We start from the raw sequence: 227558 nt of genomic DNA on the forward strand, positions 1-227558 counted from the left end.
GGAAGCTAAGCCTCACAGCGCCGATGGTACTGCAGGGGGGACCCTGTGGGAGAGTAGGACGCCGCCGAACTATTATTGACGGGAAACCCCCGCACCCTCTGGGTGCGGGGGTTTTCTGCGTTCCAGGCCCGCCCGAAAAGGCGGGCCTTTTTTGCGTGCTGATTAGAGGCGGCCGGCTGCCTTTAGGGACAGATATGCGTCTGCCAAGGCCGGGGCCAGGTCGGTGGGCGTCGCGTCTACGACCGTGACGCCGTGGCGGATGAGCTGCTCTGCCGTTCGGTGGCGTTCCGCGTGGGCCTGGGCGGCGGCTGCAGCGTCGTACACGGCCTCTGTTGTGCCGCGGGCCCTGGCCATTTGCTCGATGTGAGGGTCGGCCACCGATGCGAGAAGGACCGTGTGGCGCTGGGTGAGGCGGGAGAGCACGGGGAGCAGGCCCTCTTCGATGGGGGCCGCGTCGAGGCTGGTCAGCAGCACGATCAGAGAGCTGCGCTTCGCCGTGCGGAGGGCTGTCGAGGTCAGGCCTCTCGCGTCCGTCTCGACGAGCTCCGGTTCCAGCGTGGCCAGGGCGTTCACGACGGAGGGGAGTACCTCGCCCGCCGCCTTGCTCTGGACCAGGGCGCGTACCCGGCGGTCGTACGCGAGGAGGTCTACCCGGTCGCCTGCCCGGGAAGCCAGGGCCGCGAGGAGCAGGGCCGCGTCCATCGAGGCGTCGAGGCGCGGGGCGTCGCCGACGCGGCCCGCCGAGGTGCGGCCCGTGTCGAGGACCAGCAGGATGTGGCGGTCGCGTTCGGGGCGCCAGGTGCGGATGGCGACGGTGGACTGGCGGGCGGTGGCGCGCCAGTCGATGGAGCGCGTGTCGTCGCCGGGGACGTAGTCGCGGAGGCTGTCGAACTCGGTGCCCTGGCCGCGGGTCAGCACGCTGGTGCGGCCGTCGAGTTCGCGGAGGCGGGCCAGCTTCGACGGGAGGTGCTTGCGGCTGGTGAAGGGGGGCAGGACCCGGAGTGTCCACGGGACCTTGTGGGTGCCCTGGCGGGTGAGGAGTCCCAGGGGGCCGTACGAGCGGATGGTGACGCGGTCCGCCTGGTGGTCCCCGCGGCGGGTGGGGTGCAGGCGGGTGGTGAGGCGGCGGCGCTCGCCCGGCGGGATCGTCAACCGGCTGCGGGATGCCTCGACCTCGGTGCCGGGCTGCCAGCTGCTGGGGGGCCACGCGTCGCGGATTCGGGCGCGCAGGGGGCGGCCGGAGGGGTTGGTGACGGTCAGCTCCACGTCGGCGGCGTCTCCGAGCCGTACGGAGGTGGCGCCCGCGCGGGTCAGGCCGAGGCGGCGTACGGGGGCGGCCAGGGCGAAGTCGCAGGCGCAGGCCAGGGCCAGCGGGGTGTTCACGGCGAGGATGCCTGTCCAGCTGGGGTCCCAGATGCCTACGGGGAGGCTGCCGAGGGCCGCAAGGAGGGCTGCGCGGCCGGTGAGCGCCATCAGCGGGGGACCGGGACGTGCGCGAGGATCGCCGTGATGACGGAATCCGCCGTCACACCCTCCATCTCGGCTTCCGGGCGGAGCTGGACGCGGTGGCGGAGGGTGGGCAGGGCGAGGGCCTTCACGTCGTCAGGGATGACGTAGTCGCGGCCCGTCAGCCAGGCCCAGGCGCGGGCCGTCGACAGGAGCGCTGTGGCGCCCCGGGGGGAGGCGCCCAGGGTCAGGGACGGGGACTCGCGGGTGGCGCGGCAGATGTCCACCACGTAGGCGGTGATCTCGGGGGAGACCGACGTCTTGGCGACCGCGGCGCGGGCCGCCTCCAGGTCGGCGGGGCCCGCCACGGGGCGGATGCCGGCGGCGTGGAGGTCACGGGGGTTGAAGCCCTCGGCGTGGCGGGTGAGGACGTTGATCTCGTCCTGGCGGGAGGGGAGGGGGACGGTGAGCTTCAGGAGGAAACGATCCAGCTGGGCTTCGGGGAGCGGGTACGTGCCTTCGTACTCGACCGGGTTCTGGGTGGCCGCGACGAGGAAGGGCTCGGGGAGTGGGCGCGGGGTGCCGTCCACCGTGACCTGGCGTTCCTCCATCGCTTCGAGGAGGGAGGACTGGGTCTTGGGCGGGGTGCGGTTGATCTCGTCGGCGAGGAGGAGGTTGGTGAAGACCGGGCCCGGCTGGAAGGAGAACTCCGTGGTGCGGGCGTCGTAGATGAGGGAGCCCGTGACGTCGCTCGGCATCAGGTCCGGGGTGAACTGGACGCGCTTGGTGTCGAGTTCGAGGGATGCGGCGAGGGCGCGGACGAGCAGGGTCTTCGCTACTCCGGGGACGCCTTCGAGGAGGACGTGGCCGCGGCAGAGGAGGGCCACGACGAGGCCCGTCACCGCGGGGTCCTGGCCGACCACGGCCTTGGAGATCTCCGTGCGCAGGGACTCCAGGGAGGAGCGGGCGCTGCCGGAGCTCCCGGAGTTCTCGGCGTTCCCGGCGTTGTCAGTGGTCGGGTCCATCATGAAGTACGTACCTCTTTTTCGAGGGCGTCGAGTTGGTCGGCGAGGGTGATGAGGGCTGCGTCGTTGCCCGGGGGCGGGCCGAACAGGAGGGGGTGCAGGTCCTGGCCGGGGGTGCGGAGCCTGGCGGCCAGGGCGGGGAGCAGGGTCTCGGGCGCGTGCGCCTGGGCGGGGGAGACACCGATGAGGGGGGCGATGCGGGTGCGGGTGGCGGAGCGGAGGGCTGCGGACGCGCGGTCGCGGGCGTTCGCCTTGCGGTAGAGGCGGGCACGGCCTTCGACGGTCTCGGAGGCGCGGATGGCCACGGGGAGGCGTTCGGGGACCAGGGGGCCCAGGCGGCGGGCGCGCCACAGGGCGGCGAGAGCGGCGGCGATGGTGAGTTGCAGGGTGCCCCAGAGCCAGCCGTCGGGGATGAGGTCGAAGAAGTCGCGGTCGGCGGTGTCGTCGGTCGCCGCGTCGTCGGCGGGGGAGGGGAGGTACCAGACCAAGTTCGGGCGGGAGCCGAGGAGTTGCAGGGCCAGTGAGGCGTTGCCCTGCTCGTCGAGGCGGTCGTTGAAGAGGATGTCGGGGGCGCCGAGCACGACGGTGTCGCCGGGCCCGTCGGCCGCCGGGAGCTGGAGCAGGCTGGGCAGGCCGTCGGTGAGGTAGCAGGCTTCGGCGTCCGGGGCGAGGGTGTCGTAGCGGCGGCCGCCCACGTCGGCGGAGCCCGCGCGCTCGGCGGCGGGGAGGGAGCAGCGGGGGGAGAGCGTCGAGTCGAGGCTGGGGGTGGCGTCCACGGTGACCCCGGGCGCGAGGGTGCCGGCCGATGGGGTGCCGGGGGCGAGGAGCACGGTGCGGCCCCGGGAGTCCTTGGTGGCCGAGTGGAGGCGTGACTGCTGGCGCTCGGTGAGCCGGTCGGGGTCGGCCACCAGGAGCGTGGTGTCCGGGCCCGCCGCGGACCTGGCCTCTTCGGAGGTGGTGACCACGCGGGTGGATACGCCGCGGTCGGCGAGGAGTTCGGCGACGGCACGGCTGCCGTAGGGGTCGGCCGAGCGCGGGTCGAGGCGGCCGTGCTGGGCGCCGGAGCGGACGGCCGCGATGGCGATGGCGGCTGCCAGGAGGACGACCAGGGCGAGGAGGATGCCGCGGGTCCGGGTCCAGAGTTGGCGGGGGGTGGGGGTGGAGGAGGTCGGGGAGGCGGGGGTGGTTGCTTCGGGGAGGGAGGTGGTGGTCGCGGGGGCGATTCCGATGGGGGCCTGCTGCTTCGTCCCGCCCTCGTGGCCTGTCCTGCCTTGGTGGTCTGTCCCGGCTTCGTGGCCCATCCCGCCTGGGCGGCCCGTCCCGCCTTGGTGGCCCGTCCTCCCGCCCTCGTGACCCGTCCCGTCACCGCGACCCCTGGGGTCCTCGGGGGCCGTCAACTGGGGGCTCCCTCGTGGGCGTTGGCGAGGGTCGGCCTGGTGGTGGTCAGGGCCTTGTCCAGGGTGGTCAGTTGGCGGTACGTCGGTTCTGTGGCCGTGCGGCCGCCGTACGTGATGGCGTCGAACGACTGGGCCGCCGTGCGCAGTTCCGTGGCGTGGGTCGGGAGCGTACGGGACGCCTCCGCCGCCGCTTCGTCCGCCGTGCGGCCGGGGCGGGGGTCCAGGAGAGCGCGCTCCTCCAGAGCGCGGACGATCGCCCGCATGCGCTCCTGGACGGCTTGGTTCCAGTGGCCCTGGGCGGCGTGTGCCTCTGCGGCGGCGCGGTGCTCCGCGGCCGTGCGCGGGCGGTCGTCGAACAGGGCGGGGGCCGAAGTGGGGGCGCGGTGCGGGGTGCCCAGGCGCCACCAGAGGGCCGCAAGGAGGGCCACGACGGCCACGACGATGACCAGGAGGCCCAAGCCGCCGCCCGGGGTCGCCCCCGAGGCGGCGGTGAACAGGCCGTCGACCCAGTCCCAGAAGCGGTTCAGGGCGCGCTGCAGGAGGCTGGGGTCGTTCTCGTGGTACGGCGGCTTGGACAGTTCGCGCTCGGCGGCCTCCCGCGCGGGGGCGCGCGGGACCGTCACCGGTGGGTCGTCGTCGCCGGCGCGTCGTACGAGTGGTGCGACCGCCCTTGATGCGGCCGCTCCTGACCCGTGCGGCACTGCCCCCGTCACTGCCCCCGTCACCGCATCAGATCCCGGGGGTTCCGGGGGCGTTGGGGCCGTTCCCGCCCTGCATGCCCGTCTGGAGGCCCGCCGCGCGCGCGAGTTCCAGGTCGAGGGCCTCGCGGCGGATCCGCATGTCGATGTAGAGGAGGACCGTGACGCCGGCTGTGATCGGGAACGTCAGCATGGAGCCGATGACCGAGCCGACGCCGCTGACGATCAGGAAGGTCCAGCCGAGGTTGCCGGTGCCGCTGTCGAGGAAGCCGGTGACTCCGTCGCCGCTGACCGCCCCCGCGATGAGGGTGAAGGGGATGACGATGATCGACGCCACTACGTTCGCGATGATCGCGGCGAGCAGCTGGATGCCGAACACCCGCCACCAGGAGCCGCTGACCAGCTTCGCCGAGCGCGTCATCGACTTCTTCACGCCCTGCTTCTCCAGCATCAGGGCGGGCGAGGCGAGCGAGAAGCGGACCAGGAGCCAGACGGCGACGACGCCGGCGGCGAAGCCGCCGAGCACGGCGAGGCTGATGCCCGCGTCGGACGCCCCGGCCACCGCGATCAGTACGCCGGGCAGGGTGCCGACGGCGATGACCGCCATGCCGATGAGCGGGAGCAGCAGCGTCAGGCCGATCAGCCTCGGCAGCTGCGGCCTGGAGTCGTGCCAGGCCTCAGCGGTGGTGACCGACTTGCCGAGCACCGCGCGGCTGATGACCATCGTGAGCAGGGCGGTCGCGACGATCGTGCCGAGCAGGCTGATCAGCAGGATCACGCCGGAGCTCAGCAGGGTGTCGCCCAGGGCGCGGGTCAGTTCGCCGACGGTCGCGCTCGGGTCGTCGAGGGCTCTCGCGGTCTCGCTGTCGTTGAGGACGAGCCCCTGCAGCAGGATGACGACGATCTCCGTGAACACGGCCACGGCCAGCGAGATGCCGAGCACCGTGCGCCAGTACGTACGCATCGTGGAGACCGCGCCGTCCAGGATCTCGCCGACGCCGAGGGGGCGCAGCGGGATGACGCCGGGCTTGGCGGCGGGCGGCGGGCCCTGCCACGCGCCCCAGCCGGGGTAGCCGCCAGGACCGCCGGGTCCACCGGGGCCGGGACCGCCGGGGCGTCCGCCGCCCCAGCCACCGCCGCCCCAGCCACCGCCGGGGGGCGGAGGCGGCGGGGGCGGGGTCTGGCCGGGTGCCGGCGGGGTGGGGGCGGACCACTGGGCGGGCGGCGGCTGCTCCTTGGACCACTTCGAAGGCGTGCCGTCGGCCTTGTCCGCGGGCTCGGCAGGTTCGGGCTTGCCGGAGTCCTGTCCGTCGGAGGGGGCAGATCCGGGCGAAGCCCAGCCCGGAGTGTCGTTCATCGTCGCTCCTTCACGGTGCCCGTCCGCGGTCGCGGCGGCCGGTTGGCAGCCATCGTGCCACGGCACACCCTTGCGGTGACCGGGCAGCGTATGGGCTGCACACCTTCAATTGTCCGACAGGTACGGGGCAGACTGGGCGGATGGCTGATCAGTACGCGCAATCCGGCGATGACACACGGCCGACCCAGACCCCGACGAACTCAGCGAACCCCGTGCACGCGAAGACACCGGCGATCCCCGCGATCCGCTGGGCCGAGCCGCCGGAGGGGCCCGTACTGGTCCTCCTCGACCAGACCAGGCTGCCCGGCGAGGAGACCGAGCTGGTGTGCACGGACGCGCCCGCCCTGGTGCAGGCCATCCGCACGCTGGCGGTGCGCGGGGCGCCGCTGCTGGGCATCGCCGGTGCGTACGGCGTCGCGCTGGCGGCCGTACGCGGCTTCGACGTGGCCGAGGCGGCGGGCGCGCTCGCGGGGGCCCGGCCCACCGCGGTGAACCTCGAGCGCGGCGTACGCAGGGCCCTGACGGCATACCGCTCGGCGCTCGCGGGCGGGGCCGACCAGGAGCTCGCGGGCGCCGCCGCCCTTCGGGCCGCGCGGGCGTTGCACCGGGAGGACGCCGAGGCCAGCGCGAGGATGGCGGTGCACGGTCTGGCGCTGCTCGACGAGATGCTGCCCGGTGGCGGTCACCGGATCCTCACCCACTGCAATACGGGGGCGCTGGTCTCCGGCGGTGAGGGCACGGCGTTCGCGGTGGCCCTTGCCGCGCACCGGAAGGGACGTCTTCGCAGGCTGTGGGTGGACGAGACGCGTCCCTTGCTGCAGGGTTCGAGGCTGACCGCGTATGAGGCGGCGCGGGCCGGAATGGCGTACACCTTGCTTACGGACAACGCGGCGGGGTCGCTGTTCGCGGCGGGTGAGGTGGATGCCGTACTGATCGGTGCCGACCGCATCGCGGCGGACGGTTCGGTGGCCAACAAGGTGGGGAGCTATCCGCTCGCTGTGCTGGCCCGCTACCACCACGTGCCGTTCATCGTGGTGGCACCGGTCACCACCGTGGACCCGGATACGCCGGACGGAGCGTCCATCGAGGTGGAGCAGCGGGCGAGTCATGAAGTGACGGAGGTCACGGCACCCTATGTGCCGATGGCCGGGCTTGAAGCGGGAGGCGGGATCGCGGTGGCACCTCTGGGGACCCAGGCGTACAACCCCGCGTTCGATGTGACACCTCCGGAGTTGGTGACGGCGATCGTCACCGAGGGGGGCGTCGTTTCGCCCGTGACAGCAGGGGGCCTCGGCGAGCTGTGTGCCAGGTCACGCCAGGTAACGATGAGCTAATGGGATGATGTCAGGCATGAAGGGACGAGTCCTTGTCGTCGACGACGACACCGCACTGGCCGAGATGCTCGGGATTGTGCTGCGTGGAGAAGGTTTTGAGCCGTCGTTCGTAGCTGATGGCGACAAGGCGCTGGCCGCTTTCAGGGAGGCAAAGCCGGATCTTGTACTGCTGGATTTGATGTTGCCGGGCCGTGATGGCATCGAGGTGTGCCGCCTGATCAGGGCGGAGTCCGGCGTGCCGATCGTCATGCTCACGGCAAAGAGCGACACCGTGGATGTCGTGGTCGGCCTGGAGTCCGGCGCCGACGACTACATCGTGAAGCCCTTCAAGCCGAAGGAGCTCGTGGCACGCATCAGGGCGCGGCTGCGGAGGTCCGAGGAGCCCGCGCCGGAGCAGCTCACCATCGGTGACCTGGTCATCGACGTGGCGGGGCACTCCGTGAAGCGTGAGGGGCAGTCGATCGCGCTGACGCCGCTCGAGTTCGACCTCCTGGTCGCGCTGGCCCGCAAGCCGTGGCAGGTGTTCACGCGTGAGGTGCTGCTCGAGCAGGTCTGGGGCTACCGCCACGCGGCCGACACCCGTCTTGTGAACGTGCACGTGCAGCGGCTGCGCTCGAAGGTCGAGCGTGACCCCGAGCGTCCGGAGATCGTGGTGACCGTCCGTGGTGTCGGTTACAAGGCCGGACCGAGCTGACGTGACCCGGGACAGTTCCCCCGCACCGCCCGGGGCACCGGGCGGCCGCTCGGGGCGGACTGGAGGGGCCCGGAGCCCGGGAGCGGCGCGGCGCGGCTCGACGCTCGGCAGGCTCCTCGACGGCGGTCTGCTGCTGCAGGACGGGGTGCAGGGCAGCCCCGTCCTGAGGCTCTTCGCGCGCTGGGTGCGGCGGCCGCTGCTGCCCGCCCTGCGGCTGTGGCGGCGCAACATCCAGCTGAAGGTCGTCGTCACGACCCTGCTGATGTCGCTCGGTGTCGTGCTGATGCTGGGCTTCGCCGTCATGAGCTCCGTGAACAACGGCCTGCTCAAGGCCAAGGTGAAGGCCTCGCAGAGCCAGGCCGACGGCGGCTTCCGGGCCGCCCAGGACGAGGCGAACTCCGCCAGGCCGCGCTCGGGGCAGGACAGCGGCGGCACGTCCGACGGCGGGGCCACTCCGCCCACCGCCGTGTGGATGTCCGACCTGGTGGAGCAGCTCTCCAGCGGCGGCCAGAGCGCGTTCAACGTGGTGACGCTGAGCCCGACGTCCACGTCCGACGGCGCCAGGGTGAGCGGGCCGCGTGCCTCCGGGGGCGTGGACCCCATCCAGAGCGTGCCCGAGTCGCTGCGCAGCAGCGTGGACAAGGGCACCAGGGCGTATCAGAGCAATACGCGGCTCGTCTTCAACGACGGCCGTGACCCACAGCCCGGCCTGGTCATCGGCAAGCGCCTGAACGACCTGAACGGCGATCCCTACCAGCTGTACTACCTCTTCCCGCTGACGCAGGAGGAGGAGTCCCTCGGCGTCGTCAGGACGACGCTCGCCACCGCGGGACTGTTCGTCGTGGTGCTGCTCGGCGCCATCGCCTGGCTGGTGGTGCGCCAGGTCGTCACGCCGGTACGGATGGCCGCGGGCATCGCCGAGCGGCTGTCCGCCGGGCGCCTTCAGGAACGTATGAAGGTCACCGGAGAGGACGATATCGCGCGGCTCGGTGAGGCCTTCAACAAGATGGCGCAGAACCTCCAGCTGAAGATCCAGCAGCTGGAGGAGCTCTCGCGGATGCAGCGGCGCTTCGTCTCGGACGTCTCGCACGAGCTGCGCACGCCGCTGACGACCGTACGGATGGCGGCCGATGTCATCCACGACGCGCGCGTGGACTTCGATCCGGTGACCGCGAGGTCGGCCGAGCTGCTCGCCGATCAGCTGGACCGGTTCGAGACGCTGCTCGCGGACCTGCTCGAGATCAGCCGGTTCGACGCGGGCGCGGCGGCCCTTGAGGCCGAGCCGATAGACCTGCGTGAGGTCGTACGACGAGTCGTGGGCGGCGCCGAGCCGCTCGCGGACCGCAAGGGGACGCACATACGGATCGTCGGGGACCAGCAGCCCGTGGTCGCCGAGGCCGACGCGCGGCGCGTGGAGCGGATCCTTCGCAACCTCGTGGTGAACGCCGTGGAGCACGGCGAGGGCCAGGACGTCGTGGTGCGGCTCGCGGTGGCGGGCGGCGCGGTCGCCGTCGCGGTGCGGGACTACGGAGTGGGGCTCAAGCCCGGCGAGGCGACCCGGGTGTTCAGCCGCTTCTGGCGGGCCGACCCGGCACGCGCGCGTACCACCGGTGGTACGGGCCTCGGGCTCTCCATCGCGCTCGAAGACGCCCGGCTGCACGGCGGCTGGCTGCAGGCGTGGGGCGAGCCCGGCGGCGGTTCGCAGTTCCGCCTGACGCTGCCGCGCACGGCGGACGAGGCGCTGCGGGGCTCGCCGATACCGCTGGAGCCCGACGACTCGAGGCGCCACCGCGGCCTGAACGACGCGGGCCTCCCGCTCGGCGGCGCGAACAAGCTCGCCACGGTGCCTGCGCAGCCGTCGACCTCCGAGAGGGTGCCGCCGCCCGTCCCGGCGAGGGCACCGGCGGCACCCCGGTTCGTACAGCAGTCCGCGACGGCGGACCCGACGGCGTTGCCCGGGAGCGGTGCGCGCGTCGTGCCGCGGCGGTCGGCGGACGCCGAGCCCGGGGGAGCCGGTGAAACGGCCGCGGACGCCGCGCCGGAGCGGGAACACGCGAGCGAGACGGAAGCGGAGTCCACCAGGGAAGCGGATCCCGCCAGGGAAGGGGAGGCCTCGCGTGGGCGCTGACCACGATCGCCACGAGAACCGGCGTCCACCGTGCGAGCACCGGCGTCCCCTGCGGGCCGGCGTGCTGTTCGGCTCCTGCGGGGTGCTGCTCGCGGGCTGTGCCTCGATGCCCGACAGCGGCAACCTGAAGGCGGTGGATGCCTCCCAGCGGCCGGACTCGCAGTCGCAGGTCCGCGTCTACGCGATGCCGCCGGGTGAGGACGCGGGGCCCGAGGAGATCGTGCAGGGCTTCCTTGAGGCGCTGACGAGCGACGACCCGGAATTCGCGATGGCGCGCAAGTACCTGACGAAGGAAGAGTCCAAGAGCTGGAACCCGGATCTGCGGACCACGGTGCTCGAGAACGGGCCGAGCACGGCTTCGGGCAGTGTCGGGGACGGCGGTGTCGGGAACAGTGGTGAGGCCGGCCGGGTGTTCCCGCTGACCGGGCGAAAGGTCGCCACCGTCGACGACCAGCACGCGTACCACCTCGACAACGCGGCGTACAACCAGACCGTTCACCTCACGCAGCAGGACGGGCCGAACGGCAAGGAGTGGCGGATCGACCGGGCTCCGCAAGGTGTCGTGCTCGGGCAGTCCGACTTCCAGCGCATCTACTGGTCCGTCAACAAGTACTTCTTCGCGACGCCTTCGTTCGGTTCGTCCGGTGCCCCCGGTGGCGGCCAGGGAGGGCTCGTCGCCGACCCCGTCTACATACGCCAGCGAATAGACCCCGTGACGGAGACGGTCAAGGCGCTGCTCGACGGACCCACCACCTGGCTCAAGCCGGTCGTGGACACGCGCTTCCCGACGGGTACGCGGCTCAAGGAGGGCACCAAGACTCTGGCACCCGACGACCAGGGCAAGTTGACGGTGCCGCTGAACGGCAAGGCCGATCCCATCGGCCAGGAGAAGTGCACCGAGATGGCCGCGCAAATGCTGTTCACGCTCCAGGACTTGACGTCGTCCGGCGTCGAAGAGGTGGAACTGCAGCGCCGCAACGGCTCGCAGCTGTGCGTCCTGAGCAAGGAGCGCGCCGAGTCCGTCGCCGCGCGCCGCACCGCGGACCACCCCGCCTTCCAGTACCTCATCGACGACAAGCGGCGGCTCGTGCGGATGTCGGCGAACGCCGAGAGCAAGGATGATCCGACGCCCGTGCAGGGGCAGTTGGGCAGTGGCGAGCAGCCGCTGCGCTCCGCCGCCGTGTCGCGGGACGAGGAGCGGGCGGCCGGGGTGTCGCTCGACGGGCGCTCGCTGTACATGGGATCGCTGATCTCCGAGGGGCCGCTCGGCAAGCCGGAGGTGCGCAGCAAGGCCAAGTCGGAGGACGACGGTCTGTCCACGCCCAGTTGGGACGGCCGTGGCGACCTCTGGGTGGCCGACCGCGACCCGAAGCGGCCGCGGCTGCTCTGGCTGGATCAGGGCGCGGGAGAGCCGCTGCCGGTCACGACCTCGGGCCTCGACGGACGGATCGAGGCGGTGCGGGTGTCGGCCGACGGCGTACGGGTCGCGCTGCTCGTCAAGAAGGACGGCAAGACGTCCCTGCAGATCGGCCGTGTCGAGCGGACGGGCGCGAAGGGTGAGCAGCCAGGCATCTCGGTGGTCGAACTGCGCCGGGCGGCACCGCAGATGGAGGAGGTCACCGCCATGTCGTGGGCGGGCGGCAGCCGCCTCGTGGTGGTCGGGCGCGAGTCCGGTGGCGTGCAGCAGATGCGGTACGTCCAGTCCGACGGCTCGGTGCCCGCGGGCGCGACGCTGCCCGGCCTCACCGGCGTGAAGGAGATCGCGGCGTCCGAGGACGAGCAGCAGCCGCTGGTGGCGCACTCGGACGACGGGATCGTGCGGCTGCCGACGGGTGCGCAGTGGCAGACGGTGGTCAAGGAGGGGACGGCGCCGGTCTATCCGGGGTGAGCGCGTCTGTCCGGGGTGAGCCGGGGTGCGCGCCCCTCTCCGGGGTGAGCCGGGGTGAGCCGGTGTGAGCGTGTCTGTCCGAGGAGGCCGTCGACCGTAACGCCTGTACGGGGACGTGGAGTTGTCCACAGGCGGTTTTCCACAGGGGTGGCAAGGCTTCTCGCGCCTTGGCACAGTGGTGGACATGCCGGGGTGGTGGCGGGACCTCACCGATCTGGTGCTGCCGGCCGAGTGCGGAGGCTGTGGCACGCCGCGTACGGCACTCTGCACGGAGTGCCGCGAGGCCCTGTGCGGGGCCCCGCCCTGCCGGGTGAGTCCCGATCCCCGGCCGGCCGGGCTGCCGGTGGTGCACGCGGCGGCTCCGTACGGGGACGCGGTGCGGGCGCTGCTGCTCGCGCACAAGGAGCGGGGCGCCCTGGGGCTGGCGGGGCCGCTGGGCGCGGGGCTCGCCGGGGCGGTGCGTGCGGGACTGCGGGGCGGTGACGCTCCGGTACTGCTCGTGCCCGTGCCGTCGGCTCGCGGGGCCGTGCGGGCGCGTGGGCACGATCCCGTACGGCGGATCGCGCTGGCCGCCGCCGGTGAGCTGCGCCGGGGCGGGACGCGGGCCCGGGTGCTCTGCGTGCTGCGCCAGCGGCGTGCCGTGGCCGACCAGGCGGGGCTCAACTCCCGGCAGCGGCAGGTGAATCTGCAGGGCGCCCTGGAGGTGATCGCGGGTGGTGGGCGGCTTCTCGCCGAGGGTGGCACGATCGTGATCGTGGACGACCTGATGACCACGGGCGCGTCTTTGGTGGAAGCGGCCCGCGCAATACGTGAGGCACACACGGAAAGTAAAGGGTCGACCCAGGCGGTAACAGCCCGTGAAATAGCGTGCGGGAACTCGATCACCGCCGCTGTAGTCGCCTCCTCGCCGGATTCTTTCGGACTAAACCGGAACTGACCGGGAAGTTGCATCGTTGCAGGTAGTGAGAGGGCCAATACACCTGAATGGGGGTACGCGGCGGTAGAGGGTGACGACATCCGTCCGGGCGAGATATGTTCGGTTGTGAGGAATGGCGGATGCCGCCCCTCGCATATCGGAATGCCGGTCGCCGGGTTTTTCTCCAATCTTCCGGGCCGGTCGGGGTGTAGATCTTGTTCGCGGGGGAGGAGGAGGTGGAAGTCACCGAGTCCGAGGCTCCGGGAGTCACCGGGGCCTGGTGCAAAAGGGAGATGCTCCGCCGCCGAAGCGGGGCGATCCGGGAACGGAGTTCTGCGTGGACATCGTCGTCAAGGGACGCAAGACCGAGGTGCCCGAGAGGTTCCGCAAGCACGTGGCCGAGAAGCTGAATCTGGAGAAGATCCAGAAGCTCGACGGCAAGGTGATCAGCCTCGACGTCGAGGTGTCCAAGGAAACCAACCCGCGTCAGGCCGACCGTTCCGACCGCGTGGAGATCACACTCCGCGGGCGTGGACCCGTGATCCGTGCGGAGGCCTCGGCAACCGATCCGTACGCGGCGCTGGACCTGGCCACGGCCAAGCTCGACGCACGGCTGCGCAAGCAGCACGAGAAGCGCCACAACCGGCGCGGCACCGGCAGGCTCTCCGCCGCCGAAGTGACCGAGCGGGTGCCGGAGGCGGCGTACCTCAACGGAGACGGCACCGTCGCACGTGAGGAAGAGCCGGACGGCGTGCCCGTCAAGAGGATCGGCTCACTGGAGATCCAGGGCGAAGGCCCGCTCGTGGTCCGCGAGAAGAGCCACGTGGCGGCCCCGATGTCGCTCGACCAGGCGCTCTACGAGATGGAACTCGTCGGGCACGACTTCTACTTGTTCGTCGACTCGGAGTCGAAGGAACCGAGTGTCGTCTACCGGCGGCACGCCTACGACTACGGCGTCATCCGCCTCAACACCGACCCCATGGTCGCGCGGGCAGAGTCCGGCGGCGGGGGCGGTGCGCTCGGCGGCTGAATCCAGGTCGGCCGAGGGCTGAGATGGTGCCCCTGGAGCGCGTATGCGCCCCCAGGGGCACCATCGTGCGACCCCTGCGCGCACCGCGCGGCCGTCCGGGCATGAAATCATGGGCGGAGCCGGTCAACCGGTGTGCTGCTGCCTCAGGTTGGCGGCAGTAGACGCACAACGGGCCATGGCCTTCAGGGGGAGGAACGATGGCGGACAGCTTCGGACCGATGCGGGACGAGGATGCCGACGACGGCACGGGCATCGGCACGGACGCGGGCGCACCGCGCAAGGAGCCCATCAGGGTTCTCGTGGTGGACGACCACGCGCTCTTCCGCCGTGGTCTGGAGATCGTCCTCGCCGCCGAGGAGGACATCCAGGTGGTCGGAGAGGCGGGCGACGGCGCCGAGGCGGTGGACAAGGCCGCGGACCTGCTGCCGGACATCGTGCTGATGGACGTACGCATGCCCAAGCGCGGCGGGATCGAGGCGTGCACCTCCATCAAGGAGGTCGCGCCCAGCGCCAAGATCATCATGCTGACGATCAGCGACGAGGAAGCCGACCTCTACGACGCGATCAAGGCGGGCGCCACGGGCTATCTCCTCAAGGAGATCTCCACGGACGAAGTGGCCACGGCGATTCGCGCGGTGGCCGACGGGCAGTCGCAGATCAGTCCGTCCATGGCGTCGAAGCTGCTCACCGAGTTCAAGTCGATGATCCAGCGCACCGACGAGCGCAGGCTTGTGCCCGCGCCGCGGCTGACCGACCGCGAACTGGAAGTGCTGAAGCTGGTGGCCACGGGGATGAACAACCGCGACATCGCGAAGGAGTTGTTCATCTCCGAGAACACCGTGAAGAACCACGTGCGCAACATCCTGGAGAAGCTGCAGCTGCACTCCAGGATGGAGGCGGTCGTGTACGCGATGCGGGAGAAGATCCTCGAGATCAGGTGAGAGCTCCCCCTGACCTCAGGCGAGAGCTCCCCCCCCCGGACCTCAGGTGAGGGCGGCGTCCGGCATCAGGCGAGGGCGCGGACCAGCTCCGCGGTCAGCTCGGGGCGGTTCACCCGCTCCACCCGTACGGAATCGCAGTTCACCCAGGACGCCGCCTCACGGAGCGCCCGAGCCACCGCGGGCACGGACTTGGGGTCGTCGAGGGACACCTGTTTGGCGACGAGCGTGCTGCCCTCGCGGGCGGGGTCCACGCGGCCGACCAGATGGCCACCGGAGAGGACCGGCATCGCGAAATAGCCGTGGATCCGCTTGGGCTTGGGGACGTACGCCTCCAGGCGGTGGGTGAAGCCGAAGATCCGCTCCGTGCGCGCCCGCTCCCAGATCAGGGAGTCGAAGGGCGAAAGGAGCGTCGTGCGATGGCGGCCGCGCGGCGCCGTCTCCAGGGCCGCGGGGTCGGCCCACGCGGGCTTGTCCCAGCCCGCCACCGTCACCGGGAGCAGGCCCGAGTCGGCGACCACCGCGTCGAACTGCTCGCCCTTGAGGCGGTGGTAGTCCGCGATGTCCGCGCGAGTGCCGACACCGAGCGACTGTCCGGCGAGGCGGACCAGGCGGCGCAGGCACTCCGTGTCGTCCAGGTCGTCATGGAGCAGCGTGTCCGGGATCGCGCGCTCCGCGAGGTCGTACACCCGCTTCCAGCTGCGGCGCTCGGTGCAGACCACCTCGCCGTACATCAGCGCGCGCTCGACGGCGACCTTCGCGTCCGACCAGTCCCACCACTCGCCCTTGTTCTTCGCGCCGCCCAACTCCGTGGCGGTGAGGGGGCCTTCGGCGGTGAGTTGCTTGATGACAGTGTCGTACGCGCCGTCCGGCAGGTCGTGGTGCCAGTGCGGGCGGGTGCGGTACGCCCGGCGGCGGAAGGCGAAGTGCGGCCACTCCTCGATGGGCAGGATGCACGCGGCGTGCGACCAGTACTCGAAGGCGTGCGGCCGGGCCGGTCCCGGGCCCGTCGCCCCGTCCCAGTACGCCGCCTCGATCCTGTCGCGGCCGACGGCGCCGAGACGGGCGTACGGAATGAGTTCGTGGGAGCGGGCCAGGACCGAGATCGTGTCGAGCTGGACCGCGCCGAGATGCCGCAGCACGCCCCGCACACCGGACCTGCGGTCCGGCGCGCCCAGGAATCCCTGGGCGCGCAGCGCGATGCGGCGGGCCTCGTCGGCGGAGAGGTCGATGGCGGGGCGCGGCAGGCTCGTCATGCCGGAAACGATAGGGCTCGGCACTGACAACGAACGCGGCCTGCGCCGATGGGAGGACCTCAGTCCCTGACCGAGTCCCGGGCCGCCTCCCCGGAGGGCAGATACGGCTGGCTCGACGACATGCCGAGGTCGCTCGGGAGCAGGGCGCCCACCCAGCAGTCGCGGAGCGTGGACTTGTTCAGGAGAGCGCCGCGCAGGGTGCCCTCGAAGGTGAAGCCCGCCTTCTCCACCACCGCGCGCGACCCCGTGTTGCCGACCTCGGCGCGCCACTCCAGGCGGGTGCAGCCCAGGTCGGTGAAGGCCCACCTGGCCAGGGCGAGGACGATCTCCTTCATGTAGCCGCGGCCCCGGTGCTCCTTCGTCGTCCAGAAGCCGACCTCCCAGGCGCCCGAGCGCGGGTGGTGCAGGCTGGCGGCGGCGATCAGTGGGCCGCCGCCCCGGGGACGTACGGCAAAGGTGTACTCCGTGTCGTAGCGCCAGCCGTCCGGCACCATGCGCGTGATGAAGCCCTCCGCGTCCGTGCGCGCGTACGGCGAGGGGATCGTGGTCCAGCGCTGGATGTCGGCGTCCTGGCAGGCTTCGTACGTCTCGTCCGTGTCGGCGGGCGTGAAGGCGCGCAGGCTCAGGCGCTCGGTGGTGAGGGTGACGGGCTCCATCCGGTGATTCTGCGGGGGTGCGGGACCTGAGGCCAGTGCTTTTGGCTGACCTTTCACCCGCATTTCGCCGAGCGCTGATCGGCACAACCCGGCACCTTCCAGGCCCCCCGTCCGTTGACGTATCGGCAGACCTCCCGGCGCGGCCCGCTCCTCGCTTACGATGGCCGTTGCCCCATGAGTAAACCGACCATGCCAGGCCCGACCGGCAAGGAGACCAACCCCCGTGTCCGTCCTCTCGAAGATCATGCGTGCAGGCGAAGGCAAGATCCTGCGCAAGCTGCACCGCATCGCGGACCAGGTCAACTCCATCGAAGAGGACTTTGTCAGCCTCTCCGACGCCGAGCTGCGCGCGCTGACCGCGGAGTACAAGGAGCGTTACGCCGACGGCGAGACCCTTGACGACCTCCTCCCCGAAGCCTTTGCCACCGTGCGTGAGGCCGCCAAGCGCGTCCTCGGCCAGCGGCACTACGACGTCCAGATGATGGGCGGCGCCGCGCTGCACCTCGGCCATGTGGCCGAGATGAAGACGGGTGAAGGCAAGACGCTCGTCGGTACCCTCCCCGCGTACCTCAACGCCCTGTCGGGCAAGGGCGTGCACCTGATCACGGTCAATGACTACCTGGCCGAGCGCGACTCCGAGATGATGGGCCGCGTCCACAAGTTCCTGGGCCTGAGCGTCGGCTGCATCATCGCCAACATGACGCCCGCCCAGCGCCGCGAGCAGTACGGCTGCGACATCACGTACGGCACGAACAACGAATTCGGATTCGACTACCTGCGCGACAACATGGCGTGGTCGAAGGACGAACTGGTGCAGCGCGGCCACAACTTCGCGATCGTCGACGAGGTCGACTCGATCCTGGTCGACGAGGCCCGTACGCCGCTGATCATCTCCGGCCCCGCCGACCAGGCCACCAAGTGGTACGGCGACTTCGCCAAGTTGGTCACCCGCCTCACCCGCGGTGAGGCCGGCAACACCCTCAAGGGCATCGAGGAGACCGGGGACTACGAGGTCGACGAGAAGAAGCGCACCGTCGCCATCCACGAGTCCGGTGTCTCCAAGGTCGAGGACTGGCTGGGCATCGACAACCTGTACGAGTCGGTGAACACCCCGCTCGTGGGTTACCTGAACAACGCCATCAAGGCCAAGGAGCTCTTCAAGGGCGACAAGGACTACGTCGTCATCGACGGCGAAGTCATGATCGTGGACGAGCACACCGGCCGTATCCTCGCCGGCCGCCGTTACAACGAGGGCATGCACCAGGCGATCGAGGCGAAGGAAGGGGTGGACATCAAGGACGAGAACCAGACCCTCGCCACGATCACCCTCCAGAACTTCTTCCGCCTCTACAAGCGCCACGACCACCAGGGCAAGGAAGTCTCCGGCCTCTGCGGCATGACCGGTACGGCCATGACCGAGGCCGCCGAGTTCCACCAGATCTACAAGCTGGGCGTCGTGCCGATCCCGACGAACCGGCCCATGGTCCGCGCCGACCAGTCGGACCTGATCTACCGCACCGAGGTCGCGAAGTTCGCCGCGGTCGTCGACGACATCGCCGAGAAGCACGAGCAGGGCCAGCCGATCCTGGTCGGCACGACCTCCGTGGAGAAGTCGGAGTACCTCTCCCAGCAGCTCTCCAAGCGCGGCGTCCAGCACGAGGTCCTGAACGCCAAGCAGCACGACCGTGAGGCGCCGATCATCGCCCAGGCCGGCCGCAAGGGCGCCGTCACCGTCGCCACGAACATGGCCGGACGAGGCACGGACATCAAGCTCGGCGGCAACCCGGACGACCTCGCCGAGGCGGAGCTGCGCCAGCGCGGCCTCGACCCCGTCGAGCACGTGGAGGAGTGGGCCGCGGCGCTGCCCGCCGCCATGGAGAAGGCCGAGCGGGCCGTCAAGGCGGAGTTCGAGGAGGTCGTGGACCTCGGCGGGCTCTACGTCCTCGGCACGGAGCGGCACGAGTCGCGCCGCATCGACAACCAGCTGCGTGGTCGTTCCGGCCGCCAGGGCGACCCGGGCGAGTCCCGTTTCTACCTGTCGCTCGGTGACGACCTGATGCGCCTGTTCAAGGCCCAGATGGTCGAGCGCGTGATGGCCATGGCGAACGTCCCGGACGACGTGCCGATCGAGAACAAGATGGTGACGCGCGCGATCGCGTCCGCCCAGTCGCAGGTCGAGCAGCAGAACTTCGAGACGCGTAAGAACGTCCTGAAGTACGACGAGGTCCTCAACCGCCAGCGCGAGGTCATCTACGGCGAGCGTCGCCGCGTCCTGGAGGGCGAGAACCTCCAGGACCAGGTCACGCACTTCATGGACGACACGATCGACGCGTACATCTCCGCGGAGACCGCCGAGGGCTTCGCGGAGGAGTGGGACCTGGACCGGCTGTGGGGCGCCTTCAAGCAGCTCTACCCGGTGAAGGTCACCATCGAGGAGCTCGAGGAGGACGCGGGTGACCGCGCGGGTCTGACCGCCGAGTTCATCTCCGAGGCCATCAAGGACGACATCCACCAGCAGTACGAGACGCGTGAGGAGCAGCTCGGCTCCGAGATCATGCGCGAGCTGGAGCGACGGGTCGTTCTCTCCGTGCTGGACCGCAAGTGGCGCGAGCACCTCTACGAGATGGACTACCTCCAGGAGGGCATCGGCCTGCGCGCCATGGCGCAGAAGGACCCGCTGGTCGAGTACCAGCGCGAGGGCTTCGACATGTTCAACGCCATGATGGACGGCATCAAGGAAGAGTCCGTCGGCTACCTGTTCAACCTGGAGGTCCAGGTCGAGCAGCAGGTCGAGGAGGTTCCGGTGTCGGACGCGGCCGCGGCTTCCCTGGACAAGAAGGACGCCGTTCCGGCCGGTAGCGGCCGTCCCGAGATCCGCGCCAAGGGCCTCGACGCCCCCCAGCGGCCCGACCGCCTCCACTTCCAGGCGCCGAATGCCGAGGGTGGCGTCGACGAGGGGGACTTCGAGACGGAGGACGCGGGCGTGCGGTCGGAGTCGGACGGGATGACTCGGGCGGAGCGGCGTAAGGCTCAGAAGGGTGGGCGTCGCCGTAAGAAGTAGCGGCGCGCTATAGCTGTCGGGGGCCGGGCACCGTGGGGTGCTCGGCCCCTTTGCCTTTCGTCTCACGCCTTTCGTCTCGTGTCCTTCACCTCGCAGGGGTGCCCACCTCTACCGCCGTGCAGCGCCAGCGCTGGTCCTCGCCCAGGTGCAGGCGGAACGCCAGGGCCCTGAGGGCGGGGCCCGTGCCGATCCTCGCGAAGACCTCGTAGACGCCGGGGCGGGGTTCGTAGTGGCCGATGCGGTGGATCGTGGGGCGGCGGCCGTTCACGTTCAGGGGCGCGCGTTCGGCGAGGCGGGTCAGCTCGTCGAAGGCGGTGTGGGCGATGTGGCGGGCCGCCCAGTGGACCGGCTTCTGGCCGCTGAGGACCAGGAGCAGGCGTTCGGTGAAGAGCTCTGTGGGGTGCGGCGGGGGCTGGGGCGGAGTCCTCAGGGGGCGCACCGGTGGGCGGGCCGCCGTGGGGCCCGTCGGGCGGCGTGGGTCCGTGCGGCCCGGCGGGCGGGTGGGTGCCGCCGGGCGGGGGCGGGGCCTGGTCATTACCTTGTGCATGCCGTATCGCCTCCGGCTTCGCTGTCCCGGCCCGACCTTGGATACCGGGGAGTAACTTCCGTCGGAGATCTTCTACGGGGGTGGAGGTGGGGGTCGCAAGGAGGTGCCGGTGGTGGGGGCGGGGGCCGGACGGATCACCTATCAGGGTGGTGGGAGGCGCGTTCTTCCATGGGGGCGCTGGGGTGTGCAGGGTGAAGGGCGGGGGTGCGGGGTGACGTGGGGGGTGGGTGTGGGGCGCAGCTCGAAGGGGGACCCCGCGCGTATTCTGGGGGCCTCTTCTTGTGCGATACCGACTCTTGCCGTACCGACTGTTGCCGTACCGACTGTGAAAGCTGGCCGTCATGCGCGTCTACGTTCCCCTGACCCTGAGTGGCCTCGCCGAGGCGTACAAGGCGGGAGAGCTGGGGCAGGGGCCCGTGCCGCTGACCGCCTACGCAGTGACGCCCGCTCTGCGTGAGTGGTACGTCTCGGACGACGTGGAGGAGCTGGAGTACGCCGCCCTCAACCGGGCCGCGCTCGCTTCGCTGCGGTTGATCGCGGGGGATCCCGGGGCTGCTCGTCGGCGGGTCGTGCTGGCCGCGGACGTGGCGGACGGAGCGGTGGAGCTCGACCCGGAGCTCGGGCTCGGCGAGGTGCGGGTGGCCGGGGCCCTGGGGCTGAAGAAGGTCGCCGCCGTGCATGTGGATGCCGGGGACGCGGAGGCGGATGTCGCCGCGGGTGCGGAGGCTCTGGGGGCCGCGGACCAGGGGGACGACGGCGCGCGGTTCACGGTGGACGGCGTCGAGGACCACGAGCTGCTGTGGTTCGCCACGCAGGAGATTCCCGGGTTGATCGGCTGAGGGTTCCCTGCGGGGCTTGGGCGGTGCCGCGGTGCCGCGGTGCCGCGGTGCTGGTCCGTCTTGGGGGCGGGGCCGCGCCGGTATGTCCGTCCTCGCTGTCGTCCGGTGGCCGTGGGGATACTTCGGTGAGGGAGTGCCGTGAGCCGTGCTCCGGGCGGACATACCGGCACGTCCCCTCGCGTGCGCGCCCGACTGCGGGTGTGTGGGGGCCGATCTCCCTGGCAGTAATGGGGAGTGGGCCCGAGGGGCGTGCGGGTACCGTTTCCCTATGGGGAAGCTGCTGCGCGGGGCGCATATCGTGTGGGACTGGAACGGGACCTTGCTGCATGACATCGATGCGGTGATCGAGTCGACGAACGCCTCCTTCGCGGAGCTCGGGCTCGAGCCGATCACGCTCGAGCGGTACCGCGATCTGTACTGCGTACCCGTTCCGCTGTTCTATGAGCGGCTCATGGGGCGATTGCCCACGGACGACGAGTGGGCTGTCATGGACGCCGTTTTCCACAAGCACTACTGGGCTCGGGCCGAGGCGTGCGGGCTCGCTGAGGGGGCCGCCGAGCTGCTCGCCGGGCGGCGGGCCGCCGGGCGTACGCAGTCGTTGCTGTCGCTCGCTCCGCACGAGCACCTCGTGCCGATCGTGCGGCGGCACGGCATCGAGGAGCACTTCGTGCGCATCGACGGCCGTACGGACACCTCGCACGCCGGCAAGGCCGAGCGGATGGTGCGGCACCTGGAGGCTCTGGAAGGGGTCACCGCCGCCGAGAGCATCGTCGTCATCGGCGACGCCGTCGATGACGCCGTTGCCGCCGCGCATGTCGGTGCTCAGGCCGTGCTCTACACCGGGGGGTCCCACAGCCGGGCCAGCCTGGAGGCCGTCGGGGGCGGGGTCCCCGTGGTCGACAGTCTTGCCGATGCCGTGGACGTGGCCGAGCGGTTGGCCGCCTGAGTCATTGGCCGCCTAGGTCGCCGGCGCCTTCGCTCGCAGCACCGTCAGGAATTCCCGCATCCAGCCCGAGTGGTCCGGCCAGGCACGGGCCGAGACCAGCGTGCCGTCGACCACCACCTCCGCGTCACGGAAGGTCGCGCCCGCCGTCTGCATGTCCAGCTCCAGGGCCGGATACGCCGTGACCCTGCGGCCGCTCAGGCCGCCGATCGCCGCGGTCAGGAGCGGGCCGTGGCAGATCTGAGCGACCGGCTTGTCCGCGTCGAAGAACGACTTGAGGATCTTGCGGAGCTCCGGGTCGTTGCGCAGATACTCCGGGGCCCGGCCGCCCGGGATCACCAGAGCGGCGTACTGACCGGGGTCGACTTCGGAGAAGGCGAGGTCCGCGGGCCAGGTGTAGCCCGGCTTCTCCGTGTACGTGTCGAAGCCGGGCACGAAGTCGTGCACCACGAACTGCAGCGTCTTGCGGGCGGGGGCCGCGATGTGGACGTCGTACCCCTCCTCGCGCAGCCGTTGGAAGGGGTACAGGACCTCAAGGGACTCCGCCGCGTCACCGGTCACTATCAGGATCTTGGCTGCCATCGCTGCTCGCTCCCCAGTCGCGTGCCGTCCGTCCGTCCCGCTCAACGTGCATCCGCCCGTCCGGTTTGCCAAGAGGGCTCACCGGTTCGCCGAGGGGGCCCTTCGCCGACAGATGGCGCGAAAGTCTCTGTGCAGAGTGTCAAAGTTCCACCCCTGCTTTTGTACACATACGGCTCATGACGACTCCCGGGTGGAGGGCGATAGCCTTGACCCGTGATCAGCGCGATATCCCGCGGGGGCGTGTACGCCCCCGCCCTGCGCCCGGGGAACACGGAGGACATCCGTGCCCGGGGCGTCGCTGACGCTTCTTGGCGGTGCGGCCGGCCAGATCAGCCCGGCCATCGGTCAGCGAAACCGCTGAAAATGGCGGATAACCGCCCGCCCATATCTCACCGCGGCATAACGTCGACTTCGACCGGAGACCCCGCGTCGCGGCGTTACGTCGGATCACTTCCTTCTACGTCACGCAACGGCGCGCGACAGGAGTCAGAGGACAATGCAGACCAAGCTGGACGAAGCCAAAGCCGAGCTGCTCACACGGGCGGCCCGGGTAGCTGAGAACAGCCCGGTCGGTGGCCGCCAACCGAATGGGGCACCGACCGGGTCGAAGGGCGACGAGGCCACTCCTGACGAGGACATGGCCCTTGCGTTCCTCCAGCGCTACTACCTGCACACCGCCCCGGAGGACCTCGCCGACCGCGACCCGGAAGACGTCTTCGGAGCAGCTTTCTCCCACTACCGACTGGCCGAGAACCGCCCCCAGGGCACGGCCAACGTCCGTGTGCACACCCCGACCGTCGAAGAGAACGGCTGGACCTGCAGCCACTCCGTCGTCGAGGTGGTCACCGACGACATGCCCTTCCTGGTCGACTCGGTCACCAACGAGCTCTCGCGGCAGGGGCGCGGCATCCATGTCGTCATCCACCCCCAGGTCGTCGTACGGCGTGACCTGACCGGCAAGCTGCTCGAAGTCCTCACGGCCCCCGGCGCCGAGCGCCCGCACGACGCGCTCACCGAGTCCTGGATCCACGTCGAGATGGACCGCGAGACCGACCGTGCGGACCTGAAGCAGATCACCGCCGATCTGCTCCGGATCCTCTCCGACGTACGTGAGACGGTCGAGGACTGGGAGAAGATGCGCGACGCGGCGCTGCGCATCGCCGACGAGCTTCCCACCGAGCCGACCGCCGACGACCTGCGCGACCAGGAGGTCGACGAGGCCCGCGAGCTCCTTCGCTGGCTCGCCGACAACCACTTCACCTTCCTCGGCTTCCGTGAGTACGACCTGACGGAGGAGGACTCGCTCGCCGCCGTGCCCGGCACCGGCCTCGGCATCCTGCGCGCCGACCCGAAGCACGAGGGCGAGGAGGACCATCCGGTCAGCCCCTCCTTCAGTCGGCTTCCCGCGGACGCGCGTGCGAAGGCCCGTGAGCACAAGCTGCTCGTCCTCACCAAGGCCAACAGCCGCGCCACCGTGCACCGGCCCAGCTACCTCGACTACGTCGGCGTGAAGAAGTTCGACTCCGACGGCAACGTCATCGGCGAGCGGCGCTTCCTCGGTCTCTTCTCGTCCGCCGCGTACACCGAGTCCGTGCGCCGCGTGCCGGTCATCCGCCGCAAGGTCCAGGAGGTCCTCAAGGGCGCGGGCTTCTCGCCCAACAGCCACGACGGCCGCGACCTGCTGCAGATCCTGGAGACCTACCCGCGCGACGAGCTCTTCCAGACGCCGCCCGACGAGCTGCGCGCCATCGTCACGTCCGTCCTGTACCTCCAGGAGCGCCGTCGACTGCGGCTCTACCTGCGCAAGGACGAGTACGGGCGTTACTACTCGGCCCTCGTCTACCTGCCTCGTGACCGCTACACCACCGGCGTACGCCTGCGGATCATCGACATCCTCAAGGAGGAGCTCGGCGGCACCAGCGTCGACTTCACCGCGTGGAACACCGAGTCGATCCTCTCCAGGCTGCACTTCGTGGTCCGCGTCGCGCCGGGCGGCGGGCTTCCGCAGCTCACCGACGCCGACACCGACCGCATCGAGGCACGGCTCGTCGAGGCCGCCCGCTCCTGGGCCGACGGCTTCGGCGAGGCGCTGACCGCCGAGTGCGGTGAGGAGCGCGCCGCCGAGCTGCTCCGCCGCTACTCGGGCGCCTTCCCCGAGGGCTACAAGGCGGACCACTCGCCGCGCGCCGCCGTCGCCGACCTCCAGCACCTGGAGCAGCTCAAGCACGGGCGCGAGGACTTCGCCCTGAGCCTGTACGAGCCGGTGGGCGCCGCCCCCGGCGAGCGCCGCTTCAAGATCTACCGCTCGGGCGGCCAGGTCTCGCTCTCCGCGGTCCTGCCGGTCCTCCAGCGCCTGGGCGTCGAGGTCACCGACGAGCGTCCCTACGAGCTGCGCTGCACGGACCGTACGAACGCGTGGATCTACGACTTCGGTCTGCGCCTGCCCAAGTCCCAGAACGGCAACGGCGACTACTTGGGCGACGACGGCCGCGAGCGCTTCCAGGAGGCCTTCTCCGCCGCCTGGACGGGCGAGGCCGAGGTCGACGGATTCAACTCCCTCGTCCTGCGGGCCGGGCTCAACTGGCGCCAGGCGATGGTGCTCCGCGCCTACGCCAAGTACCTGCGCCAGGCGGGCTCCACCTTCAGCCAGGACTACATGGAGGACACCCTCCGCAACAACGTCCACACCACCCGCCTGCTCGTCTCGCTCTTCGAGGCGCGGATGTCCCCGGACCGCCAGCGCGCAGGGAACGAGCTGACCGACGGGCTCCTCGAAGAGGTGGACGGGGCGCTCGACCAGGTGGCCTCGCTGGACGAGGACCGGATCCTGCGGTCCTTCCTCACCGTCATCAAGGCGACGCTGCGCACGAACTTCTTCCAGGAGGCGGAGGGCGGCAAGCCGCACAGCTACGTCTCCATGAAGTTCGACCCGCAGGCCATCCCGGACCTTCCCGCGCCGCGTCCGGCGTACGAGATCTGGGTGTACTCGCCGCGCGTCGAGGGCGTGCACCTGCGCTTCGGCAAGGTCGCCCGCGGTGGCCTCCGCTGGTCCGATCGGCGTGAGGACTTCCGTACCGAGATCCTCGGCCTGGTCAAGGCGCAGATGGTGAAGAACACCGTCATCGTGCCCGTCGGCGCCAAGGGCGGCTTCGTCGCCAAGCAGCTGCCCGACCCGTCCGTGGACCGTGACGCGTGGCTGGCCGAGGGCGTGGCCTGCTACAAGACGTTCATCTCGGCGCTGCTCGACATCACCGACAACCTGGTCGCGGGCGAGGTCGTGCCGCCGGCCGACGTCGTCCGCCACGACGAGGACGACACGTACCTCGTGGTCGCCGCCGACAAGGGCACGGCGACGTTCTCGGACACCGCGAACGAGGTCGCCCAGTCCTACAACTTCTGGCTCGGTGACGCCTTCGCCTCCGGCGGCTCCGCCGGATACGACCACAAGGGCATGGGCATCACCGCCCGCGGCGCCTGGGAGTCCGTCAAGCGGCACTTCCGGGAGCTGGGCACCGACACCCAGACCGAGGACTTCACGGTCGTCGGCGTCGGCGACATGTCCGGTGACGTGTTCGGCAACGGCATGCTGCTTTCCGAGCACATCCGCCTGGTGGCCGCCTTCGACCACCGGCACATCGTCATCGACCCCAGGCCGGACGCCGCCACCTCGTACGCGGAGCGGCGCCGCCTCTTCGAGCTGCCGCGCAGCTCCTGGGCGGACTACAACAAGGAGCTGCTCTCCGCGGGCGGCGGGATCTTCCCGCGCAGCGCCAAGGCGATCCAGCTGAACGCCCACATCCGCGAGGCACTCGGCATCGAGACGGGCGTCGCCAAGATGACCCCGGCCGACCTGATGAAGGCGATCCTGCAGGCGCCGGTCGACCTGCTGTGGAACGGCGGCATCGGTACGTACGTGAAGTCGTCCGTCGAGTCGAACAGCGACGTCGGCGACAAGGCGAACGACGCGATCCGCGTGAACGGCGCCGACCTGCGCGTCAAGGTCGTCGGCGAGGGCGGCAACCTCGGTCTGACCCAGCTGGGCCGCATCGAGTTCGCGCGGGCCGGCGGACACATCAACACGGACGCGATCGACAACAGCGCGGGCGTGGACACCTCCGACCACGAGGTGAACATCAAGATCCTGCTCAACGCGGTCGTCGGAGCCGGCGACATGACCGTCAAGCAGCGCAACAAGTTCCTCGCCGCGATGACGGACGAGGTCGGATCCCTGGTCCTGCGCAACAACTACGCGCAGAACACCGCCCTGTCGAACGCGGTCGCCCAGTCCCCGTCCCTCCTCCACGCCCACCAGCGCTTCATGCGCCGCCTGGGCCGTGACGGTCACCTGGACCGGGCCCTGGAGTTCCTGCCCACCGACCGGCAGATCCGTGAGCTCCTGAACTCGGGCCGCGGGCTCAGCCAGCCCGAGCTCGCCGTGCTCCTCGCGTACACGAAGATCACGGCGGCCGACGAGCTGATCCATACCACGCTCCCGGACGACGACTACCTGCGCGGTCTCCTTCACGCGTACTTCCCGCAGGCGCTGCGGGAGAAGTTCCCCGAGCAGATCGACGAGCACGCGCTGCGCCGCGAGATCATCACGACGGTCCTGGTCAACGACACGGTGAACACCGGTGGTTCGACCTTCCTGCACCGCCTCCGCGAGGAGACGGGGGCCTCGCTCGAGGAGATCGTGCGGGCGCAGCTCGCGGCCCGTGAGATCTTCGGCCTGAGCAAGGTCTGGGACGCGGTAGAGGCGCTCGACAACGTGGTGGCGGCCGACGTCCAGACCCGGGTGCGGCTGCACTCGCGCCGTCTGGTCGAGCGCGGCACGCGCTGGCTGCTCAACAACCGGCCGCAGCCGCTCCAGCTAGCCGAGACCATCGACTTCTTCCGCGAGGGTGTCGCCGAGGTCTGGACCGAGCTGCCCAAGCTCCTGAGCGGCTCCGACCAGGAGTGGTACCAGGGCATCCGGGACGAGCTGACGGGCGCGGGCGTCCCCGACGAACTCGCGCAGCGGGTCGCCGGGTTCTCCTCGGCCTTCCCGTCGCTCGACATCGTGGCGATCGCCGACCGCATGGGCAAGGAGCCGATGGCCGTCGCCGAGGTCTACTACGACCTCGCCGACCGGCTGCGGATCACCCAGCTCATGGACCGCATCATCGAGCTGCCGCGGGCCGACCGCTGGCAGTCGATGGCCCGTGCGTCCATCCGCGAGGACCTGTACGCGGCGCATGCCGCCCTGACGGCCGACGTGCTGGCCGCCGGGAACGGCCAGGACACTCCCGAGCAGCGGTTCAAGGCCTGGGAGGAGAAGAACGCGGCGATCCTGAGCCGTTCGCGGACGACGCTGGACGAGATCCAGAGCTCGGACGCGTTCGACCTGGCGAACCTGTCGGTCGCCATGCGGACGATGAGGACGCTGCTGCGCACGCACTCGTAATCCGTATCCGGCGTACGTCGAAGGGGGCGCCCCGAGCCTGATGGCTCGGGGCGCCCCCTTCGCTTATCCGGACGCGCGTACCAAGATGCGCGTATCGGCACTGGGCCAAACACACCCCCCTGAAGGGCGCTAATCGGGCATTCGCGATAATTAGTAGGATGGGCCGGTATCTGACTGGAGGGGCACATGGGAGCGATAAGTGAGCGAGCGGCGCCGGAGGCGCGGCCCGATGTGTCCGTAGTGGTGATCGTCTACAACGACGCCGAGCGGTTGCCGACCGCCGTCCGTTCGGTGCTCGACCAGACGCTGTGCGGCGTCGAGGTCGTCATCGTCGACGACTGCAGCACGGACGACTCGTACGGGACGGCACAGCGCCTCGCCGCCGAGTACCCCGAACGGGTGCGGGCCTACCAGCTGCCGGAGAACAGCGGCGGGTGCGGCGAGCCCCGGAACGTGGGCATCGGGCACACCGTCGGCAGCCATGTGATGTTCCTCGACAGCGACGACGTCCTGGAGCGCAACGCCTGCCGGAACCTGCTCGAGGCGGCCGAGCGCGACGGCTCGGACATCGTCGCCGGGCTCTGCGTGCGGCTGCACGTGGACACGCGCAACAAGAAGCGCGACCAGTGGTACCCCTGGCTCTACGCCAGGACCCGCACCCTGGAGTCCGTCGACGAGCTGACCGACCTGTTCGTCTGGGACACGCTCTCCACGAACAAGCTCTACCGCCGCGACTTCCTCGTCGAGAACGGCCTGCGCTTCCTCAAGGGCATGTTCTACGAGGACCTGATGTTCATCGCCGAGGCCTACCTCGCGGCCGGGCGCATCACGCTCATCCCGAACCAGGTCTACTTCTGGCACGTCTACGAACGCGGCGCCGTGAAGTCCGTGAGCAACCGGCGCCACGAGATGATCAACTTCGAGCACCGGATGGAGATCCACCGCCGGATCGACGCCCTGCTCGCCCAGCGCGGCCTCGACGAGCTGCGCCTGGCCAAGGACGTCAAGTTCCTCAAGCACGACCTGGTGCTCCACCTGCGCGACCTGCCGTTCCGCGACGCCTCCTACCGGCAGGAGTTCGCCGGCCTCGCCCGCGGCTATCTCGCCGGGGTCGACCGCGCCGCGTACGACGAGGTACAGCCCATTCAGGCCATCTGCGCCTACCTCCTGGAGCAGGGCGACTGGGACAACCTGCTGCCCGCCGTCGACACTCTCACCAACCGCGACAAGATCTCCTCGTCGCTCGCCGAGCGGGACGGCCGCGTGTACTGGTGCGCCGAGCACCTCGACGACCCCGTCGGCCGCCAGGTCCTCGACGTGACCGAGCTCGGCTACCACAGCAAGCGCCTCGACCAGATGTTCCTGCGCAACGTCCTGACGCGGTACGAGGAGTCCGCGGGCACCGTCCGCATGGCGGGCCGCGTCACCAACCCGCTCGGCGTCGTCGGACCGGGCGCCGTGCTCACCGCGGAGCTCGAGTTCAGCGCGCGCCGCCGCAGCCTGCAGGCCTTCCGCTTCCCGGTCGCCGCCGTGCGGCACGAAGGGGAGACCATCGCCTGGGAGGCCTCCGTCGACCTCGCGCGGCGGCTGCGTCCGCTCGGCGTCGTCGACGCGGTGTGGGACGTGCGCCTGCACCTCTTCGCCGACGGCGTGCGCACCAGGACGCGGCTCACCGCGGGCGATCCGGGGCTCGCCGAGGGAAGGCTCCCGGTGCGCCCGCGCCTCACCCGTCTTGTCGCCGACCACATGGAGCCGGAGGTCTCGCAGCGCGGGCACCTCGCGTTCCGGCTCGTCACGCGGGACGCGGCGGGCGGCCGGATCCAGGACCTGGTGGCGCGCGGCACGCAGGGCGCGCCGGGGCGGCTCGCCAAGTCCGGCTACCGCAGGGCGAAGAAGCTGCGCAAGGACCTCACCTCCGGGCAGAGCAAACTGCGCGTGTACGACGAGGTGTTCAGCCGTCTGCCGGTGAAGAAGCGCACGGTCGTCTTCGAGAGCCACCTCGGCAAGCAGTACAGCGACAGCCCCCGGGCGATCTACGAGGAGATGCGGCGCCAGGGTCTCGACTTCGATGCCGTGTGGTCCTACGCCGGGGACCCGAAGGGGTTCCCCCGGGACGCGACGCTGGTGCGGCGCTGGTCGCTGCCCTACCTCCGGGCCCTCGCGCAGGCCGAGTTCTGGGTCGACAACCAGAGCTATCCGCTGGGGCTCACCAAGCGCCCCGGGACGACGTACATCCAGACCTGGCACGGCTCGGCGCTCAAGCGCATGGGCTTCGACGAGCCCGACTGGAAGCTGCGCAGCAAGGCCCGCCAGGAGCAGCAGCAGCGGGTCCTCGACCGCTTCGACCGCTTCCTGATCCGGTCCGAGCACGACGTGCGGACGCTGGCGAAGGCCCTGCGCCTGAAGGAGAAGGTGCTCCTGAGGGTCGGCTATCCGCGCAACGACGCGCTGGTGCGGGCGAAGAGGGCCGAGGACGCGAGCGGGGTGCGTGAACGCGGGCCGCTTGCCGCGGAGTTGGGCATCCCCGAGGACAAGCAGGTGCTGCTCTACGCACCGACCTTCCGCCGGTTCGGCGGCCGGCACGGGCGCTTTGAACTGCCCTTCGACGTCGAGCGGTTCGCGGAGGAGTTCGGCGACCGGTACGTGCTGCTCGTGCGCTCGCACTACCTGAACCACGTGGTGCTCCCGCCGTCCGTGCGGGGCCGCGTCATCGACGTCTCCGCACACCACGACGTCACGCCGCTCTACCAGCTCGCCGACGCGATGATCACCGACTACTCGTCCGTGATGTTCGACTACGCCCTTCTGGACCGCCCGATGCTGTTCTTCACGTACGACTACGAGGAGTACGTCCACGAGGGCCGCGGCACCTACTTCGACCTGCGAGAACGGGCTCCAGGCCCGGTGGTCGACACCGAGGACGAGCTGTTCGGGGCGCTGAAGGCCCTGGACGACCAGGCCCTCGGGTACGGGCCGGCGCGGGCGCGGTTCGTGGCCGAGTTCGGTGAGTACGACCGGGGCGACGCGGCCAAGAGCGTCGTCGATCAGTTCTTCTCGCACTGGAGCGGCAAGTGAGTCAGACAGTGATGGAGCCCGAGACCGGGACGGCGCTGCGGACGCGCGACATCTTCTTCGTCTCCAACAGCGTGAACGAGCTGGGCGGCGTGACCAGTTGGTCCCACCAGCTGGCCCGCCTCTTCGTCGAGCGCGGCCACCGCGTGCACGTCATCGGCATCACGGAACCCGGCGAACCGCAGGACATCGGCACGGACCTGCCGTACCCCACCACGACGCTGTACGACGAGCACCCGCCGCGCGTCGGCCCGGTGCGCGGCATCAAGGGGCGGCTCAACGTGGCCGAGCACCTGCAGCGCGCGCGGCGCGAGGAGGGTATGCACGAGCAGGCCGCCAAGCTGACCGCCATGTTCGCGCAGGCCGGACCCGGTGCCGTCGTCATCGTCACGCAGGTGTGGGCGATGGAGTGGGTCGAACTCGCCGACACGAGCGGCATGTCGGTGATCGGCATGAGCCACGAGTCGTTCGCCTACTCGCGCGCTTCCTCGCGCGGATCGCGCGTGCGCAAGCACTACAAGGACGTCGACCGGATGCTCGCGCTGACCCGCGAGGACGCCGACCTGTGGATCAGGCAGGGCCTGGACAACGCGTCCTTCATGCCGAACCCGCTGCCCTTCATGCCCGAGGTGGCGTCCGAGCGCACCGAGAAGGTCGTCACCAGCATCGGCCGCCTGCACGACCAGAAGGGCATCGACATGCTCCTCGACACCTGGGCGGAGGTCGCGCCGCTGCACCCGGACTGGAAGCTGCGGATCTACGGCTCCGGCGAGGACGAGGAGACCCTCAAGAAGCAGTGCACGTCCCTGGGTCTTGACGGCTCCGTCGAGTGGATGGGGCAGACGAGTGATGTGCCCGCGGCGCTGCGGGGCGGTTCGGTGTTCGTGCAGTCGTCGCGGGGCGAGGGCTTCCCGCTCGCGCTGATGGAGGCGATGGCCACCGCGGTGCCGTGCGCGGCCTTCGACTGCGCGCCCGGCGTGCATGAGATCGTCCAGGACGGTGTGGACGGGCTGCTTGCGCGGCTCGGCAACACGAGTGAACTGGCGCGCAGGCTGGACACGTTGATGTCCGACAAGGAGCTGCGGGACCGGATGGGCGAGCTGGCCAGGGTGAACATCCAGCGCTATACGACGGGTGAAGTCGTGCGGCGCTGGGAGGAGTTGTTCGCGTTCCTGGAGCGCTGAGAGAGCCCGGGAGCCCTACTTCTTGCCGCCCGTGAAGCGCTCGTACTCCTTCAGGACGTCCTCCGTCGGGCCGTCCATGCGCAGTTCGCCGTGCTCCAGCCAGAGCACGCGCTCGCAGGTGTCGCGGATCGACTTGTTGTTGTGGCTGACCAGGAAGACCGTGCCCGCGCGCTTGCGCAGCTCGCGGATGCGGGCCTCCGACCGCTTCTGGAAGGAGCGGTCGCCGGTCGCCAGGGCCTCGTCGATGAGCAGGACGTCGTGGTCCTTGGCGGAGCCGATGGAGAAGCGCAGGCGGGCCGCCATGCCGGAGGAGTACGTACGCATGGGGAGCGTGATGAAGTCGCCCTTCTCGTTGATGCCGGAGAAGTCGACGATGTCCTGGTAGCGCTCCTGGACCTGCTCGCGGCTCATGCCCATCGCCAGGCCGCCGAGGCGGACGTTGCGCTCGCCGGTCAGGTCGTTCATCAGGGCCGCGTTCACGCCGAGGAGGGAGGGCTGGCCGTCGGTGAAGATGCGGCCGTGCTCGACGGGCAGGAGGCCCGCGATCGCCTTCAGGAGGGTCGACTTGCCCGAGCCGTTCGTGCCGATCAGGCCGATGGCCTCGCCCTTGTGGGAGGTGAAGGACACCTTCTTGACGGCGTGCACCTTGCGTACGCCGGACTCCTCGCCGTCCTTCCCGCGGCGCTTGAGGACGCGGCCAAGCGCGGCGGTCGCGCTGCCGCGGCCCGCGGTGGCGCCGGCGCCGTGGACGCGGTAGACGATGTCGACCTGGTCGACGATGACGGTGGGGGCGTTGTCGTTCCTGGTGTCAGCCACGGCCGTACGTCTCCTCTGCCTTCCAGAAGTAGATGAACCCGCCGAGTCCGGCGAGCAGCGCCCAGCCGACGGCCCACGCCCAGACGTGGTCCGGGAGCTGGCCCGCCTGGTAGCTGTCGATGAGCGCGAAGCGCATCAGGTCGATGTAGATGGCTGCCGGGTTGCACTCCAGGAGGACCTGGAGCGCGTGCGGCAGGTGCTGGTCCTTCAGGACGGCGTCGATGCTCCACATCACGCCGGACACGTACATCCACGTACGCAGCACGAACGGCATCAGCTGGGCGATGTCCGGTGTCTTGCTGCCCAGGCGGGCCATCACCAGGGCCAGGCCCGTGTTGAACGCGAACTGGAGGACCAGGACCGGGATCACCAGGAGCCAGGACACGGCCGGCGGGACGCCGAAGCAGAGCAGGATCACGACCAGCGCGCACATGGAGAAGAGGAGCTGCTGGAGCTGCTGGAGGCAGAACGAGATCGGCAGCGCGGCCCGCGGGAAGTGCAGGGCGCGGACCAGGCCGAGGTTGCCCGCGATGGCGCGGGTGCCCGCCATCACCGAGCTCTGCGTGAACGTGAAGATGAAGACGCCGGTGACCAGGAACGGGACGTAGTCCGGGACGTCGTGCTTGGTGTTCATCAGGACGCCGAAGATGAAGTAGTAGACCGCCGCGTTCAGGAGCGGCGTCATCACCTGCCAGACCTGGCCGAGCTTCGCCTGGCTGTACTGGGCGGTGAGCTTGGCGGTCGAGAAGGCGGTGATGAAGTGGCGTCGCTGCCAGAGTTGCCGCACGTACGCGGGGAGCGTGGGGCGGGCGCCGCTGACGGTCAGGCCGTGCCGGGCGGCGAGCTCGGCGGGGTCGACGGCGGGGTCGGTGCCGGCCGCGGGGCGGGGTGGGGCGTCGAGGACCTGACTCACGTCCGCTGCTTTCACTCGGAGCCATGGGATACGACGGGACGTACATCGACTCACGTCGGGACGGGTCCGTATCGTCGTAACGCCGAGAGTAGGTCTTCGCTACGTCGGAACGCAACCGTATCGTCGTCACGTTCTATGCTGTCCGCATGACGACGAGCAGGCCAGGAGATGAACAGCCGCGCCGCAGGGCCCCCGCGGGGGCGGCGGTGCTCCGTGAGGATGTGACCGAAGCCATCAGGGCCGCCGTCTTCGCGGAGCTGGCGGCGGTCGGGTACGCACGCATGTCCATCGAGGGCATCGCGCGCCGCGCGGGCGTCGGCAAGACGGCCGTCTACCGCCGCTGGCGCTCCAAGCTGCATCTCGTGCTCGACCTGGTGTCGGCGATAGCGGTCCAGGGTCTTCCGATGCCGGACAGCGGGTCGCTGGAGGGCGATCTGCGGCTGCTGTACGAGGTGACGTCGCGTGCCCTGCGGCATCCCGTGGCCTCGCAGGTGATCCCGGATCTGCAGGCGGAGGCGGCACGCAATCCGGAGATCGCTCAGGCGCTGCAGAAGGCGTTGCGCGAGGGGCAGCACGGGGTGGCGAACGGGATCGTGCGGGCCGCCGTGGCGCGGGGCGAGGTGCGGGACGGGGTCGACGAGGACCTCGCCCTCGACCTGGTGTCGGGGCCGCTCTACTGGCGGTCCGTGGTGGTGCGGGCCGAGCTGCCCAAGGGGTATCTGAGCAGCCTCGCCACGGCTACGGCGGCGGCTCTCCGGGCGTTGTGAGGGCGGGGAGAGGCCGTGGCTAGGAGTGCTTCTCCCGCATCAGGAACAGGGCCACGCCCGAGCCGAGCGTGACGACGCCGGTGCACACGCTGATCAGGACCTGCTGCACACCGTCGAAGGCGAAGCTGGTGGAGACGTTGGCGACCAGGGCGATCGCGAGGACGAGCCAGAGCAGGGCCTTCATGGCGGGGGCCTTTCGAGTCAGGGGCAGTCGGGGTCCGGGTGCCTTCGTTCGTGATCGACTCTGCCGGTGTGCGGGCCGCTTCGCGATGGTGCGTTCTCCCGGGCCCATGGTGTAGCGCGCTACACCATGGCGGGGGAGTGGCCTCGCCCGCGTGTGCGAATGGGGTCGCATAACCTCAAGGCCATGCGGGAGACACTGCGGCGTACGGAGCGGGCCCTGGAGCAGCTGGGCGCGGCGGCGCTCCTTTCCCTGGCGTCGTACCTCTTCATCGGGGTCATCCTCCTCACTCTCGTCATCACCCTCTTCGTGGTCGGTGCGGGCGCCATGCCCGAGACGGTCCTGATGCTGCGTCGGATGGCGGGCTTCAAGCGGCGCCGCGTCGCCGCGTGGACGGGCAAGGAGATCCCCGAGGCGTACGTGCCGCTGACCGGGACGCTGACCCAGAGGGTGCGCGCGGGGGTCACGGACCCGGCGACGTACCGCGATCTGCGGTGGCTCGGACTGCACTTCGTCTACGGCTGGCTGCTGCTGTACGTGGCGCTGCCGGTGTCCGTCGTCGGGATGCTGATCGACGGGGTGTGGTGCGGGCTGCTCGGCCGCCGAGCCGTGGTGCTGCCGCTCGTGGCGCGCATCGCCGACCTGGAGGCGGCCTGGTCGGGGGCGCTGCTCAAGGCGTCGCCGGAGGCGGAGCGGGCCGCGCGGCTCGCGGTGCGGGTGGAGGAGCTGACCGTCACGCGGGCGGGCGCGGTCGCCGCGCACGGCGCTGAACTGCGCCGCATCGAGCGGGACTTGCACGACGGCACGCAGGCGCGGCTCGTCTCGATGTCGATGCGCGTGGGTCTTGCGAGGCGCGCGTTCGACAAGGACCCGGAGGCGGCGCGGAAGCTGCTCGCCGACGCGCAGGACGAGGCGGAGGAGGCCCTGACCGAGCTGCGTCATGTCGTACGCGGCATCCATCCGCCGATCCTGACGGACCGGGGCCTTGTGGGGGCGGTGCGTGCGCTCGCCGCGAGCAGTGGGCTCGATGTGGCGGTGCGCGCGGAGGGGGTCGCGGAGGACGGGGTGGGGCCGGCGGGTGTGCGGGCTCCGGCGGCGGTGGAGGCCGCCGCGTACTTCGTCGTCGCGGAGGCGCTGACGAATGCCGCCAAGCACAGCGGGTCGGAGCGGGCCTCCGTGGAACTTTCGCGGGCGGACGGGGTGTTGAGGATCTCGGTACGTGACGAGGGCAGGGGCGGTGCCGACGATTCTGGGGGCAGCGGGCTGCTCGGGATGCGGCGCAGGGTCGCCGCGCTCGACGGGACCGTGGAAGTGGCGAGCCCCGTCGGGGGGCCGACCGTGATCGAAGTGGAGCTGCCGTGCGCGTGGTGATCGCCGAGGACAATGCCTTGCTGCGGGAGGGGATGGTGCTGTTGCTGTCCTCCGCGGGGCACGAGGTGGTGGCGGTGGCGGCGAGCGGCCCGGAGGTGCTTCCGGCACTCCTGGAGCACCGGCCGGATGTGGCCGTCCTGGACGTGCGGATGCCGCCGGGGTTCCGGGACGAGGGACTGCGGGCCGCGCTTGCGGCGCGGGTGGAGATTCCCGGGCTGCCGGTGCTCGTGCTCTCGCAGTACGTGGAGGAGACGTACGCCGCCGAGTTGTTGGGCGGGGGCGCGAGTGGCGTCGGGTATCTGCTGAAGGACCGGGTGGGGCGGGTCGACGAGTTCCTGGACGCGCTGGAGCGGGTGGCCGGGGGCGGGACCGCGCTGGACCCCGAGGTGGTCACGGAGCTGCTGACCCGGCGGCGGGACGACCCGCTGGACTCGCTGACGCCTCGGGAGCGGGAGGTGCTGCACCTGATGGCGGAGGGGCGGGACAACGGGACGATCGCGGCGGCGTTGGTGGTGTCGGACCGGGCGGTGAGCAAACACATCGGGAATGTCTTCGCGAAGCTGGGGCTGCCGCCCAGTGACAGCGGGCATCGGCGGGTGTTGGCCGTACTCGCGTACCTGAACCGTCGCTAGTCGGGGAGCCGGGCGCGCTTCTCCCGCTTGACCCACAGGGTCACGCCGCAGGCGAGGGCCATGGCTCCGGTGGCCACGCCGACCAGGGCCTGCCGTGTGTCGTCGTCGATGACGAAGCTGTGCGGCGGCGGTGCTCCCGTCGGTCGTCCGGCCGACCGGAGCCCGTTCTACTCCCGGCCCGCCCCCGGATGCATCCGCACCCACCCCGCCCACGCCGACGTCACCATCTCGCGCACGTCCCGCTTCGCCGACCAGCCCAGTTCATCGGCGATGCGGTCCGCCGAGGCCACCACACGGGCGGGGTCGCCGGGGCGGCGGGGGACCACCGTGGGCGGGCGGTCGTAGCCCGTGACCTCGTTGATCAGGGTGGCCATCTCCAGGACCGAAACGCCTTCGCCGCGGCCGATGTTGAGCGTCAGGTCGGTGCCGCGCGGCGCCTCGGCCAGCTTGCGGGCGGTCGCCACGTGGGCCTCCGCCAGGTCCACCACGTGGATGTAGTCGCGTACGCATGTGCCGTCCGGCGTCGGGTAGTCCGCGCCGAAGACGCGCGGCGCCTCGCCGCCCGTGAGCTTCTCGAAGACCATCGGGACCAGGTTGTAGACACCCGTGTCGGCAAGATCGGGGCTCGCCGCGCCCGCCACGTTGAAGTACCGCAACGAAGCCGTCGACAGGCCGTGCGCCCGGCCCGTCGCGCGGACCAGCCACTCCCCGGCCAGCTTCGTCTCGCCGTACGGGCTCATCGGGAGGCAGGGGGTCTCCTCCGTCACCAGGTCCACTTCAGGCATGCCGTACACCGCCGCCGACGAGGAGAGGACGAAGGACGCGACCCCGGCGTCCGCCACCGCCGCCAACAGGACCCGCAGCCCTTCCACGTTCTCGTGGTAGTAGCGAAGGGGCTGCTCCACCGACTCGCCCACCTGCTTCTTCGCCGCCAGGTGCACGACACCGGTGACCTGGTATTCCGCCAGCGTGCGGGAGACGAGTTCCGCGTCCAGCGTCGAGCCGGTCACCAGGGGTACGCCATCCGGGACGCGTTCGGCGATGCCCGACGACAGGTCGTCGTAGACCACGGTCCGCTCGCCCGCCTCGGTCATGGCGCGGACCACGTGTGCCCCGATGTAGCCGGCTCCGCCGGTGATCAGCCAGGTCATCGTCAGTGAGCCTTCCCTGTCGTGTCGTTCGGTGTCGAATCGTTCGGTGCCGAATTGCGCGGAACCGTCGGTGTTTCGGACGTGCAGTGACGTGCAGTGACGTGCAGTGTCGCAGAGCCGCGCGTACGGACGGCGTCAGCGCCCGCCGCTCCCCACCCATCGCGCGAGCCGCCTGCGCGCCACCCCCATCACGCCCCGCATCCCCGGAGCGAGCCGCACCGCCAGGTTCCCCGCCTGCGTCGCGTACGGCTGGGCGAGGAGAAGTCCACGGAGTGACGGCAGCGCCGTGCGCCGCAGCAGTCCCGGGCCCGCGACCGCCCGCGCCGTCGTGTCGCGCGTGGTCCCGTCGGCGAAGTGCAGCCGCAGCCGCAGGTCCCATACGCCGCCGCCGAGCGAGCCCAGGTCGAGGACGACCTCGGTCAGCCAGGTGGCCTGCCCCTCGGAACCCTCGGAACCCTCGGAACCCTCGGAAGCCCCGGAACCCGCGGACTTCTCCGGGGTGAACGCCGCCGTGCGGCGCAGCACCGGGCCCTCGCCGTTCCTCGGCGCGAGCTCCACGTCGACCGTCGTCGGGCCCGCGTCCGCCACCCGCCCGTGCAGCTCGTGCAGCCGCAGCGTCAGACGGCTCCGGCGCGCGCGGGGGCGCAGCTCGGCGTCCACCGCGAGGGGCAGCAGGCGGATGGGGCGTACGAGGAGGTGTTCCAGGGTCACCTGGGGGAGGTCAGGCGCCCAGATGGGGGTGGTGCCGTCGGGCGCGAGCGCGTAGGGAGGCGACAGGCGCGCGGGGCGGGCCGCCACCTCTTGGAGGCGCGGCAGGTCGCGCGGCTCGGGGGACGCCAGGATCACGCGGGCGATGATGCGGCCCGGCGCGGGCGCCGCGTCCAGGTCGGCGGTGTCGAAGGTCGTCAGGTACGCGCGCGTGGCCGTCCACCACTCCCGCCGGTACTCCGGGCTCCGTGTGGTGAGCTCACGCGCGTACATCCGCAGGCTGTGGTCGATGAACTTCGCCCGAGCCGCACGGGCCAGGCGCTTGCCCGCCTCGCCCGTCGCGCTCCGTGCCTCCCGGAGGATCTCGACCGACAGGCGGTGGGCCTCCATGCGGGCCCGCCAGTTGTCGATGCCCGAGCGGTCCAGGGAGATCGACAGCTTGGCGGCCGTGCGGCGCACGTTCCACACGTAGACGGGGTCCTTGATCAGCGCCATGCGCGGCCCTGCCGCCAGGACGCGGGCCGTGAAGACGAAGTCCTCGTACGTGAAGCGGCCTTCGGGGAAGCGCAGCGCGTGCCGGCGGAGGAAGTCGGTGCGGTAGAGCTTGTTGACGCAGAGCGTGTCCTGGACCAGGCGGGTGCGCAGCTCGGGGTGGGCGATCAGCCGGTTCTTCGTGTAGAGCATGGGCTGCCAGGGGGTCTCGCGTCCGGAGGGCAGCTCGCGGCGTACGGCCAGGCCGGTGACCACCTCGGCGTCGTGCCGCGCGGCGGCCTTGAGGAGGGCGTCCACCGCGCCCGGCGGCAGGACGTCGTCGCTGTCGAGGAACATCACGTACGCGGACGTCGTGGCCTCGATCCCGTCGTTGCGCGGAGTGCCGCAGCCGCCGCTGTTGGTGGCCCGGCGGATCGGTCTGACGCGCGGATCCTCACGCGCGAGCGCTTCGAGCAGCTCGCCGCTGCCGTCCGTCGAGCAGTCGTCGACGGCGATCACCTCGCGGACGGCGGGGCCCTGGGCGAGCGCCGAGCGTACGGCGTCCGAGACGTGCGCCGCGTCGTTGTAGCCGATCACGACGACACAGACCTGGGGCGACAGGGGTGCCGGGGGCGACGGGGGCGAGAGAGACAGTGAGGGGTCCACGGGGGAAATTTTAGAGGTTGCTGGTAATTATCCGATTAGGGGGTCTTCGACTGATTCGTGTTGCCGTCGCCCGCAGGCGTCGTTCCGCCGCCGACCCGCGCGAGCACCTCGCCCGTACGCGGCCCCCAGGCCACCACCACGGCCTCCTTCGGTACTGCCTGGTCGGGCGAGAGCAGCAGCCAGCGCACGTCGTAGCGGCGCACGATCCGCGTGCGTTCGTCGCGGGTCGACTCGGGGGAGAGGTAGTCGCGCACCTCCTGGAGGCGGTGGTTGCGCGTGTCCTCGGCGAGCGAGGCGTCCGGCCAGGCGGGGGCGACGAGGTTGGCGCCGTACGCGGGGATGGAGCGCGTGGGGTAGTAGCCGTTGGTGAGGACGACGTCGCCCTTGTGCAGATGGCTCATCGCCCAGCCGTAGCCGGGCCAGCGCGGCGGCTGGTCGAAGCCCACCGGGTCCAGGGCGCGCGGCACGACCGCGCCCGCCTGGAGCGTGAAGAAGCCGATGGCCGCCCCGGTGGCCGCGACGCCCCCCAGGGCCATGCGCCACCGGCGCCAGGGGCGTGGCGCGGCCAGCTCGATCGCGAGGGCGAACTGGAGCGGGACGAGGGTCAGGCCCAGGATGCGGCCGTACGTGTAGTGGCCGCTCAGCCAGCCGTACGCCACGACCGCGCACTCCAGCGCGAACATCACGACCAGCGGGTCGCGCCGGTTCCTGTAGAAGCGCAGGGCGAGCGCGGGAAGGCCGATCAGCGCGAGCCAGAACCGCTGCGGCATCTCGGTGTAGAGCTGCCGGTGGATCCAGTCGACGCTCTCGTCGCCGACGAGCGAGAAGACGGAGTAGTACGGCCAGCTCACCGCGATCAGCGCCGCCGTCGCGGCCGTCGCCGCCCACTTCCACGCCGCCGCGAAGGGGCGAGGGGCCGAGGCCGCGAACGCCGCGACGCCGATCACCGCCGCCACGGACGAGATCGGGTGGACGAGCAGGATCGCCCCGCACAGCGCCCCGAGCCCCACGTGCGCCAGGACGCCGCCCCGCGGCGACTTCGCGAGCGAACCCGCCCAGCTCCACGCCCAGAACGCCAGGCCGATCGCGAACGTCGACGGGTACGCGAGGTTCCCCGTCATCGACATCAGGCCGAGGTAGCCGCTCCACCACGCCATCCGGGTGCCCCAGAGCACCACCATCGCGAACAGGGCGAGGACCGGCGCCCATTGACGTGGCGTCAGGACCTTCACGAACCGGCCGATGCCCGTGAGCAGCACGAGCAGGTTCAGCGGCCCCGCCAGCTTCACGACCTCCCAGCCCGCAAGACCCGTCGCCCGCGCGAAGGCGCCCTGGGCCACCGCGTACGGCGAGTAGTACGGGCTGCCCGCGCCCGGCAGGTCCGCCATCGGGTGGCGCGGGTGCAGCAGGTCGGCCTTGAGCCGCTCGACGACCGCCGCGTGCTGCCCGAAGTCGCAGCACATGGGAACCCGCCAGAAGGCGAGGGACATGACGATCCAGAACAGACCACCGAAGACGACGTACGGACTCGGCCGCCACCGCCCGCGCCCGTTCAGGGCCGTGGCGCCATGGACCTGACGGCGGGTGAGGAGGCCGGCTCCTCGCGTGGCCATGGTCATCGCATGAGCCTCTCCGCGACACGGGCCGCGGCCCGTCCGTCGTCCAGGTCGCAGTAGGCCTCGCGGAACGCCGCGTACGCCTCCGCGTGCCGGGCCGTGAGCGGGTCCAGGTCGCGCAGCGCCTCGACGACCTCGCCGGTGGAGGCGAGCAGCGGTCCCGGGGCGCGGGTCTCGAAGTCGAGGTAGAAGCCGCGGACCGTGTCGCGGTAGTGCTCCAGGTCGTAGGCGTGGAAGAGCATCGGCCGCCCCGTGTGCGCGAAGTCGAACATCAGGGAGGAGTAGTCCGTCACCAACACGTCGGCGATCAAGAGGAGTTCGGCCGCGCGGGGGTGGGACGACACGTCGCGCACGAAGGGTGCGCGGGCCCCGGGCAGCCGGCCCGCAGTCAGCGGATGCTTGCGGACGAGCAGGACGTGGTCGCCGCCGAGCACGTCCTGTGCCGCGGCGAAGTCGAGTGCCGGTTCGTAGCGGAAGCGGCCGGGGGAGTACGCGAGATGGTCCCGGTAGGTCGGCGCGTACAGGATGATCCGTTTGTCCGGGGGGATGCCCAGATCGCGGCGCACTCGTTCGGCGATCTTGTCGCGGTCCTCGGAGAAGAGGAGGTCGTTGCGGGGCGAGCCCGCCTCCATGACCTCGCCTTCGTAGGCGAGTGCCCGCCCCAGGTGGGGGGTCGAGAAACGGTTCGGCGACACGAGCACGTCCCACTGGCGGGAGAGCGCGGGCAGCACGTCGAGGTGTCCGTGGTCGGCGTAGAGGGTGTCGGTGAGATCGGTGCCGATGCGCTTGAGGGGCGCGCCGTTCCAGGTCTGTACGACGGTCTGCCCGTCCCGCTTCTCGAAGAAGCCGGGCAGATGGCCCGCCGTGACGATGCGCCGGCAGCGGGCGAGCGCCTCGTACCAGGCGGTGCTGTGCTCCTCCACGCCCTTCGCCCCGGCGGGCACGCTCGTCTGCTGGTCCCGCGTCACCCACAGGTGCTCGACGTCCGTGCCGCGCCGCACCAGCTCCTCGTGGACCGCGCGGGGCGAGTCCCCGTCGAAGTAGAGCACCGCGTCCCGCAGGGGCCGCGCGCGCTGCCGCGGGTAGTGCGCGGTACGCAGCCGATGCCGCCGGTAGGCCCCGCGCTCGGCGCGCGCGAGTACGGACCCGGCCTCCACCAGCAGCCGGTCGCCGAACCGCCGGTCGACGGTGAACTCCCGCCCCTCGACGGTCTGATGGAGGGGAAAGGCGGCGGACACGGAGGCGAGCAGCCGCACGGGCATGCCGTCGTCCCCGGGGAGGCAGGCCGAGGCCCTGTGCCCCGCCTCCCGCAGGAACGCGTACCACCGCCCTTCCCGCAGCACCCCGCCCCCGGGCGCCACCGTCGCCCGGAAGCGGCCGGGGGTGCGGTCCACCGGGACCGTCAGTTCCTCGTCCCTGCCGCTGTGCCGGAGCACCAGTTCCGCCGCGTCCCAGCTCGCGTCGGACACCGTGCCCTCGATCGTCAGCGTGCCGTCCGTGCTCCACGCCACCCGGTCGGCGATCGGCTGCCGGGTCAGTTCGACGACGAGCTGGCCCCGGTCGTTCGCCGACGCGCACAGCTCGCGGGTGCCCGTGCGGGAGGCGTAGCGGCCGGGGGGCAGGTCGAGGGCCGCCGCGAGGGACTTCAGCTTGCCGTCCGGCAGGACCAGGTTGGCCTGCCAGCGGTCGCCGTGCGGGGGCTCGACCTCCTCGGGGGCCAGGTGGGGGGTCGGCGCGATGTCCTCCAGGTCGGCCAGGCGCACGCGGACGTCGAAGCGGTCGTCGCCGGAAAGCGCCACGGGGTAGTCGAACTCCGCCGACGAGTGCTTGTGCGTCAGGCGCAGGGCGGTCGGGCGCAGATGGCTCGGCAGATGTCCGCCGAGGACCATCTCGTCGCCGTCCCTGTGGTGTGCGTCGACCCGCGCCACGTACTCCTGGATCCGCAGCCTCAGACGGCCCTTGCTGAAGCCGAGGACCAGCCGGAGCCCGTCACCCAGTTCGCGTACGACGGACTGGGCCGCCGACCCGTCCAGGGGCCGGACCGCGGCCCGCCGCACCGAACCGTGGCCCGCGACGACCACGCCGAGCAGCCAGTTGCCCGGCCGCCACCGGCCGCCCGTCTTCAGCTGCTCGGGGTCGATGGTCAGCTCGAACCCGGAGAGGTCGTAACAGTGCAGCTGCTGCCGGGAGTTCTCGGTGGCCTGCGGCGCGGCCACCGTCCGGGTGCGCACCCTCCGCAACTGGGCCCTGCTGTGCGCCGACTTGAGGACGGCCGCCTTGATGGAGTGGCCGGGCCGCGTCGCCTCCAGGTTGCGCACGTACGCGTACCCGCTGATCCGCAGCAGCCCATCGGAGCCCCAACTCGCCTCGCGCACCCGGGAGATGACCGGCAGCTCGCCCCGCCCGAGCCGGGCAATCTCCTGCGGCACCCGGATGTGGCCGCCGGACGCGCGCGGATACGCGGCGCTGCGCCGCACCACGCCCCGGATCCGGAAGGCGCTCCCGTTGCGCTGCTCGAAGGTGAGGAGATCGATCAGGTCGGCGGTGCGTCCTTCGCGTACGAGATGCCATTTCACGCGCAGCGACACCGGGAGCCCCGAGACGACGTCCGGGTCCGCGCGGCGCAGGAACGCGGCGGCGCCCTTCATGAAGGCGGCGCGGTACTCGGGCCCGCCCATCGGGAGGCCCTCGAGGAAGTACACGAAGTCGTCGCGCAGGCAGGAGGTGTCGTACGTCCCCCGCATCTCGGGCGCGTGCTCGGCGAGGAAGGCGCTGACGTGCGCGCACGCCGCGATCCGGTCGCGCACGCCCTTGACGTCCGTGCGCCGCCGGGTGATCGAGCCCTCGCGCACCCGCCAGTAGTAGACGTGGTCGCTGAGCACGTCCACGGAGCCCGCGAGAAAGTGCGCGGGGATCATGACGGGGGTGTCCTCGTAGAGCTTCCCCTCGGGGAAGGTGAAGCCGTGCCGGTCCCAGAAGGCGCGCCGGAAGACCTTGTTCCAGGCGACGCGGTCGGCGAGCAGGTCCAGGTCGCGGCTGATGTGTGTGCGCGAGCGCGGCTCGGTGAGCCACTTGTACTGCCAGGCCTGCTGGCGTCCGCGCTCGTTCAGGCGCCAGACGTTACCGCTCGCGAAGTCCGATCCGGTCGAGTCCAGACTCCCGGTCATCCGGGCGTACGCGTCGTGCGGCACGACGTCGTCGCTGTCGACGAACGTCAGGTACTCGGCCGTCGGCGTCGCGTGCCGGACCCCGGTGTTGCGGGCGGCACTGAGTCCCGCGTTCGGCTGGCGCACATAGACGAACCTCGGATCCTTCGCCGCGAACTCACGGGCGATCCGCGGACTGCCGTCCGTCGAGCCGTCGTCGACGAGCACGGCCTCCAGATCGGCCATGGTCTGCCCGGCGATCGACTCCAGGCACTCCTCCAGAAACTCCTCGACGTTGTAGATGGGCACGACCACGCTGAGACGGGGCTGCACGGCGACCGGCCTTTCGTACGCTCCCAGTCACGGGAGTAATCATGGGAGTACGGGCGTATTCATCCCCTTTGCCCGTTCTCGTCAATTTCTTTGCCTCCGTTCACCCCAATGAGTGATCCACGGTCTTCGACAGGCCGTGTCCGGCTGACTACCGTCGGTGTGCATGTCGCGCTTCTCGGTTGTCGTCCCCGCCCATCGCGTCCAGGGCTACCTGCGGGAATGCCTGGACTCCGTGCTCGATCAGAGCCGCGCCGATCTGGAGCTGATCGTCGTGGACGACGCGTCGCCGGACGCGTCCGCCGCGATCGCCGCGGAGTGTGCGGAGCGCGACGCGCGCGTGCAACTCGTCCGCGTCCCGGAGCACGCGGGTCCGGGCCAGGCCCGCAACATCGGCGCGGACCGCGCCACCGGCGTCTACCTCCTCTTCCTCGACGGCGACGACCTGCTCCTGCCGGGCGCCCTGGAGGCGATCGCCGACGCCCTGGCCGATGCCGAGGAGCCGGATGTCCTGACCTTCGCCCACGACCGCGTCGACTGGTGGGAGAGCGTGCGCGCGGGCGGCGACGATCTGGCGGGTGACCCCCTCGCCGTCACCGTCGCCGCCTGGAACCGCGTCTTCAGGCGCGGCTTCTGGCAGGAGCGCCGCCTCGCGTTCAGCGACGGTCCCTACGAGGACGTGGTGCCGGTGCGGCGCGCGACCCTGGCCCCCGGCGCACGCGCCGTCGTCCTCGACAGGGCCTGCGTCCGCTGGCGCGAGCGGCGCGGCGGCAGCTTCGCCACGTCACCCGGCCGGGCGCACTTCGCGGTCATCGGGCGGTACGAGGAGCTGCTCGCCGCCGCGGACCCGGCCGACCGCGCCCGGCTCGTCCCGCACGCGGCCGCGCATCTGCTCGCGGTGCTCGACGACCCCGGGCGCATCGCACCGCGCGACCGGCGTGACTTCTTCCGCGGGGCGGCCCGCCTCTACCGGACGTACGGTCCCGCGGGCCCGGCGCCCACACCGGGCGAGAAGGCCCTCGCCACCGCCTCGTACGCCGCCTACGAAGCGCAGCGCAAGAGCCGCTCCCGCAGGAAGCGCGCCACCCGGAAGCTCAAGGAGCAGAAGAAGAAGCTCCGCGCCCGCGCCATGCGCGTCGCCTACCGCGCCGACCTGCGCCGCCCCCTCGACCCCCACCTCGCGGTCTACGGCGCGTACTGGAACCGCGGGATCTCCTGCAACCCGGCCGCCATCCACGCCAAGGCCCGCGAACTCGCCCCGCACATCAGGGGCGTGTGGGTCGTCTCGTCCCGGCACAAGAACCGCGTACCGGCGGGGGTCGAGTACGTCGTCGAGGGCTCGCGGCGCTACTGGCAGGCCATGGCCAGGGCGACGTACCTGATCAACAACTCCAGCTTCCCCGGCGGATTCACCAAGCGCCCCGGCCAGGTCTACCTCCAGACCCACCACGGGACCCCGCTCAAGAAGATGGGCCTGGACCAGCGCCGCTACCCCGCGGGCACGCACGGCATCAGCTTCCAGAAGGTCCTCGACCACACCGACCAGTGGGACTTCAGCCTCTCCTCGAACCCGCACTCCACGGAGGTCTGGGAGCGGGTCTACCCCTCGACGGCGTACCAGGCCCTGGAGGCGGGCTATCCGCGCAACGACGTCTTCTACACGGCCGGTGACGGTGAAATCACCCGGATCCGCGAGGAGTTGGGCGTCGCGGACGGCCGGACGGTGCTGCTCTACGCGCCCACCCACCGCGACTACCAGAAGGGCTTCTCGCCCCGCGTCGACCTGGAGCGCTTCGTCGGCTCACTGGGCCCCTCGTACGTGGTGCTCGTGCGCGCCCACTACTTCTACGGCGCCGACGCCGGCCTGCGCGGCCACCCGCAGCTCGTCGACGTCACCGGGCACGCGCGCGTAGAGGAACTCTGCCTGGCCGCCGACGCCCTCGTCACCGACTACTCGTCGCTGATGTTCGACTACGCCTGCCTGGACCGCCCGATCGTGACGTACGCCCCCGACTGGCAGGCGTACCGCCTTGCCCGCGGCACCTACTTCGACCTGCTCTCCGGTCGCGCGGGCGAGACGCCGGGAGCCGTGGCCACCACCGAGGACGAGCTGGCCGAACTCTTCCGGAGCGGGGAGTGGGACACGGCCGACACGGCGCGGCTGCGCAAGGCCTTCCGGGCGCGGTTCTGTCCCTACGACGACGGGGGCGCCGCCGAGCGGGTGGTGCGGTGGCTGTTCCTGGCCGGTCAGCCCCGCCCGTAGGGCCGGTCAGCCCGCTCGTAGGGGGAGCGCACCGGGAAGTACGCCGTCAGGAACGCGCGGATGGCCAGCGCCATCTCCTCGTCGGCGAGCTCGCTGTCCGGGGACTCGCCGATGCAGAAGGCCGTCTTGTTGCGGCCCTGGAGCAACTGGCCCAGGCGCGCGTGGTCGGCGCGGCTCCCGATGTCCACGAAGTCGTACGCGATGCCCGAGGGGACGGCACGTCCTGTGAGGTACGCGTAGTGGTGGTGCAGGGACGACACCAGGGAGATGTCGCTGTTCGAGCGGAACCGGCTGCGCGCGGTGGCCCCGAGCTCGTCGGGGAACCGCTCGGTGAGCTCCGCGAGGACGCTGCGGTGCAGGGCGTAGGGCGCGTGGAAGAAGCTGTGTGTCGTCGTCCTGCCGAACTCCCGCCGCAGCAGCTCCCGGTTGTTCTTCGCGGCGGCCAGATAGCCCTCGTCGTCCGGTGAGACGGGCAGTGCGGGCACGGACGCCGACGACCAGAAGAAGCGGGAGGTGCCCGAACTGAGGAAGAAGGTCTCCGGGGTGGTGGGGCGGCCCAGGAACATGTCGTCGTTGAGGTAGAGGAAGTGCTCCGACAGGCCCTCGATGCGGTGCAGTTGACTCTCGATGGAGTGGGAGTTGAAGGTCGGGAGCGCGTCGTCCGGGTCGGCGAAGAGGTCGCGGTGGTCGACGACGGTGACGTCCGGGTGGTCCTGGTTCAGCCAGGACGGGGTCTGGCCCGCGGTGACGAGGTAGATGTGCCGGATCCAGGGCGCGTACATCGCCAGGGAGCGCAGCGAGTAGCGCAGCTCGTCCCGGTTGCGGAAGCGGACGGCGCCGTGGTCCGGCGACGACCCGTCGTCGGGGCCGCCGAGGGCCGCGTCGCGGCGGGCGCGCCACTGGGGGTCGGAGTCGTCGACCCAGGTGTAGACGGCGTCGACGGGGAAGTCGATGTCGCCGACGAGGAGTTGGGCGAAGACGTCGAGTGTCGGGTACGTGCGGTCGGCGACGCGCAGGGTGGCGGTGGGGGAGAGGGAGGGGAGTTCGGATCCGGCGAGCGTGGTGCCGAAGGGGGCGCGCCGGGTCTCGGCCCCGTCAGCCGCCCCGCGGTCCGCGCCCCGCGGCCAGAACGCCACCGTGCAGGCCTGCCCGACGCCGTGCCGCAGGGAGAGTGTGGTCGTGGTCACCGGCTTGAAGAGCCGGACGCCCGCGACTTCGCCGATGCCGTCGAGACGCTCGGCGAGCACGACTCCGGGGGCGGCGTCGCGGGGGTTGACCAGCTCGGCGTAGACCGGCTGCCCGTGCAGGGACTCGGCGAGCGCCTTGAGCGCGCCGTCACGTTCGTCGTCGGCCACGGCGAGGGTGTGCGCGGTGCCCGACGTGCGGACGAGGACGTAGGGGATGTCCTGCGACTCCAGGGCGGTGGCGGTGAGTTCGAGGTTCCAGTCGGTCATGTCGGGCGCGAGGACGTCGTCGCGGCGCTCGGCCAGCCGCCCCACCGAGCGGATGACGAGGCCGGTGGTGTCGGCGGCGGCGATCTCGTCCTCGCGGGCGCGCTCATCGGCGCCGGGCGCGGCGTCCAGGGTGTACGGCGTGGTCGGCCGGAAGCCACTGCCGCCCGACGCGATGCCGAGCGCCACCCGGTCCGCGCGGTCGTCGAGCCGCTCGGGGGCGTCGCGCCGGGCCACGAGCCGGGAGTACAGCTCCTGCCAGCGGGCCGTGACATCGGTGGCGGAGAAACGGGCGTAGACGCCTTCGCGGGCCGCGTGGGCATAGGAGCGCCGGGTCTCCGGGTCGCCCATCAACTCGCTCATGGCCGCAGCCAGTTCATGCACATCGCCGGGCGGCACGAGCAGCCCGTCGACGCGGTGCCTGACGATCTCGGCGGGCCCGGTCAGGACGTCGTACGCGACGACGGGCACACCCGCGGCGAGCGCTTCGAGCAGCACGAGCGGGAACGCCTCGTTGTGCCCCGCGGTCATCAGCGTGAGGCCCGCCTTGGCCCACTCGGCGGCCATGTCCTGGCAGGGGCCCAGGAGTTCGACGCGGTCCTGCAGCCCGAAGCCGTCGACCAGGCGGCGCAGGTGCTGCTCGCGGTGGCCGCCGCCGAAGACGCGCAGGGTCCAGTCCGGATAGGAGTCGGCGACCTCGGCGAAGGCCCGCACGGCGTGGTCCACGCGCTTCTCGCCGGTGAGGCGCGCGGCCATGACGATGACCTTGCTCTCGCCGTCGGCGCGGGGCCTGAAGCCGTCGGGCACGGCGTTCGGGATGACCGCGAGCTCGGGGGCGGTGGCGCCGAGGGACTCCGCGATCCAGTCGCGGGTGCGCTCGGTGAGGGTGACCAGGGCGTCCAGGCGCGGCGCGTGCAGGAGCAGGGGCTCCCCGGAGGGGCCGCGGCGCTGGGTCGGGCGGTGCTCCTGGTGCACGGTGACGACCCTGGCCGGGACGAGCCCGACGGCGGCGGCCATCAGGGCGGGCGTCGTGGTGACCAGGATGTCGGCGTCCAGGGTGGTCAGGGCGGCGGCCATCTCGACGTCGGAGAGCCGGTCGAAGGCGGACTCCCAGGCGGGCTCGATCAGTTCGCTGGGCAGCGCGGCGAGGGTGCGGCAGGCGGCCTCGTCCAGGCGCGACGCGCGCACCGGCCGCTCGGGCGATGCCGTGCGGTCGACGAGATAGCGGACGGGGAGGCTGCGGGCCTCGGGGAAGAAGGGCTCGGGGCGGGTCCGGAAGACGGAGATGACCTCGACGTCGTGCCGGTCAGCGAGGTGCTGCGCCTGGGTGTAGGTGGCCAGCTCGGTGCCGCCCATCTCGTCGCCCCAGCCGAGCAGGTACGTGATCTTCATGAGGTCTCCTTGGAGATGTCCCAGCAAGTCAGCGCGAAGGCACCGGACTTGGTGAAGTGCGCGTGGGCCCGGATCAGGGCGCCGCTCGGCAGGGCGAAGACGCGGAAGGGCGTGGGGCAGGCGGCCGATGGGTCACGCACGTCGGAGAGCCAGCGGCCGAGGGGGAGCGTGGTGGCGCGGCTCTCCGTCTCCACGTGGAAGTCCCATACCCACTGGCCGGGGCCGACCCCGGCCATGTCCCCGATGGGCAGCCGGAAGCTGAACTCGGAGCCCTCCCAGATCGCCCCGACGGGCACGCTCACGCCGTCCCGCCGCCGCACGGCCCGCGCCTGCCACCGGCCACGGGCCCCCGCCATGACGAGCCGCCCGTGCACGGTGATGCCGTCGCCGCCGGGCACGAACCGCACGAGTTCGGCGCGGGGCCGGGACCGGGTCACCTGCAGCACCGCGCGGCCGGTACGGCACCGGACGACGCGGATGAGCGTGCCGGTGCGGGGGTCGGGGGCGTGGCGGAGGGTGGGCGTGGCCGCCGGTTCGCTCTCCCCGCCGCTGCCACTGCCGTCGCCGAGACCGATGCCGCGCCGCCGGACGTGCCCGCGGGCGTCGGCGGTGACGACCGTGAGCCGCCAGACGCCCTCGCTCAGCCGCGGGTCAACAGGGACGCCGGGGCCAACAGGACCGGGTGCGCCCTCTTCGTGGCGTACGTCGCGCAGGGTGGCGGTCCCGGTGAACAGCGGCCCGCCGTGGGCGTGGTGCTCCAGGGCGAGCGGGATCCGGAACCTGCGGTGGCCGCGCGAGACGAGCAGATGTGCCCGGCCGGCCTGCTCGTCGGGCAGTGCGGCGACGGCGACGTTGAGCGTACGGCTGTCCCGGATCGACAGATGCACGGGCGCCCGGAGCGCCTGAGCCCCGCCGCCGACCCGGCCCGCGGCGGTGCGTTCCGCGCGGAAGCGGGCGGTCCTCGCGGTGGCGACGAGCCGCCGGACGGCGGGCGGCAGAGTCGGGGTCATGGCGTGAACCCAATGTGGTGCATTCGGCCACTTTGCCCGCTGTTACGCGCGGTGCGGGGCGTGGCCGCGTACGGGTCACCCGCCTGGCGGAGGTGAGAGTAACGTGAGGCGATTTGTGTAGGTTACCCACTTAATGATCAGTCCCATCGCGCAGTTCCAGCGCCGCAAGGAATCATCCGGACCACCGGCCGAGGCCCCCTCTTCGGCCCGCCCACCGACCCTCCTGGCCCTGTGCCGCCGCTGGGCCGACCCCGCGTCCATGGCCCTCGCGACCCTCCTGGTCGCCTGGCGCGCGAGCGCGCTCGGCCAGTGGATCGTCGACGACGCCGCCATCACCTTCGCCTACGCCCGCAGCGTCGACGAGGGCCTCGGCCCCGTGCAGCAGCCGGGCGCCGACCCCGTCGAGGGGTACTCCAACCCCTCCTGGCTCGCCCTGCTCGTCGTCGGCCGCAGGCTCGGCCTCTTCGACCACGGCGCGCTGCTGGGCGTCAGCGATCTGGTGCTCTACCCCAAGGCCCTCGCGCTGCTCTGCACCGCGGGCGTCCTTGCCTGCGTGGCCGCGGCGGCGCGGGCCGTGCTGCCGGGGCGGGCCTGGGTGGTGACGCTCGTCGCCGGTGGCCTCCTCGCCGCGAACCTGTCGTACGTGGCGTGGTCCTTCTCGGGGCTCGAGAACCCGTTGTACGCGCTGACCGCCGCCGCGACCGGCGCGCTGCTCGTCCGGGGAGCCGTGCGCGGCACCCTGCTGCGGCCCGCCGTCGCCGTGACCGCGGGAGGCATCGCCCTGCTCGCCGCGCTGACCCGGCCGGACGGCGCGGTGCTCGCGGCGGCCTACCCGGTGGCCGTGCTGCTGTTCCTGCGCAGGGACCTCCTCGCGCGGACCGTGCGCACGGCGGCCCTGAGCTGCGCCGCCTTCGCGCTGCCCTACGCGGTGTTCCTGCTGTGGCGCCGCGCGACCTTCGGGCTCTGGGTCCCGAACACGGCGGTGGCCAAGGCCCAGAAGCCACCGCGGCTCGGTCAACTGGCTTCCACCGGTGAGCTGTTGACGTACGGTGGCTGGGCGCTCGCGCTGATCGGCGCGGCCTGCGTCGGCATCGCGCTCGCCCGCTCCGGGCCTGCCCGCAGGGCCCTGGTGGCGCTGCTCGTCCCCCTGGCCCTGACCCTGCTCGCGTACGGCGTGCTCGGCCGGGACTGGATGGCGCTGTACCGCTTCGCGACCCCGGTGTGGGCGCTCGCCGCGACGGCGCTGGCCCTGGCCGCCGTCACGGTCTGGGGGGCGGGGCGCCCCCGCGCCCGCGTTCTCATCGGCTGCTCCCTCGCGGGCGCCCTGCTGCTCTCGGTCACCGGACAGGCCGCGCAGGACCGCAGGTTCGTCCAGCGCCCGACCCTGTCCATGTGCTTCGTGGCCGAGCGCTACGGCGACACCTTCAACGCGTACGCCCGCCACCTCGGCCTGCGCGACGCCACCGTCGCCCTGCCCGACCTGGGCGGCACCCTGCTCACCTCGCGGCTGCGCGTCGTGGACGTGGCGGGCCTGACCGACCGCCGCGTGGCCGACGCGTACGCGGCCGGCGACACCGCGGCCCTGCGCGACTACGTCCTGAACGAGGTGCGCCCCGAACTGCTCCACGTCCACGCGGCCTGGACCGCCAAGTCGGGCCTGACCGTGCCCCGCCTGGCGGCAGCGGGATACGTCCCCCTCTACCGCGAGGGCAGCGGCGGCGACTTCGTCCGCGCCGACGCCGTACGGGACCCGGCCCGGATCACCGCGCTCCGCGAGCGTGTGCGCCCGGTCCTCGACGCCATGGTCGCCGAGATGCGCCCGGCCGGCTGCGGTCCCGCGCTGCGCGCCGGAGAGGGGGCCTCCGCATGACGACGGCCCTCCCCCGCCAGACCCGGCCCCTCCCGGAACCCGGCGCCGCCGCCGACCCCGTGTCCCGGGTCGACTCCCTCACCGGGATGCGGTTCCTCGCCGCCCTCGCGGTGTTCGTGCACCACTTCACCGGGCTCAGCGCGCACGGCGGGGTCGCCCACGCGCCGCTGCTCTTCCCGTACTCGATCATCGGCGCTACCGGGGTCGACTTCTTCTTCGTGCTCTCCGGCTTCCTGCTCACCTGGGGGCACCGTCCGGGGACCCGCGCCCGCCTCTTCTACTGGCGCCGGTTCGGCCGCATCTGGCCCGCCCACCTCGTCGCGACCGTGCCCTGCATCTGGGTCTTCTACCTCTGGGGCGGCGTGCCGACGGACGCCCTCAGCTTCGTCGCCTCGCTGTTCCTCGTGCAGACGTGGTTCCCCGGCGTCGTCCCGATGTTCCCCGGCAACGGCGTCGCCTGGACCCTCAGCGTCGAGGTCTTCTTCTACCTCCTCTTCCCGTACGCGATCCGCGGCGCCCTGCGGATGCGCGCACGCACCCTGATCCTGCTCTCCGTCGGCGGCCTCGTGGCGATGTGGGGGCTCAACTGGTGGACCGCCACCCACTTCTCCCCCTTCGCCAGTGAGTGGATCATGCGGCACCCGGTGACCCGGCTGCCGGAGTTCGGCGTGGGCATGGCCTGCGCGCTCGCCCTGCGCCGCGGGCACCGGATCCGCCTCGACCCACCGGTGCTGCTCGCCTGCTTCGTCGGGTACGTCGCCCTGCACAGCAACCGCGCGTCCCTGTTCGGCCCGTACGCCGCCGACCAGCTCACGTGGGCCCTTCGGTCGGTAGCGGCCCTCTTCGCGGTCCTCTTCATCGCCGCCTACGTCCAGCGCGAGCTCGACGGGCACCGGGGCTGGCTCTGCTCGCGCCCGATGGTGCTGCTCGGGCTCTGGTCGTACGCCTTCTACCTGCTGCACCAGACCCTCAACCGGCTGATCATCGACACCTGGGGCCGCCCACAGCCCGACAACTCCGCGGTGTTCATGCTCCTGGGCGTCGCGGTCACCGTGGTCGCGCTGTCCTGGGCGATGTTCACGTACGTCGAGGAACCGGCGCGGAAGTGGTGCGCCCGGCGGACTCCGCGCAGGTGGAGCAGGAAGAGGGCGCCCGCGGAAGTGAGTTGACGGCGTGACCGTTTGTCACGGTAGGCGTTGAACGCGAGCAACACGTAGAAGAACCCTGTTGGAGGAGACGTGCACCAGTCCGCGTACGAACAGATGGAACTCTGTGTGGAGCAGTACATGCCCAGGGGGAAGAGCCACCGGGTGGTCGATCTCGGCGCCCGTGTCTCCGACGGGCAGAGCCGCACGCACAAGGCCCTGCTCGAAGCGCGCGACACGGAGTACGTGGGCGTCGACGTGCTGGACGGGCGCAACGTCGACGCGGTGATGACGAAGCCGTACCGCATCCCCGTGAAGTCCCGCAGTGCCGACTTCGTCATCTCCGGGCAGGCGTTCGAGCACATCCCCTTCTTCTGGGCGACGATGCTGGAGATCGCCCGCGTCCTGAAGCCGCAGGGCATCGCCTTCGTGACCGCGCCCTCGCGCGGCCACGTGCACGACGAGCAGGACTGCTGGCGCTACTACCCCGACGGGTTCCGCGCCCTGGCCGCGTACACCCGGCTCGAACTCCGCGAGGCCTACACGGACTTCCCGCCCATGAAGGGCATCCGCCACGCCTACGGCGAGATCGACGCCAAGCACGCCTACTGGGGTGATTCCGTGGGCGTCTTCCAGAGGCCCAAGGACTACCCGGCCTTCACCATGGCCCTGGTGCGCGGCACGACCAACTGGTGGGCGAACAAGGTCGGCGGGGTCGACGGCGTCCCGCTGCCCAAGCCCGTCGATGGCCGCGCTCTCTGCGGCAGGCCGAAGGTAGTGGCGCCGCGTACGCAGGAGGAGCAGACCGTTTCGGCACCAAGTGAAGCGACATGAACCCATGTTGACGAAATGTGACATCACTGATGACTTGCGCGTACTGTCCGCTCCCATGGCATGGCGACGCGCAGTGAATGGCGCATTGAAGCAACTGACCGGATATCAGCTGACACGCAGACCGATGCCGGGCCAGCGCGCGGCGGCACTCGCGGCGAAGTCCGCCCCGGCGTCGAAGCCGAAGCCGAAGGCCCTGAAGCTCCCAGCCGATTACGACGACGAGGCGAAGGACATCATCCGTGCGGTGAAGCCGTACACGATGACCTCTCCCGAACGGCTGAACGCCTTCATCCTGGCCACCCGGCACGTCGTCCGGCACGATATCCCCGGGGACATCGTCGAGTGCGGTGTCTGGCGCGGCGGTTCGATGCAGGCCTGCGCCAAGGCGCTGCTCTCGGCCGGTGACACGGAGCGCGACCTCTACCTCTTCGACACGTACGAGGGCATGACCCCGCCCACCGAGGAAGACCTGCGCCGCGACGGCAAGTCCGCCGAAGAGCTGCTCAAGCTCCAGGGCAAGGACCGCCCGATCTGGGCGGTCGCCTCCCTCGACGACGTCAAGTCGGCCTTCGAGAAGGTGCCGTACCCCAAGGAGCGCGTGCACTACGTCCAGGGAATGGTCGAGGAGACCGTCCCGCGCGAGGCCCCCGAGCGGATCTCCGTCCTGCGTCTCGACACCGACTGGTACGCATCGACCAAGCACGAACTGGAAGAGCTCTACCCGCGGTTGGTCAGCGGCGGCGTCCTGCTCATCGACGACTACGGCTACTGGCAGGGATCGCGTCAGGCCGTCGACGAGTTCCTGGACAAGACCGGCGAACGGCTGCTGCTCCTGCGCATGGACGAGGGTCGCATCGCTGTGAAGCCATGACCCCGCGGCGCGCGTCGGCTCCAACCAACTGAATACGGCAGGTACATGAGCGGGCTCCGTGCCCGGCGGCCCCGAGCCGCCGGGCACGGAGCCCGCTTGCGCGATCACTCGAATGGCTCTGGGCGGGTGACCCGGAAGGACGGTCGTTGTTAACCGGGTGGCCCCCAGCAGGACGCGCAGCCGTGCCCGTCAGTTCTCCGGAAGGAATGTGCGCACCGCATGACACCCCGACTCGCCGTCGTCGTCCCCGTCTACAACGTCGAGGAGTTTCTCGCCCCTTGCCTCCGGTCACTGGCCGAGCAGACCATGCCGGACCTCGAAGTCGTCATGGTCAACGACGGTTCCACCGACGGGAGCCCGCGCATCGCGCGCGAGTTCGCCGCAGAGGACGGCAGATTCCGGCTGGTCGAGCAGGAGAACGCGGGGCTCGGGGCGGCCCGCAACGCGGGAGTTCGTGAGGCGCGGGGCACGTATCTGGCGTTCGTCGACAGCGACGACGTCGTGCCGCGCGACGCGTACGAGCGGATGCTCGCGGCGCTCGAGGCGTCCGGCTCCGACTTCGTCACCGGCAACGTCCACCGGCTGCGGTCCGGCGGCAGGAGCGAGCAGTCGCCGATGTTCCGCAAGATCATGGGGACGGACCGCTGCGCGACGCACGTCACCCGCGACTGGGACCTGCTAGGCGACCGCATCGCCTGCAACAAGGTCTTCCGCAGGGACTTCTGGGACCGGCACGCCTTCGCCTTCCCGGAGGGCGTCCTTTTCGAGGACACCCCCGTCACGATCCCCGCCCACTTCCTGGCCGGATCCGTCGACGTACTGAAGGAGCCCGTCTACCTCTGGCGCGACCGCGACGGCTCCATCACCAACCGCCGCGCCAAGCCCCGCGCCGTCCGCGACCGCACGGCCGCCGTCCTCGCGGCCGGCGGCTTCCTCGCCGCGAAGGCCGCCGAGACGGCGGGCACGCCGCAGGCCGAGGTCTTCGCCGAGGGCAAGCGGCGCTATGACACGACGGTGTTCTCCGGGGACCTGTGGCTGTTCATGGAGGCCCTGCCGCACGGCGACGCCGCGTACCACGACGTCTTCATGGAGCAGGCCAACGCCTTCCTGGACACCGTCGACCCCGCCGTCGTCGCCGCGCTGCCGCTCGCCCTGCGCGTGCGCTGGCAGCTCATCCGCGGGCGCCGCGTCACCGACCTGCTCGCCTTCATGGCGTACGAGAAGTCCCACCCCGGCGCCTTCCGCGTCCGCGGCCTGCGCCGACGCCGGGCCGACTTCCCCGGCATCGGCGGCCTGCCGCGCGAGACCGTCGGCCTGAAACGTTCCGATCTGCCGCTCACCGCGCAGCTCACACACGCCGCCTGGGACGAGCAGGGCAGGCTGCGGCTCAAGGGCTACGCCTACATCCCCAACCTGCCCGCCGGGCGCGTCGGCGCGCGCGCCAGGGTCGCCTGGCTGCGGGCCGGGCGGCGGCGCGTCCTGCCGCTGAAGCTGCGCACGGTGCGGGCGCGCGAGGCGACCTACCGCTCCAAGCAGGGCCTGCACAGCTACGACCGGTCGGGGTTCGAGACGGTCATCGACCCCCGCAGGACCGTCACCAAGCGGCGCAGCACCACCTGGAACGTGGAGATGGGCGTGGTCAGCGGGCTCCTGCCGCGCACGGGGCCGGTGCGGACGGGCAGCGCGCCGCGGCTTCCTGTGCGGTATCTGGAGGAGTTCCTGCGGGTGGCCGTCACCCACAGCAAGGGCCGGATGAGGCTGCGTACGGAGCGGGTGGCGGCTCGGCTCGTCACGCACGAGGGATGCGGGGGCACCGTCCGGCTGCACGGCAGACTCGCACCGGGGGAGTCCCAGGCCGTCGACGCCCTGCGCGTGGAGAACTGGCACACCAAGGAGGCGCACTACGTCCCGGCCCTGGTGAAAGGCCGTGACTTCAGCGCCGATGTGCCGCTCGGCCTCTTCCACGCCGGTGAGGACGAGCGCACCGGCACGCCCCGCAAGGCCGATCCGTGGGGCGTCGCGATCGTCCGCGAGGGCGGCGACCGCACACCGCTCGCCGCCTGCCCCGACGTGCCGCCGGGGCGTTACGGACTGCTGCCGGGGCGTGAACTCCTCGTCCTGGCCAACGCGTCGGGGAACCTGGAGCTGCGCGACCAGACCGTGCGGCCGCTCGTCGACACCGTGACGTGGCAGGACGAGCTGCTCATCGAGGGCAGCCACCCCGACGCGGCGGCCCGCGCCGCGGAACTCGTCCTGGTGCACGCCGGCCACGGCGACGAGAACGTGGTGCCGGTCCGCGTCGAGGGCGGGCGGTTCGCCGCGGCGCTGCGCCCCGATGCCCTGCCCGGACCCGGAGGCATCCTGCCGCTCGCCGAAGGACGCTGGAACCTCTTCCTGCGCGAGCCGGGCGAGCGCGACCCCGAGCAGTACACCGCGGTGTGCGTCGCGCCGGGCAAGGGCCGCGCGCTCCCGCTCGTACGCACCAGGGCAGGCCGTGACATCACCCTGAAGCGCCACGCCCACGACGGCCTCCACCTGCGCTCCGGCTCCGCGCTGCCCATGGACGACCGGGGCGGCCCGCGCCGGCGCCAACTGCGCGAGATGTACGCGGCGCGGCGCGGCGAGCCGCTGCGGGACGCCGTCCTGTACAGCAGCTTCGACGGACGGCAGTACTCGGACTCGCCGCGCGCCGTGCACGATGAACTGGTCGCCAGAGGCGTGGAGTTGGAGCACCTGTGGGTGGTCCGCGACCAGCAGGTGGCGCTGCCCGAGAGCGCCACGCCCCTCGCCCAGTGGAGCGCCGAGTGGCACGAGGCCCTGGCCCGTTGCCGCTACATCGTCACCAACACCCAGCTGCCCGCGTGGTTCGAGCGCGCCGAGGGCCAGTACGTCGTGCAGACCTGGCACGGCACCCCGCTCAAGCGCATCGGCCGAGACCTCGCGGGCCACGCCTCCGGAGACCGCGCCTACATGGCGACGCTGCCGGGACGCGCCGATCAGTGGAGCCTCCTCGTCTCCCCGAACCGCTTCTCGACGCCCGTCCTGCGCGGCGCCTTCGGCTACACCGGCGAGGTCCTGGAGCGCGGCTATCCGCGCAACGACCTGCTGCACGCCGCCGACCGCGCGAAGGTCGCCGCCTCCGTGCGCGAGCGGCTCGGCATCCCCGAGGGCAAGCGCGTCGTCCTGTACGCGCCCACCTGGCGCGAGAACCACTCCAAGCAGGCGGGCCGTTACGCCCTCGACCTCCAACTCGACCTGGACGCCGCCGAACGCGCCATCGGCGACGACCACGTGCTCCTCGTCCGCAGGCACTACCTGGTCGGCGGCACGGTCCCCGGCTCGGACTTCGTACGCGATGTCACGCGTCACCCCGACGTCAGCGAACTGCTCCTGATCAGCGACGTGTTGGTGACGGACTACTCGTCCCTGATGTTCGACTTCGCGCAGACCGGCCGCCCGATGCTCTTCCACACCTACGACCTCGACCACTACCGCGACACCCTGCGCGGTTTCTACTTCGACTTCGAGGCCCAGGCGCCGGGCCCGCTGCTCGCCGCGGGCGACGAGGTGATCGAGGCGCTGCGCGACCCGCGGGCCGCGACCGCCGCGTACGCCGACGCGTACGACCGATTCCGCGAGGTCTTCTGCGATCTGGACGACGGGCGAGCTGCCGCCGGTGTCGTGGACGCGATGCTCGAAGGAGGCCGTGCATGACCACGCCGGAACTGCACGACGTCAGCTGTGTCGTGGTCGCGGGAACGGACGTCGAGGCGCTGCGGCGGTCCGTGCGGTCCGTGCTCGACCAGGCGATGGGCAACATCGAGGCGGTCGTCGTCGACCCCGGGACGGACGGCCCCGCACGCGACGAGGCCCGAGCGCTCGCCGCCGACCAGCCGCATCGGGTGCGCCTGGTCCCTGCCCGGAGCGCGCTGTCCGTGGCCGCATCGCGGAACCTCGGGCTCGACGCGGCCCGCGGGCGGTACGTCATCGTGCTCGGCGAGGGTGAGGTCCTGGAGCGGCATGCCTGCCGGAACCTCTTCGACGCCGGGCGTTCCACCGGCGCCGATCTCGTGGCCGGACGCTGGACGCGCCTCATGGGCAGCGGCAAGAAGGAGCGCGGCCCCGGCTGGCAGGCCCAACTGCACGCGAGGACAAGGAGCGTGGAGAAACTGGCCGACGCACCCGAACTCGTCACGAGGGACTCCCTGATCGCCGGGTTCTGCGTCCGCAGGGACTTCCTCGACGGCGCGCGGCTGCGGTACGCGGAGGACCTCGACCACAGCGAGGTCCTCTTCGGCGTCGAGGCGGCCCTCGCGGCTCGCGGCATCACCCTCGTACCGAACCTGATCACCACCCACCGCGCCGCGCCCGCCCCAGCCCGCGAGGCCCCCGCCGTCGCCGGGGCCCACGACCGCGTCGCCGGACTCCTGGTGGGCCTGGGCCGACTCGACCTGGGCGACCTGCGCGAGCGGGCCTTCCTCACCGACCACGTGCTGCCCTGCGCCCGTACGTTCCCGCGGCTCACCGCGCAGGACCGGCGCCGGGCCACGGCCGAACTCGCCCCGCACCTCGAAGGCCGCGTGGACGCGCGCGCCCTGGACGCCCTCGGGCCCGTGGAGCGGGTGTGCGTGCGGCTGCTGGCGGAGGGCGACGCGGAGGGCGTGCTCGCGGCGGCGTACGGGCTCGGCCGGCCCGGGGTCGTCGTCTCGGAGCTGACCGAGCGGGAGGGAAAGGTCTACTGGCGGGCGGACGGGCTCGACGACCCTCGCGTACGAGAAGTGCTCGACGTCACCGAACTCAGCCACCAGCAGCGGCAGTTGGATGAGGTGCGCCTCCTGAATCGCCTCACCAGATGCACCGTCGAAGGCGGCAGCGCGGTCATCGAAGGGCGCGTCGTCCTGCCCGGCGCCCTGCTGCCCGACCGGCCGCCGCTCACCGCCCGGCTCGACGTGCGGGCCCGCGGCACGGGACGGCGCGCCTTCCGCGTACCCGTGGAGGAGGTGCACTACGACGGCGGCGCGGTCCTCTGGCGCGCCACGCTTGCCCTCACCGCCGGGCTGCGGGACCTCGGCATCGGCGACCGCGCCTGGGAGCCGCGGCTCCGACTCGCCGCGGGTGGGCAGGACATGGCCACCGAACTCGTCGCCGAGCGGGAGACCGTGGGGGCGAGCCAGGCGCTCACCGTCACCGGCGCGAACAAGCTGCAGCTGTGCCTCGTGCCCCGCCATCGCGCCGCCCGCACCCTGCGCGCCGCCCTGCACTACGCCACGCACTTTCGCCCCGCACGCAAGCTGAGGCTCCGGCTGCGCGCCCTGCGCAAGAGGTGGGACAGGCTCAGCGGCAAGGCGTTCAAGCTGCGCGTCTATCGGCAGGTGCTGCGACGGCTGCCCGTCAGCAAGGGCTCCGTGGTCTTCGAGAGCCACATGGGAAGGTGCTACGGCGACAGCCCGCGCGCCGTCCATCAGGAGATCGTCGACCGTGGCCTGCGGATCCGCAGCATCTGGTCGTACGCCGCTTCGGCCGACGGATTCCCCGGATCGGCCCGCCTGGTGCGCCGTTGGTCCTGGCGCTACCTGTGGGCGCTCGGCCGCGCCGAGTTCTGGATCGACAACCAGGGCTTCCCGCACGCCCTGGCCAAGCCGCGCCACACCACGTATCTGCAGACCTGGCACGGCTCCGCGTACAAGCGCATGGGCTTCGACGAGGCGCGCCTGAAGACGCAGAACGCCCCGCGGCGCGAGCGGCTCCAGCGGGCCGTCGACCGCTTCGACCACTTCCTGGTGCGCTCCGAGCACGACGTGCACACCCTGGCCCGCGCCTACGGCATCCCCGACGAGCGGCTGCTGCGCTGCGGCTACCCGCGCAACGACCGCCTGGTCGCCGCGCGCGCCGGGGACGAGGCGTCGGGCCGCTTCCCGCGGCCGTCCGTGGCCGCCGACCTCGGCATCCCCGACCACAAGACGGTGGTGCTCTACGCGCCGACGTTCCGCGGTCTGCCCAAGAACGGCAAGGCGGTGCGACTGCCCCTCGACGTACGCAAGTTCGCCGACCGCTTCGGCGACACCCACGTCCTGCTGGTGCGCGCCCACTACACGGAGACGGCGAGCCTCCCCGTGTGCCCGCCGGGTACCGCAGGCTCCGTCGTCGATGTATCGGCCCACCACGACGTGAGCGAGCTGCTCTGCCTCGCCGACGTCCTGGTGACCGACTACTCGTCGATCATGTTCGACTTCGCGCTCCTTGACCGGCCGTTGGTGCACTTCGCCCCGGACCTCGACGCGTACGCCGCCGAGCGGGGCAGCTACTTCGCGCTGCGGGACGAGGCGGGTGGGCCCGTCGTCGAGACGGAGGAGGAGCTGCTGCGCGTGCTCGGCACGCTCAAGCACGCCGACGGCGCGTGGGCGGAGCCACGGCGGGCGTTCGCCGCGCGGTTCGGCGCGTACGACCAGGGGCGGGCTGCGGCAGGTGTGGTGGACGCGCTCTTCGGCGAGCGGTTCGGGAACACGCAGAGCACGCAGAGCACGCAGAGCACGGAGAAGACGGAGACGAGGGGCGGGGCATGACCACGACGATCGCGACCACGACGCGCCCGACCGCGACCGCCGCGAAGAGCCGCGACCTCTTCCTCGTCGCGAACACCGTCGACGAACTCGGCGGCGTCACCGCCTGGGCCCACCAGATGGCCCGGCTCTTCCAGGGCAACGGCCACCGCGTGCACGTCATCGGCATCCACGAGGCCGAGCTGAAACTGGTGCTCCCCGACGACCTCGGCTACCCCGTGACCAGCCTCTACCGTGAGCACCCGCCCACCCCGCGGCCCGCGCGGGGCCTCGGCCGCCTCGACGTGGTGGCGCGGCGCCGCGAGTCGGCACGGGTCGCCGCCAAGCGGCGCACCGTCGACCGGCTCTCGGAGCTCTTCCGCGCCGCACGCCCCGGCGCGGTCGCCATCGTCACGCAGGTCTGGCCGATGGAGTGGATCAGGGAGGCGGACACCGCGGGCCTGCTCATCATCGGCATGAGCCACGAGTCGTACGCCTACACCCGCGCCTGCCACCGCTACAAGGCGGTCAAGCGCAGCTACCCGTCCGTGGACCGCTGGCTCGCCCTCACTCAGGAGGACGCCGACGACTGGATCGCGGACGGCATGCACAACGTCGGTGCGATGCCCAACGCGCTGGCCCACCTTCCCGCCGTGCCCTCGCCCCGGGCGGGGAAGGTGGTCTGCTCCATCGGCAGGCTCGCCGACCAGAAGGGCGTCGACATGCTCGTCGACACCTGGGCGCTCGTGGCCCCGCAGCGCCCCGACTGGACGCTGCGGATCTACGGCGCGGGCGCGGACGAGGCCGACCTCAAGCGGCAGTGCACGCGCCTTGGCCTGGACGGTTCGGTCCAGTGGCGGGGCCGCACCAGCGATGTGCCGGGCGTCCTCGCCGAGAGCTCACTGTTCGTGCAGTCATCGCGCGGCGAGGGCTTCCCGCTGGCCCTGATGGAGGCCATGGCCAGCGCGGTGCCGTGCGCCGCCTTCGACTGCGCACCCGGCGTGCGCGAGATCGTGCGCCACGGTGAGGACGGACTGCTCGCCCCCGCCGGCGACATCGAGGCCCTCGCGGACCGCCTCCTGCGCCTGACCGGCAACCCGCGGCTGCGGGACGCGATGGGGGAGCGGGCGCGGATGAACGTGCAGCGGTTCTCCGAGGCGCGGGTGCTGGAGCGCTGGGAGGCGTTGTTCGAGCTGCTCGAGAGGTAGAGGGACTGACGGGGCCGCCCCGGGGCGGCCCCGTCGTACCTCAGGAACGTCCCGAGCGCGCCAGCAGCGACGACAGCAGACCCCTGGCCCTGCTCCCCGCCCCGGCGGACCGTGTGGCCGGTTCGGACGCCCGCATCTCCGGCGCGGCCTCGCCCGCGTGCCGTGACACCGGCTGCTCCGGCGACTTCGCCTTCTTGCCGCTGATCCGGATCATCGGGAAGCCCGCGACCTCCTCGGCGCCGTGCCACATGTCGTCGCGCTCCTTGAGGAACGCCGCGAGATCGGCGTGGATCGCGTCGTAACTCCCCCACGTCCCATAGAACTTGGTGGCCGTGATGCACAGCGGTTTGAGCCCCGTGCTCGCCACGGCGCCCCACGTCGCCGCGGCCACGCCCGGACAGTGCTCGGCCCGGAAGTCGTCGAGCACGACGATCCCGTCCTGCCCCAGGACCTGCTGCGCCGCGGCGATGTCCGCGTGGACGTGCTCGTACAGATGCGAGGCGTCGATGTGCACGAAGCGGCAGCTGTCCGCCTCCACGTGCGCGGTGATCCCGGAGGACGGCTCCTGGACGATCTGCGGCAGACCGTCGTGGAAGGAGCGGTAGTTGGCCTCGAAGGCGCGGCGCGTGAGCGTGGAGTACGACTTGCCCATCTCCGCGGAGTTGGCCTTGTCGGGGGCGGGCGAGTCGAAGAGGTCACAGACCGTGAAGGTCTCGTCCGCGCGCAGAAAGGCGCCCATGAAGATGGCGCTCTTGCCCAGATAGGCACCGAGCTCCACCAGATCACCGTGCTCCGCCCGGTCGAGCTGCCGGCTCAGGATCCAGTCGAAGAGCACCTGGTCGACCGGGTGGAACCACCCCTTCACATCGGAGAGCCTGCGCGGGCGCGGCAGCTCGCCGGTGTCCTGGCCGGCCGGGGTCGCGGTCGAGGAGGTGGTGGCTGAAGCGTTCTGCATATCTGGTCCCAGGGATGGGGGGAAAGAGGACAGTGCGGCGGACGCGTAGTGCCGTCAGGAGCACGGTTCAACTAGAAGCGCGGAGTGGGCCGGGAGGCGTCGGCTCGCTGCAGCGGCTCGTCGGTCACCCCTGCGGCCGGTGCCGGGTGCCGGTCCGCCAGTGGCGCCACAGACGGTAGACCCCCGGCCTCACCGAGCACCACACGTCTCACAACTCGTTCAGCGGCCCGACCGTCGTCGTACACGCAGAAGCGGTTTCGGAACGCCGCGCGCAGCTGCGCCGAGCGCGATCCGCACCAGTGACCGGTGGCGAAGATGTCGGTGAGCTCGTCCTCGCTGCGGGCGACCGCGCCCGGCGGGAACTGGCGCACGTCGAAATAGGTGCCACGGGCCGCCTCGTACGCCTCCCAGTCGTCGGCGTGCAGGACGACGGGGCGGTCGAGGTTGGCGTAGTCGAACATCAGCGACGAGTAGTCCGTGACCAGGGCGTCCGAGGCCAGGCAGAGGGACTCGACGCTCGGGTGGTCCGACACGTCGATCAGGCGACCCGACGAGGAGGCCAGAGGTGCCCCGTACGACTGATGGGCGCGGCTCAGGACGACGAAGCGGGGGCCGAGGCTGTGCAGCATCCGCTCCAGGTCGAGGGAGTGCAGCTGCGTGTGACGGTAGTCGCGGTGGGTGGGCGCGTAGAGGATGGCGATCGCGCCACGGGGGATGCCGAGGCTCTCGCGCAGGCGGGCCACGTCCGCTGAGCTCGCCCGCTGGAAGGCGTCGTTGCGGGGGTAGCCGTACTCGAGCGTCGTGAACGAGGCGGGGTACACGCGCTCCCAGACCAGCGTCGAGTGCCGGTTGGCCGACAGGACGTAGTCCCATTTGTCGGCGTTGCTCAGGAGGGTGCCGAAGTCCATGCCCCGGGCGGCGGCCGGGCGGTCCTGGAGGTCGAGGCCCATCAGCTTCAGGGGCGTTCCGTGCGTGGTCTGGATCATGACCTGGCCGGGGCGCTTGATGAGCCTGCGGTCGAAGTTGACGTTGTTCACGAGGTACTTGGAGCGGGCGAGGGCGCTCCAGTAGGCCGCCGTGCCGGGGCGGATCCTGCGGGTCGCCGTCGGCAGGGTGTGGTGATGGGCGGGGTCGGCGATCCACGCGGTGCGGATGTGCGGGGCGTGCTCGCGCACAGCGGCTTCCAGGGCGCCGGGGTTGCAGCCGTAGCCGCGCCCCCAGTACGAGGAGAAGACCGCACGGTCGGCGCGCAGCGGCAGGCGCAGCTGGATGCGGTAGTGCAGCTGCAGCGCGGCACCCTTGGCGCGGTGCCGCGCGGTCGCCACGTACAGCCTGGCCCTGGACCTCAGCCGCAGCGCCGTCCACAGGGTCCGGTACGTGCGGTGCGTGCCCAGGCGCACCAGCGCGTGCCGCAGCCGGGTGCGGGCACGGGGGCGGGCGCCGGGGACGTGGTAGCGGCGGTAGTGGGAGCGCGCCCTGCGCAGGAACGCGGGGCGGCTGCCGCGCGGGAGGCGGTCGCGCTTGGTGAAGATCGTCGAGAGGTGGTCGACCATCCGCCGGAAGAGGACGGGCCGCCAGGCCGCCGAGAGCTCCGGGTGCTGGTCGAGGAACGCGAAGAGCCGCTCGTACTGGTCGAAGACGTCGAAGTGCCGAGGGGTCGTGGTGCGCAGGATGCTGCCGCGGCGGCGCTGCAGGTAGTGCACGCAGACCCGGTCGAGGGTGGCGATCGAATCCGCCTTCATGAGGACGGGGTAGGTCCAGGGGGTGTCTTCGTAGAGGCCGGGCGGGAAGGAGAAGCCCTCGCGTCGGATGAAGTCGCGGCGGCAGGCCTTGTTCCAGGCGATCATCAGGAGCTGCAGCAGGTCGGGCCGGTCGCTCAGCAGGAAGGGGGCCTCGCCGTCCTCCTTGAGCAGGCCCGCGAGCTGGTTGCGGACCTGCTCGCCGGACCAGAAGACGCGCGCGTAGTCGTAGATCAGGACGTCGGGGTCGTCCGTCTCCTTGATGCGGTCGGAGATCGCGTGCAGCGAGCCCGGGGTGAGGGTGTCGTCGCTGTCGAGGAAGATCAGGTAGTCGCCGGTGGCGTGCTCCATGCCGGCGTTGCGGGCCCGGCCGAGGCCGACGTTCTCCTGAAGGTGGACGGCCTTCACGCGGGGGTCACGGGCCGCGCACTCGTCGATGAGGGCCCCGCACGCATCGGGTGAGCAGTCGTCGACCACGATCAGCTCGAAGTCCGTGAACGACTGATCGAGGACCGATTCCAGGCATGCGTGCAGATATGCCTGCACCTTGTACACGGGCACGATGACACTGAACCGGGGCAAGGCACATCCATGGGTCGGCGCGGGCATACTGCCCTCAAACGCCCAAGTAACCGGGCGGGTTACGCCGAACGCGGCATACGGGGGATGAACGCGAGTGAGGCGGCCCCGGTGCTGGGCCGCCTCACTCGTCGAACGTATGAGCCTGTCCCGTAGGGGGTCCGGTGCGGGGTCGGCTACTTGAGTCCTGTACGGGTTCGGCTACTTGACCGCGCCCGCCATCACCCCGGACACGAACTGCCGCTGGAACGCGAAGAACACGGCCAGCGGGATCACCATCGAGATGAACGCGCCGGGCGCCAGGATCTGCACGTTGTCACCGAAGGACCGAACCTGCTGCTGGAGCGCGACCGTGATCGGCGGGCTATCGGAGTCGGCGAAGATCAGCGCGATCAGCATGTCGTTCCAGACCCAGAGGAACTGGAAGATGCCGAGCGAGGCGATCGCGGGCGCGCCGAGCGGCATCACGACCCGGAAGAAGAGCCGCAGCTCACCGGCGCCGTCCAGGCGCGCGGCCTCCAGGAGTTCGCGGGGGATCTCCGCGAAGAAGTTCCGCAGGAGGAAGATCGCGAACGGCAGCCCGAAGGCCACGTGGAAGACGACCACGCCGATCGTCGTCTCGAAGATGCCGATCGCGCCGAAGATCTTCGAGACCGGGAGCAGCGCCACCTGCACGGGCACCACGAGCAGCCCGACGACACCGAGGAACCACCAGTCGCGGCCCGGGAACTCCATCCACGCGAAGGCGTATCCGGCGAGGGACCCGATGATCACGACGAGCAGCGTCGCGGGGACGGTGATCATGATGCTGGACAGGAGCGAGTCGGTGATCGTCTCGTCCTTGAGCAGGTTCGAGTAGTTGTCGAGCGTCATCTGCGACGGCGTGGTGAAGACCTTCCACCAGCCGCTCTCCGCCATGTCGGCGGAGGTGCGCAGCGAGCCGAGCAGCAGACCGATCGTCGGCACCAGCCAGAAGAGCCCGACGACGACGAGGAACACACGGACGACGCTGCCGCTCAGGACGGACGCGATCCGCCCGCCGAGCGACTCCTTCGCCTTCACCACTTCGACTTGGGTGGTCATCGTCGTCCCTCCCGCCGAAGTCGCCGGACGTTGCTGTGCCTTCCCGGGGGGTAACCCCCGGACCCCCAGCCGGAGTACGGGTGACGCATCATCGCCGTCCCTCCCGCCGAAGTCGCCGGACGTTGAAGTACATCACCGGGATCACGAGGAGGAAGAGCAGCACGGCGATCGCGCTCGCCACACCCGAATCCTTGTCGAGGAACGCGGAGTTGTAGAGCTGGAGCGCCAGGACGTTCGCGTCGTCCTTCGAGGAGTTCGGCGCGATGATGAAGATCAGGTCGAAGATCTTCAGTACGTTGATCATGAGCGTGACCGCCACCACCGCGAGCACCGGCGCGAGGATCGGCACCGTGATCCTGCGGAACACCTGCCACTCGTTGGCACCGTCCACGCGGGCCGCCTCCAGGAGTTCACGCGGCACGCTGGCCAGGCCCGCCGCGATCAGGACCATCGCGAAGCCCGTCCAGATCCACAGGTACGAGCCGATGACCGCGGGCGTGATGAGGGACGGGCCGAGCCAGTCCACGCCGTTGTACGGCTCGCGGAAGTTCGATGCGGGGAAGCGGAGTTGAGCCCCGTCCGCCTCCTTGGGCAGTGCGAAGGTGCCGTCGCCCGCGGCCTCGGCCGAGGCCACCACCTTGCCGTCCTTGACGGCCTCGACCTTGATGCCGGGGTAGCCGAACTCGGTCTTGTCCGGGGCGTTCATCTCGCCCCGGCCCTTGCCGCGCGTGAAGTCCTGCCAGGCCGTGCCGGTGACCTTGTCGGGGTCCGGCTTCGCGGCCGCGGCGGACTCGGCGTCGTCCGGCATGTTGTCCGGTGCGACACCGGTCAGCGGCAGGGTCACCGGAGTGCCCGCGCTGACCGGCTCGCGCGTGATGAAGGCGCCGCCGCCCGCCGACTTCAGCGGTGACTCCGTACTGGGATGCGCCTGTGGGAAGGCGGACGACTTGGCGAAGGTGTCGTGCACCCCCACGAACACGGCGTTGGCGACACCCCGGTCGGGATCAGACTCGTACACCAGCCGGAAGATGATGCCGGCCGCGAGCATCGAGATCGCCATCGGCATGAAGATGACCAGCTTGAACGCCGTGCCCCAGCGGATCCGTTCGGTGAGCACGGCGAAGATCAGGCCGAGACCGGTCGCGACCGTCGGGGCGACCACCACCCAGATCGCGTTGTTCTTGATCGCCGTGAGGATGGTGTCGTCCGTGAACAGCGTCTTGTAGTTGCCGAACGCCGTGAAGTCGCCCGACTTGTCGAAGAAGCTGCGGAAGACCGAGTACCCGATGGGGTAGAGGACGAGCGCGCCGAGCAGCACCAGGGCGGGCGCCAGGAAGAGCACCGCCACGGATTTACGTGTCCCGGTCACGCTCTTGCGCGGATTCGGGGCCGGAGGCAACGCCGTGCTCGGCGTGCCCCCGGCGTTCGCGGACGCCACCGCTTCAGTCCTTGTAGGCCGCGGCGGCGGCCGTCTCCAGTGCCTTCTGGGTGCCCGCGACGTCCTTCGGGTTCTTCAGGAAGTCCTGCAGCGCCTTCCACTCACCCTTGCCCGGCGTGCCGCCGAACGCCTGCGGGGCCTGGTCGGACATGTCGTAGCGGATGTCGTCGCCCGCCGCGATCAGCGCCTTGGCGATGCCCCGCTGCACGTCGTTCGGGTACGCCGCCAGGTCGAGGCTCTTGTTCGGCGAGACGAAACCGCCCGCCTCCGCCCAGACCTTGGCCGAGTCCGGCGACGCGAGGAAGGTGAGCAGCGCCTGGGCGCCCTTGCTGTCCTTCAGCGCGACGGCGGCGTCACCGCCGACGACCGCGGGGGACTCGCCGCCGACCGCCGGGAACGGGAACACCTTGGCGTCCGAGCCGATCTCGGCCTTCGTCTCCGAGATCGGCAACGACACCATGTCGCCCTCGAAGACCATGCCCGCCTTGGGCTGGTCGCCGCCGGTGAAGGTCTGCTTCACGGAGGCGGGGAACTCGGTCTGCAGCGCGCCGTCGGCGCCGCCCGCGACCATGCCCTTCTTGCCGAAGAGCTCACCGAGCGTGGTCAGCGCCTCCTTCACGGAGGGGTCCGTCCACTTGATCTCGTGCTCGGCGAGGTCGTCGTACTTCTCCGGACCCGCCTGCGAGAGGTAGATGTTCTCGAACCAGTCGGTGAGGGTCCAGCCATCGGCGCCCGCGACGGATATCGCGGGGACGCCGGAGTCGTAGATGGTCTGGGCCGTCTTCATGAAGTCGTCCCAGGTCTTGGGCGCCTTGGCGCCCGCGTTGTCGAAGACCTGCGTGTTGTACCAGACCAGGGACTTGTTGGCGGCCTTGAAGTACACGCCGTACTGCTTGTCGTCGACGGCACCGAGGTCCTGCCAGCCCTGCGAGTAGTTCTTGTCGAGCTGCTTCTGCGCCTCGGGCCCGACGGGCTTGGCCCACTTGTTCTCCACGGCCTGCTCGATCGCGCCGACCTGCGGAAGCATCGCGACGTCCGGTGGCGAGCCGCCCGCGACCTTCGACTCCAGGAAGCTGATGATGGGGTCCTGGGCCGGTACGAAGGTGACCTTGGCCCCGGTCCGCTTCTCGAACTCGTCGAGAACCTTGAGGAAGACCTTCCGCTCCGAACCGCCCCATACGGCGGCGACGGAGACCGTCTCCCCGTCCAGCTTCGGCAACTTGACCGCGGCGGCGCTCTCCTTGCCACCGCCCTTGTCCCCGCTGCCCTCGCCGTCACTGTCGTCCCCGCCGCATGCGGTGGCGGTCAGCGCGAGCGCGCCCGCGACGAAGGCCGCGGCGAACTTGGCTGTGGTACGCCGGTGTTGCGGTGCCCTGCGTGTTCGAAGACTGCTGCGCATCACTGCCCCGTTTCTCTGCCCTGACGAGTCCCGTGCGGCCTGTTTACGCCCGCCCGGGGAGAGGCGGCAAGAGCGCCAACCATGACAACTCGATGATCGTGATGGCGTTGTGACGTGGCGTCATGAGCTGGGCGTTGGTCTGCCGGCAGCCCCCGTAGTGCAGGGTTACAGCAAGGACGGCATCTGTGTGCCGGGCTACAGGAGGGAGGGCACCTGATTCGCCGAGACGGACCGGGCGGCCCGCTCCAACGCGCTGGCCAGCAGGGCCAAGTCCGTGGGCCCGTTACCGAGTTCCCGCACGGGCCGCCGTGCCGGAGGATCCCCCATCCGCTCCCACTCCAGCGGAACCACCGTGGGCCGCACCGTCGACGTACGAGGAATCCGCCCCGTGACGCGCCCCGCCTGGAAGGGACTCACCCGCCCCTCGGCGGTCCGAAGCTCCCCGCGTCCAGGGGCAGGCTCCTCCGGCCCCGGAGTGACGGCGTCCAGCACGATCCGTAGGGAAGCCCGCCGCCCCAGCTCCGTCTCGGCGGTCCGCTCGCCGCGCGCCGCGGTGGCGACCAGATGCACCCCGAGCCGCTCCCCGTCCCGGGCCACCGCTTCGAGAGCCCGCACGACGGACCCGGCAGCGGGCCGGCCGGGGGACCCGAGCGCGGGCGAGAGCAGGGCGTCGAAGTCGTCCACGAGCACCACGAGCCGAGGCAACGGCGGCCCCGGCTCGGCCCCGACGCGGGCAGCGGCGGGCCGCAGCCGCATCGTGGAACTCGGCGGCGGATCAAGATCACCTCCGCCGGCCCCGCCACCCCCGCCGGCCCGGGGCACGGACGCAGACGCAGGCCACTGCGTATGCCACTCGGCGAACCCGAGCCGCCCGAGCAACTCGGCCCGCCGCTTCAGCTCGGCGGTCAACGACTGGGCGAACTCCCGCATCCGGACAGGGTCGTTGGCGGCGAGATGCGTGGTGACGTGTGGCAGGTCCGTGCAGACCGCGAGGCCGTCGACGAGCCGTATGTTCGCGCCGTTCGTTCCGCTGCTCCCGCTGCCCGTGGTGTCCCGTCCGTCGATCAGGACCATGCTCAGCCGGTCAGGGCGCTCCGCCGCGGCCAGCGATGCCGCGATGGACCGCAGCAGTTCCGTACGGCCGCTTCCCGAAGGGCCCTCGGCCAGCACATGCGGGCCTTCGGCGGCGAGGTCCACGACCACGGGCCCGCGCGGGCCCGCGCCGAGCACCGTCCAGGCACGCCCGCCCGACGCCTCTGGGTCGTCCGCGGCAGCGGCCCACCGCGCCATCAGGGATGCGGGAGTGGCTCGGGCGAGCCCCAACTCGTCGAGCAGGCGCGCCGTTTGGGGCAGTGGAGCAGACACGCGCGCATGCGCGTCGCCGGGCGCCCCGTCCGTACGGAAAGGCGCGAGGGCGCGGGCGAACCGCTCCGCCCAGGCCTGCGACACCGCGTCCACCGCGGCGACGGTGCCGTGCCCCACGGGGTGCCCGCCCACGGTCCGCAGCAACCGCAGCGCGGTGGCCACGTCGCCGCTGAGCAGCGCGACGGCGCCGCAGGCGCGGAAGGCGGGCGAGACGGAGCACGCGGCTTCGTACGTGGCCGAAACCGGCGACGCGGGTGACGCGGCGGGCGTCTGAGCCAGGCAGACGACATGGATCCCGGCGGCGGCCCCTTCCCGGGCCAGACGCACCACGGCCTCGCGCAGCCCGGCGGAACCGGGATCGCCGTCCACCACGACGACGGTGCGGGGCCCGGCGTCCGGAGACCCGTCGGCACTGCTCGCCGCCGCGCTGTTGTCGGTAGGGCTGTTCTCGGTAGGGCTGTTCCCGGCCGCGGCAGCCGACGCCCTGTCCGCGGCGCGGTCCTCGAGGCGCCGCAGCAGCTCTCCCGTGCGCGCTGCGGCCTGCTCGCGGTCGTAGGCGAGGAGGAGGCGGCAGTCCTGGCCGTGCGTGGGCCGCAGATGCGGGAGCCAGCCGAGCCAGGCCCACTCGGCGGTGCGCTCCGGTGTGGGCCGTGCGCGGTCCGTGCTGAGCAGCACGATCTCCAGGGCGTCCGGGGAGTGCAGCGCCGCGAGCTGGGCGACGACGGCACGGGCGAGCCCCGCGAGGCGCTCGCGCGGTCCCGCGAGGCCGAGTGCGCCCGCCTCCCGCAGGCTGACCGTCACGGGGACGGCGGGCAGCAGCCCCCGCTCGTCCGGGGCCGCGCGGTCGACCGTGCCGAGCCGGACCGCCAGCGCCTCGGGGTGGCCGGGGCCGCGCTCCCAGAGCCGGGGGCCGGGGCCGAGCGCCGTGAGCAGCAGGGCCGCGGGGTCCGGCCAGGACTCCGGGGTCCGCGCGGCGGCTGCCACCGCGAGGTCCTCGGGGGTGGGGCCTTGCGCTACCGGAGAGGCGGCGTCGCTCCCCGGGCCGTACGCATCGACCTCGTGACCGCTCGGGCCGTGCTCGTCGTCGCGGGCGCCCGTGAGCCGCCGGGCCCAGGCCGAGATGCCGCCCCGCCTGCGGAGGGCGCGCGGCACGGTCGTCCCGCGCGCGGGAGTGCCCGTGCGGGTGCTCTCGGCGTCCGGGGCGCCGCCCTGCTGCGGGACGAGCGGCACGTCGGTGAGGGACGTCTGGCCGTACGCCCCGGGCGTTCCGTGCGCCCCGCCCTGGCCGTCCTCGCCCGTGGTGACCAAGGCCGCGGAGCCGTACGCGTGGTGGGTGCCGTCGGCGGGTGGGCCGCCTGCTCCCGGGGGAGCGCCCTGGGGGCCGTCCTGGAGTGCGTCCTGGAGTGCGTCCCGGGAGGTGTCGCCGCTCGCGGCGACCCGCACGCGCACGTGCCCCTCGCCGTCCGGAGCCGTCGGCAGCGCGGCGCCCGTCCCGGACCCGGCGGTGAGCCGCAGCGCGGACTCGCCGAGCCGCAGGAGGGAGCCGGGGGAGAGGCGGACGGGGCGCTCGGTGATCTCGCGGCCGTCCACCGTCGTGCCGTTCGTGGAGCCCAGGTCCGTGACGGTGACCTGGCCGTCCGGGGTGAGCGTCACGGCGCAGTGCAGCCGCGAGACGTCCGGGTCGTCCAGCGGGACGTCCGCCTCCGCCGAGCGGCCGACGCGGATCTGGCCGCCGTGCAGGAGGTGCACGCCGCCCGCGTCCGGGCCCGTGACCACGTGCAACTGGGCGGCGGCTCCCGCGAGTTCGGGCCCCGGCTCGGCGGGGGAGCCGAGCGAGAGCACCGCCCCGTCTATCAGCGGGGGCTCCCCGAGGGTGCAGCGCTGGGCGTCGAGCCGCTCCGACTCCGCGTACAGGACGACGGGTCCCTCGCCGCCCGCGACGGCCGCGGCGAGGCCGGAGGCGACCGTGGCGAGGGCGGTCCCCGCAGGGGCGGTGACCAGGACGTCACAGGCGCCGCGGGGCACGGCGGGGCGGCCTTGGGGCTCGGCGGTCTGGCCGCTGCGCGGCCCGAGGACGGTCAGCCGGATCTGCATCGCCGTCAGCGGTCCCTTCTGCCCTTGCCGCAGGGCACGGGGACTCGCGCTGTGATTCCCCCCACCGCACACGGCCACGTCGGCCAGTAACAGAGAAGCATCCTCGCACCTGCCACTGACAACACGCCCGGCGGCCACCCGTAAGTGATCTTGATTGGTCGGCTCTGCTCGGAAAAGTGCCTGCTTGGACCGTAGCGATCACCCGTCATCGCATCGTGACGAAGGTCAATTCGACGCCGTTCGGCAACCAACGGCCCCCGTGAGACGTCTTTCCACCGAACAGCTATCCGGTCGTCCGGTGGCCGGGGCGGAATGTGACCGGCCGGTGCCCCGTTCGGCGGCACTACAGTGGGTCGGAACACCTTCCGGCGGGTAGCCGGGTCCGGACAGACCAGCCAGATCAGCAGGGAGCGCATGACGTGCGGCCGGTAGGCAGCAAGTACCTGCTCGAGGAGCCGCTCGGGCGCGGCGCCACGGGCACCGTCTGGCGAGCCCGCCAGCGCGAGACCGCGGGTGCCGAGGCGGCCGTCCCCGGCCAGCCCGGCGAGACCGTCGCGATCAAGGTCCTCAAGGAGGAGCTCGCCAACGACGCGGACATCGTGATGCGGTTCCTGCGCGAGCGATCCGTCCTGCTCAGGCTCACGCACCCGAACATTGTGCGGACCCGTGACCTGGTCGTCGAGGGAGAGCTCCTGGCTCTCGTCATGGACCTGGTGGAGGGCCCCGACCTGCACCACTACCTCCGCGACAACGGCCCGTTCACGCCGGTCGCGGCGGCACTCCTGACCGCCCAGATCGCCGACGCCCTCGCCGCGAGCCACGCGGACGGGGTCGTGCACCGGGACCTGAAGCCCGCGAACGTCCTGCTCAAGCAGGACCCCGACGGCTCGATGCACCCGATGCTCACCGACTTCGGCATCGCCCGCCTCGCCGACTCCCCGGGCCTGACCCGCACCCACGAATTCGTCGGCACGCCCGCGTACGTGGCGCCCGAGTCCGCCGAGGGCCGCCCGCAGACCAGCGCCGTCGACATCTACGGCGCGGGCATCCTCCTGTACGAGCTCGTCACCGGACGTCCGCCGTTCGGCGGCGGCTCGGCCCTCGAGGTCCTGCACCAGCACCTGAGCGCCGAACCGCGCCGCCCCTCCACGGTCCCGGACCCGCTGTGGACGGTCATAGAGCGCTGCCTCAGCAAGAACCCGGAGAACCGCCCCAGCGCCGAGAACCTCGCGCGCGGCCTGCGGGCCGTCGCGGACGGCGTGGGCGTGCACGCGTCCAGCGCGCAGATCGCCGCCGCGGAGGGCGTGGGCGCCCTCCTCATGCCCGACCCGTCGCCCGCCACGGTGCCGGGCACGGCGGGCGCGGCCGACCCCACCCAGGTGCTGCCGAGCAACGCGGGGTCGTACGACCCGAACGCGGCGACGAGCGTCATGCAGAACACCGGCGGCCCCGGCTCCGGTGGCGCCGACCCGACGTCCGTCATGCCGCCGGTGCCGTCGAACCAGCCCGGCGCCGACCCGAACGACCCGCACCCCTGGCAGAACCAGATGCGGGCGGCCCGCGACCGCAACGAACAGACACAGGTCCAGTCCTACCTGGACCCCAGCGAGGACCCGCTGCGCCGTCGCCGCCCCCAGCGCCAGGTCCAGCAGCCGCAGCAGCAGCCGCGCCCGCAGCAGTACGCGCAACAGCAGCAGCGCCCGCAGCAGCAGTACGCACCGCAGCCCCAGCAGCAGCAGTACGCGCCGCCGCAGCAGACGCCGCCCCAGCAGCCGCCCGCGGGACGGCCGCCGCGCGAGCCCAGGGAGCCCAGGCAGCGCGGCTCGAACCCGAACCGGATGAAGATCCCGGGTCTCGGCTGCCTCAAGGGATGCCTCTTCACGATCATCATCCTCTTCGTGGCGAGCTGGCTCGTCTGGGAGCTGAGCCCGCTCCAGGAGTGGATCGGGACGACGAAGGGCTACTGGGAACAGCTGACGGACTGGTACGACACGGTCGCCGGCTGGATGGGAAAGCTGAACGGCAACTGAGCCACAACCAGCAGTCCCGCGGTCGGTGACGGTCGAATCCCCTCCCGACTCTGGGGATTTGTCGACACCTGCGGGGTGATTTCTGCTCCTGGAGTGAAGGTTGGCGTCGAGGCCGCGTAGCTTTGTCGCCAACACGCATCCGTAGGAGCAGTCTTGGCACGCAAGATCGGCAGCCGGTACACCGCCCACCAGATCCTTGGTCGGGGCAGCGCCGGCACGGTGTGGCTCGGCGAGGGACCCGAGGGTCCCGTCGCCATCAAGCTGCTGCGCGAGGACCTGGCGTCCGACCAGGAGCTCGTCGGCCGCTTCGTCCAGGAGCGCACGGCTCTGCTCAGCCTGGACCACGCGCGCGTGGTCGGTGTCCACGACCTGGTGGTCGACGGCAACGACCTCGCCCTGGTCATGGACCTCGTCCGCGGCACGGACCTGCGCACCCGCCTCGACCGCGAGCGCCGCCTCGCTCCGGAGGCCGCGGTGGCGATCGTGGCGGACGTGGCGGACGGCCTCGCGGCGGCGCACGCGGCGCAGATCGTGCACCGTGACGTGAAGCCGGAGAACGTACTGCTCGACATGCAGGGCCCGCTCGGACCCGGCGGCTCGCACCCGGCACTCCTCACGGACTTCGGCGTCGCCAAGCTGATCGACTCCCCGCGCCGCACGCGCGCGACGAAGATCATCGGTACGCCGGACTACCTCGCCCCCGAGATCATCGAGGGCCTGCCGCCGCGCGCGGCGGTCGACATCTACGCGCTCGCGACGGTCTTGTACGAACTCCTGGCGGGCTTCACCCCGTTCGGCGGCGGTCACCCGGGAGCGGTCCTGCGCCGCCATGTGACGGAGACGGTGGTCCCCCTCCCCGGCATCCCGGACGAGCTCTGGCAGCTGATGGTCCAGTGCCTCGCGAAGGCCCCGGCGTCCCGTCTGCGCGCCTCTGAGCTCGCGGCGCGGCTGCGGGAGCTGCAGCCGCTGGTGGCGGGGATGCCGCCGCTCGACGTGGACGAGCCGGATACGGAGCCGTCGGCGGAGGAGGCCGAGGAGGAACCGGAGCCTGAGCCGTCCCCGGGTACCCCGCGCCGCGGAGCGGTCCCCCTGGTCCCCGGCTCGACCACCCCGGACTCGAACCGTGACACCCACACCTCCATGCGCGTCCCGGGGCCCGACGAGCTCGCCGGGGGCGCCCGAGGCACGGCCCGCGCCCCGCGCGCGTCCGGCGCGGCACGCCCCGGCTCGGCCCGCCACCGCGCCTCGGCCCGCCGGCGCAGGATCACGCTCGGCGTGGCGGGAGCGGTCCTGGTGGCGGCGGCGGGAATCGGCACCTGGGCCGCCACGAACGGCGACGACGCGGACGCGCAGCCCCAGGACAGCAACAACTCGGCGCCTCCAACCCCGTGACCTACGGCCCGCTGCGGGCCTCTCGCCCCGCCGCTTCGCGGCGGGACAGGGCAGCCTGTGGGACAGGGCAGCCCGGACGCCGCGACAGCGGCGCGGATGCGTAGGGCCCGCCACCGCGTGGCAGGAGGTGGTGCCGGGTGATCGGGTGGGTGGGAGACCCGCCGCGGAGCGGCGAAGAAGAGCCCCGGCCCGCAGGGCAAGGCACCCGTGGAGGCCCGCAGGGCGAGGGCCCCGGGCCCGGGGAGAGCCGCTACCCAGGCCGGGAGGCCGGCTCGCTTGCGCTCAGCCGTTAGGCTGGACCCGTGGCAGTCGTCGATGTATCCGAAGAGCTCAAGTCCCTCTCCTCGACCATGGAGTCGATCGAGGCCGTCCTGGACCTCGACAAGCTGAGGGCAGACATCGCCGTGCTCGAGGAGCAGGCGGCGGCGCCGTCCCTCTGGGACGACCCCGATGCGGCACAGAAGATCACCAGCAAGCTGAGCCATCTCCAGGCGGAGGTCCGCAAGGCCGAGGCGCTCCGTAGCCGGATCGACGACCTCAGCGTGCTCTTCGAGATGGCCGAGGAGGAGGACGACCCGGACACCCGCGCCGAGGCCGAGACCGAGCTCACGGCCGTCAAGAAGGCGCTGGACGAGATGGAGGTCCGCACCCTCCTGTCCGGCGAGTACGACGCCCGCGAGGCGCTCGTCACCATCCGCGCGGAGGCCGGCGGCGTGGACGCCTCCGACTTCGCCGAGAAGCTGCAGCGCATGTACCTGCGCTGGGCCGAGCGGCACGGCTACAAGACGGAGCTCTACGAAACCTCGTACGCGGAAGAGGCCGGCATCAAGTCGACCACCTTCGCCGTCCAGGTCCCGTACGCCTACGGCACGCTCTCCGTCGAGCAGGGCACCCACCGTCTCGTCCGCATCTCGCCCTTCGACAACCAGGGCCGCCGTCAGACCTCCTTCGCCGGAGTCGAGATCCTCCCGGTCGTGGAGCAGACGGACCACATCGAGATCGACGAGTCCGAGCTCCGCATCGACGTCTACCGCTCGTCGGGCCCCGGCGGCCAGGGTGTCAACACGACCGACTCCGCGGTCCGTCTGACACACATCCCGACCGGCATCGTCGTCTCCTGTCAGAACGAGCGCTCGCAGATCCAGAACAAGGCGAGCGCGATGAACGTCCTCCAGGCCAAGCTCCTCGAGCGCCGCCGCCAGGAGGAGCAGGCGAAGATGAACGCCCTCAAGGGGGACGGCGGCAACTCCTGGGGCAACCAGATGCGTTCGTACGTCCTGCACCCGTACCAGATGGTCAAGGACCTGCGCACGGAGTTCGAAGTGGGCAACCCCGAGTCCGTGTTCAACGGCGAGATCGACGGTTTCCTCGAGGCCGGAATTCGCTGGCGCAAGCAGCAGGAGAAGTAGGCGCCGCTTTATCGACATGGCAACTGCCGCCCTTGAGGCGGCAGTTGCCTTTTACGTCACAGTCACATCTCCGTAGGCCGGTCAACTCCTGCTATTTCAGACATCGCGCGCGCAACGACCTTGACGTGTCTCAGGAAACTGGAAAGGCTAGCGAGCGGCATGCGTATCTCTGGGGCGCGTGTGATCTGTGGGGGCGGATTCAGCGCTCCTGACGAAACGCAGTCCCGGACGCTGCCTCACTGACGATTCAGCTACTGGGGGTAGCAGCCAGATGACCAAGAAGACGCGGATCCGCGTGGCACGTATAGCGGCCGGTGCGGTGATCGCCGCCGGGGCTTCGCTGACCGCCGCCGGTGCCGCCTCGGCCCTTGACGTCGGCGTCGACCTCGGCGGCGGCACGGGCGTCAACGCCAGCGCCGACGAGAACGGCATCGGTGTCGACGTCGGCATCGGCGAGGGCGACGACGAGCCGACCGACGGGCCCACCGAGCCGACGGCGATTCCGACGGAGCCGACCGAGGAGCCGACGGAGCCCACCGACGAGCCGACCGAGCCGACCGAGGAGCCCACGGAGCCGACCGAGGAGCCGACGGAGCCCACCGACGAGCCGACCGAGCCCACCGAGGACCCGACGGACCCGAGCGAGCCCACCGAGGGCCCGAGCGACCCGGGCAACGGCAACGGCACCGGTGGCAACGACAACGACCCCGACGGCGGCTCCAACCCCGTCGAGCAGGGCAAGGGCAAGGACAGCCTGACCGACACGGGCTCCGCCCCGGTCGAGCAGGGTGACAAGGCCGACAAGGGCGAGCTCGCCGAGACGGGTGCCGCCGAGACCACGTTCCTGCTGATCGGCGCCGCGACGATGATCGCCGGCGGCATCGGCTTCCGCATCCTGCCGCGCTTCGTCGGCAACCGCGGCGCAGCTGCCTGATCCGACGTGGCGTGACAGCCATGACAGACATGACAGACATGGCATGACAGAAGGGCCCGGAGCAGCCAGCTCCGGGCCCTTCTGGTGTTCCTCGTACCTGTGTCTCGTACGTATGTCTTGTACGTATGTCTCGTACGCGTCCGGGCGTGCTAAGCGGTCTGGTGCGCCAGCAGGGCCACCGCCACGATCAGTACGACGAGCACCCCTATCAGGGCCGCAGGGCTGAGACCGCCGAACGGCCCGTCCTGCTGCAGGCGCTCGCGGCTGGCCCGGCACACGGGGCAGCGGCCCTCACTCACGGGCCCCGCGCAGTTCGCGCATACCAACCTGTCGTGGGTCATGCGCTCCTCCTCCCGCACAGTTACAGACTGCCCAACGCTAGAGGGAACCCAACCGTTCCCCCTACCACTGTGCCAGCTTCCACGAATTTCGGCGCGGCCCGCCCCTCGCCGCCGGTTTCAGACTGTTACGTTCCGTGGTATATCCGCGACAATTCGCGCAACTCAGGACGCTGACTGCGCTCGCGTACCGGCTTCGCGTATGGTCACGCTCACCTACCCCCGGCGACCCGTGGTGCATCCGTGATCCGATTCGACAACGTCTCCAAGGCCTACCCCAAGCAGACCCGGCCCGCCCTCCGGGATGTCTCTCTGGAGATCGAGAAGGGCGAGTTCGTCTTCCTGGTGGGCTCATCCGGCTCCGGAAAGTCCACCTTCCTGCGTCTCGTCCTGCGCGAGGAGCGCACCAGCCACGGCCAGGTGCACGTCCTCGGCAAGGACCTTGCCCGCCTCTCGAACTTCAAGGTGCCGCACATGCGGCGCCAGCTGGGCACCGTCTTCCAGGACTTCCGTCTCCTTCCGAACAAGACCGTCGGCGAGAACGTCGCCTTCGCGCAGGAAGTCATCGGCAAGTCCCGCGGCGAGATCCGTAAGTCCGTGCCCCAGGTCCTCGACCTCGTCGGCCTCGGCGGCAAGGAGGACCGGATGCCCGGCGAGCTCTCCGGCGGTGAGCAGCAGCGGGTGGCGATCGCGCGAGCGTTCGTCAACCGCCCCAAGCTCCTGATCGCCGACGAGCCGACCGGCAACCTCGACCCGCAGACGTCGGTCGGCATCATGAAGCTGCTCGACCGGATCAACCGGACCGGCACGACCGTCGTCATGGCGACCCACGACCAGCAGATCGTGGACCAGATGCGCAAGCGGGTCATTGAGCTGGAGAAGGGCCGTCTCGTCCGCGACCAGTCGCGCGGCGTCTACGGCTACCAGCACTGACGACCCGTACTGATCCACTGCACTGATCCACTGAAAGGGAGCCATGCGCGCCCAGTTCGTCCTGTCGGAGATCGGCGTCGGTCTCCGCCGTAATCTCACGATGACCTTCGCGGTCATCGTCTCCGTGGCCCTCTCGCTCGCCCTGTTCGGCGGCTCGCTGCTCATGCGCGACCAGGTGAGCACGATGAAGGGCTTCTGGTACGACAAGGTCAACGTCTCGATCTTCCTCTGCAACAAGGCCGACGCGGAGCAGGACCCGAAGTGCGCCAAGGGCGCGGTCACGAACGAGCAGAAGGAACAGGTCAAGGTCGACCTGGAGAAGATGTCCGTCGTGGAGAAGGTCGAGTACGAATCGGCCGACCAGGCGTACAAGCACTACAAGGAGCAGTTCGGCGACTCCCCGCTGTCCAGCTCCCTGACGCCGGACCAGATGCAGGAGTCGTACCGCGTCAAGCTGAAGGACCCGGAGAAGTACCAGGTGGTCGCGACCGCCTTCTCGGGGCGTGACGGCGTGCAGTCCGTGCAGGACCAGAAGGGCATCCTGGAGAACCTCTTCGGGCTGCTCAACGGCATGAACTGGGCGGCGCTGGCGGTGATGGCGCTGATGCTCGTCGTGGCGCTGATGCTGATCGTCAACACGGTGCGTGTCTCCGCGTTCAGCCGGAGACGTGAAACCGGGATCATGCGGCTGGTCGGCGCGTCCAGCTTCTACATCCAGATGCCGTTCATCATGGAAGCCGCCGTGGCCGGTCTCATCGGTGGCGGTGTCGCCTGCGGGATGCTCCTCGTGGGCCGTTACTTCCTCATCGACCACGGCCTCGCGCTCTCCGAGAAGCTGAATCTGATCAACTTCATCGGGTGGGACGCGGTCCTGACGAAGCTGCCGCTCGTGCTCGCCATCAGCCTGCTGATGCCCGCGCTCGCCGCCTTCTTCGCGTTGCGCAAGTACCTCAAGGTGTGACAAGACCCGCCTGTGAGTAAGGCCGCCGTACGGTTCAACCGACCGTACGGCGCCCTTCGTTGTCCTAGACTCACCGGCATGTCAGGCCCCGACCGGTTCTGCGACCGGCTCTCCCGGCCCCGCCGTATCCGCCGCGGGGCGACCCTGACATTGGTGTTCGCGAGCGTGCTCGCCACCGGTGCGGCCACCGGATCCTGGAGCGAGGCGACCGACGTAGGCCGGAAGTCGCCTGCCCCGTCCACCCGTTCCGTCGCCTCGACCGGTGACGCAGCGACCGAGGCGGCCGATGCCGCGGCCGAGGCGATGGCCGACGGCAAGTCCGGCAAGGAGGCCGCGGAGGACGCGGTCAGCCGCAGCGGTGACCGCTGGGGGTCCGTGTACTCCCCTGGGGAGTACCAGGAGTTCGAGCAGGCCCTCGACGGCGCGTACACCGGCGTCGGTCTCTGGGCCAGGCGCGCGGCCGACGGGCGCATCGAGGTGTCACGGGTGCAGCGCGGCGGCCCCGCCGAGCAGGCCGGCATCCGTGAGGGCGATCAGCTCCGGAGCGTCGACGGCAAGCGTGTCGCGGGGCTCCCCGTCACCGAGGTCGTGTCCCTGCTGCGCGGCGACCGCGCGGGCACCCCGGTCAAGCTGGGCCTGGAGCGGGGCACGCGCGCGTGGAGCGAGACGCTGCACCGGGCCCGCCTCTCCACGGACTCCGTCACGGTCACGCAGCTCGCGGGCGGCGCCGTCCTGATCAAGGTAGAGGCCTTCACCAAGGGCGCGGGCGAGCGCGTACGGTCCGCGGTGCGCGAGGCCCCCAAGGGCGCCGGGATCCTGCTCGACCTGCGCGGCAACTCCGGCGGTCTGGTGACGGAGGCGGTCACCGCGGCGTCGGGTCTGGTCGACGGCGGCCTGGTGGCCACGTACGACGTACGCGGCCGGCAGAAGGCCCTGCACGCCGAGCGGGGCGGTGACACCACCAGACCCGTGGTCGCGCTGGTCGACGGCGGCACGATGAGCGCGGCCGAGCTGCTCACGGGCGCACTCCAGGACCGTGGCCGCGCGGTCGTGGTGGGCTCGAAGACCTTCGGCAAGGGCTCGGTCCAGATGCCGAGCCGACTGCCCGACGGCTCGGTCGCCGAGCTGACGGTCGGGCACTACCGCACTCCTTCGGGGCGAGCGGTCGACGGCAGGGGCATCACGCCGGACCTCGAGGTCGAGGACGGGGCCGAGACGAGGGCCGAGACAGTATTGACTGGCCTCGGACCCCCCTCGTAGTGCGAAAATGGCCGGACTATGGCGAAGGAAAAGGTAAAGCGCAAGGCCGCGAAGGCCGCTGAGAAGGCCCCTGCCCGGAAGATCGTCGCGCAGAACAAGAAGGCGCGGCACGACTACCACATCCTGGACACGTACGAGTGCGGCCTCGTCCTCATGGGCACCGAGGTCAAGTCGCTGCGGATGGGCAGGGCCTCCCTGGTGGACGGCTTCGTGCACATCGACAACGGCGAGGCGTGGCTGCACAACATCCACGTCCCCGAGTACGTGCAGGGCACGTGGACCAACCACTCCGCCACGCGGAAGCGCAAGCTCCTGCTGCATCGGGACGAGATCGACAAGCTGGAGTCCAAGTCGCAGGAGACGGGTCACACGATCGTGCCCCTGTCCCTGTACTTCAAGGACAGCCGGGTCAAGGTCGAGATCGCGCTCGCCAAGGGCAAGAAGGAGTACGACAAGCGCCAGACGCTCAAGGAGAAGCAGGATCTGCGCGAGACGAACCGCGCGATCGAGGCGGCCAAGCGGCGTCAGCGCAGCGCGTAGGCGGCACGGCCCGCGGGTCCTGACGGGCCGCGCGGGAATTGGCTGGCCCCGTCGGGCGTTGTTCACGTACGATGGGCACTGCCCCGCACAGCCGGGGCGGCTATTGAAAAAATAACATGGGGATGATCGGTTTCGACAGCGGATGTCGAAGCAGGGGAAGCGAGCCGAGGAAGCGGCAATGATCTCGTAAACCATATGTCGCAACCAATAATCGCCAATTCCAAGAGCGATTCCCAGTCCTTCGCCCTCGCTGCCTAATAAGCAGTGAGTGAAGGACCCTTAATGGGTGTCAGCCCGGGGGTGTTCCCGACCCGGACCCTGGCATAATCTAGGGAACTAAACCATCGATCCCGGTCACGGGGTTCGATGGGAAATCAAACAGTGACTGGGCCCGTCGGAGACTTGTTCGCGAGATCACCGGGGCCGAGAAAATCGAAGCGAACTGCGCTCGGAGAAGCCCTCCTTTTGCACCGTTGGACGCGGGTTCGATTCCCGCCATCTCCACAATTCCCATGTGAGGTTAAAGCCCTCTGGCCGGTGGCCAGGGGGCTTTTTCCGTGTGGCTTTTTCCGTGTGCGGCGCACGGAACGTACGGGCACATCCTCTGGGCATGTGACTCGTTACTGCATCCGAGTGCAGGTTCCCAACGGCCGGCGGCACAGGAGCCCGGCCGAGTACGCAAGTGCAGGAGGCAGTCGCTTGGATGCCACCGTCACTCTCTTAGGTTCCCTCTTCGCCAGCCTCGGGGTTCTGGGCGCTGCGGTGGTCGCCTATCTCGGCAAGCGCGGCGAGAACGCGCTCACCGGCTACTCCAGCCTCACGGAGAGACTCCAGACCGAGCGTGACCGGCTGGAGCGCCAGGTCGCCGAACGCGACGTAAGACTCGCCGAGTTGAACGCTCTGCACGCCCACGACCAGGGCGAGATCGCCCGGCTGCTCATCGACAACCAACGGCTCGGAGGCACTCCGTGATGCAGCTCGAGCGACGCCTGGCCCGTCGTTGGCGCAGCGTATTCCTCGTCTGCGTGCTGGTCGCGCTCTGCGGTGTCGCCGCGATCCTCTGGGCCCGCATCGATGCCGGTGACCGTCGCGCCGACGAGTTCGCCGCGGAAGCGGACCGGCGGGGCGAGGCCGTGTCCACGCTGGCCCGGGACGTCAGGACCCTGCGCGAGCAGGTCCGCTCCCACGGCGACACCCCGGCGGTGCCGGACCCCTCGGATGCCGTCGACGACCTCCTGTCTCGTGTGCGGGCGCCTGGTTCGCCGGGTGCCGACGGATCGCCCGGCGCGGACGGAACGCCCGGCTCGGACGGGAAACCGGGCGAGAAGGGCGCGCGGGGCACCGGCGGGCAGCAAGGGCCGAGCGGCGAGCAGGGAGAGCAGGGCGAGCCGGGTGACGCGGGCGCGCCCGGAGCGGACGGCGAACCCGGGCCGCCGGGGGCCGCGGGCGCGGACGGCGAGCAGGGCCCGGAGGGTCCCGCAGGCTCCGCGGGGCCCGCGGGCCCGCCGGGCGCCCAGGGTGAGGGCGGCGCCGCCGGTCCCACCGGCCCCGCAGGACCTCCCGGCGAGCGGGGTCCCAAGGGCGAGGCAGGCGCCCCCGGGCCCAACTGCCCCGACGGGTACAGCCTCCAGGAACCCCCGGGCGACCCCGACGCCCTGGTCTGCCGCCGGACCGGCGGAGCCCCCGCCGACCCCGCACCGGCGCTGCTGCTTGCCGCCGCGCTGCGTGCCCGGCGCCGCCTTTCGCCGAGGTGTGCGGAGTGGGGTCTGTCGCGGGGCGTGGGAGTCAGGGATGCTGCTGGGTCATGAGTAGACCCGTGAGACGCGTCAACACCCGTATGCGCCACTGGATCTGGCCCGCCGTGCTCGGTGTCGCGGCGGCCACCCTCTCCGCCGGTTCGCCCGCCGGGGCGGACTCCGACCGCAGTGGCCTGCCCGAAGCCATCGACACCATCCTCGGCGACCCCCGGATGGAGGGCGGTGCGGCGAGCGTCGTCGTCGCCGACGCCGCGTCCGGCGACGTGCTCTACCAGCACCTGCCCAGCGGGCGCCTGATGCCCGCGTCCAACACCAAGCTCCTCACGTCGGCGGCCGCCATGGAGCAGTTGGGCCCCGACCACCGCTTCACCACCGATGTGCTCACCGACGGCAAGCAGCACGGTCGCGTGCTCTCCGGCGACCTCTACCTGCGCGGCACCGGTGATCCGACGACGCTGGCCAAGGATTACGACCAACTGGCCGCGAAGATCGCCGATTCGGGTGTCCGGCGGGTCTCGGGGCGACTGGTCGCCGACGACACCCGGTTCGACGCCGACCGCCTCGGCGACAGCTGGGCAGCCAACGACGAGTACGCGTACTACTCCGCCCAGATCTCCGCGCTGAGCGTCGCACCGGACACCGACTACGACACCGGGACGGTCGTCGTCGAGGCCACGCCCGGCGCGAAGGCAGGGGACAGGCCGAAGGTCTCGGTGACCCCGAAGACGGACTACGTGGACGTCGACATCAGCGCCAAGACCGTCCCCGCGGGTGGCGAGGACACACTCACCATCGCGCGCGAGCACGGGACGAACACCATCACGGTCACCGGGACCGTTCCGGTGGGAGGTGGTGCCACCAAGGAGTGGATCACCGTCTGGGAGCCGACCGGATACGCGGCGGCCATCTTCCGGGACGCGCTGAAGGCGCACGGGGTGCGGGTGAGCGGGCCGACCAGGGCCGGGCTCGCCACGCCCAAGGGCGCGCGGCAGCTCGCTTCGCACGACTCCATGCCGTTGAAGGAGCTGATGATCCCCTTCATGAAGCTCTCCAACAACATGCACGCGGAGAACCTCACGAAGGCGATGGGTCACAAGGCGACCGGCAGGCCCGGGAACTGGACGGACGGAATGGCCGCCATCAGCGCCTACTTGAAGACGGCGAACGTCGATCCCGGCAAGCTGCGGCAGGTCGACGGCTCCGGGCTCTCGCGCAAGGACAACGTCCCCGCCGACCAGCTGATCAAGCTGCTGCTCTCCGCGAAGGGCGAGCCCTGGTACGCCGACTGGTACAAGTCGCTTCCGGTGGCCTGCGACCCGGACAAGTTCGTCGGCGGCACGCTGCGCACGCGGATGTGCGGGACTCCGGCGGCCCTCAACGTACGGGCGAAGACCGGGTCGTTGACCGGGGCGTCCGCCCTTTCGGGGTACGTGAAGGACGCGGGCGGGCGTGAGCTGGTGTTCAGCATCATCCTGAACAACTACCTGCCCTCCTCGGTGAAGGCCCTGGAGGACGCGATCGTCGTGACGCTCGCCAAGTCGACCGAGGACAAGGCCGTGCTCGTCAGGCCGCGCTCGGAGCGTGGGGCCGAGCCGAGCGGGGACCTGGAGTGCTCGTGGCGCAAGCCTGCGCGATGCTGAGCAGCAGGGCGCAGCACGCGGCGGCGACCGGGACCGCGTAGCCCTGGGCCGCGCCCAGGTGCTCCACCACCCAGCCGCCGCCCGCGGCGCCGCACGCTATGCCCCCGAGGAGTCCGGTGACGGCGAGGGTCATGCCCTCGTTCAACCGGCCCTCGGGGGTGCGCTGTTGGACCAGGCCCATGCCGGTGACCATCGTGGGGGCCGTCGCCATCCCGGCGACAAGGAGAGCCCCGGCGAGCACAAGGAGTGAGCCGGTGAGCGTGGCGGCCAGGAGTGGCAGCGTCATCAGGGCCGCCATCGCGCCGACGCACAGGATGTGGCGGCGGTTCGGGGGCCCGCTCGGCTTGACCGTGCCGTAGAGGAGCCCTGCCGCGCAGGAGCCCGCGGCTTGGAGCGCCAGGATCGCGCCCGCGGCGGCCTTGTGCCCGTGGCTGTCGGCGTAGGCGATCGTCACGACCTCCATCGAACCGAAGATCGTGCCGGTGGCGAGGAACGAGGCGAGCAGGGTGGGCATCCCGCGCGCGTGGAGGGGCGATTTCTCCTTCGTCGTCGTACGTCCCCGGGGCGGCGGCTCCGTGGTGCGCTGGGCGGCGAATACGAGGACGCCGGTCAGGAGCAGCACGACTCCGATGAGGGTGCCCGCCTCCGGGAAGAACGCCCCGCACAGGAAGGCCGCGAGGACCGGGCCCAGCATGAAGCACAGCTCGTCCGCGGCCTGTTCGAAGGAGTTGGCGGTGTGCGCTGCTCGGTCGTCGCCCTTGAGGAGGTGGGCCCAGCGGGCCCGGGACATGCCGCCGGTGTTGGGCGTCGTGGCCGTCGCGGCGTACGAGGCGAACAGGGTCCAGTCGGGCGCTCCGTAGTGCACGCAACTGAGCAGCGAGAGCGAGCCGAGCGCGGCGATCGCGGTGGCCGGGACGGCGATCCGCGCCTGGCCGTACCGGTCGACGAGACGGGCCGTCCAGGGGGCCACGACGGCGGTCGCGGCGAGGCCCGTCGCGGTGACGGCGCCGGCGAGGGCGTACGAACCGCGGGCCCCGGCGATCATGATGACGGCGCTCACGCTGAACATCCCCATGGGGAGGCGGGCGATGAGGTTGCCGATGGTGAAGGCGGTGGCTCCGGGTATCTCGAAGAGGCGGGCGTACGGGTTGCGGCGGCGGGGCGCGCGGGGTTCGGCGGGCGGCATGGGATCACCCTCACTGGGGCGGCGGTGTGAGGTCCAACACCTTCTGGGGCCCAACTCACGCACCTGCGTTGTAAGTTCCCGGGGTGACAGCGGAACCCCCCATATCCCGCGACCTGGAGCCCCGCCTCCTGCGCGCCTTCGTGGCCGTCTCCGAAGAGCTGCACTTCACGCGGGCCGCCGCCAGGCTCTACGTCGCCCAGCAGGCGCTCAGCCGTGATGTGCGGCGCCTGGAGCGGGAGTTGGGCGCCGAGCTGTTCGTGCGGACCACCCGGCAGGTCACGCCCACGGCCGACGGCGAGCGGCTGCTGCCGTACGCGCGGCGGGTCCTGGAGGCGCAGGACGACCTGGCGGCGGCCTTCGCGCGCGGCACGGGGTCCGGCAGCGCGGCCCGCCCGCTGCTCGTGGACCTGAACAGCCCCGGTCTCATCTGCGGGCGCGTCCTGGAGCGGGCCCGCGAAATAGCCCCGGACTGCGAGCTGATGGCCCGCTTCGAGAGCGGCCTCACCTGGGCCGCCGCCGAGATGGTCGCCGGACGGCTCGACGTCTCCTTCGGGCGGTACGCCGGGCTCGAACCTGCGCTGCGGTCGCGGCTCGCCCAGCAGCCCGTGCGGTACGAGCCGATGGCGGTACTGCTGCCGCTCGGTCACCCCCTGGCCGAGCTCGACGCGGTGCCGCTCGGGGCGCTCGCGGGGGAGAGCGTGTACGCGGGGGCGGGAAACCCCCGGACGCTGGAGTGGACCGATCTCGCGCATCGCCTCTTCGAGGGACGCGGGATCGAGGTGGCGGCGCCAGCACCCCTGGCCGTGGGCCCCGAGGAGTTCGGGCGGATCATGGCCAAGAATCGCACCCCCGTGCTCGTCGCGGTGGACTTCCCGGCCATGCCGGAATCAGTCCTGCGGCCGCTCATCGACCCCATACCCCTGTCACCTGTGTCGCTGGTCTGGAGAAAGGGGCTCACGCACCCCGGCATCGACGCCCTGCGCGCCGCCGCGGCCGAGCTCGCCGCCGCGGAAGGGTGGCTGCGCAGACCTTCGGGCGGGTGGGTTCCGGCCACAGATGCACTCATCATGATGAGCCGCGACTGACGGATTAGTACGACTGTCACCGCCGTGCGCTACATTCATGGTCCGGGCGCAGTGTGATAGGGGGGCGCTCGGACCGGGTGGGGGCCTGGTCCGACGGCAAGTTTGCCCGGAGACGTGCGCGCCCGAACCAGTGATGTGGGGGGTTGTGCGTACGCATGGAGAATTGGCGAGAAGATGCCCTACCGGAACACACCCATGATCCGAACGAGGTCACCGTTCAGATCGACGGGGTGGGGCGGCAGCTGGCGGATCTGGCCGCCGAGAGCGACCAGGACGGGCCTGACGGGCCGGTTTTCGTCGACGAGACGGGCCGCCGCAGCCGGAGGTACCGCCGGATAGGCGTGCTCATCGGCATCGCCTGCGCCGTCTACGCGGTGATCATCGTGGGCACTCTGCTCTCGGGCAACTCCAGCGCGCCCTGGCTGCCGATCGACGCCAAGGACGAGAAGCCGGCGAGCAGGGTGGACACACCGGACCGTCCGGCCGACTCCCTCGACCCCTCGGCCTCACCCGGTGCGACCCCGTCGCCCGGCGTCTCCGAGAGCGGCGCCACGGCCCCCGCGACCGGCGGCGCAGGACCCGCCGACCCCACCGAGACGGACGACGGCACGGACAAGCCCGGCGAGTCGCCCGACCCCGACCCCACGGACGATGGCGGCAAGCCCGACCCCGACCCGACGGACGACGACGGCGACCCCGACCCGACCGACGACCCCACGAAGCCCGACCCGGATCCGGACCCGACCGACGACCCCACCACGCCGGACCCGGACCCGTCGACCGAGACCCCGGGCGGCTCGGCCGGAGCGGGCGGCGAAGTCCCCGTGGCGCAGACCGCCGCCGACATACAGTCCCCGCAGCGCGCCCAGACGGTCGGCTACCAGTCCCCGCACAGCGCTGACCAGCAGCCCTCGGAGGGCGCACAGCGATGAACTCCCGCACCAACAGGGGCCGGTCCGCCGGTTCCAGGAACAGTCACGCCCAGCCGCGGACGCGGTCACAGACCCCCTCCCGGAGCGGCGGCGGCCGACGCCGCGCGCAGCAGGCCCGCCCCGTCAAACGGCGCCGGGTCCCCCTGCGCTACCTCATGCCCCTGCTCCTCCTGGTCGCCCTGATGGGGATGCTCATGCTGCGCGGCTACACGCACAGCGAGATCCTCGCCGATCACCGGGTGCGCCCGCCCGCGGCCACCGACAAGGTGCCGAAGAAGGTCCTCGACGGCGGCGGCCCCGTCATCGACACCCGCGGCGGCCACGAGGAGACGCTGAGCGTCCCGCGCCACCGCCTCGTACTGACCTTCGACGACGGTCCGGACCCGGAGTGGACGCCGAAGGTCCTCGACGTACTGAAGAAGCACCACGCGCACGGCGTCTTCTTCGTCACCGGCACGATGGCATCGCGCTACCCCGACCTGGTCGAGCGCATGGTGGAGGAGGGCCACGAGGTCGGCCTGCACACGTTCAACCACCCCGACCTGTCGTACCAGTCGCCGAGCCGCATCGACTGGGAGCTCTCGCAGAACCAGCTCGCCCTCGCGGGCGCGGCCGGCATCCGGACCTCCCTCTTCCGCCCGCCGTACTCGTCGTTCTCCGACGCCATGGACAACAAGTCCTGGCCGGTGACGAAGTACATAGGCAGCCGCGGCTACCTCACCGTCGTCAACAACACCGACAGCGAGGACTGGAAGCGCCCCGGCGTCGACGAGATCATCCGCCGCGCCACCCCCAAGGGCGGCAAGGGCGCCATCGTCCTGATGCACGACTCCGGAGGTGACCGCTCGCAGACGGTCGCCGCGCTCGACACCTTCCTGCCCGATCTGCAGGACAAGGGCTACCGCTTCACGAACCTCACCGAGGCCCTGGACGCCCCCAGCGCGCACGCGCCGGTCTCCGGCATCGACCTGTGGAAGGGCAAGGCCTGGGTCTTCCTGGTCGGCGCCTCGGAGAAGATCACCGGCGTACTCGTCGTGGCCCTGGCCATCATCGGCGCCCTGGTGCTGCTCCGCTTCGGCCTGATGCTGCTGCTCTCCGCGGTGCACGCGCGCAAGGTGCGCAAGAAGGGCTTCCGCTGGGGCCCGGACGTCACCGAACCGGTGTCGGTCCTCGTGCCCGCCTACAACGAGGCCAAGTGCATCGAGGCCACGGTCCGTTCGCTCATGACGAGCGACCACCCCATCGAGATCATCGTCATCGACGACGGCTCCTCGGACGGCACCGCGCTGATCGTCGAGGGGCTTCGCCTGCCGAACGTACGCGTCGTACGCCAGCAGAACGCGGGCAAACCGGCCGCCCTCAACAGAGGCATAGCCAACGCCCGTTACGACCTCATCGTCATGATGGACGGCGACACGGTCTTCGAGCAGTCCACCGTGCGCGAGCTGGTGCAGCCGTTCGGCGACCCGCGCGTGGGCGCCGTCGCGGGCAACGCGAAGGTCGGCAACAGGGACTCGCTGATCGGCGCCTGGCAGCACATCGAGTACGTGATGGGCTTCAACCTCGACCGCCGGATGTACGACATGCTCGGCTGCATGCCGACCATCCCCGGCGCGGTGGGAGCCTTCCGGCGCTCGGCCCTCGAGCGGGTCGGCGGAATGAGCGACGACACGCTCGCCGAGGACACGGACATCACGATGGCGATGCACCGGGACGGCTGGCGGGTCGTGTACGCCGAGAAGGCGCGCGCGTGGACCGAGGCGCCGGAGACGGTGCAGCAGCTGTGGTCGCAGCGCTACCGCTGGTCGTACGGCACGATGCAGGCGATCTGGAAGCACCGCCGCTCGGTGATCGAGTCGGGCCCGTCGGGCCGCTTCGGCCGGGTGGGCATGCCCCTGGTGTCCTTGTTCATGGTCCTGGCGCCACTGCTCGCGCCGTTGATCGACGTGTTCCTCCTGTACGGCCTCGTCTTCGGCCCCACCCAGAAGACGATCGTCGCGTGGCTCGGCGTGCTCGCCGTCCAGGCCGTGTGCGCGGCGTACGCCTTCCGGCTCGACCGTGAACGCATGACCCATCTGATCTCGCTGCCCCTCCAGCAGATCCTCTACCGGCAGCTGATGTACGTCGTGCTGCTGCAGTCCTGGATCACCGCCCTGACCGGAGGCCGCCTTCGCTGGCAGAAGCTCCGGCGCACGGGCGTGCTGGGGACGCCGCCCTCGATTCCGCAGCAGCGGGTGGGCGGCGCTGATCGGAGGCCCGTCGCATGACCTATCCCACGCAGCCGATGCCTGCGCCTTACGCTTCCGGGGTTCCGGGGGTTCCGGGGGCTCCTGGGATCCCGGTGGTCCCGGGTGCTCCGGTGGCCCCGCCTGTGGCGGCTCCCGCCGCCGCTCCCAAGAAGCCGGGCCGCGACCGCTACTTCGACGTACTGCGTTCGCTCGCGCTGGTCCGCGTCGTCGTCTACCACCTGTTCGGCTGGGCCTGGCTGACGATCCTGTTCCCCTCCATGGGCGTGATGTTCGCGCTGGCGGGCGCGTTGATGGCGCGCTCGCTGAAGCGCCCGGCGTGGGGCGTGATCAGGGGCCGAATACGCCGACTGCTCCCGCCCATGTGGGCATTCAGCGCGGTAGCACTGTTCCTCTTGTTCTACGGCGGCTGGAACGTCACCAAGGACCCGGACCACGGGGACACGTGGGGCCTGGTCAGCATGCTCAACTACGTGTTCCCGATCGGCGCCCCGCCCTTCCCCTGGCATATCGGGGACAAGGCGGGCCTCCTGGAGGACACCTGGCCGGCCCAGGCCGCGGGCCCGCTCTGGTACATCCGCGCGTACCTCTGGTTCGTCATCGCGTCGCCGCTGCTGCTGTGGGCGTTCCGCAGGCTCCCGTGGGCGACGCTGTTCGCCCCCCTGGCGCTGACGGCGGTGCTCGCGACGGAGGTCGTCAAGATCCCCGGCGAGACGGGCAACGCCGTCTCGGACTTCGCGGTGTACGGCAGCTGCTGGGTCCTGGGCATCGCCCACCAGGAGGGCGTCCTGGCCCGGGTTCCGCGCTACGTGGCGGTGTCGGTCTCGGCCCTGATCATGGCCTTCGGCCTGTGGTGGGCATCGGGCCATCTGGGTCCGGACGGCTGGGACCTGAACGACATCCCGCTGGCCCAGGCGGCGTGGTCCTTCGGCTTCGTCGTCATCCTCTTCCAGTACTCCCCGTCGTGGCAGGAGCTGCCGGGCCGCCTGAAGCGCTGGGACAAGCTCATCACCCTCTCCAACAACAGGGCGGTGACGATCTACCTCTGGCACAACCTCCTCATCATGGCCACGGTGCCGATCATCGACATGGCGTACGACCTGCCGTTCATGCAGGACGAGCGCTGGAGCTCGGCGCTGGACTCGACGTACATGCTGTGGATGACGGTCCTGGTCTGGCCGCTGATCGGGCTGATGGTGATGGCTGTGGGCTGGATCGAGGACTTCGCGGCGAAGCGGAGCCCGAGGCTGTGGCCGAACGGGGCACAGCCTTCCAAGGCCAAGGCCAAGGGGCAGGGCCAGGGCCAGGGCCAGGGGAGGGCCAAGGGCAGGCGGGCGGCTTCGTCTTCGCGGGGCGGGGCGCACAGGGGCTGAGTGCGCGGGCGGGGCCGACGGGCTGTGGGGCTGCGGGCCTGCGGGCCTATCGACGTCGGGCAGGGGAGCGGCGGCCCTGCCCGACCAGCACACTCGCCACGACGAGTACGAGCCCGCCCACCTGCCAGAGGGTGAGGGTCTGCCCGAGGAGGAGCAGCCCGGCGAGGGTGGCGACGACCGGGTTGGTGAGCCCGAGGAAGGACACGGACGAGGCGGGGAGCCGCTCGATGCCGCGGAACCAGAGGGCGTACGCGACGGCGGTGCCGATGATGCCGAGGTAGGCGTACCCGGCGAGATTGGCACCGGTGAAGTGGCCCGGGAGACCTTCGAAGGAGAGCGCGACGGGGGCCAGTACGAGGCCACCGGCGGTGAGTTGCCACCCGGTGAGGGCGAGCAAGGAGACGCCTTCGGGCCGCCCCCAGCGCTTGCTGAGTACGACGGCGAGGGCCATCAGCGTGGTGGCGACCAGCATGGCCACGATCCCCGCGAGGTCGACGGATGCGCTGCCGCGCAGTACGAGCAGCGCGACGCCGAAGACGCCTACGATCCCGGCGATCAACGTACGACGGGTGGGCCGCACCTTCAGAACCCCCACCCCGAAGCCGGCGACGAGCAGCGGCATGACGGCGCTGACGGTCGAGGCGACGCCGCCGGGCAGGTGGTAGGCGCCGAAGAAGAGGAGGGGGAAGAAGGCGCCGAAGTTGAGCAGCCCAAGCACCCCCGCCTTCCACCACCAGTCACCACTGGGTAGCCGCCGGGTCAGGGCGAGCAGGATGAGCCCGGCGGGCAGCGCGCGCAGGGCCGCGGCGAGCAAGGGACGGTCAGGGGGCAGGAGTTCGGTGGTCGTGACGTAGGTGGTACCCCAGGTGGCGGGGCCGATGGCGGCGAGGCCCGCGGCGGCGAGGGCGCGGGTTCGCGGTGCGGGGTGGTGCGCGGAGCTGCCCTGGGCAGTGCTTGCTCGTGGCCCGCTGCTTGCTTGCTGAGTGCTGATGGGCATGGTGTGGCTCCCCCTGGATTCCCCTGAACGCTACTATTCTCAACGTTGAGATAAATATGAACCCCGAGTCTGCGAACGTCAAGTATCTGAACATTGAGATATGTCTGGCCCGGGGCTGGCGAGGAGGCGGAAATGTCTGACCCCGAGGCGGTGGCCGTGCCGGTGGCGGTGGAGGCGAGGGCGGCGGACACCGACGCCATCGACGACCTGCGCGCCCAGTGGCATCGAGAGCGCCCGGACATGGAAGCGGCGGGCCTGGACGCGATGGCACTGGTGGGCCGCATCAAACGGGCGGACCACCTGCTGAGCAAGGGAATGAAGCCGATCTTCGCCGAACACGGCCTGGAGTTCCCGGAGTTCGACGTACTCGCGACACTGCGGCGGGTGGGTGCCCCGCACGAACTGACGGCGGGCGGCCTCATCAAGACGGCCATGGTGACGTCAGGCGCGATCACCAACCGCCTCGACAAACTGGAACGCAAGGGCCTGATCGAACGCAACCCGGACCCGTCCGATCGCCGCGCGATCCGCGTCCGCCTGACGGCGGCGGGTCTGGAGCTGGTCGACCGCGCGGTGGTAGACCACGTGGCGAACGAGGAGCGGATGCTGGGGTCGCTGTCGGCGGAGGACCGGCGGGCGCTGGATGGGGCGTTGCGGAGGTTGTTGGTTTCGTTGGGGGATACGCATCTGGGGTGAACCCCGCTGTCCTGCCGCTCTGCCGCTCTGCTTCGGGCGCAGCAGGTTCAGGCGCTGTACGGCTCGCTCTCGCTGGATCCCGCGGACGCGGTGAACGTGGCCCTGGCGGAGCACAAGGCGTTCCGGGTTCTGCCGGACGATTTGTAGACACCGCAGGGCTCCGGCCGCCGCCGTCGGGCCTTGTGCGCCCGATGCCGTGTGGTGGATGTTGGGGGTGGGCGGGGGCAGGGGGTCTCCGCTGGGCTCTGCGAGGAGTCGGACAGCGAGGGGACCCGCACTCTTATGACCCAGCCTCCCGGTCAGCCGCCGCAGGACGGACCGCAGGACGGACCGCAGGACGGACCGCAGGACGGATTCGGACCTCCGCAGCAGCCTCAGCCACCCGTGCCTGGAGCGCCCGCCGGGCCGTATGGGGCTCCGCCGCCTCCGCCCCAGCAGCCCGACGGGCAGAACCCATACGGGTACGGGCAGAACCCTTACCCGCAGGGGCCGCCGCCCGCTCAGCCCCCGTACGGCCAGGCCCAGCCCGGCCCCTACGGTCAGCCGCCCCAGCAACCCTTCGGCCAGCCCGCCCCCCAGTACCCCGGCTACCCGCCGCCCCCTCCGCCCGGCGGGAGCGCAGGGAAGAACAAGCCGGCCCTCATCATCGGCTCCATCGTCGTGGTCGCCGCCCTCATCGGCGGCGGCATCTTCCTCCTCAACGGAGGTGACAGTGACGACGACCAGAAGCCCAAGGCCGACAAGAGCGTCTCGGCTAGCCCTTCCGCATCCGCCTCCGAGGAGCCCACTGAAGCGCCCTCCGAAGACCCCGCCACCGAGGATCCTCTCGACGAGCCGACCGACGCGACCCGCCCCGCCGGCGACACCGGCTACCAAGGCCAGTGGCAGAACGACGAGGCCAAGACCCTCACCATCGGCGCCAAGCTCACCTCCGGACAGGGCAAGGGCAAGCACTCGGTCTCGTACATTGACGCCGGCGGTGACGGGCTCTGCATGGGGCTCGGGCAGGAGCAGGGCGGCAGCGGATTCCGTATCGCCCTGAAGTGCGGCACCGGCGACGACAAGAAGTACATCTCGGCCAACGTCACCCAGGCCAATGACGAAGTGACCCTCAAGTGGGACAAGGGCGGCGGCACCGACGTCCTGCCATGGGTGAACCCGGCCTGACCAAGCCCCCGGGCCAAGCATCCGGGTAAAGCCCCCGGGTCAAGCCCCCGGGCCAGGACCCCTCACCGCCCGCCCCACCGCCAGGTGAGAGCAAAGTTCCCCGCCGGTCACCGCGTGCCACAGGACTGAAACCCGCCCTCCCTACCTTCGGGCCATCAGCCGCAAGCCGTGGAGATGAGGCCTGTCATGTGGATCCAGCGGTGGGACCCGGAGGACGAGAGGTTCTGGAACGAGGAGGGAGGCGAGCGTGTCGCCCGGCGGAACCTGGTGTTCTCGATCCTCTCGGAGCACATCGGGTTCTCCATCTGGACCCTGTGGTCCGTGATGGTGCTGTTCATGGGGCCCGAGTACGGGATCGATCCCGCCGGGAAGTTCTTCCTCGTGTCCATGGCCACCCTCGTGGGGGCCGTCGCCCGCGTCCCGTACACCTTCGCCGTCGCCCGCTTCGGCGGGCGCAACTGGACGATCATCGCGGCCGGTGCGCTCCTCGTGCCGACCGTGGCCGCCTTCGTCGTCATGGAGCCCGGGACCTCCTACACCACGTTCATGCTGTGTGCGCTCCTCACCGGCGTCGGCGGCGGCAACTTCGCCTCCTCCATGACCAACATCAATTCCTTCTTCCCCCTGAGGAAGAAGGGATGGGCCCTTGGGCTCAACGCCGGTGGCGGCAACATCGGCGTACCCGTCGTGCAGCTCGCCGGGCTCGCGGTCATCGGGGCCGGGGGAGGGCCACGCGTGCTCCTCGGGATCTACATCCCGCTCATCTTCGTCTCCGCCGTCTGCGCCGCCCTCTTCATGGACAACCTCGCCACCGTGAAGAACGACACCGGCGCGGCCAAGGAGGCCGTCCGGGATGCTCACACCTGGATCATGGCTTTTCTGTACGTCGGGACGTTCGGGTCCTTCATCGGGTACAGCTTCGCCTTCGGGCTCGTCCTGCAGACCCAGTTCGGCCGTACGCCCCTGCAGGCCGCCGCCGTCACCTTCATCGGGCCGCTGCTCGGCTCGCTGATCCGGCCCGTCGGCGGGCGGCTCGCCGACCGGTTCGGCGGGGCCCGCATCACGCTGTGGAACTTCGTCGGGATGGGCGCGGCCACCGCCGTCGTCGTCATCGCCTCCATGCGGGAGTCGCTCGCCCTCTTCGTCGCCGCCTTCGTCGTGCTCTTCGTGCTGAGCGGTCTCGGCAATGGGTCGACCTACAAGATGATCCCCGGCATTTTTCAGGCCAAGGCCCTGCAGAAGGGGCTTCAGGGGGAAGCCGCCGCGGCCTACGGGCGGCGGCTCTCCGGGGCCTCGATGGGGCTCATCGGCGCCGTCGGCGCGCTCGGCGGGCTCGGGATCAATCTCGCCTTCCGGCAGTCCTTCCAGACCGTGGGCTCGGGGACCGGTGCCTTCGTCGCCTTCCTTGCCTTCTACACCGCGTGCTTCTGCGTCACATGGGCCGTATACCTTCGCCGCCCCGCGCCCCTGCCGGACTCCGGGCAGAGTGCCGACGCGGAGACGAAGCCCCAGCTCACGTACGCGGAGGTCTGACGGAGAGGCCGTCGTAGCCTGGTGTAACACGTACGACATCGTGGTGATCCGGGGATGTCACGGGCCGTTGGCAGGCTCGTTCAACCCCGGACCACCCATCACGCAGTACTAGCGGGACGAGAGCAGCTGCCATGCACGCGACCCCTCAGAACGGCCCTCAGAGCGGCCCTCAGAGCAGCCATCAGGGCGGCCCTCAAGACGGTCACAAGAACGCCCCACTCGCCGGATTCACCGTCGGCGTCACCGCCGCGCGCCGCGCCGACGAGCTCGGTGCGCTGCTCCAGCGGCGCGGCGCCACCGTCCTGCACGCGCCCGCACTGCGCATCGTCCCGCTCGCCGACGACAGTGAACTCCTCTCCGCCACCAAGGAGTTGATCGACCACGCGCCCGACATCGTGGTCGCCACCACCGCGATCGGGTTCCGCGGCTGGGTCGAGGCCGCCGACGGATGGGGCTTCGGCGACGCGCTGCTCCGGTGTCTGCGGGGCGTCGAGCTGCTCGCCCGCGGGCCCAAGGTCAAGGGCGCCATACGGGCCGCCGGGCTCACCGAGAAGTGGTCGCCCGCGTCCGAGTCCATGGCGGAGGTCCTCGACCGGCTGCTCGAAGAGGGCGTCGACGGGAAGCGCATCGCGCTCCAGCTGCACGGCGAACCGCTGCCCGGCTTCATCGAGTCACTGCGCGCCGGGGGAGCGGACGTCGTCGGCGTGCCCGTCTACCGGTGGATGCCGCCCGAGGACCTCGCGCCCGTCGACCGGCTCCTCGACGCCACCGTCGCGCGCGCCGTCGACGCCCTGACCTTCACCAGCGCGCCCGCCGCCGCGTCCTTCCTGGCCCGCGCCGAGGACCGCGGCATGTCCATCGAGCTCTTCGCCGCCCTCCAGCACGACGTCCTGTCCGCCTGCGTGGGCCCGGTCACCGCGCTGCCGCTCCAGGCCCGCGGCGTCGAGACGGTGCAGCCCGAACGCTTCCGGCTCGGCCCCCTCGTACAGATCCTGTGCCAGGAACTGCCCGCCCGCGCCCGTACGTTGCCCGTGGCGGGGCACCGCGTCGAGATCCGCGGTCACGCGGTCCTGGTCGACGACGAGCTGCGGCCCGTGCCGCCCGCCGGCATGTCGCTGCTGCGGGCGCTCGCGCGGCGCCCCGGGTGGGTGGTCCCGCGCGCCGAGCTGCTGCGCGCACTGCCCGGCACGGGGTGCGACGAGCACGCCGTGGAGACGGCGATGGCCCGGCTGCGTACGGCACTTGGTGCGCCGAAGCTCGTCCAGACGGTGGTCAAGCGGGGCTATCGGCTCGCGCTCGATCCGGCCGCCGGGTCCAAGTACGCGGACTGACGGCTCTTGTCGTCCCGCTTGTCCCGCCCGAACAGCACCAACGCCCGCGCGAGCAGGCCGATCGCGACGGTGGACACCAGGGTGCGCACCACGTTCCAGGCCAGCCACGTGTCCTCGAACTTCTCGCGCACGGCCGCCGGATCGGCGATCTTCGCCGGATCGCCGGCGTCCGCGAGCTCTGCGTTCAACGGCACGTTCACGACCGACGTGACCGCGAACGCCGCGAGGTAGAGGACGAGCGCCGCGAGCACCCACCGGTACGAGCTCGTCCCGCGCAGTTGCCACGTGGAGATCGCCGTGAAGAGCAGCGCCCCGATGAAGCTCGCGAAGAAGACCGGATTGTTGAACGCGTCGTTCATGTTCTGCATGACCTCGATGAAGACGCGGTCGTCGCTGCGCCCGAGGCCCGGCATCACGCCGCAGGAGAAAATGTAGAAGGTTCCGGAGATCAGGCCCATGGCGACGATGGCCGCCCCCAGAACGGCACCGGCGCTGCCCTGCCCCCGCTGGTTCGTCTCTCGGTTGTCTCTCATGGGATCGAGTCAACAGGCCTGAAGCGCCCCGGACCATCGTTCACAAGCGCGCCCCCATAAGCGGGCGTCTCACCCGCGCGCGGTGGCAGGGGTTCCGCACCCGCCCGAGGCGAGGCACTGTAAGGGGGAGCACTCACCGGTAACCCCACAAGGCGGTGACAGGCGCATGGCACTGGGCATGGACCCGGCCACGTACGAGCTGCGATTCGACTCCGGGCGGAGTTGTCTGGACCTCGTGGCGACGAACCATCCCGTGGAACGGCTCGACTCCGTGGACCGGCTGCTCGCCTGGCTCGCGGGCGCCGGGCTCATCCCGGATCGCACGGCCCTGCCCGGGGCGGGTCCGGTGTGGCTCGTCGCCTTCCGTGAACTGCGGGAGCACATCGGGCAGTTGGTGCTCGCCGAACTCGAAGGGCGGTCGGCCGATGCCGCGTTGGCCGGGGTCAACGCCCTGGCCGTGCCCGCGCCCCCGGCCCCGCGCGCCGTCCGGCGCCCCGACGGCAGCCTGGTCCGCGCCCTGGACGGCGACCCCGGCTGCGCGGCCCTGCTCGCCGCCGTCGCCCGTGACGCCGTCGACCTGCTCACCGACCCCGCGGCCCGTGCCCTGCTGCGCCAGTGCGAGGGCGACACCTGCCCCCTCGTGTATCTGGACACGTCACGCGGGCGCCGCCGCCGCTGGTGTTCCAGTGAGGTGTGCGGCAACCGTGAGCGGGTGGCCAGACACCGACGGCGGGCGGCGCTCGCACGGGCCTGAAACGCCGCCCGGAGCAACCTGGTTCGCAAGCCGCGGAAAACTCGTGTGATCTCCGTTGAACACAACTCCGGTCGCCTACGTAAGTCCGGGTGAACAGCCGACAGGGCGAAGCCCGACGAAGAGCGGACACCGGAGGCAGACGTGCGCAAGGATTCCGCCGTGGCCGATGAGCGCCCGCAGGAACGCCCGCACCGACATCGCCTGGTCCCTCAACGCAACGGACCGGACGAGGAGTTGATGCGCGCCCTCTACCGCGAGCACGCGGGACCACTTCTGGCCTATGTGCTCCGCCTGGTGGCGGGAGACCGGCAGCGCGCCGAAGATGTCGTACAGGAAACGCTCATCCGTGCCTGGAAGAACGCCGGTCAGCTCAATCGTGCGACCGGTTCGGTACGCCCCTGGCTGGTGACGGTCGCCCGGCGCATCGTCATCGACGGCCACCGCAGTCGGCAGGCCCGGCCGCAGGAGGTCGATCCGTCGCCGCTGGAGGTCATCCCCGCGGAGGACGAGATCGATAAGGCGCTGTGGCTGATGACTCTTTCGGATGCGCTCGACGACCTGACTCCCGCACACCGGGAGGTACTCGTCGAGACCTACTTCAAAGGGCGTACGGTCAATGAGGCGGCCGAGACACTGGGTATACCCAGCGGGACGGTGCGTTCGCGGGTCTTCTACGCGCTTCGCTCGATGAAGCTGGCGCTCGAGGAGCGGGGGGTGACGGCATGAACGAGTCTTACGGACATGACGCTTGGGGCCATGCGGAGACGGGCGACGTGCACGAGACCGTCGGCGCCTACGCCCTCGGCATCCTGGACGACGCGGAGGCGACGGCCTTCGAGGCGCATCTGGCGGGCTGCGAGTTCTGCGCGCACCAGCTGGAGGAGTTCTCGGGCATGGAGCCGATGCTGGCCGCGCTCGCGGACTTCCCGGGGGCGCGCGGCGTACCGGAGATCGGCGAACAGCTCGCCGCGCGGCCGAGCCCGCGGCTCGCGGACCGGCTCGTGGACGAGGTCTCCGTCAAGCGCGCGCAGAAGCGCAGGCGCGGCATGTACCTGGTGGCCGCCGCGGCGGCGCTGATCGTCGGCGGTCCGCTGACGGTCCTGGCGGTGAGCGACGACGACGGCGGCGGTTCGACGGACGTGGCGGGCGAACCGCACCCCACGAGCCCCGCCGAGGACGCCTTCTTCAACCACATGGACGACAAGATCAAGGCCACGGACCCGAAGACCAAGGTCAGCGCCACGGTCGGCACGGAGAAGAAGACCTGGGGCACGCACACGGTCCTGGAGCTGAAGAACGTCAAGGGCCCGCTCAAGTGCTCCCTGGTCGCGGTCGGCAAGGACGGCGAGAAGGAGACGGTGACCAGCTGGTCCGTCCCGAAATGGGGTTACGGCATCGAGGACAGCCCGAACAAATGGGCGCGCAACCCGCTGTACGTCCACGGGGGCGCCGCGATGGACCGGAACGACATCGACCACTTCGAGGTGACCACCTTCGACGGAGATCGCCTCGTGGAGGTGGACGCGTAGGAGAAGTGCACAGAGGGGTCCCCTTTCGCGTACGGTAGACGGCTGCTCGATAGGGCAGCTGCACGTCCGGAAAGGGGCCTCGGTGGCCGACGTACGCGACCGTGAGATCAGCGTCGAACAGGAACATCTCGACCAGGTCTACCGGCGTCTCGAGGAGAAGATCCACGAGGCCGAGTTCCTCATGACCGACGCGGCCAAGCGCTCCCAGGTCGGCACGCCCGGCGCGCTCGCCGAGCGGGACGCGCAGGTGTTCCGCGCGGGGGTGCATCTCAACCGGCTCAACAGCGAGTTCGAGGACTTCCTCTTCGGGCGGATCGACCTGCTGCTCGGCAAGGACGGCAAGAAGGGCCCGGACGGCGCGTACACGTCGGTCGAGCCCGCCGAGGACGCCGTCAGCGAGAACGAGACCGGTAAACACGCGGCGATCGCCGAGACCCTGCACATCGGCCGCATCGGAGTCCTGGACGCGGACTACTCCCCGCTGGTGATCGACTGGCGGGCTCCCGCCGCCGCGCCCTTCTACCGCTCGACGCCGGTCGACCCGGGCCGTGTCGTGCGCCGCCGGGTCATCCGCTCCAAGGGCCGCAAGGTTCTCGGCGTCGAGGACGACCTGATGCGCCCGGAGCTCACGGCCACCCTGAACGGCGAGAGCCTGCCCGTCATCGGCGACGGCGCCCTGATGGCGGCGCTCGGCCAGGCCCGCAGCCACACGATGCGGGACATCGTGGCGTCGATCCAGGCCGAGCAGGACATGGTGATCCGCGCGCCCGCCGCCTCGGTGACGTACGTCGAGGGCGGCCCCGGCACCGGCAAGACCGCCGTGGCCCTGCACCGCGCCGCGTACCTCCTCTACCAGGACCGCCGCCGGTACGCGGGCGGCATCCTCATCGTCTCGCCGACCCCGCTGCTCGTGGCGTACACGGAGGGCGTGCTGCCCTCCCTCGGCGAGGAGGGCCAGGTCGCGATCCGCGCGGTCGGCGCCCTGGCCGACGACGCCGCGGGCACGGTGGAGGCCACGGTCTACGACTCTCCGGCGGTGGCCCGCGTCAAGGGCTCCTCCCGGATGCTGCACGTCCTGCGGAAGGCCGCGCGGGGCGCGCTGGAGGGGGGAGCGGGCACGGCCCCCAAGGCCGCCGCACAGGACGGCCAGCTGTCCTTCGGCGACTTCGGGGACGACGACGAGGACGAGGGCCCCCAGGCCCCCGTGGAGACCCCCACGCGCCTGCGTGTGGTCGCCTTCGGCCGCCGCCTGGAGCTGGAGGCCGACGCCCTGGGCCGCATCCGCCGCAACGCGCTCAGCGGCACGGCCCCCGTCAACCTGCTGCGCCCGCGCGCCCGCAAGCTCCTCCTGGACGCCCTGTGGTCGCAGTCGGGCTCAGCGGGCCGGCACAGCGACCCGGAGCTGGCCGCCGAACTCCGCTCGTCCTTCGACGAGGACATCACCTCCGAGGACGACTTCATCGGGTTCCTCGACGCCTGGTGGCCCGAACTCACCCCGCGCGCGGTGCTCTCCGCGATGGGCGACGAGCGGCGTCTCGGCCGCTGGGCGCGCCGCGTCCTGAACCCGGGCGAGGTCCGCAAGGTCGCCCGCTCCCTCAAGCGCGACGCCCTGTCCGTGCACGACGTGGCGCTCATCGACGAGCTCCAGTCGATCCTCGGTACGCCGCCCAAGCCCCGCAGGAAGAAGGACCTGGACCCCCTCGACCTGCTCACCGGGCTCGACGAACTGATGCCGCAGCGCGAGGAGTCCCAGCGCGAGCGCGCCGAGCGGCTCGCGGCGGAGCGCACCGAGTACGCGCACGTCATCGTCGACGAGGCGCAGGACCTGACCCCCATGCAGTGGCGCATGGTCGGCCGCAGGGGCCGGCACGCCACGTGGACGATCGTCGGCGACCCCGCCCAGTCCTCCTGGTCCGACCCGGACGAGGCGGCGGCGGCCCGCGACGAGGCGCTCGGCTCCCGCCCGCGCCGCCGCTTCACCCTGACCGTCAACTACCGCAACCCCGCCGAGATCGCCGATCTCGCCGCCAAGGTGCTCGCGCTCGCGATGCCGGGCTCCGAGTCGCCGTCGGCCGTCCGGTCCACCGGGGTGAAGCCCCGTTTCGCCGTCGTACGCGACAAGGACCTGGGCGCGTCGGCGCGCGAGGAGGCGGCGCGGCTGCTCGACCAGGTGGACGGCACCGTCGGCGTGGTCGTGGCGATGAACCGCCGAGAGCAGGCGGCGCGTTGGCTCGACGGGCTCGGTGACCGCGTGGTCCCGCTCGGCAGCCTGGAGGCCAAGGGCCTGGAGTACGACGCGACGGTGGTCGTCTCACCCGCGGAGATCGCGGACGAGTCCCCGGCGGGCCTGCGGGTCCTGTACGTGGCGCTGACGCGGGCCACGCAGCAGCTGACGGTCCTGTCGGGCGAGCGCGACGAGCCGGACGGGGACGGGGTGCCGGACCTGCTCCGCGAATGACTTTGCGGGACAGGAATTGCCTTGCGGGGATCGTTTGTTACCGTGGATGTGGCACCGGCCCGATCCAAGCCCCCGGGCCCAACCTTCGTCGCTACGAGCGACCACTTGCCGCGAGGCGAGCATGGCGGGTCGGTGTCATTAACGTAGGGAGAGGCCCTCGTCACCACGTGACGAGGGCCTCCTTCCGTTTCACCACCGGTTTTCCGTTCCCCCTACCGAACGTCCCCCAACTTCTCGTATGGTGGAAACAGGTTTCCGAAAAAGCGGTGAACGAAACGTTCGCAATCCTCGACGGCTACCACGTACTCAGTGGTAGGTGCGACGATCGGACGGCAAGAGCAACACGGTGAAAGCAGAGGAAGTCGGCCATGGCAACGGCGCCCAGCGTCTCCTACTCGAACACGGTCCGGTTGGAGGTGCCCGCGAGCGGCACCGCGGTCTCCCAGATCACCACGGCCGTCGAGTCCCACGGAGGCTCGGTGACCGGCCTCGACGTCACGGCTTCCGGGCATGAGGCGCTCCGGATCGACGTCACGATCGCGGCGACCTCCACGACGCACGGCGACGAGATCGTCGCGCAGCTGCGCACCATCGAGGGCGTCACCGTCGGCAAGGTCTCCGACCGTACGTTCCTGATGCACCTCGGCGGCAAGATCGAGATGCAGTCGAAGCACCCCATCCGGAACCGCGACGACCTCTCCATGATCTACACCCCGGGCGTGGCCCGCGTGTGCATGGCGATCGCCGAGAACCCGGAGGACGCGCGCCGCCTCACGATCAAGCGAAACTCCGTTGCGGTCGTAACGGACGGTTCGGCCGTTCTCGGGCTCGGGAACATCGGCCCGAAGGCCGCGCTGCCCGTCATGGAGGGCAAGGCGGCCCTCTTCAAGCGCTTCGCCGGCATCGACGCCTGGCCGCTCTGCCTGGACACCCAGGACACCGACGCGATCGTCGAGATCGTCAAGGCGATCGCCCCCGGCTTCGCGGGCATCAACCTCGAGGACATCTCGGCGCCGCGCTGCTTCGAAATCGAGGCCCGCCTGCGCGAGGCCCTCGACATCCCCGTCTTCCACGACGACCAGCACGGCACCGCGATCGTCGTGCTCGCCGCGCTGACCAACGCACTTCGCGTGGTGGGCAAGGGAATCGGCGACGTACGCGTCGTCATGTCCGGTGCGGGCGCGGCCGGTACGGCCATCCTGAAACTGCTCATCGCGGCGGGCGTCAAGCACGCCGTCGTCGCCGACATCCACGGTGTCGTGCACGCGGACCGCGAGGACCTCGTGGACGCCGCTCCGGACTCGCCGCTGCGCTGGATCGCCGACAACACCAACCCCGAGGGTGCCCGCGGCACCCTCAAGGAAGCGGTCGTCGGCGCCGACGTCTTCATCGGCGTCTCCGCTCCGAACGTCCTGGGCGCCGATGACGTGGCGGCCATGGCCGAAGGCGCCATCGTGTTCGCGCTCGCGAACCCGGACCCCGAGGTCGACCCCGCGATCGCCCGCCAGACGGCGGCAGTTGTGGCCACGGGCCGCTCGGACTTCCCGAACCAGATCAACAACGTCCTGGTCTTCCCCGGCGTCTTCCGCGGTCTGCTCGACGCCCAGTCGCGCACCGTCAACACGGAGATGATGCTGGCGGCGGCGGGCGCCCTCGCGGACGTCGTCGCCGAGGACGAGCTCAACCCGAACTACATCATCCCCAGCGTCTTCAACGACAAGGTCGCGGGCGCGGTCGCCGATGCGGTGCGCACCGCGGCGAAGGCGGCTGGGGTGGCCGTGACAGGCGCCACGGCCCAGTAGTACGGCGCGTCGCGGAACGCAGGGCCCTCAAAGGCCCTCTAGGGTGGCGTGGAAGCGCGCCCCCGGCTGCCACCTTCCAGGGGTGGTGAAGCTTTTCGTGTGACCCCAAGGGGCCCCGGATTGGCTTTACCGCCGCAGGTGGGGGCAGGATGCCTTTCTGGGCGCGAGGGTCTGGACGACGGACCCGGGTCCGGGGCCTGACCGAGGACCCTGGCAGCATCGGCTTCGCTGTGCCCATCATGCGGCTCCGCCGCGTGGCACGCCTCAACGGCAAGAAGAACACGGGAGTACAAACATGAACCGCAGTGAGCTGGTGGCCGCGCTGGCCGACCGCGCCGAGGTGACTCGCAAGGACGCCGACGCCGTGCTGGCCGCGTTCGCCGAGACCGTCGGCGAGATCGTTGCCAAGGGCGACGAGAAGGTCACCATCCCCGGCTTCCTGACCTTCGAGCGCACCCACCGTGCCGCTCGCACCGCCCGGAACCCGCAGACCGGCGAGCCGATCAACATCCCGGCCGGCTACAGCGTCAAGGTTTCGGCGGGCTCCAAGCTCAAGGAAGCGGCTAAGGGCAAGTAGCCTCAAGCAGTAGAAGGGGCGGTCACCCAATGGGTGACCGCCCCTTCTACGTGCCGTTCAAAGAACGGACGAAGAACTACAGCGTCGCCCTGCCCGGCAGTTCCACCTTGGCGCCGAGCTCCACGAGCTTGTCCATGAAGTTCTCGTAGCCGCGGTTGATCAGGTCGATGCCGTGGACGCGGGACGTGCCCTGCGCCGCGAGGGCCGCGATCAGGTACGAGAAGCCGCCGCGCAGGTCGGGGATGACCAGATCGGCGCCCTGGAGCTTCGTGGGGCCGCTGACGACCGCCGAGTGGAGGAAGTTCCGCTGGCCGAAGCGGCAGTCGGAGCCGCCGAGGCACTCGCGGTAGAGCTGGATGTGTGCGCCCATCTGGTTGAGCGCGGAGGTGAAGCCCAGGCGGGACTCGTAGACCGTCTCGTGGACGATGGAGAGCCCCGCGGCCTGTGTGAGCGCCACGACCAGGGGCTGCTGCCAGTCGGTCTGGAAACCGGGGTGCACGTCCGTCTCCAGGGCGATCGCGTTGAGTGAGCCGCCCGGGTGCCAGAAGCGGATGCCCTCGTCGTCGATCTCGAAGGCACCGCCCACCTTCCGGTAGGTGTTCAGGAACGTCATCATCGAGCGCTGCTGGGCGCCGCGGACGTAGATGTTGCCTTCGGTCGCCAGGGCCGCGGAAGCCCACGAGGCGGCTTCCAGGCGGTCCGAGAGGGCGTGGTGGTTGTAGCCGCCCAGGCTGTCGACGCCGGTGACCCTTATGGTCCGGTCGGTGTCCATCGCGATGATCGCGCCCATTTTCTGCAGTACGCAGATGAGGTCTTCGATCTCGGGTTCGACGGCGGCGTTCGAGAGTTCCGTGACGCCCTCGGCGAGGACGGCCGTGAGCAGGACCTGCTCGGTGGCGCCCACGGACGGGTACGGCAGCTGGATCTTCGTGCCGCGCAGCCGCTGCGGCGCCTCCAGGTACTGTCCGCCCTCGCGCTTCTCGATGGTCGCGCCGAACTGGCGGAGCACCTCGAAGTGGAAGTCGATGGGCCGGCCGCCGATGTCACAGCCGCCGAGGCCGGGGATGAAGGCGTGCCCGAGGCGGTGCAGGAGCGGTCCGCAGAACAGGATCGGGATGCGCGACGATCCCGCATGGGCGTCGATGTCCGCGACGTTGGCGCTCTCCACGTGCGAGGGGTCCATGACCAGCTCGCCCGGCTCCTCACCGGGGCGGACCGTGACGCCGTGCAGCTGCAGGAGTCCGCGTACGACACGCACGTCGCGGATGTCTGGGACATTGCGCAGCCTGCTCGGAGCGCTGCCGAGCAGCGCGGCGACCATGGCCTTGGGCACGAGGTTCTTCGCGCCGCGGACACGGATCTCGCCCTCCAGCGGGGTTCCGCCGTGGACAAGCAGTACATCGTCGGTGACGGTCATGAATCTCGCGTTCCGATTGGATGGACGGATGGACGGGTGGACCAAAGGGCAAGCGTAATGGGCGCGTACCCCCCTTCCGTAAGGCCAAGGGCGCGCGAAACACGTCAGGACTTGGTGACAACACGAACCGTTCGGAACCGGACACTCCGGGTCACCGTCGAAAGTGTGCGCTCCGGCCGCTTCAGTGCGCCCCTGAGCTGCATTCACTCCCGTACGGGCATTGCCTCCCCCCGCGGGGCAAAGATGCGGGATCATGTCGTTCATGACCGAGGTGTCCTCGCTCACAGGGCGGCTGCTCGTGGCCACGCCTGCCCTGGCGGACCCGAACTTCGACCGCGCGGTGGTGCTGCTCCTCGACCACGACGAGGAGGGCTCACTCGGCGTGGTCCTCAACCGGCCCACGCCGGTGGACGTCGCGGACATCCTGGAGGGCTGGGGCGACCTGGCGGGCGCGCCCGGGGTCGTCTTCCAGGGCGGCCCCGTCTCGCTCGACTCGGCACTGGGAGTGGCGGTGATCCCGGGCGACGAGGGCACGGCTCCCGGCTCCCGCCCGCGGCCGGGCGCGGGAGAACCGATCGGCTGGCGCCGGGTGCACGGGGCGATCGGCCTGGTGGACCTGGACACACCCCCCGAACTCCTGGCCCCCGCACTCGGCTCCCTGCGGATCTTCGCCGGGTACGCGGGCTGGGGCCCGGGTCAACTGGAGGACGAGCTGGTGGAGGGCGCCTGGTACGTGGTCGAGTCCGAGCCGGGCGATGTCTCGTCCCCGGATCCGGAGCGGCTGTGGCGGGCGGTGTTGCGGCGGCAGCGGAGTGAGCTGGCGATGGTGGCCACTTATCCGGATGATCCGTCGCTGAACTGAGGGGCGTCGCCTGGGTGGTTCCGTGAGGCTCGCGCAGTCCGGGCGATGCCCGTAACCCCCAGCCGTAGGTACCCTTGGATGCCATGAGCACTCTTGAGCCCGAGCCCGAGCGCGGGGCAGGTACGGGGACCCTCGTAGAGCCGACGCCGCAGGTGTCGCACGGTGACGGCGACCACGAGCGCTACGCGCACTATGTCCAGAAGGACAAGATCATGGCGAGCGCGCTCGACGGTACGCCCGTCGTCGCGCTCTGCGGCAAGGTGTGGGTGCCGGGTCGTGACCCGAAGAAGTACCCCGTCTGCCCCATGTGCAAGGAGATCTACGAGTCCATGAACGCCGGTGGCGACAAGGACAAGGGCGGCAAGGACGGTAAGGGCGGCGGCAAGAAGTAGCCCCCGGGCCAGGTCCACTGTCTTCCGCACGGAGGGGCGTTGCGTGTACCGCAACGCCCCTTTTGCGTTGTGCAAGCGCGTGGCAGCCTCCCCGCATGACCTTTGAGCAACTCGTCCCGGCGCCCGCACACGCCGATGGACCGCACACCGAAGGCTTTCTCCTCGACCCGTCGACCGTGCTCCGCGCGGCACCCGGCACCGAGTCCACCGAACGCTGGCTGCGCGGAACCCTCGGCGCCGCGCTCGGGCTTCCCCTGCCCGCCGGGCACGGCAGCGGCGGCAGTATTTCGTTGGAGATCGATGACTCCCTCGACGCCGAGGCCTACCGGCTCACCGTGGGCGAGCGCGGCATCGAGATCGTCGGCGGCGCCGCCCCCGGCGTCTTCTGGGGAGCGCAGACCCTGCGGCAGCTCATCGGGGCGGAGGCCTTCCGTCGCGCTCCTCTGCGGGCGGGGGTCCCGCGCACCGTACCGGGGTGTCTGATCGAGGACGGCCCCCGCTTCCGGTGGCGCGGCATGATGCTCGACGTGGCGCGGCACTTCATGCCCAAGGACGGTGTCCTGCGGTATCTGGATCTGCTCGCCGCCCACAAGCTGAACGTCTTCCACTTCCACCTCACCGACGACCAGGGCTGGCGCATCGAGATCAAGCGCTACCCGAAGCTCACGGAGGCCGGATCGTGGCGGCCGCGTTCGAAGTGGGGGCATCGCGCCTCCGAGCTGTGGAACGACACCCCGCACGGCGGCCACTACACGCAGGACGACATCCGCGAGATCGTCGCGTACGCCCATGAGCGGCACATCGCCGTCGTACCCGAGATCGACATCCCCGGGCACTCGCAGGCCGCCATCCACGCCTACCCGGAACTCGGCAACACCGACGTCGTGGACACCTCGTCGCTCGGTGTGTGGGACACCTGGGGCGTCAATCCGAACGTCCTCGCACCGACCGAGAACACCCTCCGCTTCTATGAAGGGGTGTTTGAGGAAGTCCTTGAGCTCTTCCCCTCCACCTTCATCCATGTCGGGGGAGACGAGTGCCCCAAGGACCAGTGGAGGCAGTCGCCCGCCGCGCAGGCCCGCATCAAGGAGCTGGGCGTCGGTGACGAGGACGGGCTGCAGAGCTGGTTCATCCGGCACTTCGACACCTGGCTCACCGCGCGCGGGCGCCGGCTCATCGGATGGGACGAGATCCTGGAGGGCGGCCTCGCGGAGGGCGCCACCGTGTCCTCCTGGCGCGGGTACGGCGGCGGTATCGCCGCGGCCAAGGCCGGGCACGACGTCGTCATGTGCCCCGAGCAGCAGGTGTACTTGGACCACCGGCAGGACGGGGGCGCCGACGAACCGGCACCCATCGGCTTCGTCCGCACCCTGGAGGACGTCTACCGCTTCGAGCCGCTGCCGCCCCAGCTCACCGCCGAAGAGGCCCGGCACGTGCTCGGCACCCAGGCCAACGTCTGGACCGAGGTGATGGAGTACCACGCACGCGTGGACTACCAGGTGTTCCCGCGCCTGGCAGCCTTCGCCGAGGTCGCCTGGAGCCCGCTCCCCGCGTCCGCCGAGCGTGACTTCGCGGACTTCGAGCGGCGAATGGCAGGGCACTACGCGCGACTTGACGCACTCGGCGTCGACTACCGCCCGCCCGGCGGCCCGTTGCCGTGGCAGAAGCGACCGGGTGTGCTCGGACGCCCGATCGAGGGGTCACCCCCGAACGTGTGAGGCGCACCCCATAGTCCGTGTGTCGGGCTGCCCGCGCTGGGAGCGTGGGCAGCCGGACGAAAGTCGTACAAGGCTCACCGAAGAGTGGCAATTCCCGCTGACCGGCGAGGCCATGTGAAAACGGCACAACCGCCAGGTCTGCGGACGAATGGCTCCTAGCGGACCCCCGCGCCGGGGGCCGGGGAAGATGTGCCAGAGTTGCCACGTCCGGGCTGTGAGCACGTACCGTACGGCGGAACAGGCGTAACGGTGAGAACGGCGAGAAAGCCGCCGGGCATCGGGAAGGGGCAGCCGGTTTTGACCACGCACGCACCGCAGGCGGCGCAGAACGCGCAGACGGCGACGCTGCCTGGGACGTTGGACGAGGCCGTCGAGGCGCTCGCCGCGATGCCCGCCGCCGTGCCCGTAGCCGGCGGCACCGACCTCATGGCCTCGGTCAACGCGGGCCTCCTGCGCCCCGCGGCGCTCGTCGGCCTCGGCCGCATCAGCGAGATCCGCGGCTGGCAGTACCAGGACGGTCACGCCCTGCTCGGCGCCGGTCTCACCCACGCACGCGTCGGGCGGCCCGACTTCGCCGCCCTGATCCCGGCGCTCGCCGCCGCCGCACGCGCCGCGGGACCCCCGCAGATCCGCAACGCGGGCACGCTCGGCGGCAACATCGCCACGGCGGGACCGACCGGCGACACCCTGCCCGTCCTGGCCGCCCTCGAAGCCATCCTCATCATCGCGGGACCGGGCGGCGCGCGCCGCGAGGTCCCCGTCTCGCACCTGCTCGCGGGCATGGACATGCTCCGCCCCGGCGAGCTCATCGGCTTCGTACGGCTGCCGCTCCTGCACGCACCGCAGGTCTTCCTGAAGGCCACGGGACGCACCGGACCCGGCCGCGCCATCGCCTCCGTCGCGCTCGTCCTCGACCCGGCGCGGCGCGGTGTGCGCTGCGCGGTCGGTGCCGTCGCGCCGATGCCGCTGCGGCCCCTGGAGGCCGAGCAGTGGGTCGCCTCGCTGATCGACTGGGACGGCGGGCGGACGATCGTGCCGGAGGCGCTCACCGCCTTCGGTGAGTACGTCGCCGCCGCGTGCATCCCCGACCAGCCCGCGGCAGAGGACGGCTCCCCGCAGCCGCTGCCGCCCGCCGTACTGCACCTGCGGCGCACCGTCGCCGCGCTGGCCCGACGAGCACTGGGGAGGGCGCTGTCGTGAGTGACGACCGGACCGATGGAAACGCTCCGAACACCGCCGGCGGCTGGCAGCCGCATCCGCAGGGCGAGTACGACTCGGACGCCACGGCCTTCGTGCAGCTGCCGGAAGGCGCCCTCGACTCCTTCGACCACTCGCCGCTCGCCGCGCCGGGCCATGGTTACGTGCCGCCGCAGATAACGGTCACCCCGACGACAGCCGACGCCACGGACCCGGCCGCCACGGGTGTCTGGGCCATGCCGCCCGAGGTTACGGGCGCGGGCGCCGGTGCTCAGAACGTCCAGAACGTGCAGTGGCCGGCCGCGGGCGGCATGCCCGAGCGGTCCGGTCACGACGTGCACGAGCACGCGTACGACCCCCAGGCCACCGGGCAGTGGAGCTTCCACGAGGCGGAGGGTCACGCGCCCGCCGCGGCTGCCCCGGCCGATGTCACCGGGCAGTGGTCGATTCCCGTCGCCAACGGTGATCTTCCGGATGAATCGGGCGAGTTCACCACTTCTTCGCTGGCCGCACAGTGGGGCGGTACGCCTCCCGCGACGCTGCCGGGCGGCGCGCCGGCCCCGTGGGCGACCGGTGGCGCGGGCGCGGGTGCGCCGTGGGCGGAGCCTGCCCAGCAGCAGCAGCAGCTCGCCGAGCCGCAGTCGCAGCCCCACCACCCCCAGCCTCACTCCCACTCGCATGTCGAGCAGCAGCCGCAGCCACAGTCGCACGTCGACCCGCGGCACCACGAGCCCGTCGTGCCCCCGGAACCGTTCGTCCCCGAGCCGCCGGTCGCTCCCGAGATGCATGTGGTGCCCGAGGAGCCCGTAGCCCCCGCCGTTCCCGCAGAGCCGGAGCCGGAGCCCGAACCGGAGCAGGAGCCGGAGCCCGAGGCCGAAGTCGAGGCCGACGCAGCCCCCGTCGCCGAAGCCGTCGCCGAAGCCGTCGGCGTCGTCGCGGAGCCCGAAGCGGACACCGAAGCCGGGGCCGAGGCTGAAGCCGAAGGGGACGGCGAGCCCGACCCCGAAGAGGCGGCCACCACCCCCCTCGCCGACGAACACCCCCTCTGCTCGTACGTCCTGCGTGTGAACGGCGCCGATCGCCCCGTCACCGACGCCTGGATCGGCGAGTCCCTCCTCTACGTCCTGCGCGAGCGCCTTGGCCTCGCGGGTGCCAAGGACGGCTGCTCGCAGGGCGAGTGCGGTGCCTGCAACGTCCAGGTGGACGGCCGTCTCGTCGCCTCCTGCCTGGTGCCCGCGGCCACCGCCGCCGGTAGCGAGGTGCGCACCGTCGAGGGCCTCGCCGTCGACGGGAGACCCTCCGACGTCCAGCGGGCGCTCGCCGCCTGCGGTGCCGTCCAGTGCGGCTTCTGCGTACCGGGCATGGCGATGACCCTGCACGACCTCCTCGAGGGCAACCCCGCCCCGTCCGACCTGGAGACCCGCCGCGCCCTGTGCGGCAACCTCTGCCGCTGCTCCGGCTACCGGGGCGTGCTCGACGCCGTGCAGGACGTGGTCGCCGAGCGCGAGGCGTCCGCTGTCGCCGCCGAGCCGTCGGCCCAGGGCGACCACCAGGGCGAGGCGCGCATCCCGCACCAGGCAGGACCCGGCGCAGGCGGGGTCAACCCGGCACAGGACGGAACGTACGAAGGACCGTACGGCCAGGACGGAGGCCAGGCGTGAGCAAGGAAGCCGCGGGGAGCGCGAACACCGCGACCGCAGTGGACCCGCAGCCCGGCCCCGAGCCGCTGCCGCACGGCATCGGCGCATCGCTGTCGTCCGCCGAGGCCCGCGCCAAGACGGAGGGCACGTTCCCCTACGCGTCCGACCTGTGGGCGGAGGGGCTGCTCTGGGCGGCCGTCCTGCGCTCGCCGCACGCGCACGCGCGCATCGTCTCCATCGACACGTCCCAGGCGCGCGAGATGCCGGGCGTGCGGTCCGTCGTCACGCACGAGGACGTGCCGGGCGACGCCCTGCACGGCCGCAAGACCGCGGACCGCCCGGTCTTTGCCTCCGAGGTCGTACGCCACCACGGCGAGCCCATCGCCGCCGTGGCCGCCGACCACCCCGACACGGCGCGGATGGCCGCCGCCGCCATCTATGTCGAGTACGAAGTCATGGAGCCGGTCACCGACCCGGAGAAGGCGTTCGCGGCCGAACCCCTGCACCCCGACGGCAACTTGATCCGGCACATCCCGCTGCGGCACGGCGACCCGGAGGCGGCGGGCGAGCTCGTCGTCGAGGGCCTGTACCGCATCGGCCGCCAGGACCCGGCGCCGATCGGCGCTGAGGCGGGGCTCGCGGTGCCGCGTCCCGACGGGGGAGTGGAGCTGTACATCGCCTCCACCGACCCGCACACCGACCGCGACATGGCCGCGTCCTGCTACGGCATCGACCCGGACATCGTGAAGGTCGTCGTGACCGGCGTCCCCGGCGCGACAGCCGACCGCGAGGACGCCAGCTTCCACCTGCCGCTCGGTCTGCTCGCCCTGACCACGGGCTGCCCGGTGAAGCTGACGGCGACCCGCGAGGAGTCCTTCCTGGGCCACGCCCACCGCCACCCGACGCTGCTCCGTTACCGCCATCACGCGGACGCCGAGGGCAAGTTGGTGAAGGTGGAGGCGCAGGTCCTGCTCGACGCGGGCGCGTACGCGGACACGTCGTCGGACGCGCTGGCCGCAGCCGTCTCCTTCGCCTGCGGTCCGTACGTCGTGCCGAACGCCTTCATCGAGGGCTGGGCGGTGCGCACGAACAACCCGCCGTCCGGACACGTCCGGGGCGAGGGCGCCATGCAGGTGTGCGCGGCGTACGAAGCCCAAATGGACAAGATCGCGAAGAAGTTGGGCATCGACCCGGCGGAGCTGCGGCTGCGCAACGCGATGGCCACCGGCGACATCCTGCCCACGGGCCAGACGGTGACGTGCCCCGCCCCGGTGGCTGAACTCCTCTCCGCCGTACGGGACTTCCCGCTGCCCGAGCTGCCCAAGGACACCCCCGAGGACGAGTGGCTGCTGCCCGGAGGCCCCGAGGGCGCGGGCGAACCGGCCGCGGTGCGCAGGGGCGTCGGCTACGGCCTTGGCATGGTCCAACTCCTGGGCGCCGAAGGCACGGACGAGGTATCCACGGCCACCGTGAAGGTCCACGACGGCATCGCGACAGTCATCTGCGCGGCGGTGGAGACGGGCCAGGGCTTCTCGACCCTCGCCCGCCAGATCGTCCAGGAGACCCTGGGCATCGACGACGTCCGCGTGGCCCCCGTCGACACGGACCAGCCCCCGGCGGGCCCGAGCTGCCACGGACGCCACACCTGGGTGTCCGGCGGTGCGGTGGAGCGCGCGGCGAAGATGGTCCGCACACAGCTTCTCCAGCCGCTGGCCCACAAGTTCGGGATGTCGACCGAGCTGCTCCAGATCACGGACGGCAAGATCACCTCGTACGACGGGGTGTTGAGCACGACCGTCACGGAGGCCATGGACGGCAAGGAGCTCTGGGCCACCGCCCAGTGCCGCCCGCACCCCACCGAGCCCCTCGACGAGGCGGGCCAGGGCGATGCCTTCGTGGGCATGGCGTTCTGTGCGATCCGCGCGGTCGTGGACGTGGACATCGAGATCGGTTCGGTGCGGGTCGTGGAGCTGGCGGTCGCCCAGGACGTGGGCCGCATCCTGAACCCGACCCAGCTGAAGGTACGTATCGAGGCGGGCGTCACGCAGGGCGTCGGCGCGGCGCTCACGGAGAACCTCCGTACGCCGCGCGGTCTGGTCCGCCACCCGGACCTCACGGGCTACGCGCTGCCGACCGCCCTGGACACCCCGGACATCCGCCTCGTGAAGCTGGTGGAGGAGCGGGACGTGGTGGCACCCTTCGGCGCGAAGGCGGCGAGCGCGGTGCCGGTCGTGACGACCCCGGCGGCCGTGGCGTCGGCGGTGCGAGCGGCCACCGGGCGGCCGGTGAACAGGCTGCCGATCCGCCCGCAGGCGGCGGTGGCGACGTGACGGCGCCGTCGCCGAGCGGGGTCGTCGTCATCACCGGCATCATGGCCGCGGGCAAGTCCACGGTGGCACAGGCACTCGCAGAGCGGCTGCCGCGCGCGGCGCACGTGCGGGGTGACGTCTTCCGCCGGATGATCGTGTCGGGCGGCCAGGAGTACGAGCCGGGGGCGTCGGACGAGGCGCGGGCCCAACTGCGCCTGCGGTACGGCCTGTCGGCGGCGACGGCCGACGCGTACGCGGACGCCGGATTCGTGGCGGTGGTCCAGGACGTCATCCTGGGCGAGGAGTTGAAGACGTACGTGGATCTGCTGCGTACGTCTCCCGTGCACGTGGTCGTCCTGGCCCCGCGCCCGGATGCGGTCGCCGCGCGGGAGGCCGGGCGCGGGAAGACCGGGTACGGCGCGTGGACGGTGGAGGACCTGGAGTCGGGGATGCGGTCCACGACGCCGAGGATCGGGCTCTGGCTGGACAGCTCGGAGCTGACGGTCGACGAGACGGTGGACGCGATTCTCGCGGGGCTCGACGAGGCGCGGGTCTAGGCGCCCGGGGGCCAGGCTCGGCCCGGTCACGCGGCGCTCGCGTGCGGGTCCGCCGTTGCTGGGCGCGCAGTTCCCCGCGCCCCTTCGGGGCGCTCCTGCGGGGCGTGGCGGCACATCACTGTGAGGCCGTGGCGGGAATCGAACCCGCGTAACTGGATTTGCAGTCCAGCCCCTGAACCACTCGGGCACACGGCCGAGCTCGTACTCGACCCCTTGAACCTAAGCGCGCGGAACCAGCCCCTCAAGGAAATCGCCGCCCCCGCAACGGGACTGCCACACCGCGTTCATGAACGGGCGGTCGCGCGGCAGTGGTGGTCGTACGACCAAGGGACCAGCCGCCTCCCGCCTCCGGACAGGGGTCACCGCCCGCCACGCCCCTTACCCTGGCCAGCATGACCGCCCTGGAACCCCGCGACACCGACGTCGCCGCCGCCCCGATCGTCCCGCCGTCCGAACTCCAGGGCGGAGTCCTGCGTGCCCCCTATCGCGCGCTCAGTCTCGGCATCGTCTCCGTGGTCCTCCTCATCGCCTTCGAGGCGACCGCCGTCGGGACCGCGATGCCGGTGGCGGCGCGTGAGCTGGACGGCGTCTCCCTCTACGCCTTCGCCTTCTCCGCGTACTTCACGACCAGCCTCTTCGGCATGGTGCTCTCCGGGCAGTGGGCCGACCGGCGCGGGCCGCTCGGGCCGCTGGCCACCGGGATCGCCGCCTTCGCGGCGGGGCTGCTGCTCTCCGGGACCGCCGGGGTCATGTGGATGTTCATCCTGGGCCGTGCCGTGCAGGGGCTCGGCGGCGGTCTCGTCATCGTCGCGTTGTACGTCGTCGTCAGCCGGGCCTACCCGGAGCATCTGCGTCCGTCCATCCTCGCGGCGTTCGCGGCCAGCTGGGTCGTGCCGTCCGTGGTGGGGCCGCTGGTCTCCGGGACGGTGACGGAACACCTCGGCTGGCGCTGGGTCTTCATCGGGATCCCCGTCCTCGTGGTGGTGCCGCTGGTGCTCGCGCTGCCGCAGATCCGCCGCAGGGCGGCCGGTCCGGTCGACTCCAGTGCGCCCGCGGGGCCCTTCGACCGGCGCCGGATCCGCCTGGCGCTCGGCATCTCGCTGGGGGCGGGGCTCCTGCAGTTCGCGGGGCAGGACCTGCGGTGGCTCTCGCTGCTGCCCGCCGTGCTGGGGGCCGTGGTGCTCGTGCCCGCCGTCCTCGGGCTGCTGCCGCGCGGCACCTACCGGGCGGCCCGCGGGCTGCCCTCGGTCGTTCTCCTGCGCGGCATCGCCGCCGGGTCCTTCATCGCGGCGGAGTCCTTCGTGCCGCTGATGCTGGTCACCCAGCGAGGGCTCTCGCCGACCCTGGCCGGGCTGTCGCTGGCCGTGGGCGGTGCGACCTGGGCCCTCGGCTCCTTCGTACAGTCACGTCCCGGCATGGAGCCCTACCGGACGCGGCTCATGGTCACCGGGATGATCCTGGTCGGCGCCGCCATCGCCACCGCGCCCACCGTCCTCATCGACGCCGTGCCCGTGTGGATCGTGGCCGTGGCCTGGGCCTTCGGCTGCCTCGGCATGGGCACGGTGATCGGCTCGACGAGCGTGCTGCTCCTGCGCCTCTCGGCGCCGCAGGACGCGGGCGCCAACTCGGCCGCCCTCCAGATCTCCGACGGCCTCTCCAACGCCCTGCTCCTGGCTGCGGGAGGCGCCGCGTTCGCCGCGCTGGGCGGCGGCATGATCGGCGCACACGGCTCCGCCACGGGGGCGGGCGGCTCGCATCCGGGGGCGTTCGTCGCGGTGTTCCTGCCGATGGCGGCGGTCGCCCTGGTGGGGGCATGGGTGGCGACGCGCCTGACGGAACGTACGGACTGAACGGACGCGGGAGCTGACGCAAGCAAGGGTTGTGACACCCGTCGCACCCGCCGCGGACCCCGCATCGTCATCAGTCCCGCGTCAACACATCACCGGTAGGGTGGCCCGGTTGTCGTACGTACCCGAGCTGCAAAAAACCGGAGACCGTGACTACCACCGCCGCCAACTCCGCCTCCCACCACCTCTCTCCCGCCTTCCCCGGCCGCGCCCCCTGGGGCACCGCCAACAAGCTGCGTGCCTGGCAGCAGGGTGCGATGGAGCGGTATCTCCAGGAGCAGCCGCGTGACTTCCTCGCCGTCGCGACACCCGGCGCCGGCAAGACGACGTTCGCGCTGACGCTCGCCTCCTGGCTGCTGCACCACCATGTCGTGCAGCAGGTGACGGTGGTCGCGCCGACCGAGCACCTGAAGAAGCAGTGGGCCGAGGCCGCGGCCAAGATAGGGATCAAGCTGGACCCCGAGTACAGCGCGGGGCCGCTCAGCAAGGAGTACCAGGGCGTCGCCATCACGTACGCGGGTGTCGGCGTGCGGCCCATGCTCCACCGGAATCGGGTCGAACAGCGCAAGACCCTCGTCATCCTCGACGAGATCCACCACGCCGGTGACTCGAAGTCCTGGGGCGAGGCCTGCCTGGAAGCCTTCGAGCCCGCGACGCGGCGCCTCGCGCTCACCGGTACGCCCTTCCGGTCCGACACCAACCCGATCCCCTTCGTCGCGTACGAGGAGGGGAACGACGGCATCCGCCGGTCGGCCGCCGACTACACGTACGGATACGGGAGCGCGCTCGGCGACGGCGTCGTCCGTCCCGTCATCTTCCTCTCCTACTCCGGCAACATGCGGTGGCGGACCAAGGCCGGTGACGAGATCGCCGCGCGGCTCGGCGAGCCCATGACCAAGGACGCCATCTCGCAGGCCTGGCGCACCGCGCTCGACGCGCGCGGCGAGTGGATGCCGAACGTCCTCAAGGCGGCCGACCAGCGGCTCACCGAGGTGCGCAAGGCCATCCCCGACGCCGGTGGGCTCGTCATCGCGTCCGATCAGGACTCCGCCCGCTCGTACGCCAAGCTGATCCGCGAGATCACGGGCGACAAGGCGACCGTCGTCCTCTCCGACGACACGGGGGCGTCCAAGCGCATCGACGACTTCGCCGCGAGCACCGACCGGTGGATGGTCGCGGTCCGCATGGTGTCCGAGGGCGTCGATGTGCCGCGCCTCGCGGTGGGCGTGTACGCCACCACCATCTCGACCCCGCTCTTCTTCGCCCAGGCCGTGGGGCGCTTCGTGCGTTCGCGGCGGCGCGGCGAGACCGCGTCCGTCTTCCTGCCCACCGTCCCCGACCTCCTCGGCTTCGCCAACGAGATGGAGGTCGAGCGCGACCACGTGCTCGACAAGCCGAAGAAGGACGGGGAAGAGGACCCCTACGCCGAGTCCGAGCAGGAGATGGACGAGGCGAACAAGGAGCAGGACGAGGACACCGGCGAGCAGGAGCAGTTCTCCTTCGAGGCGCTCGAGTCCGACGCCGTCTTCGACCGGGTGCTCTTCGACGGCGCAGAGTTCGGCATGCAGGCCCACCCCGGCAGCGAGGAGGAGCAGGACTACCTCGGCATCCCCGGGCTCCTCGAACCCGACCAGGTGCAGATGCTGCTCCAGAAGCGGCAGGCCCGGCAGATCGCGCACAGCAAGAAGCGGCCCGACGACGAGGCGGACCTCCTGGAGATCCCCGCCGAGCGGCGGCCCGTGGTCTCCCACAAGGAGATGCTCGAACTGCGCAAGCAGCTCAACACGATGGTCGGCGCGTACGTCCACCAGAGCGGCAAGCCGCACGGCGTGATCCACACCGAGCTGCGCCGCACCTGCGGCGGCCCGCCCAGCGCGGAAGCCACCGCCGGGCAGCTGCGGCAGCGGATCGCGAAGGTCGGGGAGTGGGCCACCCGCATGAAGTGAGCGGGTGGTCCGTGGTGCGGGGGTGGAGGGGTGCGTTCCGTGTGCGGGAGTCGTGCACGGAGGTTTCGGTGTGCCCCGCGTATGGGGCATTGCGCCCCTAACAACCGCTCTCGTGCCCGGATTCTGGACGGAGTCTTCCGCTGAGCGGGACGGCCTCGCTACTGTCCCCGCAACGTACACGCCCCGTGGCAGCGCCGCCGCGGAGCGCAGCCGGAGTTCCGACCGGCGGCCTCTGACGCGCGTCGCCCACGGGACCGGCGACGCAACCGCCGCGTAAAGGGGCCGTCGACCCTCACCTAAGGAGTGGGCGTCGTGACCGCGGAGACTTCCCAGACCCTCGACCGAGGACTGCGTGTCCTCAAGTTGTTGGCCGACACCGATCACGGGCTCACCGTCACCGAGCTGTCGAACAAGCTCGGTGTGAACCGCACCGTGGTGTACCGCCTCCTCGCCACCCTGGAGCAGCATGCCCTGGTCCGCCGTGACCTGGGCGGCCGTGCCAGGGTCGGCCTCGGGGTGCTGCGCCTGGGCCGGCAGGTGCATCCGTTGGTCCGCGAGGCCGCGCTGCCCGCTCTTCGTTCCCTCGCCGAGGACATAGGGGCGACGGCGCACCTGACGCTGGTCGACGGTACGGAGGCCCTCGCTGTCGCCGTCGTCGAGCCGACCTGGACGGATTACCACGTGGCGTACAGGACCGGCTTCCGGCACCCCCTGGACCGGGGCGCCGCGGGCCGCGCGATCCTCGCCGCCCGCCAGGGCCTCGCCACCGACCCCGGCTACGCGTTGACGCACGGCGAGCTGGAGGCCGGCGCGAGTGGGGCCGCGGCGCCGTTGGTCGGCGTGACCGGAATAGAGGGCAGCGTGGGAGTCGTCATGCTGTCGGACTCCGTGCCGGAGCGGGTGGGGCCGCGAGTGGTGGATGCGGCCCGCGAGGTCGCCGACGCGTTGCGCTGAGGCCGTGGGGCGCTGAGGCCGCGGGCGCTGAGGCCGTGGGGCGCTGAGGCCGCGGGCGCTGAGGCCGCGCGGGCGAGCTGCTTCTCTTGGGCACCGTCGATCACCGGCTTCGCCGAGTTCGTCCTCAAACGCCGGACGGGCTGGTACCGCCCGTCCGGCGCCGCCTGACAGGCAGGCTGAAAACGCTCGTCCGTTAGATTGATCCCGTGTTCTCCCTCTCTCGCCTCACGCGCCCCAAGGCCCTCGCCGTCTGTGCCGTCCCCGTGGTCGCCCTGCTCGCCGTCGCCGGCTTCGTGCCGCTGCCGTTCGCCGTGGCCCAGCCGGGGTCGACGGCGAACGTACTCGGCGAGAGCGAGGGCAGGCGGGTCATCACGATCACCGGTGCGCCCACCCGCGAGACGCAGGGACAGCTGCGGATGACGACGATCGTGGCGACGGGGCCCGACACGGACGTGAGCCTGGGTGACGTGGTGGACGGCTGGTTCCGTACGGACCGCTCCGTGATGCCCAGGGACTCGGTGTACCCCACCGGCGACAACGTGAAGGAAGTCGAGAAGCACAACCTCGGCGACATGAAGGAGTCGCAGGACACGGCCACGCGGGCCGCGCTCTCCTACCTCGACGCGAACGGCGTGGACGACACGGACAAGGTGGACGTCAAGGTCGACCTCGGGAAGATCGGAGGCCCCAGCGCGGGCCTCTTCCTCTCGCTCGGCATCATCGACCTCCTGGACGGCAACGGCAGTGGCGGGGACCTGACGGGCGGCCGGAAGATCGCGGGCACCGGCACGATCACCGACGAGGGCAAGGTCGGTCCGGTCGGCGGAGTCTCGATGAAGACGCAGGCCGCGAAGCGGGACGGCGCGAGCGTCTTCCTGGTCCCGGAGGCCGAGTGCTCGGACGCTCAGGCGGAGCTGCCGAAGGGCCTGCGGCTGATCCCGGTCACGACACTGAAGGGAACGGTCGAGTCGCTGCGGGCGCTGGACAAGGGCGGGAAGGTTCCGAGCTGCTGACCATGCGCAGGCCGAACTCGACCATGGTCCAGCCCAGTTGAGTACGGAGCCGGGGGCGGCGTTTCCGTAAGGGTGCGGCCCGTTGGAGTTCGGTGGCGCGGGTGTGGTGCAGGAGCAGGTGTATGTCGGGGTGCATGGGCTGTGCCTCTCAGTCGTCCGCCCTTGGCTTTCGGGGGAACAGGTAGGTGTGAACGTGCACCATGGCTGAGTCAGGGTTTCCGGGGTCCGGCGCCAACGAGCGGTATTTGCGGACGAGTTCGCGGAACTCGTCGCGCAGCGCCGCCGTGAGCTCGGGCGTCAGGCGCAAGAGGGAGTCGCTCATGTCGGAGCTGTCCACCCACTCCTGGGACCACTCGTCACGCGTGCCGATCCAGGTCGACAGGGACTCGGCGTAGTACGTGGCCACTTGGTGCTGGTACCAGTTCGCCGCCGCGCGTACCTCAGGGTTTCCGTCACGCGTAAGCGAGTCGTCGAACATCGTGCTGTCATGCGTGGAGCGCCACCATCGCTCGCGCCCCTTGCCCCGCTCCGGGGCGTCTTCCACGAACCCGTACTCCGCGAGCTGCCGCAGGTGATAGCTGGTGGCCCCGCTCGACTCGCTCAGCCTCTGGGCGAGTTGTGACGCGGTCGCCGGGCCGTCGAGCCGAAGCGAGGAGAGCAGGCGCATACGCAGCGGGTGCGCGAGCCCGCGCAGGTTGCGCGGGTTGAGGTCGATGGTCTTCAGGGGCACCGGCCGCTGCGGTTCTTGCGTCATGCCATCACCGTAGACATGCAAAGACTCCGTTGCAACCCTTTCTTTGCAACGGAGTCTTTGTAACTCGGCGGATGCCCGAGGACCGCCCTACCCCTCCTTCACGAACCCCTCCTGCACCATCCAGTCCAGCGCCACCTCATGCGGATCCTGACCCTCCACGTCCACCTTGGAGTTCAGATCCTGGGCCACCGTGTTGTTCAGCTTCTTCGTGATGGGGTCCAGGACCTCCGCCATCTCCGGGTGTTCCTTCAGCGCCTTGCTGTTGATCTCCGGGGCGGCGTTGTAGTTCGGGAAGAAGCGCTTGTCGTCCTCCATCACCGTCAGCTTCATCGCCTTGATGCGGCCGTCCGTGGTGAAGACCTCGCCGAACGTGCACGACCCCTTGGCGGCCTGGGTGTAGATGATCCCGGTGTCCATCTTGGTGATGTTGGAGTTGGGGATCTTCATCCCGTACTCCTTCTGCATGCCCGGAAGGCCGTCCTCGCGCGAGGCGAACTCGCTCTCCACGCACAGCGTGACCGCCTTGGGATCCTTCTTCGACAGAGCCGCCACGTCGGAGAGGGTCTTCGGCTTGTACTTCGCCGCGTTCTTCTGGTTGATGGCCAGCGCGTAGGTGTTGTTGAGCTCGGCCGGCGGCAGCCACGTGACGCCGTTCTTCGCGTCCGCCTTGCGCACCGCCTCCCACTGCTTCTGCGGGTCGTCGATCGGCTCGGCGTTGCCCAGATACGTGATCCAGGCGGTGCCCGTGTACTCGTACATGGCGTCCGCGTCGCCGCCCTTGACCGCCTCGCGGGCGCCGATCGAGCCCTGGATGCCCGTCCGGTCCAGGACGTCGGCGCCGGCCGCCTGGAAGGCGATGCCCATGATCGCGCCGAGGACCAGCTGCTCGGTGAACTCCTTGGACGTGACGGTGAGGTCGACGCCCTTCAGGGGCAGGCCCTTGCCGATCGTGCCCGGTCTGACGTCGTCCACCATCGGGCTGCCGCTGGTCAGGCCGCAGCCCACCAGCAGGGCCCCGCCCACGACACCGACGGCCGCCGTACGCAACGAAACCCTCATGACCCGGCCTCCAAGCCGCGCGGACGCAGCAGCAGTTCGGCCAGCGAGGCCAGCCAGTCCACGAGCAGCGCGAGCGCGATCGTCAGGATCGAGCCGAGCATGAGCACCGGCATCCGCTGATTGGTGATCCCGGTGGTGATGAGGTCGCCGAGCCCGCCGCCGCCGCCGAAGGTGGCGAGCGTCGCCGTACCGACGTTCAGGACGAGCGCCGTGCGCACACCCGCGAGGATCAGCGGTACGGCCAGCGGGAGTTCGACCTTGCCGAGGACGCCCCACGTCGACATGCCGATGCCGCGCGCGGCCTCGAGAAGGGTCGGGTCGTTGGCGTTCAGGCCCGCGATCGTGTTGGAGAGGACCGGCAGGACGGCGTAGATGATGATGCCGATCAGGGCCGCCTTCTCCCCGATGCCGATCCAGATCACCAGGAGGGCGAGCAGGCCGATCGCCGGGGTCGCCTGGCCGATGTTGGCCAGGGCCATCGCGGGGGGAGCCCCTTTGCGGAGCTTCTTGCGGGTCAGCAGGATGCCCAGCGGGATCGCGATGATCAGTACGAAGAAGGTGGAGATCACCGTCAGCTGGATGTGCTGGCGGAGCCTGAGCCAGACGTTTCCGTCCGCCAGCGCGTTCGTGGCGATCGGGTCGAGGTCGGCCTGCTCGAACCACCACCAGGTCAGCAGCAGGACGAGCGCCAGGAACGCGGGCAGGACGGTGAGCTTCTGCCAGCCGACCCGCCGTGTCCGTGCCGTGGCCACCACCGTGGGAGTGGGCTCCGGCTCGCCCTCGCCCGTGTCGCGGAACTGATGGCCCTTGACCTCGTGCTCGCCGTCGGGCCTGGGGTCAGGACCGTCGTGGGGCGATGGTTTGTGGTCGGGGATCCGGGGGTTGCTCCCGGGGATGCCGTTCACGCCTTCGCCGCCCCTCCGTCGCCCTCCTGCTCGTGGTGGGTCAACTGGGCGCGCTGTTCCTGGAGTTCGTGCTGGTGCTCCACGGCGTCGAGCCGGTCGGCCTCCAGCATTTCGTGCACGGAGTTCATCAGCGTCTCCATGTCCACGACGCCGGTGAACTCACCGCGCCGCCCGGTGACCGCGACCCGCCCCGCGTTGTCCGTGAGGACCGCTTCGAGCGCGTCGCGCAGGGTCGCGTCACGGGTGACCGTGTCGTGCACGAGGGTGCCGGCGCGGGCCAGCGAGCCCTGGGCGCGCATCAGGTCGCCGCGCCGCAGCCACTTGTAGGGACGGCGGCGTTTGTCGAGGAGCAGCAGTTCGTTCGTGCCGCTGGACCGCAGCTTGTCGAAGATGGTCTGGAGCGGGTCGTCGACGGTCACCGTCGCGAAGTCGGCGATCTCCACATCGCGTACGCGGGTGAGGTTGAGCCGCTTGAGGGCCGCGCCCGCACCCACGAAGCCGGAGACGAAGTCGTCGGCGGGGTTGGTGAGGATGGCCTCCGGGGTGTCGAACTGCGCGATGTGCGAGCGCTCCCGCAGGACCGCGATGCGGTCGCCCAGCTTGATGGCCTCGTCGAAGTCGTGCGTGACGAAGACGATCGTCTTGTGCAGTTCGTGCTGGAGCCGGATCAGCTCGTCCTGGAGGTGGTCGCGGGTGATCGGGTCGACCGCGCCGAACGGCTCGTCCATCAGGAGGACGGGCGGGTCGGCCGCCAACGCCCGTGCCACGCCGACGCGTTGCTGCTGGCCGCCGGAGAGCTGACGCGGATAGCGGCCGTGGAACTCGGCGGGGTCGAGTCCGACGAGGTCGAGCATCTCCTCGACCCGGTTCTTGATCTTCGACTTTCCCCAGCCGATCATCTTCGGCACGAGCGCGATGTTCTGGGCGACCGTCATGTGCGGGAAGAGCCCGGACGACTGGATCGCGTACCCGATCTTGCGGCGCAGCTTCACCGGGTCCATGTCGGTGACGTCCTCGCCGCCGATGCGGATGCGGCCGCTGGTCGGCTCGATGAGCCGGTTGATCATCTTCAGCGTGGTCGACTTACCGCAGCCCGAGGGGCCGACGAGGATGACGATCTCGCCCGCCTTGATCTCCATGTTGACGCTGTCCACCGCGGGGTCTCCGCTGCCCGCGTACCGCTTGGTGAGGTTCTCCAGCTCGATCGTCGCGCCCGTGGTGGCGTTCGGGGCCGCCGCGCCCTCGGCCGTCGCCCCGTCGGTGGAAGTCGCGGTGGTCTCAGACACGGATACCCCTCGAAATGGTCAGGCGGCCGATCAGGACGTACGCGGCGTCGAAGAGCAGGGCCAGGATGATGATGCCGAGCGTGCCCGCGAGCACCTGGTTGAGTGCGTTCTTGCTGCCGAGCGAGCCGATGCCGCGGAAGATCTCGTTGCCGAGGCCGGGGCCCGACGCGTACGCCGCGATGGCCGCGATGCCCATCAGCATCTGCGTGGAGACGCGGATGCCGGTCAGGATCGGCGGCCAGGCGATCGGGAGCTCCACCTTCACCAGGCGCGTCGCGCGCGACATCCCGATGCCCTTCGCCGCGTCGACCAGCGAGGGATCCACGCCGCGCAGGCCGACGATGGCGTTGCGCACGATGGGGAGCAGGCCGTAGAGGGTCAGTGCGATGACCGTCGGTGCGACTCCGAGGCCGACGACGGGGATCAGCAGACCGATCATGGCGAGCGAGGGAATGGTCAGGATGGTGGAGGTCGCGGTCGTGGCCAGATTGCCCGCCCACTCGCTGCGATACGTGATGACGCCGATCAGTACTCCGATGACGGTCGCCACGACCATGCACTGGAAGACTGCGCTGGCGTGCTGGTACGCGTCCGTCAGCAACTGCTGGTGGCGGTTGCCGAGGTAGTCCCAGAAGTTCACTGAACTGCTCACCTCGCCCAGGCGCGGTTCAGACGGCGCCGGGAGTCTCCCGGTGCCCGCGTGCTGCGTACGTCGTGCGGCCGTGCTGCTCTGTCCGTCGGTTTCGGCTGTTCGTTTCCCTACCTACCCGCATCAGGTGTCTTCTGACGCCTGTTCGACGAGCGGGATGATCCGCAGCGGAACAGGGTTCTCCATGACGATCGCCGTGGAGGCCCGGACGATGCCATCAAAACCCACGACCCGGTCGATCACACGTTGGAGATCCGCGTTCGAACGGGCGACGAGACGGCAGAGCATGTCGCCGTGGCCGGTGATGGTGTGCAGTTCGAGCACCTCGGCGACGGTCGCCAAATGTGCCCGTACGTCGGCGCCCTGGCCCTGTTTGATCTCCAGCGTGGCGAAGGCGGTGACGGGGTAGCCGAGAGCGGCCGGGTCGACCTCGGGGCCGAAGCCGCGGATGACTCCGTTCGACTGAAGACGGTCCATCCGGGCCTGTACGGTCCCGCGCGCGACACCGAGGCGGCGGGACGCCTCCAGGACGCCGATGCGGGGCTCGCGGGCGAGCAGCACGATGAGCCTGCCGTCCAGATGATCGATCGCCATGGGGTGGTCTTCTCCGCTCCTGGGGTGGTCATCATGTACAGATAGCCCGCTCATCCTGGCCTGCCGCTGGGCAGATTGCCCACCGAAAACGCAAACTATTGCGCACCTTGCGATACGGCGGGAGCCTGCGGACATGGCAGCTACCGCGAACACCCAGCCCACGTCGGCCACCTCTGGCACCCCCCACACCGCGCGCGAGGCCGATCCCTTCCCGGTCAAGGGAATGGACGCGGTCGTCTTCGCCGTGGGCAACGCCAAGCAGGCGGCGCACTACTACTCCACGGCCTTCGGCATGAAACTCGTGGCGTACGCGGGCCCGGAGACGGGCAGCCGCGAGACCGCCTCCTACGTCCTCACGAACGGCGGGGCCCGCTTCGTCCTCACCTCCGTCATCAAGGCGTCGACGGACTGGGGCCACTTCATCGAGGGCCATGTCGCCGAGCACGGCGACGGCGTCGTCGACCTCGCCATCGAGGTGCCGGACGCGCGCGCCGCGTACGCGTACGCCGTCGAGCACGGAGCCCGCGGCCTCACCGAGCCGTACGAGGTCAAGGACGAGCACGGCACGGTCGTGCTCGCCGCGATCGCGACGTACGGCAAGACCCGCCACACGCTCGTCGACCGGTCCGGCTACGACGGCCCTTACCTGCCCGGCTTCAAGGCGGCCTCGCCGATCGTCGAGCCGCCGGCCAAGCGGACCTTCCAGGCGATCGACCACTGCGTCGGCAACGTCGAGCTCGGCAAGATGAACGAGTGGGTCGCCTTCTACAACAAGGTCATGGGCTTCACGAACATGAAGGAGTTCGTGGGCGACGACATCGCGACGGAGTACAGCGCGCTGATGTCGAAGGTGGTGGCCGACGGGACGCTGAAGGTGAAGTTCCCGATCAACGAGCCCGCCATCGCCAAGAAGAAGTCCCAGATCGACGAGTACCTCGAGTTCTACGGCGGCGCGGGCGTCCAGCACATCGCGCTCGCCACGAACGACATCGTGGAGTCCGTACGCACCATGCGCGCGGGCGGGGTCCAGTTCCTGGACACGCCGGACTCCTACTACGACACCCTCGGCGAGTGGGCGGGCGAGACGCGCGTGCCCGTCGAGACCCTGCGCGAGCTGAAGATCCTCGTCGACCGCGACGAGGACGGCTACCTGCTGCAGATCTTCACCAAGCCGGTCCAGGACCGTCCGACGGTCTTCTTCGAGATGATCGAGCGGCACGGCTCGATGGGCTTCGGGAAGGGCAACTTCAAGGCGCTGTTCGAGGCGATCGAGAGGGAGCAGGAAAAGCGCGGCAATCTCTAGGGGGCGAAAGGGAGGGCTCCGCATTAGGGTGCGGAGATGGCCAGGATCAATGACGTCGGCGGGATGACGGGCTTCGGGCCCATCGACACCGCCGACGACACGGAGCCCTTCCACGCGGACTGGGAGGCGCGGGTGTTCGCGCTCAACAGCGCGCTGGTGCGCGAAGGCGTCTACAACCTGGACGAGTTCAGGGACGCGATCGAGACGATGCCGCCGGAGGAGTACCTGGCGGCTTCGTACTACGAGCGGTGGTTCCACGCGATCCGGGTGCTGCTCGACCGCAAGGGTGTGGTGACGGCGCAGGAGCTGGACGGTGAGCCGGATGCCTGACCGTTTCGTGCCGGGCACCCGCGTGACGACCGCCCACCACGACCCGCTCCACCACACACGCCTGCCGCGGTACGCCAGGGGCAAGCGGGGCGTGGTGGTCGAGCCCGAGGGCAGGCATCCGCTGGCGGACGTCAGCGCGCAGGGGCGGGGGGACGCGCCCGTGGAGCAGGTGTACGCGGTGCGGTTCGCCGCGCGGGAGCTGTGGGGCGAGGGGGAGCACGGGGTGGTGCTCGACCTGTGGGAGAGCTACTTGGAAGCGGAGGGCAGCTGATGTCCGGTACGCACTCGGACGCGCTGATCTCGCGTCAAGTACGCCGTTTGGAGACCTTGTTGGAGGAACGAGGGGTGGTCGTGGGCGCCGCCCTCGACGAGGCCCTCGACGCGTTCCTCTCCGGGTCGTCCCCCCTGAACGGGGCGCGGGTGGTGGCGCGGGCGTGGACGGACCCGGCGTTCAAGGAGCGGCTGCTCGCGGACGGTACGTCGGCGGTGGCGGAGCTGGGTTACGCGGCGGGCGGCGTCCAGCCGCAGCGCCTCCGGGTCGTGGAGAACACCGCCGACACCCACAACGTGGTCGTCTGCACGCTCTGCTCCTGCTACCCGGTACGGCTGCTCGGCCCGTCCCCGAGCTGGTACAAGAGCGAGGCGTACCGCTCGCGCGTGGTACGTGAACCGAGGGCGGTACTGGCGGAGTTCGGCTTCGAGGTACCGCCGGAAACCTCGATCACGGTCTGGGACTCCACCGCGGAGACCCGCTACATGGTCCTGCCGCGCCGCCCGGCATCGACGGAGTCCCTCCCGGAGGATTCCCTGACGCCGTTGATCACCCGCAACGCCCTGATCGGCACGGCCCCGTTGTAGCGCTCACCGCGGAGCGGTTCAGCTCTGGGGCGTGGTCGTGGACGGCTTGCTCGGGGTTGGTTTTGGTGTGGGCGCAGGCCCGGCGCCGGACGTGGTGGGGGGTGTTGCCGGGCGCGGGGCGTACATTTCTGCCGGGCCGCCGTCCGGGGGGTCGCCCAGGGAGCCCATCGCGTCCCGTGCCGCGGGGGCCAGCAGGGGCGAGAAATGCGGGTTGATGCGCAGTGCCTCGCCGATGTGGCGACGCGCAGGCCCGTACTTGCCGAGGTCCCGCTCGATCTGCCCCCGGTGGTACGCGAACACCGCGCTCAGCGGGCCCTTCTCCGTCGCCCGCTTCGCGTACTTCAGGGCCTCCTTGTCCTCACCGGCCCGGTGCAACGCCCAGCCCAGCGCATCGGCCACCTCCGGACTCCCGTGGCGTTTGAACTCCTTGCGCAGGCGGTCCGCCGCCGCGTCCGCGTCCCCGTGGTCCGCCTCGAAGAGACCGAGGATCCGTTCGTCATTGACGCCGTTGACCTCCTCCTGCTTCACCCGGGCCCGCAGCACGTCGTACTGCGCCTGCGCGGCAGGGGTCAGCCGCAGCGACTCGTACAACTCGCCCAGCTCCAGGGCGTACTCCGGCGCCGGCTGTTTGACCAGCGCGTTCTGGTAGAAGCGCAGTGCCTCCGACGTACGGCCGAGCGCCGCGAGCGCACGGCCCTTCCCGGCGAGGGAAGGGTGGTGGTCCGGGTCCGCGCGCAGCGCCGCCTCGTAGTAGCGGAGGGACTCCGTCGGCTCACCCCGCTCCCACGACAGCTCACCCACCTGGTAGAAGTACGCCGCCTGCTCCGCGGGCCCCTCCGCGAGCGCCGCCGCGTCCATCAGCTTCGATGCCGCGTCCTCGCGCCAGCCCCGGTCCCGGTAGACCTGCCCGGACCGGGCCATCACGGAGGTGCCCGAGTTCAGCTCCTGGAGCGTCTCCAGGGCCTTCCCCACGCCCTTCGCGTCCCCCAGGCCGCTGTACGCGTCGATCAGCGCGGGATACGTCGACCACCGCTTCGGGGACAGCGCGACCGCGCTCTCGGCCCACTTCTTCGCCCCGCGGAAGTCGTGCCGCGCGTTCGCGAGCACCGCCATGCCCGTCAGGGCCTGCACGTTCCCCTCCGGCCGCGTCTTCAGGGACGTACGCAAGGCCTCCTCCGCCCTGGGGTAGTAGGAGGAGTCCGCCGTCCGACGGCCGCGCTCGACGTAGGCGGCCCCGAGCACCGCCCACGAGTGGTCGTCCCCGGGATGCTTGCGCACGTGCGCCTCCCGCTCCCCGATCAGCACCGTGAGGTCCGGCAGCGCGGCAGGCACCCCCGCCCCCGCCGCAGCCATCGCCCGCCCGGCGGGCCCGAGCGCGGGCGGCGCCGCCTTCCCGCCCGATCCTTGCCGCACCACCAGGACGCCGCCGAGCAGCACGCACCCGGCGACGGAGGCGATCAGCGCGCGGCGCACGGCGGGGGAGAGCCGCGAACCCCGTGACGGCTCGCTCCACAGGCAGGGCGCCGGCGACACCGCCGCCCCCTTCTCGGCCACGCCCTCCTTGGTCACGTCCTTCTCGGCCACGGACTCGGACCGGGTCTCGATCTCCATGGCGCACACTGTGCGTCAATACGAAGAGCACATCCCGGCATGCGGACGGGCGTCGCACACGGGTTCACACCGATGGCCCCGGGTGCGAGGCTGTGATCATGAGCCGCACACTCATCGAACTCCTCCACGAGGGCCACGACGGCCTCCCCGCCGAGGCCGTCCTCACGGATCCCGACATCACGTCCTCGTACGCGAACGACATGGCGAGCTTCTGCGACGCGGGCACCCCGGCCGTCGTCGTCCTGCCACGCACCGTCGAGCAGGTCCAGCACGTCATGCGCACGGCGACAGAGCTACGCGTCCCGGTGGTGCCCCAGGGCGCCCGCACGGGCCTCTCGGGCGGCGCGAACGCCAGCGAGGGCTGCATCGTGCTGTCCCTGATCAAGATGGACCGCATCCTGGAGATCAACCCCGTCGACCGGATCGCGGTCGTCGAACCGGGCGTCGTCAACGCCACGCTCTCCCGCGCGGTGAACGAACACGGTCTCTACTACCCGCCGGACCCGTCCAGTTGGGAGACCTGCACCATCGGCGGGAACATCGGCACGGCCTCGGGCGGTCTGTGCTGCGTGAAGTACGGCGTGACGGCGGAGTACGTCCTCGGACTCGACGTCGTCCTCGCCGACGGCCGGCTCATGAGCACCGGACGGCGCACGGCCAAGGGCGTCGCGGGCTACGACCTCACCCGCCTCTTCGTCGGCTCCGAGGGCAGCCTCGGCATCGTCGTCCGCGCGACCCTCGCCCTGAAGCCGCAGCCGCCCGCGCAGCTCGTCCTGGCCGCCGAGTTCAGTTCCGCGCAGGCCGCCTGCGACGCCGTATGCAAGATCATGGAGGGCGGGCACGTCCCGTCGCTCCTGGAGCTGATGGACCGTACGACCATCAGGGCCGTGAACGCCCTTGCCCACATGGGCCTCCCGGAGACCACCGAAGCGCTGCTCCTCGCGGCCTTCGACACGTCCGACCCCGCCGCGGACCTCGCGGCCGTCGGCGCGCTCTGCGAGGCCGCGGGCGCCACCCAGGTGGTCCCGGCCGAGGACGCGGCGGAGTCCGAACTGCTGCTCCAGGCGCGGCGGTTGTCGCTCACCGCGCTCGAAGCCGTCAAGGGTACGACGATGATCGACGACGTGTGCGTGCCGCGCTCCAGGCTCGCCGACATGCTCGAAGGCGTCGACCGCATCGCCGATAAATACAGCCTCACCATCGGCGTCTGCGCGCACGCGGGCGACGGCAACACCCACCCCACCGTCTGCTTCGACGCGGCGGACGCCGACGAGGGCCGCCGCGCCCGCGAGTCCTTCGACGAGATCATGGCCCTGGGCCTGGAACTCGGCGGCACGATCACCGGCGAGCACGGCGTGGGCGTCCTCAAGAAGGAGTGGCTCGCGCGCGAGATCGGCCCGGTGGGCGTGGAGATGCAGCGCGCCATCAAGGCGGCGTTCGACCCGCTCTCCCTCCTCAATCCCGGCAAGCTGTTCTGACTCCGGTATCCGTACGTCCCCCGGCCCCTGTACGTCGCCCCCGTGGCGGCGGAGTTCACTCACCGTCCTTGGACTCGTCGGAGGGCCAGGGGTCGCGGAGCCACAGCTCGTCGACGCGGCCCGTGGTAGGTGTGAGCAGCTCGGCGAGGCCGTCGTCGATGCCGAGCCGCTCAGCCTCAGAGCCCGGAGGGACCACCCGCAGCGTGCGCTCGAGCCAGGCGGACACCGCGGGCGCGGGCGCTTCGAGGAGGGCGTCACCGTCGGGTGAACTCAGCGCCATCAGGACGACGCTGCGCCCGTCGACCTTGGTGGGCCAGACCCGCACGTCGCCGTGGCCGCAGGGCCTGAACACCCCCTCGACCAGGAGCTCGCGGGCGAACGTCCAGTTCACGGGGTGATCGGTGCCGATGTGGAAGGCGATGTGGACGGCGTAGGGATCGTCGGTGCGGTAGGTGAGGCGGGCCGGGACGGCGATGGCGCGTTCCGGCGACAGGACGAGTTTGAGCTCAAGCTCGCGTTCCACCACGGTGTGCATGTCGGTGCTGTTCCTTCCTTGTCCGGGGCCCTGGAGCGGGCCCGTGCAAGGAGAGAGCGCGGTGGGCGGGGAGCGTTACGCGGGTTCCGGAAACTTTCTCCGTACGAAGTTGAACTGTGCCCGGAAAGTGGTCTGTCGGGCGGGAGCCGCACAGGGGGACGCGGAGGTCTGATAGATGTGGAGCCTCAAAAAGACCCCCGAGCAGATACGGGACGACGGACATGAGCGCCCCAACTCCGGCCCCAGGCGACGACAGGCCCCGCGAAGGCTACTACCCCGATCCGTCCATTCCCGGATATGTCCGGTACTGGAACGGCGCGGCCTGGGTGCCCGGGACCAGCCGTCCCGCCCCCACCGACGGCGAATCGCTCCCCGCGCCTCCCGGGGCCGGGCCTGCGCCCGCTGCCGCGGCGGAGGAGACCGGGCCGCACTTCTTCGACGAGGAGCCCATGCAGGGGCCCGACGCGGCGCCTGAGGCGGCGGGCGGTGCGGCTGACGCCGGTGCCTCGCAGCACGGGGCCAGGCCCGAGCCCGCCTCCGCCTGGCAGGCGGACGCGGCTCGGCAGACGGGGCTCGGTGGCGAGACGGAACGTCGGGTGTCTTGGGGCGGGCCCGAGCAGCGGAGTGCTTCGGGGGCCGCCCAGGGTCCGCGGGATCCGCGGGATCCGCGCGTACCGAGTGAGCCGAGCGAGTCGACCGCCGATGCGGTTCCCGCTCCGGAGGCGCACGGCCCCGGCACGGTGCAGATCCGTGCGATCAAGCCAGGTGGGTCCGGCGGAGCAGCCACGCCGCCGAAGCAGGAGCAGCCCCCGGCAGAGGGCACGGTGACGTTCCGCAGGCCCGCGGGGCCGGTGCGGCCCGCAGCTGCCGCGCCCGCCACCGAAGGCACCATGGCGATCCGGGCGCTCCGCCCGAAGTCGGCGTCGTCCGGTGCGGCGGCGCAGACTCCGGCGGCTCCGCAGACGGCCGTACCTCCGCAGGCGCCTGCCCCCGCGCCTGCCCCCGTACAGCCTCAGCCGACCGTCCCGCAGCAGGGCGGTGCGCCGGGTGGTGGGGCCTCGCCCGTGACTTCGGGGCCCGGTGGCGGCTCGCCCTCGTGGGCGCAGCAGGTGCATCAGCTCGCCGAGGGGGACGGGCAGCATCGGGACGGGCAGCAACAGCAGCCCGTCGTGCCGTGGAAGCCGGTGGCCAACGACCCCTTCCTCGCGATGGCGCAGAACCAGGCGGCGGGGCGGCCCGCGGGCCTCGGCAAGCGGTTCGCCGCGCGGCTCATCGACACGGTCGTCCTCGCGGCCGTGACCGGTGCCGCGGCGCTGCCGCTCGGCACGAAGGCCGCCGACCACGTCGACAGCAAGATCGACACGGCGAAGATGTCCGGCGAGAAGGTCACGGTGTGGCTGCTCGACGGCACCACCGCGGGATACCTGGGGATGGTCCTGGGTGTGCTGCTCCTCTTCGGCGTCCTCTTTGAGGTGCTGCCCACGGCGAAGTGGGGCCGGACCCTCGGGAAGAAGGTCCTCGGGCTTCAGGTGCGGGACATGGAGGAGCATGAGGCGCCGTCGTTCGGCTCGGCGCTGAAGCGGTGGCTCGTCTATGTGGTGCCGGGGGTTCTGGTGATGGGCGTCGTCGGGGTCGTGTGGTGCGTGTTCGACCGGCCGTGGCGGCAGTGCTGGCATGACAAGGCTGCGGGAACGTTTGTGGCGGGTTAGCGAAACTCCTTAACCCATCCAGCCCCTCGCCGGATGCGCCCCTGGCGCACTCGCGGTCGACTCGCCCCATGAGTACCGAACCGCCGCCCTTCCCGCCGCCCCCCGACGACAACGACCCCTTCAGGAAGCAGCCCCCGCAGGACAGCGGCTCCGGCTCCCCTTACGGCACGCCCCCGCCACCCCCGCCGTACGGCGGGGGTGGAGATCCCTACGGCGGAGGAGGAGGCCCCTACGGCGGTGGGAACGACCCCCTCGCCGGCATGCCGCCCCTGGCGGACAGCGGGAAGCGCGTACTCGCCCGCATCCTCGACATGATCCTCGTCGGTATCGTCGTCTGGCTGCTCTCCTGGGCCTTCGGTACGAACGAGTTCGACGTCGACCCGGACGAGGTCCAGTACGGCAAGAGCTTCGGGCAGTCACTGCTCGCCGCCGTGCTCTACATCGCGTACGACAGCTTCATGATCTCCAGGACGGGTCAGACCCTGGGCAAGAAGTGGCTGGGGCTCAGGGTCGCGAACCTCAACGACGGGGCGACCCCCACCCTGCAGACCGCGCTCGTCCGCGCGGCCGTTCTCTGGCTGCCGTTCGCCTTCTGCTGCGCCTGCATCTGGACCGCGATCTGCGGCGGCTGGAGCTTCTTCGACAAGCCCTACAAGCAGGGCCTGCACGACAAGGCGGCCAAGACGGTGGTGGTCAGCACCGGCTGACCACAGGGCGTACGACACAGGCGGACCGCTGCCGCGGCGGCAGCGGCGTATCCGGCGGGCTCGTGATTCCTACGGGCCCGCCGGCTCGCGTACGGACTCGGCAAGGACGGGCGCGGCGGCACGCTGTACCGGAACGCGCTCGTCCGCGGTCCGGGCCCCGGCAGCGACGCGTGCGGCCGGTGCGGCCACGGGTTCTGGCTGGGGCACCGTCATGGCCACCAGTAATCCGAGGCAGAGCGCGGCGGCGGCTATCACCGCCACCCCGATCCCCGAACTCGTCTGGGAGAGCAGCAGCATCGCGAGCGTCGAGAAGACGACGGTCAGCGTGCCATAGGTGATCTGCGCGGGGGTCGGACGAGGCAGCGGCATGGGACGAGGCATGGCGTAATCCGTCCTCGGGACAGCGGATGCGGGGGTGGTCGAGCCCAATGTGAAGCTGTAATACGAATCAAAGGGTGCCCGGCTGCGGCGACTTGAGAAGTGTCGCCTCGCGCTGTAGCGCACCGTCGATTGACTCTATTCCGCTGCATGCCCGACGGGAACGGGCAGTAAGCGTGACCTAACCCACGGTGCGGCAGCACAGGGGGCGCACTGGTTCATGACGTCCATCAAGTGGACGTTGGAACGCGCCCGTTGACCATGTCGACGGGCGGGCGCGCGCGTCCGCATAGCGGATCTCCCGGCCTGCATAGTGCACTTGGCCTGTTCAAGTCAAGGTCTGTCTTTTCTCTCGTATCTCCGGTCGAATGTCGTCACTTGTGACGCGTATCGCGCGCGGACCTCCTCCGACCGGGACCTCGGCCCGCCTTCGCGCGGACGCGGGGGAGGACAGCATCAAGTGACAGTCAGAAGACGGACGTTCAGAGCCACCGCGGCTGCCGTGGCGATGGCCGCCGCAGCCGCCACGTTCTCGGCAGCCACCGCATCGGCCGACGAGGACAGTGGGTCGAGCGGAGCTCCAGCCATTGACCGGCAGGACCCGAGCAGGGCTAAAGCGCAGGTCGACCACGACCTCGAGGGCCCCTTCAGCAAGCGGCAGGCGCAACAGCGGCAGGCGGCCCTCCAGCAGGTCGTCGAGGGCGACGCCAAGGTGCAGAAGCGCGGCGGCTCCCAGGTCGTGAAGCTCGACGACAAGAAGTACGTCGAGCTCGGCCGGGAGAAGACCGACAAGATCTTCACGATCCTGGTCGAGTTCGGGGACAAGGTGGACGACACCACCATGTACGACCCCGACGGTCCTGACGGGCCCGAGGCGCCGATCAAGAAGTACGGCGGCAAGCCCGGCCCCGCGCACAACAAAATAGCCGAGCCGGACCGTGCGAAGGACAACAGCACGGCCTGGCAGAAGGACTACAACCAGAAGCACTTCCAGGACCTCTACTTCGGTGAGGGCAAGGACAAGAAGGGCAAGACCAAGCACTCCCTGAAGACCTACTACGAGAAGACCTCCTCCGGCCGTTACTCGGTCGACGGCGAGGTCTCCGACTGGGTCAAGGTCGACTACAACGAGGCGCGGTACGGCTCGAATTACTGCGGCGACACCAACTGCGCCAACGTCTGGGACGCGGTGAAGGACGGCGTCACCGCCTGGACGAAGGACCAGAAGGCCCAGGGCCGCACGGACGCCCAGATCAAGGCCGACCTCGCCAAGTACGATCTGTGGGACCGCTACGACTTCGACGGCGACGGCAACTTCAACGAGCCCGACGGGTACATCGACCACTTCCAGATCGTCCACGCGGGCGAGGACGAGTCGGCAGGCGGCGGCGCCGAGGGCACCAACGCCCTCTGGGCGCACCGCTGGTACGCGTACGGAAGCGACGCGGGCAAGACCGGCCCGGCCGACAACAAGTCGGGCGGCACGCAGATCGGCGACTCGGGCATCTGGGTCGGCGACTACACGATGCAGCCGGAGAACGGCGGCCTCGGTGTCTTCGCCCACGAGTACGGCCACGACCTGGGCCTGCCCGACCTGTACGACACCACGGGCAAGGGCGAGAACTCGGTCGGCTTCTGGTCGCTGATGTCGGCCGGATCCTGGCTCGGCACGGGCAAGGACGCCATCGGTGACCTGCCCGGCGACATGACCGCCTGGGACAAGTTCCAGCTGGGCTGGCTCGACTACGCCAAGGCCAAGGCCGCGACCAAGTCGACGCACAAGCTGGGTGTCTCGGAGTACAACACCAAGAACAAGCAGGCGCTCGTCGTCGAGCTGCCCAAGAAGCCCGTCACCACCACGGTCACCAAGCCGACCGAGGGCTCCAAGCAGTGGTGGAGCGACCAGGGCGACGACCTCAAGAACACCCTGACGCGCTCGGTCGACCTGACCGGCAAGTCCAAGGCCGAGCTCTCCCTTGACGGTTGGTGGGACATCGAGGCCAACTACGACTATCTCTACACCGAGGTGTCGACGGACGGCGGCGCCAACTGGGTCCCCGTGGACGGGACCGCGGACGGCAAGGCCATCCCGCGCGACGCCGGGGACAAGCCCGCGTTGACGGGTGCCTCGGGTGCGTACAAGAAGCTCGCGTTCCCGCTCGACGCGTACGCCGGCAAGAAGATCGACCTCCGTTTCCGGTACTCGACGGACGGCGGCGCGGGCGGCAAGGGCTTCGCGGCCGACGCGCTCGCGGTCACCGCGGACGGCGCCAAGGTCTTCGAGGACGGCGCCGAGGGCGACGACAACGGCTGGACGGCGAAGGGCTTTTCGCGCATAGGTGAGTCCTTCACCAAGAACTACGACCAGTACTACCTCGCCGAGAACCGGCAGTACGTGTCGTACGACAAGACCCTGAAGGTCGGCCCGTACAACTTCGGCTTCTCCAAGTCCCGTCCGGACTGGGTGGAGCACTACGCGTACCAGAACGGCCTGATGGTCTGGCAGTGGGACACCTCGCAGAAGGACAACAACACCAGCGCGCACCCCGGCCAGGGCCTGATCCTGCCGGTGGACGCGCACGCCGAGCCGCTCAAGTGGGCGGACGGCACCCTGCTGCGGAACAAGATCCAGCCGTTCGACGCGACGTTCAGCAAGTACCGGACGGACGCGATCACGCTCCACAACGCGGACGTGCCGCTGAAGATCAAGTCCCAGAAGGGCGTCTCGGTCTTCGACGACCACAAGGGCACCTACTGGTTCAAGGAGAACCCCACGGGAAGTGTCAAGGTCACTGACACCAACACTCAGATCAAGATCGTCAAGGAGCCGAAGGATGGCTCGACGATCACGCTCCAGGTGGCTCCCTCGGTGAAGTAGGTAGCATTTTCGCAGGTCAGAGCCGTATCGGCCGTCGCCCCCTAGCGGGCGGCGGCCGATCGTGTTTAGGTGCGTCCTGTGGATTTCTTATTGACACGGGGTCCGGCAGCAACGGACCAGGGCCCCGTGCGACGTCTCACGGGGGTGTGACCAGCCATGTCCGCAGGAGGTTTCAGCAAGCTGCCGAACGGCAGCGTGGTGGTGGCCTTGACCCTGCCGAGCCCGTCCGCGGGCGGCGGCAATGTCCGGATGATCGTCCACGCGGTGAACCGCGCGAGGGCGCTGACACGCCTGCGGAACCTGGGCATGCGGGCCGTCTATCTGCGGGGCAACGCGGAGCCTCCGACGCCGGACGAGATCACGGCGGTGCTTCATCACCCGGACGGGCTGATATGGCGTACGGCGCCGGACGCTGCCGCTGAGCTCTGGCATCCCATTCGTGCCCTGAAGCGGCAGGCGCTTCAGCGCCAGAGACCCGGGCAGACCGAGGCCAGCGCCTCGGGCGTGTGAGTGATCGCCCTGCTGGGCGTGCGGTGATGACTGCGAGCCCGGTGAGGGCTTGTCGCACCCGCGCGGCGGAGCCGCATGTGCCACAGCCCCGAGCCCCTTACGGGGCTACACCACCGGCTTGCCGGTCAGTTCCACCCCGGCGGCCCTGAGCTCCTCCAGGGCCCGCTCGGTGCTCTCCTCGGAGACCCCCGCCGTCAGGTCGAGCAGGACCACCGTGGCGAAGCCCTCTCGTACCGCGTCGAGCGCCGTCGCCCGCACGCAGTGGTCCGTGGCGATGCCCACCACGTCCACCTCGGTGATCTTCCGGGCCCGCAGCCAGTCGGCCAGCGTGACGCCGTTCTCGTCGGCCCCCTCGAAGCCGCTGTACGCGGCCGAGTAGGCCCCCTTGTCGAAGACCGCGTCGATGGCCCCGGACGCGACGACCGGCGCGAAGTTCGGGTGGAACCCGGTGCCCTCCGTGCCCGCCACGCAGTGCGGCGGCCAGGAGCGCACGTAGTCCGGGTGGTCCGAGAAGTGGTCGCCCGGGTCGATGTGGTGGTCGCGGGTGGCCACCACGTGCCGGTAGCCCGCCGGGGCCTGCCCGATCAGCTCGGTGATCGCGGCGGCCACGTCGGACCCCCCGGCGACCGCGAGGCTGCCGCCCTCGCAGAAGTCGTTCTGTACATCGACGACGATCAGAGCGCGGCGCATCGGTTGTCCTTCGGCTCGGCAAGGCTCGTAGGCGTGAGGGCAGGGAGAGGGGACTCGGCCGGATGAACCGAGCGTAGAGACTTCGACCGCGATGCGGGAGAGGGCGTTCGAACGCTCTGTCCGCCGCTCCGGCGCACACCGCGGATGTGGTCCACCGGCATCAGATGTACTCCGTGGGAATGACCGCCTCGCCCTTCGACAGCTGCGTGGCCGACAGCGGGAGCCGCGCCCGCGCCGCCGCGTGCCGCTCGCGCACGGTGTCCAGCGGCTCGCGCGCCACCACCTCGCCGCCCTTGATCAGCTCGACGAGGAGCTGGTGGTCGGCGAGCTCCACCGGCACGGCACCCGTGCCGATCACCTCGGCCTCGGCGACCCCGTGCTCGTCGGGCCGCCGCGCGGCCCACTTGCGACCGCCCACCGACGACTTGGCGCCGAGTGACTTCTTGGCCACCGGCTCAAGGCGAGCGTGCGGGTCCGCCGAGTGGGCGCGGGCCACCAGCTTGTAGACCATCGAGCAGGTCGGGTGTCCGGACCCGGTCACGAGCTGCGTGCCGACGCCGTACGCGTCCACGGGCGCCGCCGCCAGCGAGGCGATGGCGTACTCGTCCAGGTCCGAGGTCACGACGATCTTCGTCTTGGTGGCGCCGAGCTCGTCCAGCTGCTGCCGCACCCGGTGCGCGACCAGGAGCAGGTCACCGGAGTCGATGCGCACGGCGCCCAGCTCCGGTCCGGCGATCTCGACGGCGGTACGGACGGCCTCGGTCACGTCGTACGTGTCCACGAGCAGCGTGGTGCCGGGGCCCAGCGAGTCCACCTGGGCCTGGAACGCGTCGCGCTCGTTGTCGTGCAGCAGGGTGAAGGCGTGGGCCGACGTGCCGACCGTGGGGATGTCGTAGCGGAAGCCGGCCGCCAGGTCGGACGTGGTGGTGAAGCCGCCCACGTACGCGGCGCGCGAGGCGGCGACGGCCGCGAGCTCGTGCGTACGCCGTGCGCCCATCTCGATCAGCGGGCGCTCACCGGCGGCCGATGCCATCCGGGAGGCCGCGGCCGCGATCGCCGAGTCGTGGTTGAGGATGGAGAGGATCACCGTCTCCAGGAGCACGCACTCCGCGAAGGAGCCCTCGACGCGCAGGATCGGCGAGCCGGGGAAGTAGACCTCGCCCTCCGGATAGCCCCAGACGTCGCCGCTGAAGCGGTAGGAGGAGAGCCACTGGAGGGTCGCCTCGTCGACGACGCGGCGCTCGCGCAGGAAGCCGATCACGTCGGCGTCGAAGCGGAAGTTCTCGACGGCGTCCAGGACCCGGCCCGTTCCGGCCACCACTCCATAGCGGCGCCCCTCGGGCAGTCTGCGCGTGAAGACCTCGAAGACGGAGCGCCGATCGGCGGTGCCGGCCTTCAACGCGGCCTGCAGCATCGTGAGCTCGTAGTGATCCGTGAAGAGCGCTGTCGACGGAACATCCACCGGCAGCCCAAGGTCCGCTGTGTTCATACGAAGGATGCTACCCCGCATCTCGTCACTCTGACGATTTCGTGAGCCCATTTGTGCGAGGGCCCCCTGCGGGTGGCAGCATGGGACAAGTGAGTACGTCCCGCCCGTCTCCCGCCACCGCCCCTCCAAGGATGGGCTCCGCCCGCTGCACTATTCCCGCAGAGATCACCCGCCCGGAATCGGACGAAGAGACGTTCGCCGTCCCGGAGCCCGACGTCCCCTGGATCACGCTCGTCCACAACGACCCGGTCAATTTGATGAGTTACGTGACCTATGTGTTCCAGGCCTACTTCGGGTACTCGAAGGAGAAGGCCACGAAGCTGATGATGGACGTGCATCACAAGGGTCGCGCCGTCGTCTCCACCGGCTCCCGCGAGGAGATGGAGCGCGACGTACAGGCCATGCACGGATACGGTCTTTGGGCCACCCTCCAGCAGGACCGGAAGTAGCGACGCATCTGATGCCAGGACAATTCGAAGCCATCCCCGGGGGCGGCGCGGCCGTCGCGCTCGACGAGGTCGAGATCTCGATCATCCGCTCACTCGCCGTGCAGCTCCTGGAGCTGATCGGCCCCGGTCCGGCCGAGGACGCCTCGGACGACCCCCTCGCGGAGCTGTTCGCGGAGGGCCCGAGCGAGCCGCCCACCGACCCGGTCCTCCAGCGGCTGCTTCCGGACGCCTATGGCGGTCCCGGCAGCGAGGAGGGTGCCGGCGACGCCGACGAACTACGCGCCTACTCCTCGGAGTTCAGGCGCTTCACCGAGAACGATCTGCGGGCCAAGAAGCGCGACGACGCCCTCGTGGTGATCCGCTGCCTGGACGCCATGACCTCGAAGGGCGAGGGCGGCGCCGTACTGAAGCTGTCCACCGACGAGTCGCGGCACTGGCTCGGCTCGCTCAACGACCTGCGCCTCGCGATCGGCGCGCGCCTCGAAGTGACGGACGAGGACGACACGGACCTGCTCTATCGGCTGCCCGACTCCGATCCACGTAAGCCGATGGTGATGGCCTACCTCTGGCTCGGCGGTCTGCAGGAGACGTTGGTCGGCACGCTCATCGGCTGAACGCCACGGCAAAGTCGTTGTACATAGCAGCGATTGGCCTCCGTTCGCTCACCGGACGCTCAAATCCGGATAACGATCGTGTCACTCGGGTGATCACCTTTGGCTGGGCGAGGGAATTTTGTCCGGTTCTTCTCGTGGCGTGGGCCACATCTGGCCGGGCCGATCACTATTGCGGCCGTGATAAATCTTCACGACCACTCGGTGACGCCACCCATGTCACCGGTGGCGCTCGGGCCGGCAGACCGCCGGTAGCACTCCATCCATATCCGGGGGGATCAGGACCTGATCCGTGGCCATACGCAGACTGCGGGCACGGATCTAGCGTGGAGAAAGGCGTCACCATGACCTCAGTGCAGGTCGAAGAGCATCACGACGGCAATGAGGCCGGCGGCACGGGCGGCTCGCCCGGCACGTCGGGCGAGGGCTATCAGCGCGGGCTCGGTGCCCGGCAGATCCAGATGATCGCGATCGGCGGTGCCATCGGCACCGGCCTGTTCCTCGGCGCGGGCAAGGCCATCCACAAGGCCGGTCCGAGCCTCATCCTGGCGTACGCCATCGCCGGCCTCGTCATCTTCTTCATCATGCGGGCCCTGGGCGAGCTGCTCATGTACCGCGCCGTGTCGGGCTCCTTCTCGGAGTACGCGCGTGAATTCATCGGCCCGTTCTTCGGGTACGTGACCGGCTGGACGTACTGGCTCTTCTGGGTCGTCACCGGAATCACGGAAGTCACGGCGGCGGCCCAGTACATGCAGTACTGGACGCATGACGCCATCCCACAATGGGGCTACGCGCTGATCTTCACGGTCATCCTGTACGGCGCGAACCTGATCTCGGTGAAGCTCTTCGGCGAGATAGAGTTCTGGTTCTCGATGATCAAGGTCACGGCCATCATCGGCATGATCCTGATCTGCGTCGGCGTCCTCACCATCGGCTTCTCCGACGCCGGTGACACCGCGTCCGTCTCCCACCTGTGGAGCGAGGGCGGCTTCTTCCCGAACGGCATCGGCTCCACGCTGATGACGCTGCAGATCGTGATGTTCGCCTTCCTCGCCGTCGAGCTGGTCGGCGTCACCGCGGGCGAGTCCAAGGACCCGAAGACCGTCCTGCCCAAGGCCATCAACACCGTGCCATGGCGCATCGCCGTCTTCTACATCGGCGCGCTCATCATGATCCTCTCGGTCGTCCCGTGGACGTCGTTCCAGCCGGGCGTCTCGCCGTTCGTCGCGGCCTTCGAGGAGATGGGCCTGGGTGTCGGCGCCGCCATCGTCAACTTCGTCGTCCTGACGGCCGCGCTCTCCTCCTGCAACTCCGGGATGTACTCCACCGGCCGCATGCTGCGCGACCTGGCGCTCAACGGCCAGGGCCCGAAGTTCTTCACCAAGCTGACGAAGAACGGCCTGCCCCTGGTCGGCACCACGTTCTCCGCGTCCCTGATGCTGGTCGGCGTCTGGATCAACTACCAGTGGCCGGGCGAGGCGTTCAACTACGTAGTCTCCTTCGCGACCATCTCTGGCATGTGGGCCTGGATCATGATCCTGATCTGCCAGATCAAGTACCGCCGCAAGGCCGACCGCGGCGAGCTGCCGCAGTCCAGCTTCCGGGCGCCGGGCGCCCCGTACACGAGCTGGTTCGCCCTCCTGTTCATCGGCATGGTCATCGTGATGATGGGTGTCGACAAGGACGCGCGGATCTCGCTCTACGCGGCTCCGGTGTGGGCCCTGATCCTCGGCGTCGGCTACCTGGTCATGCAGAAGCGCGGCGACGCACAGCAGACCGGTGGCGGCGAGGCGGGCCAGAAGGACGTCCTCAAGGCCTGATCCCCGCCTGATCGCACCTGGATCACCGCTCGATCCCAGCATGTGGGCCGACCCGTACCACCCTTCGGTACGGGTCGGCCCTTCTGCTTATCCTGGCTGCCATGCTGACCCTCACCCAGGCCCTCCACGACCAGATCGTCGCGCACGCACGCGAGGACCACCCCGACGAGGCCTGCGGTGTGGTCGCGGGCCCGGAGGGCACCGGCCGCCCGGAACGCTTCATCCCGATGCTGAACGCGGCCCGCTCGCCCACGTTCTACGAGTTCGACTCGACCGACCTCCTCAAGCTCTACCGCGAGATGGACGACCGCGACGAGGAGCCGGTGATCGTCTACCACTCGCACACGGCGACCGAGGCGTACCCCTCGCGCACGGACATCACGTACGCCAACGAGCCCGGCGCGCACTACGTCCTGGTCTCCACGGCCGACGCCGACGGCGCGGGCGAGTTCCAGTTCCGCTCCTTCCGGATCGTCGAGGGCGAGGTCACCGAAGAAGAGGTGAAGGTCGTCCAGGCATACTGAGCTCCACCTTGAGGCGGCAGGACCCAGGAAGCCGGTGCGAATCCGGCACGGTCCCGCCACTGTGATCCCACCCCGAGCGGGTGGGGCAGTCAGGAACTGACCTGCCGCCTTCTTCTCCCACGACGCAGGGGACGCGGAATCCCCTGGAGGAGGCGCTCAGTCATGCCCCGCCCCATACGCGTGCTCATGGCCGCGGCCCTGCTGGTCCCGCTCGCCGCATGTTCGTCCTCCGAGGGATCGGAGTCGAAGCCGGTGTCCGAGAAGACGCCGGGTTTCCCGTACACGGTCACGAACTGCGGCGTGACGACGACGTACGAAGCACCCCCGAAGCGTGCCGTGACGATGAACCAGCACGTGACGGAAGTGATGCTGGAGCTCGGCCTGAAGGACCACCTCGCGGGTACGGCGTACCTGGACGACGAGGTCCTGCCGAAGTACGCGAAGGCGTACGCGGACACCCCGGTCCTCGCCGAGGAGTACCCCTCGTACGAGAAGCTCCTGGCCGCCGACCCCGATTACGTCTACGGCGGTTACGCGAGCGCCTTCACGGCGGGGGAGGGCCGCAGCCGCAAGGCCCTGGCGAAGTCCGGCATCGAGAGCCGCCTGAACGTCGAGGGCTGCGCCAAGCGGCCGGTGTCGATGGACGACGTCTACAAGGAGGTCCGCGAGGTCGGCAGCACGTTCGGTGTGCGGGCGCGGGCGGACGCGTGGGTGAGCGCGGCGAAGCGCGAACTGGCCGCCGCGGAGAAGCGGTCGGGGTCCGGGAAGCCCGTCCCTGTCTTCGTCTACGACAGCGGGGACAAGACGGCCTTCACGGCGGGCGGCCGTGGCATCGGCAACGACATCATCGAGCGGGCAGGCGGCCGCAACGTCTTCGCCGACCTGGACAAGTCCTTCGGCGACGCGTCCTGGGAGTCGGTGGTCGACCGTAAGCCCGAGGTGATCGCGATCCTCGACTACGGAGGCACGACGGTGGCCCAGAAGAAGAAGCGCCTCCTGGAGGACCCGGTCCTGGCAGACGTCCCCGCCGTCAAGCACAAGCGCTTCGCGGTACTGCCGCTGTCGGACGCGGTGGTGGGGGTGAGGGCACCGGGGGCGGTGGAGAAGCTGGCGGATCAGCTGTGAAATCTCAGCCCGTCCGGCGTTTGAGGACGAACTCGGCGGAGCCGGTGATCGACGGCAACGCGTCCGGGGGCCCGGGGGCTGAGCCCCCGGTTCCGGGAAGGGGCGGGGTGGGGGAGAGCCCCGCCAGGGCCGCACGGGCCCGCGGACGACTGGGCTACGTGACAGTCGTAACGGCACTCTGCGCCGCCCTCGTGGCGGCAACCATCGCAGGGCTCGCGCTGGGCTCCGTCCGGATCCCGGCGTCCGAGGTCCTGGACATCCTCACGGGCGGCGCGGAACCCTCCCCGTTCCGCACCATCGTGCTGGACGTCCGCCTCCCCAGGGTCCTGCTCGGCGCAGCCGTGGGCGCGGGGCTCGCCGTCATCGGCGCCGTCCTCCAGGCCCTGGTGAGAAACCCGCTGGCCGACCCCTTCCTCCTCGGGGTCTCCTCCGGCGCCTCCGCCGGAGCCGTCGCCGTTATTGTGCTCGGCAGCGTCTTCGGCATCGGGGCGGGCCTTGCGACCACCGTCACGATCCCGGCCGCGGCCTTCGTCGGCGCCCTGCTCTCGCTGCTCGTCGTCTACGCCCTGGCCAGGTCCGGCGGCGGGGGCTTCGCCACCGGTCGCCTGATCCTGGCCGGAGTGGCCGTCTCGTACATCCTCTCCGCCCTGACCAGCCTGATCCTGATCACGGCCGACAGCGCGGACCACCTGAAGGAAGTCCTGTACTGGACGCTCGGCGGCCTCGGCAGCGCCCGCTGGGACATGCTCGCCCTGCCCGGCGGCGCCCTGATCGCGGGCACGGCGCTGCTCGTCGCCCTCGCCCGCCCCCTGGACCTGCTCCTGGTCGGCGAGGAGGGTGCCACCGTCCTCGGCCTGGACACCGCCCGCTTCCGCGCCGCCGTCTTCGTCCTCGCCTCGCTCCTGACCGGCGTACTCGTCGCGTACAGCGGGGCCATCGGCTTCGTCGGCCTGATGGTGCCGCACGCGGCCCGGATGCTCGTCGGCGCCGCCCACCGGGCGCTCCTGCCGGTGGCGGCCCTGATGGGCGCGGTGTTCCTGGTGGCCGCCGACCTCGCCGCGCGCACGGTCGCGGCGCCGCAGGACATCCCGGTCGGCGTCCTGACGGCGCTGACCGGCGGCCCGTTCTTCCTGTGGATGCTGCGAAGGAACCGTACGGAGGCGACGGCATGAGCAGCCCGGCCGAACTCGGAACCGAGTCCCTCACCTACCGTGTGGACGGCAAGACCCTCGTCGACGACGTCACCCTGCACGCCGCCCCGGGCGAGACCGTCGGCCTCGTCGGCCCCAACGGCAGCGGCAAGACCACCCTCCTGCGCTGCGTCTACGGCACCCTCACGCCCACCGGCGGCCGCGTACTCCTGGACGGCGACGACCTCGCGGCCGGCTCCGCCAAGGACCGCGCCCGCCGCGTCGCCACGGTCCCGCAGGACGGGCACACCGGCTTCGAGCTCACCGTCCGGCAGATCGTGGCCATGGGCCGCTCCCCGCACAAGCGCTTCTGGGAGGCGGACACCGCGCGGGACGCCGTCCTGGTCGGCGAGGCTCTTGAGCGGGTCGGCGCGGCGGACCTCGCCCACCGCGCCTTCGCCGGGCTCTCCGGCGGCGAGCGGCAGCGCGCACTCGTGGCGAGGGCGCTGGTGCAGGAGCCCGCGGTCCTCGTCCTCGACGAGCCGACCAACCACCTGGACATCCGCTACCAGCTGGAGATCCTCGCCCTGGTCCGCGACCTCGGCACGACGAATCTCCTGGCCCTGCACGACCTCAATCTGGCGGCGTACTACTGCGACCGTCTGTACGTGCTCGAAGCAGGCCGCCTCGTCGCGTCGGGCCCCCCGAAGGAGGTCCTGACCAGCGAGCTCCTCGCCGAGGTGTACGGAGTCACGGCGGAGGTCGCGGTGCATCCGGCGACCGGTGCCCCGACGGTCACGTACCTGCCCACGGCCGCGCCCCGCCTCCCGTCGCCACCCCTCCATCCACGTGATGGACGTGAATCATCCACTATGTGAGATCACATTCCAGAACCCGGACCGGGAATCGATACGATGACCGCATGGTTCCCCACGACGTGAGCGACAAGATGCCGGGCATGCTGCTCGTTGCGCGTCTGCACGTCGATTTGTGCAGGCTCTCCAGCGCGATCTGTTCGCGCTGACAGCCGCCGCCGTACGGCCGTGAGCCGCGGCGCCACCCCCGCGCGACGCCGTACGCACCGGCACTCGCGCACCCGCACTGACGCACCGCACGACCGGGCCGCCGCGCGCCCACCCACGTGACTTCTCCCGACAGGAGCCCCCAGCCATGGCCATCGAGGTCCGCATCCCGACCATCCTCCGCACCTACACCGACGGCGCCAAGGCCGTCGAGGGCAGCGGGGACACCCTCGCCGAGCTCTTCACCGACCTCGACTCGCGGCACGCGGGTATCGCCGAGCGCATCGTGGACGGCGACAAGCTGCGCCGCTTCGTGAACGTCTACCTGAACGACGAGGACGTCCGCTTCCTGGACGGCATCTCCACCAAACTCACGGACGGCGACAACGTGACGATCCTCCCGGCCGTGGCCGGCGGCATGGTCTGATCGCGGATGCCTCGCTACGACTCCCCGCTGGCGGCCGTGGGCAACACGCCCCTCGTCCGCCTGCCGCGCCTGTCACCCTCCGACGACGTCCGCATCTGGGCGAAGCTGGAGGACCGTAACCCGACCGGTTCCATCAAGGACCGCCCGGCGCTGCACATGGTCGAACAGGCGGAGAAGGACGGGCGGTTGACGCCCGGCTGCACGATCCTGGAGCCGACGTCCGGCAACACGGGCATCTCGCTCGCGATGGCGGCCAAGCTCAAGGGCTACCGCATCGTGTGCGTCATGCCGGAGAACACCTCGCAGGAGCGGCGCGAACTGCTCGCCATGTGGGGTGCGGAGATCATCCCGTCCCCGGCGGCGGGCGGCTCCAACACGGCCGTACGCGTGGCCAAGGAGCTGGCGGCCGAGCACCCGGACTGGGTGATGCTCTACCAGTACGGCAACCCGGACAACGCGGGCGCGCACTACGCGAGCACCGGTCCCGAGATCCTCGCGGACCTCCCCTCCGTCACCCACTTCGTGGCGGGCCTCGGCACGACGGGCACGCTCATGGGCGTGGGCCGCTTCCTGCGCGAGCAGAAGCCGGACATCAAGATCGTCGCGGCGGAGCCCCGCTACGACGACCTCGTGTACGGCCTGCGGAACCTCGACGAGGGCTTCGTCCCCGAGCTGTACGACGCGTCCGTCCTGACCACCCGCTTCTCGGTCGGCTCGGCGGACGCGGTGACGCGCACCCGTGAGCTGCTCAAGGAGGAGGGCATCTTCGCCGGTGTCTCCACCGGGGCCGCGCTGCACGCGGCGATCGGCGTCGGCAAGAAGGCGGTGGCGGCGGGGGAGTCCGCCGACATCGTCTTCGTGGTGGCCGACGGAGGCTGGAAGTACCTGTCGACCGGCGTCTACACCGCCGAGACGACCGAGGCGGCGATCGAGACGCTGCAGGGTCAGCTGTGGGCTTGAGCGCCCTGCGCAACGGTTGAGCAGCGGCTCCGCCGAGTCCGTCCTCAAACGCCGGACGGGCTGGATGAATCCAGCCCGTCCGGCGTTTCGCTGCTCAACCCGCGCTCAACCCGCCAAATACCGCACCTGATCCCACAGCGCCGGATCCACGACCCCCGCCCGCCTGCGGAACTCCCACACCGGCACGTCCCGCAGCTCGTCCGTCTCCAGGAAGCTGGGCCGCCCCCGCGCGTCCCCCACCGAACCGGGCGGCAGCGGAATCACCCCGGCGCGCTCGTCGTGGTACTTGCTGGTGATCTTCGCGACGACCGCGCGCTCGCCCCGCACGGACAGGACGAGACAGGGCCGGTCCTTGTCGCCGGGCCCGTCCTCGTAAGGCACCCGCGCCCACCAGATCTCCGCGGGTTTCGGCGCCGGCAGCCTGCGGCGCGGGCCGCGCGGACGGCCCGGCGGCCGGGTGGTCCGCCCACGGGGTCCGCGGTCGCTGCGACCCCGGCCGTCCGCCACCGCGGCGACCATCGCGAGCACCACCACGGCGGCCAGCGCGAGCCACCATGACGTATCCATACCGCAGACCGTACCGGCGCGCACTCCGCCCCGCGCGCCCCCCGAACCGGTGACAGCGCAGGTGAGTTCTCCCACAACGGCCCACGACGGAGGAGCGACCGGACCTTTTGCGCCTTACGCTCGACGGATCGCAGCACTCCTCGAAGGGCTTCCCCCAGGGCCCTTCGCGAGCCCCCGCAAGGCCCCCGCACAACCCCCGTTTCGCCCCCGGAGGTTTCCGCTCCATGAAGCTCACCGTCGTCGGCTGCTCGGGGTCGTTTCCGTCCGCGGACTCGGCCTGTTCGAGCTACCTCGTCGAGGCCGACGGCTTCCGGCTGCTTCTCGACATGGGCAATGGTGCCCTCGGCGAGCTGCAGCGCCATGTCGGTCTCTACGACATCGACGCGATCTTCCTCAGCCATCTGCACGCCGACCACTGCATCGACATGTGCGCCTATTTCGTGGCGCGCTACTACCGGCACGACGGCGGACGCTGCGCCCCCATCCCGGTCTACGGACCCGAGGGCACGGAACAGCGCCTGACCACCGCGTACGCGGACACCCCGTCGGCCTCCTCGATGAGCGAGGTCTTCGACTTCCACACCGTGAAGCCGGCCTCGTTCGACATCGGCCCGTTCTCGGTCCGTACGGAGAAGATGCGCCACCCCGTCGAGGCGTACGCGATCCGCGTCGAGCACGGCGGCAAGTCCCTCACGTACTCGGGAGACACCGGCGTGTGCGGCGCGCTCGACGAACTGGCCGCCGACACCGACCTGTTCCTGTGCGAAGCGGCTTTCACGCACGGCAAGGAGAACATCCCCGACCTGCACCTCAACGGCCGTGAGGCGGGCGAGTCCGCCCAGCGCGCGAGCGCCGCGCGGCTTCTCCTCACCCACATCCCGCCGTGGACGGACCCCCAGGCGAACCTGGCGGACGCGCGCACGGCGTACGACGGCCCGGCCGAACTGGCGAAGCCGGGCCGGAGCTACGAGATCTAGCGACCGGTGCTCCCGGGCCTGGTCCCGCGGCCGCCCAGCGCCATCCTGTTCCAGGTGTGGCGGCGGCCGCGGATCGCGACCGAGTAGGCGTACATGACCTCCGGATCGCACATCCCGGGCAGGTAGGAGTCACCGAAGTGGTGGGCGTCGACGCCCACTTCCTTCGCGTTCAGGGCCAGCTGCGGCACGACGTTCGCGTGCGAGCCCTCCTGGCTGGTGCCGATGGCCCCCATCACGATCGCCCCCGCGTCCTGCACCGCGGCCACGGCCTGCGCGGCCAGCTCCTTGGTGACGCCGGGCAGCGTCCCCGGCAGCGGCATCACGACGCCGTCCGCGCCCGCGTCCACGAGCGAGGTGAGCCGGGCGGCGGTGACCCGCTCCGGGTGCCCGGCGTGGTGCATCTTGCCGCTCCAGAGCGCGACGTCGTCACCGAGGCCCTGCCTCAGCTCCTCCGTCACCCGGGCAAGACCGTCGTACGAACCGCCCGTCCCCGGATTCGCCGTCAGACAGAGCATGGCCGCACCCATGTCGATGAGCCGTCTGGCGTACTCGGGCTTGGCCCGGCGGATCTCGGGGACGTCACCGGGCTCCAGATTGATGCCGACGGGCCGCCCGATGAACCCGGCGAGCTCGGCGATGGAGTCGAAGGCGCCGAGCCCCGGAAGGTCGAGCCGCTCGCCGTCCCAGACGCGCTCGATGAGGTTCAGTACGACGATGTCGGCGCCGAAGGCGGCGACGAGCTCGGCGTTGTGCACACCGGGCATGCCGGGCACGGGGACCAGCGCCGCCCGGTCGGCGAAGACCTCGCCGACCATGGTGCGGCCCTCGGCGGCGGCGACCGACGCGGTGAGGGCGCGGCCCCGGAGGGCGGAGAGGTGGGGGCGGTCGAGGTCGAGGATGCGGGGGGTGGCCGGGGTGGCCGGGGAGGGCGGGGAGGTCGTCATGTCTTCGACCGTAAGCCGCAGAACATGACAGAGCCCCTCGCCGTTGGTACCAACGGCGAGGGGCTTACGTCCCGAGAGAGGCGGGGCCGAGGCCTACTTCGACTCGGCCTTCAGGATCTCGGCGAGCTCCTCGTCGGACTCGCGGCCCGGCGTCGGGAGGTTCCACTTGGTGATCGCGAAGCGGAAGATCACGTAGTAGACCGCCGCGAAGCACAGGCCCACGAGGGCCAGGCCCCACGGGTTGCTCGCGATGCCGAGGTTGAGGAAGAAGTCGACCGCTCCCGCGGAGAAGCCGAAGCCGTCCTTCATGCCGAGGGCCCAGGTCAGCGCCATGGAGACACCGGTGAGCACCGCGTGGATCGCGTACAGGACCGGGGCGATGAACATGAACGTGAACTCGATCGGCTCGGTCACGCCGGTGACGAACGCGGTGGCCGCGAGGGAGAACATCATGCCGCCGACGACCTTGCGGCGCTCGGGGCGGGCGCAGTGGACGATCGCGAGGCAGGCCGCCGGGAGGGCGAACATCATGATCGGGAAGAAGCCGGTCATGAACTGTCCGGCGCTCGGGTCACCGGCCAGGAAGCGCGCGATGTCGCCGTGCTTGCCCTCGAACTCACCGGCCTGGAACCACGGGAAGGAGTTCAGGAGGTGGTGCATGCCGATCGGGATCAGCGCGCGGTTGGCGACACCGAAGATGCCCGCGCCGACGGCGCCGGAGCCGGTCAGCCACTCGCCGAAGTTGTGCAGACCACTGCCGAGGACCGGCCAGATGAGACCGAAGACGATGCCGAGGAGCAGGCCAGCGAAGGCCGACAGGATCGGGACGAGGCGACGGCCGCCGAAGAAGCCGGCCCAGTCGGGCAGCTTGGTCCGGTAGAACTTCTGGTACAGCAGGGCGACGACGATGCCCATCACGACACCGCCGAGCACACCGGCGTTGACCGGCGCGTCATTCATGACGATCTTGCCGTCGACCACGCTGGCGACCTGCGGAAGGTTGCCGTCGGTGAAGGTGGCGAGCACCTTCTGGAAGACGAGGTAGCCGGTGACGGCGGCGAGCGCCGTCGAGCCGTCCGACTTCTTGGCGAAGCCGATCGCGATGCCGACGGCGAACAGGAGCGCCATGTTGTCGAGGATCGCGCCGCCACCGGCGGCCATGTAGCCGGCGATCTTGTTGATGAACGTCGGGAACGATTCCCGGCCGAGCATGTCGGCGTTTCCGAGGCGGACGAGCAGGGCGCCTGCGGGCAGCACGGCGACCGGCAGCATGAGGCTGCGGCCGATGCGCTGCATGACAGCCATCGCGCCGGAGCCCTTCTTCTTGTCGGCCGCGGGGGCGGCACTGGCCGTGGACACAACTTCCTCCAGTGGGCAAGGCGCCGCCTGGGGACATGGAAGTGGGGGACGGCGGCGTCTCCGGGGGCCGCGGCGGGACGGCCGCGTGGTCTACACCAATTAGTGGTGTAGACCTGTTGTAGCACGGTGAAGGTGACGTAAGGAACCCACGAGTTTTGTGGGGTCGGCCATAACGTGAAATCAACGGCAAAAGACCCCCGGACCAGAGGTCCGAGGGCCTGAGCCGGGTTGAGCTGGAGTGAGCCCCCTGAGGGCTAGGCCTTGGTCTGTTCCGCGTCCAGTGCCTCCGCCTCCTCCTCCGGTTCTCGTCCCGGAGTCGGCAGGTTGAACTTGCGGATCACGAAGCTGAACAGGGCGTAGTACACCACGGCGAAGACCAGGCCGATCGGGATGATCAGCCAGGGTTTCGTCGCCAGGCTCCAGTTGATGACGTAGTCGATGAGGCCCGCCGAGAAGCTGAAGCCGTCCTTCACGCCCAGCGCCCACGTCACCGACATCGAGACACCCGTGAGCACCGCATGGATGCCGTACAGCGCGGGCGCGATGAACAGGAACGAGTACTCGATCGGTTCGGTGATGCCGGTGACGAACGACGTCAGGCCGACCGAGAGCATCATGCCGCCGACCACCTTGCGCCGCTCCGGACGCGCCGCGTGCGTGATCGCGAGGGCCGCGGCCGGGAGCGCGAACATCATGATCGGGAAGAAGCCCGAAGTGAACTGACCGGCCGTCGGGTCGCCCGCGAGGAAGCGGTTGATGTCACCGTGCACGATCGTGCCGTCCGGCTTGGTGAAGTCGCCGAACTGGAACCACACGAACGTGTTCAGGAACTGGTGCAGGCCGATCGTGAGCAGCGCGCGGTTGGCCACACCGAAGATTCCGGACCCCAGCCACCCGAGGTCCACGAGCCACTTGGAGAAGCTGGTCAGCGCGTCACCGATGGGCGGCCAGATCCACACGCACAGACCCGCGAAGACCAGACCGACGAAGGCCATGATGATCGGCACCAGACGGCGGCCGTTGAAGAAGCCGAGCCAGTCGACCAGCTTCACGCGGTGGTAGCGCTGCCAGAACCACGCGGCAAGGAGACCCATCACGATGCCGCCGAATACCCCTGGATTCTGGTACGCGGCCTGCGCGGGCGTCCCGTCCTGCGCGATGCAGACCCCGCTCCACATCCCCGCCGCCCCGAAGGTGGTGTCGGCGGGGCAGTCGTCCGGGAACGCGCGCAGCACCGCGTAGTAGACGAGGAAGCCCGCCACGGCCGCGAGCGCCGTGGAGCCGTCCGACTTCTTGGCCATGCCGATCGCGACACCGATGCAGAACAGCAGGGGCAGGCCGAGGGTGGAGTCCAGGAGTGAACCGCCCGCCGCCGCGAAGACCTTGGCGACGTTGTCCCAGCCGAGGCCTTCGGCGCCGAAGACGTCCGGCTGGCCGAGGCGGTTGAGGATGCCCGCGGCCGGCAGCACGGCGATGGGGAGCTGGAGGCTGCGCCCCATCTTCTGGAGGCCTTGGAACAGGCCGTTCCACCACCTCTTCTGCGGCACCGCCGCTGCATTGGAGCTCATGCGCGTCCCCTCCGGAACAAGCCAGGTTTGGCGGTCGTTGAAAACTGGTGTAGACCAGTTGCGGAACGGGTGCGGTGCCATCCCGACAGGAATGGCACCTTGATCGTCATCATTGGGTACGAGTGCCGTAACCGCCCGCGAAGATGCTCCAACCGTGCGTTAACGTGACAAAGCGGACCCACGGTGTGGTGAGGTCGCGTCCTTTGAGAACAGGGAGAACACCATGGCCAGCAAGGCTGAGAAGATCGTCGCCGGGCTCGGCGGCATCGAGAACATCGAAGAGGTCGAGGGCTGCATCACCCGCCTCCGCACCGAGGTCAAGGACCCGGGCCTCGTCGACGACGCCGCGCTGAAGGCCGCCGGCGCCCACGGAGTCGTCAAGATGGGCACCGCGATCCAGGTCGTCATCGGCACCGACGCGGACCCGATCGCCGCGGACATCGAAGACATGATGTGAGTCGGTAAGCCGCCGGGCTCACCGCTGAGGGGCCCTTCACGCCAAGCGGGAAGGGCCCCTCACTCATGTACGGATAGGCTCAGCCGCATGTCCTCACCCCAGCCCCGCATCGACGGCCGCACCCCCGAACAGCTCCGCCCGATCACCATCGAACGCGGCTGGAGCAAGCACGCCGAGGGATCCGTCCTCATCTCCTTCGGAGACACCAAAGTCTTCTGCACCGCCTCCGTCACCGAAGGCGTCCCGCGCTGGCGCAAGGGCAGCGGCGAAGGCTGGGTCACCGCCGAGTACTCGATGCTGCCGCGCTCCACCAACACCCGCGGCGACCGCGAATCCGTACGCGGCAAGATCGGCGGCCGCACCCACGAGATCTCCCGCCTCATCGGCCGCAGCCTCCGCGCCGTCATCGACTACAAGGCGCTCGGCGAGAACACCATCGTCCTGGACTGCGACGTCCTCCAGGCCGACGGCGGCACCCGCACGGCGGCCATCACGGGCGCCTACGTGGCCCTTGCGGACGCCGTGGCCTGGGCCCAGGGCAAGAAGCTCATCAAGGCCGGCCGCAAGCCCCTCACCGACACCGTCTCGGCCGTCTCCGTCGGCATCGTCGGCGGCGTACCGCTCCTCGACCTGCGCTACGAGGAGGACGTCAAGGCCGACACCGACATGAACGTCGTCTGCACCGGCGACGGCCGCTTCGTCGAGGTCCAGGGCACCGCCGAGGCCGAGCCGTTCGACCGCAAGGAGCTCAACGCGCTGCTCGACCTCGCCGTCGGCGGCTGCGAGGACCTGGCCGCGTTCCAGCGCGAGGCGCTCGAAGCCACGCGGTAGAAAGTCAGTCGAAGCAGACGACCAACTGGGCGGCCGGACGAGCAACCATCGGACCCCCCACAGGCGTTCTTACCGATACAGGCGCGCGGGCAATGCCGTGCGCCTGTGTCACACCCGGGGAGGGATCCACGCATGGCCGCGCGTCACCGCCGTATCGCCATCGCCATCACGTCCGTACTCATCGCCGTACCGGCGGGCGTCGGACTTGTCGGCTGCAGCGCAGTCGAGAAGGCCCTCGACTGCGTCCAGACCGCGGACGCCATCGCCGAGAGCGTCACCGACCTGCAGCAGGCCGTCGAGAAGGCGGGCGACGACCCCACACAGGCCGACGAGGCGCTCGACAAGATCGACAAGAACATCGATGAGATCGGCGACAAGACCGACAATGCGGACGTGAACAAGGCGGTCGACGACCTGGAGAAGGCCGTCGACAACGTCCGCGACTCCATCGACGGCGGCGACGCCACGCCCGACCTCAGCCCGGTCGTGGACGCGGCGGGCGAACTGACGAAGGTCTGCACGCCTTAGCACCCTCCGGCAGCCCGGATACTGGTGGGCATGACCCGCCTCATCCTCGCCACCCGCAACAACGGCAAGATCACGGAACTCAGGGCGATCCTCGCCGACGCAGGCCTCACCCATGACCTCGTCGGCGCGGACGCCTACCCCGAGATCCCCGACGTCAGGGAAACCGGCGTCACCTTCGCCGAGAACGCACTCCTCAAGGCCCACGCCCTGGCCAAGGCCACCGGCCTGCCCGCGGTCGCCGACGACTCCGGCCTCTGCGTCGACGTCCTGGGCGGCGCCCCCGGCATCTTCTCCGCCCGCTGGGCGGGCCGGCACGGCGACGACGCCGCGAACCTGTCGCTCCTGCTCGCCCAACTCGGCGACATCGACGCGGACATCCACCGCGGGGCCCACTTCGCGTGCGCCGCGGCCCTCGCCCTGCCGGACGGCACGGAGCGGGTGGTCGAGGGGCAGTTGAGGGGCGTACTGCGCCACGAGCCATCGGGTTCGGGCGGCTTCGGCTACGACCCGATCCTCCAGCCGGAGGGGGAGACGCGGACGTGCGCGGAGCTCTCGGCCGCCGAGAAGAACGCGATCAGCCATCGCGGCAAGGCGTTCCGGGCGTTGGTCCCGGTGGTGCGGGAGCTCCTGGGCTGAGCGGCGGTACGGACGACGTAGGCCCGCGTCGCGCAGTGCGCGAGGCGGGCCTACGTATGCTCAGGAGCAGTGCGGCGGAAGGGATTCGAACCCTCAAACCCTGTCACGGGTCACTGGACCTAAACCAGCTGTGTCGCCATTGCACCACCGCCGCTGGTCGTCAGCCATGTTATCGGGCCGAGGGTTCGAGCGGCACAGGGCCCGAGGTTCGGCGGGAGCTTCAGAACCTCGGTGATGGAGCCGCCGCCTCCACCATTTCCGCGGCTTCCTCCTTCGTCCCCACCGACGGAGGCGACCCCTCCAGCGGCTTCTGGGCCGTTTCCTTCATGCAGGCCACCGCGATGATGCCCACCAGCGCCGCCGCCATCGCGTAGTACGCCGGGACCATGTCCGTTCCCGTGACGCTGATCAGGGACGTGATGACCAGCGGGGCCGTGCCGCCGAAGAGGGACGCGGAGATGTTGTAGCCGACCGACAGGGAGCCGTACCGGACCGAGGTGGGGAACAGGGCCGGGAGCGTGGCCGACATCGTGCCCAGGAGGCAGACCAGGGAGAGGCCGAGCAGGAGCATGCCTCCGGAGACCGCGATCAGGCTGCCCTGCTTGATCAGGAGGAAGGCCGGGATCGAGATGACGAAGAAGCTGACCATGCCCGTCATCAGGAGCGGCTTACGGCCGAAGCGGTCGGACAGCTTGCCCACCTGAGTGATGATCAGCATCAGGATCACCATCGTGCCGATGAGGATCAGCAGGCCGTGCGAGTCGTCGTAGCCGAGCTCGTCCGAGAGGTACGTCGGCATGTAGGAGAGGAGCATGTAGTCGGTGATGTTGTACGCGCCTACCAGGGCGATGCACAGGACCAGCATCGGCCAGTGCTCGCGGAAGATCTTGGCCAGGTCGCCCTTGGCGGTCGTCTCGACCGTGGACGCGCCCTCGGTCGCGGAGTGGAAGGTGGCGTCCTCCATCTTCTGGAACGCGGGCGTCTCGTCGAGCTTCAGCCGCAGGTAGAGGCCGACGAGGCCGAGCGGGCCCGCGACGAGGAACGGGAGGCGCCAGCCCCACGACTCCATGGCGTCCGAGCCGAGCGCCGTGTTGAGGGTCAGTACCAGGCCGGCCGCGCCCGTGTATCCCGCGAGGGTTCCCATCTCCAGGAAGCTGCCGAAGTAGCCGCGGCGCTTGTCGGGCGCGTACTCGGCGATGAACGTGGACGCGCCGCCGTACTCGCCGCCCGTCGAGAAGCCCTGGACCAGGCGGAAGAAGATCAGCAGGACGGGGGCCCAGAAGCCGATCGTGGCGTAGGACGGGATCAGGCCGATGGCGAGGGTGCCGATCGCCATCATGATCATCGTCAGCGCGAGGACCTTCTTGCGGCCGATCTTGTCGCCCATCGGGCCGAACACCATGCCGCCGATGGGTCGTACGAGGAACGACACCGCGAAGGTGGCGAACGACGCGATCAGCTGGACCGTGTCGTTTCCGGATGGGAAGAAGACATGCCCGATGGTGACGGCCAGATAGCTGTAGATGCCGAAGTCGAACCACTCCATGGCATTACCGAGCGAGGCCGCTTTCACCGCCCGCTTGACCGCCGCATCGTCCGTGACCGTGATGTCCGTGCGGCGCAGCGGTGGATTCGCGCGCCGTTTGGCGGCTCGGAAGAGGGTGCGGTGCCGCTTCACGGCCTCGGTATCGGCCTCTGCCTCGTCGTGGGCCGCCATGGGTAGTCCTTCCGTTCTGCGAACAATCCTCCTGGCATCACTTGCTCGAAGACGGCCGACGCAAACGAAGGCCCCCGTGAAGGGGGCCTTCGTCACATTTGCCGAGGGACGGGGGAGAGGAGCAGGTCAGGCGCTCGGGCGCTCAGATCCCCAGGTCCTTGATGATCTTGGCCACGTGGCCGGTCGCCTTGACGTTGTAGAAGGCGTGTTCGACCTTGCCCGCCTCGTCGACCACGACCGTGGAGCGGATGACGCCGGTGACCGTCTTGCCGTACAGCTTCTTCTCGCCGAAGGCGCCATAGGCCTCCAGGGTCTCCTTGGACGGGTCGCCGACCAGGGTGACCTTGAGGTTCTCCTGCTCGCGGAACTTCGCGAGCTTCTCCGGCTTGTCCGGGGAGACACCGATGACGTCGTAGCCCGCGCTCGCGAGCACGTCGAGGTTGTCGGTGAAGTCGCAGGCCTGCTTCGTGCAGCCGGGGGTAAGGGCGGCAGGGTAGAAGTAGACGATGACCTTGCGGCCCTTGTGGCCGGCCAGGGAGACCTCGTTGCCGTCGGCGTCCGGCAGGGTGAAGGCCGGGGCCGTGTCGCCGGGGGTGAGTCGCTCGCTCATCTTCGGTCTCCTCGCACAGGATGCTCGTAAAACGTGTGGTGACGGAGTCGAGCGTAATAGGGGTGCCGTGGGGTGCGGTGCGCCTGGAGCTGACAGACTGTCGGCGATACGTACAGAAGGAACAGACAACCGGACACGACCACGGAGGCAGCGCGGTGTCGGACACGTCGGATATCAGGACCCCGGCGCAGATCGAGGCGGACATCAAGCGCCGTCGCGTGACGCTCGCCGAGACGCTCGATGAGATCGGGGTGCGGGTCCACCCGAAGACGATCGTCGGTGACGCGAAGGCCAAGGTCGTCGCGAGCGTGGACAACTCCCTCGGCCGGGCGTACGTCGGTGCCAACCGCGTCGTGTCGGACGTGCGGGCCCAGCTCGTGCACGAGGACGGCGCGCCGCGCCTGGAGCGCATCGTGCCGGTGGCCCTGGTGGTCGTGGGCCTCGTGGGGCTGCTCGCGGTGAACACACGGCGCCGCAGGGACTGACCCGGCATCGTACGATGGGGCGACCCGGGATCGTACGGGCGCGGTGTCGGCAGGTAGGTTCGGGGCGTGAGCGCCAAGAGCCAGGGACACAGCACCCACGACGACAAGCTGCCCATCCGCATGCTGCACGACCGCGTGCTCGTGCGGCAGGACACCGCCGAGGGTGAGCGGAAGTCGGGCGGCGGCATCCTGATCCCCGCGACCGCCACCGTCGGCAGGCGTCTGGCCTGGGCCGAGGTCGTCGCCGTCGGGCAGAACGTACGGGCGGTCGAGCCGGGTGACCGGGTGCTGTACGACCCGGAGGACCGGGCCGAGGTCGAGGTGCGTGGCGTGGCGTACGTGCTGATGCGCGAGCGCGATCTGCATGCCGTGGCCGCCGACCGGTTCGAGGGCTCCGAGGACTCGACCGGGCTCTATCTGTAGCGGTCCGCCTCTAGCGGTCCGTCCGTAGCGGTCCGTAAAGCGTGCGGAAGGGGCTGGTGACCATCGTCACCAGCCCCTTTTGCGCGTTCCTTGCTACCTTTTAAGGACCCCGACGAGACGCGCCGTACCGGGTTTCTGAAAAGACGACGCACCCCCATCAAGAAACGCGATCTCGCGTTCCTACGTTGTCGGAGGTGCCGTCATGGCCTGGGTTCTGTTGATCGTCGCCGGTCTGCTCGAAGTGGGCTGGTCGATCGGGATGAAGTTCACCGAGGGGTTCACCCGGCTGTGGCCGAGCGTGTTCACCGGACTCGGGATCGTCGCCAGCATGCTGCTGCTCTCCCATGCCGCCAAGACGCTGCCCATCGGCACGGCGTACGGCGTGTGGGTCGGCATCGGCGCCGCCGGTGCGGCGGTGGTCGGGATGATGGTGCTCGGTGAGCCCGCCACCGCCGCCCGGATCTTCTTCGTCGTGCTTCTGCTGGTCGCCGTCGTGGGCCTGAAGGCCACTTCGGGGCACTAGGAGTACGCCGGGGTGCCCTAGTTGTACGCCGGGGTGCCGTCGCCCTGCCTTCTGGTCGCCGCGCCCTCGGTCAGGCCGCCCAGGTCTCCACCGCCGTCGCCGGTTCCGCCGTCCGCGGTGGAGCCGTCGGTCTGCCCCTGGGCGGCGCCCGGGTCGGCGGTGGTGCCTCCGTCGGCCGTCCCGCCGTCGACGGTGGCACCGCCGTCCGTCTGCCCTTCCGTCTGGCCCTGATCCTGCCCCTGCGTCTGCCCCTGGTCCTGGCCCTGCGTCTGGCCTTGGTCCTGGCCCTGGGTCTGCCCCTGGTCCTGGCCTTCGGTCTGCCCCTCGTCCAGGCCCCCCGTGTCGTCCCCGCCGGTGGCCGCACCGCCGGTCAACGGGTCCTCCTCGCCGTCCGTGGGGTCCGGGATCACCGGAACGTCGGCGCCCTCCTCCAGCTCCAGGTCGAAGTCCCGCATCGGCTCGCCCGCCAGGGCCTGCTTGGTGAACTGCGCCCAGATCTGCGCCGGGTAGCCGCCGCCGTTGATGCGGGGCTCGCCGAGCGCCCCGTACAGCGGGGTGTGCGCGCCGGTGTCCGGGTTCTGGCCCATCACGGAGACCACGGTGGCGAGTTCGGGCGTGTAGCCCGCGAACCAGGCCGCCTTGTCCTCCTCCGCGGTACCGGTCTTGCCGGCCGCCGGACGGCCCGCGGCCAGCGCGGCGGTGCCGGTGCCGCCGTCGACGACGCTCTGCAGGATGGACGTGGTGGTGTCGGCGGCCTCGCGGCTGACGGCCTGCGCGGTGCTCGGCTCCGGCAGTTCGATGTTCTGACCGTCCTTGGTGACCTTCTCGACCATCGTGTACGTGGGGTGCTTGCCGTGGTTGGCGAGCGTCGCGTACGCCTCCGTCATGTCAAGGACGGACGCCGTGGAGGGGCCGAGCGCGATGGACGGGGACGCGGTCAGGTCGGGGGTGCCCTCCGGGATGCCGAGGGCGACCGCGGTGTCCTTGACCTTGTCCGAGCCGACGTCGACGGCCATCTGCGCGTAGACGGAGTTGACGGACTTGTCGGTGGCGGCGCGGACGGTGATGTTGCCGTAGTCGACGTTGTCCTCGTTCTCGGGCGCGTACGTCCCGCCGTCCCAGCCCTGCACCGGGCGCTTGTTCGTGCCGTCGTAGATCGTGTTCGGGGTGATCAGGCGGCCGTCCTGGGTGACCGAGCCGTTCTCCACGGCCGAGGTGAAGACGAACGGCTTGAAGGTGGAGCCCACTTGGTAGTCGCGGCGCGTGGCGTTGTTCACGTACTGCTTGGTGTAGTCGATGCCGCCGTACATCGCGACGACCTTGCCGGTCTTCGGGTCGATCGAGGCGCCGCCGGCCCGCACATTGCGGTCGACCTTGCGGGACTTCTTGTCGAGCTTGGACATCACCTGGTCGTCGACCGCCTCCTTGAAGGCGTTCTGGCGGTCCTTCTGGAGGGTGGTGGTGATGCGGTAGCCGCCCTTGGCGAGGGTGTCCTCGTCGACGATGTCGTTCGCCGTCAGATAGTCCTCGACGGCCTGTACGAGATAGCCGCGCTGTCCGGAGAGGCCGGACGACCCCTTGGCCTCCTTGGGCGCGGGGAACTTGGTCCTGGCCCGGTCGGCGGCGCTCAGCCAGCCCTCCTTGACCATGCCGTCCAGGACGTAGTTCCAGCGGCCCACGGCGCGCTGCTTGTTCTCGGGGTGCGTGGCCACGTCGTACGCGTTCGGGGAGTTGAGGAGCGTCGCCAGATAGGCGCCCTGCGCGGTGTTCAGGTTCTTGACGTCCTTGCCGAAGTACGCCTGGGCCGCGGCCTGCACGCCGTACGCGTTGCGCCCGAAGTAGCTGGTGTTCAGGTACCCGGCGAGGATGTCGTCCTTGCTCACCTCGCGGTCCAGCTTGATCGAGATGAAGAACTCCTTGGCCTTGCGGGTGAGCGTCTGCTCCTGGCCGAGGTAGTAGTTCTTCACGAACTGCTGGGTGATCGTCGAGCCGGACTGTTTTCCCTTGCCGGTGACGGTGTTGTAGGCGGCGCGGATCATCGCCTTCGGGTCGACCGCCGACTCGCTGTAGAAGTCGCGGTCCTCGGCGGCCAGCGCGGCGTGCTGGACGTCCTTGGGGATCTGGCTCAGCGGTACGTTCTCGCGGTTGACCTCGCCGTCGCGGGCCAGCTGGCTGCCGTCGGCGTAGAGGTAGACGTTGCTCTGGGCGGTCGCCGCCGCGTTGGCCGGGGGGATGTCGACGATCATGTAGCCCGCGGCGAAGCCGCCGACGCAGAGCAGGATCAGCAGGATGAACCCGCCGAGCACCATGCGCCAGGTGGGGAAGATCCGCCGCCAGCCCTTGCGCTTGGGGCGCTTCTTCCCGCCCTTCCCGCCCTTCTTGTCCGAGGGGGCCTCTGCCGACCCCTCGGGGGTCTCACCGGGGGTGTCCACGGGTTCGCGGGGCGCCCAGCCCTCGGGTCCTTCGGCGCCCTGCTGCTGCGGCTCGTCGCTGCTCATGTCTCGTGGAACTCCCGGTTCGCGTCGTACGTCACGTACGCCTCGTACGACCCATTGCACACTGTCGCTTCATGCGTTCCCTGCCAGGCACGCGCCGTGCCCAGAAAATGCCTGGCACGGGCGATGACGACGGCACTAGGCTCCGTCTCTTTGGCCCGGAACGGGCAAGGCTCTCGTCAAGACTCTTCTAAAGGGGATGCGTGTGCGTACAGGACGGTTCCGCTTGTACGCGGCCGTCGCCCGCGGAGGCTTCCGGCGCTACGCGACCTATCGGACGGCGACCCTGGCGGGGGTGTTCACCAACACCGTCTTCGGGCTGATCCTCGCCCACACGTACATCGCGCTGTGGGACGAGCGTCCCGGTCTCGGCGGCTACGACCAGTCGCAGGCGCTGACGTTCGTGTGGCTGGGACAGGCGCTCCTGATGGTGATGGCGGTGATGGGCGGTGGTTTCGAGGAGGAACTGATCGAGCGTATCCGCACGGGTGACATCGCGATCGACCTGTATCGGCCCGCTGACCTGCAGGCGTGGTGGCTCGCGGGTGACCTGGGCCGTGCGCTCTTCCACCTCCTGGGGCGTGGGGTCGTACCGATGGTGATCGGGGCGCTGATCTTCGATCTGGCGGTGCCCGCCGATCCGTGGACGTGGCTCGCGACGGCCGTGGCGATCGTGATGGGCGTCGTGGTGAGCTTCGCGCTGCGCTTCCTGGTGTCGCTCTCCGCGTTCTGGCTGATGGACGGCGCGGGCGTGGCCCAGATGGCGTGGCTCGCGGGGATCTTCTTCTCCGGGATGCTGCTTCCGCTCAACGTCTTCCCGGGAGCGCTCGGCGAGTTCGCGCGGGCGATGCCGTGGTCGGCGCTGATCCAGGTGCCCGCGGACGTGTTCCTCGGCAGGCACACCGGCTTCGACCTGCTCGCCACGTACGGCTTCCAGGCCGCGTGGGCCGCCGGGCTGCTGTGCGCCGGGCGGATGCTGCAGTCGGTGGCGACGCGACGGGTGGTGGTTCAGGGTGGCTGAGAGTCTCCTCGACGGGGTGCCGGACACACGGATGTCGCGGGCGCTCGACGGCGTGCGGACCTACCGCATGATCGCGGCCATGTGGATCCGCTCCACGATGGCCTACCGCGCGTCCTTCGCGATGACCGCGTTCGGCAACTTCGCGGCGACCGCGCTCGACTTCGTCGCGATCCTGCTGATGTTCTCCCAGGTGGACGCGTTGGGCGGCTACTCGCTGCCCGAAGTGGCCTTCCTGTACGGCTCGGCGGGCGCGGCCTTCGGCCTCGCCGACCTGGTCATGGGGTCGATGGACCGGCTGGGGCGGCGGGTGCGGGACGGCACCCTGGACACCCTGCTCGTACGGCCCGCTCCGGTGCTCGCGCAGGTCGCCGCCGACCGGTTCGCGCTGCGGCGCCTCGGCCGGATCACCCAGGGCCTGCTGGTCCTCGGCTACGCGCTGGTCGTGCTCGACATCCAGTGGACCCCGCTCAAGGTCCTGATGATCCCGCTGATGCTGCTCAGCGGCGGGGCGATCTTCGCCGCGGTGTTCGTGGCGGGCGCGGCCTTCCAGTTCGTGGCGCAGGACGCGTCCGAGGTGCAGAACGCCTTCACCTACGGCGGCACCACGATGCTCCAGTACCCGCCGACCGTATTCGCCAAGGACCTGGTGCGGGGCGTCACGTTCGTCCTGCCGCTCGCCTTCGTGAACTGGCTGCCCGCGCTGTACGTGCTCGGGCTGCCCTACCCGCTGGACCTGCCGCGCTGGCTGGCCCTCACCCCGCCGCTGGTGGCCGTCGGGTGCTGCGCCCTCGCCGGACTCGCCTGGCGTGCGGGACTTCGTTCGTATCGCAGCACGGGGAGCTGAACGCACGTGACATCAGAATCGGACTTCATCGAACTCGACGGCGTCGAGAAGGTCTTCGACGTACGCAAGAAGACCGGCTTCCTGCGGCGCGAGAAGCACGAGGTGCGTGCCGTCGACGGCATCACCTTCACCGTGCCGCGCGGCGAGATGGTCGGCTACATCGGGCCGAACGGCGCGGGCAAGTCGACGACGATCAAGATGCTGACGGGGATTCTCACGCCCAGCGGCGGCCGGTTGCGGGTGGCGGGCATCGACCCCTCCCGCGAGCGCACCCGCCTCGCGCGGCGCATCGGGGTGGTCTTCGGCCAGCGCACCACCCTGTGGTGGGACCTGCCGCTGATCGACTCGTACCGCCTGATGCACCGCATGTACCGGATCCCGGACGCCCGCTTCAAGGAGAACCTCGACCGCTGCGTCGAACTCCTCGAACTGGGCGCCCTGTTGGACGTACCGGTGCGTCAGCTCTCGCTCGGCCAGCGGATGCGCGGCGACATCGCGGCGGCGCTGCTCCACGACCCGGAGGTGCTGTACCTGGACGAGCCGACGATCGGCCTCGACGTGATCAGCAAGGCCAAGGTGCGGGAATTCCTGCGGGACCTGAACGCGGAGGCGGGCACGACGGTCCTGCTCACCACGCACGACCTGACCGACATCGAGCAGCTCTGCAAGCGCGTGATGGTCATCGACCACGGCCGCCTGATGTACGACGGCGCCCTCGCGGGGCTGCACGAGGTGGGGGAGAGCGAGCGGACCCTGGTCGTGGACCTGGAGCGCGAACTGCCGCCCATCGAGGTGGAGTCGGCGCGGGTGGTGAAGGTGGAGGGCCCGCGGCAGTGGCTCGCCTTCCCGGCGGCTCAGTCGGCGGCTCCGCTCGTCGCCCGGGTCGCGGCCGAGTACCCGATGGTCGACCTCTCGGTCAGGGAACCCGACATCGAGGCGGTCATCGCCAAGATGTACGCGGAGAAGACGACCTCGTAGGCTGCCCGTATGACCGACGAGCAGCCTCAACTCCCGGATCTCCGGGCCGCCGACGCCGACCGCGAACGCGTCGCCGAACGACTCCGTGACGCCGTGGCCGAGGGCCGCCTGGACATGGAGGAGTTCGAGGAGCGCCTGGACGCGACGTACAAGGCACGCACGTACGGCGATCTTGAGCCGATCACGCGGGACCTGCCGGATGTGGGCGCCAAGATCTCCATGGTGAAGCCCGGCTCGTCCCGCGACGGCGAGATCGACTGGCCGTCCCGCATCGGAGGCGAGCCCACCTCCACGGGCGCCTTCGCGTTCTGGAGCGGCTTCATGCGCAAGGGCGCCTGGACGGTGGGCCGGCGGTTCACCGCGTTCGCGATGTGGGGCGGCGGCGAGATCGACCTGCGTGAGACGCGGTTCGCGGAGCGCGACGTCGAGATCCGCTGCTTCACGATCATGGGCGGCATTCAGGTCACCGTGCCGCCCGAGCTGAACGTCCAGGTCAAGGGCTTCGGCATCATGGGCGGCTTCGACGACAAGGCCTCGGGCGAGGGCACCCCCGGCTCCCCGCGCGTGGTGGTCACCGGCTTCGCCCTGATGGGCGGCGTCGGCGTGGACCGCAAGCTGCCGCGGGCGGAGCGCCTGAGGCTCAAGGAGGAGCGCCGCCGCGAGAAGCTTGAGCGGCGCGAGGAGCGGCGTGCGGCACACTTCGATCGGGCCGAGGAGCACCGCCTGCGGCACGAGGCGCGGCACGAGCTGAACATGCGTAAGCGCGACGAGCGGGACTGAGCCGCGGTGACCGCGGCCCGGCGGCCGGAGCTACAGCTCCGCCGCCGCGGAGCCCCGCAGGTGCGCCAGGTTGAAGGTGTCCGCCATCTTCCGGTAGCCGGCGTCGCTCGGGTGCAGGTGGTCGCCCGAGTCGTACTGGGCGCGCAGCTTGCGGGGGTCGTACGGATCCCGCAGCGACCGGTCGAAGTCGACGAACTCGTCGAAGACGTTGCCCTGACGGATCTGTTCGTTCACGCCCTGGCGGACGTTCTCGAGCCCCGGCTCGTAGCCCCGGTGGCCGCCGAACGGCATCAGGGTCGCCCCGACGACCCGCAGGCCGCGTGCGTGCGCCTGCCGGGTCAGCTCCCGGAGCCCCTCGACGATGCGGTCGGGGTTGTTCTGGTGCGGGTTGCGCAGGATGTCGTTGACGCCGAGCGCGATGACGACGGCCTTGACGCCCGTCCGGTCGAGCACGTCGCGGCCGAAGCGCGAGAGGCCGCTCGGGTTGTCCGCGGGCGTTCCGTTGCCGTCCGAGAGGACGCGGTTGCCGCTGATCCCCTCGTTCACGACGCCGTAGCGCGGTCCGCCCGACTCGTCGCGCAGCCGGTCGGCGAGGGTGTCGGTCCAGCGGGTGTTGGCGCCCATGGTCGAGGAGATGCCGTCGGTGAGCGAGTCGCCGAAGACGACGACGGTGCCGTCCGACTCGTTGCTCAGGACGTCCACGGCCGACAGGTAGCGCCAGGAGGTGCTCTGCTGGCTGAACGCGATGCCGTCCAGGTCCTCCGTACGGTCGCCCTCGGCGATGTAGCTGACCTGGCGGGCGTGCGGGTGGAAGGTGGCCGGGCCCGAAGGGGTCGGCGAGAACGTCGTGACCAGGAGGTCGCCGTCGTGCGGCACGCGCAGCCGGACCGCGTCGCTCATCACCTGCTGGCCCGCGGGGATCACCACGGACGTGTTGCCGTTGAAGTTCAGGCGGCGCAGGGTGCCCGGGGCCGCGGCCGGGTTGTTCGACCCGACGGCCACGGCGATGGAGGCGTGGGTGATGCTCAGCGGCTGCTGCCCGTACAGGTTCGACAGGGTGATGCGGGCGCTGTCGCCGCCGACGCTGGTGTGCACGACGTTGCGGATGGAGCGGCCCGCGAAGCCGTTGCGGTGCGTGTTCGGTTCGGCGGCCGCGGGGGATGCGGCCCAGGTGCCGACCCATGTGCCGGCGGAGGCGGGTGCCGCGGAGTTGCGCGGGCTGCGTGACCCCGCGCTGATGGTGTCCTGAGATCCGTCGTCGGTGTGTGACACACCGAGGTATATGGCGGCGGAAATCACCACTATCACCGCGAGCACCGCGGCAAGCAGGGCATAACCGTGACGCTTGGTCATGCGGGCTGTGTCTCCTCGAGCAGGGGGAGCCCGAGGCTCCGATGTGATCACCCCATGATGCGTCATGGGCCGTGAGGCGGCCGACACTGCCCCCCTCCGACCATTCAGACGCCGGGAACTTGTGCTCCGTTCCAGGAGTCGGTCAGGAAGGGACGCAGAGAGACGGGGACAATACGTATGAGGACGCCGCGAATCACGCGAACGGGCCAGGTGGAGTGAGTGGAACGTACGAATCGATCAGTTCCGGAGGGCGTGGCCGAGGGGGCCGCGGCTGAGGGGCGTGCTGCCGGGCAGCATGCCCGCGAGCCACACCCTTCAAGCGGCGGCGTCGCCTCCGGCCCAGGCGTGGGGGGCGGCTTCACGTACAGCCCCGCCGACGAGGAGAAGCGGCGCGGCGTCCGCCGGATGAAGATCACCGCGACCGGCCTCCTCGTCTTCGTCGCGCTCGTCTACGTACTCGCCAAGTGGGCCCAGAACACCGGCGCCGGTGCCTGGGCGGGGTATGTCGCCGCGGCGGCCGAGGCGGGCATGGTCGGCGCGCTCGCCGACTGGTTCGCGGTGACGGCGCTCTTCCGCCACCCGCTGGGCCTGCCCATCCCGCACACGGCCATCATCCCGAACAAAAAGGACCAACTGGGCGCGTCCCTCGGCGACTTCGTGGGCGAGAATTTCCTCTCCTCGGACGTCGTACGAGGCAGGCTGCGCGCCGTGGGCATCGGCAGCCGCCTCGGCACCTGGCTCGCGGACCCCGATCACGCCGACCGGGTGACCGCCGAACTGGCCACGGCGCTGCGCGGCGCCTTGACGGTCCTGCGCGACTCGGACGTGCAGGCGGTCGTCGGCGAGGCCATCACGCGCCGTGCCGACGCGCAGGAGATCGCGCCCGGCATCGGGAAGATGCTGGAGAAGGTCGTGGCGGACGGCGGCCACAAGCGGGTCGTGGACCTGGTCTGCGCACGCGCCCACGACTGGCTGGTGGAGCACGACGAGTCGGTCATGGACGCGGTGCAGGGCGGCGCCCCCGGCTGGACCCCGCGGTTCGTCGACAAGAGGGTCGGCGAGCGGGTCTACAAGGAGCTGCTCCGCTTCCTCGCCGAGATGCGGGACATGCCCGAGCACCCGGCGCGCGGCGCCGTCGACCGCTTCCTGGCCGACTTCGCCGCCGACCTGCAGTCCGACTCGGACACCCGCGAGCGCGTGGAGCGCCTCAAGCGGGACGTCCTCGGCCGCGGCGAGGTGCAGGACCTGATCGCCTCCGCCTGGTCGGCGGTGCGCCAGATGATCGTGGCCGCGGCCGAGGACGAGCAGAGCGAGCTGCGCCTGCGGGTGCGGGCCGCGCTGCTGTCGCTCGGCGCGCGGATGGCGACGGACGGACGGCTCCAGCAGAAGGTGGACGGCTGGGTCGAGGGCGCGGCGGTGTACGTGGTGACGACGTACCGCGACGAGATCACGTCCCTGATCACGGACACGGTGGCGGGCTGGGACGCCGAGCACACGTCGAAGAAGATCGAGGCCCACATCGGCCGCGACCTGCAGTTCATCCGGATCAACGGCACGGTGGTGGGGGCGCTGGCGGGGCTTGCGATCTATGCGGTGTCGCACGCGGTCTTCTAGCCTGTCCGGGGGTTTTCGGCCCGTCCGGCGTTTGGGTTTTCAGCCCGTCCGGCGTTTGAGGACGAGCTCGGCGGAGCCGGTGCGGACGGTGTGGACGGTGTGGACGGTGCGCAGGGCTTCGGGGCGGTTGGGTTGTGGGTTTTCGGCCCGTCCGGCGTTTGAGGACGAGCTCGGCGGAGCCGGTGATGACGGCATGCGAGGCCCCCGCGCCGAGCGGGTTTTCGGGAAGGGGCGGGATTGGGGAAAGGAAGGTGACGTGACCAACCTCCAGGTGACCAAGTCCCAGGTGACCAAGCCACACAGGATCGCGGTCCTGGTCAGAGACGGCGTACTCCCCATGGAGCTGGGCCTGGTCCACCAGCTGTTCGGCAACGCGCGCAGCCCTTCCGGGGACCCGCTCTACGCCCTCCGCACCTGCGCCCTGACCCCCGGCAGAATCCGCACGGACGCGGATTTCCCCGTATACGCCGAGCACGGCCCCGAGGCGGTGGCAGCCGCGGACACGGTGATCGTCCCGGCCTCGCACGAACAGGACGAGTCGCTGAGGCCGGGCGAGCTCCCGCCCGCCCTCGCGGAGACGCTGAGGTCCGCCACGGACACCGGCGCCCGCATCGCCTCCATCTGCACCGGTGCCTTCGTCCTCGCGGCAGCCGGCTTCCTGGACGGCCGCAGGGCGACGACGCACTGGCTCTCGACGGACCTCTTCGCCCGCACGTTTCCCACCGTGACGGTCGACCCCGACGTCCTGTACGTGGACGAGGGCCAGGTCCTCACCTCCGCGGGCGAGGCGGCGGGCATCGACCTCTGCCTGCACATGATCCGCGGCGACCAGGGCGCGGCGGTGGCGTCCGACGTGGCCCGCAGGACCGTCGTACCCCCGCACCGCGAGGGCGGCCAGGCCCAGTACATCCGACGCCCGGTGGCGGAGCCCCGCCGCACGTCGACGGGCCGGGCGAGGGAGTGGGCACAGGGGCGTCTGGAGGAGCCCCTGACGCTGGCCGAGATGGCAGAGCAGGAGTCCATGAGCATCCGCACCTTCAGCCGCCGCTTCCGCGAGGAGACGGGCCTGACGCCGATGCAGTGGCTCACCCAGCGCCGCGTGGACCGGGCCCGCGAGCTCCTGGAGGAGACGGACCGCACGGTCGACCGCATCGCGGCGGAGGCGGGCTTCGGCACGGGCGCGTCGCTGAGGCAGCACTTCCAGGCGGGGCTGGGGGTGTCGCCGGGGGCGTACCGGATGACGTTCAGGGGGACGAGGGGCTCAGCCTGAGGGGGCCTGGGGCCTGGGGCCTGGGGCCTGGGGTCTGGGGTCTGGGGTCTGGGGGTCTGGGGGTCTGGGGGGATGTACGGAGGGCCGGCCGGTCTGAGTACGCGTACTCTGTCGCGCCCCGCGGCGAGGTCGCAGGCTCGTACGCATGACGGCGAAGTCGATGAACATGAGCCCGCGCATCAGCACACGCATGAACCTGCACATGAACCCGCGCCACGAACTGAGCCCCATAAATCCGCGGAACCTGCTGGCATCCGTGCCCGACAGTCCTCCCCTGCGGCGCTGGGTGACGCGTGCCATGGGGGCCGCCCTCGCGGCGTCGGCGTACCTCCTGTGCCTGCCCTGGGACCTGCGCAACCGCCCCGAGACGCCGGGCGCGATCAACGAGACGTCACCGGTGACGGCGCTCGGCATCACGGCCCTGACCGTCGCGATGCTGTCCCTGGCGGCCTACTTCGGGTTCCGCGACCGCCTCGGCTGGGCGCTGCTCCTGGTGGCCGGTCCACCGGCGACACTGATGTACGTCTCCTTCGACAGCCACCCGGGGCCGGACGCGGCGGTGTGGCCGCTGGCGTGGGGGTTCTTCGTGCTGGTGATGGGGGCGGGGGTGCTTGCGGTGGCGGGCTTCGCGCGGCTGTTCAGGGACAGCGAGGCCTGAGCGGCGTCTGACTGCGATCTGACCGCAGTCAGACCGCAGTCAGACCGCAGTCAGACCGCAGTCAAACCGCAGTCACAGTCAGGCCGTGGTCTGCCGACGGCGATCGGCGAGCACCCACGAGGCAAGCCCCACGCCACCGGCGGCCCCAAAGACGGCGGGCCAGGCGCCGACCTTCTTGGCGAGGGGGTGCGACCCGGCGAAGGCGGCGACGTACACGGCACTGAGCGCGGCGGCGGTCTTCACGCCCGCGCTCTGCCGCCATTGCTGAGCGGCGCAGGCCCCCGCGGCGGCGAGGACGACACCACCGAGGGCGCGCTTCTTGGTCCAACGGGCGACGGCGTACCCACCGACGAGTCCACCGACGGCGGTTGCCGCTGCTGCCGGAACCTTCGCCACGCCTGCCTCGCCCGCCATGCCTGCCTCGCCCGCCACGCCTGCCTCGCTTCCACGGCTTCCAGCCGATACGTCCCTCGACATGTCCGTGGCCGAGGCTAACGCGCTGCCAGGAAGCCTTGCGGCGAGGGGGCCTGCGGCACGTAGGTTGGTGAGGGTGCGCGCTGCGGCCGAGCGGCGCGATCGAAGGCGCACCGACGAGGGACCGATAGTAGAGATGACCGCGCGAACCCCTGCCCCCACCACCCGAACCGCCCTGGTCATCGGAGGTGGCATAGCAGGCTTGGTGGCAGCGATGGCACTGCACAAGGCGGGCATCGAGGCGAGGGTGTACGAGGCGTACGACTCCAGGTCGAGCGGCCGGGGCGGCAGCGGTCGTGGCGAAGGGGGCGGCCGGGGCGGCGGCATGACCATCGCCCCGAACGGCCAACAGGCGCTGGAGGCGATCGACGCGGCGGAGACGGTGAGCGCGATCGGTACGCCGGTGACGGCCCTTGGCCTGCGCAGCTGGACGGGTAGGCACCTGGCTCAACTCACCCCGCCCGCCGACCTCCCCACCACGCGCTTCGTCTGGCGCACGGAGTTGCACGAGGCACTCGCGGAGGAGGCTTCGCGGCGGGGGGTTCTTGCCCACAGGGGCAAGCGGCTCCTGGACGCGACGGACACGGGCACGGGCGTGACGGCACGTTTCGCGGACGGATCGCAGGAGAGAGCGGACATCCTGATCGGCGCGGACGGCATGCGCTCGACGGTGCGTTCGCTGATCGACCCCTCGGTGCCGAAGCCGCACTACGCAGGAACGCTGACGTTCACGGCACGCGTACGGAAAACGGAACTCCCTTCAACGGAGGGGGTGTTGTACATGTGCTACGGCAAGCGGGCGTACTTCGCGTACCAGATCTTCGACGACGGGTCGGCGGCCTGGTTCGCGAACCTGCCGCACCGCGAGCCGATGACGCCGGCGGAGGCGCAGGCGGTGGGCGCGGGAGAGTGGCTGAAGCGCCTCGGCGAGGCCTTCACTAACGACCGCACCCCGGCACCGGACCTCCTGGCGGAGACGGCCCCGGAGGACGTGGTGATCGCAGGCCCGACGGAGACGATGCCGCCCGTCCCCGCCTGGAGCCGGGGCCGCATGATCCTGATCGGAGACGCGGCCCACGCGATGTCCCCGACTTCGGGCCAGGGCGCGTCCTTGGCCACGGAGAGCGCGGTACAACTGGCCCGCTGCCTACGGGACTTGCCGGTCGCCAAGGCCTTCAAGGCGTACGAGTCGCTGCGCCGCCCCCGGGTGGACCGCATCCTGAAACACACGACGGCGACTCCAACGTCCACGTCAGCAGCGGCCCGAACGGCCACTCCAAAGCCGGCGGGCCCGCTGGGCCGGGCTCTGCGGGATGCGTTGCTGCCGGTGGCGACGAAGATGGGTGGGGCTGGGGGAGCGGTTTGGGGGGCTTGGCAGTTCGAGCATCGGATTGATTGGGATGAGCGGGTGGGGTGAGGGGCGGACGGCCCTGACGGGCCAGCCGAGAGGTCCCCGCCCCTCACGAACAGTCTGAGTGGTACCGGAAGGGCATACCGGGGCAGCCATGCCCGCAGACGAAGAGATACATGCCGCCCATGTCGCCGAGCATGATGCCGGGCGCGCGCTGAAGGACCTTCCGTTCCTCGTGGGAAAGCTCGGAGATGCTCCACCCGTCGTCCCCCGCGCCACGATCCTCGACGGGCACCCAGCGCCGCCAGGAAGCCCCGTCGAACTCGGCGCTCGAGATGGTCACCAGGTGCCGCATGCGCTGCCCGCAGGGGCCGGGGCAGGTGGGCCAATAGGGTTCCTGGGTCCAACTCGGATAGCCGCCCACCTTGATGCCGGGAGCGACACTGAGGTGGGACCAGTAGGCGCAGGGACGCCCCTCGTCCTCGGCGCGTTCCTCCATCTCCTCGAACGTCTCCTCCAGTTCCTCGGCCAGCGTGTCGTCGAGATCCCAGTTCGGATACTCGACGACCCGCTCCGGGTGGAGCACGCAGAGGTCCGGCAGATAGTCGTCATCGGCATCGAGGGGTGGGGGCGGGTGCTCGACCAGCGGTCCGCACCGCGAGCTGTCCCGCCAGTAGATCTCGGGCCGAGGCACGTAACCGGCTTCATGATCAAAGGGACACCAGACGACCTGCAGCACGTCACTGCCCTCAGGAAAGGGCAGTACAGGCACATCGCGGGCGTACAACTGAAGCACCGGAACCATGACGTGCGCGCCACCATTGCCGCGCGGCGCGAGCCGGGTCCGCGGATGCGAGTCCTCGCAGAGCGGCCAGTCCTCCCCCACGGGCCACACCAACGGCCCACCCACGGAACTGTCCCCGACCCCGGGCTCCCCCCGCCGGGGGTGCAGCCGCACGGCCTCGCGACGCAGGGCAGCGATCGCGGGGAAGAGCGCCTCGACGTCCAGGAGGGGTGGTGGGGTGGTGCGGGGCATGGGGGTGGCTCCTGGTGGTTCGGTCGGGATGGCTCTTCCACAACTACGGTTGCGGCCACACCGGGTCGGATACGGGTGGCGTGGAGCCGGCCTAGGGGTGCGGAACGTCTCGTGATGACGCCCTCACGGGGAGCGGTGAGGCAGGCCGTACGGCACGGGGCGAGTTGCAGGAAAATCCCACTCCGCCCGCTCCCCGACCGGCGTGTCGTGGGATTTTCTTGCAACCACGAGATCTGCGAGATCCGCGGAGCCCACGGGGCGGCACCGGAGGTCGGTCGGATCTTGGGTGAGGGCGGGGTGATCGCTGGGTCAGGGCAGCGGTATGTCTCGTATGGATGCGAGGAATCCGGCCCAGGCATTCGGCTCGATGCTGAGTCGAGCGTGGGTGGTGCGCTTCGAGTCACGGATCAGGACCCTGCGCCGAGTCACCGCCACCTCGACACATTCGGTACCGGAGCCCCCGCTGTAGGAGGACTTGAACCAGTGGAGAGGGCGTCCGGCGTCCATCACAGCTCCATGAGACTTCGGCGAATGGCTTCGCTGGATGATGGCAGATCAAGGGCTTGTGCACGAAGGTAATCGAACGCCAACTTGTACCGTTCGAGCTCCTTCGGCTTCTCCATGAAGAGCCCGCCGCCGAGGAGATCCACGTAGACGACATCCAAGTCCTCGGTCTCGCCCCGCAGAAGCGCGAAGCTTCCTACTGCGGCCGCGTGCGCCCCTGCCGAGAACGGCAGTATCTGGACGGTCACTTGTGGGGTCCCGGACAGGTCCAAGAGGTGTTGCAGTTGCTCCCGCATGACGTCGGGCCCGCCGACGACGCGGTGGATGGCGGCTTCGTCGACGACGGTCCAGATGTGGGGTGGCTCGGAGCGCTGAAGGAGAGCCTGCCTCTTCATGCGAATGTCGACCATGTGCTGCACCTCGCGATCCGAGCAGCCCACCTCGGACGCCCGGTGCACGGCTTCGGCGTACGCCCTGGTCTGGAACAGACCGGGGATGTACATGCACGCATAGTGGTCCTCGCGCACCACCTCGTCCTCAAGGGTCAGCATCAGGTTCATGGACTCAGGGACGGGGTCGGCCAGGGAGCGCCACCACCCTTGAATTCTTGCCCCTTTGGCGAGTTCGACCAGAGCTTCGCGTACGTCGTCGGGCGCGTCGTACTCGCGGCAAAGGGCATCCACCGCAGGCCACTTGACCGTGCCTTCCTTGGTCTCGTACCGGCTGAGGGTGGCCTTGGAGATGCCCACGCGAGCGCCCGCGTCCTCCAGCGTGAGCCCTTTGCGTTCGCGCAGACGGCGAAGGTCGGCGCCGAGCTGGCGACGGCGGGTGGTCGGCCCAACTGCCATGTTCCTGGCCTTTCTTGTTGATCGATCCGAGAGTGCCCGTGCATCGGCGGCGGAGCAAGGGCGTACGACCAGGGGCGTGCGCGAGAGTCGTGTGCTCCCGTAACTCTGGTGTGAGAGTTCCATTTTGAGAGTTCCACTGCAACCCTGAGTGCACAGGCGGGCACAACAAGCGAGGCCTGCCCGGTGTGAAGGGGGATGGTCGAGCATGTCCGACTGCCGATGTCGGGTGCTGCGAAAGTCGTGGGAACTGCCCTTTCTGGCCGAGCCGGAGGAGGTGGCAGCCCTGCGGCGCATCGTGCGGCTTCATCTGACTCAGTGGGGGTTGCCTCACGTAGTCGAAGCGGCCCAGCTGTGCGTGAGTGAGCTGGTGGCCAACGTCATTTCGCACGTCGGCCCGCAGACACCCACGACATGCGGTCTCACGATGAAGGACACGTGTGTCCGTATCGAGGTCAGCGACCCCGATACCCGTGCGCTGCCGACCTTGATCTCGGCCGAGGTAGATGCGGAGAGTGGGCGAGGCATGGCCCTGCTCGATGCCGTCGCCGACCGATGGGGCGTGATCCTTCGGAGCGACTCCAAGGTCACCTGGTGCGAACTGGGCACAGGGCTCGGGTCGCCGACCGGTCACACGGGCGGAATGCGGGTCGATCGTGCTGAAGCTCTGATCGGCTGCTACGGCGGGAGAGGGGCTCCGGGGCGCGGGTTGGGTTCATGCTTGACGGTCGCGGTCGGGGAAGAGGCCGCGATCGATGCCATCGCGGACCTCCTGCACTGGCTGCGGGCTCATGGCTGCGATCCAGACGAGGTGTTGGATCGTGCGCAGATGCACTTCGAGGCCGAGGCAACAGAGGTATGAGCCGAGGATCGCCGGACGTCGAAGCCCGTTTCACGGCAGTTCGGTTCGCCCGTCTGCTCGCACCGGCCGGGAGTTGGTGCCCTTTCCCGGACGAGCCGCCGGACGTGGTCCCCGACTGGTGGATGCGGGGCGCCCCACTTGCTTCGCCGATCGGATCACGGTGGCCACTTGAACGGCCACCTGCTCCGGCTTCTCGTGCTCCCAGAAGCGGAGGACGGTCCAGCCGAGAGATTCGAGGTGAGCGGTGGTCCTGGTGTCGCGCATTGCGTTCTTGTTGATCTTTTCGCGCCAGAACGCGGGGTTCGACTTCGGGAAGGTGGCGTGCTCGGGGCAGCCGTGCCAGAAGCAGCCGTCGATGAAGACGGCGACGCGTGGCCCGGGGAAGGCGATGTCGATCGTGCTGCGGGCCATTCCCGGGACGCGTCTCTGCAACCTGTAGCGGAGGCCTGCGGAATGGAGCAACCGGCGGACGGTCACCTCCGGTCTGGTGTCCCGAGAGGGTTGCCTGCTCATGCGCGCGGAGACGTCGGGGGACGACGGGATCGGGCGTGAGGCGGGCATGATCTCAGTGTGGGGCGACTGCGTCGGCCGCGTCACGGACCCGCGGGGACCAGTCCGCGAGCGCGCGCCACACGTCCTCACCCGGGGCCGCCAGGCCGAGCACGGCACTGAGGACGTGGATGCCGAGGCGGGGCGGAACGGCGTTGCCGATCTGTTGGGAGATGTCGCCGCCGGACCAGGGGAACTGCTTCGGGAAGGTCTGGAGCTGACCTGCCTCGCCGGTGGTCAGCCGGGGGAGGTCATGCTCCGTCGCGTCGTCGGTGACGATGCGATTGCGGGAGACCTTGCCGGTCACCGTGGCCGCGGGTTCGCAGGAACGACGTCTGCCACGGAGCTTGGGATCGCCGCCGGTGCCGTAGTTCGAGACGACCCGGAAGGGGGCGATGCGCTCGGTCAGCACGTCCTCCATGGCCACCCAACTCTGGAGCACGAGATCGCCCGGAGGGCGTGGGGCGCCCTTGCGATAGCGCTGGTGTGTGGGTGTGGGCAGGGCGGCCGTGTGCCCGTCACGTCTGGCCACGAGGATCGCGCGGCGGCGGGTCTGCGGGACGCCGAATTCCTCGGTGTGCAGGATGCCGTGGGCCACCGAGTAGCCCTCGCCCGCGAGGGCTGCCCCGTACGCCTCCCAGACGGGGAGAACCGCCGGCACCTGCTCGAGGACGATGGCGTCGTACGGGCGGAGCTCGTCGTTGTCGATCGCGTTCAGCGCCCAGCGCAATGGCTCCAGGACGAGCCCGGTGCGCTCGTCGTCCATGTCGGCGAGGTCGGCGTCGATGTTGGTGCGTGCGTCACGGTCGACCAGGCGTTGGACGAACTTCAACACGTCGTCCAGGGCACGGCGACCGGCCCCGCTGCCGGCGACGGTGAAACTCTGACAGGGTGGGCCTCCGGCGAGGACATTCGCCTCGGGGAAGTTCTCCGGACCGTAATTGCGCACGTCGCCGTGGATCGATCGGAGCCCTGCGGCGGCACGCGTCGTCACGGCGTTGGCGTCCCATTCGATCCCCAGCGAGGGGACCCCCAGAACCGTCGCGGCCATGTCCAGCCCGCCGGGGCCGGCGAAAAGGTCCACGATGTGGAAATCCACAGGTGGGAGCTGGTGAGGCAGTGCGACGGTCATGGTGAGCGAGTTTATAGGTGATGACGGGGGCGGGGGAGCGGGTGGAGGGCGACGACGTCACCCGGCCGACAGCGCGGCACTGATCGCGCGCCCCAGCGCCTCGCCGACCGGAGGTGGGGAGGCATGGCCGACCTGGCGGTAGCGGGCTGTCTTGCGTCCCGCGAATGCCCAGTCCTTGGGGAAGCCCTGAAGCAGGGCGGCCTGCTCGACGGTGAGCGCCATCATGCCGTCGCGACCGCGGGCCGGGTTCCACTCGAAGTCGGGGTCCGGCACTTCGTTCGCGACCGTGCCGCCGTCCACCCCGATGCGGGCCCAGGCCCGCTTGGAGCCGGTCGGTCCCAGGTCGGCGCCGCCACGTTCCCAGGAACCGCCGACGAGGGTGGGGGCGACCTCGGAAGCCAGCGCGGCCCACTCGGCGGCGCCTGGCCAGCCGCGGGCGGCCATGGACGGTCCGAGCGCTTGGCCGACGGTGGCCACGGGTTCGGGGGAGCGGGGCGGAACCCGGAATGCCTTCGCCGCCTCGGAGCTCGCGAAGGCCAGAAGGATGCCCTGTTTCCGGACCTGAGGCACGCCGTGGTGGGCGGCGTTGAGGACGAACCAGAACGGGGAGTAGCCGCTTGCGGAAAGCTCTTGCTGCACATGGTCCCGGAGCGGTGCGTACGTCTCGCTCGTGATCAGATCCGGCACGTTCTCGATCAGGAGGGCGCGGGGACGCAGGATCCGGGTGAGATCGAGCGTGGCGCGGAGAACCTCGAGTTCGTGGTCATTGCCACGTTCGCGGGACACGGCGGCCGCTGCCTTCACGCGCGGTAGGCCGCCGGAGATCAAGTCGAGTCCCCGCAGGGACGGTTCCTGGGCGAGCGACTCCGGGACCAGTGTGCTCAGGTCCTCCTCGCGGAGGCGCCAGCCGGGTCGGTTGAGGCGCAGGGTGTCGAGGGTGACGGCGCGATTGTCGATCAGGAGCGCGGGATCGAAGCCCGCGTACTCCAGGCCCAGTGCGAGGCCACCGGCACCGGCACACAGCTCCAGCGAGGTCAGCCGACGGGTGGGAGGCACAGGGACATGTGCCGCCGCCGACAGTGGGGCGAAGGCCGGGTCGGGCTCAGGTATCCGCGTCTCTTCCGTCGGGATCGTAGGTGTGGGTGCGGTCCCCGAAGTGGTCTGCTGCGGTTCGTCGGGCCTCAACGCGGCCACGGACTCCTCCGCCACGGCGCGCAGTTCGGCACGCAACTCGGTGTCGTCCAGTGCCTCGAAGATGACGAATGGGGCGAGCCTCAGGAGCCGCTTGAGGAAATCCCGCAGTACCTCACGCTCGGGGAGACCGTGCAGGTCGATGGCCGCCCAGGAGTGGAGGATGTTGCGTACCAGATGAGGGCTGCCGCCGAGGGACTTGCGGCGGGCGTAGATCTGGTCGAAGGCGGCTTCGCCGAGGATGTCGAGCGCCGCGTACGGCTCGGGCGCAGCGGGGTCACGGACCAGGTGCGCACGCCACCACAGACGGCCGAAGACGTGCCGGGTGAGGTCGCTGGCCACTACACGGTCGCCGGGCGGGCGGGGATAGCGCCAGTACGCGACATCGGGGAGCAGGGTCAGCGCGAGAAAGGCCCAGACGTCGCCGGACGCGGCTTCGGCCGGCATCAGGTCCATCTTGCTGTGCAGGAGCGCCGCCAGGTCGAGGTCAAAGCGGGCCCGCGCAGCGCGGGAGGACTCCTCGGGGAAGCCCGCACGTGTGGCGGCCTCCAGGACAAGGGCCCGCAAGTCGCGCAGTTGTCCCTCCGTGATCCGGTCGCCGCCGGTGGCGACGTAGACCGTGGACTCATGGCGGTACGCGACGTGTTCGGTCAGGTCGGGGAGCGACATCTCCTTGTACTGCTGGTGCAGCGGCTTGGCCTGTCCGGCGAGGAGGCGGGGGTAGAGGAGAGCCATGGATCATGCCTCCTGGAGGATGCGGGTCGCGGCCTGGAGTTCGGAGGCGAACAGGCTCGGAGAGTTCTGCCGGAGCTGCCGCAGGTCCTGGACGCTGCGGCCGGGAAAGAGCCGGTGGAAGAGGTTGACGAGGGTGGCGCCCAAGGAGTCCTCGGAGAAGTCCGCGTCGTCGACGAACTCTTCCTTGAGCAGGGCATGTTCCACCATGATGCGGGCGCAGTCCGAGTACACGATCGAGAGGACGACGCGATCCACCGGTGCGGGTCTTGCGGCGTGCGCGAAGGCGGCGGACACCTCCTCGGCCTTCTCGTTGACGAGGAGAAGCATGGAGCCCATCGCAGCGGCGTTCAGGTCCGAGCCGAGCTGCAGGTGCCAGGCCGCGCCGTCCCTGAAGGAGGTGTGGGCGAAGTCGATCACCGTCATGGGGAAGAGCGGCGCATCGCCCTGGAGACGCAGAGCCGCGGTGTCGTCCCAGAGCAGCGACCCGGCGCGGCGCGGCGCGAACGGGGCGGCCGACCCAGCGCTCCGAGAGAGGACGAGCACCGTCTCCAGGGCCAGCACACCGCCCAGTCGGGACCCCGGCAGGACGGCATGCAGGTCCACGGTGCGTACGCCGTCACCGGTGAGCGGAATCCGCTGCACGGGACCGCGCAGATTTGAGCCGGAGGCGGTCCAGACGGCTGCAAGGGTGAGCACCGCGCCGGCGGTCAGGCCCGCTCCTGCACGGGCCTGCGGCAGGTCGACGTGCACGGTGCGGCTCAGCTCGACATCCATGCGGTAGTCCCAGAAGTCGAGTGACTCGGGGAGATCGATGGCAGCGCCGTCGATGACGAGCTGCCACGGCTCGGCCCGGACGCAGGAGGTGGCTGGTGAGCGGTAGGGAAGGGCGAGTCTGCTCACGGCGCATTCACCGCCTGGGTCTTGACGGTGATCTCCGTGATCGTGTCCGGAGCCGGGCGGACGACGGCGCGCCAGACGGTTTCGTCGCCACCCTCGACGACATAGGTGGGCGAGGCGTGGAGCGTGCCGGTCGCGTCCTCCCAGCCGACGAGGCCGGGCATGGCGGCGCCGGCGGGCGGGTCGGTCTCGCGGTTTCCGATGCCGGGCAGGGCCACGGCCAGTTCCACCCGGACCCGCTGCACGATCGCCACGGGGAGGGTGAACGCCTGCACGAGGACGGCGTGACCGAAGCGCTCTTCGTACGTCGTCTCGCCCGCGTACTTCACGCGAGGGCGGAGGGTACGGGAGGCACCGCCGTCCGGGGGCGAGGCGTCCACCGTATCCGTGCCTCGGCCACTTCGTCGCGCGCCGGCGCGGGCGGGCTTGCCCGGGAACTCCTCGTCGTCCGGCGCTGCGGTCGCTCGTCCAGTGGAGGTGGTGCCGTAGTCCGTGGCGCCGCCGGTTCCCCATGCCCCGCCGACCAGTGGCGAGAAGCGGGCGCTGGCCGCGCCCAGTGCCACGTTCGCCGAGCCCTCTCGGGCGGTTCCGCCCAGCTGGAGGAGTTCGTCGACCGCCTCCTTGAGACGGGTGAAGGTGGTGCGGACGAAAGTCCGTTCCTGGCCCTCCAGCCGCTGGTGGTTCCATGCGTCGTGCGTCGGCGGTTCGGCCTCGGCGTAAGTTGCGTCCATCTCCTCGGTGGAGCGGAAGACGCCTGCGTACGAGAGGAGTTCCGCACCGGTCTCGCGCCCCGGCCAGTAGGTGACCACCAGCTCTGCGGGTCGCATCAGTGCCACGTGGTGCACGGATCGCTCGACCTGAACCATCTCCATGGCCCGGCGTGCGGCGGGGGATGGGTCGAGAGGGATCACCGGGCGCTGGACGAGGCCCAGCCGTCCCAACTCCCTGAGGGGCCTCTGGCACGACAGCGTTCGGCCTTCCTCCGTGGCCAACTGGCGGTAGGCGTCCACGAAGAGGCTGAGCGGTGACGTGGTGCGAGGGTCCGGGATCGGGAAGTCGCGTCCTTCGCAGGTGACGGTGAACTGCATGGGCAGGGTGCCGTCGGCGCGTTCCAGCATCTTGGGCCATAGGTGCCAGGCCACGGTCTCGGCGAGGTAGGCGGCTGCCTCTTTGGGCTCCAGGCCGTCGAGTTGAGGGTCGAGGATGACGACGCTCGTACCGGTCTCTTCCTCGCGGAAGGGAACGAGGCCCAGCTGGCGAGCCATCTCCTCCGCGCCGGCGCCGACCAGTGGATCGATCACGTCCCCGGAAGCGTCCCCCCACCAGTGCCGGCCGGTGTAGCGCCGCTCGTCGCCCTGTTCGTCCCTGTCCCGATAGCTGTGCCCCAGGGCGCAGCCGATCAGGCGGGTCTCCGGTTCCCCGCGGTCGTTGCGGCAGCGGGTGTGCACGAGAACCGTGCCGAGACTGGAGAGGAGGTAGAAGATGGCCTTGCCGAACCCGTAAGTACCGCCGCCGAGTTTGGTGTCGCGCGGTTCACCGACGTTCCGCACAAAGGCAACGAAGTCCTGACGGCCCTCGGAGATCTCGTGGGCTCGGGTGGGGCCGCCGAGGCCGTTCGTGCCCCTGTCGGAGACCGTCATGATCCGGATTCCCGCGCGAAGTGCCCTGCGCAGTGCGAGATGGTCGTTCGAAGGAGCGCCGTTCAGCAGGAGCCTGCGCCAGGAGTCGGCATACGAGGGGCCGACGTACCCCAGGTCGATGCCGAAGCGGACGGGTCCCTCCTGCAACGGGTCCTTTGCGTCCCAACTGTTCTGGGCGGCTTCCCGTACGAGGATGGTGAGCAGGTCCAACTCGGGGCGCCCGAGCTGGTTGCGGATGCCCTCGGCCGCGCTCGCGCCTTCCGGCGGATACGGCTGGGAGTACCACTGCGGTTCGGTGCGAACGTCTGTCACTGGCTCTCCCCGAGCATGGCGGCCAGGTGTCTCTCCACCCGTGTCATCGGGAGGGGGTCGGGCGGGGAAACGGTGAGGTCCACCGTGTATTCGACGTCGGTCACGTTGCCGGGCACCTCTGCGACGGCGAGGTCGGCCGTCGTGAGGCGGGGGAAGCCCGCGGCCACCGCGTACCACCGCTCCTCGCGTACGAGGAATCGGGTCGTCCGGTAACGCTCCGTGTCGACGGTGTGGTAGCCGATCTCGGCGAGGAGGCCGAGCAACGTGCTCTCGTCGTCGCACAGGCGCAGCGCCCGTTCCACAAGGTCCACGACGCTCGCCCCCTCGCCGCCCTCGGGGGCGCGCTCGACCCGCAGGCAGGCGAGCTGGAGGCTGCCTCCCTCCGGTGGTTCCAGTTGGCGCAGGCCGTGGACGCGTATCCGTAGCGCATCGCCGGTGGTGGTCTTCACCTCGATTGCGTCGGTTCCAGAGGTGAAGTCGTGAGCGCGCCCGCGCGGCCCTGTCCACAGCCGGTGGGCGCTGGGGTTCTCTGCCAGTAGCCGGAGCAGTATGCGTAGTTCGCCGTACAGGCCCGCGAGTTGCACGGGACCCAGCAGAGTCCCGTGTGTGCGAAACAGCGCTCGCCAGCGATCCAGGACTCGGTGCAGGGCCTTGAGCGTCTGGGAGGACGCGGGCGTCTGCTCGTCCTCACCGAGCCGGGCCATCTCCCGCAGGACGTTCTCTCCGAGCCCGGTGAAGACGTCGTCGAGGTCGTGACGCAGGCAGCCGAGGTCGGCGTAGTACTGGTAGACCTCCTCGTCCTCCAGGGGGCGCTTGCGAAGGTGCAGGACCTGGCCGTCCCGGATCTCGCGGACATGTTGGTTCCCGGCGATGGGCACGAGCAGGTGGCGATGACCCTCGTGGTCGACGGCCGCGAGAACCGGGCCGCGTGACGTGGTGACGGGCAGCGGCGCTGTGCGGAGCCGGTTGTCCGCGGACACGGGAGCAATCAGGAGATCCCGCCAACTCTCCTCCAGCGCTTGCCGAAACATGTCACTCACGCGGCGTCCTCGCCTTCGAGGGTACGAAGGTCCTCGTCGTGGGTGTCCTCCAGTCGGAGGCCGGAGAGGTCGGCCGAGATGTAGCCGCCGTCCCAGTCGACCTCGCTGTCCTGTCCGGGTTCCGGGAAGACGAGCCCGACGCCGATCACGTGGTCCGCGGCGTCGAGGGGCTCACGGGACTCCTTGCGCTGCTCGGAGGGGCGGGAGTCCTTGTCGATCGGGTACAGCACGAGAAGGCCGGTGTCCGGAAGCTGCTCGCGGCGTTCCCGCTTGATCTCCTTCTCCGTGAGCCCACGGGGGACGTTCGACAGGTCGACGGAGGCATCGGGCCGGCTCATCAGGGTCTTGATGTCCGCGAAGTCCGTTTCCCCCGTGGGGTTGTGGAGCCGGGCACGAGTGATGCGACCGACGGCGACGTCCGGGGCGAAGGCGAAGTCCGTCTCGGTGCCGTCAGCGCGGTTGCCCACGATCGCGACGTTCCAGCGCAAGAGAGAGCCCCTCTGGGCGCGCCGCTGGATGTACGCCGAGATCAGTTCCGCGTCGCACTCCTGGGAGCTCTCGTGGAAGCGGTACCGGCCCAAGAAGTCGAGCACGTCGGTGTGCGGGACACCGTGCAGGACATGACGGCCGTCCTCAGGGCGAGAGTCCTGTGTAACGGCCTCGGCGACGGCGCGACGCACCAGGTCGCGAGCAGCCTCCTGGTTGCCGCGCAGCCACTCGGCGGAAGTATGGAAGTAACGGGTCTGGATCCGGCGCCCGCCGTAGGCCGCACTTGCCCTGATGGCGGACTGCATCTTGGCCGCGGCGGTCACCCGCAGCAGCGGGTGGGTGCGCAAGCGCACCGCGAACGTCTGCGGGGTCTCGTTCTCGTGGAGGTATACGTCGATGTCGCGCCGCATGTCGGCCTCGACCGTGGCCAGATGTCGGAAGGAGGCGTGGAGGTCGTCCGTCATCCACACGCGCGGGAGGTCCCCGTACCCGTGCCGGAAGCCGAACCAGCGGCCCATCTGGAGCAGGGTGTCGTACGCGGAGGCGGCGCGCACGAAGTAGGTGACGGCGAGGCCCTCCAGGGTGAGGCCGCGGGAGAACTTGTTGCCGCCGACCGCGATGGCGACCACGGGGCCGTTGTCGTAGTCGAGGGTGTCCTCGCTGTCGGAGTTGTCCATGATGATCCGGCAGTCGCCGATCACACCTGGCAGCTCCTCGAGGAGCGTGTCAAAGGGGACCTTAGTCTCCCCGAAGTCCTCGGCGGGCACCCGTGCGGTCTCCTGGTCCCAGAGGGTGCGCAGTCGCCGCAGGGTGTCGGGGGCGTCCAGGTGGTCCAAGGTGTGCAGGCGAAGCTTCTTGAGCGGTGCGCGGAAGCTGTTGTGGACCTGGATCCGCATGCTGGTGTGGATCAGCATGGTGGCGTGCTTGTTGCCGCCCCCACGTGCGCGGCGGGCGGCGGTGGTGAGCCAGAAGTACTGGACGGCATCTTCGAGTGTGTCGGTGATCTCAGGAGTGAAGCCGTCGGCGTCTGCCCTGGTCGAAGGGCTGACCAGAGGAATGTCCTCTGCGGGAACGCTGCGAATCATGTCGTACCCGTCGTCCACGTCCTCGGGATCCTCGCCGTCGAGGGCGTACCTGCCGAAGAGCACCTCGGTGCCGAAGTGCCCCTGCGGCTGCGGCAGGTTGACGATGAAGTCGCTCGGGTACAGGTCCTGCGCCGCCGGGTCGATGAGGACGTTGGCGAAGGGAGTCGCGGTGTACCCGACGTACGCCGCCTTCGGCAGGGTGTCGAGAATCCGGAGTATCAGCGGATTGATCGAGGCGGTGGCGACGCTGGCCTGGTCGGCCTCGTCGTCGATCACCAGCGCAGGCGCCTGCTGGAGATATTCGGAGGCCGATTCCAGCCAGCGGGCGAACTTGCGGAGGACGGTGGCGTTCTTCTTCACCACGCACAGGACATGGGTGCGGTTGCTGCCACCGAAGAACGAGGCGGCGTTCTCCGTCGGGACGAAGTCGCGGTCAAGACCGGTGAGTTGAGACCAGCCGGTCGGGTTCGACTCCACCAACTGCTGGGCCAGACGGGCCTGGGTCTGGCGGCGCAATCCGTTGTGGATCCCGGCGAGTACGATGAAGAGCTTGTAGCCGCGATCCGCCGCCTTGGCCATCACCGAGGTGAAGTTGGTGGTCTTGCCGGACTGTACGTAGCCGACAACCAGCCCGCGAGTGCAGAACCCGGGCTCCTTGGGGTGATTGAGCAGCGAGACGACGCGCGTGGATGCTGCGTCGAGGTCCTCGATCCCGTCCGGGCCCCAGCCCGACCTCTCCAGCTCGCGCTGGATCGCGGGCCACGCGCGGTCGTTCTCACGCGGGCCGGTGTACCAGGTCTCCCGGTTGCCGTTGACCGCTACCCGCGGCTCCTCCATCTCCTTGATCGCGAGCAATTGCTGTTCGTGGAACTCGCGGATGTGTTGAATCCGCTCTTCGTCGACGCCCAGGATCTCCAGCTTCTTCACCGCTTCGGCGGGCGTGCTGGTGTCGAGGAGGTCGCGGAAGACGCCGTATATCTGGTCGAGTCCGCTGCTCACTTGGTCTCCTAACCGGGCCGAGCGTGGCGCCAGTACCCCGAGTACGTGCCGGCTCACCGAAGTTGGTGAAGCCGTGAAATCCAGAGTCCGCGAAATGCACGCCTGGGTTTATTCGGGGCGCAAACTGACCGGGCTTACCGGTAGAGGCGTGCGCCCGAGGAGACCTGGGAAGCCGATGAGGCGGGAGGCCTGGGTGATGCCGGTGGCGCCGTGATGGCGGCGCCGGCCGGCGGAGGGCGCATCAAGCATGGCTGTCGTGTTCCTCTGAAGCGCGGGACTGCGTCTGCGGAAGCAGGCAACAACGGCTCGGCAGTTCCAATTTTCAGCTGTGACGATATCGCACACACGTTTCATATGGGGCGTGAGTGCGGAAATAGGGGGCTTAGGTTCCGGTCAATGATCCTGAAGGACCCATGACCGCAGACATTCGGCGATACGCCGTGCCGCTACGGCCTCCCGTGGCACTCGCCGTACGGGGTCCCCGACCCACACCAACACCCCGCCCCCACCCCCGGCGGCCACCCCACAGCCAGCCCCCGTGCCGCCAGTGTCGTCGCGTACTGCGGTAGCAGGGAGGCGTCTCTCGGGTCCGAGCCCTCCGATGCCGCGAATGCCTCGTACGACGGGACCGTGCCCGTCACGATCCCCAGGTTCGGGGTGCCGGAAGCCGACAGCTCCCTCAGTGATTCCTCTATCGTCGCCAAGTGCGCCTCGTGGGACGGGTATTCCGATTCCAGGCTCGGGTACGCCGTCAGGAGTTCTTCCAGTTCCGTTGACGGCCAGTGCAGGACCGCCACCGGGAAGGGACGGGAGAGCGCCTCCCTGTATGAGCCCAACTCCGCCTGGATTCGGGAGATTTCCGCGCGGAGTTCCGCTGGGTTGTCCGAGCCCAGGGACCAGATTCGTTTTGGGTCGTGCAGTTCGTCCAAGGGGACGGGGGACGTCGAGACCTCGTCCGCCAGCGCGTCCCACGCGTCGTGCTCCGCCCCCAGCAGGCGGCGCACCCTGTGGCGGCCGAAGAGGAGTGGGCGTTGTTCGTACGAGGGGGTTGACGGGGTGGACGACGTTGCGAGCAGGAGGTCCAGGGCCTGTGTGAATGTCTCCTGCGCTTGCGTCAGTTCGTCGTGGGCCTCCAGCGACTCCGCCACGATCACCCACGGCGCCGGGTCGCGCGGCGACGCCGCCCGGACTCCGTCGATGATCGCCCTTGCCTCTGCCTCGTGGCCGTACTCCCAGAGGTTCGAGGCCTTGAGCGCTCGGATCAGGGTCGGGGCCGACGCCGGGTGCGGGGCGTCCGGGGCCAGCAGGCGGTCGTAGAGCGTGGTCGCGCGGTCGCGTTCGCCCGCCAGCTCCAGGTGAGCCGCGGCTTGGAGGAGGAGGTGCTCGGAGTCCTCGGGGTACAGGCCGGCGGTCCGCTCCAGGCGCTCGGCTTCGGCGATGTGATCGGCAGGCGTGTCGGGGCGCATACGGGACACCGTACTGCCGAGTGGGGGCGTAACAGCAGGGTTGTCGTGCCGATATGCGGTTGCGGATACGCGGAGGCGGACACGCAGACATGCGGATACGGCGTTGGTGCTTGGCATGGCTACTTGGCGGGGCTGCCTCTATCGTGCGGGCGGCCGGGGAGAGGGGTGGTAGCCGTGCCGGAACGGGTTCCTGTTGTCGTGCAGGGGCGAAAGACGCGGAAGAGCCCTCTCGTGCGGGGGTTGTGGGGTGGTGCCGAAGTCGCCGTGACCCTCGGGATCGTGCTGCTGCTCCTCGTCGTCCATCAGCTCTGGTGGACCAATCGCCAGGCCCGCGAAGGCGCCGAACGCCAGGTTCAGGCCCTTGAGCGGGAGTGGGGGAGCCCCTCCTCAGCCGACTCCCCCGACGCCGTCCAGCCCTCGGACCCCGAGCCCGAGCCCCGTTCCGAGGCGTCCGATGCGGGTGCCTCGGATGCCGGGAGCGGCGAGTCCGCGCAGGAGCCCACCCGGCGGCAACAACCCGTTACCGCCCCGGCCCCCGACTGGGACCAGGCCTACGCCGTCCTCCGCATGCCGCGCATCGGGATACGGGTGCCTGTCGCCGAAGGCATCAGCAAGAGCGGCGTACTCAACAAGGGGTACGTCGGTCACTACCCGCGCACCGCCCAGCCCGGCCAAGGCGGGAACTTCGCGCTCGCCGGGCATCGCAACACCCACGGTGAGCCCTTTCGCCGCATCAATCGGCTCGGGGACGGGGACGAGCTGGTCGTCGAGACCAAGAAGGCCATCTACACGTACGTCGTCGACAAGACGCTCGCCCAGACCTCCGCCCGTGACAGCGCCGTCATCAGCTCCGTCCCCCGCAGCGAGGTCAAAGCCGGGCACGGATACAGCTCTCCCGGCTACTACATCACCCTCACCACCTGCACCCCCGAGTACACCTCCAAGTACCGGCTCATCGTGTGGGGGAAGCTGCAGTCCATGCGGCCGAGGTGATGCTGCCCACGGTGCCTCGAAGCCTCCTTACGGGTGGTGGGGCGGGTCCTGTATAACGGGCAGTACGTCATAGGCGAGTAGCGAGCAGTGAAGGGGGGTCGGGAAATGCAGGACGCACTCCGCAGCTGGAAAGCCGCCCTCCGGCCCACCGGCCTTCTCCTCTTCCTCCTCGTCGAGGTCGTCCTCCTCGACGCGAGCAGCCTCACCGCCGCCGTCGCGCTCGCCGCGACCGCCGCGGCGGGCTCCGCGCTCGCCGTCTGCTCGCTGATCGCCGCGCGCTGCGCTCCCGCCGTGCCCCGCACTCGGGTGCGTACGGCCATCCGCGACCGCGAGAAGCGCACGGCGTTCCTGCCGCAGCGTGATCCCGACGCCTCCGGGCGCAGGCGGCCCCGAGCACCGGGCCGTCTCGTCATGACGGCCGCGTAGGGAACAGCAGCACCTCTACCGATACACAGAGCCCCCCTCGCGGGCCGTCATGCCGAAAAGAGCACCCGCTCCCTTTCCTCTTTTCCTCGGCACGACGAGACCCCCGGAGGGCTCCTCCATGTCCGCCTTCATGTCCCTTTTCGCCGACCTGGTCGGCTCCATCGCCGACCTCCTCGAACCCCTCTTCCACGCCTCCGCGATGGCCGCCGCCATCGTCCTCTTCACCGCCTGCGTACGACTCCTCGTCCACCCCTTGTCGCGGGCATCGGCCCGCGGCCAGAAGGCGCGCACCAGGCTGAACCCGCAGATCACCGAGTTGCGCAAGAAGCACTCGAAGAACCCGGAGAAGCTGCAGAAGGCGGTGCTCGAACTGCACCGGGCGGAGAAGGTCTCGCCGCTCTCCGGGTGCCTGCCCAGCCTCTTCCAGCTTCCGGCGTTCTTCCTCCTCTACCACCTGTTCTCCAGCTCACGGATCGGCGGCGAGGCCAACGCCCTGCTCGACCACAAGCTCTTCGCCGCGCCCCTCGGCGGGCGGTGGGCGGACGCGCTCGGTGACGGCGGGGTCTTCGGGGCGCAGGGGCTCGTCTATCTCGGGCTCTTCGTGATCGTCGCGGCCGTGGCCACCTTCAATTTCCGGCGTACGAAGCAGCAGATGGCCGTGGCGGCGCCTGCCGCCGGTGGCTCCGACGCCCAGCAGGTGCCCGGCATGGGCGCGATGACCAAGGTCATGCCGTTCATGTCCTTCATGACGCTGTTCACTGTGGCCTTCGTGCCGCTGGCCGCCGCGCTGTACGTGGTCACCAGTACGACCTGGAGCGCGGTCGAGCGTGCCGTTCTGTACCGCGACATGCCGTACGGCGCCGGGGCGATGGCTACCGCCGGGTAACGGTCCGGTCCGTGAACAGGGTCTTGCGGGATGGACGGTGACCTTGGAGGATCTTCCAATCCTCCGATGGCCGCAGCCCTTCCCCGAGCTCTCGACTCCGCTCGAGCAGGGGAGGCCCCAACCCGGGCCACGCGATCGGTCGGAGGTGAGTGGGCGCGCTCGACCAAGGGAGATTGACCATGAAGCTGCTGCGAGTCGGTACGGCGGGCGCCGAGCGCCCGGCGCTGCTCGACGCCGAAGGCACCTTGCGGGACCTGTCAGGGACCGTCACGGACATCGACGGCGCGCTGCTCGCCGACACGGCCGCTCTCGACCGCATCCGGTCCGCCGCGGAGTCGGGCGAGCTGCCCGTGCTCGACGCGGAGGGGGTGCGGGTCGGGCCGCCCGTCGGCCGGATCGGCAAGGTCGTGTGCATCGGGCTCAACTACCACGACCACGCGGCCGAGACCGGGGCCGCGACGCCCACCGAGCCCGTCATCTTCTTCAAGGCGGCGGACACGGTGGTCGGTCCCGAGGACACCGTGCTCGTGCCGCGCAAGTCGGTCAAGACCGACTGGGAGGTGGAGCTCGCGATCGTCGTCGGGCGCACCGCGCGCTACCTGGAGTCCGACGAGGAGGCGCTCGCGCACGTTGCCGGGTACGCGGTGTCGCACGACGTCTCGGAGCGCGAGTTCCAGATCGAGCGCGGCGGCACGTGGGACAAGGGCAAGAACTGCGAGACGTTCAACCCGCTCGGCCCGTGGCTGGTGACGAAGGACGAGGTCCCCGACCCGCAGGCGCTGTCCCTCAAGCTCTGGGTCAACGGCGAGCTGAAGCAGGACGGGACCACCGCCCAGCAGATCTTCCCGGTGGCCGAAGTGGTGCGCTACGTAAGCCAGTTCATGACCCTGTACCCGGGTGACGTCATCAACACCGGTACGCCGGCGGGCGTGGCCATGGGCCAGCCCGAGCCGAAGCCGTACCTGCGGGCCGGTGATGTGGTGGAGCTGGAGATCACGGGGCTCGGCAAGCAGCGGCAGGAACTGAAGCAGGCGTAGCCCTTCGGGGCGGGGGCGCGGCGGGTTCTTGGTGGCCCGGGGTGGAGTCGGCGGGGGGATCGCCGACTCGACCCCCGGGCGGGAGGCAGTGGGGGCATCCCCGACTCCACCCGCGGGTGCCCCGTAGGGGCGCGCAGTTCCCCGCGCCCCTATGGGGCGAACCGCTCCAGCGCCTCCACCACCAATGCGTGGTCCTCCGCCTGCGGAAGCCCCGACACCACCACCGTGCCGATCACGCCCGCGCCCCGCACCGCGATGGGGAACGCGCCGCCGTGCGCCGCGTACGTGTCCGGGTCCAGGCGCGAGGATTCCTCGAACGTCGTCCCCTTGGCACGGAAACGCGTGCCGACCAGGAACGACGAGCAGCCGTAGCGTTCGACGACGCGGCGCTTGCGGGCGATCCAGGCGTCGTTGTCCGGGGTGGATCCGGGCAGCGCCGCGTGGAAGAGCTGCTGGCCGTTCCGGGTGATGTCGATGGCCACCGGGGCCTGGCGCTCGCGGGCCAGGTCGACCAGGAGGGTGCCGAGCGCCCAGGCGTCCTCGTACGTGAAGTGGGGCAGGACCAGGCGGAGTTCCTGGGCTTCCAGCTCGGCCACGGTGGGTGCGGCGGGTGCGGCGGGCGCCGTCATACGACCACCGTCACACCGTCGCGCGCCGAGCGGCGTGCCGCCTCCAGGACGTCGAGTGCGGATGCCGCCTCGTACGCGGAGACGGGGTTCGCGCCGGTGCCGCGGACCGCCGCGGCCACCGCCGCGTAGTACGCGGGGTAGTCGCCCGGCAGCGTCTTGACCGGGGTGCCGCCGCCGGTCAGCGGGGACTCGCCGGAGCCGATGCGGCCCCACATGTATTCGAGCTCCTCGCCCCAACTGTCCTGGCCGGTGGGCCGCTTGCCGTCGCGGAGTACCGCTTCCTGTGGGTCGAGGCCGTACTTCACGTAGCCCGCAGTCGAGCCCAACGCGCGGAAGCGCGGGCCGAGTTGGGCGGTGGTGGCACTCACGTACAGGTGCGAGCGGACGCCGCTCGCGTGCGTGATCGCGATGAACGTGTCGTCGTCGGCCTCGGCGCCGGGTCGACGGACGTCGGACTCGGCGTACACGGTCCGTGCCGGACCGAAGAGCACCAGCGCCTGGTCGACGACGTGGGACCCGAGGTCGTAGAGCAGACCTCCGATCTCTTCGGGGTCGCCGGACTCGCGCCAGCCGCCCTTGGGCTGCGGGCGCCACCGCTCGAAGCGGGACTCGAAGCGCCATACGTCGCCGAGTTCGCCGTCCGCGATGAGCTTCTGGAGAGTCAGGAAGTCGTTGTCCCAGCGGCGGTTCTGGAAGACGGAGAGGAGCAGCCCGCGCTCCTCGGCGAGCGCCGCGAGCTCGCGGGCCTCGGCGGCCGTGCCCGCGATCGGCTTGTCCACGACGACCGGGAGGCCCGCCTTGAGGGCGGCGGTCGCGAGCGAGACGTGCGTCTTGTTCGGGGACGCGATCACCACCAGGTCGAGCTCGTCGGCGCGGGCCCAGAGGTCGTCCGCCGACGCGGCGAAGCGCAGTCCGTCACCGAACTCGGCGCGGGCCTGTTCCTGGCGCTCGGGGTTCGACGTGACGACCGTGTCGAGGACGAGGCCCCCGGTGGCGGCGATCAGCGGGGCGTGGAAGACGGAGCCCGCGAGGCCGTACCCGATGAGGGCTACGCGTAGAGGGGGGCCTGCTGAGCCTGTGGAGCCGGTACCAGTCATGCGTTCCACTTAAGCAACGGTGTTGCCAAAGCGCAAGCGCGGGCGACAATGGGGGGTGTGAACAGCACTGATAGGGCGGGCACGGGCACGGGAAGCGGCGGCAGGGCGGGCGCGGGCAGGACGGGTGCCGGAGTGAACCTGCCGGCGCTGCGCGGGCACAACGCCGCCCTCGTGCTCGACCTGCTGCGCACGGCGGGCGAGGCGGGCGTGAGCCGCCTCGAACTCGCCGAGCGCACCGGGCTCACGCCGCAGGCCGTCAGCAAGATCACCGCGCGGCTGCGTACGGAGGGCCTCGCGGTGGAGGCGGGCCGCCGCGCGTCCACGGGCGGCAAGCCGCGGACGCTCCTGCGCCTCGTCCCGGACGCCGGTCACGCGGTCGGCCTCCACCTGGACCGCGACGAACTGACGGCGGTACTCGCCGATCTGACGGGCCACGTGGTCGCGGAACGGCGGGCGCCGCTGGAGTTCGGTGATGGCGCGGTGGCGGTCGTCGACGTGGCGGTGGGGGTGACCCGGGAGCTGGTCCAGGACCGGGTGCCGGGGGACGCGGGGGTGCTCGGCGTCGGCGTCGCGCTCCCGGGCCCGCTCGACCACTCCGACGGGGTGCTGCACCGCGTGACGGGGTTTCCCGCGTGGGACGGCTTCCCGCTGCGGGACGCGTTCGCGGGCCGCCTCGGGCTTCCGGTGGTGGTGGACAAGGACACGAACGCCGCCGCGCTGGGTCTCGCGCTGGGCGGTGCGGCGGAGTCCTTCGCGTATCTGCACCTCGGTACGGGCCTGGGCGCGGGCCTCGTACTGGGCGGGAGTCTCTACCGGGGGGCGCGGACGGGGGCGGGCGAGTTCGGCCACCAGGTGATCCAGCTGGACGGCCCGGAGTGCGGCTGCGGAGACCGCGGCTGCATCGAGGCGCTGTGCCTGGCGGCGGTCGCGCGGGGGGACCTGGACGAGGCGGCGCGGGTGCTCGGGGCGGGGGCGGGCAACTTGGTCAGCCTGCTCGACATCGATCGCGTACTGCTGGGGGGCAGGGCGGTACTCGCGGACGAGGAGCGCTTCGTACGAGGGGTGGGCACGGTCGTCGCCGAACGCGCGCGAAGGGGCGGCGGGGGCAGGGAGATCCCGGTCGCGGTGGCGTCCGGGGGTGAAAGGGGCGTCGCGGAGGGCGCGGCACAGCTGGTGCTCGCCCCGGTGTTCGGGCGAGCGGAGGTGGCTTTTCAGGGAGGGCGGGGCTAGAGGCCCTCGCGTCCGCGAGCCCGCGCCGCCGCGTCCGTGAGCCTGAGCTGCCGGGTCCGTGAGCCCGAGTCCCCGCGTCCGTGAGCCTGAGCTGCCGGGTCCGTGAGCCCGAGTCCCCGGGTTCGGAGCCCCAGCCGCCGGGTCCGTGAGCCCGAGCCCCCCGGGTTCGGAGCCCCAGCCGCCGCGTCCGCGAGCCTCAGCCGCCCCCAAGCGCAGGCCCCAGCCCCCGCAACCGCAATTAACGGAAAGTCGGCTGATAGGGGGGACTTGCGCGGGCCAGTCGGCGGTACCAGGTTGTGGCGGGTCCGTGGGATCGGGTGGGCGTGGCAAGGTCGCGGGCCATGGCCAGTGCGTACGGCACTAGCCACGGCCAGTGCGTACGGCACAGGCCACGGCCAGTGTGTACGGCCTGCCGCTCGCCAGCGTCACAGCGTTCCAGCGTCACCCAGCCTCTCAACCGTTATACGGCCCCCGCTCCCGCTCCCGCCCTCCCCGCGCTCAGCAAAGGCCCCCCCATGCGACTCCGCCGCCCCCTCGCCTCCGGCCTCACCGCCGCCGCCCTCGCCGCCGGTGCGGCCGGAGTGGTTCAAGCCGGGCCGGCCGCCGCCGTGGATGGGGTGCCGGCGGGTGTCGCGGCGGCCCAGCCCCCCATCTGCTCCGCCCCCAACGGCCAAGGCTTCCCCATCGAGACGCGCATCAAGGGCGGGCCCCCCGGCTACGAGGCCGGGGGCGGCTATCGGAGCTGGGCCGTCGAGTTGGCCAACACCACCCGCGGCAGCTGCGGGAACATCCACCCGGTCGTCGTCATCGTCGACGAAGAACGCGAGCTGAAGCCCCGGCAGATCCAGTTGGAGTTCCACGACGGAACGCGCTGGCGCCCCGTGGAGTTCGAGCGGACCGACCGCGACGAGAACGTCGGCGTCTTCGACGACGGATTCCCCGGGTTCAAGGTCAAGGCGGGGCAGACCCGCACCGTCAAGGTGCGGCTCTCCTTCACCTCCGGGGCCCGCTCCGAGCACGCCGTCATCTCCGCCGCCATCGTCCAGCGCCGCGACGACGACGGCGATTGGGTCGGTGAGTCCAGCGACTATCCGTTCGTCATCGACGGACGCAGCGGCAGCGGCAGCGACAGCGACAGCGGCAGCGACACAGGAACAGAAACCCGTAGTGACAGTGACGTCGGTACCGCCCCTGACGGCAGCCGTGACGGGCCCGGCGTCGACGGTGGCAGTGGGGGAGCCGGTGAGCGCTCCGATCACGGAGACTCTTCGTACGCCGATGAACTCGCCGCCACCGGACCCCGCACCCTCCTCGGCGTCGGTGCCGTCGCCGGCGCGCTGTTCGCCGGGGGCTGGGCCCTCGTCGTAGGGACCAGGCGACTGCGCGCCGCGCGGAGGCGCTGACCCGGCAGGCCCCGGCAGGCGCACCCGGCCGCCGCGGCACCCTCCGTTCACCTACCTGTTCACCTACGTCTGCGAACATCCCCGGGTGGACAACCCGAACTCCCCGCACCCTCCCGCGCACCTGCTCGACCAGGCCCCCGGCGCCCCCATCCGCTCCGGCATCCCCGAGCACGGCCGCATCCCGAAGTACTACGCGGTGAAGGCCAAAATCGCCGACCTGATAGAGGAGTTGGGGGACGGGCAGACGCTGCCGACCGAGCGTGATCTCGCCGTGCGGTACGAGGTCGCGCGGGAGACCGTGCGGCAGGCGCTGCGTGAGCTGCTGCTCGAAGGGCGGCTGCGCAGGCAGGGGCGCGGCACGGTCGTCGCGGGCCCCAAGCTGGAGCAGCCGCTGTCCCTCGCGAGCTACACGGAAGGCGTACGGCGGCAGGGGCGTACCCCCGGGCGACATCTCATCTCCCTCGACCGTTTCCCCGCCCCCGCGGTCCTCGCCGCCGAGATCGGGGTCAAGAAGGGCGAGCCCGTCTGGCACATGGAGCGTGTGCTCCTCGCCGACGACGAGCGGGTGGGCCTGGAGAGTACGTACGTGTCTGTGGCCCGCGTCCCCGCGCTCGACCGGGAATTCGAGCCCGACTCCTCCTTCTACGCCTACCTGCGCGACCAGCTCGGCATCTCCTTCGGCGACGCCGACGAACGCATCGAGACCGTCCTCGCCACCCCCCGCGAGGCCCTGCTCATCGGCACCCCTCCCGCGCTGCCCATGCTGCTGATCCACCGCGTCTCGCGGGATGCCTCCGGCCACCCCCTTGAGCGGGTCCGCACCCTCTACCGGGGCGACCGGTTCTCCTTCACCACGCACTTGGCCAACAGCGGATCCTGAACTTCCCTTCTGCGTAAGGGGGTCGGACCGAAACGACCCACGATGATAACGAGAACGTAACGGGTCTGGGCCAAGCTTGGGTGGCCGTTCACCGTCCCGTTGCCGACAGGTCCACAGCGGGTCACTCGTCCCCAGGAGCGTTGCCGTCGTGAGAGTCATCGTCGTAGGAGCCGGCGTGGTGGGAACCATGCACGCCTGGCACGCAGTGAACCGCGGCCACGAGGTCGTACAGATCGAGCGAGAAAGCGAGGCCCGTGGAGCCTCGCTGCGCAACTTCGGGCAGATATGGGTGAGCGGTCGCGCCGGGGGCGAGGAGCTGGACACCGCCCTTCGCGCCCGTGAACTGTGGGAGGAGATAGGCGCGCAGGTGGAGGGCCTCGGCTTCAGGGCCAACGGCTCCCTCACCCTCGTACGCAACGAGCGCGAGCGCGCGGTCGCCGAGGCCGCCCTCGCCCGCCCCGACGCGTCGGCCCGCGGCTACAAGCTGCTCGACGCCGACGAGGCTCGCGCCGTCAACCCCGCGCTCCGGGGTGACTTCATCGCCGGGCTGTGGTGCGAGCGGGACGCGGCCGTCGAGCCACGGACAGCGCAACTCCGGCTGCGTGAAGCCCTGTTGGCCTCGCCCCGCTACACCTTCCTGCCCGGCCGTGAGGTCCGCGAAGTCGTCGGCGAGAACGCGGTGCGGGACGACCACGGTGACGTACACACCGGTGACGTCGTCGTGCTCGCCACCGGCGCCTGGCTCGGCGGCCTCGTCCGCGAGCTCGCAGGGCCCGACCTGCCCGTGCGGCGCGTGCGGCTGCAGATGATGCAGACGGAGCCCCTCGGCGAGGCGCTCACCACCTCCGTCGCCGACGCGGACAGCTTCCGCTACTACCCGGCCTACAAGTCGGACGCCCTCGACGCGCTCAACGCAGGACAGGCGCAGGCGCCGACCGCCGCCGAGCACAAGATGCAGCTCCTGATGGTGCAGCGCAAGGACGGCGGCCTGACCATCGGCGACACCCACGAGTACGAGCACCCCTTCGCCTTCGACACCCTCGAAGACCCCTACGACCACCTCACCGGGGTCGTTGAGGGCTTCCTGGGCCGCCCGCTGCCGAAGATCAAGCGGCGCTGGGCCGGGGTGTACGCGCAGTGCGTCGACACGACCCGAGTCGTGCACCGGCAGCGGGTGCGCGAGGGCGTCTGGCTGGTCACCGGACCCGGCGGGCGCGGCATGACGTGCTCGCCCGCGATCGCCGAGAAGACCGCGAACGAGTTGGGATGGTGAGTGAGTTGACCGCACACAGCAGCATTGGCCTCGTGGTTCTGGACATGGCAGGGACCACCGTCGCCGACGGAGGCCTCGTCGAGCAGGCCTTCTCCGCCGCCGCGACGGAACTCGGCGTCGAGCCGGGCTCGGCCGACCATGCCGAGAAGCTGGACTACGTACGCGCCACCATGGGCGAGTCCAAGATCTCCGTCTTCCGGCATCTCTTCGGTGACGAGGCCCTCGCCCAGCAGGGCAACGTGGCTTTCGAGAAGGCGTACGGGGAGCTCGTCGACGGGGGGCGGATCGCGCCGATCCCCGGCGCGCGGGAAGCCGTCGAGGAGCTCAAGTCCGCAGGCCTGACCGTGGTGTTGAGCACCGGGTTCGCCCGGGTCACGCAGGACGCCATCCTGGACGCGCTCGGCTGGCGGGACCTCGTCGAGCTGACCCTGTGCCCCGCCGACGCGGGCGGTCGCGGACGGCCCTACCCGGACATGGTGCTCAGCGCCTTCCTGCGGACGGGCGCGGTGGACGGCGTCCAGCGGATCGCCGTCGTGGGCGACACGGCGTACGACATGACGAGCGGAGTGCGGGCCGGGGCCGGAGTGGTCGCCGGAGTGCTCACCGGGGCGCACGACGCCGAAGCGCTGACGGGGGCGGGAGCCACCCACGTCCTCGGCTCGGTCGCCGAACTGCCCGGGATACTCCGGGGTGTTGACGCATGAGTGACGGCACCCCTGCCCGCCACACCCCCGTACGCAGCGGTATCCGCTTCGACGACGTCTCGGTCGCCTACGGCAGGAACACCGTCCTCGACGGGTTCGACCTGACCGTCGAGCCCGGCGAGGTCATGGCCCTCCTCGGCCCGTCGGGCTCAGGCAAGACGACCGCGCTGCGGGCCGTCGCCGGGTTCGTGCGGCCCGCCTCCGGGCGGGTGTTCATCGGGGATCGCGATGTCACCGGCCTTCCGCCGCATCAGCGGGGGATCGGGATGGTCGTCCAGCAGTACGCGCTCTTCCCGCACATGCGGGTCGAGGACAACGTCGCCTTCGGCATGAAGGCGCAGAAGGTCACCAAGGCCGAGATTCCCGGGCGGGTGGCCGAGGCGCTGGAGATGACGGGGATGGCCTCGTACGCCAAGCGGTTTCCCCGTGAGCTCTCCGGTGGGCAGCAACAACGGGTCGCCATCGCACGGGCGTTGGCCATTCGGCCGGGGGTGCTCCTCCTTGACGAGCCGCTTTCCGCGCTCGACGCGCAGTTGCGGTCGGGGATGCTGGCGGAGCTTGCCCGGCTGCACCGGGAGTTGCCGGATGTCTCCATCTTGTACGTCACCCATGACCAGGTGGAGGCCCTGACCCTGGCGGATCGCATCGCCGTCATGGACAAGGCCCGCCTGAAGGACTGCGGGACACCTCAGGAGCTTTACCGGGCGCCTCGGACCGAGTTCACGGCGTCGTTCGTGGGCCATGCGAATCTGCTGCCGGTACGGGTGGGTTCTGGCACCGTCTCGTTCGGGGGCGCCGACCTGGAGGTCGACACGGCGGACGCGGCGCCGGGCGCCACGGCCACGCTGTGCGTGCGGCCGCATCTGGTCGGCCTGGGGGAGGGGCCCAACGCCCTGACGGGCAGCGTCGCCGAAGTGCAGTGGCGGGGTGCCACCCACCGGTTGTACGTCGATGTCGCCGGCCGGCGGGTGACGGCGGATCTTCGGGAGCTGCGGACCCCGCCGGGTCTTGGTGACGAGGTCACGCTGCACTTCTCACCCGAGGATGCCGTGTTGCTGTCTGGTGGTGTGACCGATGGTTAGCCCTGGTGGACGCCTCGTTGAAGCTGAACCGGCAGTGGGGGCTGTGCCCACCCTCCCCCACTCTCAACTCCGTTCGAGCGGGGGGACCCCCATCGCCCCGCGGGACGCCTGCCCACAGCGGAAACGACTCCCCGCGTTTGTATGGGCCCTGCCCCCCATCGCTCTCCTCGCTCTCTTCTTCCTCTACCCCCTCGCCCTCGTCGTCCAGCAGTCCGTTCAGCCCGACACCGGGGGGACCTCCCTCCAGCCCTACTCCGACGTCTTCGCCTCCGACGCGTTTCGGGAGGCGCTCGGGACCACCGTGTGGCTGGCCGTCGGGTCCACGATCGGGTGTCTGGTGCTCGGGTTCGCGCTCGCGCTCGTCATTGCCTTTGTGCCGTTCCCGGGAGGGAAAGCCGTCGCCAGGTTCATCGACGTCTTTCTCTCCTTTCCGTCCTTCCTCATCACCCTCGCCCTGCTGTTCATCTACGGCACCAAGGGAATGGCCAATGGGATGTGGACGGGCGCGACGGGGGCCGCGGAGGGGCCTTTTCAGTTCCTCACCACCCCGTGGGGTGTCCTTCTCGCCGAGATCACGTACTTCACGCCCTTCGTGATGCGCCCGCTGCTCGCCGCGTTCTCGCAGATCGACACCGCGCAGCTGGAAGTCGCGTCGAGTCTCGGGGCGAAGCCCGGACGCATCATCCGGCGGGTCATCCTGCCCGAGGCGCTTCCCGCCCTCGCGGCGGGCGGCAGCCTCGTACTCGTCATGTGTCTGAATGAGTTCGGGATTGTTCTCTTCACCGGAGCCAAGGGGGTCACGACCCTCCCGATGCTCGTCTACAGCAAGGCCATTCTCGAGTCCGACTATCCGGCGGCCTGTGTCGTCGCCGTGGTCAACATCGCGATCTCCGTGGGCCTTTACAGCCTCTACCGGGTGGTGAGCCGTCGTGTTGGTGCATAGCCGCAAGGGGAAATGGGCCACCTGGGTTCTTTTCTTCGTCTTCTTCCTGCCGCTTTTCGCGCTGCCTCTCCTCGTGATCCTGGCCGCCTCGTTCTCCTCGCACTGGTCCGGCGCCTTTCCCTCCGGATTCACCACGGGGCACTACGAGTCGGCCACCCGCGGGGAATCGCTCAAGGCGCTCACCACCAGCCTGGTCACCGCCGTCACCGCGAGCCTGCTCGCGCTGGCCGTCGGTACCTGGGCCGCGCTCGCGGCGGCCTCGCTGAAGAGGGGCGGCAAGAGGGTCCTCGACACCCTCTTCATGCTGCCGGTGGCCGTGCCGTCCGTCGTCGTCGGGCTCGCGATCCTCGTCGCGTTCAGCAAGCCGCCGATGATCCTCAACGGCACGCGCTGGATCGTGATCCTCGCGCACACCATTCTTGTCACGGCGTTCGCCTACCAGTCGGTTTCGGCTGCCATCGTCCGCCTCGACCCGGCGTACGCACAGGCCGCCGCATCGCTCGGTGCCCGGCCCGCGTACGTCCTGTGGAAGGTGAAGCTGCCGCTCCTGCTGCCGTCGCTCAACGCGGCGGCGGGCCTCTGCTTCGCGCTCTCCATGGGCGAGTTGAGCGCCACGATGATGCTCTACCCGCCGGACTGGATGCCGCTTCCCGTGCAGATCTACGCGGCCACCGACCGCGGCTCCCTCTTCACCGGTGCCGCCGTCGCGGTGGTCCTGATGGCGGCGACGCTGCTCGTCCTCTTCGGCGTCTCCCGCATCCGCACCCGCGCCTCCTACCGCTGACCGAACCCACGACTTGCAAGGAGTACGAATCGCCATGTCGCGTCACACCCGCACCCGCACGATCGCCGCCGTCTCCGGCAGCCTCGTCCTCGCCGGATCCCTCACCGCCTGCGGCGAATCCTCCGCGTCCGACGCGAAGGAGGTCACCGTCTACAGCGCCGACGGCCTCAAGGGCGAGAACGGCGACGGCTGGTACGACCAGGTCTTCAAGGACTTCGAGAAGAAGACCGGCATCAAGGTGAACTACGTCGAGGGCGGCTCCGGCGAGATGGTGCAGCGCGCCGTCCGCGAGAAGTCCAACACGCAGGCCGATGTCATCATCACCCTGCCGCCGTTCATCCAGCAGGCCGACGACAAGGGCCTGCTCCAGGCCTACAAGCCCAAGGGCTCCGACCAGGTCGACGGCGCCGACAAGGCCGCCGACGGCAAGTGGACCTCCGTCGTGAACAACTACTTCGGCTTCATCTACAACAAGAAGGAACTCAGCGGCGGCAAGGCGCCCAAGACCTGGGAGGACCTCACGGACCCGTCGTACAAGGACAAGGTCCAATACTCCACGCCCGGCGTCGCGGGCGACGGAACCGCCGTGCTCATCAAGGCGATGCACGACTTCGGCGGCAAGAAGCCCGCCATGGACTACCTGAAGAAGCTCCAGACCAACAACGTCGGTCCTTCCGCCTCCACCGGCAAGCTCGCGCCCAAGGTCGACAAGGGCGAACTCCTCGCCGCCAATGGCGACGTCCAGATGAACTACGCCCAGTCCAAGGACATGCCGAACCTCGGCATCTGGTTCCCGGCCAAGGAGGGTGGCAAGCCCACCACGTTCGCGCTGCCCTACGCGGCCGGCCTGGTCAACAAGGCCCCGCACAACGCCAACGCCAAGAAGTTCCTCGACTACCTGCTCAGCCAGAAGGCCCAGCAGCAGGTCAGCGAGATCGGCGGCGGCTTCGCGGCGCGCAAGGACATCAAGGCCACCGACGCCAACGCGGTCGCGCTCGACAAGATCGTCGACGGGGTCGAGGTCTTCGAGCCGGACTGGGCCGACATCTCCGAGAACCTCCAGACGTACGTCGAGGACTGGAAGTCGGCGACCGGTAGCTGAGAGTTCACCGCCGCACCCTTGGCCCAAGGTGTCCGGTAGCGAAAAGATAACGGGTATGGACCCAACGCCCCTGGTTCTCCAGGGGCGTTGGCGCGCGCCAGCCCTCCCCCCCCTACGAACCTCGGAGGACCACGTGTCGTCGCACGGCATATCCCGCCGCTCGCTCCTCGTCTCCACCGCCGCCCTCGCGGTGGCCGCAGGCCCCCTCGCCACCGTCGCCAAGGCCGCGGCCAGGACCCCGAAGGTCCTGGTGATCGGCCTGGACGGCGCCCTGCTCGGCAGAATCAAGGACGCCGACGCACCCGCCCTCAAGGGCCTGATGAGCGCGGGCCTGACCGCGCCGAGCAGCATCTACGCCAACCCGCTCGCCCCCACCTCCTCGGGCCCCGGCTGGTCGACGCTCATCACCGGCGTCTGGCCCGACAAGCACAAGGTCGTGAACAACGAGTTCACCGGGCACGATCTCGCCACGTACCCGGACTTCATGACCCGCGTCGAGGCCGCGAAGCCGCATCTGCGGACGTACGCCGTCTCGTCCTGGGCGCCGATCACCGACATCATCTTCTCCGCGAAGGTCGACGCCCGGGTGTCCACCCCGTCGGCCGAGTACGACGCGGGAACCACCACCCGCGCCGTCGCCGAGTTGAAGAGCGGCAACCCCGACGCGGTCTTCGTCCAGCTCGACAACATCGACCACGCGGGCCACGACAGCGGCGCCGCGAGCCGGGCCTATCTCGACGCGATCCACGGCGCCGACACCCAGGTCGGACAGATCGTCGCCGCGGTCAAGTCCCGTGCCACGTACGGCGACGAGGACTGGCTCATCATGATCACCGCCGACCACGGGCACACCGACCCCGGCGGTCACGGCGGCTCCAGCTGGCCCGAGCGCCAGACCTTCATGATCGCCACCGGCGGCGGGGTCACGGCGGGCTCGGTCCGCCACGACGTCCGCATGCCCGACGTGGCCGCCAGCGCGCTCGCGCACCTCGGTGTCGCGATCGACCCGGCCTGGGGCCTGGACGGACGCCCCGTGCAGCAGCCCACGCCGGACGCGTTCGACGCGCTGCGGGCCAAGCTGACGGGGCCCGTCGACGAGACCGGCATCGGTGCCGGAGTCATCGGCTTCACGCACACACCGCCGAGCGGCTGGAGCGTCGACAACTCCAGGATGGGCACGGGCGGCATCACCGAGTGGCGCGGCTGGTCCTTCACCACGGACGAGTTCTGGACGAAGACCGAGCGCGACCAGCAGCGTGAGCTCAACATCCGCGCCCGGAACGTCTTCGCCGTCGCGGACGGCGACGAGTGGACCGACAAGACCTTCTCGGGCACCTTCGACTCGACGCTGGTCAGCCCCTCGTACGACGTGCGGGGCGGCGCGCGGGCCACCCTCACCTACACGACGTACTACCGCCAGGAGGCCCCGCAGAAGGGCGAGGTGCTCGTCTCGTACGACGGAGGGGCTCCGGCCGTGGTGAAGACGTACACCGCGGACACCGCGTCCGCCGTCGAGAAGATCGCTCTCCAGGTGCCCGCCGGAGCCAAGAAGGCCCAGGTCCGCTTCCGGTACACCGGCGGCAACAACTGGTTCTGGGTGATCGACGGGGTCACGATCACCGCTTCCTGATTAGGGTGAGGGGCGTCGGCACAGAGCTGTCCCGGCGCCCCTCAGCTCACCCGTAGATCGCAGACCGCAGGAGTGCACCCCATGGCAGAGCGCAAGCCCATCGAATCGTGGCTCACCGACATGGACGGCGTGCTCATCCACGAAGGCGTTCCGATTCCCGGCGCCGACGCCTTCATCAAGAGGCTCCGCGAGTCCGGGAAGCCCTTCCTTGTCCTGACGAACAACTCGATCTACACCGCGCGCGACCTCCAGGCCCGCCTGACCCGCATGGGCCTCGAAGTGCCCGTCGAGAACATCTGGACATCGGCGCTCGCCACCGCGAAGTTCCTGGACGACCAGCGGCCCGGCGGCACGGCGTACGTCATCGGCGAGGCGGGACTCACCACCGCGCTGCACGACATCGGGTACGTCCTGACCGACCACGACCCGGACTACGTGGTGCTCGGCGAGACCCGTACGTACTCCTTCGAGGCCATGACCAAGGCCGTGCGGCTGATCAACGGCGGGGCCCGCTTCATCTGCACGAACCCGGACGAGACCGGGCCCTCCATGGAAGGGCCCCTGCCCGCGACCGGGGCTGTCGCCGCGTTGATCACCAAGGCCACGGGCCGCAACCCCTACTTCGCCGGCAAGCCGAACCCCTTGATGATGCGCACGGGCCTGAACGCCATCGGGGCGCACTCCGAGACCAGCGCCATGATCGGCGACCGCATGGACACGGACATCCTCGCCGGGCTCGAGGCCGGGATGGAGACCTTCCTGGTCCTCACGGGGCTGACCTCCCGGAAGGACATCGACCAGCACCCGTTCCGGCCCTCGAACGTCGTGGATTCGATCGCGGATCTCGTCGACCGCGTCTGAGCAAAAGCCACCCGTTTGCCGCACACGGGAGGCGTGACGTGTCGCCGCGCGTGAACCTCGAAACAGGAGGTTCACGATGCGTAGAGGCTCACTCACCCTGTGTGGCATAGTCGGGGCGGCTGTCCTTGCCGTGCTTCCCGTCGCGGCCACGGCGCCCGCGTACGCCCACGACAAGGAAAAGGTGCAGGCCACGGCCGTTCCGGCCCGCGCCGACGCCGGGGCCAAGGTGGAGATCAGCGTCACGGGCTGTGACGGGACGACCGGGACCGCCGGGTCCGGGGCGTTCACGGGCGACGCGAAGCTCACCGGTAGGGACGGCGACAAGTACTCCCTGAACGGCTCCGCCACGATCAGGAACGGCCTCGTCGGGTCGTACGACATCACCGTCATCTGCGACGGCCATCCCCACCAGGGCGTGGGCACCATCCAGGTCGGCCAGGAGAACCAGGTCGGACAGGAGAACCGGACCGAACCCGTCTCGCCGGTCCGCGCCGGTGGCGGCGGCACCGCGCAGCTGGCCGCGCACAGCCAGGAGGCGGGCCCCGGCACCCTGCACGCGGTGATCGGCCTGGTGCTCGCCGGGGTGGCGGCCGTGGCCGTGGCGTTCCGCAGCGTCCGCCGGCGCCGCTCCGAGTGACGGGCGACGACCGACGTGTCGGGCCAAGAGGAAACGGCGGGTGGGCACGGGCGATTCCTCACCGGGGTCGCCTGGGCGCTGCTGCTCGTCGGGCTCTGGCTGTGGGGCAGCGAGATCACCGACGTGCGGGGCGGGGTCTCGGAGCCCACGACGGGTGACGTGGCGGCGGTGGGCAGGCCGTTCGCCGTCGAACTCCCGGACGCGCACGAGCCGTTGGACGCCGCGAAGCCCGAGAGCGTCGACGTCCCCTCGCTGAAGGTGCGGGCGCCCGTGGTCGCCCGCGGGCTCGACCAGGACGGCGCCATCGATCCGCCGCCCTTCGAGGAGGCGGACTCCGTCGGCTGGTACGGCGGCGGCACGCGCCCCGGCGAGGCGGGCACCTCCCTGTTCGTGGGCCACGTCGACACCGAGACGCGCCCCGCGGTCTTCTACGACCTCAGCGCGATGCGCCCCGGCGAGAAGATCCGGGTGGCCCGGGACGACGGCTCGGTCGCCGAGTTCACCGTGGACGACGTCCAGGTCCTCACCCGGGAGCGCTTCGACGCGAAGAAGGCGTACGGCCCGCATGAGGACGGCCGTGCCGAGCTCCGACTGATCACCTGCGGCGGCACCTTCGACCGGGCGACCAAGACGTACTCGGCGAACGTGGTGGTCTCCGCCTATCTCACCGGCGTCGAGTCGTAGAGCCGGTCCCCTGCCGGGAGTGACCCGGCCCGGTCGGCGGCCCGCTCCCCCCGGAGCCGCCGACCGGGCTGGTCCTCGACCGCGCGCGCACGAGCTGCGGGAGTAACCCGGCGTCGGCGCGGGAGGTTCAGTGGCCAACCCCGCAATGCGGGATGGACGATCAGGCCAGGGGCTTGGGCCGTTGTGTCGACTCTAGAACGAATGGGCGCCGCAGCCTAGAGGTGGATTAACGCCAAGTCGCTGTTCGCTTCCTCTCCGTGATCACCGCAGGTGGTGATGGTTCCGGGATGACCTTCAGGAAGGTTCGGACCAATCGCCGCGCAGGGCCGCGTCGTCCAGTGATCCCTTGATCACCTCGGTGGCGACCTCCTCGATGACCAGCCGTTCTCTGCGCGCGTACCGCCGCAGCGCGTCGAAGGCCACGTCCACGTGGGTGCGCCAGCGTTCGGCGAGTATGCCCTTGGCCTGTTCGATGCGTACGCGGCTGGTCAGGGCGCCCTGGAGCTGTGTGGCGAGCACGCGATACTCCGTGCAGGCGCGGTGATTGTGCAGACCTACCGCGGCGGCGTCGGCGATCGCCTGCGCGATGTGCAACTCGCCGTCGGCGTGCACGATCCGGCTCGTCTCGGGGACGAAGACGTTGAGCGCGCCGAGCCGCGCCGTGCGCTGGCGCAGCGGAAGGGCGTAGGTCATGCCGATGCCGTGGCGGCGGGCCAGCGCGGTGAACTCCGGCCAGCGCGCGGCGGGTTCGTCCGCCGTGAGCCGCACCGGCGGCACCGGAAGCCCCGTTCCGAGGCTCTCCACGCAGGGGCCGCCGCTCCGTTGGGCGCCGAGCAGCTTCAGTGCCAGGTCTCGCGGGTGGCCGCCGGCGGCCGCCTCGGGGGCGCCGGCCCTGTCGAAGACGACCGCGGCGGCAGAGGCGTCGAGCAGCCCCACGCAGTGCCCGGCCACCCGGCTCAGATAGTGCTCGGGGTCGAAGTCCTCGTCCAGTGTGTTCGTGGTCTCCACCAGGGCTTGGGCCAGCCGTAGTTCAAAGGTGCGGTCCCGCATGATCTTCTCCCAGAGAGTCCCCCTGCGCCCTGCGCCTACCCCCGGGCGCGGTGCTGTAACAGGTCACCTACAGCTCTCCGCAGCCGACGGGCGGGCCTCGTGGGCCGGGAGTGTGTATGTCAGGATTGAGAATCGGACAGTGCACCCAAGGGGGAGTGGATGTACCACAAAGGCACCGGCCGCGGTCATCGCATCGCGGTCAGGGGGGTGAAGGCTGCGGCGGCGTTTGCGGGGGCGGCGCTGCTGCTGTCGGGGTGCTCCTCCGACGGCGACTCGGGCGACGAGGAGTCGTCGGGACAGCCGGTCAAGCAGCAGCCGAAGGGTTCCGACCCGTACTGGGTCAACCCGCAGGGGAACGCGGCCAAGCAGGTCGCCTCGTACGAGAAGGACGGCAAGAAGGACGACGCCGAGCTGATCCGCAAGATCGCCGAACAGCCGGTGGCCGAGTGGATCGTCCCGGAGAACGCGGAGGAACAGGCGCGCGGCTTCACCGAGGCCGCGACGAAGGCCGACCGGGACGCGCTCCTGGTCGTCTACAACATCCCGCACCGCGACTGCGGCCAGTACTCGGGCGGCGGCGCGGCCGACGGCAACGAATACCGCGCGTTCATCGACAAGGTGGCCAAGGGCATCGGCGACCGCAAGGCGACGGTCATCCTGGAGCCGGACGCGGTGCTCCACCTGGTGGACAACTGCACGCCGGAGGAGTTCCACGAGGAGCGTTACGACCTCCTCAAGGGCGCCATCGAGAAGCTCAAGTCCCTGAAGAACACCAAGGTGTACCTGGACGCGGGCAACGCGGGATGGAAGAACCCCGACTCGCTCTGGGAGCCCCTGAAGTGGTCGGGCGTCGAGCAGGCCGACGGCTTCTCGGTGAACGTCTCGAACTTCGAGACCACCGAGGCGAGCACGGAGTTCGGCAAGAAGCTCTCCGCGAAGATCGGCAACAAGCCGTTCGTCATCGACACGGCCCGGAACGGCAACGGCGCGTACACCAAGGGCAAGGACTCCTGGTGCAACCCGCCCGGCCGCGCGCTGGGCGAGGCGCCCACCACCAAGACCGGTGACCCGCTCGTGGACGCGTACCTCTGGATCAAGCGGCCCGGTGAGTCGGACGGGACCTGCCGGGGTGGCCCCAAGGCAGGGGAGTGGTGGCCCGAGTACGCGCTGAAGCTGGCCGAAGCAGCTAAGTAGCGCCCCGTCAGGGGCGCGGGGAACTGCGCGAGCAACACCAAAAGAGCCGCAGTCGCAGATGCCGAGACCTCGGCATCTGCGACTGCGGCTTTTCGTGCGCTGAGCGCGCAGTTCCCCGCGCCCTGACGGGGCTACGGCACGTGGACCCACTGGGCCTTGCTCGGAGTCCCCTGGTCATCGGTGACGAACAGCATGTACCAGCCGGACTCGACCAGGCTCTTCTCCTTCGGGATCGTCACCGTGACCCCGTCCTTGGACTTCTTCAGGTCCAGGGCGACCGACGTCTGGTCGATGTCGGTGACGTGCGTCGAGGCGCTCGGCCTGATCAGGCGGGCCGTCTTGATGGACGAGGCGTGCTTCGTCCGATACGTGCCCGACCCGCCGCGCTTGATCTCCTCGGGGCCGCCGGAGAGCGTCGGCTGCGAGCCCTGGTAGAGGTACGGCGGCGTGTAGATCTCGATGCGCTGCTCGAACTCGCCCGGCTTGGTGTTGGCCTTGTCCGAGTAGAGCGAGTCGGAGCCGAAGAACATCACGCGGCCGTCGGGCAGCAGGATCGAGCCCGAGTGGTAGTTGCGCCCGACCTCCGGGTCCGCGACGCGGCGCATGTCGCCGGTCTTGGCGTCGTAGATCCGCGCCTGCTTGATGTTCGAGTCGCTGCGTCCGCGGTAGTCCTCGGAGCCGCCGGATATGAGCACCGTGTCGTCGGGCAGGGTCGAGGCCTGCGGGTAACGCGTGCCCTTCTCCAGCTCGGGACCGTCGACGAACTTCGGGTCGTCGTCCAGGAGGTCGACGATGCGGGTCTTCTTGCTGGACTTCTTGGACTCGCCGACACCGCCGCCACCGACCACCATGTACTTCTGGTCCTGCGCGGGCGGCAGTTCGACCGTGTTGGAGGTCTCGAGGAGGTCGGGGTCGCTCATCCCCGGAATCCCCTTCCAGCTGCCCTTCTTCTCCAGGTCCCAGGTGCCGGGCTTGCGGCCGACGTCGTCGGGGCCGTAGCCCGCGTTCGAGCCCGAGTAGAAGAGCCTGCCGCTCTCCAACTGGAAGACGGCCGGGTAGGTCGGGAACTGGCGGACCTGCTTGGTGTAGGTCCACTTCTTGGTCTTGGGGTCGTAGATCTCGTTCTTGCCCGGGACCAGCTGGCCGATCTCGTCGAGGCCCGAGAGGCTGAGCACCTTGCCGTCCGAGAGCGTGGTCAGCGTGGGGTACCAGCGGGCCTCGTTCATCGGGTCGACCTTGATGTACTTCTCGGCGACCGGGTCGAACTCGAAGGCGTCCTTGATCCCCTGGAAGTCCTTCTTGTCCAGGGCGAGCTTCTGCGCGATGCCGTACGTGTTGCGGGTGGCGGAGCCCTTGAGGCCCTGCACGCGGTAGTTGTCCTGCGTACCCGTCTCGTACTTCGTGCCGCTCTTCTGTGCCTCCACGTACACCCGGCCGAGGCCCGGTTCGTTGCGCACGAACGCGCCGGTCTGCTTGTCGAAGACCTTCTTGGCGCGCTCGACGACGACCGGGTCCTTGGAGACGAACGTCTTGCCGTTCTTCTTGCCGGTGAACTTCGTCCCGGCCGGCAGCGTGATCGGCTTGTCCGGGTCTTCGTTGTGCACCACCATCAGGCCGCCCGCCTTGGTGATGTCGCCCTTGAGCTTCTCGTAGCGCTGAGTACCGCCAGCGATCAGGAGATTGCCGTTGGCGAGCTGGGTGTGGCCGGTGCAGAAGAGGTCGACGGGCGTCTTGATCTTCTTGATCGTGTTCTTGACCGGGTCCCACAGGCGGGTGTCGAACTTCTTCGCGTCGAAGTTCTTCTGGTTGTTTCCGGAGCCGGCGACCAGGAGGATCTTGCCGGTGTGCAGGAGCGCTGCGTGGATCGTGTTCTGGCGGTACTCCTCGGGGAAGTTCACGACCTGCCAGTGGCCGTTGTCGGCCTTGTACTCCGGCTTATTGATCTTGTAGTCGTGGTACTTCTCCGAACCCACGCGCCACAGCCACGGGCCGTTCATCCCGGCCAGCGCTATGACCACCGCCGCGCCTATCGCGATGCGGCGGGCGCGGCGGCGGCTGGAGCGGTCCTTCATTTCTTACGTCCCCCAAGGGCGATCTGCATGGTCTGGTCGTTCGCTGCCCAACTGGGCTTCTGCTGCGGTGCGTGCGGCGCCTGCGGAGGCTGATGCGCCTGCGGCAGCTCCGCCGTGGTGTCACGCTGCTGCGGCACCTTCGGTTCCCCGCCGCCGGAAGGCGGCCCCGAAGCTCCGGGTCCCTGCTGGGACTTGCGCTTCTTCTTGTCCTGCCGCATCCCCCACCGCCAGGCGAAGATCGGCGCCGCCGTGATCAGCAGGGCGAACGTGGCCCAGATGATCATCGCCGGGTGGACGTGGTCGAACACGAACGCGGCGGCCATCGAGCCGGCGAAGACCAGGATGAAGAACAGGTGGATGCGGAACGTGCCGAACAGGGTGTCCGGGCTCGCAGAATCGCCCTTGGGGGTCACCACGAACTTGCTCTTGCGGCGCAGCACGGCGTCGAGCAGGGAGCGTGCGTAGACCGGCGCGGAGAGCGCCGACATCACCATGCCCGCGATACCGCCGGAGCCCTCGGGCTCGTGCGGCGAGACGTTGTGGCGGCGGTTCCAGATGTAGAGGCCGATCTGCAGCGCCGACGCGTTGCCGTACAGCATCAGCCAGATCGTCGGGTCGATGTTCACGCCCGATGCGCCCATGCCCAGGAACAGCGCGCAGGAGAGCGCGGCCAGGATCCAGTTCATGGCGGACATCGGGTAGAAGATGACCATCATCGTGTAGTTGAAGAGGCGGCCGGGCGGCAGCGAGAACGGCGCCTTCCAGAACTGCTTCAGGATGGTCTCGTACGTTCCTCGCGACCAGCGCAGCTGCTGCGTGAAGAAGTCCGTCCAGGCGTTGGGGCCCTCACCGACCGCGAGCACGTCCGGGGTGTAGACCGACTTCCACTTCTTGCCGGTCTTCGGGTTCGTGGCGCGGTGGATCTCGAAGCCGGTCGCCATGTCCTCGGTGATCGAGTCGTACAGACCGCCGATCTGCTTCAGTGCGCTGATGCGTACGGCGTTGCTCGTGCCGACGAACATCGGGGAGCCGTAGGCGTTGCCCGCGCGCTGGATCAGGGCGTGGAAGAGGAACTGCTGGGACTCGGCGGCCTTGGTGATGAAGTTGTCGTAGTTGCCGTAGACCTGCGGGCCGATGACGAAGCCGACGTTCTCGTCGCGGAAGAAGCCGAGCATCCGCTCGAGGTAGTTGGGCATCGGGACGTGGTCGGTGTCGACCGATGCGAAGTAGTCGTAGTCGTCGCCGTGCGCGTCCAGCCAGGCGTTGTAGTTGCCGTGCTTGGTCTTGGCGCGGTGCGGGCCCTTGCTCATGTTCCACTTCGCCACGCCCTTGCGGGAGAAGTGGTGCACGCCGAGCCGCAGGCAGACCTCCTTGACGGCGGGGTCGTCGCCCTCGTCGAGGAGCCAGACGTGCATGAGGCCGCGGTGGCGGATCTTGACGGCCGCCTCCAGCGTCTTCGTCACCATCTCGAGCGGCTCCTTGCCGGGCACGAAGGAGGTGAGGAAGGCGACGCGGGTGCCGGTCTCGGGCACCACGGGTATCGGGTCACGGGCGACGAGCGTGGCGTGCGCGTTCGACAGCACGTTCATGCAGCGGAAGAACTCGATCAGACCGATCGATATGAGCATGATGACGTCGAGCGTGGGCAGCCAGTCGTTGGCGACGTAGTCACGCTTCGTCCAGTGCGTCGGCTGCAGCAGCCAGGCGAGCAGCACGAGCGAGAGCAGCGGCGCGGCTCCCAGCATCAGCGCGGCCCTGATCCGGTGCGGTTCCTGCGACAGCAGGGAACGGTACTGCACCTTGTACGGCTTGGTCGGGTCCGGCTGCGTGAGCGGCCCCGCGAGACGGCTGTAGTGCTCGTAGTCGTATCGCGGCAGGGCCTTCTTGATACGTCGGAACCCGCCTGTCCGGTGCGACGGCACCCGCAGCTGGGTCGTCTGTGACGGGTCGTCCGGCCGGGCGCCGGTCGGCGTCGACGTCATGAGTCATCCCCCCGCACGCGGTCGCCCGCGTGTTCGTTGGTCCTTCCGTCCGAGCCGGTCCCCCGACCTTCACGGACGCATCAGTGGCAGGCCACCGTCCCCTTAGACATGGAACAGCCACCTTCCGGTTGCATGATGCCCCCCTCGGCATCCGTTCATGAAAGGGACCCCCCGTCCCTTCCCCCGCGGGCACCGGCCGGATGGGGCCCCCAACTGCCCCGCACCGCCTGCCTCATGAGAGCCAGTGGCTCCAGCACAAGGTTCTACGCCCCTAGCCATGATCGCAAGAGCGAAACAAGGTGTTTACCGGTCATACGAGCGATTTGAGTTGCCTGTTGAGACAGGAGCGCTCAATCGCGTTCGAATATTACCGAAGTGTTCCCGTATTGCCTGCTCGGCCCTGAGTACATCGCCGGACCGGACCGCGTCGACGATCTCCCGGTGCTGGCGGCAGGTGACCTTGGGATCCTGCGGTACGTCCACCAGATCGGTACGTACCTTGTGGAAGGCGTCCCAGAACGCCTCCAGGACCTCGCTGAGCAGGGGATTGCGCAGGCAGCGGTAAAGGGTGGCGTGAAATGCGCGGTCCGTTTCGGTGTGGACCGCACTCGACTGCCCGTTCCGGCCGTCGTGGGCCGCCGCTTCGGTGTCCATCCGGTCGACGATGGAGTCCAGTTCGGCCAGATCGGCGTCCGGGATGCGGCCCGCGAGGCGCGCGATGAGTCCGGTCTCCACGGCCTCCCGCAGTTCCAGGAGCTGACGAAGGCTGTCCTCGCCGCGGTAGTGGCCGGCCACCGTGCGGAAGGTGAGGCCCTCGATCATGGGAGCCATCGACATGGGTCCGACATATGTACCGAAACCGTGCCGGATTTCCACGATGCCCATCGCCTGCAGTGCCTTGAGGGCCTCTCGCACGGAGTTCCGACTGACGCCGAGGCGTTCCATCAGTTCGGGCTCGGTGGGCAGAGAGGCTCCGGAGGGCAGCCGCTGATCGATGATGAGCTTCTTGATCCGCTCCTGAATGTCGCGCGCCATGGCGCAACGGTAGCGGTACCCGCGCCGGTGGCGGCACGACGAAGGCCCCCCGCGTGAACGGAGGGCCTTCGCTGTCTGTGCGCCGTCAGGGACTCGAACCCCGGACCCGCTGATTAAGAGTCAGCTGCTCTAACCAACTGAGCTAACGGCGCCTGCTGACGTCGTAGACCTTAGCACTCTGATCGCCGCCAGGAAAAATCGATATACGGACCGCGGAGCCTGCCGCCGCACGGGCCGCGCGGACGCAGGCCCAGAGCACCACCTCGGGCCCTGGAAGCCAGGGATGCCGGGCATCGGGGGCCACCAGCCAGCGCGATTCGAGGCGCCCTTCGCGGCGGCCGGGTGCCGGAGTCTCCCGGTGTTCCTGGGCCATCGGCGGCACGGTCACGGCGTCCCCGGTGCCGTGGCAGAGCACGCCCGGAACGGCGCTGCCCCACTCCTCCCACTCCAGCAGCGAGGGCAGTCGCTGGGCGGTTCCCGGGGCGGCGAAGAGCAGCATGCGGCCGCGGTGCGCGGCGACCGGGCCCGAGCCGGGGCCTTCGTCCCATAAGCGGTCGAGCATCCGCCGGCCGAAGACCGCCGGGACGCTCACCACGTCGAAGACGGAGCCGCAGGGGAGGACGGCCGGGGCGGTGGGGCGGCTGCGCCAGTGGGCGAGGGCGCTGCGCGGATACGTTTCCGCAGAGGCGAGCCAGGCGACTCCGTCGGTAGTGACGTCCGAGATGTCCTGGCTGTTTTGGATGTCGGTGGGGGCGGGCTCCGGGTGAAGGCGCGTGCTGCTCATGGCAACTACATCTACCGGTGGTGAGCGTTCCATTTCTGAGAGTTGTCAGAAATCCGGACAACAAGGGGTGGGAGGGAGTACCTTGCCCTCATGGCATATGCCCCATGATCTTCTCTCCGGGGCCTGGAGGGCTGTGGGGGCCCGCTTCGAGGGCTCGCTTCGGGGGCTCAGGCCTCCGGACCGCCGCCGCCCGCACCGGTCCCGCGCAGCAGATCCCGGCCGAACTCGACCATCTTCTTCGCGTAGTCCTCGGTCCATTGCGCGCGCTCGGCGATCACGGCGGGCGTCAGCCGGTCGAACCGCCGGGGGTCGGCGAGCTGGGCGGCCGCGATCGCCTGGAACTCGACCGCCCGGTCCGTCGCGGCACGGAAGGCGTGGGTCAGCTCGGTGGCTCGTGCCAGCAGCTCCCGAGGGTCCTCCATCGACTCCAGGTCGAAGAAGTGCTCCGGGTCGGCGACGGCCTCCGCGGGCTCGAAGAGCAAGGGCGCGGGTCGCAGACGCTGCTCGGTCCGGGACCGCTCGGGCTCCGCCATGGTTCTTCCTCCTCGTACGTGTCCGGCCGTGGGGCCGTCTTCCATTCTCCCTTGCTGCGCAAGGGGGCCGTGAGCCTCGCGTTCCCGGTCCCTCGCGGCCTAGGGCCGCCACACCACCCGGTGTTCCGCGAGGCGGGCGAGGACCGCGTGGTTCGCCTCCCAGCCGTCGGGGCTGTTTTCTTTGGCCGCCTCCGGCGGCGTGCCGGACTCCGTCCGGCGGGTGGCGCGGCGCCGGGCTGATCGCCTGCCCAGGAGGTGGGGGAGTGGTGGTCAGGGCCGCCACACCACCCGGTGTCCCGCGAGGCGGGCGAGGACCGCGTGGTTCGCCTCCCAGCCGTCGGGGAACTTCACCGTGACACCCAGCTGGACCGGTTCCGTGGACGGGTGGTCGTCGAGCAGCTCGCTGACGCCCGCGCGGCAGATCACGATGCAGGCGTGGCGATGGCGGGACGCCAGGACGCACAGGCGGCCCGTCTCCAGGTGGAACGCGGTGGCGTCCGGGCGCCCGGAGAGCGGATGCAGGACCACCGTCACGTCGAACTCGCGGCCCTGCAGCCGGTTCGCGGTGTCGACCGTGACGTCCGTGACGCCGAGCTCCGCGAGGGCCGCGCGCACCGCCGCCGCCTGGTCGCGGTGGGCGGTCCCCACGGCGATGCGCTCGGCCGTCAGGGGCGTGGGGTCCGGGCCGCGCTCAGAGGTGGCCGCGCCGCCGCGGTCCAGGAGCCGCCCAACGACCTGGGCCACCGCGCGTACGGCCTCCGGGTCCGTGCGCGGGGTGTTCCGCGCGGGCAGTTCGAGCAGGCCCCAGCCCGACTCCGCCGCCTCGTCGATCACCCGGTCCGGACCCGAACCGTCGGACGGCACCCCGAAGTCGAGCCGTCTGTCGCCGTGGTCCGTGCCGCTGCGGAAAGGCGTGTACGGATAGAACGCGGCCGACACCAGCGGGGCCGCCGACGCCGGGAGCCGCCAGGACACCGGCAGGCGGTGCTGGGGCAGTTCGGGGTTGTGCGCGAGCAGCGTCGTGACCGCGCTCGCCGACGGGTCGTACGCGAGGCCGGCCCACTGCTCGGCGCCCACGATCGAGAACGGGTCGAGCTGGCCGGGGTCGCCGACGAACAGGGCACGCTCGAAGAGCCCGGCCACGGCGAGCAGCGCGTCCGAGCGCATTTGGTACGCCTCGTCCACGATGGCGTGCGGCCAGGGCGCGTCGAGCTTGGTGGCCTCGACGTGCGCCCACTTCGCCGCCGTCGACACCACGACGTCGAGTCCTGCGAGGTCGGCGGCCTTCGTCGACGTACGGACGAAGGGCAGGTCGTCCAGGGCCTTGTCGTACGCGTCCGGGTCGCTGCTGTGCAGGCGGCCCACCGGCAGCTCGGGGTCCTTCTCGGCGAGGCGCAGGACCAGGTCGTCGACCTGCGCGTTCGTCTGCGCGATCACCATCAACGGGCGGCCGGCGGCGGCCAGTTCGCGGGCCGCGCGGACCACGAGGGTCGACTTTCCGGCGCCGGGCGGCGAGTCGACGACGACACCGCGGTGCGCGCCGTCCAGCGTGTCGTACAGGATCGCGTCCGTGGCGCGGGTCGCCGCGGCGCCGGGGTCGAAGGAGGCGCGGTCGAAGGGGGCGGTCGGACTCACAGGGTGTCCTCCGGCGTCACGGGGTCAGGGCGCTCGGCGGCGTCGCCCTCGCCCGGCGGACCGCCGTGGGTCCAGGGAGTCGCCTCGGGTTCGGGGAGCTTGGGGCCGCCGCGCTGCTCGTGCTCGAAGAGCGTCCAGCAGATCCGGTCGCCCTTCTCCGGCACGGAGCCGGACTCGGGCTCCTTGCCGCGCCCCATCTTGTCGGTGATGCGCAGGACGACGGAAACGGCGCTTCCCTCACCTTCGTACGTCACGAACTCGGCCGTCTGCGGCTTGCCCTGCAGCGAGCGGTACACCTTCGCGCGCTCGGCCAGGTGCGGGTGGTCGTCCGTGCGGACGGTGACCAGGGGGCGGGGGCTCGGGCGCTTGCTCTCGCTGTACGCCATGACCACCTCGGTCACCTCACCGACGAAGGCCTCGCCCGCGAGCCGGCGGCCGGCCATCACCAGCGGGTCGTCGAGCGCTTCCTGGGCCTCCAGCCTGGCCTGCTCGCGCTCGCGCGTGGCGAGTTTGTTCGCCGCCGTCACCGCGTCGTCCACGCGGGGCTGCGGGGGCTCGCCCGCCACCACGCGGTCCCGGTGGCCGGTGAACGACCAGCGGTCGCGCGTCCAGCGGTCGGCGGCGCGCGGGGCCTCGGGGAGTGTGCACAGCGCGTCCAGGCCGCGCCACACCGCGTCCCAGGTGGGGCGGGTCCTGCTCTCGATCAGGGAGCGGATCTCCCGCTCGGCCGCGGCGAGTTCGGCGAGGCGGGCGTCCGCCTCGATGCCGTCCTCGGCGGTGGCGAGGGTGCCGCGCGCGGTCGTACCGCTCGATGGCCGGGGCGAGCAGGCGGTTGTCGAACGCCGGGTCCGTGGCGGGGCCCGCGGGCGGGCAGAGCAGCTGGCCGTCCTTGTCCCGCGCCAGCTCGGCGCGGAGCGCGGCCTCGGCTCCGGAGGTGCCTTCCGGGGCCTCGATCCAGGCGAGCAGGGCGCCCAGGTGCTGGTCCTCGAGGCTGCTCTGTCCGGTGGCCCAGTGCCGGGAGAGCAGTTCGGTCATGGCGACGAGGAGGGAGGACCCCGGAACGCGGGCCCGCTCCCCGAAGTGCGTCAGCCAGCGGCCGAGGAGCGGGACGCGGGGCGGGGCGGGATACGGGGTCTGAGGGTCCTGCTCGGCGGTGCGGCGGAAGCGGGTGGAGCGGCCGATGAGCCGTACGAAGTCGATGCCGGCGCTGCTCGGGACGATCAACTGCGGGGCGTCCGAGCAGAGTTCGACCTCCACCTTGACACGCTTGCCGGTCTCCGGGTCCGTCTCGCTGCGCTCCGCCGCTTCGACGTCGTCCGCGAACGAGTCGACGTACTCCAGGACGGTGTCCGCGAGTTGGGTGAGGAAGGTGAAGCGGAGGTCGCGGTCGCGGGGCTGCGGGACGACGAGCACGCGGGGCGAGGTCCGCTCGGTCCCGACGAGGGCGCCCAGCGGTGCGCCCGCCTCGCCCGCTGTGGTGAGGGGGACGAGGACGAGGGGGTGCTGGGAGAGGTGGCGGTGCCTTGCCGTTGCTCTCGGCTGGGCGGTGCCTGTTGCTACCGCCTCCAGGCGGGCGAGGTTGTCGATCAGTGACACCGGGTCGTTCCTCCCTGCGGGGTGTGGGCTACGGGTCCGCCGCTTCGCGGCGGTTCTTCCCCGCCCACCCACCCGATCACCCTGCATCGAGCCGACACCGAAAAGCTCACGAAAACGCAGCGCCTCAGCACCCCGTACCCCCCACTCCGGACAGCGCCGCCGCCCGCAGCGCCGCCGCCCGCCGAAGCGCCGCCACCGCCGGATCCGCAGGGTCACCCGATGTGCCGTTCGCTGCCGACAGGACCCCGGCGACCGTCGTCAGACCACCCAACTCGCCCCGCACCGCGCGACCAAGCGCCGTCACCGCGCCCTCGTCGCGGGAGCGTCCGCGGCAGTGGAAGGCCAGTTCGCAGGCGGCCAGGCACTCGGGGGCGTACGTCGCCGGGACCGATTCGACCGCTGCCGTCAGGTCGGCGGCGGGGCGGGTCACGTCGAACGTGGTGCCCTCGGGAAGCTCCGTCGCGATGTCCTCGATGCGGGTCAGGCGCGCCAGCTGGCGCTTCGTCACCGAGAGTTGTTTGCGTACGTCGATCGCGGACGCCGTCGGCAGGTTCGAGAAGTCCTTGGGGCAGACCAGGAGCACGTGATGGCGGACCCGGGGCGCCGGGTCCATGTGCGACGCCACGCGCTCGAGCGCCAAGGCGTACACCGCGGCCTGCCGGGCCGCCGCGCCCACCTTCGCCGCGTCCGCCGAACCGTCGATCATCGGGAAGGACTTGATCTCGACGACCGTCCAGCTGCCGTCCGGATGGATCACCACCGCGTCCGGTTCGAGGAAGGCCGGTGTCCCGGCGACGTCGAGCGCCAGCATGGGGTGGTCCAGGAGGGTCCAGCCCTCCGCCGACGTCGCCTCGCGCAGCGCGAGGGAGGTGCGCGCCGCGCGGCCTTCGGGTCCCACCGCGGAGAGGTCGGGGACGGACGACTCTCCCGGAACCGGCTCCGGGCCGCCCCCGATCCTGCCGTGGGCGAGCCGCAGCAGCTCCGCGCCGCCGTCCGCCTTGACCTTCGCCTCGAAGGCGTTGCCCCGCATGAACGCGAACTGCGACTGCCCGAAGGAGGCGGGCGAGCCGAGTGACTGCGCAAGCGTCGCCTTGTCCACCCCCGCGCCGTCGAGCAGCGCGCGCCGCCGGCAGCCGGGATTGGCGGCGAGGGCCGCGAGCGCGCGGGCGTCCAGCGGCTGAGCGGGGACGTCCGGGCCGCGCAGCTCAGCGAGCCGCTGTCTTAGCGCTGTCCCCCGCTTCGGCGGGGCGGGCACTCGGCTCGGCGCCTGGCTCGGCAGGCCGCTTGCGCGGCCGGGGAATTCGCTCACCTGTCGAAGTCTGGCACCCGCCACTGACAATTGAGGACTCTGGGGCGGACGAGGCCGACGGCGCGCCCGCGACGGGCGCCGAGTGCGCCCCCGCCAAGCCCCCCGACGCGGGGCCTGCGACCGCGAACGGCAGCCCCATCCGCGCCTTCACCCGGTCCGCGAGCCGCAGTACGGGCCGGACGAGCAGCAGCCCGAGGCCCATCACCGCTGCGCCCGCGACCGCGTCGAGGAAGTAGTGGTTCGCGGTGCCCATCACGACGATCGTGGTGATCAGCGGATAGGCCACCGCAGCGGTCCTGGCCAGCGGCGAACGCCCGTGACGCCACAGGATCACCCCGCACCACAGCGCCCACCCCACGTGCAGGCTCGGCATCGCCGCGTACTGGTTGGTCATGCCGCCGAGCCCGCGCGGCGCACTCGCCTCGCCGCCCCACCAGCCGAAGTCGCTGTACTGCGCCATGGTGTCGACGAAGCCGTGCCCCTCGCTCAGCAGGCGGGGCGGGCAGGTCGGCAGGAGCGTGAAGCCGACCAGGCCGATCAGGGTGGAGATCATCAGCCACGCGCGTGCGGCGCGATAGTGGACCGCGCGGCTGCGGAAGAGCCAGACGAGTATCAGGGGCGTCACCAGATAGTGCAGCGACGCGTACCAGAAGTCGGCCGGCACGCCTATCCAGGAGTGGGCGGTGAAGAGACGGTTCAGCGGGTTCTCGGCGTTGAGGCGCAGGAACTTCTCGACGCGGAGTATGCCGATGCCGTGATCGACGGCGGTGGACACGTCGCCGCGCGCGAGCAGCCGTCCCGCCGAGTATGCGACGTACACCAGCACGATCAGCGGCAGCTCCGTCCACCAGCGAAGCCGAAGCCCGCTGATGCCCCCGGTGCCCGGAGCGTCGGTCTGCGGCATCCGGTCGGTCCCCCATCCATCTGTGGTCATGCGGTGTTCGCCGCCGCCTCACTTTACGGCGTACGCGAGAGCGCGCTGACGCGGTCCCCGGTCGTCTTAGACGCAGAGATCGACGAGCGGGTTGCTCCTCGCGGGCACCAGTGATCGGGACCTGGTGCGTGAGTGATGATGGAAGGTACGGACAGCTCTCTGTCCACAGAATTCGCTCTATGACAGCTGATGGTCGCGACCGATGACGACGACCGTCGGCCCGGAAAGGCTCGACATGGCACCGCGCATCCTGCTGGCCCGACATGGACAGACGGAGTGGTCCCTGTCCGGGAAGCACACCGGCAGGACGGACGTCCCGCTCCTCGAAGAGGGCCGTGACGGCGCGAAGCTCCTGGGCGAGCGCCTGCACCGCGCCCCCTTCGACGGCCTCCCGGACGCGGAGGTGCGCACAAGCCCCCTCTCCCGCGCGCGGGAGACCTGCGAGATCGCCGGCTTCGGGGACCGTGCCACCACCTGGGACGCGCTCATGGAGTGGGACTACGGCTCCTACGAGGGCATGACCCCGGCCGAGATCCAGGGCGTACGCCCCGGCTGGTTCATCTGGCGCGACGGCGTCCCCCGGGGCGAGACCCTGGAACAGATCACCGCCCGCGCGGACGAGGTGGTCTCCTGGGCGCGCAGCGCCGACCGCGACGTCATGGTCTTCGCGCACGGGCACATCCTGCGGTCCATCGGCGCGCGCTGGCTGGGTCTCGGCGTCGACTTCGCCGCCCGCATCCGCCTCAACCCGACCTCGATCTCCACCCTCGGCTGGGCCTACGGCGAACCGGCCGTCGAGTCGTGGAACGACACCGGGCACCTGGCGTAGCAGCCGCAGGAAGTACGGCTGTCCAGGCGGCCCGCGGCAAGGACTTGACGGCCCGCGGCAAGCACTAGACGGCCCGCGGCAAGGAAGCGTGCCGCTCCAGGAAGCCGCACACCCCCGAGGCCCGCCGGTGCGGAAGCAGCACCCGGGCCGTCGTGGCGAGCATCGACTGGATGCGCGACGACTGCACCTCGTCCAGGAGCCCGAGCACCCGCAGGCCCGCCGTCGCCGCCTCGTCCGGGCGGCCCGCGCGGGCCAGATCGTCGGCGAGCTCCGCCGTGTAGAGGGCGATGTTCCGGGTGAACTGCGGGGTCTGCGTCGAGGCCACGCCCGCGGCGCGCCGCGCGTGCCCGGCCGCCCGATCCCAGTCGCCGAGCGCCGACCAGCACTGTGCCTCCAGGCCCTCCAGCTCGGCGGGGCCGTAGAAGGTCATCCACTCCGGGTCGGCGTCCGATGGGCCCCGGTCGAACAGGGCGTGCGCGCGGGTCAGCGACTGTTCGCAGCCCGCCCGGTCGCCGAGCCCCGCCCAGCCCCCGGCCTCGCGCAGCGCCAGGAGCGAGAGCAGCCGCGGCGAGGCGAGGTGCCGGGCGGCCCGCGTCGCCGCCTGGGACGCCCGCACCGCCTCCCGGGGCCGTCCGGCGTCGCGGGCCAGGAAGGCCGTATTGCAGAAGGCGTGTGCCTCCAGAGCCGGATCGGAGGCCATCCGGGCCGTGGCGAGAGCCTCCGCGTAGTGCGAGCGCGCGTCGTCGAAGCGGCCCGAGTCGTGCGCCAACCAGCCCACGGAGATGGCCAGTTCACCGGCGCCCGCGTGCAGCCTGTCCGCCGTGGACTGGCGGGTGGTGCCGGCGTCGAGCAGGGCGTAGGCGGTCCGCAGCGGGGCGGCGGCGCGGCGGTAGAGGCCGTCGGCGCCGTGCCGGTCGTCGAGCAACCGGATCTTCCGTACGGCTTCCTCGACCGCGCTCACCTCGGCCTCGCCCGCCCGGCCGCCGCGCTGGGCGGTGGCTTGTGCGGGGTTCTGGGCGGCGAGCCCGAAGGGTCCCAAAGAGGCGGCGGCCGCGGTGGCCGTACCGCTCATGAATGCGCGACGCCGCACGTCGCTCTCCTCATGGATCTGGATCTCGTACGGGTCGCACTCGTGCGTTTCGGGGCCGTCGGGCCCGGACGGAGAAGACTCATACAGCTGGATCGTGGTGTGTGATGTGGGCGCTTGGGATTCGGCGCGCGCCCCCCGCCCGCGGACCGCGGAGCGGGGCGCGAACCCCAGGTCCGTCAGCGTGCGGCCGGGGAACATGTGCAGGAACACCCGCTCGTACGCGTAGTTGGGGCAGCGGATCTCGCCCGCCTCGACGCGTCCGATGTAACGGGCGTCGCAGCTGACGCGCTCACCGATCTCGCGAGCCGCCCGGCGGATCACGGCGGCGAACTCGCCCGGCGAGCGCTGTCCGCGCAGATGCCGGAAGAGAAGATTCGGTCGTGGGGACGGAGTTGACGATGCCATCGGTGACGACGCCATGGCCTGACCCTCTCGTACGGATCGTGCCGGAGTTGCGCCGGATCCTGTGGATCCGGCGATGCTGCCCCTGTTCCGGCGGAGCACGAACGTACCCGCTGTGACGGCGACGGCACGCAGAGTTTGGCTACAAACCGGATATCTCACCCACGATCTGCCATGAAGTGCCATCCTTTGCGGCGGCATTGCGCCGTAGCTGTTGACGCCGTGCCGCGTTGAACCATGAGGAGAGGGAGCGACGCGGCTTCCGTCCTTGCGAGGAGGGGTCCCCTTGTTGGAGATCAGCGTGGAGAACGGTGAATCGCGGGCGTCGTCGACCACCGCACGGCACGTGCCGAGCCAGGACCGCAGCGCACCACCACAGCAGGGCGTCCGGCCCGCCGAGGCCACCGAACCCCCCGACTGCTGCGATCTCGTCACCGTCCCGGCCCGCCAGGGCCTGGAGGCGGTCGACATCCTGCGCCGCGGGGCGGGCGACGCCGTCGGCCCCGTCCTGCACGACGGGGGCTGCGACACCCTCGGCTTCCTGGTCCCGTCCGGCACCGCCGACGCCTGGGACCTGCCGGGCAGCGCCTGTACGCAGACCTTCGGCCGCGGCCTGCGCCTGCCCGCCGAGCCGGAGCCCGTTCCCCCGCCGCCCCCGGTCGCGGGGACCGGCTGGCTGCTGCCGCCCGACGAGACCGATCCGGTCACCGACCCCGCCGTTCTGCGCGCTGCGCTCGGCCAGGCGGCCCGCACGATCGAGGCCGCCGACAACTGCCGCTGAGCCCGCGGTGGAGCCGGTGGACGGCGGTGCTCCAAGGTCATCGAGCCGCGCCGTCCGCGTACGCCGATAATGGTCCGATGGCACGGAACAGGCGATCCCGGGAAGAGGCACAAGCCGTCGTCGAGAAGGTGGACGGCGGACTTGCCGAGCTGATGCCCGACCGGGACAGGCCGCGCGCGTGGACGCTGCTCGTGGACGGTGCCCCGCAGTCCCACGTCGACCTCGACGACCCCGCGTATCTCGACTTCGAGTACCAGCGCAGGCTCGGCCACGTCGCCGACCTGGTCGCCCCGGCGGGCAAGCCGATCCAGGCCCTGCACCTCGGCGGCGGCGCCTTCACCCTCGCCCGGTACATAGCCGCCACCCGCCCCCGTTCCACCCAGCAGGTCATCGAGCGCGACACGACGCTCATCCAACTGGTGCGCCGCGAGCTGCCGTTGGACCCGCAGGCGCGCGTCCGGGTGCGCGGTACGGACGCCCGCGAAGGGCTCGCGAAGATCGCGGACGGCTGGGCCGACCTCGTCATAGCCGACGTCTTCAGCGGCGCCCGCACCCCCGCGCACCTCACCAGCTCCGAGTTCCTCGGCGACGTACGCAGGGTCCTGAAGCCCGGCGGGCTCTATGCGGCGAACCTCGCCGACGGGCCGCCGCTCGCGCATCTGCGCGGCCAGCTCGCCACCGCCGCCGCCCTCTTCCCGGAGCTCGCGCTCATCGCCGACCCGGCGGTGCTGCGCGGCAAGCGCTTCGGCAACGCGGTGCTCGTCGCATCGGACGTGCCGCTGCCCGTCGCCGAGCTGACCCGGCGCAGCGCGGGGGACTCGCATCCGGCGCGGGTCGAGCACGGCAGGGCGCTCGTCGACTTCAGCGGGGGAGCGGTGGCGGTCACGGACGCGAGCGCGGTGGCGTCGCCGGCGCCGCCGCCTTCGGTGTTCCGCTGAAGCGTCGCCGGCCCGGTCAGTACTCGTTGATGTCGACAGCCGGGGCGTGGTCGTGCCACGTGCAGAACACCGAGACCTTGTCGGCGCCCGCCGTGAACTCCACCCGGATCCAGGTGTCCTGCTTCCACACCTGCACCGACCAGCCCGCCGCCGGGGTCGCCGAGACCAGCGTCGCGGAGTCCTTGCCGAGGTCGAAGACCACCCGGCCGCCCTTGGTGGAGTAGCTCTTCACGTTGCCGGGTGTGGGGGCGGGCGTGGAGGGGGTGCTCGGTTTGCTCGTCCTCGTCCTGGACGGCTTGCTCTCGGGGGGTTTCGCCGATTTCGACGGCTTCTTCGACTTCGACGGTGAAGGGGTCGGCGTCGGATCCGGGCGGTGCGTGGAGGACGAGAGCGGC

190 protein-coding genes, 3 tRNA genes, 1 rRNA gene, 1 other RNA gene, 1 pseudogene and 2 riboswitches (1 of these 198 running past the window's edge) are annotated in these 227558 nt (G+C 70.5%); of the genes and pseudogenes, 119 read left to right on the top strand and 77 right to left on the bottom strand.

Features of this window, described 5'->3' with window-relative positions; all coding sequences use genetic code 11:
- Positions 1-70, top strand: a 5S ribosomal RNA gene (gene rrf / locus AC5P1C_RS16700); the annotation flags it as partial.
- 92 nt (positions 71-162) lie between these two features.
- Here the strand turns inward: rrf and AC5P1C_RS16705 are convergent.
- The 5 genes from AC5P1C_RS16705 to AC5P1C_RS16725 all read right to left on the bottom strand — a co-directional run bounded on the left by AC5P1C_RS16705 (position 163) and on the right by AC5P1C_RS16725 (position 5923).
- Positions 163-1473, bottom strand: coding sequence for a DUF58 domain-containing protein (locus tag AC5P1C_RS16705; protein ID WP_493866625.1), 1311 nt, complete (start codon positions 1471-1473; stop codon positions 163-165).
- Entirely contained in the window at positions 1473-2471 is a 999-nt protein-coding gene (locus AC5P1C_RS16710) for an AAA family ATPase (RefSeq protein ID WP_493866626.1), read from the bottom strand. The genes AC5P1C_RS16705 and AC5P1C_RS16710 overlap by 1 nt, the downstream gene beginning before the upstream one ends.
- Positions 2471-3772 (bottom strand): DUF4350 domain-containing protein, encoded by a 1302-nt coding sequence (locus tag AC5P1C_RS16715; protein WP_493866627.1) that lies wholly within the window; start codon positions 3770-3772, stop codon positions 2471-2473. The genes AC5P1C_RS16710 and AC5P1C_RS16715 overlap by 1 nt, the downstream gene beginning before the upstream one ends.
- 92 nt (positions 3773-3864) lie before the next feature.
- Positions 3865-4593, bottom strand: a complete 729-nt coding sequence (locus AC5P1C_RS16720; protein WP_493866628.1) for a DUF4129 domain-containing protein — start codon at positions 4591-4593, stop codon at positions 3865-3867.
- Positions 4594-4597: 4 nt separating this feature from the next.
- Positions 4598-5923: a glycerophosphoryl diester phosphodiesterase membrane domain-containing protein gene (locus tag AC5P1C_RS16725; RefSeq protein ID WP_493866629.1), complete on the bottom strand. Its 1326-nt coding sequence runs from the start codon at positions 5921-5923 to the stop codon at positions 4598-4600.
- A gap of 140 nt (positions 5924-6063) precedes the next feature.
- On the opposite strand from AC5P1C_RS16725, the gene mtnA reads away from it, so the two are divergent.
- The 7 genes from mtnA (at position 6064) to AC5P1C_RS16760 (ending at position 14854) form a co-directional block, all read left to right on the top strand.
- Entirely contained in the window at positions 6064-7257 is a 1194-nt protein-coding gene (gene mtnA, locus AC5P1C_RS16730) for an S-methyl-5-thioribose-1-phosphate isomerase (RefSeq protein WP_493866630.1), read from the top strand.
- 4 nt (positions 7258-7261) lie between these two features.
- Positions 7262-7951, top strand: a complete 690-nt coding sequence (mtrA, locus tag AC5P1C_RS16735; protein WP_202121190.1) for a two-component system response regulator MtrA — start codon at positions 7262-7264, stop codon at positions 7949-7951.
- A gap of 1 nt (position 7952) precedes the next feature.
- Entirely contained in the window at positions 7953-10079 is a 2127-nt protein-coding gene (gene mtrB, locus AC5P1C_RS16740) for an MtrAB system histidine kinase MtrB (protein ID WP_493866631.1), read from the top strand.
- Positions 10069-11967 (top strand): LpqB family beta-propeller domain-containing protein, encoded by a 1899-nt coding sequence (locus AC5P1C_RS16745; RefSeq protein WP_493866632.1) that lies wholly within the window; start codon positions 10069-10071, stop codon positions 11965-11967. The genes mtrB and AC5P1C_RS16745 overlap by 11 nt, the downstream gene beginning before the upstream one ends.
- Positions 11968-12151: 184 nt before the next feature.
- A complete protein-coding gene (locus AC5P1C_RS16750; RefSeq protein ID WP_493866633.1) occupies positions 12152-12904 on the top strand; it encodes a ComF family protein in 753 nt (250 codons plus the stop codon).
- Between the two features lie 316 nt (positions 12905-13220).
- Positions 13221-13913 carry a ribosome hibernation-promoting factor, HPF/YfiA family gene (gene hpf, locus AC5P1C_RS16755; RefSeq protein WP_493866634.1) on the top strand — a complete coding sequence of 231 codons (693 nt, stop codon included), beginning with the start codon at positions 13221-13223 and terminating at the stop codon, positions 13911-13913.
- Positions 13914-14110: 197 nt separating this feature from the next.
- Positions 14111-14854: a response regulator gene (locus AC5P1C_RS16760; RefSeq protein ID WP_493866635.1), complete on the top strand. Its 744-nt coding sequence runs from the start codon at positions 14111-14113 to the stop codon at positions 14852-14854.
- A gap of 65 nt (positions 14855-14919) precedes the next feature.
- Here AC5P1C_RS16760 and AC5P1C_RS16765 read toward each other — a convergent pair whose 3' ends face one another.
- Positions 14920-16107 (bottom strand): winged helix-turn-helix domain-containing protein, encoded by a 1188-nt coding sequence (locus AC5P1C_RS16765; RefSeq protein ID WP_493866636.1) that lies wholly within the window; start codon positions 16105-16107, stop codon positions 14920-14922.
- A 59-nt stretch (positions 16108-16166) separates the two neighbouring features.
- Positions 16167-16763: a GNAT family N-acetyltransferase gene (locus tag AC5P1C_RS16770; RefSeq protein WP_493866637.1), complete on the bottom strand. Its 597-nt coding sequence runs from the start codon at positions 16761-16763 to the stop codon at positions 16167-16169.
- Between the two features lie 223 nt (positions 16764-16986).
- Between AC5P1C_RS16770 and secA the strand changes: the two genes are divergently transcribed.
- Entirely contained in the window at positions 16987-19824 is a 2838-nt protein-coding gene (gene secA, locus AC5P1C_RS16775; RefSeq protein ID WP_493866638.1) for a preprotein translocase subunit SecA, read from the top strand.
- A gap of 85 nt (positions 19825-19909) precedes the next feature.
- Here the strand turns inward: secA and AC5P1C_RS16780 are convergent, their stop codons facing one another.
- Positions 19910-20371: an Rv3235 family protein gene (locus AC5P1C_RS16780; protein WP_493866639.1), complete on the bottom strand. Its 462-nt coding sequence runs from the start codon at positions 20369-20371 to the stop codon at positions 19910-19912.
- 341 nt (positions 20372-20712) lie between these two features.
- Here AC5P1C_RS16780 and AC5P1C_RS16785 point away from each other — a divergent pair, with 341 nt between their 5' ends.
- Positions 20713-21210 (top strand): DUF6912 family protein, encoded by a 498-nt coding sequence (locus AC5P1C_RS16785; protein WP_493866640.1) that lies wholly within the window; start codon positions 20713-20715, stop codon positions 21208-21210.
- Positions 21211-21478: 268 nt separating this feature from the next.
- Positions 21479-22156 carry an HAD family hydrolase gene (locus AC5P1C_RS16790; RefSeq protein WP_493866641.1) on the top strand — a complete coding sequence of 226 codons (678 nt, stop codon included), beginning with the start codon at positions 21479-21481 and terminating at the stop codon, positions 22154-22156.
- 12 nt (positions 22157-22168) lie between these two features.
- Here the strand turns inward: AC5P1C_RS16790 and AC5P1C_RS16795 are convergent, their stop codons facing one another.
- Positions 22169-22735 (bottom strand): DJ-1/PfpI family protein, encoded by a 567-nt coding sequence (locus tag AC5P1C_RS16795; RefSeq protein WP_493866642.1) that lies wholly within the window; start codon positions 22733-22735, stop codon positions 22169-22171.
- Positions 22736-23231: 496 nt separating this feature from the next.
- On the opposite strand from AC5P1C_RS16795, the gene AC5P1C_RS16800 reads away from it, so the two are divergent.
- The 3 genes from AC5P1C_RS16800 to AC5P1C_RS16810 all read left to right on the top strand — a co-directional run bounded on the left by AC5P1C_RS16800 (position 23232) and on the right by AC5P1C_RS16810 (position 32434).
- A complete protein-coding gene (locus tag AC5P1C_RS16800) occupies positions 23232-28178 on the top strand; it encodes an NAD-glutamate dehydrogenase (protein ID WP_493866643.1) in 4947 nt (1648 codons plus the stop codon).
- A gap of 186 nt (positions 28179-28364) precedes the next feature.
- Positions 28365-31253, top strand: a complete 2889-nt coding sequence (locus AC5P1C_RS16805) for a bifunctional glycosyltransferase/CDP-glycerol:glycerophosphate glycerophosphotransferase (RefSeq protein ID WP_493866644.1) — start codon at positions 28365-28367, stop codon at positions 31251-31253.
- Positions 31254-31264: 11 nt separating this feature from the next.
- Positions 31265-32434 carry a glycosyltransferase gene (locus tag AC5P1C_RS16810; protein ID WP_493866830.1) on the top strand — a complete coding sequence of 390 codons (1170 nt, stop codon included), beginning with the start codon at positions 31265-31267 and terminating at the stop codon, positions 32432-32434.
- Between the two features lie 15 nt (positions 32435-32449).
- Here the strand turns inward: AC5P1C_RS16810 and AC5P1C_RS16815 are convergent, their stop codons facing one another.
- A complete protein-coding gene (locus tag AC5P1C_RS16815; RefSeq protein WP_493866645.1) occupies positions 32450-33250 on the bottom strand; it encodes an ABC transporter ATP-binding protein in 801 nt (266 codons plus the stop codon).
- Entirely contained in the window at positions 33243-34163 is a 921-nt protein-coding gene (locus tag AC5P1C_RS16820) for an ABC transporter permease (protein WP_493866646.1), read from the bottom strand. Before AC5P1C_RS16820 ends, AC5P1C_RS16815 begins: the two co-directional genes overlap by 8 nt.
- A gap of 146 nt (positions 34164-34309) precedes the next feature.
- Between AC5P1C_RS16820 and AC5P1C_RS16825 the strand changes: the two genes are divergently transcribed.
- A complete protein-coding gene (locus AC5P1C_RS16825; RefSeq protein ID WP_493866647.1) occupies positions 34310-34930 on the top strand; it encodes a TetR/AcrR family transcriptional regulator in 621 nt (206 codons plus the stop codon).
- A gap of 19 nt (positions 34931-34949) precedes the next feature.
- Here AC5P1C_RS16825 and AC5P1C_RS16830 read toward each other — a convergent pair whose 3' ends face one another.
- Positions 34950-35114 (bottom strand): hypothetical protein, encoded by a 165-nt coding sequence (locus AC5P1C_RS16830; protein ID WP_493866648.1) that lies wholly within the window; start codon positions 35112-35114, stop codon positions 34950-34952.
- A gap of 183 nt (positions 35115-35297) precedes the next feature.
- Here AC5P1C_RS16830 and AC5P1C_RS16835 point away from each other — a divergent pair, with 183 nt between their 5' ends.
- Entirely contained in the window at positions 35298-36482 is a 1185-nt protein-coding gene (locus AC5P1C_RS16835) for a sensor histidine kinase (protein ID WP_493866649.1), read from the top strand.
- Complete coding sequence (locus tag AC5P1C_RS16840) at positions 36470-37114, top strand: response regulator transcription factor (protein WP_493866650.1); 645 nt, start codon at positions 36470-36472, stop codon at positions 37112-37114. Before AC5P1C_RS16835 ends, AC5P1C_RS16840 begins: the two co-directional genes overlap by 13 nt.
- 167 nt (positions 37115-37281) lie before the next feature.
- On the opposite strand, the gene galE is transcribed toward AC5P1C_RS16840, so the two are convergent.
- The 4 genes from galE to AC5P1C_RS16860 all read right to left on the bottom strand — a co-directional run bounded on the left by galE (position 37282) and on the right by AC5P1C_RS16860 (position 45205).
- Positions 37282-38265, bottom strand: coding sequence for a UDP-glucose 4-epimerase GalE (gene galE / locus AC5P1C_RS16845; protein ID WP_493866651.1), 984 nt, complete (start codon positions 38263-38265; stop codon positions 37282-37284).
- A 135-nt stretch (positions 38266-38400) separates the two neighbouring features.
- Positions 38401-40110: a glycosyltransferase family 2 protein gene (locus AC5P1C_RS16850; protein WP_493866652.1), complete on the bottom strand. Its 1710-nt coding sequence runs from the start codon at positions 40108-40110 to the stop codon at positions 38401-38403.
- A 35-nt stretch (positions 40111-40145) separates the two neighbouring features.
- The gene (locus AC5P1C_RS16855) at positions 40146-41729 is read right to left on the bottom strand and encodes a hypothetical protein (protein WP_493866653.1); all 1584 of its coding nucleotides are present in this window, start codon (positions 41727-41729) and stop codon (positions 40146-40148) included.
- Positions 41726-45205: a bifunctional glycosyltransferase/CDP-glycerol:glycerophosphate glycerophosphotransferase gene (locus AC5P1C_RS16860; protein ID WP_493866654.1), complete on the bottom strand. Its 3480-nt coding sequence runs from the start codon at positions 45203-45205 to the stop codon at positions 41726-41728. The genes AC5P1C_RS16855 and AC5P1C_RS16860 overlap by 4 nt, the downstream gene beginning before the upstream one ends.
- A gap of 163 nt (positions 45206-45368) precedes the next feature.
- Here AC5P1C_RS16860 and AC5P1C_RS16865 point away from each other — a divergent pair, with 163 nt between their 5' ends.
- Positions 45369-47465, top strand: a complete 2097-nt coding sequence (locus tag AC5P1C_RS16865) for a bifunctional glycosyltransferase/CDP-glycerol:glycerophosphate glycerophosphotransferase (protein WP_493866655.1) — start codon at positions 45369-45371, stop codon at positions 47463-47465.
- Here the strand turns inward: AC5P1C_RS16865 and AC5P1C_RS16870 are convergent.
- Both AC5P1C_RS16870 and AC5P1C_RS16875 read right to left on the bottom strand, forming a co-directional pair.
- Complete coding sequence (locus AC5P1C_RS16870; RefSeq protein WP_493866656.1) at positions 47450-50308, bottom strand: stealth conserved region 3 domain-containing protein; 2859 nt, start codon at positions 50306-50308, stop codon at positions 47450-47452. The genes AC5P1C_RS16865 and AC5P1C_RS16870 overlap by 16 nt on opposite strands.
- The gene (locus AC5P1C_RS16875) at positions 50305-51318 is read right to left on the bottom strand and encodes a hypothetical protein (RefSeq protein ID WP_493866657.1); all 1014 of its coding nucleotides are present in this window, start codon (positions 51316-51318) and stop codon (positions 50305-50307) included. The genes AC5P1C_RS16870 and AC5P1C_RS16875 overlap by 4 nt, the downstream gene beginning before the upstream one ends.
- Positions 51319-51451: 133 nt before the next feature.
- Here AC5P1C_RS16875 and AC5P1C_RS16880 point away from each other — a divergent pair, with 133 nt between their 5' ends.
- The 7 genes from AC5P1C_RS16880 to AC5P1C_RS16910 all read left to right on the top strand — a co-directional run bounded on the left by AC5P1C_RS16880 (position 51452) and on the right by AC5P1C_RS16910 (position 63785).
- The gene (locus tag AC5P1C_RS16880) at positions 51452-53188 is read left to right on the top strand and encodes a hypothetical protein (RefSeq protein ID WP_493866658.1); all 1737 of its coding nucleotides are present in this window, start codon (positions 51452-51454) and stop codon (positions 53186-53188) included.
- Complete coding sequence (locus AC5P1C_RS16885; RefSeq protein WP_493866659.1) at positions 53185-54357, top strand: acyltransferase family protein; 1173 nt, start codon at positions 53185-53187, stop codon at positions 54355-54357. Before AC5P1C_RS16880 ends, AC5P1C_RS16885 begins: the two co-directional genes overlap by 4 nt.
- Before the next feature lie 69 nt (positions 54358-54426).
- Entirely contained in the window at positions 54427-55167 is a 741-nt protein-coding gene (locus AC5P1C_RS16890; RefSeq protein ID WP_493866660.1) for a class I SAM-dependent methyltransferase, read from the top strand.
- Positions 55168-55222: 55 nt separating this feature from the next.
- A complete protein-coding gene (locus tag AC5P1C_RS16895; RefSeq protein WP_493866661.1) occupies positions 55223-56038 on the top strand; it encodes a TylF/MycF/NovP-related O-methyltransferase in 816 nt (271 codons plus the stop codon).
- 219 nt (positions 56039-56257) lie between these two features.
- Positions 56258-59752 carry a bifunctional glycosyltransferase/CDP-glycerol:glycerophosphate glycerophosphotransferase gene (locus AC5P1C_RS16900; protein WP_493866662.1) on the top strand — a complete coding sequence of 1165 codons (3495 nt, stop codon included), beginning with the start codon at positions 56258-56260 and terminating at the stop codon, positions 59750-59752.
- Positions 59749-62601: a bifunctional glycosyltransferase/CDP-glycerol:glycerophosphate glycerophosphotransferase gene (locus AC5P1C_RS16905; protein WP_493866663.1), complete on the top strand. Its 2853-nt coding sequence runs from the start codon at positions 59749-59751 to the stop codon at positions 62599-62601. The genes AC5P1C_RS16900 and AC5P1C_RS16905 overlap by 4 nt, the downstream gene beginning before the upstream one ends.
- A complete protein-coding gene (locus AC5P1C_RS16910; protein WP_493866664.1) occupies positions 62598-63785 on the top strand; it encodes a glycosyltransferase in 1188 nt (395 codons plus the stop codon). The genes AC5P1C_RS16905 and AC5P1C_RS16910 overlap by 4 nt, the downstream gene beginning before the upstream one ends.
- A 40-nt stretch (positions 63786-63825) precedes the next feature.
- On the opposite strand, the gene AC5P1C_RS16915 is transcribed toward AC5P1C_RS16910, so the two are convergent.
- The 6 genes from AC5P1C_RS16915 to AC5P1C_RS16940 form a co-directional block, all read right to left on the bottom strand.
- Positions 63826-64740: a class I SAM-dependent methyltransferase gene (locus tag AC5P1C_RS16915; protein WP_493866665.1), complete on the bottom strand. Its 915-nt coding sequence runs from the start codon at positions 64738-64740 to the stop codon at positions 63826-63828.
- A gap of 71 nt (positions 64741-64811) precedes the next feature.
- The gene (locus AC5P1C_RS16920; RefSeq protein ID WP_493866666.1) at positions 64812-67061 is read right to left on the bottom strand and encodes a bifunctional glycosyltransferase/CDP-glycerol:glycerophosphate glycerophosphotransferase; all 2250 of its coding nucleotides are present in this window, start codon (positions 67059-67061) and stop codon (positions 64812-64814) included.
- Positions 67062-67259: 198 nt separating this feature from the next.
- Positions 67260-68141 (bottom strand): carbohydrate ABC transporter permease, encoded by an 882-nt coding sequence (locus tag AC5P1C_RS16925; protein WP_493866667.1) that lies wholly within the window; start codon positions 68139-68141, stop codon positions 67260-67262.
- An 88-nt stretch (positions 68142-68229) separates the two neighbouring features.
- Entirely contained in the window at positions 68230-69510 is a 1281-nt protein-coding gene (locus AC5P1C_RS16930; RefSeq protein ID WP_493866831.1) for a carbohydrate ABC transporter permease, read from the bottom strand.
- A 73-nt stretch (positions 69511-69583) separates the two neighbouring features.
- On the bottom strand, positions 69584-70978 hold the full coding sequence (locus AC5P1C_RS16935) for an ABC transporter substrate-binding protein (RefSeq protein WP_493866668.1): 1395 nt from the start codon (positions 70976-70978) through the stop codon (positions 69584-69586).
- 195 nt (positions 70979-71173) lie between these two features.
- Entirely contained in the window at positions 71174-74437 is a 3264-nt protein-coding gene (locus AC5P1C_RS16940; RefSeq protein ID WP_493866669.1) for an FHA domain-containing protein, read from the bottom strand.
- A 419-nt stretch (positions 74438-74856) separates the two neighbouring features.
- Between AC5P1C_RS16940 and AC5P1C_RS16945 the strand changes: the two genes are divergently transcribed.
- From AC5P1C_RS16945 to AC5P1C_RS16960, 4 genes are all read left to right on the top strand, one after another.
- Complete coding sequence (locus tag AC5P1C_RS16945; RefSeq protein WP_493866670.1) at positions 74857-76467, top strand: serine/threonine-protein kinase; 1611 nt, start codon at positions 74857-74859, stop codon at positions 76465-76467.
- 153 nt (positions 76468-76620) lie between these two features.
- Positions 76621-77859 carry a serine/threonine-protein kinase gene (locus AC5P1C_RS16950; protein WP_493866671.1) on the top strand — a complete coding sequence of 413 codons (1239 nt, stop codon included), beginning with the start codon at positions 76621-76623 and terminating at the stop codon, positions 77857-77859.
- A gap of 302 nt (positions 77860-78161) precedes the next feature.
- Positions 78162-79268 (top strand): peptide chain release factor 2, encoded by a 1107-nt coding sequence (gene prfB, locus AC5P1C_RS16955; RefSeq protein WP_493866672.1) that lies wholly within the window; start codon positions 78162-78164, stop codon positions 79266-79268.
- A gap of 271 nt (positions 79269-79539) precedes the next feature.
- Positions 79540-80202 (top strand): hypothetical protein, encoded by a 663-nt coding sequence (locus tag AC5P1C_RS16960; RefSeq protein WP_493866673.1) that lies wholly within the window; start codon positions 79540-79542, stop codon positions 80200-80202.
- Between the two features lie 149 nt (positions 80203-80351).
- Here AC5P1C_RS16960 and AC5P1C_RS16965 read toward each other — a convergent pair whose 3' ends face one another.
- Positions 80352-80543: a hypothetical protein gene (locus AC5P1C_RS16965; RefSeq protein ID WP_493866674.1), complete on the bottom strand. Its 192-nt coding sequence runs from the start codon at positions 80541-80543 to the stop codon at positions 80352-80354.
- A 240-nt stretch (positions 80544-80783) separates the two neighbouring features.
- Between AC5P1C_RS16965 and ftsE the strand changes: the two genes are divergently transcribed.
- From ftsE to dacB, 8 genes are all read left to right on the top strand, one after another.
- Positions 80784-81473 (top strand): cell division ATP-binding protein FtsE, encoded by a 690-nt coding sequence (ftsE, locus tag AC5P1C_RS16970; RefSeq protein ID WP_030788113.1) that lies wholly within the window; start codon positions 80784-80786, stop codon positions 81471-81473.
- Positions 81474-81516: 43 nt separating this feature from the next.
- A complete protein-coding gene (gene ftsX, locus AC5P1C_RS16975; protein WP_493866675.1) occupies positions 81517-82434 on the top strand; it encodes a permease-like cell division protein FtsX in 918 nt (305 codons plus the stop codon).
- A 78-nt stretch (positions 82435-82512) separates the two neighbouring features.
- Entirely contained in the window at positions 82513-83694 is a 1182-nt protein-coding gene (locus AC5P1C_RS16980) for a S41 family peptidase (protein WP_493866676.1), read from the top strand.
- 18 nt (positions 83695-83712) lie between these two features.
- Positions 83713-84234 (top strand): SsrA-binding protein SmpB, encoded by a 522-nt coding sequence (smpB, locus tag AC5P1C_RS16985; protein WP_493866677.1) that lies wholly within the window; start codon positions 83713-83715, stop codon positions 84232-84234.
- 118 nt (positions 84235-84352) lie between these two features.
- Positions 84353-84741, top strand: a transfer-messenger RNA (tmRNA) gene (ssrA, locus tag AC5P1C_RS16990).
- 192 nt (positions 84742-84933) lie between these two features.
- Entirely contained in the window at positions 84934-85206 is a 273-nt protein-coding gene (locus AC5P1C_RS16995) for a hypothetical protein (RefSeq protein ID WP_493866678.1), read from the top strand.
- Complete coding sequence (locus AC5P1C_RS17000; protein WP_493866679.1) at positions 85206-86042, top strand: collagen-like domain-containing protein; 837 nt, start codon at positions 85206-85208, stop codon at positions 86040-86042. The genes AC5P1C_RS16995 and AC5P1C_RS17000 overlap by 1 nt, the downstream gene beginning before the upstream one ends.
- Positions 86039-87631, top strand: a complete 1593-nt coding sequence (dacB, locus tag AC5P1C_RS17005; protein WP_493866680.1) for a D-alanyl-D-alanine carboxypeptidase/D-alanyl-D-alanine endopeptidase — start codon at positions 86039-86041, stop codon at positions 87629-87631. The genes AC5P1C_RS17000 and dacB overlap by 4 nt, the downstream gene beginning before the upstream one ends.
- On the opposite strand, the gene AC5P1C_RS17010 is transcribed toward dacB, so the two are convergent.
- Complete coding sequence (locus AC5P1C_RS17010) at positions 87555-88817, bottom strand: MFS transporter (protein ID WP_493866681.1); 1263 nt, start codon at positions 88815-88817, stop codon at positions 87555-87557. The two genes, dacB and AC5P1C_RS17010, sit on opposite strands and share 77 nt — an antisense overlap.
- Positions 88818-88900: 83 nt before the next feature.
- Here AC5P1C_RS17010 and AC5P1C_RS17015 point away from each other — a divergent pair, with 83 nt between their 5' ends.
- The 4 genes from AC5P1C_RS17015 (at position 88901) to AC5P1C_RS17030 (ending at position 94453) form a co-directional block, all read left to right on the top strand.
- Positions 88901-89902, top strand: a complete 1002-nt coding sequence (locus AC5P1C_RS17015; RefSeq protein WP_493866682.1) for a LysR family transcriptional regulator — start codon at positions 88901-88903, stop codon at positions 89900-89902.
- Positions 89903-90057: 155 nt separating this feature from the next.
- Complete coding sequence (locus AC5P1C_RS17020; protein ID WP_493866683.1) at positions 90058-90834, top strand: hypothetical protein; 777 nt, start codon at positions 90058-90060, stop codon at positions 90832-90834.
- A 155-nt stretch (positions 90835-90989) separates the two neighbouring features.
- Positions 90990-93101 carry a bifunctional polysaccharide deacetylase/glycosyltransferase family 2 protein gene (locus AC5P1C_RS17025; protein ID WP_493866832.1) on the top strand — a complete coding sequence of 704 codons (2112 nt, stop codon included), beginning with the start codon at positions 90990-90992 and terminating at the stop codon, positions 93099-93101.
- 17 nt (positions 93102-93118) lie between these two features.
- Entirely contained in the window at positions 93119-94453 is a 1335-nt protein-coding gene (locus AC5P1C_RS17030; RefSeq protein ID WP_493866833.1) for an acyltransferase family protein, read from the top strand.
- Between the two features lie 46 nt (positions 94454-94499).
- On the opposite strand, the gene AC5P1C_RS17035 is transcribed toward AC5P1C_RS17030, so the two are convergent.
- Positions 94500-95450 carry an EamA family transporter gene (locus AC5P1C_RS17035; protein ID WP_493866684.1) on the bottom strand — a complete coding sequence of 317 codons (951 nt, stop codon included), beginning with the start codon at positions 95448-95450 and terminating at the stop codon, positions 94500-94502.
- Positions 95451-95582: 132 nt separating this feature from the next.
- Between AC5P1C_RS17035 and AC5P1C_RS17040 the strand changes: the two genes are divergently transcribed.
- The 4 genes from AC5P1C_RS17040 (at position 95583) to AC5P1C_RS17055 (ending at position 100177) form a co-directional block, all read left to right on the top strand.
- Positions 95583-96146 (top strand): MarR family winged helix-turn-helix transcriptional regulator, encoded by a 564-nt coding sequence (locus AC5P1C_RS17040; RefSeq protein WP_493866685.1) that lies wholly within the window; start codon positions 95583-95585, stop codon positions 96144-96146.
- A 282-nt stretch (positions 96147-96428) separates the two neighbouring features.
- Positions 96429-97313, top strand: coding sequence for a hypothetical protein (locus AC5P1C_RS17045; RefSeq protein WP_493866686.1), 885 nt, complete (start codon positions 96429-96431; stop codon positions 97311-97313).
- A gap of 186 nt (positions 97314-97499) precedes the next feature.
- Complete coding sequence (locus AC5P1C_RS17050; RefSeq protein ID WP_493866687.1) at positions 97500-98846, top strand: nitrate/nitrite transporter; 1347 nt, start codon at positions 97500-97502, stop codon at positions 98844-98846.
- A 131-nt stretch (positions 98847-98977) separates the two neighbouring features.
- Positions 98978-100177 (top strand): uroporphyrinogen-III synthase, encoded by a 1200-nt coding sequence (locus AC5P1C_RS17055; RefSeq protein WP_493866688.1) that lies wholly within the window; start codon positions 98978-98980, stop codon positions 100175-100177.
- Here the strand turns inward: AC5P1C_RS17055 and AC5P1C_RS17060 are convergent.
- The gene (locus AC5P1C_RS17060) at positions 100129-100710 is read right to left on the bottom strand and encodes an anthrone oxygenase family protein (RefSeq protein WP_493866689.1); all 582 of its coding nucleotides are present in this window, start codon (positions 100708-100710) and stop codon (positions 100129-100131) included. The two genes, AC5P1C_RS17055 and AC5P1C_RS17060, sit on opposite strands and share 49 nt — an antisense overlap.
- A 166-nt stretch (positions 100711-100876) precedes the next feature.
- Here AC5P1C_RS17060 and AC5P1C_RS17065 point away from each other — a divergent pair, with 166 nt between their 5' ends.
- The 6 genes from AC5P1C_RS17065 (at position 100877) to AC5P1C_RS17090 (ending at position 107830) form a co-directional block, all read left to right on the top strand.
- A complete protein-coding gene (locus AC5P1C_RS17065) occupies positions 100877-101464 on the top strand; it encodes a CGNR zinc finger domain-containing protein (protein WP_493866690.1) in 588 nt (195 codons plus the stop codon).
- A gap of 141 nt (positions 101465-101605) precedes the next feature.
- On the top strand, positions 101606-102190 hold the full coding sequence (locus tag AC5P1C_RS17070) for a sigma-70 family RNA polymerase sigma factor (protein ID WP_344521853.1): 585 nt from the start codon (positions 101606-101608) through the stop codon (positions 102188-102190).
- Positions 102187-102993, top strand: a complete 807-nt coding sequence (locus AC5P1C_RS17075; RefSeq protein WP_493866691.1) for an anti-sigma factor family protein — start codon at positions 102187-102189, stop codon at positions 102991-102993. Before AC5P1C_RS17070 ends, AC5P1C_RS17075 begins: the two co-directional genes overlap by 4 nt.
- Before the next feature lie 82 nt (positions 102994-103075).
- On the top strand, positions 103076-105451 hold the full coding sequence (locus AC5P1C_RS17080) for a HelD family protein (protein ID WP_493866692.1): 2376 nt from the start codon (positions 103076-103078) through the stop codon (positions 105449-105451).
- Positions 105452-105819: 368 nt separating this feature from the next.
- The gene (locus AC5P1C_RS17085; RefSeq protein WP_361047260.1) at positions 105820-107253 is read left to right on the top strand and encodes an NAD-dependent malic enzyme; all 1434 of its coding nucleotides are present in this window, start codon (positions 105820-105822) and stop codon (positions 107251-107253) included.
- Positions 107254-107548: 295 nt separating this feature from the next.
- Entirely contained in the window at positions 107549-107830 is a 282-nt protein-coding gene (locus AC5P1C_RS17090; protein WP_016645140.1) for an HU family DNA-binding protein, read from the top strand.
- A gap of 76 nt (positions 107831-107906) precedes the next feature.
- Here AC5P1C_RS17090 and murA read toward each other — a convergent pair whose 3' ends face one another.
- Complete coding sequence (gene murA / locus AC5P1C_RS17095; RefSeq protein ID WP_344521857.1) at positions 107907-109247, bottom strand: UDP-N-acetylglucosamine 1-carboxyvinyltransferase; 1341 nt, start codon at positions 109245-109247, stop codon at positions 107907-107909.
- Between the two features lie 253 nt (positions 109248-109500).
- On the opposite strand from murA, the gene AC5P1C_RS17100 reads away from it, so the two are divergent.
- From AC5P1C_RS17100 to AC5P1C_RS17130, 7 genes are all read left to right on the top strand, one after another.
- The gene (locus tag AC5P1C_RS17100; RefSeq protein WP_493866693.1) at positions 109501-110109 is read left to right on the top strand and encodes a YqgE/AlgH family protein; all 609 of its coding nucleotides are present in this window, start codon (positions 109501-109503) and stop codon (positions 110107-110109) included.
- Between the two features lie 83 nt (positions 110110-110192).
- Positions 110193-110501, top strand: coding sequence for a DUF3039 domain-containing protein (locus AC5P1C_RS17105; protein ID WP_493866694.1), 309 nt, complete (start codon positions 110193-110195; stop codon positions 110499-110501).
- A gap of 95 nt (positions 110502-110596) precedes the next feature.
- A complete protein-coding gene (locus AC5P1C_RS17110) occupies positions 110597-112219 on the top strand; it encodes a beta-N-acetylhexosaminidase (protein ID WP_493866695.1) in 1623 nt (540 codons plus the stop codon).
- A 297-nt stretch (positions 112220-112516) separates the two neighbouring features.
- Complete coding sequence (locus AC5P1C_RS17115) at positions 112517-113419, top strand: FAD binding domain-containing protein (RefSeq protein WP_493866696.1); 903 nt, start codon at positions 112517-112519, stop codon at positions 113417-113419.
- The gene (locus tag AC5P1C_RS17120) at positions 113416-115077 is read left to right on the top strand and encodes a (2Fe-2S)-binding protein (protein ID WP_493866697.1); all 1662 of its coding nucleotides are present in this window, start codon (positions 113416-113418) and stop codon (positions 115075-115077) included. Before AC5P1C_RS17115 ends, AC5P1C_RS17120 begins: the two co-directional genes overlap by 4 nt.
- The gene (locus AC5P1C_RS17125) at positions 115074-117386 is read left to right on the top strand and encodes a xanthine dehydrogenase family protein molybdopterin-binding subunit (RefSeq protein WP_493866698.1); all 2313 of its coding nucleotides are present in this window, start codon (positions 115074-115076) and stop codon (positions 117384-117386) included. Before AC5P1C_RS17120 ends, AC5P1C_RS17125 begins: the two co-directional genes overlap by 4 nt.
- Positions 117383-117922, top strand: coding sequence for an AAA family ATPase (locus AC5P1C_RS17130; RefSeq protein ID WP_493866699.1), 540 nt, complete (start codon positions 117383-117385; stop codon positions 117920-117922). The genes AC5P1C_RS17125 and AC5P1C_RS17130 overlap by 4 nt, the downstream gene beginning before the upstream one ends.
- 123 nt (positions 117923-118045) lie before the next feature.
- Here the strand turns inward: AC5P1C_RS17130 and AC5P1C_RS17135 are convergent.
- Positions 118046-118117, bottom strand: a tRNA-Cys gene (locus AC5P1C_RS17135).
- Between the two features lie 197 nt (positions 118118-118314).
- On the opposite strand from AC5P1C_RS17135, the gene AC5P1C_RS17140 reads away from it, so the two are divergent.
- The 4 genes from AC5P1C_RS17140 (at position 118315) to AC5P1C_RS17155 (ending at position 123682) form a co-directional block, all read left to right on the top strand.
- Positions 118315-119772 (top strand): MFS transporter, encoded by a 1458-nt coding sequence (locus AC5P1C_RS17140; protein WP_493866700.1) that lies wholly within the window; start codon positions 118315-118317, stop codon positions 119770-119772.
- 146 nt (positions 119773-119918) lie between these two features.
- Positions 119919-121715 carry a DEAD/DEAH box helicase gene (locus AC5P1C_RS17145; protein WP_493866701.1) on the top strand — a complete coding sequence of 599 codons (1797 nt, stop codon included), beginning with the start codon at positions 119919-119921 and terminating at the stop codon, positions 121713-121715.
- Positions 121716-122027: 312 nt separating this feature from the next.
- The gene (locus AC5P1C_RS17150) at positions 122028-122669 is read left to right on the top strand and encodes an IclR family transcriptional regulator (RefSeq protein ID WP_190080202.1); all 642 of its coding nucleotides are present in this window, start codon (positions 122028-122030) and stop codon (positions 122667-122669) included.
- A 206-nt stretch (positions 122670-122875) separates the two neighbouring features.
- Positions 122876-123682, top strand: coding sequence for a S16 family serine protease (locus tag AC5P1C_RS17155; RefSeq protein ID WP_493866702.1), 807 nt, complete (start codon positions 122876-122878; stop codon positions 123680-123682).
- A 148-nt stretch (positions 123683-123830) separates the two neighbouring features.
- Here AC5P1C_RS17155 and AC5P1C_RS17160 read toward each other — a convergent pair whose 3' ends face one another.
- The 6 genes from AC5P1C_RS17160 to AC5P1C_RS17185 all read right to left on the bottom strand — a co-directional run bounded on the left by AC5P1C_RS17160 (position 123831) and on the right by AC5P1C_RS17185 (position 128929).
- On the bottom strand, positions 123831-124436 hold the full coding sequence (locus tag AC5P1C_RS17160; protein ID WP_493866703.1) for an ArsR/SmtB family transcription factor: 606 nt from the start codon (positions 124434-124436) through the stop codon (positions 123831-123833).
- An 87-nt stretch (positions 124437-124523) separates the two neighbouring features.
- The gene (locus AC5P1C_RS17165) at positions 124524-125495 is read right to left on the bottom strand and encodes a glycine betaine ABC transporter substrate-binding protein (protein ID WP_493866704.1); all 972 of its coding nucleotides are present in this window, start codon (positions 125493-125495) and stop codon (positions 124524-124526) included.
- Complete coding sequence (locus AC5P1C_RS17170; protein WP_493866834.1) at positions 125492-126391, bottom strand: ABC transporter permease; 900 nt, start codon at positions 126389-126391, stop codon at positions 125492-125494. Before AC5P1C_RS17170 ends, AC5P1C_RS17165 begins: the two co-directional genes overlap by 4 nt.
- Before the next feature lie 5 nt (positions 126392-126396).
- Positions 126397-127605 (bottom strand): betaine/proline/choline family ABC transporter ATP-binding protein, encoded by a 1209-nt coding sequence (locus AC5P1C_RS17175; RefSeq protein WP_493866835.1) that lies wholly within the window; start codon positions 127603-127605, stop codon positions 126397-126399.
- 73 nt (positions 127606-127678) lie between these two features.
- Positions 127679-128326 (bottom strand): ABC transporter permease, encoded by a 648-nt coding sequence (locus AC5P1C_RS17180; protein ID WP_493866836.1) that lies wholly within the window; start codon positions 128324-128326, stop codon positions 127679-127681.
- A 132-nt stretch (positions 128327-128458) separates the two neighbouring features.
- Complete coding sequence (locus tag AC5P1C_RS17185) at positions 128459-128929, bottom strand: Lrp/AsnC family transcriptional regulator (protein ID WP_399387004.1); 471 nt, start codon at positions 128927-128929, stop codon at positions 128459-128461.
- 133 nt (positions 128930-129062) lie between these two features.
- Between AC5P1C_RS17185 and hppD the strand changes: the two genes are divergently transcribed.
- Genes hppD through nthA form a run of 4 tightly spaced genes read left to right on the top strand, consistent with a single transcriptional unit; the run spans position 129063 to position 131420 of the window.
- A complete protein-coding gene (hppD, locus tag AC5P1C_RS17190; protein ID WP_493866705.1) occupies positions 129063-130232 on the top strand; it encodes a 4-hydroxyphenylpyruvate dioxygenase in 1170 nt (389 codons plus the stop codon).
- Between the two features lie 36 nt (positions 130233-130268).
- Positions 130269-130562: a hypothetical protein gene (locus tag AC5P1C_RS17195; RefSeq protein ID WP_493866706.1), complete on the top strand. Its 294-nt coding sequence runs from the start codon at positions 130269-130271 to the stop codon at positions 130560-130562.
- The gene (locus tag AC5P1C_RS17200) at positions 130555-130833 is read left to right on the top strand and encodes an SH3-like domain-containing protein (protein WP_493866707.1); all 279 of its coding nucleotides are present in this window, start codon (positions 130555-130557) and stop codon (positions 130831-130833) included. The genes AC5P1C_RS17195 and AC5P1C_RS17200 overlap by 8 nt, the downstream gene beginning before the upstream one ends.
- Complete coding sequence (gene nthA / locus AC5P1C_RS17205; RefSeq protein WP_493866708.1) at positions 130833-131420, top strand: nitrile hydratase subunit alpha; 588 nt, start codon at positions 130833-130835, stop codon at positions 131418-131420. The genes AC5P1C_RS17200 and nthA overlap by 1 nt, the downstream gene beginning before the upstream one ends.
- Before the next feature lie 18 nt (positions 131421-131438).
- Here nthA and AC5P1C_RS17210 read toward each other — a convergent pair whose 3' ends face one another.
- Positions 131439-133031, bottom strand: coding sequence for a tetratricopeptide repeat protein (locus AC5P1C_RS17210; protein ID WP_493866709.1), 1593 nt, complete (start codon positions 133029-133031; stop codon positions 131439-131441).
- Between the two features lie 98 nt (positions 133032-133129).
- Between AC5P1C_RS17210 and AC5P1C_RS17215 the strand changes: the two genes are divergently transcribed.
- Positions 133130-134509 (top strand): FAD-binding oxidoreductase, encoded by a 1380-nt coding sequence (locus AC5P1C_RS17215; RefSeq protein ID WP_493866710.1) that lies wholly within the window; start codon positions 133130-133132, stop codon positions 134507-134509.
- A gap of 55 nt (positions 134510-134564) precedes the next feature.
- On the opposite strand, the gene AC5P1C_RS17220 is transcribed toward AC5P1C_RS17215, so the two are convergent.
- The gene (locus tag AC5P1C_RS17220; RefSeq protein ID WP_493866711.1) at positions 134565-135044 is read right to left on the bottom strand and encodes an SsgA family sporulation/cell division regulator; all 480 of its coding nucleotides are present in this window, start codon (positions 135042-135044) and stop codon (positions 134565-134567) included.
- A gap of 221 nt (positions 135045-135265) precedes the next feature.
- Between AC5P1C_RS17220 and AC5P1C_RS17225 the strand changes: the two genes are divergently transcribed.
- Positions 135266-136753 (top strand): RDD family protein, encoded by a 1488-nt coding sequence (locus AC5P1C_RS17225; RefSeq protein WP_493866712.1) that lies wholly within the window; start codon positions 135266-135268, stop codon positions 136751-136753.
- A gap of 68 nt (positions 136754-136821) precedes the next feature.
- Positions 136822-137460: an RDD family protein gene (locus AC5P1C_RS17230; protein WP_493866713.1), complete on the top strand. Its 639-nt coding sequence runs from the start codon at positions 136822-136824 to the stop codon at positions 137458-137460.
- Between the two features lie 69 nt (positions 137461-137529).
- On the opposite strand, the gene AC5P1C_RS17235 is transcribed toward AC5P1C_RS17230, so the two are convergent.
- On the bottom strand, positions 137530-137823 hold the full coding sequence (locus AC5P1C_RS17235) for a hypothetical protein (protein ID WP_493866837.1): 294 nt from the start codon (positions 137821-137823) through the stop codon (positions 137530-137532).
- 475 nt (positions 137824-138298) lie between these two features.
- Between AC5P1C_RS17235 and AC5P1C_RS17240 the strand changes: the two genes are divergently transcribed.
- Positions 138299-140716 carry an immune inhibitor A domain-containing protein gene (locus AC5P1C_RS17240; RefSeq protein WP_493866714.1) on the top strand — a complete coding sequence of 806 codons (2418 nt, stop codon included), beginning with the start codon at positions 138299-138301 and terminating at the stop codon, positions 140714-140716.
- Between the two features lie 156 nt (positions 140717-140872).
- Positions 140873-141226, top strand: a complete 354-nt coding sequence (locus AC5P1C_RS17245; RefSeq protein WP_493866715.1) for a hypothetical protein — start codon at positions 140873-140875, stop codon at positions 141224-141226.
- A 105-nt stretch (positions 141227-141331) separates the two neighbouring features.
- Here the strand turns inward: AC5P1C_RS17245 and AC5P1C_RS17250 are convergent, their stop codons facing one another.
- On the bottom strand, positions 141332-141916 hold the full coding sequence (locus tag AC5P1C_RS17250) for a nicotinamidase (RefSeq protein WP_493866716.1): 585 nt from the start codon (positions 141914-141916) through the stop codon (positions 141332-141334).
- A gap of 160 nt (positions 141917-142076) precedes the next feature.
- Positions 142077-143405 (bottom strand): nicotinate phosphoribosyltransferase, encoded by a 1329-nt coding sequence (locus AC5P1C_RS17255; RefSeq protein ID WP_493866717.1) that lies wholly within the window; start codon positions 143403-143405, stop codon positions 142077-142079.
- A 131-nt stretch (positions 143406-143536) separates the two neighbouring features.
- On the opposite strand from AC5P1C_RS17255, the gene clpS reads away from it, so the two are divergent.
- The 10 genes from clpS (at position 143537) to AC5P1C_RS17305 (ending at position 151473) form a co-directional block, all read left to right on the top strand.
- A complete protein-coding gene (gene clpS / locus AC5P1C_RS17260; RefSeq protein ID WP_493866838.1) occupies positions 143537-143854 on the top strand; it encodes an ATP-dependent Clp protease adapter ClpS in 318 nt (105 codons plus the stop codon).
- An 11-nt stretch (positions 143855-143865) separates the two neighbouring features.
- Positions 143866-144468: a DUF2017 domain-containing protein gene (locus AC5P1C_RS17265; protein WP_493866718.1), complete on the top strand. Its 603-nt coding sequence runs from the start codon at positions 143866-143868 to the stop codon at positions 144466-144468.
- Positions 144469-144809: 341 nt separating this feature from the next.
- Positions 144810-146285 (top strand): amino acid permease, encoded by a 1476-nt coding sequence (locus AC5P1C_RS17270; protein WP_493866719.1) that lies wholly within the window; start codon positions 144810-144812, stop codon positions 146283-146285.
- A gap of 101 nt (positions 146286-146386) precedes the next feature.
- Positions 146387-146809: a M67 family metallopeptidase gene (locus tag AC5P1C_RS17275; RefSeq protein WP_493866720.1), complete on the top strand. Its 423-nt coding sequence runs from the start codon at positions 146387-146389 to the stop codon at positions 146807-146809.
- A 1-nt stretch (position 146810) separates the two neighbouring features.
- Positions 146811-146928: riboswitch (cobalamin riboswitch) on the top strand.
- A 43-nt stretch (positions 146929-146971) separates the two neighbouring features.
- Entirely contained in the window at positions 146972-147934 is a 963-nt protein-coding gene (locus tag AC5P1C_RS17280) for an ABC transporter substrate-binding protein (RefSeq protein WP_493866721.1), read from the top strand.
- 149 nt (positions 147935-148083) lie between these two features.
- A complete protein-coding gene (locus tag AC5P1C_RS17285) occupies positions 148084-149106 on the top strand; it encodes a FecCD family ABC transporter permease (RefSeq protein ID WP_493866839.1) in 1023 nt (340 codons plus the stop codon).
- Positions 149103-149942: an ABC transporter ATP-binding protein gene (locus AC5P1C_RS17290; protein ID WP_493866722.1), complete on the top strand. Its 840-nt coding sequence runs from the start codon at positions 149103-149105 to the stop codon at positions 149940-149942. Before AC5P1C_RS17285 ends, AC5P1C_RS17290 begins: the two co-directional genes overlap by 4 nt.
- 44 nt (positions 149943-149986) lie before the next feature.
- Complete coding sequence (locus AC5P1C_RS17295) at positions 149987-150088, top strand: putative leader peptide (RefSeq protein WP_336605789.1); 102 nt, start codon at positions 149987-149989, stop codon at positions 150086-150088.
- Positions 150089-150234: 146 nt separating this feature from the next.
- Positions 150235-150513 carry a MoaD/ThiS family protein gene (locus tag AC5P1C_RS17300; protein ID WP_409057929.1) on the top strand — a complete coding sequence of 93 codons (279 nt, stop codon included), beginning with the start codon at positions 150235-150237 and terminating at the stop codon, positions 150511-150513.
- Positions 150514-150519: 6 nt separating this feature from the next.
- Complete coding sequence (locus AC5P1C_RS17305; RefSeq protein WP_493866723.1) at positions 150520-151473, top strand: PLP-dependent cysteine synthase family protein; 954 nt, start codon at positions 150520-150522, stop codon at positions 151471-151473.
- Between the two features lie 105 nt (positions 151474-151578).
- Here AC5P1C_RS17305 and AC5P1C_RS17310 read toward each other — a convergent pair whose 3' ends face one another.
- The gene (locus AC5P1C_RS17310; RefSeq protein ID WP_493866724.1) at positions 151579-152040 is read right to left on the bottom strand and encodes a type II toxin-antitoxin system PemK/MazF family toxin; all 462 of its coding nucleotides are present in this window, start codon (positions 152038-152040) and stop codon (positions 151579-151581) included.
- A 224-nt stretch (positions 152041-152264) separates the two neighbouring features.
- On the opposite strand from AC5P1C_RS17310, the gene AC5P1C_RS17315 reads away from it, so the two are divergent.
- The gene (locus AC5P1C_RS17315; RefSeq protein WP_493866725.1) at positions 152265-153017 is read left to right on the top strand and encodes an MBL fold metallo-hydrolase; all 753 of its coding nucleotides are present in this window, start codon (positions 152265-152267) and stop codon (positions 153015-153017) included.
- On the opposite strand, the gene AC5P1C_RS17320 is transcribed toward AC5P1C_RS17315, so the two are convergent.
- From AC5P1C_RS17320 to AC5P1C_RS17330, 3 genes are all read right to left on the bottom strand, one after another.
- The gene (locus AC5P1C_RS17320) at positions 153014-153961 is read right to left on the bottom strand and encodes a DUF7916 family protein (protein ID WP_493866726.1); all 948 of its coding nucleotides are present in this window, start codon (positions 153959-153961) and stop codon (positions 153014-153016) included. The genes AC5P1C_RS17315 and AC5P1C_RS17320 overlap by 4 nt on opposite strands.
- 93 nt (positions 153962-154054) lie before the next feature.
- Positions 154055-155320, bottom strand: coding sequence for a PTS transporter subunit EIIC (locus AC5P1C_RS17325; RefSeq protein ID WP_493866727.1), 1266 nt, complete (start codon positions 155318-155320; stop codon positions 154055-154057).
- Positions 155321-155574: 254 nt separating this feature from the next.
- On the bottom strand, positions 155575-156888 hold the full coding sequence (locus AC5P1C_RS17330; RefSeq protein ID WP_493866728.1) for a PTS transporter subunit EIIC: 1314 nt from the start codon (positions 156886-156888) through the stop codon (positions 155575-155577).
- A gap of 223 nt (positions 156889-157111) precedes the next feature.
- Here AC5P1C_RS17330 and AC5P1C_RS17335 point away from each other — a divergent pair, with 223 nt between their 5' ends.
- The 4 genes from AC5P1C_RS17335 to rdgB all read left to right on the top strand — a co-directional run bounded on the left by AC5P1C_RS17335 (position 157112) and on the right by rdgB (position 159340).
- The gene (locus AC5P1C_RS17335) at positions 157112-157345 is read left to right on the top strand and encodes a PTS sugar transporter subunit IIB (RefSeq protein WP_493866729.1); all 234 of its coding nucleotides are present in this window, start codon (positions 157112-157114) and stop codon (positions 157343-157345) included.
- A gap of 87 nt (positions 157346-157432) precedes the next feature.
- Positions 157433-158176 (top strand): ribonuclease PH, encoded by a 744-nt coding sequence (gene rph / locus AC5P1C_RS17340; protein ID WP_493866730.1) that lies wholly within the window; start codon positions 157433-157435, stop codon positions 158174-158176.
- A gap of 132 nt (positions 158177-158308) precedes the next feature.
- The gene (locus AC5P1C_RS17345) at positions 158309-158704 is read left to right on the top strand and encodes a hypothetical protein (RefSeq protein ID WP_493866731.1); all 396 of its coding nucleotides are present in this window, start codon (positions 158309-158311) and stop codon (positions 158702-158704) included.
- A 30-nt stretch (positions 158705-158734) separates the two neighbouring features.
- Entirely contained in the window at positions 158735-159340 is a 606-nt protein-coding gene (gene rdgB / locus AC5P1C_RS17350) for an RdgB/HAM1 family non-canonical purine NTP pyrophosphatase (protein ID WP_493866732.1), read from the top strand.
- A gap of 70 nt (positions 159341-159410) precedes the next feature.
- Here rdgB and AC5P1C_RS17355 read toward each other — a convergent pair.
- The 3 genes from AC5P1C_RS17355 to bcp form a co-directional block, all read right to left on the bottom strand.
- Positions 159411-159494 (bottom strand) — tRNA-Leu (locus tag AC5P1C_RS17355).
- Positions 159495-159560: 66 nt separating this feature from the next.
- Positions 159561-161057 carry a glycine betaine/L-proline transporter ProP gene (gene proP, locus AC5P1C_RS17360; protein ID WP_493866733.1) on the bottom strand — a complete coding sequence of 499 codons (1497 nt, stop codon included), beginning with the start codon at positions 161055-161057 and terminating at the stop codon, positions 159561-159563.
- A gap of 142 nt (positions 161058-161199) precedes the next feature.
- A complete protein-coding gene (gene bcp / locus AC5P1C_RS17365) occupies positions 161200-161667 on the bottom strand; it encodes a thioredoxin-dependent thiol peroxidase (RefSeq protein ID WP_493866734.1) in 468 nt (155 codons plus the stop codon).
- A gap of 155 nt (positions 161668-161822) precedes the next feature.
- Here bcp and AC5P1C_RS17370 point away from each other — a divergent pair, with 155 nt between their 5' ends.
- The 3 genes from AC5P1C_RS17370 (at position 161823) to AC5P1C_RS17380 (ending at position 163098) form a co-directional block, all read left to right on the top strand.
- A complete protein-coding gene (locus AC5P1C_RS17370; RefSeq protein ID WP_493866735.1) occupies positions 161823-162152 on the top strand; it encodes a DUF3618 domain-containing protein in 330 nt (109 codons plus the stop codon).
- A gap of 120 nt (positions 162153-162272) precedes the next feature.
- Positions 162273-162575: a GroES family chaperonin gene (locus AC5P1C_RS17375; RefSeq protein ID WP_493866840.1), complete on the top strand. Its 303-nt coding sequence runs from the start codon at positions 162273-162275 to the stop codon at positions 162573-162575.
- 83 nt (positions 162576-162658) lie between these two features.
- A riboswitch (guanidine-III (ykkC-III) riboswitch) is annotated at positions 162659-162728 on the top strand.
- A gap of 49 nt (positions 162729-162777) precedes the next feature.
- Positions 162778-163098 carry a DMT family transporter gene (locus AC5P1C_RS17380; RefSeq protein ID WP_249589693.1) on the top strand — a complete coding sequence of 107 codons (321 nt, stop codon included), beginning with the start codon at positions 162778-162780 and terminating at the stop codon, positions 163096-163098.
- Positions 163099-163115: 17 nt separating this feature from the next.
- On the opposite strand, the gene AC5P1C_RS17385 is transcribed toward AC5P1C_RS17380, so the two are convergent.
- Positions 163116-165596 (bottom strand): transglycosylase domain-containing protein, encoded by a 2481-nt coding sequence (locus tag AC5P1C_RS17385; protein WP_493866736.1) that lies wholly within the window; start codon positions 165594-165596, stop codon positions 163116-163118.
- A 196-nt stretch (positions 165597-165792) separates the two neighbouring features.
- Between AC5P1C_RS17385 and AC5P1C_RS17390 the strand changes: the two genes are divergently transcribed.
- From AC5P1C_RS17390 to AC5P1C_RS17405, 4 genes are read left to right on the top strand one after another with little or no spacing between them, the layout of a single operon-like run.
- Positions 165793-166614 carry an ABC transporter permease gene (locus tag AC5P1C_RS17390; protein ID WP_493866737.1) on the top strand — a complete coding sequence of 274 codons (822 nt, stop codon included), beginning with the start codon at positions 165793-165795 and terminating at the stop codon, positions 166612-166614.
- A gap of 31 nt (positions 166615-166645) precedes the next feature.
- The gene (locus AC5P1C_RS17395; protein ID WP_493866841.1) at positions 166646-167458 is read left to right on the top strand and encodes an ABC transporter permease; all 813 of its coding nucleotides are present in this window, start codon (positions 166646-166648) and stop codon (positions 167456-167458) included.
- Positions 167459-167464: 6 nt separating this feature from the next.
- Entirely contained in the window at positions 167465-168436 is a 972-nt protein-coding gene (locus AC5P1C_RS17400; RefSeq protein ID WP_493866738.1) for an ABC transporter ATP-binding protein, read from the top strand.
- Positions 168437-168445: 9 nt separating this feature from the next.
- Positions 168446-169216 (top strand): DUF1707 SHOCT-like domain-containing protein, encoded by a 771-nt coding sequence (locus tag AC5P1C_RS17405; RefSeq protein WP_493866739.1) that lies wholly within the window; start codon positions 168446-168448, stop codon positions 169214-169216.
- A gap of 30 nt (positions 169217-169246) precedes the next feature.
- Here the strand turns inward: AC5P1C_RS17405 and AC5P1C_RS17410 are convergent, their stop codons facing one another.
- Positions 169247-170569, bottom strand: a complete 1323-nt coding sequence (locus AC5P1C_RS17410; protein WP_493866740.1) for an SGNH/GDSL hydrolase family protein — start codon at positions 170567-170569, stop codon at positions 169247-169249.
- A gap of 405 nt (positions 170570-170974) precedes the next feature.
- On the opposite strand from AC5P1C_RS17410, the gene AC5P1C_RS17415 reads away from it, so the two are divergent.
- The 3 genes from AC5P1C_RS17415 to AC5P1C_RS17425 all read left to right on the top strand — a co-directional run bounded on the left by AC5P1C_RS17415 (position 170975) and on the right by AC5P1C_RS17425 (position 174111).
- The gene (locus AC5P1C_RS17415) at positions 170975-172183 is read left to right on the top strand and encodes a DUF445 domain-containing protein (protein WP_493866842.1); all 1209 of its coding nucleotides are present in this window, start codon (positions 170975-170977) and stop codon (positions 172181-172183) included.
- A gap of 286 nt (positions 172184-172469) precedes the next feature.
- Positions 172470-173453 carry a GlxA family transcriptional regulator gene (locus tag AC5P1C_RS17420; protein ID WP_493866843.1) on the top strand — a complete coding sequence of 328 codons (984 nt, stop codon included), beginning with the start codon at positions 172470-172472 and terminating at the stop codon, positions 173451-173453.
- A 145-nt stretch (positions 173454-173598) separates the two neighbouring features.
- Positions 173599-174111 (top strand): hypothetical protein, encoded by a 513-nt coding sequence (locus AC5P1C_RS17425; RefSeq protein ID WP_493866741.1) that lies wholly within the window; start codon positions 173599-173601, stop codon positions 174109-174111.
- Between the two features lie 78 nt (positions 174112-174189).
- Here AC5P1C_RS17425 and AC5P1C_RS17430 read toward each other — a convergent pair whose 3' ends face one another.
- Complete coding sequence (locus AC5P1C_RS17430) at positions 174190-174507, bottom strand: hypothetical protein (RefSeq protein WP_493866844.1); 318 nt, start codon at positions 174505-174507, stop codon at positions 174190-174192.
- A 214-nt stretch (positions 174508-174721) separates the two neighbouring features.
- Here AC5P1C_RS17430 and AC5P1C_RS17435 point away from each other — a divergent pair, with 214 nt between their 5' ends.
- Positions 174722-176002: an FAD-dependent oxidoreductase gene (locus AC5P1C_RS17435; protein WP_493866742.1), complete on the top strand. Its 1281-nt coding sequence runs from the start codon at positions 174722-174724 to the stop codon at positions 176000-176002.
- A gap of 43 nt (positions 176003-176045) precedes the next feature.
- Here the strand turns inward: AC5P1C_RS17435 and AC5P1C_RS17440 are convergent, their stop codons facing one another.
- The 3 genes from AC5P1C_RS17440 to AC5P1C_RS17450 form a co-directional block, all read right to left on the bottom strand.
- Complete coding sequence (locus tag AC5P1C_RS17440; RefSeq protein ID WP_493866743.1) at positions 176046-176972, bottom strand: DUF1963 domain-containing protein; 927 nt, start codon at positions 176970-176972, stop codon at positions 176046-176048.
- 309 nt (positions 176973-177281) lie between these two features.
- On the bottom strand, positions 177282-177479 hold the full coding sequence (locus AC5P1C_RS17445) for a DUF397 domain-containing protein (RefSeq protein WP_493866744.1): 198 nt from the start codon (positions 177477-177479) through the stop codon (positions 177282-177284).
- On the bottom strand, positions 177479-178324 hold the full coding sequence (locus AC5P1C_RS17450; RefSeq protein WP_493866745.1) for a helix-turn-helix domain-containing protein: 846 nt from the start codon (positions 178322-178324) through the stop codon (positions 177479-177481). Before AC5P1C_RS17450 ends, AC5P1C_RS17445 begins: the two co-directional genes overlap by 1 nt.
- 205 nt (positions 178325-178529) lie before the next feature.
- On the opposite strand from AC5P1C_RS17450, the gene AC5P1C_RS17455 reads away from it, so the two are divergent.
- Entirely contained in the window at positions 178530-179183 is a 654-nt protein-coding gene (locus AC5P1C_RS17455) for an ATP-binding protein (RefSeq protein ID WP_493866746.1), read from the top strand.
- A 30-nt stretch (positions 179184-179213) separates the two neighbouring features.
- Here AC5P1C_RS17455 and AC5P1C_RS17460 read toward each other — a convergent pair whose 3' ends face one another.
- The 8 genes from AC5P1C_RS17460 to AC5P1C_RS17495 form a co-directional block, all read right to left on the bottom strand.
- Positions 179214-179744, bottom strand: a complete 531-nt coding sequence (locus AC5P1C_RS17460) for a very short patch repair endonuclease (protein WP_493866747.1) — start codon at positions 179742-179744, stop codon at positions 179214-179216.
- A gap of 4 nt (positions 179745-179748) precedes the next feature.
- Complete coding sequence (locus AC5P1C_RS17465; protein WP_493866748.1) at positions 179749-180864, bottom strand: DNA cytosine methyltransferase; 1116 nt, start codon at positions 180862-180864, stop codon at positions 179749-179751.
- A gap of 57 nt (positions 180865-180921) precedes the next feature.
- Positions 180922-182790 (bottom strand): DNA cytosine methyltransferase, encoded by a 1869-nt coding sequence (locus tag AC5P1C_RS17470; RefSeq protein WP_493866749.1) that lies wholly within the window; start codon positions 182788-182790, stop codon positions 180922-180924.
- 3 nt (positions 182791-182793) lie between these two features.
- Positions 182794-183690: a hypothetical protein gene (locus AC5P1C_RS17475; RefSeq protein WP_493866750.1), complete on the bottom strand. Its 897-nt coding sequence runs from the start codon at positions 183688-183690 to the stop codon at positions 182794-182796.
- Positions 183687-185639, bottom strand: a complete 1953-nt coding sequence (locus AC5P1C_RS17480; RefSeq protein WP_493866751.1) for a hypothetical protein — start codon at positions 185637-185639, stop codon at positions 183687-183689. Before AC5P1C_RS17480 ends, AC5P1C_RS17475 begins: the two co-directional genes overlap by 4 nt.
- A complete protein-coding gene (locus tag AC5P1C_RS17485; RefSeq protein WP_493866845.1) occupies positions 185636-186670 on the bottom strand; it encodes a PD-(D/E)XK motif protein in 1035 nt (344 codons plus the stop codon). Before AC5P1C_RS17485 ends, AC5P1C_RS17480 begins: the two co-directional genes overlap by 4 nt.
- Before the next feature lie 5 nt (positions 186671-186675).
- Positions 186676-189252, bottom strand: coding sequence for a Z1 domain-containing protein (locus AC5P1C_RS17490; RefSeq protein ID WP_493866752.1), 2577 nt, complete (start codon positions 189250-189252; stop codon positions 186676-186678).
- 446 nt (positions 189253-189698) lie between these two features.
- Positions 189699-190718, bottom strand: coding sequence for an SEC-C metal-binding domain-containing protein (locus tag AC5P1C_RS17495; protein WP_493866753.1), 1020 nt, complete (start codon positions 190716-190718; stop codon positions 189699-189701).
- 174 nt (positions 190719-190892) lie between these two features.
- Between AC5P1C_RS17495 and AC5P1C_RS17500 the strand changes: the two genes are divergently transcribed.
- From AC5P1C_RS17500 to AC5P1C_RS17515, 4 genes are all read left to right on the top strand, one after another.
- The gene (locus tag AC5P1C_RS17500) at positions 190893-191711 is read left to right on the top strand and encodes a class E sortase (protein ID WP_493866754.1); all 819 of its coding nucleotides are present in this window, start codon (positions 190893-190895) and stop codon (positions 191709-191711) included.
- A 105-nt stretch (positions 191712-191816) separates the two neighbouring features.
- Positions 191817-192137: a DUF6412 domain-containing protein gene (locus AC5P1C_RS17505; protein WP_493866755.1), complete on the top strand. Its 321-nt coding sequence runs from the start codon at positions 191817-191819 to the stop codon at positions 192135-192137.
- Between the two features lie 118 nt (positions 192138-192255).
- Positions 192256-193023, top strand: a complete 768-nt coding sequence (locus AC5P1C_RS17510; protein ID WP_493866756.1) for a YidC/Oxa1 family membrane protein insertase — start codon at positions 192256-192258, stop codon at positions 193021-193023.
- 179 nt (positions 193024-193202) lie between these two features.
- Positions 193203-194060 (top strand): fumarylacetoacetate hydrolase family protein, encoded by an 858-nt coding sequence (locus AC5P1C_RS17515; protein WP_493866757.1) that lies wholly within the window; start codon positions 193203-193205, stop codon positions 194058-194060.
- 149 nt (positions 194061-194209) lie between these two features.
- Here AC5P1C_RS17515 and AC5P1C_RS17520 read toward each other — a convergent pair whose 3' ends face one another.
- Together AC5P1C_RS17520 and AC5P1C_RS17525 are read right to left on the bottom strand one after the other, a co-directional pair.
- Positions 194210-194689: a heme-degrading domain-containing protein gene (locus AC5P1C_RS17520; RefSeq protein ID WP_493866758.1), complete on the bottom strand. Its 480-nt coding sequence runs from the start codon at positions 194687-194689 to the stop codon at positions 194210-194212.
- Positions 194686-195786 carry a Gfo/Idh/MocA family protein gene (locus AC5P1C_RS17525; protein WP_493866759.1) on the bottom strand — a complete coding sequence of 367 codons (1101 nt, stop codon included), beginning with the start codon at positions 195784-195786 and terminating at the stop codon, positions 194686-194688. The genes AC5P1C_RS17520 and AC5P1C_RS17525 overlap by 4 nt, the downstream gene beginning before the upstream one ends.
- 48 nt (positions 195787-195834) lie before the next feature.
- Here AC5P1C_RS17525 and AC5P1C_RS17530 point away from each other — a divergent pair, with 48 nt between their 5' ends.
- The 13 genes from AC5P1C_RS17530 (at position 195835) to AC5P1C_RS17590 (ending at position 208999) form a co-directional block, all read left to right on the top strand.
- Positions 195835-197016: an ROK family transcriptional regulator gene (locus AC5P1C_RS17530; RefSeq protein WP_493866760.1), complete on the top strand. Its 1182-nt coding sequence runs from the start codon at positions 195835-195837 to the stop codon at positions 197014-197016.
- Between the two features lie 515 nt (positions 197017-197531).
- The gene (locus AC5P1C_RS17535) at positions 197532-198419 is read left to right on the top strand and encodes a hypothetical protein (RefSeq protein ID WP_493866761.1); all 888 of its coding nucleotides are present in this window, start codon (positions 197532-197534) and stop codon (positions 198417-198419) included.
- 85 nt (positions 198420-198504) lie between these two features.
- A complete protein-coding gene (locus AC5P1C_RS17540) occupies positions 198505-199299 on the top strand; it encodes a GntR family transcriptional regulator (RefSeq protein ID WP_493866762.1) in 795 nt (264 codons plus the stop codon).
- Between the two features lie 148 nt (positions 199300-199447).
- Complete coding sequence (locus AC5P1C_RS17545) at positions 199448-200572, top strand: TIGR03364 family FAD-dependent oxidoreductase (protein ID WP_493866763.1); 1125 nt, start codon at positions 199448-199450, stop codon at positions 200570-200572.
- Complete coding sequence (locus AC5P1C_RS17550) at positions 200566-201276, top strand: phosphonatase-like hydrolase (RefSeq protein ID WP_493866764.1); 711 nt, start codon at positions 200566-200568, stop codon at positions 201274-201276. Before AC5P1C_RS17545 ends, AC5P1C_RS17550 begins: the two co-directional genes overlap by 7 nt.
- Positions 201273-202358, top strand: a complete 1086-nt coding sequence (locus AC5P1C_RS17555; RefSeq protein ID WP_493866765.1) for an ABC transporter ATP-binding protein — start codon at positions 201273-201275, stop codon at positions 202356-202358. Before AC5P1C_RS17550 ends, AC5P1C_RS17555 begins: the two co-directional genes overlap by 4 nt.
- Entirely contained in the window at positions 202351-203301 is a 951-nt protein-coding gene (locus AC5P1C_RS17560) for a 2-aminoethylphosphonate ABC transporter permease subunit (RefSeq protein WP_493866766.1), read from the top strand. The genes AC5P1C_RS17555 and AC5P1C_RS17560 overlap by 8 nt, the downstream gene beginning before the upstream one ends.
- The gene (locus tag AC5P1C_RS17565; RefSeq protein ID WP_493866767.1) at positions 203288-204085 is read left to right on the top strand and encodes an ABC transporter permease; all 798 of its coding nucleotides are present in this window, start codon (positions 203288-203290) and stop codon (positions 204083-204085) included. The genes AC5P1C_RS17560 and AC5P1C_RS17565 overlap by 14 nt, the downstream gene beginning before the upstream one ends.
- Before the next feature lie 34 nt (positions 204086-204119).
- Entirely contained in the window at positions 204120-205187 is a 1068-nt protein-coding gene (locus AC5P1C_RS17570; RefSeq protein WP_493866768.1) for a 2-aminoethylphosphonate ABC transporter substrate-binding protein, read from the top strand.
- Positions 205188-205320: 133 nt separating this feature from the next.
- A complete protein-coding gene (locus AC5P1C_RS17575; protein WP_493866769.1) occupies positions 205321-206817 on the top strand; it encodes an alkaline phosphatase family protein in 1497 nt (498 codons plus the stop codon).
- An 81-nt stretch (positions 206818-206898) separates the two neighbouring features.
- Complete coding sequence (locus AC5P1C_RS17580) at positions 206899-207678, top strand: HAD-IIA family hydrolase (RefSeq protein WP_493866770.1); 780 nt, start codon at positions 206899-206901, stop codon at positions 207676-207678.
- 76 nt (positions 207679-207754) lie between these two features.
- Positions 207755-208315: a hypothetical protein gene (locus tag AC5P1C_RS17585; protein WP_493866771.1), complete on the top strand. Its 561-nt coding sequence runs from the start codon at positions 207755-207757 to the stop codon at positions 208313-208315.
- Between the two features lie 15 nt (positions 208316-208330).
- On the top strand, positions 208331-208999 hold the full coding sequence (locus AC5P1C_RS17590) for a class F sortase (RefSeq protein WP_493866772.1): 669 nt from the start codon (positions 208331-208333) through the stop codon (positions 208997-208999).
- A gap of 294 nt (positions 209000-209293) precedes the next feature.
- On the opposite strand, the gene AC5P1C_RS17595 is transcribed toward AC5P1C_RS17590, so the two are convergent.
- Complete coding sequence (locus AC5P1C_RS17595; RefSeq protein WP_493866773.1) at positions 209294-210049, bottom strand: ANTAR domain-containing protein; 756 nt, start codon at positions 210047-210049, stop codon at positions 209294-209296.
- A gap of 159 nt (positions 210050-210208) precedes the next feature.
- Here AC5P1C_RS17595 and AC5P1C_RS17600 point away from each other — a divergent pair, with 159 nt between their 5' ends.
- Positions 210209-211243, top strand: coding sequence for a glycoside hydrolase family 6 protein (locus AC5P1C_RS17600; RefSeq protein ID WP_493866774.1), 1035 nt, complete (start codon positions 210209-210211; stop codon positions 211241-211243).
- 131 nt (positions 211244-211374) lie between these two features.
- Here the strand turns inward: AC5P1C_RS17600 and glxA are convergent, their stop codons facing one another.
- From glxA to AC5P1C_RS17650, 10 genes and pseudogenes are all read right to left on the bottom strand, one after another.
- Positions 211375-213315, bottom strand: coding sequence for a radical copper oxidase GlxA (gene glxA / locus AC5P1C_RS17605; RefSeq protein ID WP_493866775.1), 1941 nt, complete (start codon positions 213313-213315; stop codon positions 211375-211377).
- The gene (locus tag AC5P1C_RS17610) at positions 213312-215297 is read right to left on the bottom strand and encodes a glycosyltransferase family 2 protein (protein ID WP_493866776.1); all 1986 of its coding nucleotides are present in this window, start codon (positions 215295-215297) and stop codon (positions 213312-213314) included. Before AC5P1C_RS17610 ends, glxA begins: the two co-directional genes overlap by 4 nt.
- A 303-nt stretch (positions 215298-215600) precedes the next feature.
- Entirely contained in the window at positions 215601-216332 is a 732-nt protein-coding gene (locus AC5P1C_RS17615) for a FadR/GntR family transcriptional regulator (RefSeq protein ID WP_493866777.1), read from the bottom strand.
- 78 nt (positions 216333-216410) lie between these two features.
- A tRNA-Lys gene (locus AC5P1C_RS17620) sits at positions 216411-216484 on the bottom strand.
- Positions 216475-217116: a bifunctional DNA primase/polymerase gene (locus tag AC5P1C_RS17625; RefSeq protein WP_493866778.1), complete on the bottom strand. Its 642-nt coding sequence runs from the start codon at positions 217114-217116 to the stop codon at positions 216475-216477. The genes AC5P1C_RS17620 and AC5P1C_RS17625 overlap by 10 nt, the downstream gene beginning before the upstream one ends.
- Positions 217117-217283: 167 nt before the next feature.
- Positions 217284-217649 (bottom strand): DUF8844 domain-containing protein, encoded by a 366-nt coding sequence (locus tag AC5P1C_RS17630; RefSeq protein WP_493866779.1) that lies wholly within the window; start codon positions 217647-217649, stop codon positions 217284-217286.
- A gap of 270 nt (positions 217650-217919) precedes the next feature.
- Positions 217920-219284: an AAA domain-containing protein gene (locus tag AC5P1C_RS17635; RefSeq protein WP_493866780.1), complete on the bottom strand. Its 1365-nt coding sequence runs from the start codon at positions 219282-219284 to the stop codon at positions 217920-217922.
- A pseudogene (locus AC5P1C_RS17640) lies at positions 219281-220880 on the bottom strand (hypothetical protein). Before AC5P1C_RS17640 ends, AC5P1C_RS17635 begins: the two are co-directional and overlap by 4 nt.
- A 124-nt stretch (positions 220881-221004) precedes the next feature.
- Positions 221005-222135 (bottom strand): hypothetical protein, encoded by a 1131-nt coding sequence (locus tag AC5P1C_RS17645; protein ID WP_493866846.1) that lies wholly within the window; start codon positions 222133-222135, stop codon positions 221005-221007.
- The gene (locus tag AC5P1C_RS17650; protein ID WP_493866847.1) at positions 222086-223093 is read right to left on the bottom strand and encodes a phosphatase PAP2 family protein; all 1008 of its coding nucleotides are present in this window, start codon (positions 223091-223093) and stop codon (positions 222086-222088) included. The genes AC5P1C_RS17645 and AC5P1C_RS17650 overlap by 50 nt, the downstream gene beginning before the upstream one ends.
- Positions 223094-223358: 265 nt before the next feature.
- On the opposite strand from AC5P1C_RS17650, the gene AC5P1C_RS17655 reads away from it, so the two are divergent.
- Positions 223359-223952, top strand: coding sequence for a histidine phosphatase family protein (locus AC5P1C_RS17655; protein WP_493866848.1), 594 nt, complete (start codon positions 223359-223361; stop codon positions 223950-223952).
- Between the two features lie 64 nt (positions 223953-224016).
- Here AC5P1C_RS17655 and AC5P1C_RS17660 read toward each other — a convergent pair whose 3' ends face one another.
- Positions 224017-225462, bottom strand: coding sequence for an NsdA family TPR-like regulatory protein (locus AC5P1C_RS17660; protein ID WP_493866781.1), 1446 nt, complete (start codon positions 225460-225462; stop codon positions 224017-224019).
- A 268-nt stretch (positions 225463-225730) separates the two neighbouring features.
- On the opposite strand from AC5P1C_RS17660, the gene AC5P1C_RS17665 reads away from it, so the two are divergent.
- Both AC5P1C_RS17665 and AC5P1C_RS17670 read left to right on the top strand, forming a co-directional pair.
- On the top strand, positions 225731-226225 hold the full coding sequence (locus AC5P1C_RS17665; protein ID WP_493866782.1) for a hypothetical protein: 495 nt from the start codon (positions 225731-225733) through the stop codon (positions 226223-226225).
- 77 nt (positions 226226-226302) lie between these two features.
- Positions 226303-227163: a spermidine synthase gene (locus AC5P1C_RS17670; RefSeq protein WP_493866783.1), complete on the top strand. Its 861-nt coding sequence runs from the start codon at positions 226303-226305 to the stop codon at positions 227161-227163.
- Positions 227164-227179: 16 nt separating this feature from the next.
- Here AC5P1C_RS17670 and AC5P1C_RS17675 read toward each other — a convergent pair whose 3' ends face one another.
- Positions 227180-227558, bottom strand: partial view of a hypothetical protein gene (locus AC5P1C_RS17675; protein WP_493866784.1) — the 3' portion only. 152 nt of this gene lie beyond the right edge of the window; only the last 379 of its 531 coding nucleotides appear in the window; its start codon lies beyond the right edge, outside the window; the stop codon is at positions 227180-227182.

It is taken from the genome of Streptomyces sp. A18 (assembly GCF_059026065.1).

What these genes read in the sequence shown, in the direction of transcription:
- AC5P1C_RS16705 (WP_493866625.1), bottom strand. Translation starts at nt 1,473, where the DNA reads ATGGCGCTCACCGGCCGCGCAGCCCTCCTTGCGGCCCTCGGCAGCCTC.
- AC5P1C_RS16710 (WP_493866626.1), bottom strand. Translation starts at nt 2,471, where the DNA reads ATGGACCCGACCACTGACAACGCCGGGAACGCCGAGAACTCCGGGAGC.
- AC5P1C_RS16715 (WP_493866627.1), bottom strand. Translation starts at nt 3,772, where the DNA reads ATGGGCCACGAAGCCGGGACAGACCACCAAGGCAGGACAGGCCACGAG.
- AC5P1C_RS16725 (WP_493866629.1), bottom strand. Translation starts at nt 5,923, where the DNA reads ATGAACGACACTCCGGGCTGGGCTTCGCCCGGATCTGCCCCCTCCGAC.
- mtnA (WP_493866630.1), top strand. Translation starts at nt 6,064, where the DNA reads ATGGCTGATCAGTACGCGCAATCCGGCGATGACACACGGCCGACCCAG.
- mtrA (WP_202121190.1), top strand. Translation starts at nt 7,262, where the DNA reads ATGATGTCAGGCATGAAGGGACGAGTCCTTGTCGTCGACGACGACACC.
- AC5P1C_RS16750 (WP_493866633.1), top strand. Translation starts at nt 12,152, where the DNA reads ATGCCGGGGTGGTGGCGGGACCTCACCGATCTGGTGCTGCCGGCCGAG.
- AC5P1C_RS16760 (WP_493866635.1), top strand. Translation starts at nt 14,111, where the DNA reads ATGGCGGACAGCTTCGGACCGATGCGGGACGAGGATGCCGACGACGGC.
- AC5P1C_RS16765 (WP_493866636.1), bottom strand. Translation starts at nt 16,107, where the DNA reads ATGACGAGCCTGCCGCGCCCCGCCATCGACCTCTCCGCCGACGAGGCC.
- AC5P1C_RS16770 (WP_493866637.1), bottom strand. Translation starts at nt 16,763, where the DNA reads ATGGAGCCCGTCACCCTCACCACCGAGCGCCTGAGCCTGCGCGCCTTC.
- AC5P1C_RS16780 (WP_493866639.1), bottom strand. Translation starts at nt 20,371, where the DNA reads ATGCACAAGGTAATGACCAGGCCCCGCCCCCGCCCGGCGGCACCCACC.
- AC5P1C_RS16785 (WP_493866640.1), top strand. Translation starts at nt 20,713, where the DNA reads ATGCGCGTCTACGTTCCCCTGACCCTGAGTGGCCTCGCCGAGGCGTAC.
- AC5P1C_RS16790 (WP_493866641.1), top strand. Translation starts at nt 21,479, where the DNA reads ATGGGGAAGCTGCTGCGCGGGGCGCATATCGTGTGGGACTGGAACGGG.
- AC5P1C_RS16795 (WP_493866642.1), bottom strand. Translation starts at nt 22,735, where the DNA reads ATGGCAGCCAAGATCCTGATAGTGACCGGTGACGCGGCGGAGTCCCTT.
- AC5P1C_RS16800 (WP_493866643.1), top strand. Translation starts at nt 23,232, where the DNA reads ATGCAGACCAAGCTGGACGAAGCCAAAGCCGAGCTGCTCACACGGGCG.
- AC5P1C_RS16805 (WP_493866644.1), top strand. Translation starts at nt 28,365, where the DNA reads ATGGGAGCGATAAGTGAGCGAGCGGCGCCGGAGGCGCGGCCCGATGTG.
- AC5P1C_RS16810 (WP_493866830.1), top strand. Translation starts at nt 31,265, where the DNA reads ATGGAGCCCGAGACCGGGACGGCGCTGCGGACGCGCGACATCTTCTTC.
- AC5P1C_RS16825 (WP_493866647.1), top strand. Translation starts at nt 34,310, where the DNA reads ATGACGACGAGCAGGCCAGGAGATGAACAGCCGCGCCGCAGGGCCCCC.
- AC5P1C_RS16830 (WP_493866648.1), bottom strand. Translation starts at nt 35,114, where the DNA reads ATGAAGGCCCTGCTCTGGCTCGTCCTCGCGATCGCCCTGGTCGCCAAC.
- AC5P1C_RS16835 (WP_493866649.1), top strand. Translation starts at nt 35,298, where the DNA reads ATGCGGGAGACACTGCGGCGTACGGAGCGGGCCCTGGAGCAGCTGGGC.
- galE (WP_493866651.1), bottom strand. Translation starts at nt 38,265, where the DNA reads ATGACCTGGCTGATCACCGGCGGAGCCGGCTACATCGGGGCACACGTG.
- AC5P1C_RS16855 (WP_493866653.1), bottom strand. Translation starts at nt 41,729, where the DNA reads ATGACCATGGCCACGCGAGGAGCCGGCCTCCTCACCCGCCGTCAGGTC.
- AC5P1C_RS16865 (WP_493866655.1), top strand. Translation starts at nt 45,369, where the DNA reads ATGTCGCGCTTCTCGGTTGTCGTCCCCGCCCATCGCGTCCAGGGCTAC.
- AC5P1C_RS16870 (WP_493866656.1), bottom strand. Translation starts at nt 50,308, where the DNA reads ATGAAGATCACGTACCTGCTCGGCTGGGGCGACGAGATGGGCGGCACC.
- AC5P1C_RS16875 (WP_493866657.1), bottom strand. Translation starts at nt 51,318, where the DNA reads ATGACCCCGACTCTGCCGCCCGCCGTCCGGCGGCTCGTCGCCACCGCG.
- AC5P1C_RS16880 (WP_493866658.1), top strand. Translation starts at nt 51,452, where the DNA reads ATGATCAGTCCCATCGCGCAGTTCCAGCGCCGCAAGGAATCATCCGGA.
- AC5P1C_RS16885 (WP_493866659.1), top strand. Translation starts at nt 53,185, where the DNA reads ATGACGACGGCCCTCCCCCGCCAGACCCGGCCCCTCCCGGAACCCGGC.
- AC5P1C_RS16895 (WP_493866661.1), top strand. Translation starts at nt 55,223, where the DNA reads ATGGCATGGCGACGCGCAGTGAATGGCGCATTGAAGCAACTGACCGGA.
- AC5P1C_RS16900 (WP_493866662.1), top strand. Translation starts at nt 56,258, where the DNA reads ATGACACCCCGACTCGCCGTCGTCGTCCCCGTCTACAACGTCGAGGAG.
- AC5P1C_RS16905 (WP_493866663.1), top strand. Translation starts at nt 59,749, where the DNA reads ATGACCACGCCGGAACTGCACGACGTCAGCTGTGTCGTGGTCGCGGGA.
- AC5P1C_RS16910 (WP_493866664.1), top strand. Translation starts at nt 62,598, where the DNA reads ATGACCACGACGATCGCGACCACGACGCGCCCGACCGCGACCGCCGCG.
- AC5P1C_RS16915 (WP_493866665.1), bottom strand. Translation starts at nt 64,740, where the DNA reads ATGCAGAACGCTTCAGCCACCACCTCCTCGACCGCGACCCCGGCCGGC.
- AC5P1C_RS16925 (WP_493866667.1), bottom strand. Translation starts at nt 68,141, where the DNA reads ATGACCACCCAAGTCGAAGTGGTGAAGGCGAAGGAGTCGCTCGGCGGG.
- AC5P1C_RS16935 (WP_493866668.1), bottom strand. Translation starts at nt 70,978, where the DNA reads ATGCGCAGCAGTCTTCGAACACGCAGGGCACCGCAACACCGGCGTACC.
- AC5P1C_RS16940 (WP_493866669.1), bottom strand. Translation starts at nt 74,437, where the DNA reads ATGCAGATCCGGCTGACCGTCCTCGGGCCGCGCAGCGGCCAGACCGCC.
- AC5P1C_RS16960 (WP_493866673.1), top strand. Translation starts at nt 79,540, where the DNA reads ATGACCAAGAAGACGCGGATCCGCGTGGCACGTATAGCGGCCGGTGCG.
- AC5P1C_RS16965 (WP_493866674.1), bottom strand. Translation starts at nt 80,543, where the DNA reads ATGACCCACGACAGGTTGGTATGCGCGAACTGCGCGGGGCCCGTGAGT.
- ftsX (WP_493866675.1), top strand. Translation starts at nt 81,517, where the DNA reads ATGCGCGCCCAGTTCGTCCTGTCGGAGATCGGCGTCGGTCTCCGCCGT.
- AC5P1C_RS16980 (WP_493866676.1), top strand. Translation starts at nt 82,513, where the DNA reads ATGTCAGGCCCCGACCGGTTCTGCGACCGGCTCTCCCGGCCCCGCCGT.
- smpB (WP_493866677.1), top strand. Translation starts at nt 83,713, where the DNA reads ATGGCGAAGGAAAAGGTAAAGCGCAAGGCCGCGAAGGCCGCTGAGAAG.
- AC5P1C_RS17000 (WP_493866679.1), top strand. Translation starts at nt 85,206, where the DNA reads ATGCAGCTCGAGCGACGCCTGGCCCGTCGTTGGCGCAGCGTATTCCTC.
- dacB (WP_493866680.1), top strand. Translation starts at nt 86,039, where the DNA reads ATGAGTAGACCCGTGAGACGCGTCAACACCCGTATGCGCCACTGGATC.
- AC5P1C_RS17010 (WP_493866681.1), bottom strand. Translation starts at nt 88,817, where the DNA reads ATGCCGCCCGCCGAACCCCGCGCGCCCCGCCGCCGCAACCCGTACGCC.
- AC5P1C_RS17020 (WP_493866683.1), top strand. Translation starts at nt 90,058, where the DNA reads ATGGAGAATTGGCGAGAAGATGCCCTACCGGAACACACCCATGATCCG.
- AC5P1C_RS17025 (WP_493866832.1), top strand. Translation starts at nt 90,990, where the DNA reads ATGCCCCTGCTCCTCCTGGTCGCCCTGATGGGGATGCTCATGCTGCGC.
- AC5P1C_RS17030 (WP_493866833.1), top strand. Translation starts at nt 93,119, where the DNA reads ATGCCTGCGCCTTACGCTTCCGGGGTTCCGGGGGTTCCGGGGGCTCCT.
- AC5P1C_RS17035 (WP_493866684.1), bottom strand. Translation starts at nt 95,450, where the DNA reads ATGCCCATCAGCACTCAGCAAGCAAGCAGCGGGCCACGAGCAAGCACT.
- AC5P1C_RS17040 (WP_493866685.1), top strand. Translation starts at nt 95,583, where the DNA reads ATGTCTGACCCCGAGGCGGTGGCCGTGCCGGTGGCGGTGGAGGCGAGG.
- AC5P1C_RS17045 (WP_493866686.1), top strand. Translation starts at nt 96,429, where the DNA reads ATGACCCAGCCTCCCGGTCAGCCGCCGCAGGACGGACCGCAGGACGGA.
- AC5P1C_RS17050 (WP_493866687.1), top strand. Translation starts at nt 97,500, where the DNA reads ATGTGGATCCAGCGGTGGGACCCGGAGGACGAGAGGTTCTGGAACGAG.
- AC5P1C_RS17055 (WP_493866688.1), top strand. Translation starts at nt 98,978, where the DNA reads ATGCACGCGACCCCTCAGAACGGCCCTCAGAGCGGCCCTCAGAGCAGC.
- AC5P1C_RS17060 (WP_493866689.1), bottom strand. Translation starts at nt 100,710, where the DNA reads ATGAGAGACAACCGAGAGACGAACCAGCGGGGGCAGGGCAGCGCCGGT.
- AC5P1C_RS17065 (WP_493866690.1), top strand. Translation starts at nt 100,877, where the DNA reads ATGGCACTGGGCATGGACCCGGCCACGTACGAGCTGCGATTCGACTCC.
- AC5P1C_RS17075 (WP_493866691.1), top strand. Translation starts at nt 102,187, where the DNA reads ATGAACGAGTCTTACGGACATGACGCTTGGGGCCATGCGGAGACGGGC.
- AC5P1C_RS17085 (WP_361047260.1), top strand. Translation starts at nt 105,820, where the DNA reads ATGGCAACGGCGCCCAGCGTCTCCTACTCGAACACGGTCCGGTTGGAG.
- AC5P1C_RS17090 (WP_016645140.1), top strand. Translation starts at nt 107,549, where the DNA reads ATGAACCGCAGTGAGCTGGTGGCCGCGCTGGCCGACCGCGCCGAGGTG.
- murA (WP_344521857.1), bottom strand. Translation starts at nt 109,247, where the DNA reads ATGACCGTCACCGACGATGTACTGCTTGTCCACGGCGGAACCCCGCTG.
- AC5P1C_RS17100 (WP_493866693.1), top strand. Translation starts at nt 109,501, where the DNA reads ATGTCGTTCATGACCGAGGTGTCCTCGCTCACAGGGCGGCTGCTCGTG.
- AC5P1C_RS17105 (WP_493866694.1), top strand. Translation starts at nt 110,193, where the DNA reads ATGAGCACTCTTGAGCCCGAGCCCGAGCGCGGGGCAGGTACGGGGACC.
- AC5P1C_RS17110 (WP_493866695.1), top strand. Translation starts at nt 110,597, where the DNA reads ATGACCTTTGAGCAACTCGTCCCGGCGCCCGCACACGCCGATGGACCG.
- AC5P1C_RS17140 (WP_493866700.1), top strand. Translation starts at nt 118,315, where the DNA reads ATGACCGCCCTGGAACCCCGCGACACCGACGTCGCCGCCGCCCCGATC.
- AC5P1C_RS17160 (WP_493866703.1), bottom strand. Translation starts at nt 124,436, where the DNA reads ATGACGCAAGAACCGCAGCGGCCGGTGCCCCTGAAGACCATCGACCTC.
- AC5P1C_RS17165 (WP_493866704.1), bottom strand. Translation starts at nt 125,495, where the DNA reads ATGAGGGTTTCGTTGCGTACGGCGGCCGTCGGTGTCGTGGGCGGGGCC.
- AC5P1C_RS17185 (WP_399387004.1), bottom strand. Translation starts at nt 128,929, where the DNA reads ATGGCGATCGATCATCTGGACGGCAGGCTCATCGTGCTGCTCGCCCGC.
- hppD (WP_493866705.1), top strand. Translation starts at nt 129,063, where the DNA reads ATGGCAGCTACCGCGAACACCCAGCCCACGTCGGCCACCTCTGGCACC.
- AC5P1C_RS17195 (WP_493866706.1), top strand. Translation starts at nt 130,269, where the DNA reads ATGGCCAGGATCAATGACGTCGGCGGGATGACGGGCTTCGGGCCCATC.
- AC5P1C_RS17200 (WP_493866707.1), top strand. Translation starts at nt 130,555, where the DNA reads ATGCCTGACCGTTTCGTGCCGGGCACCCGCGTGACGACCGCCCACCAC.
- nthA (WP_493866708.1), top strand. Translation starts at nt 130,833, where the DNA reads ATGTCCGGTACGCACTCGGACGCGCTGATCTCGCGTCAAGTACGCCGT.
- AC5P1C_RS17210 (WP_493866709.1), bottom strand. Translation starts at nt 133,031, where the DNA reads ATGGAGATCGAGACCCGGTCCGAGTCCGTGGCCGAGAAGGACGTGACC.
- AC5P1C_RS17215 (WP_493866710.1), top strand. Translation starts at nt 133,130, where the DNA reads ATGAGCCGCACACTCATCGAACTCCTCCACGAGGGCCACGACGGCCTC.
- AC5P1C_RS17220 (WP_493866711.1), bottom strand. Translation starts at nt 135,044, where the DNA reads ATGCACACCGTGGTGGAACGCGAGCTTGAGCTCAAACTCGTCCTGTCG.
- AC5P1C_RS17225 (WP_493866712.1), top strand. Translation starts at nt 135,266, where the DNA reads ATGAGCGCCCCAACTCCGGCCCCAGGCGACGACAGGCCCCGCGAAGGC.
- AC5P1C_RS17230 (WP_493866713.1), top strand. Translation starts at nt 136,822, where the DNA reads ATGAGTACCGAACCGCCGCCCTTCCCGCCGCCCCCCGACGACAACGAC.
- AC5P1C_RS17245 (WP_493866715.1), top strand. Translation starts at nt 140,873, where the DNA reads ATGTCCGCAGGAGGTTTCAGCAAGCTGCCGAACGGCAGCGTGGTGGTG.
- AC5P1C_RS17250 (WP_493866716.1), bottom strand. Translation starts at nt 141,916, where the DNA reads ATGCGCCGCGCTCTGATCGTCGTCGATGTACAGAACGACTTCTGCGAG.
- AC5P1C_RS17255 (WP_493866717.1), bottom strand. Translation starts at nt 143,405, where the DNA reads ATGAACACAGCGGACCTTGGGCTGCCGGTGGATGTTCCGTCGACAGCG.
- clpS (WP_493866838.1), top strand. Translation starts at nt 143,537, where the DNA reads ATGGGCTCCGCCCGCTGCACTATTCCCGCAGAGATCACCCGCCCGGAA.
- AC5P1C_RS17265 (WP_493866718.1), top strand. Translation starts at nt 143,866, where the DNA reads ATGCCAGGACAATTCGAAGCCATCCCCGGGGGCGGCGCGGCCGTCGCG.
- AC5P1C_RS17270 (WP_493866719.1), top strand. Translation starts at nt 144,810, where the DNA reads ATGACCTCAGTGCAGGTCGAAGAGCATCACGACGGCAATGAGGCCGGC.
- AC5P1C_RS17275 (WP_493866720.1), top strand. Translation starts at nt 146,387, where the DNA reads ATGCTGACCCTCACCCAGGCCCTCCACGACCAGATCGTCGCGCACGCA.
- AC5P1C_RS17280 (WP_493866721.1), top strand. Translation starts at nt 146,972, where the DNA reads ATGCCCCGCCCCATACGCGTGCTCATGGCCGCGGCCCTGCTGGTCCCG.
- AC5P1C_RS17290 (WP_493866722.1), top strand. Translation starts at nt 149,103, where the DNA reads ATGAGCAGCCCGGCCGAACTCGGAACCGAGTCCCTCACCTACCGTGTG.
- AC5P1C_RS17295 (WP_336605789.1), top strand. Translation starts at nt 149,987, where the DNA reads ATGGTTCCCCACGACGTGAGCGACAAGATGCCGGGCATGCTGCTCGTT.
- AC5P1C_RS17300 (WP_409057929.1), top strand. Translation starts at nt 150,235, where the DNA reads ATGGCCATCGAGGTCCGCATCCCGACCATCCTCCGCACCTACACCGAC.
- AC5P1C_RS17305 (WP_493866723.1), top strand. Translation starts at nt 150,520, where the DNA reads ATGCCTCGCTACGACTCCCCGCTGGCGGCCGTGGGCAACACGCCCCTC.
- AC5P1C_RS17310 (WP_493866724.1), bottom strand. Translation starts at nt 152,040, where the DNA reads ATGGATACGTCATGGTGGCTCGCGCTGGCCGCCGTGGTGGTGCTCGCG.
- AC5P1C_RS17315 (WP_493866725.1), top strand. Translation starts at nt 152,265, where the DNA reads ATGAAGCTCACCGTCGTCGGCTGCTCGGGGTCGTTTCCGTCCGCGGAC.
- AC5P1C_RS17320 (WP_493866726.1), bottom strand. Translation starts at nt 153,961, where the DNA reads ATGACGACCTCCCCGCCCTCCCCGGCCACCCCGGCCACCCCCCGCATC.
- AC5P1C_RS17330 (WP_493866728.1), bottom strand. Translation starts at nt 156,888, where the DNA reads ATGAGCTCCAATGCAGCGGCGGTGCCGCAGAAGAGGTGGTGGAACGGC.
- AC5P1C_RS17335 (WP_493866729.1), top strand. Translation starts at nt 157,112, where the DNA reads ATGGCCAGCAAGGCTGAGAAGATCGTCGCCGGGCTCGGCGGCATCGAG.
- rph (WP_493866730.1), top strand. Translation starts at nt 157,433, where the DNA reads ATGTCCTCACCCCAGCCCCGCATCGACGGCCGCACCCCCGAACAGCTC.
- AC5P1C_RS17345 (WP_493866731.1), top strand. Translation starts at nt 158,309, where the DNA reads ATGGCCGCGCGTCACCGCCGTATCGCCATCGCCATCACGTCCGTACTC.
- rdgB (WP_493866732.1), top strand. Translation starts at nt 158,735, where the DNA reads ATGACCCGCCTCATCCTCGCCACCCGCAACAACGGCAAGATCACGGAA.
- proP (WP_493866733.1), bottom strand. Translation starts at nt 161,057, where the DNA reads ATGGCGGCCCACGACGAGGCAGAGGCCGATACCGAGGCCGTGAAGCGG.
- bcp (WP_493866734.1), bottom strand. Translation starts at nt 161,667, where the DNA reads ATGAGCGAGCGACTCACCCCCGGCGACACGGCCCCGGCCTTCACCCTG.
- AC5P1C_RS17375 (WP_493866840.1), top strand. Translation starts at nt 162,273, where the DNA reads ATGCTGCACGACCGCGTGCTCGTGCGGCAGGACACCGCCGAGGGTGAG.
- AC5P1C_RS17380 (WP_249589693.1), top strand. Translation starts at nt 162,778, where the DNA reads ATGGCCTGGGTTCTGTTGATCGTCGCCGGTCTGCTCGAAGTGGGCTGG.
- AC5P1C_RS17385 (WP_493866736.1), bottom strand. Translation starts at nt 165,596, where the DNA reads ATGAGCAGCGACGAGCCGCAGCAGCAGGGCGCCGAAGGACCCGAGGGC.
- AC5P1C_RS17390 (WP_493866737.1), top strand. Translation starts at nt 165,793, where the DNA reads ATGCGTGTGCGTACAGGACGGTTCCGCTTGTACGCGGCCGTCGCCCGC.
- AC5P1C_RS17395 (WP_493866841.1), top strand. Translation starts at nt 166,646, where the DNA reads ATGTCGCGGGCGCTCGACGGCGTGCGGACCTACCGCATGATCGCGGCC.
- AC5P1C_RS17405 (WP_493866739.1), top strand. Translation starts at nt 168,446, where the DNA reads ATGACCGACGAGCAGCCTCAACTCCCGGATCTCCGGGCCGCCGACGCC.
- AC5P1C_RS17410 (WP_493866740.1), bottom strand. Translation starts at nt 170,569, where the DNA reads ATGACCAAGCGTCACGGTTATGCCCTGCTTGCCGCGGTGCTCGCGGTG.
- AC5P1C_RS17415 (WP_493866842.1), top strand. Translation starts at nt 170,975, where the DNA reads ATGAAGATCACCGCGACCGGCCTCCTCGTCTTCGTCGCGCTCGTCTAC.
- AC5P1C_RS17425 (WP_493866741.1), top strand. Translation starts at nt 173,599, where the DNA reads ATGACGGCGAAGTCGATGAACATGAGCCCGCGCATCAGCACACGCATG.
- AC5P1C_RS17435 (WP_493866742.1), top strand. Translation starts at nt 174,722, where the DNA reads ATGACCGCGCGAACCCCTGCCCCCACCACCCGAACCGCCCTGGTCATC.
- AC5P1C_RS17440 (WP_493866743.1), bottom strand. Translation starts at nt 176,972, where the DNA reads ATGCCCCGCACCACCCCACCACCCCTCCTGGACGTCGAGGCGCTCTTC.
- AC5P1C_RS17445 (WP_493866744.1), bottom strand. Translation starts at nt 177,479, where the DNA reads ATGGACGCCGGACGCCCTCTCCACTGGTTCAAGTCCTCCTACAGCGGG.
- AC5P1C_RS17450 (WP_493866745.1), bottom strand. Translation starts at nt 178,324, where the DNA reads ATGGCAGTTGGGCCGACCACCCGCCGTCGCCAGCTCGGCGCCGACCTT.
- AC5P1C_RS17455 (WP_493866746.1), top strand. Translation starts at nt 178,530, where the DNA reads ATGTCCGACTGCCGATGTCGGGTGCTGCGAAAGTCGTGGGAACTGCCC.
- AC5P1C_RS17460 (WP_493866747.1), bottom strand. Translation starts at nt 179,744, where the DNA reads ATGCCCGCCTCACGCCCGATCCCGTCGTCCCCCGACGTCTCCGCGCGC.
- AC5P1C_RS17465 (WP_493866748.1), bottom strand. Translation starts at nt 180,864, where the DNA reads ATGACCGTCGCACTGCCTCACCAGCTCCCACCTGTGGATTTCCACATC.
- AC5P1C_RS17470 (WP_493866749.1), bottom strand. Translation starts at nt 182,790, where the DNA reads ATGGCTCTCCTCTACCCCCGCCTCCTCGCCGGACAGGCCAAGCCGCTG.
- AC5P1C_RS17485 (WP_493866845.1), bottom strand. Translation starts at nt 186,670, where the DNA reads ATGTTTCGGCAAGCGCTGGAGGAGAGTTGGCGGGATCTCCTGATTGCT.
- AC5P1C_RS17495 (WP_493866753.1), bottom strand. Translation starts at nt 190,718, where the DNA reads ATGCGCCCCGACACGCCTGCCGATCACATCGCCGAAGCCGAGCGCCTG.
- AC5P1C_RS17505 (WP_493866755.1), top strand. Translation starts at nt 191,817, where the DNA reads ATGCAGGACGCACTCCGCAGCTGGAAAGCCGCCCTCCGGCCCACCGGC.
- AC5P1C_RS17510 (WP_493866756.1), top strand. Translation starts at nt 192,256, where the DNA reads ATGTCCGCCTTCATGTCCCTTTTCGCCGACCTGGTCGGCTCCATCGCC.
- AC5P1C_RS17515 (WP_493866757.1), top strand. Translation starts at nt 193,203, where the DNA reads ATGAAGCTGCTGCGAGTCGGTACGGCGGGCGCCGAGCGCCCGGCGCTG.
- AC5P1C_RS17520 (WP_493866758.1), bottom strand. Translation starts at nt 194,689, where the DNA reads ATGACGGCGCCCGCCGCACCCGCCGCACCCACCGTGGCCGAGCTGGAA.
- AC5P1C_RS17525 (WP_493866759.1), bottom strand. Translation starts at nt 195,786, where the DNA reads ATGACTGGTACCGGCTCCACAGGCTCAGCAGGCCCCCCTCTACGCGTA.
- AC5P1C_RS17530 (WP_493866760.1), top strand. Translation starts at nt 195,835, where the DNA reads ATGGGGGGTGTGAACAGCACTGATAGGGCGGGCACGGGCACGGGAAGC.
- AC5P1C_RS17535 (WP_493866761.1), top strand. Translation starts at nt 197,532, where the DNA reads ATGCGACTCCGCCGCCCCCTCGCCTCCGGCCTCACCGCCGCCGCCCTC.
- AC5P1C_RS17550 (WP_493866764.1), top strand. Translation starts at nt 200,566, where the DNA reads ATGGTGAGTGAGTTGACCGCACACAGCAGCATTGGCCTCGTGGTTCTG.
- AC5P1C_RS17555 (WP_493866765.1), top strand. Translation starts at nt 201,273, where the DNA reads ATGAGTGACGGCACCCCTGCCCGCCACACCCCCGTACGCAGCGGTATC.
- AC5P1C_RS17560 (WP_493866766.1), top strand. Translation starts at nt 202,351, where the DNA reads ATGGTTAGCCCTGGTGGACGCCTCGTTGAAGCTGAACCGGCAGTGGGG.
- AC5P1C_RS17570 (WP_493866768.1), top strand. Translation starts at nt 204,120, where the DNA reads ATGTCGCGTCACACCCGCACCCGCACGATCGCCGCCGTCTCCGGCAGC.
- AC5P1C_RS17580 (WP_493866770.1), top strand. Translation starts at nt 206,899, where the DNA reads ATGGCAGAGCGCAAGCCCATCGAATCGTGGCTCACCGACATGGACGGC.
- AC5P1C_RS17585 (WP_493866771.1), top strand. Translation starts at nt 207,755, where the DNA reads ATGCGTAGAGGCTCACTCACCCTGTGTGGCATAGTCGGGGCGGCTGTC.
- AC5P1C_RS17595 (WP_493866773.1), bottom strand. Translation starts at nt 210,049, where the DNA reads ATGCGGGACCGCACCTTTGAACTACGGCTGGCCCAAGCCCTGGTGGAG.
- AC5P1C_RS17600 (WP_493866774.1), top strand. Translation starts at nt 210,209, where the DNA reads ATGTACCACAAAGGCACCGGCCGCGGTCATCGCATCGCGGTCAGGGGG.
- glxA (WP_493866775.1), bottom strand. Translation starts at nt 213,315, where the DNA reads ATGAAGGACCGCTCCAGCCGCCGCCGCGCCCGCCGCATCGCGATAGGC.
- AC5P1C_RS17610 (WP_493866776.1), bottom strand. Translation starts at nt 215,297, where the DNA reads ATGACGTCGACGCCGACCGGCGCCCGGCCGGACGACCCGTCACAGACG.
- AC5P1C_RS17615 (WP_493866777.1), bottom strand. Translation starts at nt 216,332, where the DNA reads ATGGCGCGCGACATTCAGGAGCGGATCAAGAAGCTCATCATCGATCAG.
- AC5P1C_RS17625 (WP_493866778.1), bottom strand. Translation starts at nt 217,116, where the DNA reads ATGAGCAGCACGCGCCTTCACCCGGAGCCCGCCCCCACCGACATCCAA.
- AC5P1C_RS17630 (WP_493866779.1), bottom strand. Translation starts at nt 217,649, where the DNA reads ATGGCGGAGCCCGAGCGGTCCCGGACCGAGCAGCGTCTGCGACCCGCG.
- AC5P1C_RS17650 (WP_493866847.1), bottom strand. Translation starts at nt 223,093, where the DNA reads ATGCCGCAGACCGACGCTCCGGGCACCGGGGGCATCAGCGGGCTTCGG.
- AC5P1C_RS17655 (WP_493866848.1), top strand. Translation starts at nt 223,359, where the DNA reads ATGGCACCGCGCATCCTGCTGGCCCGACATGGACAGACGGAGTGGTCC.
- AC5P1C_RS17660 (WP_493866781.1), bottom strand. Translation starts at nt 225,462, where the DNA reads ATGGCGTCGTCACCGATGGCATCGTCAACTCCGTCCCCACGACCGAAT.
- AC5P1C_RS17670 (WP_493866783.1), top strand. Translation starts at nt 226,303, where the DNA reads ATGGCACGGAACAGGCGATCCCGGGAAGAGGCACAAGCCGTCGTCGAG.